Source organism: Streptomyces sp. NPDC005141 (assembly GCF_053599975.1).
Genome location: NZ_JBSFYW010000004.1, coordinates 1 through 229330, shown reverse-complemented (window position 1 = coordinate 229330; position 229330 = coordinate 1). Strand labels below are relative to the sequence as shown.

Annotated in this window: 201 protein-coding genes, 1 pseudogene and 1 riboswitch (1 of these 203 cut by a window edge); of the genes and pseudogenes, 122 read left to right on the top strand and 80 right to left on the bottom strand. The window is 71.6% G+C overall.

The window, feature by feature from the left end; genetic code table 11:
* From paaK to ACWD68_RS05145, 6 genes are all read right to left on the bottom strand, one after another.
* Positions 1–664, bottom strand: the 5' portion of a protein-coding gene (gene paaK, locus ACWD68_RS05170; protein WP_451805109.1) for a phenylacetate--CoA ligase PaaK. It extends 644 nt beyond the left edge of the window; 664 of the gene's 1308 nt are visible here — the first part of the coding sequence; the start codon lies at positions 662–664; its stop codon lies off the left edge, out of view.
* Between the two features lie 326 nt (positions 665–990).
* On the bottom strand, positions 991–2322 hold the full coding sequence (locus tag ACWD68_RS05165) for an enolase C-terminal domain-like protein (RefSeq protein ID WP_451805156.1): 1332 nt from the start codon (positions 2320–2322) through the stop codon (positions 991–993).
* Between the two features lie 114 nt (positions 2323–2436).
* Positions 2437–3396 carry a 5-dehydro-4-deoxyglucarate dehydratase gene (locus ACWD68_RS05160; protein WP_451805108.1) on the bottom strand — a complete coding sequence of 320 codons (960 nt, stop codon included), beginning with the start codon at positions 3394–3396 and terminating at the stop codon, positions 2437–2439.
* A 165-nt stretch (positions 3397–3561) separates the two neighbouring features.
* Complete coding sequence (locus ACWD68_RS05155) at positions 3562–5118, bottom strand: oxidoreductase (RefSeq protein ID WP_451805107.1); 1557 nt, start codon at positions 5116–5118, stop codon at positions 3562–3564.
* A 258-nt stretch (positions 5119–5376) separates the two neighbouring features.
* Positions 5377–7494: a sulfatase gene (locus tag ACWD68_RS05150; protein WP_451805106.1), complete on the bottom strand. Its 2118-nt coding sequence runs from the start codon at positions 7492–7494 to the stop codon at positions 5377–5379.
* 156 nt (positions 7495–7650) lie between these two features.
* On the bottom strand, positions 7651–9270 hold the full coding sequence (locus ACWD68_RS05145; RefSeq protein WP_451805105.1) for an acyl-CoA synthetase: 1620 nt from the start codon (positions 9268–9270) through the stop codon (positions 7651–7653).
* 196 nt (positions 9271–9466) lie between these two features.
* On the opposite strand from ACWD68_RS05145, the gene ACWD68_RS05140 reads away from it, so the two are divergent.
* The 7 genes from ACWD68_RS05140 to ACWD68_RS05110 all read left to right on the top strand — a co-directional run bounded on the left by ACWD68_RS05140 (position 9467) and on the right by ACWD68_RS05110 (position 17546).
* A complete protein-coding gene (locus ACWD68_RS05140; protein WP_451805104.1) occupies positions 9467–10267 on the top strand; it encodes a crotonase/enoyl-CoA hydratase family protein in 801 nt (266 codons plus the stop codon).
* Positions 10268–10345: 78 nt separating this feature from the next.
* Entirely contained in the window at positions 10346–11287 is a 942-nt protein-coding gene (locus ACWD68_RS05135; RefSeq protein WP_451805103.1) for a Zn-ribbon domain-containing OB-fold protein, read from the top strand.
* Positions 11288–12343 (top strand): thiolase domain-containing protein, encoded by a 1056-nt coding sequence (locus tag ACWD68_RS05130; RefSeq protein WP_451805102.1) that lies wholly within the window; start codon positions 11288–11290, stop codon positions 12341–12343.
* Positions 12340–13506: a thiolase domain-containing protein gene (locus tag ACWD68_RS05125; RefSeq protein ID WP_451805101.1), complete on the top strand. Its 1167-nt coding sequence runs from the start codon at positions 12340–12342 to the stop codon at positions 13504–13506. The genes ACWD68_RS05130 and ACWD68_RS05125 overlap by 4 nt, the downstream gene beginning before the upstream one ends.
* A gap of 83 nt (positions 13507–13589) precedes the next feature.
* Positions 13590–13832, top strand: coding sequence for a DUF397 domain-containing protein (locus ACWD68_RS05120; RefSeq protein WP_451805100.1), 243 nt, complete (start codon positions 13590–13592; stop codon positions 13830–13832).
* A 242-nt stretch (positions 13833–14074) separates the two neighbouring features.
* Positions 14075–16966, top strand: a complete 2892-nt coding sequence (locus ACWD68_RS05115) for an AAA family ATPase (RefSeq protein ID WP_451805099.1) — start codon at positions 14075–14077, stop codon at positions 16964–16966.
* A gap of 82 nt (positions 16967–17048) precedes the next feature.
* Complete coding sequence (locus ACWD68_RS05110; RefSeq protein ID WP_266755403.1) at positions 17049–17546, top strand: hypothetical protein; 498 nt, start codon at positions 17049–17051, stop codon at positions 17544–17546.
* Between the two features lie 21 nt (positions 17547–17567).
* On the opposite strand, the gene ACWD68_RS05105 is transcribed toward ACWD68_RS05110, so the two are convergent.
* The 3 genes from ACWD68_RS05105 to ACWD68_RS05095 all read right to left on the bottom strand — a co-directional run bounded on the left by ACWD68_RS05105 (position 17568) and on the right by ACWD68_RS05095 (position 23471).
* A complete protein-coding gene (locus ACWD68_RS05105; protein ID WP_451805098.1) occupies positions 17568–19886 on the bottom strand; it encodes a SpoIIE family protein phosphatase in 2319 nt (772 codons plus the stop codon).
* Between the two features lie 209 nt (positions 19887–20095).
* Positions 20096–22066, bottom strand: coding sequence for an N-acetylmuramoyl-L-alanine amidase (locus tag ACWD68_RS05100; protein ID WP_451805097.1), 1971 nt, complete (start codon positions 22064–22066; stop codon positions 20096–20098).
* A gap of 265 nt (positions 22067–22331) precedes the next feature.
* Entirely contained in the window at positions 22332–23471 is a 1140-nt protein-coding gene (locus tag ACWD68_RS05095) for an aminoglycoside phosphotransferase family protein (protein ID WP_451805096.1), read from the bottom strand.
* 232 nt (positions 23472–23703) lie between these two features.
* On the opposite strand from ACWD68_RS05095, the gene ACWD68_RS05090 reads away from it, so the two are divergent.
* Positions 23704–25203, top strand: a complete 1500-nt coding sequence (locus tag ACWD68_RS05090) for a DNA-binding protein NsdB (RefSeq protein WP_451805095.1) — start codon at positions 23704–23706, stop codon at positions 25201–25203.
* A gap of 191 nt (positions 25204–25394) precedes the next feature.
* On the opposite strand, the gene ACWD68_RS05085 is transcribed toward ACWD68_RS05090, so the two are convergent.
* Together ACWD68_RS05085 and ACWD68_RS05080 are read right to left on the bottom strand one after the other, a co-directional pair.
* On the bottom strand, positions 25395–26858 hold the full coding sequence (locus ACWD68_RS05085; RefSeq protein ID WP_451805094.1) for a PP2C family protein-serine/threonine phosphatase: 1464 nt from the start codon (positions 26856–26858) through the stop codon (positions 25395–25397).
* Positions 26859–27166: 308 nt separating this feature from the next.
* Positions 27167–27847 carry a TetR/AcrR family transcriptional regulator gene (locus tag ACWD68_RS05080; RefSeq protein ID WP_451805093.1) on the bottom strand — a complete coding sequence of 227 codons (681 nt, stop codon included), beginning with the start codon at positions 27845–27847 and terminating at the stop codon, positions 27167–27169.
* A 125-nt stretch (positions 27848–27972) separates the two neighbouring features.
* Here ACWD68_RS05080 and ACWD68_RS05075 point away from each other — a divergent pair, with 125 nt between their 5' ends.
* Positions 27973–28125, top strand: a complete 153-nt coding sequence (locus ACWD68_RS05075; protein WP_451805092.1) for a hypothetical protein — start codon at positions 27973–27975, stop codon at positions 28123–28125.
* Here the strand turns inward: ACWD68_RS05075 and ACWD68_RS05070 are convergent, their stop codons facing one another.
* Positions 28126–29139, bottom strand: coding sequence for a Gfo/Idh/MocA family protein (locus ACWD68_RS05070; protein WP_451805091.1), 1014 nt, complete (start codon positions 29137–29139; stop codon positions 28126–28128).
* 270 nt (positions 29140–29409) lie between these two features.
* On the opposite strand from ACWD68_RS05070, the gene ACWD68_RS05065 reads away from it, so the two are divergent.
* Positions 29410–30828, top strand: a complete 1419-nt coding sequence (locus ACWD68_RS05065) for a basic amino acid/polyamine antiporter (RefSeq protein WP_451805155.1) — start codon at positions 29410–29412, stop codon at positions 30826–30828.
* 33 nt (positions 30829–30861) lie between these two features.
* On the top strand, positions 30862–32124 hold the full coding sequence (locus ACWD68_RS05060) for an arginine deiminase (RefSeq protein WP_451805090.1): 1263 nt from the start codon (positions 30862–30864) through the stop codon (positions 32122–32124).
* Between the two features lie 21 nt (positions 32125–32145).
* On the opposite strand, the gene ACWD68_RS05055 is transcribed toward ACWD68_RS05060, so the two are convergent.
* The 3 genes from ACWD68_RS05055 to ACWD68_RS05045 all read right to left on the bottom strand — a co-directional run bounded on the left by ACWD68_RS05055 (position 32146) and on the right by ACWD68_RS05045 (position 36178).
* Positions 32146–33714, bottom strand: coding sequence for an FMN-binding glutamate synthase family protein (locus ACWD68_RS05055; RefSeq protein ID WP_451805154.1), 1569 nt, complete (start codon positions 33712–33714; stop codon positions 32146–32148).
* A 147-nt stretch (positions 33715–33861) separates the two neighbouring features.
* Positions 33862–34410 carry a DUF4232 domain-containing protein gene (locus tag ACWD68_RS05050; RefSeq protein ID WP_451805089.1) on the bottom strand — a complete coding sequence of 183 codons (549 nt, stop codon included), beginning with the start codon at positions 34408–34410 and terminating at the stop codon, positions 33862–33864.
* Between the two features lie 190 nt (positions 34411–34600).
* On the bottom strand, positions 34601–36178 hold the full coding sequence (locus ACWD68_RS05045) for an alpha/beta hydrolase (RefSeq protein WP_451805088.1): 1578 nt from the start codon (positions 36176–36178) through the stop codon (positions 34601–34603).
* Positions 36179–36446: 268 nt separating this feature from the next.
* Here ACWD68_RS05045 and ACWD68_RS05040 point away from each other — a divergent pair, with 268 nt between their 5' ends.
* A complete protein-coding gene (locus ACWD68_RS05040; RefSeq protein WP_451805087.1) occupies positions 36447–37178 on the top strand; it encodes a chaplin in 732 nt (243 codons plus the stop codon).
* 260 nt (positions 37179–37438) lie between these two features.
* On the top strand, positions 37439–38296 hold the full coding sequence (locus tag ACWD68_RS05035; protein ID WP_451805086.1) for a GNAT family N-acetyltransferase: 858 nt from the start codon (positions 37439–37441) through the stop codon (positions 38294–38296).
* Positions 38297–38318: 22 nt separating this feature from the next.
* On the opposite strand, the gene ACWD68_RS05030 is transcribed toward ACWD68_RS05035, so the two are convergent.
* Entirely contained in the window at positions 38319–39068 is a 750-nt protein-coding gene (locus ACWD68_RS05030) for an MBL fold metallo-hydrolase (RefSeq protein WP_451805085.1), read from the bottom strand.
* Positions 39069–39381: 313 nt separating this feature from the next.
* Here ACWD68_RS05030 and ACWD68_RS05025 point away from each other — a divergent pair, with 313 nt between their 5' ends.
* Both ACWD68_RS05025 and fusA read left to right on the top strand, forming a co-directional pair.
* Entirely contained in the window at positions 39382–41391 is a 2010-nt protein-coding gene (locus ACWD68_RS05025; protein ID WP_451805084.1) for an RICIN domain-containing protein, read from the top strand.
* Positions 41392–41781: 390 nt separating this feature from the next.
* Complete coding sequence (gene fusA / locus ACWD68_RS05020) at positions 41782–43872, top strand: elongation factor G (RefSeq protein ID WP_451805083.1); 2091 nt, start codon at positions 41782–41784, stop codon at positions 43870–43872.
* Positions 43873–43982: 110 nt separating this feature from the next.
* On the opposite strand, the gene ACWD68_RS05015 is transcribed toward fusA, so the two are convergent.
* Positions 43983–44417, bottom strand: coding sequence for a (2Fe-2S) ferredoxin domain-containing protein (locus ACWD68_RS05015; protein ID WP_451805082.1), 435 nt, complete (start codon positions 44415–44417; stop codon positions 43983–43985).
* 153 nt (positions 44418–44570) lie between these two features.
* Complete coding sequence (locus tag ACWD68_RS05010) at positions 44571–44975, bottom strand: cupin domain-containing protein (RefSeq protein WP_451805081.1); 405 nt, start codon at positions 44973–44975, stop codon at positions 44571–44573.
* A gap of 233 nt (positions 44976–45208) precedes the next feature.
* Between ACWD68_RS05010 and ACWD68_RS05005 the strand changes: the two genes are divergently transcribed.
* The 12 genes from ACWD68_RS05005 (at position 45209) to ACWD68_RS04950 (ending at position 56731) form a co-directional block, all read left to right on the top strand.
* Positions 45209–45772, top strand: coding sequence for a carboxymuconolactone decarboxylase family protein (locus ACWD68_RS05005; RefSeq protein ID WP_451805153.1), 564 nt, complete (start codon positions 45209–45211; stop codon positions 45770–45772).
* 38 nt (positions 45773–45810) lie between these two features.
* Entirely contained in the window at positions 45811–47346 is a 1536-nt protein-coding gene (locus tag ACWD68_RS05000; protein WP_451805080.1) for a sugar ABC transporter ATP-binding protein, read from the top strand.
* Positions 47343–48356, top strand: coding sequence for an ABC transporter permease (locus tag ACWD68_RS04995; RefSeq protein ID WP_451805079.1), 1014 nt, complete (start codon positions 47343–47345; stop codon positions 48354–48356). The genes ACWD68_RS05000 and ACWD68_RS04995 overlap by 4 nt, the downstream gene beginning before the upstream one ends.
* Positions 48357–48442: 86 nt before the next feature.
* Complete coding sequence (locus ACWD68_RS04990) at positions 48443–49408, top strand: sugar ABC transporter substrate-binding protein (RefSeq protein WP_451805078.1); 966 nt, start codon at positions 48443–48445, stop codon at positions 49406–49408.
* Positions 49409–49633: 225 nt separating this feature from the next.
* On the top strand, positions 49634–50545 hold the full coding sequence (locus tag ACWD68_RS04985; RefSeq protein ID WP_451805077.1) for a LysR family transcriptional regulator: 912 nt from the start codon (positions 49634–49636) through the stop codon (positions 50543–50545).
* 98 nt (positions 50546–50643) lie between these two features.
* Positions 50644–51564, top strand: a complete 921-nt coding sequence (locus tag ACWD68_RS04980) for a VOC family protein (RefSeq protein ID WP_451805076.1) — start codon at positions 50644–50646, stop codon at positions 51562–51564.
* A 150-nt stretch (positions 51565–51714) separates the two neighbouring features.
* Positions 51715–53163: an NAD-dependent succinate-semialdehyde dehydrogenase gene (locus ACWD68_RS04975; protein WP_451805075.1), complete on the top strand. Its 1449-nt coding sequence runs from the start codon at positions 51715–51717 to the stop codon at positions 53161–53163.
* A 4-nt stretch (positions 53164–53167) separates the two neighbouring features.
* Complete coding sequence (locus ACWD68_RS04970; RefSeq protein WP_451805074.1) at positions 53168–53965, top strand: fumarylacetoacetate hydrolase family protein; 798 nt, start codon at positions 53168–53170, stop codon at positions 53963–53965.
* Positions 53962–54333: a VOC family protein gene (locus ACWD68_RS04965; protein ID WP_451805073.1), complete on the top strand. Its 372-nt coding sequence runs from the start codon at positions 53962–53964 to the stop codon at positions 54331–54333. The genes ACWD68_RS04970 and ACWD68_RS04965 overlap by 4 nt, the downstream gene beginning before the upstream one ends.
* Positions 54334–54383: 50 nt before the next feature.
* The gene (locus tag ACWD68_RS04960; RefSeq protein WP_451805072.1) at positions 54384–55166 is read left to right on the top strand and encodes an alpha/beta fold hydrolase; all 783 of its coding nucleotides are present in this window, start codon (positions 54384–54386) and stop codon (positions 55164–55166) included.
* Positions 55163–55705, top strand: a complete 543-nt coding sequence (locus ACWD68_RS04955; RefSeq protein WP_451805071.1) for a GlcG/HbpS family heme-binding protein — start codon at positions 55163–55165, stop codon at positions 55703–55705. Before ACWD68_RS04960 ends, ACWD68_RS04955 begins: the two co-directional genes overlap by 4 nt.
* A 3-nt stretch (positions 55706–55708) precedes the next feature.
* Entirely contained in the window at positions 55709–56731 is a 1023-nt protein-coding gene (locus ACWD68_RS04950; RefSeq protein ID WP_451805070.1) for a methionine synthase II (cobalamin-independent)-like protein, read from the top strand.
* A gap of 95 nt (positions 56732–56826) precedes the next feature.
* Here ACWD68_RS04950 and ACWD68_RS04945 read toward each other — a convergent pair whose 3' ends face one another.
* Entirely contained in the window at positions 56827–57114 is a 288-nt protein-coding gene (locus tag ACWD68_RS04945; RefSeq protein WP_451805069.1) for a putative quinol monooxygenase, read from the bottom strand.
* 208 nt (positions 57115–57322) lie between these two features.
* Between ACWD68_RS04945 and ACWD68_RS04940 the strand changes: the two genes are divergently transcribed.
* The 5 genes from ACWD68_RS04940 (at position 57323) to ACWD68_RS04920 (ending at position 63863) form a co-directional block, all read left to right on the top strand.
* On the top strand, positions 57323–58771 hold the full coding sequence (locus ACWD68_RS04940; RefSeq protein ID WP_451805068.1) for an aldehyde dehydrogenase family protein: 1449 nt from the start codon (positions 57323–57325) through the stop codon (positions 58769–58771).
* A 31-nt stretch (positions 58772–58802) separates the two neighbouring features.
* A complete protein-coding gene (lhgO, locus tag ACWD68_RS04935; protein ID WP_451805067.1) occupies positions 58803–60014 on the top strand; it encodes an L-2-hydroxyglutarate oxidase in 1212 nt (403 codons plus the stop codon).
* Between the two features lie 147 nt (positions 60015–60161).
* On the top strand, positions 60162–61022 hold the full coding sequence (locus tag ACWD68_RS04930; RefSeq protein ID WP_369485787.1) for an amidohydrolase family protein: 861 nt from the start codon (positions 60162–60164) through the stop codon (positions 61020–61022).
* A 13-nt stretch (positions 61023–61035) separates the two neighbouring features.
* Positions 61036–62769 (top strand): thiamine pyrophosphate-dependent enzyme, encoded by a 1734-nt coding sequence (locus tag ACWD68_RS04925; RefSeq protein WP_451805066.1) that lies wholly within the window; start codon positions 61036–61038, stop codon positions 62767–62769.
* A 20-nt stretch (positions 62770–62789) separates the two neighbouring features.
* Positions 62790–63863 (top strand): Ldh family oxidoreductase, encoded by a 1074-nt coding sequence (locus tag ACWD68_RS04920; RefSeq protein ID WP_451805065.1) that lies wholly within the window; start codon positions 62790–62792, stop codon positions 63861–63863.
* 409 nt (positions 63864–64272) lie between these two features.
* Here ACWD68_RS04920 and ACWD68_RS04915 read toward each other — a convergent pair whose 3' ends face one another.
* Both ACWD68_RS04915 and ACWD68_RS04910 read right to left on the bottom strand, forming a co-directional pair.
* Positions 64273–65223 (bottom strand): alpha/beta hydrolase fold domain-containing protein, encoded by a 951-nt coding sequence (locus ACWD68_RS04915; protein ID WP_451805064.1) that lies wholly within the window; start codon positions 65221–65223, stop codon positions 64273–64275.
* Positions 65224–65253: 30 nt separating this feature from the next.
* Complete coding sequence (locus tag ACWD68_RS04910; RefSeq protein WP_451805063.1) at positions 65254–65688, bottom strand: cupin domain-containing protein; 435 nt, start codon at positions 65686–65688, stop codon at positions 65254–65256.
* A 476-nt stretch (positions 65689–66164) separates the two neighbouring features.
* Here ACWD68_RS04910 and ACWD68_RS04905 point away from each other — a divergent pair, with 476 nt between their 5' ends.
* The 8 genes from ACWD68_RS04905 (at position 66165) to ACWD68_RS04870 (ending at position 74194) form a co-directional block, all read left to right on the top strand.
* The gene (locus tag ACWD68_RS04905) at positions 66165–66815 is read left to right on the top strand and encodes a GntR family transcriptional regulator (RefSeq protein WP_451805062.1); all 651 of its coding nucleotides are present in this window, start codon (positions 66165–66167) and stop codon (positions 66813–66815) included.
* Between the two features lie 75 nt (positions 66816–66890).
* Positions 66891–67679 (top strand): PIG-L deacetylase family protein, encoded by a 789-nt coding sequence (locus ACWD68_RS04900; protein WP_451805061.1) that lies wholly within the window; start codon positions 66891–66893, stop codon positions 67677–67679.
* Positions 67676–68386 (top strand): 4-carboxy-4-hydroxy-2-oxoadipate aldolase/oxaloacetate decarboxylase, encoded by a 711-nt coding sequence (locus ACWD68_RS04895; protein WP_451805060.1) that lies wholly within the window; start codon positions 67676–67678, stop codon positions 68384–68386. The genes ACWD68_RS04900 and ACWD68_RS04895 overlap by 4 nt, the downstream gene beginning before the upstream one ends.
* Entirely contained in the window at positions 68383–69471 is a 1089-nt protein-coding gene (locus ACWD68_RS04890; RefSeq protein WP_451805059.1) for a 4-oxalomesaconate tautomerase, read from the top strand. The genes ACWD68_RS04895 and ACWD68_RS04890 overlap by 4 nt, the downstream gene beginning before the upstream one ends.
* A 9-nt stretch (positions 69472–69480) precedes the next feature.
* Entirely contained in the window at positions 69481–70431 is a 951-nt protein-coding gene (locus ACWD68_RS04885) for a catechol 2,3-dioxygenase (RefSeq protein ID WP_451805058.1), read from the top strand.
* Positions 70432–70911: 480 nt separating this feature from the next.
* Positions 70912–72240 carry an MFS transporter gene (locus tag ACWD68_RS04880; protein ID WP_451805057.1) on the top strand — a complete coding sequence of 443 codons (1329 nt, stop codon included), beginning with the start codon at positions 70912–70914 and terminating at the stop codon, positions 72238–72240.
* Between the two features lie 199 nt (positions 72241–72439).
* Entirely contained in the window at positions 72440–73210 is a 771-nt protein-coding gene (locus ACWD68_RS04875) for a GNAT family N-acetyltransferase (protein WP_451805056.1), read from the top strand.
* A 72-nt stretch (positions 73211–73282) separates the two neighbouring features.
* The gene (locus ACWD68_RS04870; protein WP_451805055.1) at positions 73283–74194 is read left to right on the top strand and encodes an NAD-dependent epimerase/dehydratase family protein; all 912 of its coding nucleotides are present in this window, start codon (positions 73283–73285) and stop codon (positions 74192–74194) included.
* Positions 74195–74377: 183 nt separating this feature from the next.
* Here ACWD68_RS04870 and ACWD68_RS04865 read toward each other — a convergent pair whose 3' ends face one another.
* The 4 genes from ACWD68_RS04865 to ACWD68_RS04850 all read right to left on the bottom strand — a co-directional run bounded on the left by ACWD68_RS04865 (position 74378) and on the right by ACWD68_RS04850 (position 80075).
* Positions 74378–75259 carry a GNAT family N-acetyltransferase gene (locus tag ACWD68_RS04865; RefSeq protein WP_451805054.1) on the bottom strand — a complete coding sequence of 294 codons (882 nt, stop codon included), beginning with the start codon at positions 75257–75259 and terminating at the stop codon, positions 74378–74380.
* A 140-nt stretch (positions 75260–75399) separates the two neighbouring features.
* Positions 75400–75663 (bottom strand): GlsB/YeaQ/YmgE family stress response membrane protein, encoded by a 264-nt coding sequence (locus ACWD68_RS04860; protein ID WP_451805053.1) that lies wholly within the window; start codon positions 75661–75663, stop codon positions 75400–75402.
* A 302-nt stretch (positions 75664–75965) separates the two neighbouring features.
* Positions 75966–78692 (bottom strand): glycoside hydrolase family 2 protein, encoded by a 2727-nt coding sequence (locus ACWD68_RS04855; RefSeq protein ID WP_451805052.1) that lies wholly within the window; start codon positions 78690–78692, stop codon positions 75966–75968.
* A gap of 201 nt (positions 78693–78893) precedes the next feature.
* On the bottom strand, positions 78894–80075 hold the full coding sequence (locus tag ACWD68_RS04850; RefSeq protein ID WP_451805152.1) for an ROK family transcriptional regulator: 1182 nt from the start codon (positions 80073–80075) through the stop codon (positions 78894–78896).
* Positions 80076–80284: 209 nt separating this feature from the next.
* On the opposite strand from ACWD68_RS04850, the gene ACWD68_RS04845 reads away from it, so the two are divergent.
* Positions 80285–81739 (top strand): APC family permease, encoded by a 1455-nt coding sequence (locus tag ACWD68_RS04845; protein ID WP_451805051.1) that lies wholly within the window; start codon positions 80285–80287, stop codon positions 81737–81739.
* A gap of 183 nt (positions 81740–81922) precedes the next feature.
* On the opposite strand, the gene ACWD68_RS04840 is transcribed toward ACWD68_RS04845, so the two are convergent.
* On the bottom strand, positions 81923–82495 hold the full coding sequence (locus tag ACWD68_RS04840; RefSeq protein ID WP_451805050.1) for a GNAT family N-acetyltransferase: 573 nt from the start codon (positions 82493–82495) through the stop codon (positions 81923–81925).
* A 154-nt stretch (positions 82496–82649) separates the two neighbouring features.
* On the opposite strand from ACWD68_RS04840, the gene ACWD68_RS04835 reads away from it, so the two are divergent.
* Complete coding sequence (locus ACWD68_RS04835; protein ID WP_451805049.1) at positions 82650–84185, top strand: AMP-binding protein; 1536 nt, start codon at positions 82650–82652, stop codon at positions 84183–84185.
* A 62-nt stretch (positions 84186–84247) separates the two neighbouring features.
* Here the strand turns inward: ACWD68_RS04835 and ACWD68_RS04830 are convergent, their stop codons facing one another.
* A complete protein-coding gene (locus ACWD68_RS04830; RefSeq protein ID WP_451805048.1) occupies positions 84248–84691 on the bottom strand; it encodes an SPW repeat protein in 444 nt (147 codons plus the stop codon).
* Positions 84692–84871: 180 nt separating this feature from the next.
* A complete protein-coding gene (locus ACWD68_RS04825; protein WP_451805047.1) occupies positions 84872–85474 on the bottom strand; it encodes a TetR/AcrR family transcriptional regulator in 603 nt (200 codons plus the stop codon).
* Between the two features lie 125 nt (positions 85475–85599).
* Here ACWD68_RS04825 and ACWD68_RS04820 point away from each other — a divergent pair, with 125 nt between their 5' ends.
* The 6 genes from ACWD68_RS04820 (at position 85600) to ACWD68_RS04795 (ending at position 92026) form a co-directional block, all read left to right on the top strand.
* Complete coding sequence (locus ACWD68_RS04820; protein ID WP_451805046.1) at positions 85600–86436, top strand: MBL fold metallo-hydrolase; 837 nt, start codon at positions 85600–85602, stop codon at positions 86434–86436.
* A gap of 152 nt (positions 86437–86588) precedes the next feature.
* Positions 86589–87914 carry an NAD(P)/FAD-dependent oxidoreductase gene (locus tag ACWD68_RS04815; protein ID WP_451805045.1) on the top strand — a complete coding sequence of 442 codons (1326 nt, stop codon included), beginning with the start codon at positions 86589–86591 and terminating at the stop codon, positions 87912–87914.
* Positions 87914–88642 carry a DUF1365 domain-containing protein gene (locus ACWD68_RS04810; protein WP_451805151.1) on the top strand — a complete coding sequence of 243 codons (729 nt, stop codon included), beginning with the start codon at positions 87914–87916 and terminating at the stop codon, positions 88640–88642. Before ACWD68_RS04815 ends, ACWD68_RS04810 begins: the two co-directional genes overlap by 1 nt.
* A complete protein-coding gene (locus ACWD68_RS04805; RefSeq protein ID WP_451805044.1) occupies positions 88639–89907 on the top strand; it encodes a class I SAM-dependent methyltransferase in 1269 nt (422 codons plus the stop codon). The genes ACWD68_RS04810 and ACWD68_RS04805 overlap by 4 nt, the downstream gene beginning before the upstream one ends.
* Positions 89904–91223, top strand: a complete 1320-nt coding sequence (locus ACWD68_RS04800; protein WP_451805043.1) for a class I SAM-dependent methyltransferase — start codon at positions 89904–89906, stop codon at positions 91221–91223. The genes ACWD68_RS04805 and ACWD68_RS04800 overlap by 4 nt, the downstream gene beginning before the upstream one ends.
* Positions 91220–92026: a DUF1295 domain-containing protein gene (locus tag ACWD68_RS04795; RefSeq protein ID WP_451805042.1), complete on the top strand. Its 807-nt coding sequence runs from the start codon at positions 91220–91222 to the stop codon at positions 92024–92026. The genes ACWD68_RS04800 and ACWD68_RS04795 overlap by 4 nt, the downstream gene beginning before the upstream one ends.
* Positions 92027–92153: 127 nt before the next feature.
* On the opposite strand, the gene ACWD68_RS04790 is transcribed toward ACWD68_RS04795, so the two are convergent.
* From ACWD68_RS04790 to ACWD68_RS04780, 3 genes are all read right to left on the bottom strand, one after another.
* Positions 92154–92906, bottom strand: a complete 753-nt coding sequence (locus ACWD68_RS04790) for an anti-sigma factor (RefSeq protein ID WP_451805041.1) — start codon at positions 92904–92906, stop codon at positions 92154–92156.
* Positions 92903–93487, bottom strand: coding sequence for a sigma-70 family RNA polymerase sigma factor (locus tag ACWD68_RS04785; RefSeq protein ID WP_451805040.1), 585 nt, complete (start codon positions 93485–93487; stop codon positions 92903–92905). The genes ACWD68_RS04790 and ACWD68_RS04785 overlap by 4 nt, the downstream gene beginning before the upstream one ends.
* 153 nt (positions 93488–93640) lie before the next feature.
* Complete coding sequence (locus tag ACWD68_RS04780) at positions 93641–94246, bottom strand: sigma-70 family RNA polymerase sigma factor (RefSeq protein ID WP_451805039.1); 606 nt, start codon at positions 94244–94246, stop codon at positions 93641–93643.
* A 112-nt stretch (positions 94247–94358) separates the two neighbouring features.
* Here ACWD68_RS04780 and ACWD68_RS04775 point away from each other — a divergent pair, with 112 nt between their 5' ends.
* Positions 94359–95357: a MerR family transcriptional regulator gene (locus ACWD68_RS04775; RefSeq protein WP_451805038.1), complete on the top strand. Its 999-nt coding sequence runs from the start codon at positions 94359–94361 to the stop codon at positions 95355–95357.
* A gap of 57 nt (positions 95358–95414) precedes the next feature.
* Here ACWD68_RS04775 and ACWD68_RS04770 read toward each other — a convergent pair whose 3' ends face one another.
* From ACWD68_RS04770 to ACWD68_RS04760, 3 genes are all read right to left on the bottom strand, one after another.
* Positions 95415–96164, bottom strand: a complete 750-nt coding sequence (locus ACWD68_RS04770; protein WP_451805037.1) for a DUF4142 domain-containing protein — start codon at positions 96162–96164, stop codon at positions 95415–95417.
* 287 nt (positions 96165–96451) lie between these two features.
* Positions 96452–97825 carry a cryptochrome/photolyase family protein gene (locus tag ACWD68_RS04765; protein ID WP_451805036.1) on the bottom strand — a complete coding sequence of 458 codons (1374 nt, stop codon included), beginning with the start codon at positions 97823–97825 and terminating at the stop codon, positions 96452–96454.
* A gap of 78 nt (positions 97826–97903) precedes the next feature.
* A complete protein-coding gene (locus ACWD68_RS04760) occupies positions 97904–99433 on the bottom strand; it encodes an SDR family oxidoreductase (protein WP_451805035.1) in 1530 nt (509 codons plus the stop codon).
* A gap of 152 nt (positions 99434–99585) precedes the next feature.
* On the opposite strand from ACWD68_RS04760, the gene ACWD68_RS04755 reads away from it, so the two are divergent.
* The 3 genes from ACWD68_RS04755 (at position 99586) to ACWD68_RS04745 (ending at position 102770) form a co-directional block, all read left to right on the top strand.
* Positions 99586–100107 (top strand): MarR family winged helix-turn-helix transcriptional regulator, encoded by a 522-nt coding sequence (locus tag ACWD68_RS04755; protein ID WP_451805034.1) that lies wholly within the window; start codon positions 99586–99588, stop codon positions 100105–100107.
* Positions 100108–100325: 218 nt separating this feature from the next.
* Entirely contained in the window at positions 100326–102449 is a 2124-nt protein-coding gene (locus tag ACWD68_RS04750) for an MMPL family transporter (protein WP_451805033.1), read from the top strand.
* Positions 102450–102602: 153 nt separating this feature from the next.
* The gene (locus ACWD68_RS04745) at positions 102603–102770 is read left to right on the top strand and encodes a hypothetical protein (RefSeq protein ID WP_385707050.1); all 168 of its coding nucleotides are present in this window, start codon (positions 102603–102605) and stop codon (positions 102768–102770) included.
* A gap of 548 nt (positions 102771–103318) precedes the next feature.
* On the opposite strand, the gene ACWD68_RS04740 is transcribed toward ACWD68_RS04745, so the two are convergent.
* On the bottom strand, positions 103319–104245 hold the full coding sequence (locus ACWD68_RS04740; RefSeq protein ID WP_451805032.1) for a LysR family transcriptional regulator: 927 nt from the start codon (positions 104243–104245) through the stop codon (positions 103319–103321).
* A gap of 137 nt (positions 104246–104382) precedes the next feature.
* On the opposite strand from ACWD68_RS04740, the gene ACWD68_RS04735 reads away from it, so the two are divergent.
* The 5 genes from ACWD68_RS04735 (at position 104383) to ACWD68_RS04715 (ending at position 108952) form a co-directional block, all read left to right on the top strand.
* A complete protein-coding gene (locus ACWD68_RS04735; RefSeq protein WP_355794513.1) occupies positions 104383–104466 on the top strand; it encodes a putative leader peptide in 84 nt (27 codons plus the stop codon).
* 172 nt (positions 104467–104638) lie between these two features.
* Positions 104639–105763: a dimethylsulfone monooxygenase SfnG gene (gene sfnG, locus ACWD68_RS04730; protein WP_451805031.1), complete on the top strand. Its 1125-nt coding sequence runs from the start codon at positions 104639–104641 to the stop codon at positions 105761–105763.
* Between the two features lie 86 nt (positions 105764–105849).
* The gene (ssuE, locus tag ACWD68_RS04725) at positions 105850–106404 is read left to right on the top strand and encodes an NADPH-dependent FMN reductase (RefSeq protein ID WP_451805030.1); all 555 of its coding nucleotides are present in this window, start codon (positions 105850–105852) and stop codon (positions 106402–106404) included.
* 5 nt (positions 106405–106409) lie between these two features.
* Positions 106410–107594, top strand: coding sequence for an SfnB family sulfur acquisition oxidoreductase (locus ACWD68_RS04720; protein WP_451805029.1), 1185 nt, complete (start codon positions 106410–106412; stop codon positions 107592–107594).
* A gap of 215 nt (positions 107595–107809) precedes the next feature.
* Entirely contained in the window at positions 107810–108952 is a 1143-nt protein-coding gene (locus tag ACWD68_RS04715) for an LLM class flavin-dependent oxidoreductase (protein WP_451805028.1), read from the top strand.
* 203 nt (positions 108953–109155) lie between these two features.
* On the opposite strand, the gene ACWD68_RS04710 is transcribed toward ACWD68_RS04715, so the two are convergent.
* Positions 109156–110208 (bottom strand): acyl-CoA dehydrogenase family protein, encoded by a 1053-nt coding sequence (locus tag ACWD68_RS04710; protein WP_451805027.1) that lies wholly within the window; start codon positions 110206–110208, stop codon positions 109156–109158.
* A gap of 103 nt (positions 110209–110311) precedes the next feature.
* Here ACWD68_RS04710 and ACWD68_RS04705 point away from each other — a divergent pair, with 103 nt between their 5' ends.
* Positions 110312–110665, top strand: a complete 354-nt coding sequence (locus tag ACWD68_RS04705) for a YciI family protein (RefSeq protein ID WP_451805026.1) — start codon at positions 110312–110314, stop codon at positions 110663–110665.
* Complete coding sequence (locus ACWD68_RS04700; RefSeq protein ID WP_451805025.1) at positions 110665–111864, top strand: RNA polymerase sigma factor; 1200 nt, start codon at positions 110665–110667, stop codon at positions 111862–111864. The genes ACWD68_RS04705 and ACWD68_RS04700 overlap by 1 nt, the downstream gene beginning before the upstream one ends.
* A gap of 14 nt (positions 111865–111878) precedes the next feature.
* Here ACWD68_RS04700 and urtE read toward each other — a convergent pair whose 3' ends face one another.
* The 6 genes from urtE to ACWD68_RS04670 all read right to left on the bottom strand — a co-directional run bounded on the left by urtE (position 111879) and on the right by ACWD68_RS04670 (position 118058).
* Positions 111879–112571 (bottom strand): urea ABC transporter ATP-binding subunit UrtE, encoded by a 693-nt coding sequence (urtE, locus tag ACWD68_RS04695; RefSeq protein WP_451805024.1) that lies wholly within the window; start codon positions 112569–112571, stop codon positions 111879–111881.
* A complete protein-coding gene (gene urtD, locus ACWD68_RS04690; protein WP_451805023.1) occupies positions 112571–113374 on the bottom strand; it encodes an urea ABC transporter ATP-binding protein UrtD in 804 nt (267 codons plus the stop codon). Before urtD ends, urtE begins: the two co-directional genes overlap by 1 nt.
* Complete coding sequence (gene urtC / locus ACWD68_RS04685) at positions 113371–114486, bottom strand: urea ABC transporter permease subunit UrtC (RefSeq protein ID WP_451805022.1); 1116 nt, start codon at positions 114484–114486, stop codon at positions 113371–113373. The genes urtD and urtC overlap by 4 nt, the downstream gene beginning before the upstream one ends.
* A complete protein-coding gene (gene urtB / locus ACWD68_RS04680; RefSeq protein WP_451805021.1) occupies positions 114483–115379 on the bottom strand; it encodes an urea ABC transporter permease subunit UrtB in 897 nt (298 codons plus the stop codon). The genes urtC and urtB overlap by 4 nt, the downstream gene beginning before the upstream one ends.
* Before the next feature lie 61 nt (positions 115380–115440).
* Positions 115441–116697 (bottom strand): urea ABC transporter substrate-binding protein, encoded by a 1257-nt coding sequence (urtA, locus tag ACWD68_RS04675; protein WP_451805020.1) that lies wholly within the window; start codon positions 116695–116697, stop codon positions 115441–115443.
* 248 nt (positions 116698–116945) lie between these two features.
* Positions 116946–118058 carry a substrate-binding domain-containing protein gene (locus tag ACWD68_RS04670; RefSeq protein WP_451805019.1) on the bottom strand — a complete coding sequence of 371 codons (1113 nt, stop codon included), beginning with the start codon at positions 118056–118058 and terminating at the stop codon, positions 116946–116948.
* 78 nt (positions 118059–118136) lie between these two features.
* Between ACWD68_RS04670 and ACWD68_RS04665 the strand changes: the two genes are divergently transcribed.
* The 8 genes from ACWD68_RS04665 (at position 118137) to ACWD68_RS04630 (ending at position 125712) form a co-directional block, all read left to right on the top strand.
* The gene (locus ACWD68_RS04665; RefSeq protein WP_451805018.1) at positions 118137–118583 is read left to right on the top strand and encodes a MarR family winged helix-turn-helix transcriptional regulator; all 447 of its coding nucleotides are present in this window, start codon (positions 118137–118139) and stop codon (positions 118581–118583) included.
* Positions 118584–118738: 155 nt separating this feature from the next.
* Positions 118739–120067, top strand: coding sequence for an aldehyde dehydrogenase family protein (locus ACWD68_RS04660; protein WP_451805017.1), 1329 nt, complete (start codon positions 118739–118741; stop codon positions 120065–120067).
* A 185-nt stretch (positions 120068–120252) separates the two neighbouring features.
* Positions 120253–120624 carry a hypothetical protein gene (locus ACWD68_RS04655; RefSeq protein WP_451805016.1) on the top strand — a complete coding sequence of 124 codons (372 nt, stop codon included), beginning with the start codon at positions 120253–120255 and terminating at the stop codon, positions 120622–120624.
* Between the two features lie 191 nt (positions 120625–120815).
* Positions 120816–121424 carry a DJ-1/PfpI family protein gene (locus ACWD68_RS04650; RefSeq protein ID WP_451805015.1) on the top strand — a complete coding sequence of 203 codons (609 nt, stop codon included), beginning with the start codon at positions 120816–120818 and terminating at the stop codon, positions 121422–121424.
* A gap of 66 nt (positions 121425–121490) precedes the next feature.
* On the top strand, positions 121491–122330 hold the full coding sequence (locus ACWD68_RS04645) for an enoyl-CoA hydratase/isomerase family protein (RefSeq protein WP_451805014.1): 840 nt from the start codon (positions 121491–121493) through the stop codon (positions 122328–122330).
* 497 nt (positions 122331–122827) lie between these two features.
* A complete protein-coding gene (locus tag ACWD68_RS04640; protein ID WP_451805013.1) occupies positions 122828–123733 on the top strand; it encodes a universal stress protein in 906 nt (301 codons plus the stop codon).
* A 63-nt stretch (positions 123734–123796) separates the two neighbouring features.
* Positions 123797–124819, top strand: a complete 1023-nt coding sequence (adhP, locus tag ACWD68_RS04635; RefSeq protein ID WP_451805012.1) for an alcohol dehydrogenase AdhP — start codon at positions 123797–123799, stop codon at positions 124817–124819.
* 5 nt (positions 124820–124824) lie between these two features.
* Entirely contained in the window at positions 124825–125712 is an 888-nt protein-coding gene (locus ACWD68_RS04630; RefSeq protein WP_451805011.1) for a universal stress protein, read from the top strand.
* 5 nt (positions 125713–125717) lie between these two features.
* Here ACWD68_RS04630 and ppk2 read toward each other — a convergent pair whose 3' ends face one another.
* On the bottom strand, positions 125718–126521 hold the full coding sequence (gene ppk2, locus ACWD68_RS04625; protein WP_451805010.1) for a polyphosphate kinase 2: 804 nt from the start codon (positions 126519–126521) through the stop codon (positions 125718–125720).
* Between the two features lie 85 nt (positions 126522–126606).
* Here ppk2 and ACWD68_RS04620 point away from each other — a divergent pair, with 85 nt between their 5' ends.
* A complete protein-coding gene (locus ACWD68_RS04620) occupies positions 126607–128991 on the top strand; it encodes a phosphoketolase family protein (RefSeq protein WP_451805009.1) in 2385 nt (794 codons plus the stop codon).
* A gap of 69 nt (positions 128992–129060) precedes the next feature.
* The gene (locus tag ACWD68_RS04615) at positions 129061–131439 is read left to right on the top strand and encodes a glycoside hydrolase family 65 protein (protein WP_451805008.1); all 2379 of its coding nucleotides are present in this window, start codon (positions 129061–129063) and stop codon (positions 131437–131439) included.
* Positions 131440–131527: 88 nt separating this feature from the next.
* Here ACWD68_RS04615 and ACWD68_RS04610 read toward each other — a convergent pair whose 3' ends face one another.
* The gene (locus ACWD68_RS04610) at positions 131528–131983 is read right to left on the bottom strand and encodes a universal stress protein (RefSeq protein WP_451805007.1); all 456 of its coding nucleotides are present in this window, start codon (positions 131981–131983) and stop codon (positions 131528–131530) included.
* Between the two features lie 260 nt (positions 131984–132243).
* Here ACWD68_RS04610 and ACWD68_RS04605 point away from each other — a divergent pair, with 260 nt between their 5' ends.
* A complete protein-coding gene (locus ACWD68_RS04605; RefSeq protein WP_451805006.1) occupies positions 132244–133986 on the top strand; it encodes a sensor histidine kinase in 1743 nt (580 codons plus the stop codon).
* 236 nt (positions 133987–134222) lie between these two features.
* On the opposite strand, the gene ACWD68_RS04600 is transcribed toward ACWD68_RS04605, so the two are convergent.
* A complete protein-coding gene (locus ACWD68_RS04600) occupies positions 134223–134927 on the bottom strand; it encodes a response regulator (protein ID WP_451805005.1) in 705 nt (234 codons plus the stop codon).
* Positions 134928–135137: 210 nt separating this feature from the next.
* Entirely contained in the window at positions 135138–135602 is a 465-nt protein-coding gene (locus ACWD68_RS04595; RefSeq protein ID WP_451805004.1) for a Crp/Fnr family transcriptional regulator, read from the bottom strand.
* A 268-nt stretch (positions 135603–135870) separates the two neighbouring features.
* On the opposite strand from ACWD68_RS04595, the gene ACWD68_RS04590 reads away from it, so the two are divergent.
* Positions 135871–136842 carry a universal stress protein gene (locus tag ACWD68_RS04590; protein WP_451805003.1) on the top strand — a complete coding sequence of 324 codons (972 nt, stop codon included), beginning with the start codon at positions 135871–135873 and terminating at the stop codon, positions 136840–136842.
* 10 nt (positions 136843–136852) lie between these two features.
* Here ACWD68_RS04590 and ACWD68_RS04585 read toward each other — a convergent pair whose 3' ends face one another.
* Positions 136853–137518, bottom strand: coding sequence for a DUF4389 domain-containing protein (locus tag ACWD68_RS04585; RefSeq protein WP_451805150.1), 666 nt, complete (start codon positions 137516–137518; stop codon positions 136853–136855).
* A gap of 49 nt (positions 137519–137567) precedes the next feature.
* Entirely contained in the window at positions 137568–138152 is a 585-nt protein-coding gene (locus ACWD68_RS04580; protein WP_451805002.1) for an Rv1733c family protein, read from the bottom strand.
* 169 nt (positions 138153–138321) lie between these two features.
* Between ACWD68_RS04580 and ACWD68_RS04575 the strand changes: the two genes are divergently transcribed.
* From ACWD68_RS04575 to ACWD68_RS04565, 3 genes are all read left to right on the top strand, one after another.
* A complete protein-coding gene (locus ACWD68_RS04575) occupies positions 138322–139392 on the top strand; it encodes a zinc-dependent alcohol dehydrogenase family protein (protein ID WP_451805001.1) in 1071 nt (356 codons plus the stop codon).
* 53 nt (positions 139393–139445) lie between these two features.
* A complete protein-coding gene (locus tag ACWD68_RS04570) occupies positions 139446–140429 on the top strand; it encodes a helix-turn-helix domain-containing protein (protein WP_451805000.1) in 984 nt (327 codons plus the stop codon).
* A gap of 192 nt (positions 140430–140621) precedes the next feature.
* On the top strand, positions 140622–141065 hold the full coding sequence (locus ACWD68_RS04565) for a pyridoxamine 5'-phosphate oxidase family protein (protein WP_451804999.1): 444 nt from the start codon (positions 140622–140624) through the stop codon (positions 141063–141065).
* A 430-nt stretch (positions 141066–141495) separates the two neighbouring features.
* Here ACWD68_RS04565 and gndA read toward each other — a convergent pair whose 3' ends face one another.
* From gndA to ACWD68_RS04550, 3 genes are all read right to left on the bottom strand, one after another.
* Positions 141496–142938, bottom strand: coding sequence for an NADP-dependent phosphogluconate dehydrogenase (gene gndA, locus ACWD68_RS04560; protein WP_451804998.1), 1443 nt, complete (start codon positions 142936–142938; stop codon positions 141496–141498).
* Between the two features lie 434 nt (positions 142939–143372).
* Positions 143373–144170 (bottom strand): bifunctional hydroxymethylpyrimidine kinase/phosphomethylpyrimidine kinase, encoded by a 798-nt coding sequence (gene thiD / locus ACWD68_RS04555; RefSeq protein ID WP_451804997.1) that lies wholly within the window; start codon positions 144168–144170, stop codon positions 143373–143375.
* A 94-nt stretch (positions 144171–144264) separates the two neighbouring features.
* Entirely contained in the window at positions 144265–145665 is a 1401-nt protein-coding gene (locus ACWD68_RS04550; protein ID WP_451804996.1) for a purine-cytosine permease family protein, read from the bottom strand.
* Positions 145657–145751, bottom strand: a riboswitch (TPP riboswitch). Its footprint overlaps the gene before it by 9 nt.
* 275 nt (positions 145752–146026) lie before the next feature.
* Between ACWD68_RS04550 and ACWD68_RS04545 the strand changes: the two genes are divergently transcribed.
* The 3 genes from ACWD68_RS04545 (at position 146027) to ACWD68_RS04535 (ending at position 149669) form a co-directional block, all read left to right on the top strand.
* Entirely contained in the window at positions 146027–146860 is an 834-nt protein-coding gene (locus ACWD68_RS04545; protein ID WP_451804995.1) for an alpha/beta fold hydrolase, read from the top strand.
* A 275-nt stretch (positions 146861–147135) separates the two neighbouring features.
* On the top strand, positions 147136–148503 hold the full coding sequence (locus ACWD68_RS04540) for a phospholipase (protein ID WP_451804994.1): 1368 nt from the start codon (positions 147136–147138) through the stop codon (positions 148501–148503).
* 770 nt (positions 148504–149273) lie between these two features.
* On the top strand, positions 149274–149669 hold the full coding sequence (locus tag ACWD68_RS04535; protein WP_451804993.1) for a DUF5994 family protein: 396 nt from the start codon (positions 149274–149276) through the stop codon (positions 149667–149669).
* A 149-nt stretch (positions 149670–149818) separates the two neighbouring features.
* Here the strand turns inward: ACWD68_RS04535 and ACWD68_RS04530 are convergent, their stop codons facing one another.
* Positions 149819–150412: a GNAT family N-acetyltransferase gene (locus ACWD68_RS04530; protein WP_451804992.1), complete on the bottom strand. Its 594-nt coding sequence runs from the start codon at positions 150410–150412 to the stop codon at positions 149819–149821.
* A gap of 128 nt (positions 150413–150540) precedes the next feature.
* Positions 150541–150942 carry a DUF5994 family protein gene (locus tag ACWD68_RS04525; RefSeq protein ID WP_451805149.1) on the bottom strand — a complete coding sequence of 134 codons (402 nt, stop codon included), beginning with the start codon at positions 150940–150942 and terminating at the stop codon, positions 150541–150543.
* Between the two features lie 1040 nt (positions 150943–151982).
* On the opposite strand from ACWD68_RS04525, the gene ACWD68_RS04520 reads away from it, so the two are divergent.
* Positions 151983–152258: a hypothetical protein gene (locus ACWD68_RS04520; protein ID WP_451804991.1), complete on the top strand. Its 276-nt coding sequence runs from the start codon at positions 151983–151985 to the stop codon at positions 152256–152258.
* 656 nt (positions 152259–152914) lie between these two features.
* The gene (locus ACWD68_RS04515) at positions 152915–153829 is read left to right on the top strand and encodes an aldo/keto reductase (RefSeq protein ID WP_451804990.1); all 915 of its coding nucleotides are present in this window, start codon (positions 152915–152917) and stop codon (positions 153827–153829) included.
* Between the two features lie 47 nt (positions 153830–153876).
* Here the strand turns inward: ACWD68_RS04515 and sph are convergent, their stop codons facing one another.
* Both sph and ACWD68_RS04505 read right to left on the bottom strand, forming a co-directional pair.
* Positions 153877–154863 (bottom strand): sphingomyelin phosphodiesterase, encoded by a 987-nt coding sequence (sph, locus tag ACWD68_RS04510; RefSeq protein ID WP_451804989.1) that lies wholly within the window; start codon positions 154861–154863, stop codon positions 153877–153879.
* 256 nt (positions 154864–155119) lie between these two features.
* Complete coding sequence (locus ACWD68_RS04505; protein WP_451804988.1) at positions 155120–155920, bottom strand: phosphatase PAP2 family protein; 801 nt, start codon at positions 155918–155920, stop codon at positions 155120–155122.
* A 537-nt stretch (positions 155921–156457) separates the two neighbouring features.
* Between ACWD68_RS04505 and ACWD68_RS04500 the strand changes: the two genes are divergently transcribed.
* Together ACWD68_RS04500 and ACWD68_RS04495 are read left to right on the top strand one after the other, a co-directional pair.
* Entirely contained in the window at positions 156458–156850 is a 393-nt protein-coding gene (locus ACWD68_RS04500) for a VOC family protein (RefSeq protein ID WP_266755195.1), read from the top strand.
* A 52-nt stretch (positions 156851–156902) separates the two neighbouring features.
* Positions 156903–157967, top strand: coding sequence for an adenosine deaminase (locus ACWD68_RS04495; protein WP_451804987.1), 1065 nt, complete (start codon positions 156903–156905; stop codon positions 157965–157967).
* Here ACWD68_RS04495 and ACWD68_RS04490 read toward each other — a convergent pair.
* On the bottom strand, positions 157955–158464 hold the full coding sequence (locus ACWD68_RS04490; RefSeq protein ID WP_451804986.1) for a mycothiol transferase: 510 nt from the start codon (positions 158462–158464) through the stop codon (positions 157955–157957). The genes ACWD68_RS04495 and ACWD68_RS04490 overlap by 13 nt on opposite strands.
* Positions 158465–158624: 160 nt before the next feature.
* A complete protein-coding gene (locus ACWD68_RS04485; RefSeq protein WP_451804985.1) occupies positions 158625–159518 on the bottom strand; it encodes a LysR family transcriptional regulator in 894 nt (297 codons plus the stop codon).
* Positions 159519–159664: 146 nt separating this feature from the next.
* Between ACWD68_RS04485 and mgrA the strand changes: the two genes are divergently transcribed.
* On the top strand, positions 159665–160657 hold the full coding sequence (mgrA, locus tag ACWD68_RS04480) for an L-glyceraldehyde 3-phosphate reductase (protein ID WP_451804984.1): 993 nt from the start codon (positions 159665–159667) through the stop codon (positions 160655–160657).
* A gap of 165 nt (positions 160658–160822) precedes the next feature.
* Here mgrA and ACWD68_RS04475 read toward each other — a convergent pair whose 3' ends face one another.
* Both ACWD68_RS04475 and ACWD68_RS04470 read right to left on the bottom strand, forming a co-directional pair.
* Positions 160823–161110: a DUF1905 domain-containing protein gene (locus ACWD68_RS04475; RefSeq protein ID WP_451804983.1), complete on the bottom strand. Its 288-nt coding sequence runs from the start codon at positions 161108–161110 to the stop codon at positions 160823–160825.
* Positions 161111–161197: 87 nt separating this feature from the next.
* Entirely contained in the window at positions 161198–161575 is a 378-nt protein-coding gene (locus ACWD68_RS04470) for a nuclear transport factor 2 family protein (protein WP_451804982.1), read from the bottom strand.
* Positions 161576–161939: 364 nt separating this feature from the next.
* Between ACWD68_RS04470 and ACWD68_RS04465 the strand changes: the two genes are divergently transcribed.
* The 4 genes from ACWD68_RS04465 to ACWD68_RS04450 all read left to right on the top strand — a co-directional run bounded on the left by ACWD68_RS04465 (position 161940) and on the right by ACWD68_RS04450 (position 166514).
* The gene (locus ACWD68_RS04465; RefSeq protein ID WP_451804981.1) at positions 161940–162350 is read left to right on the top strand and encodes a hypothetical protein; all 411 of its coding nucleotides are present in this window, start codon (positions 161940–161942) and stop codon (positions 162348–162350) included.
* Positions 162351–162418: 68 nt separating this feature from the next.
* Complete coding sequence (locus tag ACWD68_RS04460) at positions 162419–164761, top strand: FHA domain-containing protein (protein ID WP_451804980.1); 2343 nt, start codon at positions 162419–162421, stop codon at positions 164759–164761.
* A 6-nt stretch (positions 164762–164767) separates the two neighbouring features.
* Positions 164768–165475 (top strand): hypothetical protein, encoded by a 708-nt coding sequence (locus ACWD68_RS04455; RefSeq protein WP_451804979.1) that lies wholly within the window; start codon positions 164768–164770, stop codon positions 165473–165475.
* Positions 165476–165509: 34 nt separating this feature from the next.
* Positions 165510–166514 carry a serine/threonine-protein kinase gene (locus tag ACWD68_RS04450; protein ID WP_451804978.1) on the top strand — a complete coding sequence of 335 codons (1005 nt, stop codon included), beginning with the start codon at positions 165510–165512 and terminating at the stop codon, positions 166512–166514.
* A gap of 46 nt (positions 166515–166560) precedes the next feature.
* Here ACWD68_RS04450 and ACWD68_RS04445 read toward each other — a convergent pair whose 3' ends face one another.
* Positions 166561–167853 (bottom strand): streptophobe family protein, encoded by a 1293-nt coding sequence (locus ACWD68_RS04445; protein WP_451804977.1) that lies wholly within the window; start codon positions 167851–167853, stop codon positions 166561–166563.
* Between the two features lie 161 nt (positions 167854–168014).
* On the opposite strand from ACWD68_RS04445, the gene ACWD68_RS04440 reads away from it, so the two are divergent.
* Both ACWD68_RS04440 and ACWD68_RS04435 read left to right on the top strand, forming a co-directional pair.
* Positions 168015–169403, top strand: coding sequence for a DUF6777 domain-containing protein (locus ACWD68_RS04440; protein WP_451804976.1), 1389 nt, complete (start codon positions 168015–168017; stop codon positions 169401–169403).
* Positions 169404–169525: 122 nt separating this feature from the next.
* On the top strand, positions 169526–170014 hold the full coding sequence (locus tag ACWD68_RS04435) for a helix-turn-helix domain-containing protein (RefSeq protein WP_451804975.1): 489 nt from the start codon (positions 169526–169528) through the stop codon (positions 170012–170014).
* Between the two features lie 26 nt (positions 170015–170040).
* Here ACWD68_RS04435 and ACWD68_RS04430 read toward each other — a convergent pair whose 3' ends face one another.
* The 3 genes from ACWD68_RS04430 to ACWD68_RS04420 form a co-directional block, all read right to left on the bottom strand.
* A complete protein-coding gene (locus tag ACWD68_RS04430) occupies positions 170041–170643 on the bottom strand; it encodes a ClpP family protease (protein ID WP_451804974.1) in 603 nt (200 codons plus the stop codon).
* A 1-nt stretch (position 170644) separates the two neighbouring features.
* The gene (locus ACWD68_RS04425; RefSeq protein ID WP_451804973.1) at positions 170645–171298 is read right to left on the bottom strand and encodes an ATP-dependent Clp protease proteolytic subunit; all 654 of its coding nucleotides are present in this window, start codon (positions 171296–171298) and stop codon (positions 170645–170647) included.
* Between the two features lie 211 nt (positions 171299–171509).
* Positions 171510–172712, bottom strand: a complete 1203-nt coding sequence (locus tag ACWD68_RS04420) for an epoxide hydrolase family protein (protein WP_451804972.1) — start codon at positions 172710–172712, stop codon at positions 171510–171512.
* A 210-nt stretch (positions 172713–172922) separates the two neighbouring features.
* On the opposite strand from ACWD68_RS04420, the gene ACWD68_RS04415 reads away from it, so the two are divergent.
* Both ACWD68_RS04415 and ACWD68_RS04410 read left to right on the top strand, forming a co-directional pair.
* Complete coding sequence (locus ACWD68_RS04415) at positions 172923–173405, top strand: VOC family protein (RefSeq protein ID WP_451804971.1); 483 nt, start codon at positions 172923–172925, stop codon at positions 173403–173405.
* Between the two features lie 206 nt (positions 173406–173611).
* On the top strand, positions 173612–174007 hold the full coding sequence (locus tag ACWD68_RS04410) for a nitroreductase/quinone reductase family protein (RefSeq protein ID WP_451804970.1): 396 nt from the start codon (positions 173612–173614) through the stop codon (positions 174005–174007).
* 5 nt (positions 174008–174012) lie between these two features.
* Here the strand turns inward: ACWD68_RS04410 and ACWD68_RS04405 are convergent, their stop codons facing one another.
* The gene (locus tag ACWD68_RS04405; RefSeq protein ID WP_451804969.1) at positions 174013–175236 is read right to left on the bottom strand and encodes a PP2C family protein-serine/threonine phosphatase; all 1224 of its coding nucleotides are present in this window, start codon (positions 175234–175236) and stop codon (positions 174013–174015) included.
* 61 nt (positions 175237–175297) lie between these two features.
* Complete coding sequence (locus ACWD68_RS04400; RefSeq protein WP_451805148.1) at positions 175298–176314, bottom strand: zinc-binding alcohol dehydrogenase family protein; 1017 nt, start codon at positions 176312–176314, stop codon at positions 175298–175300.
* A gap of 141 nt (positions 176315–176455) precedes the next feature.
* Between ACWD68_RS04400 and ACWD68_RS04395 the strand changes: the two genes are divergently transcribed.
* The 5 genes from ACWD68_RS04395 (at position 176456) to ACWD68_RS04375 (ending at position 181458) form a co-directional block, all read left to right on the top strand.
* Positions 176456–177250, top strand: a complete 795-nt coding sequence (locus ACWD68_RS04395) for a VOC family protein (protein ID WP_451804968.1) — start codon at positions 176456–176458, stop codon at positions 177248–177250.
* A gap of 128 nt (positions 177251–177378) precedes the next feature.
* Positions 177379–178377, top strand: a complete 999-nt coding sequence (locus ACWD68_RS04390) for an ArsR/SmtB family transcription factor (RefSeq protein ID WP_451804967.1) — start codon at positions 177379–177381, stop codon at positions 178375–178377.
* A 39-nt stretch (positions 178378–178416) separates the two neighbouring features.
* The gene (locus tag ACWD68_RS04385) at positions 178417–179124 is read left to right on the top strand and encodes a ribonuclease H family protein (protein ID WP_451804966.1); all 708 of its coding nucleotides are present in this window, start codon (positions 178417–178419) and stop codon (positions 179122–179124) included.
* A gap of 327 nt (positions 179125–179451) precedes the next feature.
* Positions 179452–181179, top strand: coding sequence for a serine/threonine-protein kinase (locus ACWD68_RS04380; protein ID WP_451804965.1), 1728 nt, complete (start codon positions 179452–179454; stop codon positions 181177–181179).
* A gap of 21 nt (positions 181180–181200) precedes the next feature.
* On the top strand, positions 181201–181458 hold the full coding sequence (locus ACWD68_RS04375) for an outer membrane protein assembly factor BamB family protein (RefSeq protein WP_451805147.1): 258 nt from the start codon (positions 181201–181203) through the stop codon (positions 181456–181458).
* Positions 181459–181610: 152 nt separating this feature from the next.
* On the opposite strand, the gene melC2 is transcribed toward ACWD68_RS04375, so the two are convergent.
* Together melC2 and melC1 are read right to left on the bottom strand one after the other, a co-directional pair.
* Complete coding sequence (gene melC2, locus ACWD68_RS04370; RefSeq protein WP_451804964.1) at positions 181611–182435, bottom strand: tyrosinase MelC2; 825 nt, start codon at positions 182433–182435, stop codon at positions 181611–181613.
* A gap of 33 nt (positions 182436–182468) precedes the next feature.
* Positions 182469–182873 carry an apotyrosinase chaperone MelC1 gene (gene melC1, locus ACWD68_RS04365; RefSeq protein ID WP_451804963.1) on the bottom strand — a complete coding sequence of 135 codons (405 nt, stop codon included), beginning with the start codon at positions 182871–182873 and terminating at the stop codon, positions 182469–182471.
* Positions 182874–183211: 338 nt separating this feature from the next.
* Here melC1 and ACWD68_RS04360 point away from each other — a divergent pair, with 338 nt between their 5' ends.
* The 3 genes from ACWD68_RS04360 (at position 183212) to ACWD68_RS04350 (ending at position 186638) form a co-directional block, all read left to right on the top strand.
* Positions 183212–184414, top strand: coding sequence for an FAD-dependent monooxygenase (locus ACWD68_RS04360; RefSeq protein ID WP_451805146.1), 1203 nt, complete (start codon positions 183212–183214; stop codon positions 184412–184414).
* Between the two features lie 110 nt (positions 184415–184524).
* A complete protein-coding gene (locus ACWD68_RS04355) occupies positions 184525–185979 on the top strand; it encodes an MFS transporter (RefSeq protein ID WP_451804962.1) in 1455 nt (484 codons plus the stop codon).
* The gene (locus tag ACWD68_RS04350) at positions 185976–186638 is read left to right on the top strand and encodes a TetR/AcrR family transcriptional regulator (protein WP_451804961.1); all 663 of its coding nucleotides are present in this window, start codon (positions 185976–185978) and stop codon (positions 186636–186638) included. Before ACWD68_RS04355 ends, ACWD68_RS04350 begins: the two co-directional genes overlap by 4 nt.
* Before the next feature lie 33 nt (positions 186639–186671).
* On the opposite strand, the gene ACWD68_RS04345 is transcribed toward ACWD68_RS04350, so the two are convergent.
* A complete protein-coding gene (locus tag ACWD68_RS04345; RefSeq protein ID WP_451804960.1) occupies positions 186672–187298 on the bottom strand; it encodes an alpha-ketoglutarate-dependent dioxygenase AlkB in 627 nt (208 codons plus the stop codon).
* Positions 187299–187356: 58 nt separating this feature from the next.
* Positions 187357–188064: an SDR family NAD(P)-dependent oxidoreductase gene (locus tag ACWD68_RS04340; protein WP_451804959.1), complete on the bottom strand. Its 708-nt coding sequence runs from the start codon at positions 188062–188064 to the stop codon at positions 187357–187359.
* Positions 188065–188166: 102 nt separating this feature from the next.
* On the opposite strand from ACWD68_RS04340, the gene ACWD68_RS04335 reads away from it, so the two are divergent.
* Positions 188167–189006, top strand: coding sequence for a helix-turn-helix transcriptional regulator (locus ACWD68_RS04335; RefSeq protein ID WP_451804958.1), 840 nt, complete (start codon positions 188167–188169; stop codon positions 189004–189006).
* A gap of 6 nt (positions 189007–189012) precedes the next feature.
* Here the strand turns inward: ACWD68_RS04335 and ACWD68_RS04330 are convergent.
* Positions 189013–189907, bottom strand: a pseudogene (locus ACWD68_RS04330) (aminoglycoside phosphotransferase family protein).
* 327 nt (positions 189908–190234) lie between these two features.
* Here ACWD68_RS04330 and ACWD68_RS04325 point away from each other — a divergent pair.
* From ACWD68_RS04325 to ACWD68_RS04315, 3 genes are all read left to right on the top strand, one after another.
* Positions 190235–191287, top strand: a complete 1053-nt coding sequence (locus tag ACWD68_RS04325) for a tetratricopeptide repeat protein (RefSeq protein WP_451804957.1) — start codon at positions 190235–190237, stop codon at positions 191285–191287.
* The gene (locus ACWD68_RS04320; RefSeq protein WP_451804956.1) at positions 191287–192351 is read left to right on the top strand and encodes a polyprenyl synthetase family protein; all 1065 of its coding nucleotides are present in this window, start codon (positions 191287–191289) and stop codon (positions 192349–192351) included. Before ACWD68_RS04325 ends, ACWD68_RS04320 begins: the two co-directional genes overlap by 1 nt.
* 338 nt (positions 192352–192689) lie before the next feature.
* Positions 192690–194465, top strand: a complete 1776-nt coding sequence (locus ACWD68_RS04315; RefSeq protein ID WP_451804955.1) for a M4 family metallopeptidase — start codon at positions 192690–192692, stop codon at positions 194463–194465.
* A gap of 56 nt (positions 194466–194521) precedes the next feature.
* Here ACWD68_RS04315 and ACWD68_RS04310 read toward each other — a convergent pair whose 3' ends face one another.
* Together ACWD68_RS04310 and ACWD68_RS04305 are read right to left on the bottom strand one after the other, a co-directional pair.
* The gene (locus ACWD68_RS04310; RefSeq protein WP_451804954.1) at positions 194522–195199 is read right to left on the bottom strand and encodes an AIM24 family protein; all 678 of its coding nucleotides are present in this window, start codon (positions 195197–195199) and stop codon (positions 194522–194524) included.
* 125 nt (positions 195200–195324) lie between these two features.
* Positions 195325–195885, bottom strand: coding sequence for an NAD(P)H-dependent oxidoreductase (locus tag ACWD68_RS04305; RefSeq protein WP_451804953.1), 561 nt, complete (start codon positions 195883–195885; stop codon positions 195325–195327).
* A gap of 125 nt (positions 195886–196010) precedes the next feature.
* Here ACWD68_RS04305 and ACWD68_RS04300 point away from each other — a divergent pair, with 125 nt between their 5' ends.
* Positions 196011–196673 carry a TetR/AcrR family transcriptional regulator gene (locus tag ACWD68_RS04300; RefSeq protein ID WP_451804952.1) on the top strand — a complete coding sequence of 221 codons (663 nt, stop codon included), beginning with the start codon at positions 196011–196013 and terminating at the stop codon, positions 196671–196673.
* Between the two features lie 33 nt (positions 196674–196706).
* Complete coding sequence (locus ACWD68_RS04295; protein WP_451804951.1) at positions 196707–197852, top strand: sulfite oxidase; 1146 nt, start codon at positions 196707–196709, stop codon at positions 197850–197852.
* 89 nt (positions 197853–197941) lie between these two features.
* Here the strand turns inward: ACWD68_RS04295 and ACWD68_RS04290 are convergent, their stop codons facing one another.
* Complete coding sequence (locus ACWD68_RS04290) at positions 197942–199138, bottom strand: glycoside hydrolase family 64 protein (RefSeq protein WP_451804950.1); 1197 nt, start codon at positions 199136–199138, stop codon at positions 197942–197944.
* Positions 199139–199432: 294 nt separating this feature from the next.
* On the opposite strand from ACWD68_RS04290, the gene ACWD68_RS04285 reads away from it, so the two are divergent.
* The 4 genes from ACWD68_RS04285 to ACWD68_RS04270 all read left to right on the top strand — a co-directional run bounded on the left by ACWD68_RS04285 (position 199433) and on the right by ACWD68_RS04270 (position 204089).
* Positions 199433–200119, top strand: a complete 687-nt coding sequence (locus ACWD68_RS04285; protein ID WP_451804949.1) for a FadR/GntR family transcriptional regulator — start codon at positions 199433–199435, stop codon at positions 200117–200119.
* Positions 200116–201498, top strand: coding sequence for a hypothetical protein (locus ACWD68_RS04280; protein WP_451804948.1), 1383 nt, complete (start codon positions 200116–200118; stop codon positions 201496–201498). Before ACWD68_RS04285 ends, ACWD68_RS04280 begins: the two co-directional genes overlap by 4 nt.
* A complete protein-coding gene (locus ACWD68_RS04275) occupies positions 201495–203339 on the top strand; it encodes a GMC family oxidoreductase N-terminal domain-containing protein (RefSeq protein ID WP_451804947.1) in 1845 nt (614 codons plus the stop codon). Before ACWD68_RS04280 ends, ACWD68_RS04275 begins: the two co-directional genes overlap by 4 nt.
* A gap of 132 nt (positions 203340–203471) precedes the next feature.
* Positions 203472–204089 (top strand): hypothetical protein, encoded by a 618-nt coding sequence (locus ACWD68_RS04270; protein ID WP_451804946.1) that lies wholly within the window; start codon positions 203472–203474, stop codon positions 204087–204089.
* Positions 204090–204208: 119 nt separating this feature from the next.
* Here the strand turns inward: ACWD68_RS04270 and ACWD68_RS04265 are convergent, their stop codons facing one another.
* Complete coding sequence (locus ACWD68_RS04265; RefSeq protein ID WP_451804945.1) at positions 204209–205945, bottom strand: coagulation factor 5/8 type domain-containing protein; 1737 nt, start codon at positions 205943–205945, stop codon at positions 204209–204211.
* A 503-nt stretch (positions 205946–206448) separates the two neighbouring features.
* On the opposite strand from ACWD68_RS04265, the gene ACWD68_RS04260 reads away from it, so the two are divergent.
* The 6 genes from ACWD68_RS04260 to ACWD68_RS04235 all read left to right on the top strand — a co-directional run bounded on the left by ACWD68_RS04260 (position 206449) and on the right by ACWD68_RS04235 (position 214770).
* Positions 206449–207543, top strand: coding sequence for a DUF1996 domain-containing protein (locus ACWD68_RS04260; protein WP_451804944.1), 1095 nt, complete (start codon positions 206449–206451; stop codon positions 207541–207543).
* Positions 207544–207659: 116 nt separating this feature from the next.
* Positions 207660–209408, top strand: coding sequence for a discoidin domain-containing protein (locus ACWD68_RS04255; RefSeq protein ID WP_451804943.1), 1749 nt, complete (start codon positions 207660–207662; stop codon positions 209406–209408).
* Between the two features lie 46 nt (positions 209409–209454).
* Positions 209455–212259: a glycoside hydrolase family 3 C-terminal domain-containing protein gene (locus ACWD68_RS04250; protein ID WP_451804942.1), complete on the top strand. Its 2805-nt coding sequence runs from the start codon at positions 209455–209457 to the stop codon at positions 212257–212259.
* Between the two features lie 61 nt (positions 212260–212320).
* A complete protein-coding gene (locus ACWD68_RS04245; RefSeq protein ID WP_451804941.1) occupies positions 212321–213361 on the top strand; it encodes a LacI family DNA-binding transcriptional regulator in 1041 nt (346 codons plus the stop codon).
* 110 nt (positions 213362–213471) lie between these two features.
* On the top strand, positions 213472–214344 hold the full coding sequence (locus ACWD68_RS04240) for a universal stress protein (protein WP_451804940.1): 873 nt from the start codon (positions 213472–213474) through the stop codon (positions 214342–214344).
* A gap of 102 nt (positions 214345–214446) precedes the next feature.
* Complete coding sequence (locus tag ACWD68_RS04235) at positions 214447–214770, top strand: hypothetical protein (protein ID WP_451804939.1); 324 nt, start codon at positions 214447–214449, stop codon at positions 214768–214770.
* Between the two features lie 24 nt (positions 214771–214794).
* Here ACWD68_RS04235 and ACWD68_RS04230 read toward each other — a convergent pair whose 3' ends face one another.
* Complete coding sequence (locus ACWD68_RS04230; RefSeq protein ID WP_451804938.1) at positions 214795–215148, bottom strand: hypothetical protein; 354 nt, start codon at positions 215146–215148, stop codon at positions 214795–214797.
* A 107-nt stretch (positions 215149–215255) separates the two neighbouring features.
* Here ACWD68_RS04230 and ACWD68_RS04225 point away from each other — a divergent pair, with 107 nt between their 5' ends.
* Together ACWD68_RS04225 and ACWD68_RS04220 are read left to right on the top strand one after the other, a co-directional pair.
* Positions 215256–215921 (top strand): NUDIX domain-containing protein, encoded by a 666-nt coding sequence (locus ACWD68_RS04225; RefSeq protein WP_451804937.1) that lies wholly within the window; start codon positions 215256–215258, stop codon positions 215919–215921.
* 72 nt (positions 215922–215993) lie between these two features.
* A complete protein-coding gene (locus tag ACWD68_RS04220; protein ID WP_451804936.1) occupies positions 215994–216980 on the top strand; it encodes an aldo/keto reductase in 987 nt (328 codons plus the stop codon).
* A 70-nt stretch (positions 216981–217050) separates the two neighbouring features.
* Here ACWD68_RS04220 and ACWD68_RS04215 read toward each other — a convergent pair whose 3' ends face one another.
* Together ACWD68_RS04215 and ACWD68_RS04210 are read right to left on the bottom strand one after the other, a co-directional pair.
* Entirely contained in the window at positions 217051–219600 is a 2550-nt protein-coding gene (locus ACWD68_RS04215; protein WP_451804935.1) for a SpoIIE family protein phosphatase, read from the bottom strand.
* Positions 219601–219789: 189 nt separating this feature from the next.
* Positions 219790–220710, bottom strand: coding sequence for a LysR family transcriptional regulator ArgP (locus tag ACWD68_RS04210; protein WP_451804934.1), 921 nt, complete (start codon positions 220708–220710; stop codon positions 219790–219792).
* Between the two features lie 66 nt (positions 220711–220776).
* Here ACWD68_RS04210 and ACWD68_RS04205 point away from each other — a divergent pair, with 66 nt between their 5' ends.
* The 4 genes from ACWD68_RS04205 (at position 220777) to ACWD68_RS04190 (ending at position 224169) form a co-directional block, all read left to right on the top strand.
* Positions 220777–221388, top strand: coding sequence for a LysE/ArgO family amino acid transporter (locus ACWD68_RS04205; RefSeq protein ID WP_451804933.1), 612 nt, complete (start codon positions 220777–220779; stop codon positions 221386–221388).
* Between the two features lie 168 nt (positions 221389–221556).
* Positions 221557–222867: an MFS transporter gene (locus ACWD68_RS04200; RefSeq protein ID WP_451804932.1), complete on the top strand. Its 1311-nt coding sequence runs from the start codon at positions 221557–221559 to the stop codon at positions 222865–222867.
* A gap of 37 nt (positions 222868–222904) precedes the next feature.
* Positions 222905–223723 (top strand): methyltransferase domain-containing protein, encoded by an 819-nt coding sequence (locus tag ACWD68_RS04195; RefSeq protein ID WP_451804931.1) that lies wholly within the window; start codon positions 222905–222907, stop codon positions 223721–223723.
* 77 nt (positions 223724–223800) lie between these two features.
* On the top strand, positions 223801–224169 hold the full coding sequence (locus tag ACWD68_RS04190) for a DUF6479 family protein (RefSeq protein ID WP_451804930.1): 369 nt from the start codon (positions 223801–223803) through the stop codon (positions 224167–224169).
* A gap of 138 nt (positions 224170–224307) precedes the next feature.
* Here ACWD68_RS04190 and ACWD68_RS04185 read toward each other — a convergent pair whose 3' ends face one another.
* Together ACWD68_RS04185 and ACWD68_RS04180 are read right to left on the bottom strand one after the other, a co-directional pair.
* Positions 224308–225273 carry an ATP-dependent DNA ligase gene (locus tag ACWD68_RS04185; RefSeq protein ID WP_451804929.1) on the bottom strand — a complete coding sequence of 322 codons (966 nt, stop codon included), beginning with the start codon at positions 225271–225273 and terminating at the stop codon, positions 224308–224310.
* Positions 225274–225361: 88 nt separating this feature from the next.
* Positions 225362–226276: a Gfo/Idh/MocA family protein gene (locus ACWD68_RS04180; RefSeq protein WP_451804928.1), complete on the bottom strand. Its 915-nt coding sequence runs from the start codon at positions 226274–226276 to the stop codon at positions 225362–225364.
* Positions 226277–226533: 257 nt separating this feature from the next.
* Between ACWD68_RS04180 and ACWD68_RS04175 the strand changes: the two genes are divergently transcribed.
* Both ACWD68_RS04175 and ACWD68_RS04170 read left to right on the top strand, forming a co-directional pair.
* Entirely contained in the window at positions 226534–227322 is a 789-nt protein-coding gene (locus ACWD68_RS04175) for a PIG-L deacetylase family protein (protein ID WP_451804927.1), read from the top strand.
* A gap of 367 nt (positions 227323–227689) precedes the next feature.
* Complete coding sequence (locus tag ACWD68_RS04170) at positions 227690–229117, top strand: M1 family metallopeptidase (RefSeq protein ID WP_451804926.1); 1428 nt, start codon at positions 227690–227692, stop codon at positions 229115–229117.
* A gap of 31 nt (positions 229118–229148) precedes the next feature.
* On the opposite strand, the gene ACWD68_RS04165 is transcribed toward ACWD68_RS04170, so the two are convergent.
* Positions 229149–229330, bottom strand: a 182-nt coding sequence (locus tag ACWD68_RS04165; RefSeq protein ID WP_451804925.1) for an alpha amylase C-terminal domain-containing protein, incomplete at its 5' end; no start/stop codon positions are given.

Here is a 229330-nt window from a genome sequence, read left to right as displayed (position 1 = left end):
TCCACGGCTCGGCCCCGAAGACGCCGACCCGCAGGGAGGTGCCGCGCGGGTCGACGCCCTGCCGCTCGAACTCGTCGAGCAGGGTCAGCATGTACGAGGGGGTCACCATGATGATCTCGGGCTTCAGGTCCTGGATCAGCTGGACCTGACGCGCCGTCATGCCGCCGGACGCGGGGATCACCGTACAGCCGAGCCGTTCGGCGCCGTAGTGGGCGCCGAGTCCGCCCGTGAACAGCCCGTAACCGTAGGCGATATGGACCTTGTCGCCGGGCCGGCCGCCCGCCGCGCGGATCGAACGGGCCACCATGTCGGCCCACATGGACAGGTCGTTCTCCGTGTAGCCGACGACGGTGGGGCGCCCGGTCGTCCCGCTCGACGCGTGGATGCGCCGGATCCGGTCCTGCGGCACGGCGAACATTCCGTACGGGTAGTTCTCGCGCAGATCCGCCTTCGTCGTGAAGGGGAACCGCGCCAGGTCGGCGAGCGAGCGGCAGTCGTCCGGGCGCAGCCCGGCCTTGTCGAAGGACTCCCGGTAGAAGGGAACGTTCTCGTACGCGTGGCGCAGCGAGGTGCGCAGCCGCTCCAGCTGGAGGGCCCGCAATCCCTCCGCGTCGAGCCGCTCGCCCGCGTCGAGCAGGTCCTTCGAGTCCGTCGAGCCCGCCATCGCGACTTCTCCTTCGCCAACCGTGCGATTCCGGACGACCGATCATTCGGTCGTGCTGGTCCGGATCAGTAATTCAGGTGTCCAGCGTCAGTGCAAGGGGTCGACGCCGCTTTTTGCGGAGGGAGAGCGGGGGCGAGCGGGAGTGTGGTGGGTGTGTGAGTGCGGAGCGCGGGGGAGGGCTCAGGGCGGTGGACCTGCGACGGGCGGTGGGCGTGCGACGGCAGGCACCGTGGCTCGGTGAGCCTGTGCGGCCGGGTCCGCCGCGTCGGTCGCGTCGGTCGCCGCGGGCCCCGCAGGTGTCGGTCGCCCCGGGGTCGGGATGACGGTCAGCGCACCAAGGCGGGGCGTTTGGCGTCGAACTCCCACCCGGGGACGAGGTGGCGCATCCCGACGGCGTCGTCGCGGGCGCCGAGCGCCTCCTTCAGGTACAGCTCGTGCGCCGCCAGCAGCCGGTCCATGTCCAGCTGGACGCCGAGGCCGGGGGCGTCCGGAAGCGCGATCTCGCCGTCGACGATGCGCGGCGGGGCGACCGTGAGCCGCTCCAGACCCTCCTGCCAGATCCAGTGGGTGTCGAGGGCGTTGTACGCGCCCGGTGCCGCGGCTCCGCAGTGGGTGACCATGGCGAGCGAGATGTCGAAGTGGTTGTTCGAGTGGCAGCCCCAGGTCAGGCCCATCGCGTTGCACAGCTGGGCCACGCGCACCGAACCCCGCATGGTCCAGAAGTGCGGGTCGGCCAGCGGGATGGAGACCGACTGGAGGGCCAGGGCGTGGGTCAGCTGCCGCCAGTCCGTGGCGATCATGTTCGTCGCCGTCGGCAGCCCCGTCGCCCGGCGGAACTCGGCCAGGATCTCGCGCCCCGAGTAGCCGTCCTCGGCGCCGCAGGGGTCCTCGGCGTAGGCGAGCGTGCCGACCAGCGGCTCGCACAGCTCGATCGCCTCTCGCAGCGACCAGGCACCATTGGGGTCGAGCGTGATCCGGGCCTCGGGGAAGCGGTCCTTCAGCGCGCGTACGGCCCGTACCTCCTCGGCGCCTTCCAGGACACCGCCCTTCAGCTTGAAGTCCTGGAAGCCGTACAGATCGTGGGCGGCCTCCGCCTGCCGGACGATCGCGCCGGGCGTGAGGGCCTCCTCGTGCCGCAGGCGGTACCAGTCCACGTCCGAGTCGCTCTCCCGGGCGTACGCCAGGTCTGTGCGGTCCGGGTCGCCGACGTAGAAGAGATAGCCCAGCACCCGTACACGATCGCGTTGGAGGCCGTCGCCGAGGAGGGCGGCGACCGGCACGTCGAGATGCTGGCCGAGCAGGTCGAGGAGGGCTGACTCGACGGCGGTGACGGCATGGACCGTCGTCCGCAGGTCGAAGGTCTGGGCGCCGCGCCCGCCCGCGTCGCGGTCGCCGAAGCGGTCCCCGATCCCGCGCAGGACGCGCTGGTAGTCGCCCACCTTCGCGCCGAGGACGAGGGGCTCCGCGTCGCGCAGCGTCCGGGTGATCTTCTCCCCGCCGGGTACCTCGCCGAGTCCGGTCCGCCCCTCGGAGTCCTTGAGGACGACGACGTTGCGGGTGAAGTAGGGGCCATGGGCGCCCGACAGGTTCAGTTCCATGCAGTCCCGTCCCGCGACCGGGTAGACGGAGAACTCGGTGATCGTCGGTTGCTGGCTCATCATCAGAATCCTTGTGTACGAGGGTGACCGAGGCCGGTGATCACAGGATGACGGCGACGGGCCGGGCGGGCGGACGGACCGCCCCGAACCGCTCGGGACCGTCCCCCGCGCGCTTCAGGCGGGTCGGCGCGTGGCTCCGACGAGCGCCAGCCCGGTGTCGAGAATGTGCTCCAGGGCGGCGAGATCGGCCGGGCCGGGATCGGTGAGCGGCGCGCGCACCGGGCCGACCGGAAGGCCCCGCAGCCGGGCCGCGGCCTTGACCAGCGAGACCGCGTAGCCGGGCACCCGGTCGCGCAGTTCGACGAGCGGGACGTAGAAGTCCCGCAGCAGCTTGGTCACGGTCGTCTCGCCGCCGGCCCGCAGTGCGGCGAAGCAGGCGTCGGCGATCTCGGGAGCGAAGGCGTGGACGGCCGACGAATAGGCGGGGACGCCCACGGTGGCGTACGCGCGGGCCTGGATCTCGGCCGTGGCGGCTCCGTTGAAGAACAGGAAGCCGTCGGGCGCGGCGAGTGTCAGGCGCTGGAGCCGGTCGAGGTCGCTGTGCCCGTCCTTGAGCCCGATGACGGTGGGGATCTCCGCGATGGCGCGCAGCCCCTCGGGGGTGAAGACGACCGGACCGCGCTGGTACGCGATGAGCGGCAGCCGCGTACCTGCGGCGATCCGGCGCAGCTGCTCGACCAGGCCGCTCTCGGGGGCCTCGACGAGATAGTGGGGCAGCACCAGGAGGGCGTCCGCGCCGGCCTCCTCCGCGATCCGGGCGAACCGCAGCGCCTGCGCCCATCCGTAGCCGACGCCCGCGACCACGGGCAGTCGGCCGTCGGCGATCTCGACGGTCGCGGTGACGACCGTGCGGTACTCGTCCTCGTCCAGCGCGCTGAATTCGCCGGTCCCGCAGGCGGGGAACACGGCACCAGGCGCCGTGGCCAACTGGGCGGCCAGATAGGCCCGGTAGGAGTCCGGATCGAGGTCGCCGTCCTCCGTGAAGCTCGTGAGCGGGAACGACAGCACCCCGCTCGCCATGCCGTCCCGCAGCCGCTCGACCACGCGCTCGTGCTCCGCGCTGAACCCCGCCATGAGTCTCATCCCTATATGCAGATGCTGTCTATGTATGCGAACACAGATTAAGTTCGTGAACCCCCGGGGGTCAATGGATGGGGCGACGCGGTTTCAGGACGGGCGCATGCGGGAGCGCGCGCCCGTCGTGATCCGTCTGCGACGCCTGAATCCGGCTGCCGGCCGCTAGTTCTTCTGCAGGGTGCGGGTCACACCCGCGATGACGGCGGTCGTCAGCACCCAGCCGACTGCGATCAGCAGATAGGCCAGCCACTGGAGGCTGTCGTTGGGCCAGGACCAGGCCGTGCGCTGACCCAGGCCACCGAAGGGGACCAGGAGGTCGAGCGTGTAGATGAGGGGCTGGAATCGGGCACCTTCGCCCCGCTGGACCGGGTCGGGGGAGCCGGCGCCGAAGGACAGTGTGCCCAGCAAGGCCAGCGCGAGGAGCCAGATGCCGGCCAGCCAGGGACGGTAGCCGTAGCCGACGGTCACGTCGAGCAGATGCCCCCACGCGCGCGATGCCCGGGGCAGGGTCCGACGCCGGTGGCGCTGTTTGGCCAGGAGCACGCGACGGGCGTCATCGTCGTGGCCGGCCTTCCGGTACCAGCTCGCCAACTGCTCGTAGGGCTGGGGGTTGTAGCCCGAGCCGCGCCGTATCCACGCCACACGGTGCGCCACGGAGTCCCGCCGCCCCACCGCCTCCCGCCGCTCGCCCGCCTCGTCCACCTTGATGGAGGCGTAGAGGAAGCCGTCCAGTTCCACCACGTCCGGCCAGCTGTGTGCGCTGTCGTGGAGGTAGGAAACCTGCGCGCCCCGCAGGTCCACGGCTCCGGACGGTGGCCGGGCGAGGGTGAAGTCGAAGTCGACGGCTTGCATCAGCAGGGCGACCAGCGACGGGCCGTGGCCGTCGGGCGGCCCGTTCAGGACGGCTCCTTCGAAGGTCAGGTTGTCCGAGACGCGGGTACCCCGCAGCCGTACGGTCCCGTTCGCGGTGAACCCGTCGGAGAAGTCGAGCGTCGAGGCGACGGCATTGTCCAGGGCGAGTGCCACTCCATGCCGGCCGGGGTGTTCCAGCAGCGCGCCTCGCATGTGCAGTCCGCCGGGCAACTGAGCGCCCATGAGCCGGACTTCACCGTGCGCGACGAATTCGTCGACGCAGTAGAGGCCACCCTCCGCGACCAGTCCGCCGGCTGACACCGCCCACTCCTCCGGTGCGATGACCTCAGCGCCGTTGAGGTTCACGGCACCGCTCACGTGGGCGTTGATCAGCGACAAGGCGGTGACCCTGCGGTGAAGGGGCGAGGGAGGACCGCATTCCAGACGAGAGCGCCGCAGGTCCAAGCGCCCCTCGATACGGATCAAGCCGGCTTCCACGCCCGGCACTCGACTGCCCACGACCGCGATCGACTTCGCTGACGCTCCGGAGAGGTCCACCCGCTCCGCGAACCAGCAGTCCTCGATCCAGAGGGCGTGAGCGATCTGCGCTCCGGCCAAGCCGAGGTGACCCGATATGCGGGCCCCGGCGAGCCTCAGACACGCGACGGCGCCCGGTTGTGTGGTGTTCGCGCCCAGGAGGAGCGCCGCGATCACGGCTGCCCGAACCGTCCTGTCGGGGCCCCACTGCACCCCACCGTCGACACGGTCGTCCTCGGGCACACCCGTGCGCAGGTCCACAAGGCGTCCCTCGGGAAACGCGTCCCACAGCTCACGCTCCGGTGAAGTCAAGTCGTCATAGGAGAGCACCCACGAAGAGTAGTGATCTTCCTTCGCGCTCGTCCCGCCTCGCCGTACGCGGATCGGAGCGCGGTCCGTTCCGTCGAATCCGTCAGGAGGTCCCGGGCCGGGTGCCACCAGGGTGCGGCGGGCTGTGGAGGGGTGCGGCGGGCCCGCGGCCGTGGAGGCCGCGGGCACCGCCGATGCCGCGTCGGGGCCGGGGCTTTGGCTGCTCGGGAGAAGGACGCCCGGCAGGTCGGTGACGGCGCCCGGCCGGCCGCGGGGCGGTCAGGGTGCCGAAGTCGGCGCGGCGGAGCCGGGGTTCGGGCCGTACGCCGTCATGAAGCGGTCGCGGAAGGTGTCCATGCGCCACTCCGGCGCGTTCTTGGCGGGCTTGAGGCCGTCCGTCCAGCCCCAGTCGGAGATCCTGTCCAGCACCTTCGGGTCCTTCGCGACGATCGCGACGGGCACATCCCGGCTCGTGCTTCCGGCCGTGACGGTCGGTACGGGCTGGTGGTCGCCGAGGAAGACGAGCACGGTGTTCTTGTCGCCGTACTTCTCGACGTACTCGGTAAGGCTGTGCAGCGAGTACTCGATGGCGTTCCGGTACTCCCTGCGTACGCTCTCCGGGTTCTTCCAGACCTCCTTGGGGTCCTTGCCCTCCTTCTTGATCTGGTTGTAGACCGAGCCGTCGCCGAGGTCGTTCCAGTCGATCATGTGGGCGATCGGCGCCCAGGGGTTGTGGCTGGAGGCGAGGATGATCTCGGCCATCATCGGCTTGCGGTTCTTCTTGCCGTGCTCCAGGCGTTCGAAGGCCCCCAGGCTGAACTGGTCGGGCACGGGCGTCCAGCTGAAGTACGGGCCGTTGTAGCCGAGGTGCTCGGAGTCGTAGATGCGGTCGAGGCCGAAGAACTTGCCCTCCGGCCATGCGCGGCGGACACCCGGCACGATGCCGACGGTGTCCCAGGCGCCGGTCTTCTGGAAGTACTTCGAGAGCGTGTTGCGGTCGCTCGTGGTCAGACTCCGGTAACGCTGCTGGTTCTTGATCCACAGCCCGGAGAGGAAGGTGGAGTGGGCCAGCCAGCTGCCGGCGCCCGTCACGGGCGAGCGCAGCCAGCCGCTGCGTGAGGCGAATCCGGCCGCCTTCAGCGAGCTGGTCCCCTCGGCGAGGACCGAGCCGATCTCCTGGGACATCGCCGGGTCGTCGATGGCCGTACGTCCGTAGCTCTCGATGAAGGTGAACAGGACGTCCTTGCCGCGCAGTCCGGTCAGCAGCTGATCGGAGGGGGTGTCGGCGAAGGCGTCGACGGACGCCTGCTTCGCGAAGATCTGGCCGTCGTGGAGGCTCGCCTGCACCTGGTCCACCCGGTTCTGGACGATCGTGGCGTTCAGCTGGGATGCCACGGGTACGTCGGTGAACTGCACGCCGAGCGTCACACAGGTGATCCAGGCGGTGCCGAGGACCAGGGTGGTGCGGGTGGCGACGGGCCGGTGGCGAACCATGACGTCGGTCAGCCGTGCGACCGCGAGCGTCATGAGGACGAGCAGGGCGATGACGAGCACGACGACCGCGATCAGGGCGAAGATCTCACCGGAGCGGCCGAACGACTCCTTCACCCAGTCCGCGGCGTTCTCGAACAGGATCCAGTCCAGGACCAGGTCGAACGGCCGGGCCATGACCGAGTAGAACCCCATGTCGACGAACTTGAGGATGGTCACCAGGCCGAGCAGCGCTCCCACGACGTACGACGTGATGCGCCGCGGCTTCGGCGGCAGCGCCAGCAGCAGGGCCGCGAGGAGGACACCCTCCGCCGGGATGCGCACGAAGGCGCCGAATTCGAGGCGTTCGAGCTTGTTCGGTACAAGGAGGCCGAAGAGCACGAGTGCGGCGGCGAGGACCGTCGTCCCGACGGTCACGGTCCGCGCCGCACGGGGGTACTTGGCCAGCCGCCCCCGCAGGCCGCCCCGCTGACCTGCGGCCTTCTCGGGGATGCCGACGCTCCCGTCGGTATCGGTATCGGTATCGGCATCGGCATCGGTATCGGCCTTCTCCGAGCGGCCGTCGCCCCCGTCGGCATCAGCTGGCGCAGCCGTGTCGGCATCCGCGTCCGCGCCCACGGTCTCGTCCGATTGCGGGGCGTCCGCACCCGCGGTCCCATCGGTTTCCGGGGTGTCCGTACCCACGGTGCCGTCGGTTTCGGTGTCCTCCGTACCCACGGTGCCGTCGGTTTCCGTGTCGTCCGTTCGCGCGGCCGTGTCGGCTTCCGGGGTGGCCGGGCCGGGCGCCGGTCCGGTCTCGGGCTCCGCATCAGAGGGCGTTCCCGTCGCCTTGACGGCGTCCGGATGCGGCTCCGTCTCCCTCTCCGGTTGTTCCGGCAGTTGACTGGAGCGCGTGATGTGCGACACGCCGATGGTCCTTCCGTACGAAGCCCCGCGATGACACGACGGACACGCCCCGGGGCAAGGCAGGTGTGCCATCATCCGTACGGCTGATCTTCACCCATCGTTCAGCCGCGAGGGTCAATCGCGGGCAAAGAGTACGCCGGGCGACGAGTGTTCCGCTCAGTGCGTCGCGTTCGCGGCGACCGACCGGGCCCAGCGGTAGTCCGCCTTGCCGCTCGGGGAACGCTGGATGGAGTCGGCGATGACGAGCCGGCGCGGGATCTTGTAGCCCGCGAGGTGGGTGCGGCAGTGCGTCTGGATGTCGTCGAGCGACGGCGACGGCGCGCCTTCCCGGAGCTGGACGACGGCCGCCACGTGGTTGCCCCACTTGGGGTCGGGCACTCCGGCGACCAGCGCGTCGTACACGTCCGGATGCGACTTGAGGGCCTGTTCGACCTCTTCGGGGTAGACCTTCTCGCCGCCGGTGTTGATGCACTGCGAGCCGCGGCCGAGGACGGTGACGATCCCCTCCTCGTCGACCGTGGCCATGTCTCCGAGGAGCACCCAGCGCTCGTCGCCCTTCTGGAAGAAGGTCTCGGCGGTCTTCTTGGGGTCGTTGTAGTAGCCGAGGGGTACGTGGCCGCGCTGCGCGACCCGCCCCGGCTCGCCGACCGCCACCGGCTCGTGGGTGACCGGATCCACCACCTGCGTACGGGAGTTCACCCGGATTCGGAAGCCTCGCTCGGGGCCGGAATCAGCGGTCGCGGTCCCGTTGAAGCCGGACTCCGAGGAGCCGAAGTTGTTGAGCAGCATCACGTTCGGGACGAGCGCCTGGAACTGTTCGCGCACGGTGTCCGACATGATCGCGCCGGACGAGGACACGCTGAACAGGGCGGAACAGTCCGTGCCCTTCAAGGGACCGTTCAGCGCGTCGATCAGTGGTCGCAGCATCGCGTCGCCGACCAGCGACACGCTGGTCACCTGCTCCTTCTCGATCGTCCGCAGGACCTCCTCGGGCGCGAACTTGCGGTGGATGACCACACGTTGGCCGAAGTTGAAGGCGATGAACGCGGTGAGCGTCGAGGTGCCGTGCATCAGCGGGGGAGTGGGGAAGAAGGTGATCCCCGCCCCGCCGGCCGCGACGCGCTCGGCGAGCTCCTCCGGCCGCGTGACCGGATCGCCGGTCGGCGCGCCCCCGCCCAGGCCGGCGAAGAACAGGTCCTCCTGCCGCCACATCACTCCCTTGGGCATCCCCGTCGTGCCGCCGGTGTAGATGATGAACTGGTCGTCGGCGGAACGTGCGGAGAAGCCGCGCCCGGACGCGCCCGACGTCTCGGCGTCGGCGAAATCCACCACGTCCGGCGCGACCGCTCCCGACGCCGGGGTGCCCACCCGGACGAGGTGCCGCAGCCGCGGGGCGCGTGGCCGCGCCGCCGCCACCCGCTCGGTGAACTCCGCGTCGAAGACCAGTGCCGCCAGATCCGCGTCCTGGTAGAGGTAGGCCAACTCTTCTTCCACATAGCGGTAGTTGACGTTGACCGGTACGAGACGCGCCTTCAGGCAGGCCAGCACGGTCTGGACGTACTCGATGCCGTTGTAGAGGTGGAGGCCGAGGTGCTCGCCCGGGCGGATCCCGCTGTCGATCAGGTGGTGCGCGACGCGGTTCGCCGCCGCGTCCAGCTGGGCGTACGTCAGGCGGCGCTCCGCGCCCGTGCCGGGGTGGTCGATGTACACGAGTGCCTCGCGGTCCGGGACCACGTCGACGACCGACTCGAACAGGTCGGCAAGGTTGTACTCCACCGTTCCTCCTGACCGTGCACGTCCGTGGCCGGGCGCCCCGGGGCGTGTCCGCCCCGGGCCCGACGGTCATCAGAGCAAAGCCCGACCCAACTGGGAAGGGCCCCGGCACAAGAAATCTGACTGTCTGTCAGAAAACCCTTGTACTGGCTCGACGCCTCCTGCAACCTGTTCTCGTTCCTGAGACGGGAGGACGGCAATGGGTGGAACGGAACACCTCACCGTGCAGCGCGAAGGCGCCACACTGGTGCTCACGCTCAACAGGCCCGAGGCCAAGAACGCGCTCTCGCTGCCGATGCTGGTCGGTCTGTACGACGGCTGGGTCGAGGCCGACGAGGACGACGCGATCCGCTCGATCGTGCTCACCGGCGCGGGCGGTGCCTTCTGCGCCGGGATGGACCTCAAGGCGCTGGCCGGAAAGGGCATGGAGGGCGAGCAGTACCGGGACCGGCTCAAGGCCGACCCCGATCTGCACTGGAAGGCCATGCTGCGCCACCACCGCCCCCGCAAACCGGTGATCGCGGCCGTCGAGGGGTACTGCGTCGCGGGCGGCACCGAGATCCTCCAGGGCACCGACATCCGGGTCGCCGGAGCCTCCGCGACCTTCGGGCTCTTCGAGGTCAGGCGCGGACTCTTCCCGATCGGTGGCTCGACGGTCCGGCTGCAACGCCAGATCCCGCGCACCCACGCCCTCGAAATGCTCCTCACGGGACGCCCGTACTCCGCCGAAGAGGCCGCGGGGATCGGCCTGATCGGCCATGTCGTGCCCGACGGCACCGCGCTCGACAAGGCCCTCGCCGTCGCCGAGCAGATCAACGACTGCGGCCCGCTCGCCGTCGAGGCCGTCAAGGCGTCCGTCTACGAGACCGCCGAACTGACCGAGACCGACGGCCTGGCAGCCGAACTGCGGCGCGGCTGGCCGGTCTTCGACACCGCCGACGCCAAGGAGGGCTCCCGGGCCTTCGCCGAGAAGCGCCCGCCGGTCTACCGGCGCGCCTGACCCACGTGCCCGCGCCCGGACGTGTCCGACCCGCTCCGCGGACGCGGCGCGTCCGGCCCTCGGAAGGAGAGATCCGGGATGCCCGAAGTCCTCAAAGCCCCCCTCGTCGTCGAATTCCCCTTCACCCGCTCGCTCGGACCCGTGCAGAGCGCCTTCCTCACGGGCCTGCGCGAGCAGGTCGTCCTCGGGGTACGGACCGCCGACGGCCGCACACTCGTCCCGCCCGTCGAGTACGACCCCGTCACCGCCGAGGAGATACGCGACCTCGTCGAGGTCGCCCCCACCGGGACCGTCACGACCTGGGCCTGGAACCACGAACCCCGCCGCGGCCAGCCCCTCGACACACCCTTCGCCTGGGTCCTGGTCCAGCTCGACGGAGCCGACACCGGCCTGCTGCACGCCCTCGACGCCCCCGGCCCCGACGCCGTTCGCACCGGGATGCGCGTCCGCGTCCGCTGGGCCCGCGAACGCTCCGGCGCGATCACCGACATCGCCTGCTTCGAGCCCCACGACGGCGCGGTGGGCGAACTCACGGGCCACGACGGCCGGTTCGAGGACATGGTCACCGGAATCGTCGCCCCCGCACGGCTCGACTACGTCTACTCGCCGGGCCGCGCCCAGTCCGCCTACATCGCGAGCCTCGCCGGGCGGCGGACCGTCGGCGAACGCTGCCCGTCCTGCCACAAGGTGTACGTCCCGCCCAAGGGAGCGTGCCCCACCTGCGGCGTGGCCACCTCCGAACAGGTCGAGGTCGGACCGCGCGGCACCGTCACCACGTACTGCATCGTCAACATCAAGGCGAAGAACGTCGACATCGAAGTGCCCTACGTCTACGCGCACATCGCCCTCGACGGAGCCGGCCTCGCGCTGCACGGCCGGATCGGCGGCATCCCCTACGACGAGGTCCGGATGGGCCTGCGCGTGGAGCCCGTGTGGACGGAGGGCGGCCGCCATCCGGACCACTACCGGCCCACCGGGGAACCCGACGCGGACTACGAGACGTACAAGGAGATGCTGTAGATGCGGCCCATCAGGGACATCGCCGTCGTCGCGTTCGGGCAGACCGATCACCGGCGCACCTCCGACGAGCTCTCCGAGGTCGAGATGCTCATCCCGGTCCTGCACGGCGTCCTCGACCGGACGGGCCTGCAGACCAGCGACATCGGCTTCACCTGCTCCGGCTCCACGGACTACCTCGCGGGCCGCGCCTTCTCCTTCACCATGGCGCTCGACGGCGTCGGCGCCTGGCCGCCGATCTCCGAGTCGCACGTCGAGATGGACGGCGCCTGGGCGCTGTACGAGGCGTGGACCAAACTGCTGACCGGCGACGCCGACACCGCGCTCGTGTACGCCTACGGCAAGTCGTCGCCCGGTTCCGTGCGCGACGTGCTGACCCGGCAGCTGGACCCGTACTACCTGGCCCCGCTGTGGCCCGACTCGGTCGCCCTCGCCGCGCTCCAGGCACAGGCGCTCATCGACGCTGGCGACACCGACGAACTGGCGCTCGCCTCGGTCGCCGCCCGCAGCCGCGCCTCTGCGACGGCCAACACCCATGCCCAGCTGAGGGGTTCGGTGCCGCAGGGCGACTATCTCGTACGCCCCCTGCGTACCGGCGACTGCCCGCCCATCGGCGACGGCGCCGCCGCCGTGATCCTCGCCGCGGGCGACCGGGCGCGTGACCTGTGCGAGCGGCCCGCCTGGATCCGGGGCATCGACCACCGCATCGAGGCACACTCGCTCGGCGTCCGCGACCTGACCGATTCGCCGTCCGCCCGACTGGCAGCCGAACGAGCCGGAGCCTTCGAACTCCCCGTCGACACAGCCGAGTTGCACGCCCCCTTCACCTCCCAGGAAGTGATCCTGCGCAAGGCGCTGCGGCTCGACGACAGCGTGTGCGTCAACCCGTCGGGTGGCGCGCTCGCCGCCAACCCGATCATGGCGGCCGGACTCATCCGAATCGGCGAGGCCGCCGCTCGCGTCCACCGCGGGGAGTCCGACCGGGCGCTCGCCCACGCGACCTCGGGCCCCTGCCTCCAACAGAACCTGGTCGCCGTACTCGAAGGGGATGCCCGATGAGCAAGGAGCCCGTGGCCGTCGTAGGCATCGGCCAGACCAAGCACGTGGCGGCGCGGCGGGACGTGTCCATCGCGGGACTCGTCCGCGAGGCCGCGCAACGAGCGCTGGAAGACGCCGAGTTGACGTGGTCCGACATCGACGCCGTGGTCATCGGCAAGGCGCCCGACTTCTTCGAGGGCGTCATGATGCCCGAGCTGTACCTCGCCGACGCGCTCGGCGCCGTCGGCAAACCGATGCTGCGGGTGCACACGGCGGGCTCGGTCGGCGGGTCCACGGCCCTCGTCGCCACGAACCTCGTCGCGGGCCGGGTCCACGGCACCGTCCTGACCCTGGCCTACGAGAAGCAGTCCGAGTCCAACGCCATGTGGGGCCTGTCCCTGCCCATCCCCTTCCAGCAGCCGCTGCTCGCCGGCGCCGGCGGCTTCTTCGCACCGCATGTGCGCGCCTACATGCGGCGCACCGGCGCTCCCGACACCGTCGGCTCGCTCGTCGCGTACAAGGACCGGCGCAACGCGCTGAAGAACCCCTACGCGCACCTCCACGAGCACGACATCACCCTGGAGAAGGTCCAGGCCTCGCCCATGCTGTGGGACCCGATCCGCTACTCGGAGACCTGCCCCTCCTCCGACGGAGCCTGCGCGATGATCCTCACCGACCGCGCGGGAGCGGCCCGTTCACCGCGCCCGCCCGCCTGGCTGCACGGCGGCGCGATGCGCAGCGAACCGACCCTCTTCGCCGGCAAGGACTTCGTGTCCCCGCAGGCCGGCAAGGACTGCGCGGCGGACGTGTACCGCCAGGCGGGCATAGCCGATCCCCGCCGCGACATCGACGCCGTCGAGATGTACGTGCCCTTCTCCTGGTACGAGCCGATGTGGCTGGAGAACCTCGGCTTCGCCGAGGAGGGCGAGGGGTGGAAGCTCACCGAGTCGGGGGTGACCGAACTGGAGGGCGATCTCCCCGTCAACATGTCGGGCGGGGTCCTCTCCACCAATCCGATCGGCGCCTCCGGCATGATCCGCTTCGCCGAAGCGGCACTCCAGGTGCGCGGCCAGGCCGGAGAGCACCAGGTCGACGGGGCTCGCAGGGTGCTCGGCCACGCCTACGGCGGCGGATCCCAGTTCTTCTCCATGTGGCTGGTCGGCGCCGCGCCGCCCGCCTCCTGAGGCCGTCCCCCTCACGTGGCCTGTCCGCCACCGGGACCGATCGCTAGGCTGGCCGCGGACGACGAACCGGGAGGAGCACGGACGTGGCCGAAAGCACCATCGAGCAACACCCGTTCGCGGGCTGGGACAAGCCTGAGCTGGACCTCAGCAAGGCCGAATGGCAGTCCAGCAGCCGAGGGCGGGGGGACGTCCAGATCGCTTTTGTCGAGGGTTTCATCGCGATGCGCAACAGTGGCCGCCCGCAGAGCCCTTCCTTGATCTTCACACCCGCGGAGTGGGGGGCGTTCGTATCGGGAGCCCGCGAGGGCGAGTTCGACCTGACCTGAACCGACGACCGCCGGGCCCTCCCGCCCCGCCCCCGAGCGGGGAGGGGCGGTGGTTCGACGCGCCGTGCCCGAGCAGCCCGTCACCGGCCGGTCCTTCGCGGACACGCTGTCATGACGACGTTCTGACCAGGAGCGCTCGAACGGGCTGCCCCGTGGATGATCGGGGCGTACGCTGAGGTGCCTGGAGGTCACGGTGCGCATCCGCTCCCCGCGCGGACGTGCGATCGTGACAGGGGGTGATCATGGGGCAACGCAGCCTGCGCAGCCGTCGGACGCTCTTCGAGCGCGAGAGTGAACTGTCCGCCGTCGACGAGGCGTTGAGCGACCTCGTCGGCCTGCGCCGGGAAGTCGGCGAACCACCGGGCCGCTCCCGCGGCGCGCTCCTCGCCTTCGCCGGACGCGCCGGAATCGGCAAGACGACCGTCCTCACGGAAGTCCGCAGGCGCTCCGCCGCCAAGGGCTGCACCGTGCTGAGCGCGCGCGGCGGAGAGCAGGAGCAGCGTGTCGCCTTCCATGTCGCCCGTCAGCTCCTGCAGCCGCAGCTCGCGGGTTTCTCCGAGGCCGAACTCCGCGCGTCCCTGGGCAGTTGGTACGCGATCGTCGGTCCCGCGCTCGGCCTCTGCGCGCCGTCCGAGGGTGCCCCGCCCGACCAGCAGGGCCTGCGCGCCGGCCTCGACTGGGTGCTCACCCACCTCGCCGTGCAGCGCGCCCCGATGGTGCTCGTCCTGGACGACGCGCACTGGGCCGACGCCGAATCCCTCAGCTGGCTCGCCGCGTTCGCGCCACGCGCCGAACAACTCCCGCTGCTGCTCGTCGTCGCCTACCGCCCCGATGAACTCCCCGAACACGCCGAGGCGTTCAGAGGTCTGCCCGGACGCGCGGGACAGCGCCCCCTCGGCCTCGAACCGCTCAGCGCGGCGGCCGTCGCCCGGCTCGTCCGCGAGGACCTCGGCACCCAGGCCGACGACGCGTTCTGCCGCGAGTGCTGGGCGGTCACCGCGGGCAACCCCTTCGAAGCCGTCGAGCTGACCGCCAAGGTCCGTGACCGCGGCCTCACCCCGACCGAGGACGGAGCGCACCTCCTGCGCGACCTCGCCGCCGCCGTCAAGGGCAGCGGCCTGATCGCCCGCCTCGAACGCCTCGGCACCGCGACCGTCCGCTTCGCCTGGGCCTGCGCCGTACTCGGCACGGAGATCCATCCGACGCTCGCCGCCGCCGTCGCGGGCCTCGGCTCCGAGGAAGCCGCCGACGCGGCGGACGCCCTGCGTACCGCCCGCATCCTCACCGGAGCCGACCCCCTCGAATTCGTCCACCCGCTGATCGCCACCGCCGTCTACCGCGACATCCCCGGCAGCGTCCGCGTCGCCCTGCACGGCCAGGCCGCCTGGTGTGTGATCAACGAAGGCCTCGGTCCGGCCGCCGCCGCCCGTCACCTCATGGAGACCCACCCCGACGGCGACAGCTGGATCGTCCAGCAGCTGCGCGCCGCGGCCCGCGAGACCCAGCGCGCCGGAGCCCCCGACGCGGCCCGCCGCTACCTCGCCCGCGCCCTGCGCGAACCGCCGCCCTTCGAGGACCGCGCCGCCGTTTTGTACGAACTGGGCTGCGCGTCCCTGCTCACCGAACCGGCGACCACGGTCAACCACCTGCGCGCCGCCCTCGAGGAGCCCATCACCGACCCGGAGCTGCGCCACAACATCGTCTACCGCCTCTCCCAGGTTCTCGCGCACAGTGACCGCCTCGCCGAGGCCTCCGAGACCCTCGCGCGCGAGATCCCGGTCACCGGCGACGCCCGGGTCCGGCTGCGCATGCAGTCCGAGCAGTTCATGTGGGACGCCTTCCGCGCCGACGAACCCGACTCGCCCGTCCGCTCCCGCCGGCTGGCCCGCCTCGCCGACCGGCTCACCGGCCACGACCTCACCGAGCGCTATGTCATCGGGCTGCGCGCCTGGGACGCCACCCTGCGCGGCGAACCCGCCCACATCGCCCTGCACCACGCCGAACGGGCCCTGGCCGGCGGCCTCGGCTGGGCCGAGGCCGACCGCGGCTTCGAGGTCCCGGTCCTGGTCGCCATGACCTTCATGTACGCCGACCGGCCGGGCCGCACCGAGGAACTCTTCGCCACCGGAATCGCCGACTTCGAAGCCCAGGGCTGGCACGGAGCCCACCTCTCCTTCGGCTACACGATCCTCGGTTACGTGCGCTTCCGCCGCGGCCGTCTCGCCGAAGCCGAGGACTTCGTCCGCGCCGGCCTCAGGCTCGCCGAGCGCGTCGGACCCGGTACCCCCGTCCACTGGTACGCGGTGGGCACCCTCATCCAGGTCCTCCTCGCCCGCGGCAGGGTCGAGGAGGCCGCGCGGACCGGCGAGGAGTACGCGTTCTGCGCGCCTTTCCCGGCCGCCGTGACCTTCCCGGACGCCCAGACCGTGTACGGCGAACTCCTGCTCGCCCGCGGCCTCACCAAGGACGCCGCCATCGAGCTCGCGTCCGCCGGCCGCCGTCTCGACCCGCGCGGCATGCGCAACCCCGCATGGTGCCCCTGGCAGCTCCACCTCGCCCGCGCCGAGAGCCACGACACCCCGGAGCGCGCCATCGGCACGGCACTCGAAGCGGTGAACCGCGCCCGCCAGTACGGCACCCCCTCCGCGATCGGCCAGGCCCTGCGCGCCGCCGCCGCGGTCTCCCCGGGCCCGGACCGCGTCGAACTCCTCGAAGAGTCCGTCAGCCATCTGGAGCGCTCCCCGGCCGCCTACGAACTGGCCTGTGCCCTGGTCGCCCTGGGCACCGAACTGCGCCGCGCCGGACGCCCCAAGGAAGCCGCCGAACACCTCTACCGCGGCCTCGACGCGGCCGTCCAGTGCGGTGCCGACGGGCTGATCGAAGAGGCCCGCGACGAGCTGGCGGCGGCGGGGCTGCGGCCGCGACGCCTGCACAGCGCCGAGACGGACACCCTGACCGCCCGCGAGCGCACCGCCGCCGCACTCACCGCGCGGGACCGGACGCCGGCCCAGATCGCGGAGGAACTGAACATCGACGAGCACGCGGTCGCGCGGCTCCTGTCGGCGGTCTACCGCAAGGTCGGCACGGACCGCAGAGGGCTGGCGGCGGCGCTGGGGGAACTGGCCACTTCCTGACCGCGGGCGGGCCGGTCTCCCGGCCCGCCCGCGGTCGGCGCCCGCGGGGCCTGGCACGCGCCCGTGCACGTACCATTGCGGCATGTCCTTCCTCCGCCGCCGCAGCGCTACGCCCGCCGGGCCCGACTTCGACGTTCTGGCCATGGATCCGGGCGACTGGCCCGGCAATCTCGGCGCGGGCCTGCTGCCCGCTCCCGACGGCAGCTGCCAGGGTGTCTTCCTGCGCTACGACCTCTTCGGCGGCCGCGGTCCCGCGATGATCATCGGCAACCTGCCGGAGGGCTCGCCGGCCCGTGACGTCGCCGAGGGCGAGGTCCCCTTCGAGGTGGCCCAGCTGCTGATCGCGCTGGAGAACGACGAGGAGTGCACGGTCACCGGCACCGAGGACATGCCGGTGATGCAGGGCGACAACCTGCTGATCGTGCGCCGGCTGAAGCTCTCCGAGACCCGTATCTCCTGCGTCCAGTTCGACCGCAGCGACAACGTCCTGGTGACCATCGCCGCCTGGGACCGTCCGATCACGGACGACCTGTACGCCTTGCTCAAGCCGCTCCCGGCGGAACTCTTCCAGCAGGGCTGAGGCCGAACGCCTGTCCCGGCGTCACAGTTTGAGGGTGAACCACGTGGTCTTGCCCGCGTCGGTGGGACGTACGCCCCAGTCGTCGGCGAGCGTGCGGACCAGGATCAGGCCCCGTCCCGACTCCTCGTCCTCGGTCGCCGTCCGCGGCTGTGGCAGATGCGGGCTGTGATCGCTGACCTCCACGGTCAGATCGGTGGCGGTGCGGCACAGATGCAGACCGATGGGTCCCTGGGCGTGCTGGACGGCGTTGGTGAGGATCTCGGAGAGGAGGAGCCGGGCGTCGTCCGCGGCGGGCCCGCAGTCCCATGAGGTCATGGCCTTGCCGAGGAAGGCGCGGCCCTCCGGCACCGATTCGGGAGCCGCGGGCAGGTCGGTGCTGATGGTGGCGAGGGGCCCGTCGGGCAGTCGGGTGAGCAGCAGGGTGACATCGTCGTTGTGCCCGTCGGCGTCCGGCAGCAGGGCCGTCAGTACATGGTCGGCGGCCTCCTCCAGATCGGGCGCGGTGGTGAACAGGTCCCCGAGCGTCGCGGTGAGCTGGGCGAGCTGGTCCTCGATGTCACTGCCGGGCGTCTCGATGAGACCGTCGGTGTACAGGACGAGCGTCGCCCCCGCCGGTATCACCGAGGTCACCTGCTCGTAGAGGACGTCGCCGACACCGAGGGGCGCGTTCACGGGTGCGGGGAGCGGCCGGGCAACGGCGCCGGGTGTGGCCACCAGCGTCGGCAGATGCCCGGCGGAGCAGACCGTCACCTCGCCCGCGTCGGCGGAGATCACCAGATAGCAGCAGGTCACGAGCTGGTCGGGGACGTCCAGGTCGCCGACGACGGCCTCCAGGGCCTGCATCAGCTGGCGGGGCTGCATACCGGTCTTGGCCAGGGCGTGCGCGGCCGACCGCAACTGACCCATTACGGCGGCGGCGTCCAGACCGCGGCCCATCACATCGCCGATCAGGACACCGACCCGGCCGGCTCCCAGCGGGATCAGATCGAACCAGTCGCCGCCCACCCCGGCTCCCTGCGTGGCGGGCCGGTAGCGGCTCGCGGTGGTCAGACCGGGAATGGCGGGCGGGGTGCCCATGAGGCTGCGCTGGAGCGTGAGGGCGATGTGCCGCTGCTGCTCATAGAGGAAGGTCAGCTCCGCCTCGGCCTTCTTGCGGTCGCTGATGTCCCGGACGATGGCGCAGGCACCGATGACCGAGCCGTCCGGCTCGCGGGTGGGCCACAGGGTGATGTCCACGTCCAGCAAGGAGCCCGAGCGGGTCAGTCGCAGCGTCTCGAAGTGCTCGACCTTCTCACCGCTGCGCAGCCGGTCCAGCAGGCTGTCGATCTCGGCCCGCCGCTCGGTGGTGGCGAGCAGCGACACGTGCTTGCCCATCACCTCGGCCCGCGTGTATCCGTAGAGCCGCTGGGCCGCCGCGTTCCAGTACGTGATGTGGCCGTCCAGGGTCTTGGCGAGGATCGCGTCCTGTGAGGACTCCACCAGCCCGGCCAGTTCGTTGATCCGGGCCTCGGCGCGCTTGCGGTCGCTGACGTCGCGGACGGCGGCGGAGACGAGGAGACCGTCGGCCGTTTCGAGCGGGCTGAGACTGATCTCGACGGGGAATTCGGTGCCGTCCTTGCGCAGGCCGTGGAGTTCGAGTTCCGCGCCCATCGGGCGGACCTGGCGGTTGTCGGCGTAGCCGTCGCGGTGACGGTGGTGGTGGGCGCGGAAGCGGCCGGGTACGAGGAGTTCGACCGGGTGGCCGAGGAGTTCCTCGCGCTGGTATCCGAAGAGGGCTTCGGTCTGGGCGTTGACGAGTCTGATGACGCCGGTGTCGTCGACGATGACCATGGCGTCCGGTGCCGCCTCCAGCAGACCCCGGAACCTTTCCTCGGCGGCCTTGCGGTCGCTGACGTCGCGGACGGCGGCGGAGACGAGGAGACCGTCGGCCGTTTCGAGCGGGCTGAGACTGATCTCGACGGGGAATTCGATGCCGTCCTTGCGCAGGCCGTGGAGTTCGAGTTCCGCGCCCATCGGGCGGACCTGGCGGTTGTCGGCGTAGCCGTCGCGGTGACGGTGGTGGTGGGCGCGGAAGCGGCCGGGTACGAGGAGTTCGACCGGGTGGCCGAGGAGTTCCTCGCGCTGGTATCCGAAGAGGGCTTCGGTCTGGGCGTTGACGAGTCTGATGACGCCGGTGTCGTCGACGATGACCATGGCGTCCGGTGCCGCCTCCAGCAGACCCCGAAACCTTTCCTCGGCGCCCGCCGGTGCGCCGTCGCGCGGTTCGCCACCGCACCGGCATCGCCGTTGGTCCGCCACATCGGCGGGCCGCGTTGAAGTCTCTTTGACAAAGTCGCCCATGCCCGCCCCAGATGTGCCGATTACCGTGATTCGGCCCATCCCACCGCACGGAAACCGGGGGCGCGGTTACATGTCGTTAACTGGCCCTACAGCGGTCGAACCTGTTCTCGGCGGCACTTTCCCTGGTCGATTGCCCGTGTCATTGTCATCACCGACGGGCGGAAACCGGGCCCGCTCCGCGCGGACCCGGCCCCGGACCACCGGATGTGCTAATGAACCAGGTCCACGTCCGCGGCCCGCACGAACGCCACCCGGTGCCCGAACTGGATCTCGTAGTACTGATCCGTACCGATCACGACCTTGTGCGGTGTCGTGTCGAAGGTCGGCGCGTAGAAGTACTCGCCGGGCACCTTGTCACCGGCCGCGTACCGCTGGCCCGTGAGCACCTTGTACGGCAGGGGCGAGACGGTCTGGACGGGCACGCCCGCCGGGTACGCCTCCTTCTCCGGGTACGCCCTTCCGTACACGGGGACCTCCGCCAGACCCTCCTTGGGCGTCACGGCGAGACCCGACGCGCTCACCGCCGTCGGCTGCTTCCTCGGGTTCTTGAACCAGGCCTTCTCGCCCAGGTACCAGATCGCCGTCCAGTCGCCGTCCCGTCCGGCGAGCGCGTACCGCTGTCCGGTGGACACGCGCGAGCCGACGTCGTTCACGCCGGTCGTCGAGGCGTCGCCCTTCGGGTACAGGCCGATGTCCCGGACGAGCGGCGAGCTCTCGTCCGGCTGGGAGTAGAGCCGTACCTCGCTGGAGCCGTGCGCGGCGCAGGGCTCGCCCTTGGCGACGCAGCCCGTGTACACCGGCTGGTTCGCGTCGAAGTCGGGCAGGACGGTCAGCAGGCCGCCTCCCTTGCCGAGCGTGCGGTGGAAGGGGTGCCCGAGGAGGGTGAAGTAGTGCTGCCAGTCCCAGTACGGGCCCGGGTCGGTGTGCATGCCCGGAATCGTGGAGGTCGTGGGGCCCGGCACATTGTCGTGCCCGAGGATGTGCTGCCGGTCCAGCGGGATGTCGTACTTCCTGGAGAGGTACCTCACCAGGCGCGCCGACGCCCGGTACATCTCCTCGGTGTACCAGGCATCGGGCGCGGCGAGGAAGCCCTCGTGCTCCAGGCCGATCGACTTCGCGTTGATGTACCAGTTGCCCGCGTGCCAGGCCACGTCCTTGGCTTTCACATGCTGGGCGATGTGCCCGTCGGTCGACCGCAGGGTGTAGTTCCACGACACATAGGTCGGGTCCTGGACGAGGTTCAGCACACCGTCCCAGGTCCCTTCCGTGTCATGGATGACGATGTACTTGATGCTCTGCGCGACGGGCCGGTCGCCCAGGTCGTGGTTGCCGTAGTCGCCCTCGCCGAACTCCTCGTACGGGGCCGGGATCCATTCGCAGGACACCGTCCTCGGGCACTCCGTGCCCTCGGCGGAGGCCGTCCGCAGTCCCGCGCCGCCGAGCGGCGCGGTGTCGGGGCTCAGCCCGGGCTGGGCGGCGAGCTTCACCCGCTGACCGGCGTCGGTGGTGCGTTCCTCACCGGCCCGCAGTACCTCGTACACGTCGTCGGCGTAGGTCGCCGCGGTGGCGATGTCGTCCGCTCCCGAGAAACGCGCCACCGCCCCGTACCAGTCGGCGGCGTCGTCGCTCAGGGGCTCGCCGAGGTCCCGCTGTGCGGCGGCGAGGAGTGCGGCGCCGCCCGCGACGTTCGCCGCCGCGTCGGTGCGCAGCCGCTCCGCAGGCAGGCCGGTGAGGTCGGCCGCCTTCGTCAACGTCTTGAGCCGGGCCGGGAGTTCGGAGTCCGCCGGCGCCTTCGTGTCGGGCAGCAGGGCGGGGCGCGAGCTGTCGCCGCGGGCGTCCTCCGTGCCGTCGCCGTGGTGTGGAGCTCCGGCGATCGCCGTCCGGGCGTCGGTCAGGTGCATCGGACCGTAGCCGCCGCTGACGCTCGGGGCACCGGCGTGCGCGTCCCAGCGGGACTGCAGATAGGACACCGCGAGCAACACGCTCTGCGGTACCCGGTATTCGGTGGCCGCGGCGGCGAAGGCCCGCTGCAACCCGGTCGCGGGAGGATCCCCGGCGGAGCTCGAAGGGGCCGCGCCGAGCAGGGGCAGCAGCAGCGCCGCCGAGGCGACGGCTCCCGCGGTCCTGCGCGCGCGTCTGTGCCCGGTGGTGCCCTTGGGTTCGGTGACGGACCAGTGCAATGCAGCCTCCTGGGACGGTCGGGCGCGGTGGGGCGTGCGAGGGCCGAACGCGTCAGTGCTATCGGCTCTCCGACGATCCGTCAATCATGCCCAGAGGCAGGCGATTTCCCATGTCAGGGCGGGGCGAAGGGGGTTTCGTGGCGGTGGCCTCCCGGCCTGCGAGGCGTCAGTGGAGTGGACCAATGCCTCCGAACGGCGGTGCCCGGACATGACGGAGGTCCACGGTGCGCCGGTGTCTCGGCGCCACCGCGGACCTCCGTCCCCTTCAGCGAGTTCCGACCGCCGCGCGAACGGCCCGCCGGGCCATTTGGCAGTCGTCGTGCAGCCGCCTCAGCAGCAGCCGCTGTTCCTCGCCGGACGGCGCGGCAGCCGGGTGGGCCGGGCCCGGTGCCGCCGGGGCCGCGTCGTGCAGGGAACGCTGCACGGCCGTCTCGTACGTACGGATCTCCCGGGTCAGTACGATCATCAGGTTCACCAGGAAGGCGTCCCGTGCGGCCGGGCCGGCCGACTGTGCGAGCTGACTGATCTGACGGCGCGCCACGGGAGCGTCACCGAGGACCGCCCACAGCGTCGCCAGGTCGTAGCCCGGCAGATACCACCCCGCGTGCTCCCAATCCACCAGCACTGGACCGGCCGGTGAGAGAAGGACGTTCGACAGGAGGGCGTCGCCGTGGCAGAACTGGCCCATGCCCTGGCGGCCGGACGAAGCCGCGATGCCGTGCACCAGCTTCTGCAGATCACCCATGTCCCGGTCCGTGAGCAACCCCAGCTCATGGAAGCGGGAGATCCGTTCGGCGTAGTCCAGCGGGGCGTTGAAGGTCCCCGCCGGCGGCCGCCACGCGTTCAGCCGGCAGATGGCGCCCAGCGCGGCGCGGATGTCCGCGCGGGGCGGGGCCTCGGCCGGATGCCGGTGGAGCGCGGCCACCCGGCCCGGCATGCGCTCGATCACCAGAGTGCAGTTGTCCGGATCCGCTGCGATCAACCGGGGCACCCGAACCGGCGGGCGGTGCCGGACGAACGAGCGGTAGGCCGCTATTTCATGCCGGATCCGCTCGGCCCAGACGGGGGAGTGGTCCAGTAAACACTTGGCGACGGCCGTACTGCGCCCCGTCGTGCCGACGAGGAGTACGGAGCGTCCGCTGCGGCGCAGCACCTGGACCGGAGCGAACTCCGGACAGATCCGGTGCACCGACGCGATCGCCGTGCGCAGCTGGGCGCCCTGAGGGCCGGACAAGTCGAGTCTCCCGCTGAGCGGTTGAGTGCCGAGCCCCGGCACGCGCCGCGTCCGGCCGGCACCGAGCACGGGGGCCGCCTGACGCGCGGGGTCGAGGTAGGGGCCGCTGCCCACCGGGCGGGGGTGCAACGACCGGGGCGGAGCGGACACGGAGGACGATGCTGTGTACATGGGCGAAACAGATCCCTTCGTGTGCCTGCAAGTTGCCGCGCTGCCCGCCCCGGCCGCCCTGGCTCATCCTGGGGAATGTCCCTGGCAACCGGGTCGGGGTGGCGCGTTCCTACCTGACACCCGGCGTCCACTGGCACACCATCTGGCGCACCCTGGCGAACCCTGGCGAATAGTCGCTCAGCAACTGACAGGCGGTTACTGTCGAAATCAGCCGAGAACCTGGGGGCTTGACGTGAACGGACAACCCAACACCCGCCTGGCGGACCTGTTCGGCCTGGCCGGCTGGTCCAAGGGCGAGCTCGCGAGGCTGGTCAATCGGCAGGCGGCGGCCATGGGCCACCCCCAGCTGGCGACCGACACCTCGCGGGTGCGGCGGTGGATCGACATGGGAGAGATCCCGCGCGATCCGGTGCCGAGGGTGCTGGCGGCTCTGTTCACCGAGCGTCTCGGCCGTGTCGTGACCATCGAGGACCTCGGTCTGGTCAGGCACGGGCGTACGGGGAAACGGCAAGGCGACGGGAGTGTCGAACATCCCGATGGCATGCCGTGGGCGCCCGACCGAACCGCCGCGGTCCTCACCGAATTCACGGGAATGGACCTCATGCTCAACCGACGCGGCTTGGTGGGCGCGGGTGCCGCGCTCGCCGCGGGCTCCGCACTCAGCCCTGCCATGCACGACTGGCTTCGCAACGACCCGGCCCTCGCGGCCGACGCTCCGCAGTTCGAGGACCCCCTGCACGCCGACCCCGCCGGGTTCGACCGCTATGAGGCCGCCCCCATCGGGTCGCAGGAGATCGAGGAACTGGAGCGCTCCGTCGAGGTGTTCCGAGCCTGGGACGCGGCCCGCGGTGGCGGGCTGCAACGCAAGGCCGTGGTGGGCCAGCTCAATGAAGTGGGAGGCATGCTCTCCTACCGGCACCCCGACCATCTCCAGCGGCGCCTGTGGGGCGTCGCCGCCAACCTCGCCGTCCTCGCGGGCTGGATGTCGCACGACGTCGGCCTGGAGCCCACGGCTCAGAAGTACTTCGTCATCGCCGCCCACGCGGCCCGAGAAGGCGGTGACCGGCCCCGCGCGGGGGAGGCGCTCTCCCGAGCGGCTCGCCAGATGGTGCACCTGGGCCGGCCCGACGACGCGCTCGACCTGATGAAGCTCGCCAAGTCCGGTTCCGGCGAGGAGGTGCTGCCCCGCACGCGCGCCATGCTCCACACCATCGAGGCCTGGGCGCAGGCCTCCATGGGCAAGGGCCAGGCCATGCGGCGCACCCTCGGTGTGGCGGAGGACCTGTTCGTCTCCGACCGCGGTGACGTACCGCCACCCAGCTGGATGCAGTTGTTCGACGAGGCCGACATGCACGGCATGCAGGCTCTCGCCTACCGCACCCTCGCCGAGCACGAGCCGGCCGCGGCGGCCACCGCGCAGCGTCACGCCAAGGAGGCGCTGAAGCTGCGGGAGTCGGGCCGGGAGCGGTCGAAGATCTTCGACCACATCTCCCTCGCCTCGGCCTGCTTCATCGCCGACGACCCCGAACAGGCCGACCGCTACGCGCGACTGGCCCTGACGTCGATGGGGTCCAACTCCTCCCATCGCACCTGGGACCGCTTGCGCGAGATGTACCGGCTCACCGGGCAGTACTCCAGCTATCCGAAGATCAGCGATCTGCGTGAGGAGATCAAACTCGCGCTGCCGAACGGTGCGTTGAAGCCCAGGGGTGGCAACAGCGCGCGGGCGTGAGGGACCTGCTCCCCTGCGGGGGTCGGTGTCCTACGTGGGTCGGTGTTCCGGGCGTGGTCGCAGCGCGACGCGTGCCGCCGCGGCTCGGCTGACAAGGGCGTCAGCCCTCAGCGGCCGAAGCCGATCCTGACCAGCTTCCTCCGTCGTCGGCCTCCTCCGTCATCGGGCACCGGTGTCATCGGTCTCCGGCGTCAGGATCCGATCCGGGCGATGAGCACGCAGGCGTCGTCCTCGCGTTCGGTATCGCCGAACTCCTCGACAACCATCCGTACACAGTCCTGGGCCGTTCGGGCCCCGTCGAAGCGCGGGGCCAGGTCGAGCAGGCTCCGGACGGCCGTTGTTCCTCCCCGACTCCCGGCCTCCGGGTGAGGGGACCCCGATCGCCGGGGCACCAGTCCCTCGGTGTGCAGGAGCAGCAGGTCGCCCACGTGAAGGGTCTCTTCGGCCTGCCCGTAGACGGCACCGGAGGTGGCTCCGAGCAGTACGCCGTCCGGTGCGGCCAGCGCACGCCCCGTCCCGTCGCGGAACAGCAGCGGGGCAGGGTGTCCTGCCTGCGCCCAGCTCAGGGTGCGGGTCTCGGGCTGATAGCGGCAGCAGACGGCGCTGCCCAGGGCGGGCTGGACGGTGGCGTCGAGCAGTTGATTCAGCCAGGACAGGAGCTGCCCCGGCCTGGTGCCCGCCACGGCCATGCCGCGCAGGGCACCGAGCAGCATCGCCATGCCCGATGTCACGGTGACCCCGTGGCCGGTGAGATCGCCGACGCTCAACAGGGTCTCCCCATCGGGGAGTTCGAGTGCGTCGTACCAGTTGCCGCCGATGAGCGCGCTGGTCGAGGACGGCAGATAGTGGGCGGCCACGTCCAGGGCCCGTGGTCCTTGGCGCGGGAATCGCAGGGAGCCGCGCCAAGGCGGCAGCACGGCCTCCTGGAGCTCGACCGCGAGCCGGTGCTCGGTCTCGGCGACGTGCTGCTGACGCTGGAGCGATTCACGGGTCTCACCCACCGTCCGCTGGCTGCGGCGCAGTTCGCTGACATCGCGCAGCACGGCCCACATCGAGGCGGTGCTGCCGTCGGCGCCGAGGACGGGCTCACCCATCATGTGCACGGTCCGCACTCCGCCGTCGGGGCGCACGATGCGGAACTCTCCGTCGATGGGCTTGGCGTCGATCAGGCAGTCGGTGACCATCGTCGTCAGCATCGAGCGGTCCTCGTCCAGGACCAGTGAGGGGAGTTCGTCGAGTGTGAGCGGGGGAGCGGAGGCGTCGCGGCCCAGGATCTGGTAGAGCTCACCGGACCAACTGGCCGCGTCCGTCAGCAGGTTCCATTCAGCGCTGCCGACCCGGCTCAGCAGCGAGCCGCGCCGGGGTGCGGTCGCCGCGGCCAGGGTGGCGGGGGCGTCCGTGGACTGGACGGGCACGGCCGGCGGGCCGTCCCGCAGCTGCGCCAAGTGCCCGTCCAGGTCGTTCAGTTGATGGAGTGCCAGATTGCACAGGGCGCGTTGCCAGCGTCCCTGCGCGTCCTCGTCGTCGACGGGTGCCTCGCGCCGTACGGCGTCCACCTCACCGCGCAGATGCCGCGTCTGCGAGATGAGCGCGTCGACCGTGCCGCGCCGGGGCGGCTGAGCGGCGGGGCGGTCCGCAGAGAGATGGGAGGGCATGACGTACTCCGATGCGGGAACGGTACGACCTAGGCTGACGGAAGGACCGTTACGACTGTCGCACAGCCCGCGACGCGCTGTAAGGGATTTGGCAACACCCGATACGGTGGTGCTTCTGGTATATGCCGCAGTCCTCCCGGACCGGGCGAGTGGTCCCGATGCGGTAGGTGTCGTTCAGGGTCAAGTCGTAGACACCGTACGTGACTTGAGGTCCCCGTGACGTACTCGGATCCTGCCTTCATTCTCCTGTTCGAGGGTCATGTGTGCGAGTCCTCGGGCCGTGGAATGTCGCCCGATCGCCCGCCGCCTCAGAGGAAGCGCACGAAGTCCTTCACCTCGGCCTCGTAGAGAAAGGACGGATCGATGCCCATCGAGGTGAAGTTGCCCTCGATCTCCAGGCCGACCAGACCGTGCAGATGGGCCCACAGCATCGTGGAGCGCACGGCGACCGCCTCCGAGACGTCCGCGAGGCCGTGGCGTTCCCGCCATGCCTGGAACTCCGCGGCCGCGTCTTCCGGGACTCGCGTGCCCGGCTCGGCGAGGGCGCTCACCGCGTCCAGGAGCACGGTCATGGCGGGCTGGGAGGCCTCGACCAGGCTCGCGGACTGGGCGTCGTAGCCCTGGAGCGGGGCCCTGAAGAGCAGGCGGTAGCGGTGCGGCTCGGCCAGTGCCCAGCGCCGGTAGGCGCGGACCAGCTCGGTCAGCCGGGTGACCGCGTCCGCCGTGCATGCCTCCGCGGTACGGGAGAGAGCCGACGCCAGGTCTCCATAGGCGTCGACGACGAGTTCGGTGAGCAGGCTGTCGCGGTTGGCGAAGTAGCGGTAGAGCGCGGGCCCGGTCATGCCCAGCTGCTTGGCGATCGCGTTGAGCGACAGTGCTTCGGGGCCGCCCTCGGCCAGCTGGCGCAGTGCCGCCGCCTTGACCTCCTGCTGTACCTGCGCGCGAAACCGGTCACGCGGGCCCGTCCCGGTCCGGGTGTCTGCGGTCATGTCGTCGCCTCTTCGTGTCGGGTGCGGGTCTTCGGGCGGGCTGTTCGGCTTCTGGGCCGACGGGACGCCGAGGAGCATGTTTGTTAGATACTATCACTGTTGCGATAAGTCGTTACAGTGTGGCCGTGCGCGCGGCGTCGGACGACGGCGGACCGCTTCCACGTGGTGGCGTACCAGGACGGCCGGTCGACGTCACGATCACGGTCGGCTCCGGCGCGAGCCGGTCGCGCCGGTTCACCGGCCACCTCGAGACGGGCGCCGCGAGCGTCAGCGGCTGATCAGGCGTAGAGGTCCGGGCGCGGGGCCAGCTCGACGGCCACCCGGCCGCCGTTCTCCAGTGCCCGGACGCCCGCCTCGGCGACGGCGGACGCCGCGTACCCGTCCCAGACGCCGGGACCGGTGACCCGGCCGGCCCGGGTGGCGTCCACCCACGCCTGCACCTCACGGTCGTAGGCGTCGGCGAAGCGGACGAGATAGTCCTGCGCGACCTCCTCGTGCCTGCCGCCCGCCGTCGTCACGGACATGCCGCGCTCGTCGCCGATGCGCGCGGTCCCCGACTCGCAGACCGCCTCGCACCCCACCTGGTATCCGAACCCGGAGTTCACGAACACCTCGACGTCGACCAGAGTGCCGCCCGACGTCTCGAACACGACGAACTGGGGATCGATCAGGCCTTCGGGAGCGTTCGCGGACGGCTGGGGGCGCAGCACGGTCACCGCCGTGAGCTCCTGGCTGAGGAGCCAGCGCGCCGCGTCGATCTCGTGCGAGACGGAGCTGTTCACCAGCATCGCCGAGGTGAAGCCCGGCGGCGAGGACACATTGCGGTGCGTGCAGTGCAGCATCAGCGGGCGCCCCAGCCGACGGCTGTCCAGTAGGGACTTGAGGCGCTGGTACTCGGCGTCGTACCGGCGCATGAACCCGACCTGAGCCAGTCGCCGCCCGAGCCGCGCCTCCGCCTCCACCACGCGCAGCGCCCCGGCCGACTCCGGCACCAGCGGCTTCTCGCACAGCACCGGCAACCCCCGCGCGAAGGCCGCGAGCAGCGCCTCCTCGTGCGCGGGGCCCGGGGAGGCGATCAGTACGGCCCGCACACCGGGTGCGTCGAGTGCGGCCTCCGTCTCGGCGTGGACCGAGGCGTCGTCGATGCCCGCCACCGCTTCTCCGGCGCGATCGGTGTCGGGATCCGCCACTGCGGCGACCCTGGCACCACTCACTACCTGGTCGATTCGACGTATATGGTCGGCCCCCATGTGTCCGGCACCCAGTACCGCCACACCCAACAACTCGCTCACGCGGTGCGCACCTCTCCGACGACAACTCGGGATCGTTCCGTCCCGGTGATCCGATTGTCGGCCGGAGAGATCCATGACGCAGTACCCCGACGATGCCTTTCGCGCCACATGCGCCCGGGCCCCCGTCGTGGACGCGGTTGCCGGATACGGTTAGTTGTTTGCTTTTATCGGGCATTCAGGGCAATTGGTTGTTAGTGTCGCTCAGGTCGCCAGATGACGTTGCCCCGCATCGTGGTCGCGCACGACGATGCCCGTCTCCGCAGGACGCCCATGACGCAGGTCGACACGGATTCCGATGCGCCACCGGCCGCCAAACTGACGCTGGTCACCCTCACCATGATGGTCGTCGGCTCCATGGTCGGCGCCGGTGTGTTCTCCCTCCCGCGGCGGTTCGCCCAGGAGACGGGCGTGGCGGGCGCGCTGATCGCCTGGGCCGTCGCCGGCACCGGCATGCTCATGCTCGCCTTCGTCTTCCAGCGGCTCGCGATCCGCAGACCCGACCTGGACGCCGGCGTCTACGCGTACGCGAAGGCGGGCTTCGGCGAGTACCTCGGCTTCTTCTCGGCCTTCGGCTACTGGGCCAGCGCCTGCGTCGGCAACGTGACGTACTGGGTGCTCATCATGTCGACCATCGGGGCGATCGCCCCCGCGCTCGGCGACGGGGACACCGTCCTCGCGGTGGTGCTCTCCTCGGTCGGCCTGTGGGCCTTCTTCCTCCTCATCCGGCGGGGGGTGAAGGAGGCTGCGGCCATCAACCGCATCGTCACGGTCGCCAAGATCGTGCCGATCCTCGTCTTCATCGTCCTGGCGCTCTTCTATCTGAAACCTCATGTCTTCGCCGAGAACTGGGGCGGCGCCGACTACGCGGGCTCGCTCTTCCAGCAGGTCAAGGGCACCATGCTGGCCACGGTGTTCGTGTTCCTCGGCGTGGAGGGGGCCAGTGTCTACTCCCGGCACGCCAAGCGCCGCGAGGACGTCGGCCGGGCGACCGTCCTCGGCTTCCTCAGCGTGTTCGCCATCTTCGCCTCGGTCACGATCGTGTCGTACGGGCTGATGCCGATGGGGGAGATCGCCGAGCTCAGGCAGCCGTCGATGGCCGGTGTCCTGGAGAGCGCGGTCGGCACCTGGGGCCAGGTCTTCGTCAGCGTCGGCCTCATCGTCTCGGTGCTCGGCGCCTACCTCGCCTGGACGCTGATGGCGGCCGAAGTGCTGTTCGTCGCGGCCAAGGACGACGACATGCCCCGCTTCCTGTCCCGCTCCACCGCCGCCGACGTGCCGGTGCCCGCGCTGCTCCTGACGACCCTGCTCACCCAGGTCGTCCTGGTCGTCACCCTGTTCTCGGACGACGCCTTCAACTTCGCGCTCGACCTGACCAGCGCGCTGACGCTCATCCCGTTCCTGCTGGCGGCGGCCTTCGCCGTGAAGATCACCCGGGGCAGGTTCGGCGGCGACCTCGTCGTCGCCTCCCTCGCCACCGTCTACACCGCGTTCCTGCTCTACGCGGCCGGACTGAGGTTCATCCTCGTCTCCTTCATCATCTACGCGCCCGCCACCGTGCTGTTCGTGATGGCGCGACGCGAGCAGGGCAGAGCACCGTTCTCGCCCCGCGAAGTCGTCATCCTCGTCGTCTCGATCGCCGGTGGTGTCCTCGGGATCACCGCCCTGGCGCTGGGCTGGATCAGCCTCTGACCCGTCAGCCTCCGACCTGGAGAAAGGCACACCGTGACCAGTCAAGACACCACGAGCCGTCCGGCGTACGGCGTCCACTCCGAGGTCGGCAGGCTGCGCAAGGTCCTGGTCTGCGCACCCGGCCTCGCCCACCGCCGGCTCACTCCCACCAACGCCGACGACCTGCTCTTCGACGACGTGATGTGGGTGGAGAACGCCCAGCGCGACCACGCCGACTTCGTCAACAAGCTCCGCGGACACGGTGTGGACGTCGTGGAACTGCACGACCTGCTCGCCCAGACCATGGCGCTCCCCGCGGCGAAGGACTGGCTCCTGGACCGCAAGATCACGCCGAACGAGGTCGGGCTCGGCCTCGTCGACACCACCCGGGCCTTCCTCGACTCCCTCGAACCCGCCCGCCTCGCCCAGTACCTGATCGGCGGACTGTCCACCGCCGACCTGCCCGACGAGTTCCGCTCCGGCTATCTCGGCCTCGCCCGTGAATCGACCGGCGTGCGCGAGTACCTGATGCCACCGCTGCCCAACACCCTCTACACCCGTGACACCACGTGCTGGCTCTACGGCGGCCTCACCCTCAACCCGCTCTACTGGCCGGCCCGCCACGACGAGACGCTCCTGATGAAGGCGATCTACTCCTTCCACCCGGACTACGTGGGCTCCACCGTCTGGTGGGGTGACCCCGAACTCACCTGGGGCCAGGCGACGTTCGAAGGCGGCGACATCATGCCGGTCGGCAACGGCGTCGTCCTCATGGGCATGAGTGAGCGCACCTCGCGGCAGGCCATCAGCCAGGTCGCGGCCGCGCTGTTCCAGAACGGCGCGGCCGAGCACGTCATCGTCGCGGGCCTGCCGAAACTGCGCTCCGCGATGCACCTCGACACCGTCTTCACCTTCGCCGACCGCGACCTCGTCACCCTGTATCCGGCCATCATGGACTCGGTGCACACCTTCTCGCTGCGGCCCAGCGACAAGGCACCCGGCGTCGAACTCACCGACGAGGGCTCACGCGCCTTCACCGATGTCGTCGCCAAGGCGCTCGGACTGTCCGAACTGCGGGTCGTCGAGACGGGCGGCGACGTGTACGCCTCCGAGCGGCAGCAGTGGGACAGCGGCAACAACGCCGTCGCCCTGGAGCCCGGCGTGGTGTTCACCTACGACCGCAACACCCAGACCAACACCCTGCTGCGCAAGGCCGGCATCGAGGTCATCACCATCGTCGGGGCCGAGCTGGGACGCGGGCGCGGCGGCGGGCACTGCATGACCTGCCCGATCGTGCGGGACCCCGTCGACTTCTGACACCCGGCCGCCTTGTGACCCTCAGAAGGAGTCCGGATCGGCGGCGGCCCAGTCCGCCGCCCAGGACGAGGGCGGCCCGGCGAGCAGTACCCCCGGCGCGAGCCATTCGTGGAGCTCGGCGTACGACCGTACGGCCGTCGGGCCGACGCGCCGCAGCAGACGGTGGGGCGTGAGGTCACCAGGATCCCGCGCGCCCATCGCGGCCATGATCCGGCTCGCGCTGCGCACGGTCGCCCGCTGGTAGCGGCGCACCCGCTCGGACTTGTCGGCCACGTCCAGCGCGCGGACCCGGCGGGGGTCCTGGGTCGCCACGCCCACCGGACAGCTGTTGGTGTGGCAGCGCTGGGCCTGGAGACAGCCGAGGGCGAACATCATCGCGCGGGCCGCGTTGGTGTAGTCGGCGCCCTGGAGGAGCCGTTTGACGATGTCCGAGCCGGTGGCGACCTTGCCGCTCGCCCCGATCCGGACACGGTCGCGCAGCCCGGTGCCGACCAGCGCGTTGTGCACCGTGATCAGGCCCTCGGTCAGCGGCGCGCCGAGGGTGCCGGCGAACTCCTGGGGCGCGGCCCCGGTGCCGCCCTCGGAACCGTCGACCACGATGAAGTCGGGCGTCACGCCCTCGGCGAGCATCGCCTTGCAGACGGCCAGGAACTGGCGCCGCGAGCCCACGCAGAGCTTGAAGCCGGTCGGCTTGCCGCCAGCCAGCTGCCGCATCCGCGCGATGAACAGCACCAGCTCCCGCGGGGTCGAGAACACCCGGTGGTGCGGCGGCGACACCACGGTCTCGCCCTCGGGGACATCACGCGCCCGGGCGATCTCGGCGCTCACCTTCGCTCCGGGCAGGACCCCGCCGGTCCCTGGCTCCGCCCCCTGGGAGAGTTTCAGGGAGACGCACTTCACCTCGGGCAGCGCGGCCTTGTCCGCGAACTCCCGCGCCTCGAAGTCCCCCGCGGAGGTGCGGCAGCCGAAGTACCCCGTGCCGATCTCCCAGACGAGGTCGCCGCCGCCCCGCAGATGGTGGTCCGACAGGCCGCCCTCACCGGTGTCGTGTGCGAAACGCCCCAGCGCCGCGCCCCGGTTGAGCGCCATGATCGCGTTCGACGAGAGAGCTCCGAAGCTCAGCGCGGAGACGTTGAGCAGTGCCATGTCGTACGGCTGGGTGCAGTCGGGGCCGCCGACGCGGACGACGGGAGGCTCGTCCGGTACCTCGACCGGACGCATCGACGGCTCCAGGAACTCGTGGCCGTCGGCGTACACATCACGCCCGGTGCCGAACGGCTCCTCGGTCTCTACGTCCTTGGCACGCTCGTACACGAGGGCGCGCACCTGGCGGTCGAACGGCCGTCCTTCGTGGTCCCGCTCGGCGAAGTACGGGCGGAGCCGCGGGCGCAGCGTCTCCGGGAGGAAGCGGAGATGGCCGAGCAGGGGATGGTTCCGCAGCACGGAGTGACGTCGCTGCCCCAGGTCCCAGCAGCCGAGCACGGTCAGCGCCAGCAGCGGGGCCGCCGCGCACCACCACCACACCGAGACGCCGCGGACGAGGACCAGCGCCCCGGCCGCACCGAGGGCGACGAGCAGCAGCGAGAGCATCCGGCGCACATCATGAGTCAAACCCATGGGAACGAAAGCCGCCGATCGGAACACCCGCGGATCGGGCGGGGTACGCGACCGGCCGGCCACGGACAGCCCCCGGGTCCCGCGCCGCGCGAGCAGGCGCGGGCCCCGGAATGGCACCGCTCAGCGGAGGCCGAGCACCCGGTCGGCGGCCGCCGCGGACGGCTTCCACCACGTCGTCACCGGCTCCCACACCCGGACGGTGCTGCCGGCGCCCAGTTCGCGCGCGGTGAAGGAACGCCCGAAGCGCGCGGGATCGGCCGAGACGGTGATCGACCGGACCCGGCGGGCCTGCGGGTCGGACCGGTCGGCGATCGTGAGCACGGAGGCGTACGCCGTCCTGCCCGCGGCGATCCGGTACGGAGCGCTCTGTCCGGCGGGCTTCGGCAGGGCCGCGCCGTCGAGGTTGCCGAAGGTGACGACGGGGATGCGGTCGACGGTGCAGGCGCGGCTCGACCGGTTGGTCACGCGCAGGTGCAGCACGCGGCGGTCCGAGGACTGCCCGGCCCGCAGCTTGAGGGCGTTGGCCGAGCACTTCTTCAGCTGCGCGGCGGCCTTGGACGGGTGGGCGCCGGGCTGTGCGGACGGCGTGGCCGCCGCACCGCTCTGGGGTACCGCGAGGAGCAGCGCGGCGGCGATGGTGGAGAGGGCGAGGACGGGTCGGATGCGCATCGGTGATGTTCCCCCTGCTGTGGGCACGTGCGGGTGCGGGTCCGGCGGGCCGGATGAAGGCGACGCCTGCCCAGTGTGACCTTCGGGGGGTACGAGAGGTTGTAACCGACTTGTCTGTGTTACGTATCCGCGCCTGTTCTGTCATCGTCCGGGGGATGCCGCTCGGCCGTTCGGGGCAGTGGGCCGGCGGTCAGTCCCTGTCCGATTCCTCCGCGCCGCAGGAACTGCCGCTGGCCGGCAGCGATCCGTACAGCAGGAAGTCGTCGACCTTGCGGTGTACGCACTTCGAGGACGCGTAGCCGGTGTGCCCCTCGCCCTTGTTGTCGAGCACCACCGCGGAGGAGCCGAGGCGCTCGGCGGTCTCCAGGGTCCAGCGGTAGGGGGTCGCCGGGTCTCCGCGGGTGCCGACCAGCAGCTTCTTCGGGCCGCCGACGTCGCGGACGTCGTCGCGGATGTAGTCCGTGCCCTTCGGGCGGCCGTAGCACATCAGCACCTGGGTGAGCCGGTACTGGCCGAAGACGGGTGACGCCTCCTTGTACGCGGCGCGCAGCTTCTCGACCTGCCGGGTGACCTGCTCGGCGCTGGGCCGGTCGGGGTCGTCGGCGCAGTTGATGGCCATCAGAGCGGCGGGGAGATTGTCGAGGGGGATGTCCTCGACGTCGACGAGGCCGCCGTCACCCTTCTGGAGCCGACGGGCGGCCGGGGTCGCCTCGGGGAAGGAGGCGCCTCCGGACAGCTGGATGAGTCCGTGGGTGTCGCCGTCCTGGATCAGCAGGGTGAGGGCCTGTTCGAGGGTGGGCCACATCTCCTTGCTGTAGAGCGCCTGGCTGAGCGCCCCCACCAGGTCCTGGCCGGAGAACTGCTGGCCGAAGTCCGACGGCACCGGGTCCGCGTCGAGCGAGTCGACGAGCTGGACCACCTGCTCGCGGGCGCTGCGCGCGTCCTTTCCGAACGGACAGGCCATGCTCTTCGTGCACCAGGCGATGAAGTCGTCCAGCGCGGTCTGCTGTCCCTCGGCGCCCGTCAGTCCCTGCTCGGTCATCGGTTCGGTGAGGGTGTCGACACCGTCGAGCACCATCCGCCCCGTCTTCTTGGGGAACTGGGCCGCGTACACCGCACCGAGCCGCGTTCCGTACGAGAAGCCGAGGTAGTTGAGCTTCTTGTCGCCGAGGGCCTGGCGCATCACGTCCATGTCACGGGCGGCGTCGACCGTGCCGATGTGGGGGAGCACGGCGCCGGAGTGCTCGGCGCATTCGGCGGCGGCCTTCCTGACCACCTCGAGAGCCGTCGGCACGTCGGTGCTGCCGTCCGTCGCCTCGAAGATCTCGTCCATGCCCTCGCCGCAGCTGACGGGCGAGGACCGGCCGACGCCACGAGGGTCGAAGGTCACCACGTCGTAGCCGTTCGTCAGGCCCATGAAGTCCTTGCCGCCCGCGGCGAGCTGGGGGACCCCCGCGCCGCCGGGACCGCCGAAATTCAGCAGCACCGAACCCCGTGAGTCGCCCGTCGCCCGGTAGCGGGCCAGGGCCAGGTCGAGTGTGCCGCGGTCCGGCCTCGCGTAGTCCAGCGGGACGGTGACCTTGCCGCACTGCAGATCCTCGGGCATGCCCTCGCCCTTGCAGGCCGCCCACGTGATCTTCTGCCCGTAGAAGCGGGACAGGCCGGGGTCTTCGGCGGCGGTCGCCGTCGTCGGCAGACCCGCCGCCAGCAGGGCCAGCGTCGCGGTCGCGGCTCCCACGATCGCGAAGCGTTGGTGCATGGACAGCATGCATGCCTCCAGGGTCGCCCGCGGTGGACCGGCGATACCTCCCGGATCACGATAGACGCGGCCTCAGGGGCACGCCTCTGGGCGAGCGGAACCCACCGCCGTGCCTTACCCTGCCCGTCGGCGCCTTCCGGACGTGCCGGGGCGCCCGTTCGAAATGCGGGACGCTCGATGGGGTGAAAGCCCGATAAGCCATAACTCGGATGGTTCACACGCGTTCTAGGCACTGTGGGCGAATGCCCGCGACCTCGTTCTGGAAGGCAGTGAACCCATGAAACGGGTGACCCGAAATGGTCTGATCGCCGCGGCCGCCGCCTCGGGCGCGCTGGCCGCGACCGTGCCGGCCTACGCCGACTCCGCGGCGGACGGCTCGACGGCAGGCTCGCCCGGAGTGATCTCCGGCAACACCGTCCAGCTCCCGGTGCACGTTCCGGTGAACGTGTGCGGGAACACGCTGAACGTGGCCGGGCTCCTCAACCCCGCCGCGGGCAACCGCTGTGCCAGTCGGAGCGACGGCGACGGGGCCGCCCGGCCAGGCGCAGGGAGGCACGGCGGTGGTGTCGCGCAGGGCGGTGGCACCCACCGAGGTGGCACACAGAAGGGTGGAGGAGCGGTCGCGCACGGTGGCGGAAAGGATTCGCCGGGTGTGCTGTCGGGCAACGGCCTCCAGCTCCCGGTGGACCTCCCGGTGAACGTCAGCGGCAACTCCGCGACCGTGGTCGGACTCGGCAACGCGTCCGCCGGAAACGAGTCCGCCACCACTTCGGGCGCCAAGCCCCGGCAGCCGCACCACCCCGACAGCCCCATCCCGAGGCCGTCCACCCCGCCCGTGGCCCACCCGAACCCCGGAGTGCCGGCGCAGGTCCGGCCGCAGAGCGGCTCCATGGCGTCCCTCGCCCAGACCGGTACGGATCAGACGATGCCCGCCCTCGCGGCGAGCGCGGCGCTGCTGCTGGGCGGTGCCGTCCTGTACCGCCGGTTCCGGCCCGCCGCGGTGCGCTGACCCACGGCGATCACGGACCGGAGGCTCCACCGGACGGGTGACCGGTGGAGCTTCCTCCGCGTCCTGCTCGCCGGGTTCTCCGTGCCCGTCGGCCGGAACCGGGACCAGTCGGCCCCGGCGAGGCGGAGGCCTGTGCCGAAGTGGCCGAATCCCTTCCCGCGCGGGGTGCTCGTCGCTGCGATCGGCACGGAGATCGGTAAGGATGCTGCGCGTGCGCCCGGCCGGCGCACCCCGCGACCCGTACGCATTGGAGCGCCCCCATGACCTCTCCGGGACCCGACGGCCTCGTCGTCAGCCAGGCCTCGCTCGACGACTGGAAGGCCGTCGGCGGCTGGGCGGCGGACGAGGGATGGAATCCCGGTCTGTCCGACAGCGCGAGCTTCTTCGCCCAGGACCCCGAGGGCTTCTTCGTCGGCCGCGTCGACGGGGAGCCGGTCTCGGCCATCTCGGTGGTCAACTACGGCCCCGACTACGCCTTCCTGGGCTTCTACCTCGTACGCCCCGACGCCCGCGGCAACGGCTACGGCCTCGCCACTTGGCGGACGGCCCTCGCCCACGCCGGTGGCCGGACGGTGGGACTCGACGGAGTGGTCGCCCAGCAGGACAACTACCGCAAGTCCGGTTTCGAACTCGCCTATCGGACCGTCCGGTTCGGCGGCGTCGCCCCGGTCGGGGAGGAGCCGTCGGGAGTGCGGGCGGCCGAACCGGCGGATCGCGCGGCGATCACGGCGTACGACAGCACGTGCTATCCCGCCGACCGGCCCGTGTTCCTTCAGTCGTGGCTGACCGCCCCCGGGCACCGCACCTTCGTCCGGCACACCGACGACGGGCAGTTGAGCGGGTACGCCGTGATCCGCCCGGCGCGTGACTCCCTGCGAATCGGCCCCCTGTTCGCCGACACCGCCGACGACGCCGAGGCCCTGTTCACCGCGCTCGCCGCCGACGCGGACGGGAGGCCGGTCGCCATCGACGTGCCCGAGACGAACGCGGTGGCCGTCGCCTTCGTCGAAAAGCTCGGCCTCACCCCCTCATTCGAGACGGCCCGCATGTACACCGGGCCGGTCAGGGCTTTCGCGGGCGCGAGGGTCCACGGGGTCACCACGCTGGAACTCGGGTAGCGGTCGAGGCGGTCGATCCGTGTCAGCCTGCCAGCTCCCGGGCGCGCTGGGCCGCCTCGCGCACCGGGGCGCGGTGCACGGGTCCGTGCCCGGGCAGCAGCACATCGGCGGCGAGGGCCTCGATGCGGTCGAGCGAGGCGAGTGCGCCGGCGCGCTCGGTGTCGAACATCTCGGGCAGCAGTTGCGGACCCCGTATCCGTGACGTGGGGTGGCCGCTCACCAGGGCGTCACCGGAGATCAGCACCCCGGCGTCCGGCAGGTGGTAGACGCAGTGGCCCGGCGTATGGCCGGGGGTGTGCACCGGGACCGGCCGGCCGGGCAGGTCGAGCGGGCCCTCGTGGGGGAAGGCCTCGGGCTTCGTCATGCGCACGTCCGCCGTCCCGCCGGAGCGGATGGCGTGCACCGCCCAGGGCAGCACGCCGGGGCGCCACGCCTGTCGCATCACCTGGCCGACGCTCACCTGGTGGAGGAACTCGCGGCGCGCGTGCGGCACTTCGGCCGCGTGCAGCTGGACCGGAGTGCCGTAGGTGCTGTTCAGGAACTCGGCGGAGCCGAGGTGGTCGTTGTGCGCGTGCGTGATGAGCACGGCGCTCACGGCCTCGGGCGCGTGGCCGAGGGCCTTCAGCGACGCCAGGAGCTCTCGGCGGTCGCCGGGATACCCGGTGTCGATCAGGGTGACGGAGTCGCCCTCGGTCAGCACCACCCAGTTCGTGTTGCTGCCGTGCACCAGATGAACTCCGGTGGCTGCCTCGACGATCGCTTCCTCGCGCATGTCCATCCCGATGGTGAAGACCTGCCGGTGGCCCCAGGGGCTCTGACAGGGCGAAGGTATCGCGAGGGCGCGTTTGCCGGCGTACGGCCGCCGCTCCGTGTCCCCTTCGTCCTCTCCGTTCCTCTCCCTCCGTGAGGTGACGCGCGGCCCGCGCCTCACGTCCCGGGCGTCCCCGCGTCGGTCGAGAGCCGCCCGAGGGTGAACGGCCTTTTGTGGCAGGGAACTTGACGCGACCCGGTCCAGGCGCTGCCATATGGCGAGTCGCGTTGACTTTTGTTCGAGTCTGCGAACAAACCCCCCAAGGGAGAGCCGCATGTCCCCGATTTCGAACACGCCGTTTCTCGTGCACCTCCTCAGACGCGCGGGCGTCCACTGCGTCGTCCTGCTCCTCGCCGTCGCCGGACTGACCGGACTCGGCCGCTCGGCCGCGCCGCTCCGGGCCGAGCCGGCCGCGGTCGTCACCAGCCAGATCGGGGTCACCCCGGCGCCGATGGGCTGGGCGTCCTGGAACAGCTTCGCCGGCGCCATCGACTACACCACGATCAAGGCCCAGGCGGACGCCCTCGTCTCCTCCGGCATGGCCGCCGCCGGATACACGTACGTCAACATCGACGAAGGCTGGTGGCAGGGCGCCCGCGACAGCGGCGGCAACATCAGCGTCGACACCACCCAGTGGCCGGGCGGCATGAAGGCCATCGCCGACTACATCCACGGCAAGGGTCTCAAGGCCGGGATCTACACCGACGCGGGAAAGAACGGCTGCGGCTACTACTACCCGACCCCCTCCACCACGCCGCCCGCCCCCGGCACCGGACTGGAGGGCCACAACCAGCAGGACCTCCAGGCCTTCCAGAACTGGGGCTTCGACTTCGTCAAGGTCGACTGGTGCGGCGGGGACGCCGAGGGCCTCGACCAGGAGACGACGTACAAGGCGATCCGCGACGCGAACACCGCCGCCACCGCGGTCACCGGACGCCCGCTCGTCCTGTCGCTGTGCGAATGGGGCACGGGCAACCCCTGGAACTGGGCCGCCGGCACCGGTGAGCTGTGGCGCACCAGCACCGACATCGTCTACTGGCCCGACAACCCCTCGATGGCGAACGTCCTCGCGAACTTCGACAAGTCGCTGCACCCCGCCGCCCAGCACACCGGCTTCTACAACGACCCCGACATGATGACCGTCGGCATGACGGGTCTGAGCGCCGCCCAGAACCGCACCCACATGGGACTGTGGGCCATCTCCGGCGCGCCCCTGCTCGCGGGCAACAACCTGGCCACCATGAGCCCGTCGACCGCGTCGGTCCTCACCAACTCCGAGGTCATCGCCATCGACCAGGACCCGCGCGGTCTTCAGGGCGTCGAGGTCGCCGAGGACACGACGGGTCTGCAGGTCTACAGCAAGGTCCTCTCCGGCACCGGCAAGCGCGCGATCCTGCTGCTGAACCGGACATCCGCCAACGCGAACATCACCGCCCGCTGGGCGGACATGGGCCTGACCACCGCCTCCGCCACGGTGCGCAACGTGTGGTCGGCCTCCGACGTCGGCTCCTACACGACGGGTTACACCACCGGAGTGCCCGCGGGGGAGGCCGTCCTGCTCACGGTCGTCGGCACCGAGGGCTCCGGGTCGACGTACGAGGACACCACCTCCGCCACGACGCCGACCTTCACCGGCGTCGGCGCGGCCGCCGCCGGTACGAAGCTCGTCGACATCAGCTACGCCAACGGCGGCTCCACGGCCCGCAGGGCGGCCTTCCGGGTCAACGACCAGTACGCGCAGACCCTCGCCTTCCCGCCCACCGGGTCGTCGAGCACCTATCGCACCGTCTCCGTCCTGGCCTCCCTGGGCAAGGGCTCCAACACCCTGACCTTCGCGGCGGCTTCGGGTACCGCGCCCGACGTCGACGCCGTCGCGGTCCGCGCCCTGCCCGGAACCAACGGCGCCGCGATCGTCGGCACCGGCTCCGGACGCTGCCTCGACTTCTTCAAGAGCGCCATCACCAACAACACCCAGGCCGAACTCTGGGACTGCGGCGGAGGCCAGAACCAGACGTTCACCGCCACCTCGCGCGGCGAACTCGTCGTCTACGGCAACAAGTGCCTGGACGCCTACAACAGCGGGACCGCCAACGGCACCCGGGTCGTCCTGTGGGACTGCAACGGCGGCACCAATCAGAAGTGGACCGTCAACGCGGCCGGCACCATCACCAACAGGGTCTCCGGTCTGTGCCTCGACGCGTCGGGCAACGGCGCGGCGAACGGCACACCGATCGTCCTGTGGTCGTGCAACGGCGGAACGAACCAGCAGTGGAGCCGCAACTGAGTGATGGACACGGCGGCCTGAGCGGACCTCGGAAAACCCGGTGCGCGGCCCGCGCCCGGTTCCCTACACTCGCCACGGAATCACACGCCGCCCCTTCGGCGCCGCGTGTGTCGTGACGAACGAGGGGAGCCGGGCCGTGCGTTACCGCACCGCTGTCGTCGTTCCCCGGTCACAGCACGAGGTGATCCTCGTGTCTCCGTGGGCCCGGTACCGGCTGCGCGGCCGGAACCGGAAGCCCGCGACGACCTTCTGACCTCCCCAGCACGGTGGCGACCGCACGCCCGGTCGCCGTGCACCCTGCCTGCCGGAGGTCCTCCACCACCTGATCACAGGTGTGTCGTCCGGGAATCGCGCCGACCCGATTCCGGATCGTCCGAAAGGCCCTGGGCCGTGCGTACCGACCTGCACCTCCACCTCACCGACTCCCTCGCCGCCGTCCGCAACCTGGGCATCCTCGCCCATGTCGACGCCGGTAAGACCACCGTCACCGAACGAATCCTCTACCTCACCGGGACCACCCACAAACGGGGCGAGGTCCATGACGGCACCACCGTCACCGACTTCGACTCCCAGGAGCGCGACCGTGGCATCACCATCTTCGCGGCGGCCGTCAGCTGCGCCTGGGACGGCCACCGGATCAACCTGATCGACACCCCGGGCCACGTCGACTTCTCCGACGAGGTGGAACGCTCGCTCCGTGTTCTCGACGGCGCCGTCGCGGTGTTCGACGCCGTGGCCGGCGTCGAGCCGCAGAGCGAGTCGGTGTGGCGGCGGGCCGACCGGCACGGCGTTCCGAGGATCGCCTTCGTGAACAAGCTGGACCGTGCCGGCGCCGACCTCGACAGCGCGGTCGCGTCGATCCGGGAACGGCTGCATCCGGCACCGCTGGTCGTCCAGTTGCCGATCGGAACGGAGGACGCCTTCACGGGGGTGGTCGACCTGCTGCGGATGCGCGCGCTGGTGTGGACCGACGGCGCCGAGTCGGCCGAGGAGGGCCCGGTGCCGCAGGAGCTGCTGGAGGAGGCCCGACGGCGACGCCGGCTGCTGGACGAAGCGGTGGCGGAACTCCACCCGGTGGCGCTGGAGGAGTTCTGCGCCCGCTCCACCGTCTCCGCGGCGACCCTTTCGGCAGCGCTGCGCGACCTGACCCGTACCGGTGAGGGAGTGGTGGTGCTGTGCGGCTCGGCCTACCGCAACCGTGGCATCGAACCGCTGCTGGAGGCCGTGGTGGCCTATCTGCCCTCGCCGCTCGACGTGCCCGCCGTGCGCGGCACGCACGGCGGCGCGGAACAGGAACGGGCGGCGGACCCGGCGGCGCCGTTCGCCGGGCTGGTGTTCAAGGTGAACGCCACCGCCACCGGGCGGATGACGTACGTACGGGTCTACGCGGGCACGGTGGAGAAGGGACAGGCGGTGGTGGACGTGGGCACGGGACGCACCGAGCGGATCGCACGGATCCTGCGGGTCCGCGCCGACCGCCACGCGGAGCTGGAGCGCGCGGGGGCCGGTGACATCGTCGCCGTGATCGGGCCGAAGTCCACCCGGGCCGGGGCGACCCTGTGCGCCCCCTCGGCGCCGTTGCTCCTCGAACCGCCGGCCGTCGCCGATCCGGTGGTGTCCGTGGCGGTCGAGGCACGCAGGAGCACCGAGACCGACCGCTTGGTGTCGGCGCTGACGCGTCTGGTCGAGGAGGACCCCTCGCTGGTCGTCCGCACCGACCCCGAGACCGGGCAGACGCTGCTGTCGGGCATGGGAGAACTGCATCTGGAGGTGGCGGTGGAGAAGATCCGGCGTGCCCACGGGCTCGACGTCGCCGTCGGGCGGCCGAGGGTGACCTACCGCGAGACGGTGGCCCGCGGGGTGTCGGGTCTGGTGTACCGGCATGTCAAACAGGACGGCGGCGCAGGGCAGTTCGCCCATGTGGTCCTCGACGTGGAGCCGCTGGGGACCGACCCGGGCGGCACCGACGGAAGTCCGGCGGGCTTCGTGTTCCGTTCGACGGTCGTCGGCGGCCGGGTACCGCAGGAGTACGTCCGTGCCGTGGAGGCCGGCTGCCGGGACGCGCTCGCCGAGGGTCCCCTCGGCGGTCATCCGGTGACCGGGGTGAGCGTCACCCTCACCGATGGGGCGACCCATGCGAAGGACTCCTCGGAGATGGCGTTCCGTACCGCCGGGCGGTACGGGCTGCGTGAGGCGCTGCGCGCCAGTGCCATGCTCCTGCTGGAACCGGTGGTCGAGGTCACCGTCACCGTGCCCGAGGACGCCGTGGGCGGGGTGCTCGGCGACCTCGCGGCCCGGCGTGGCCGGGTCTCGGGCTCGCTCACCCGGGTGGGTACGACGGTGATCACCGCCACCGTGCCGCTGGCCGAACTCTTCGGCTACGCGACCCGGTTGCGCAGCCGGACCCAGGGCCGGGGTGTCTTCACCACCCGGCCCACCGGCCTCGCACCGGTGCCCTCGCAAGGGGCACCGGCCCGGTAGCCGCGTGCGGATCCGCTCCTGAAGACGGCCCCGCCCTCCTGAGGGCGGGGCCGTCGTCGTCTCGTGGGGGCGCGGGTGTCCTCGCCGAGGGGAAGCCGCCCTCCGTGACCTCAACGCCGTTTGCGGGCCCGGGCCTCGTGGGGCGGGCGGACGAACTGGAGCTCCAGCGCGGCCGGGGGCGCGGCGACGCCCGGTCCCCCGGCGGTGGCCCACGCCAGCAGCTCGTCCGTGCAGTCGTCGTCCATGGCGAAACCGATCCAGGTCGGCCGGCCGCCGCGGCGCCGGCCCTCGCCCGACGGCTGCACCACGATCACGTTCGCCTGGTCGCAGGGCCCGAGGCAGTCCGTCTTCCGTACGGTGAAGCGACCCCCGGAGGCCTCGGCGCCGGCCCGCAACCGCTCCAGCTGCCAGGCGTGATCGCTGTCAGGGAACTTCCGAGGATCGCCGCAGCAGCAGCCTCGGCAGACGACGAGGGTGCACGGCCGCGAACGGGCGGCACCGATCGCCGCCGTACGGACACGGTCGCGCGGGGCGTCGACGGGCACGGGATGCGGCCTTTCACGAGGGGATCGAGCGGTCCCGCACGCGATTCCTCCCGAGCGGGGTGTCCGGCGCGCGCGGACGTGATGCCCCGGACGCCGATGATCACCGTACGAGACGCGTCCCGCGCGCCGGCCGCCGCCCTGTGCGTGGAGCGGTCAGCCCATCTGGTCCTCGTCCGAGAGGTGTTCGACCGTCCTGCCGGTCCCGGTGAAGGTCCGGGTCACCCGGCCCGAGGAGTAGACCCACAGGATGCGCAGCGGGCCGTCGCCGATGTTCCTGAAGAGATGGGGGACGGGGGAGGGGACGTAGGTGGTGTCGAACCGCTCCAGCTTCGTCACCTCGCCGTCGACGACCACTTCCGCCTCGCCCTCGAGGATCGTCACGTGCTCGTCGCAGTTGTGCGAGTGCAAAGGCGCTCCGGAGCCGACCGGATACACGCTCATTCCGCTGGTGATCCGGTTCTCCCCGCCCGCCGACCGTGTGGTGATGAGCGGCGTCGTCACGACGGCACCGCCCCGGTCCAGCAAGGGCACGGACGCGGCTTTGATGATCGTGGCCATCCGGAGTTCCTCTCCCGTCAACGCTGTTGCGTCGACCGACGTTAGGTCGCGGCACCGTGAATGGGTGCCCTCCGGCGTGCAGTTTTACCTTGCACTCCGAGAAGGGTGAGCTTCCCGCACCCGGCTGTACCGTCGGCTGGCATCGCACGGCTTCCCCGTACGTGCCTGAAACACGCCGGAAAGAAAAGGCAGGTAGCAGCCACATGAGGCTCCCCGTTCTGACCGATGAGGACATGGATCCGCGCCAGCAGGAACTGGCCGCCCGCATCGCCGGCCGGCGCGGCGCCGTCCGTGGCCCCTTCCGGGTCTGGCTGCACAGCCCGGAGATGTGCGAGCGCGCCGAATCCCTCGGCGCCTTCGCCCGGTTCGACTGCAGTCTGCCCAGGCACCTGCGCGAACTCACTCTGCTCATGGCCGCCCGGAACTGGGACGCGCAGTACTCCTGGAACGCGCATGTGCACCAGGCGATCGAGGCCGGTGTCCCGGAGGCCGCCGTCAAGGCCGTCGCCGAGAAGCGCGAGGCGGTCTTCGACGACGCGGCGGACCAGGCCTTCTACCAGTTCTGCCGGGAGATCCTCGAGGAGCACTTCGTCTCCGACGAGACCTTCGCCCGGGCGCTCGGCCACTTCGGCTCCAGGGGCCTGGTGGACACCATCGGCGCGCTCGGCAACTTCACCATGCTCGGGATGTGCCTGAACACCTTCCAGGTGGACCTCCAGGCCGACCGCGAGCCCCCCTTCCCCGACATCCGCGGCTACGGACGTGTCGGCCACGCTCCCGACGGACCTCGGCCGTGACCGCTCTCACGGACCGGGACACGCAAGGAGGCGCCGCCGTGACACCCAGCATTCCGACGCCGGCGGCCGGTGGTGCCGCAACCCCGCACGATGCCGTGATGCGCGTCCGCGGGGTCACCAAGAGCTTCGGCGGGGCGGCCGCGCTCACGAACGTGGACCTCGACCTGTACCCCGGCGAAGTCCACGCGCTGATGGGCATGAACGGTGCCGGGAAGTCGACGCTGGTGCAGATCCTCTCCGGGGTGCACCAGGCGGACGGCGGCACCCTCGAGGTCGGAGGGCACGCCCAGCACGGGCTGACCGTGCGCAGGGCCCGGCGGCTCGGCATCGCCTCGGTTCCGCAGCGCCGCGAACTGGCGATGGGACTGACCGTCGCCGAGAACGTCATGCTGGGCGATCTGCCCACCCGGCACGGCGCCGTGCACTGGAGGACGCTCAAGTCCGAGGCGAGGCACGCTCTTTCGGGGCTCGGCATCGACATCGACGTAGACCGGACCGCGGGTTCGCTGACCGTCGCGGAGCAGACCATGGTGGAGGTGGCGCGTGAGGTACGGCGCGGCGGCCGGATCCTGATCCTCGACGAGCCGACCGCCTGTCTGAGCGCGGAGGCCGCCCAGCAGATCAGGGACCTGGTGCGCACCTTGCGCGACGAGGGCGTCGCCGTCGTCTACATCTCGCACTACATCGACGAGGTGATGGCGGTCGCGGACCGTCTCACCGTGCTGCGGGACGGAGCCGTGGTGCGCAGCGCACCGGTCGCCGAGCTCGACCCGGCCTCGCTGGTGCGCAGCATGGTCGGCCGGGACGTCGTCTCGCGGAGGTCCGAACGCCCCGCCCCCAAGGCCGAGATCGGCCTCGCGGTTCGCGGTCTGTGCGACGGCCGGGCTGTGCGGGACCTCGACGTGGAGGTGCGCAAGGGGGAGATCGTCGCGGTGCTCGGGCCGGCCGGCGACGCACAGTCCCGGCTCTTCGACCTGCTCTCCGGCCGCCGCCGCCCCGACAGCGGCGAACTCCTCGTCGACGGTGCCCCGGTGCCACTCGGCCGGGTGCGCGCCTCGCTCGCCGGCGGTCTGCGCTGCGTCACGGGCGACCGACGGGCGCTCGGCCTGGTCCCGGGGATGTCCCTGGACGAGAACCTGATGCTCGCCGGTGACCGCTTCGCCCGTCGGCGACTGCACCGGCGTACCGAACTAGCCCGCCGAGCAATGCCGTTGAGGCGGAGCTACGGAGTGGTCTCCCTCGCCGGCAATCCGCCGGTCAGCGCCCTGTCCGGCGGCAACCAGCAGAAAGTGCTGCTGGCCAAGTGGCTGCAGACCGAGCCGGTCGCCTGCTTCCTCGAAGACCCCACGAACGGCGTGGACATCGCGGCCATGGCCGACATTCACACCCTGGTCGACGACCTCGCGTCGCGCGGCGCGGCCGTGCTGCTCGCCTCCTCGTCCGCCGAGGAGGTCATGCGGCTCGCCGACCGGGTGATCGTCGTCAGCGCGGGTCGCACGGTCGCCGAACACGCCATCACCGCCATCACCCGCGACGAACTCGTCGCCACCGCACTCGGAGGTCAACCCCAGTGAGTGTCAAGACACTTCCCGATGCCCCGGGGGTCGGCGACCCGCACGACCGGAGGCGGCCGGGGAACCGGCTCGGCGCGCTGCGGCGCGCTCCGCACACCGGTCTGACGGCTGTTCTCGTCGTCGTGGTGGTCGCCACCGCGCTGCGGACCGACGCGTTCGCCACCGACACGAACGTGATCAACATCCTGCGGCAGGTGAGCGTCACCGCCGTGATCGCCGCCGGTCTCACCCTGCTCATGACCGCGGGCGGTATGGACTTCTCCATGGGCAGCAATGTCTCCGTCACCACCGCCCTCGGGGCACAGTTGCTGTCGCACGGTCATTCCACCGTCTTCACAGTGGTCGCCTCGATCCTGCTCGCGACGGCGATCGGCCTGGTCAACGGGCTCGTCGTGACGTTCACCAACGTGGCTCCGTTCGTGGTCACCCTGGCCACCGCCACGCTGCTCGACGGCGTCGCGCTCCTGGTGCTCGACAGCGTCAGCGTCTCCATCGGCACCAGGATGTTCTCGCTCGGGAACGACAAGATCCTCGGCATTCCCTACCTGCTGGTCCTGGCCGTCCTGGTCCTGGTCGCGACGGCTCTGGTCATGCGGTTCACCGTGTTCGGACGCGACGCGTTCGCCATCGGCGGCAACGAGCACGTGGCCCGGCTCAGCGGCATCGACGTCACCGCGCGCAAGCTCACGCTGTACGCCGTCACAGGTGCCCTGTCAGGCATGGCCGGTCTGATGCTGCTGTCCCGGCTCGGCTCCAGCAGTCCCGGCACGGGCGGCCTCTCCCTTCAGCTGACCGCCGTGGCCGCGGTCGTCATCGGCGGGACCTCGCTGGCGGGCGGCCACGGCACCGTGATCGGCACCGCGCTCGGCGTCGTGCTCCTCGGTGTGGTGGCCAACGCGCTCAACCTCCTGCAGGTCAGCAGCAATTACCAGCAGGTCTCCGTGGGCGGTGTCCTGCTCGTCGCGGCCGTCGCCAACGAATTCCACAAGGCCCGCGCCGCACGGCATTGACGCGGCACCACGCCCTCCCTTTCCTTCCCCCCGCTTTCCGCAGGTGCTTCCCCCTGCCCTCGGCCCGTCATGAAAGGCGATCCACCATGAGACTTTCCGCCCGCTCCCGCCGTGCGCTGTTCGCCGCGGTCGCCGGTACCACCCTGGTGCTGAGCGGCTGTGGCAAGGACGACAACGCCACTACCGCCGGGGCGAGTTCCGGCGCCGTCACCCTCGGGTTCGTCAACGGCGCCGACACCGCGTTCCACACCTGTCTGCAGAAAGCCGTCGAGCAGACGGCGAAGTCGGAGGGTGCCAAGGTCTACACGGCCAATTCCCACCAGAATTCCGGAACCGAGCTGTCCAACATCGAGGACATGATCTCCCGCAAGGTGAGCGCGCTGATCGTGCAGACGGTCAACGTCGACGCGCTCGAGGGCGACATAGCCAAGGCCAGGGCCTCCGGCATCCCGATCTACCTGACCTCCGTGGTCCCGACCGACTCGGCCGACATCCTGGGCGCGGCCGTCGTCGACCTCCGCAAGGTGGGCTCCCTGGACGCGGACTGGATCCGGACCGACGCCGCGGGCAGGGACGTGAAGATCGGCGTGGTCGCGGGAGCACCGGGCGCTGCCTCCGACCTGCTCGTGGACGGCTTCACCAAGGAGCTGCCGGCCGGCGCGAAGGTGGTCGCGAACCAGCCCGGCATGTTCAACCCGGTCAAGGCGCAGGAGGTGGCCGAGAACATGATCCAGGCCCACCCCGACCTGGACTACACCTTCGTCGCCAACGAGGAGATGGCCTTCGCCGTCCGCAAGGCGTTCGACGCGGCCGGTGCCAAGGAGGTGAAGATCGTGACCGTCAACGGCACCGACGAGGGTCTGGCCGCCGTGAAGGACGGCCGCTTCTCCGCCACCGTGGCCAACTCGGCGATGGTCATCGGCGAGACGGCGGTGAAGAGCACCGTCAGTCTGCTGGCCAAACCGAAGGTTGACAAGATTGCCAACATTCCTCTTCTCTTGGTCACCAAGGACAACCTGACCGAGGCGCCGCAGTACTGCCCCACGTCATAGCGCCCGCACGATGAGCGTCGCCTTCCTCGGAGCGTCCTGAGCCACCCGTCCGTCGTCACCGGTATGTCCTGATAGAGAGGCTATGGGGGCATTCCGGGCCGGCGTGACCCAGGCCCGCACCGCTGCGAGGTCCGTCCCCGGGACGGACGCGCCGCCCGCACACTCGAACGACCGGCAACGCCGCCGGGGCCCACCCCTGGCAGCTGTGGGCCTCCGGAGGGAAACATGGACCGCTTGCTCCTCATGCACAGCTTCGTCACCGTCGCGCAGGTCGGCAGCTTCAGCGGCGCCGCCAAGAAGCTGGGCTCCTCCGGCTCCCTGGTGTCGCGCCACGTCGCCGAACTGGAACGGCAGGTGGGCGTCCGGCTGGTCAACCGCACGGCCCGTTCGGTCAGCCTCACCGAACCGGGCCAGCGATACGCCGACTTCGCGGCCCGCATCCTGGAGGAGATCGAGGCCGAGGACGCCGGAATCGCCCAGCTGCACGACCGCGCCGAGGGCACGCTCAGCATCATCTGCCCCAAATGGATCGGGAGTCTGGATCTCGGTGACGCGATAGCGGCCTTTTCCGCCTCCCACCCCAAGATCCAGGTCCGTTTCGAACTGGGAGGCATGTCGGACCGGACCTACGATTTCCTCGACAGCGGATTCGACGTGGCATTCCACACCCGGGATCTGCGGGACTCCAGCGTCCGCCTCAAGAAGATCGCCTCACTGCCGTTCGTGCTGTGCGCCTCCGAGGACTACCTCGACCGCAACGGCCCGCTCACCGAGCCGAACGGAATCGCCGCCCACGAGTGCCTCGTCCACGTCAACGACCCGGTCTGGCGCATCGGCCACGGCCACGCCTCCACCCTGCACAAGATCCGCAACGTCGCCTTCTCGTCCAACTCCTACATCGCCCTGCAGAAGGCGGCCGTGCACGGCCGCGGGATCGCCCTGCTGCCCCAGCGGCCGGCGTACGACGACCTCATCTCGGGAGCTCTCCAGGTGCTGCTGCCCGAACTGGCGGTGCCCGACCGTCCCCTGTACGCGATCTACGGCCCCGGACAGGGCACCCCGCGCAAGGTCAGCGTATTCCTGGACTTCCTCACCTCGTGGTTCTCCGAGAATCCCATTCCGGCCATCCGGTCGTAGCCGCAAGAAACGATTGCAGATTCCGTCGAGCCTGGACCGTTGAGGCCGCTGCCGCCCGAAACCTACGCTCACCAGGCGACCCGCGAAACGAGGAACCCATGGGAATCCAAAGAATCGAATCGGTCACCTACAGCATCGACGACCTCGGCCAATGCGTCCGGTTCTTCGACGACTTCGGGCTCTTCCTGCTGGAACGGAGCGACGAGCACGCGGTGTTCGAGACCCTCACCGGCCAGACGCTCCACCTCGACACCGAAGCCGGCCCGCCGCTCCCGCCGCCGGTGGAGGCCGGGCCCACCCTGCGCGAAGTGGTGTGGGGCGTCGACACCCCGCGCGAACTGGAGCGCCTCGTGGCCGCGGCCGGCCGTGACCGCCCGGTCCGGGAGGACGCCGCCGGAGTGTTCCACACCGTGGACGAGACGGGTTTCGGGGCAGGCCTGACCCTGGCCCGGCCCCGGCCCGCCGACGTCACCCCCCGGCCCGCCAACGCGCCGGGCAAGGTCACCCGCTGGAACACCGCGCTGGAGGCGATCACCCGGGTACGCCCGCTGCGCATGTGCCACGTCGCGCTCAACATCCGCAAGGAGGGCCGCGAGGAGGCCGTCGCGTTCTACGTGGACCGCCTCGGCTTCCGGCCGACCGACGTCGTCGAGCCCATGGGCGTCTTCATGCGGGCACCGGGCGACGACGACCAGCACACCATGCTGCTGTGCCACCGTCCCGACAAGGCGGGCGTCAACCACGTCGCCTACGAGGTCCCCGGCTTCGACGACGTCATCGAGGGTGGCAACCACATGATCGACCGGGGCTGGCGCGAGGCACGCAGGCTCGGCCGTCACACCGTCGGCTCCAACGTCTTCCGTTTCGTACACGCGCCCTGCGGCGGACGCGTCGAGTACGCCGCCGACATGGACCGGGTGGACGACTCCTACGAGACCCGCGTCCACGGGACCACCCCGCCGCACCACATCTGGGCGCTGCGCACCAACCGCGACCAGCAGGACGCCCCCGCATCCTGACGTGCACCGCACCGCACCGCACCGCACCGCACTGCACTCCGCGCACTTCGTACCTCCGCGCTGGACATCCCACGTGCATGCCCCGCACCCACGGCTTTCGTGCCGCGGGCCCCATTCGCCTCGTTCGCCGGCCTGAGAGGGCTCCCACCCATGACCACCGACCACGGCTATCCCGCCGTCCGTCTGCACATAGCGGGCGAGTGGTGCCAAGGCGGCACCGGACGCACCGCCCCGATCGTGAACCCGGCCACCGAAGAGGTGATCGGAGAGGTACCCCTCGCGACCACCGCCGACCTGGACCGCGCCCTCGACGCCGCCGCCGGGGGATTCAGGACCTGGCGCGACACCCCCGTCGCCCGCCGCACCGCGATCCTGCACACCGCCGCCGACCTGCTCACCGAGCGGGCCGGTGAGGTCGGCCGGATCATGACCCTCGAACAGGGCAAGCCCCTCGCCGAGGCCACCGGAGAGGCCCGCCGCGTCGCGGACACCCTGCGCTGGCACGCCGACGACGCCCGCCGCGCCTACGGCCGCATCATCCCCTCCGCCCCCGGCACCCTGCTGTCCGTACGCCGTGAACCGGTCGGCCCCGTCGCCGCGTTCGTCCCCTGGAACTTCCCGGCCGGCGGACCGATGCGCAAGATCTCCTCGGCCCTCGCCGCGGGCTGCTCCATCGTCATCAAGGCGTCCGAGGAGACCCCGGCGACGGCCGCCGCCCTGGTCGGCTGTTTCGTGGACGCGGGTCTGCCGCCCGGTGTCCTCAACCTCGTCTTCGGCGAACCGGCCGAGGTGTCGGCCCACTTGATCGCCTCGCCGGTCATCCGTCTCGTCGCCTTCACCGGGTCGGTCCCCGTGGGCAAACAGCTGGCAGCCGCCGCCGGGGAGGTCATGAAGCCGTCCCTGATGGAGCTGGGCGGCCACGCCCCCGTGATCGTGTGCGCGGACGCCGACCCCACCCGGGCCGCCCGGCGCGCCGCCCAGGCCAAGTTCGCCAACGCCGGCCAGGTCTGCACCTCGCCGAGCCGGTTCCTCGTCCACGAGGACCTCGTCGACGACTTCACCGCCGCGTTCGTGAAGGCGGCCGAGGCGGTCGTCGTCGGCGACGGCCTGGCCGAGGGCACGACCATGGGACCGCTCGCCAACGAACGCCGGCTCCGCGCGGTGGAGCGGCTGACCGCCGACGCCGTGCGCCGAGGCGCCACCGTGCGCACCGGAGGCGAACGGCTCGACCGCGCCGGCTACTTCTTCGCGCCGACCGTCCTCACCGACGTACCGCCCGACGCGGACCTGATGCGCGAGGAGCCGTTCGGGCCGCTCGCGCCCATCACCGCTTTCCGCGACCTCGACGCGGCGCTGCGCACCGCGAACGAACTGCCCTACGGCCTCGCCGCTTACGGCTTCACCGAGTCCGCGGCCACCGCCGAGCACCTGGTGCGCGAACTGGAGGCGGGCATCCTCTCCGTCAACCACTGCGGCGGCTCGGTGAGCGAGGCACCCTCGGGGGGCGTCAAGGAGAGCGGCTACGGCAGGGAGGGCGGGCCCGAGGCGCTGGACGCCTACCTGATCACCAAGCGCGTCTCCCATCTGCTGGCCGGCTGATCACATGCGATACACCCGGGTGTCGGTCGCCGGACGAGCGGTGTGGGGCCGCGTGGGGGAGCGGGACATCGAGCTGCTGTCCGAGTCCCCGCTGGACGCCACGCCGCGGCGGCCGCACAGCGAACGCGGCCCCACCGTCATCGGTGCCGTGCCGCGTACCGATGCGGTCTGGCTGCCGGTCGTCGTCCCGCCCGTGTTCTACGCCGTCGGCATGAACTACCCGCGGCACATCCGGCACGCCGGCGCCGAGGTCCCCACCCGTCCCGAAGTGGGCTACCGGGCCAACAACGCGCTGACCGGCCACCGCTCGCCCATCGTCAAACCGGCCGAGGTCACGGGGCGGTTCGAGGCCGAGCCGGAACTCGTCGCGGTCATCGGCCGTACGCTGCGGCACGCCACGTACGAGCAAGCCCGCGAGGCCGTGTTCGGCTGGACGATCGGCAACGACGTCAGCGCCCGTGCCTGGCAGCACCAGGACCGCACGTTCTGGCGCAGCAAGAACAGCGACACGTTCAAGCCGATGGGTCCCTGGATCGAGACCGACGTCGACGCGTTGGCGCAGACGACCACGCTCCGGGTCAACGGCGAGGTCCGTGCCGCGTTTCCGACCGGCGACATGGTCTTCGACCCCTTCGACCACATCGTCGAGATCACCCGGCACATCACCATGCGTCCCGGTGACGTGCTGTGGATGGGCGCCGAGTCGACGTGCCAGATCGAGCCGGGGGACACGGTCGACGTCGAGATCAGCGGCATCGGCGTGCTCTCCAACCCCGTACACCCAGAAGGGAATTCCGCATGAGCAAGGCACCGCGCTACATCCACCACGTCAACTTCCCCACCACCGAACCCGACCGGACCGCCGAGTGGTACACGAAGGTCTTCGGGATGAAGCGCATCATGCCCAAGTCCAACACCCGGGTCGTTCTCATGACCCGTGGCAACTTCGACCTCCACTTCACTCCGGTCGAGGAGATGGAGCGCATGGCGCCCTACCACTTCGCCGTCGAGGTCGACGACTGGGACGAGTTCCTCGCCCACCTCGAGGAGCTGGGCATCCGGCACACGCGCCCGATCGAACGCCCCGAGAACCAGTCCAAGTTCTGCTACATCCACGACCCCGACCACACCATGATCGAGCTGGTCTTCCACGGCAGGCGCCCCAACTGAGCGCGCGCGGCCCGGAGTCCGTCCCCCCGTACTGCTAGGAGTTCCCTCCCATGCCCCTCGCCGACTCCGACGGCACCTCCATCTACTACGAGCGTCACGGCAGCGGTCCGGTGATCCTCCTCGTGCACGGCAGCGGCGGCAACCACGCCGCCTGGTGGCAGCAAGTGGCCGCGCTGCGCGAGGAGTTCACCGTCGTCACCATGGACCTGCGCGGCTTCGGCAAGTCCGACTCCTCCATGGCGGAGTTCGACGGCCAGGACTTCCCCGGGGACGTCCTCGCCGTCCTGGACGCCGAGAACCTCACCGACGTGATGCTGGTGGGCCAGTCCATCGGCTCGGTGGCCGCCCTGCGCGCCGGCCTGCTCCGTCCCGACCGGGTCGGCTCCGTCGTCCTCGGCCACTCCCTCGGCGGCATCAGCCACCCCGAACTGCGCGAACTGGCCGCCGCCGACCGGGCCGAGGCCGTCAAGCTGCCCGTCATCGACCGGCTCCTCACCCGGCGCTTCCAGCAGGAGTGCGCCGACCGCACCTTCCTCTTCCAGCAGATGGGCACCTTCAACGTCGCGAGGATGGCCGATCTGCGCAACCTCGACACCGACGGACCCTCCCTGCGGGACATCCAGGACTCGGGCGTCGAGATCGCGTTCCTGCTCGGCGAGAAGGACGCGGTGCTCAGCGTGAAGACCGTGACCCGCGCCCACGAACTGCTCCCCGGCTCCCGCCTGGAGATCGTGCCGGACGCCCCGCACTCCATGTACTGGGAGACGCCGGGCCCGTACAACCTCGCCGTCGCGCACCTGCGCCGCACCCTCGGACAGAAGGAAGCAGCATGAGCAGCCTCACCCTCGACGCCGCCGAGGAGATCGTCGGCGCCGCCCTCGAGCGGGCCCGGGCGCTCGGGAAGGCGGTGAGCGTCGCCGTGGTGGACGCGGGCGGCTTCGTCATCAGCGTCCGCCGCTCCGACGGCGCGCGTCCCCTCACCCCGGACATCGCCCGCGCCAAGGCGTACACCGCGGCTGTCATGCAGCGCCCGGGCAGGATGCTGAAGAAGTGGCAGGAGAGTCAGCCGGTCTTCTTCGCGCAGCTCTCCCAACTGCCCGGCGCGGCCCAGCCCATCATGGCCACCGAGGGCAGCGTCACGATCAAGAAGGACGGCGAGATCATCGGCGGACTCGGCATCGCGGGCGGCACCGCGGACGAGGACCAGCAGGTCGCCGACGAGGTACTCGAATCCCTCGGGTACGAACTGGAGTTCGCCGCCTGGGGTGTCGCCGGCGCCGCGGCCGGCGACGCCGGGAAGACACCGAACGCCGGGAAGACACCGAACGCCGGGAAGACGCCGAACTCTGAGAAGACCGAGAAGGGTGCCTGAACCATGGCGGACACGTTCAACTACCGCATCGACCACCACGGCAGCCTGGTCCGCCCCGTCACCCTCACGACCCCGGGCGACGGCCCCGGGGCGCTGGACGACGCGGTCACCGAGGCGGTGGCCTTCCAGCGCAGGGTGCGCTCGACCGTCGTCACCGACGGCGACTTCCCCCGCGAGGACTTCCGCGGCGCCGTCCTCGGCACCGTCTCCGGCTTCCGCCGCACGCCGGAGAAGGGGCCCGACGGACTGTCCCGCTGGGTGGCAGAGTCCCTGCCCAAGGCCAACGGCCCGCTGCCGGCCGACTGGGCGGCCCGGCTCGCCGAGCTGACGGTGATCGCCCCCAAGGCGTCCCTGCCCTCTCCGGCCTACCTCGCCGCGACCACCTTCGACCCCGGCCTCGCGGCCTCCGGCGGCCCGGCCTCGGCCCGTGAACTCGGCGAGGCCCTGGCCGAGATCATCCACGCGGAGATCGCCCTGCTCGTCTCCCGCGGCGTCCGGCTGATCCAGCTGAACAACCCCCTGCTCCTCGGCCACCTCACCGCCGACCCGGCCGCGCCCGGCGTGCTGTCCTTCGAGGACGCGCTCGCCGTGGAGGCCATGGCGGTGCGCCTGGAGGAACGCCCCGAGGGCGTACGGATCGGGGTCTGCCCCGGCTGGGAAGCACCGGGCGCGGTGGACCGGGCCCGGGCCGAGCGGCTGTACGGCGAGGTCCCCGCGGACCGCTGGATCCTCCCGTACGACCGGGGGACGGCGGCCGAACGCGACCTGCTCAGGGCACTGCCCGAGGACCGGGACGCGTGCCTCGGCGTCGTGGACGCGACCACGCCCGAGCTGGAGGAGATCGACACGGTGCTGGCCCGTATCGACGCCGCCGCCGAGATCAAGGACATCGAGGACATGGCCCTCGCGCCGTCCCGCGGCTTCGCCGACGTTGCGGCCCGGCCGCTGCTGGGCGCGGAGGACCAGCGCCGCAAGCTGGTCCTGGTGGAGACACTCGCCCGCTACTGCTGGGGCAACGAGTTCTGACCCGGGCCGACGCCGGCCGGGGGTGCGGGCCCGCCTCCCGGCCGACGGCTCGGAGCGGGTCGGCGAGCGCGCCGACCGCTCTCCCGGCCGACCGCTCAGAGCACCTCGGCGAACGTCACCGTGCGTTCCGTCAGCAGGGGCAGCACACACCCCACGATCAACTCCGTGAAGTGGTCCGCCGTCCGGTGCGCCTCGAAGCCGGCGCGATCCGTGTACCGCTCGTAGAGGACGAACGAGCCCGGCCGGCCGGCCTCCGCGTGGACCTCGTAGGCGAGGTTCGCGGGCTCGGCGGGCGTCAGTTCGCGCATCTTCAGCAGCGCGGCGCGCACGGTGGCCTCGTCGGCGGGTGCGCACCGGTAGTGGGCGACGACTGCGAAAGCCATGTCTTTCCTCCGGGTGGGGCGTGCTGTCGGGCCCGCCGATTCCAGCACGAATCCCCTGATGGGCGACCCGCGCGGAGCGAAAGCAATGTCTGCCGCCGCGGGGCTGGTCGGCCCGGCCCCCGCTCGTGTGTTGTCGGTGCGGCCCCCAGGGCCGTCCCATCCGGTTGACCGCGGCCCCGCACCGCGGCGGACGAGAGAAGTGATCTTGATGCGTACCCTGGAAACCCTCTCCGGTGGGGAGTGGGTGGCGACCGGCGAGTGGATCGAGGTCCACGACCCCGCGGATCTGCGCAGCCCCGTGGCCCGCGTTCCCGCACTGAGCGCCGCCGACGTCACCGACGCCTACGACCACGCCGAACGGGGCTTCGCCGTCTGGAAGCGCACCAGCCCCTTCGAACGCGCCCGGATCATGACCGACGCGGCCCGGCTGCTGCGCGAGCGCGTCGCCGGGATCGCCGAGGACCTCAGCACCGAGATGGGCAAGACCCGTGCCGAGGCGACCGGTGAGACCGTCAAGGCCGCCGACTTCCTGGAGTACTACGCGGGCATCGCCCGCCAGGGCTACGGCACGCTGGTGCACGACGTACGCCCCGACACCCGCACCCACCACCAGCGCGAGCCGCTCGGCATCGTCCTCGCCATCACCCCCTGGAACGACCCGCTGATCACCCCGGCCCGCAAGCTGGCCCCCTGCCTCGCGGCGGGCAACGCGGCGATCCTCAAGCCGGCCACCGACACCCCGCAGGCCGCCCTGCACCTCGCCCGCGCCCTGCACGACGCCGGGCTGCCCGCCGGCGTCCTCAACGTCGTCACGGGACGCGGCTCGCGGATCTCCGACGCACTCCTGCGCGACCCGCGTCTTTCCGCCCTCACCTTCACCGGCAGCAACGAGGTCGGGGAGGGCCTGCGGGCAGCGCTCGCCCACACCAACGTCCGCTTCCAGGGCGAACTGGGCGGCAAGAACGCCACCGTGGTCCTCGCCGACGCCGATCTGGACGCCGCCGCCGAGGCCGTGGCGGCCGCAGGCTTCGCCCAGGCGGGCCAGCGCTGCACGGCCACCAGCCGGGTGATCGTCGAGCGGCCCGTGTACGAGGAGTTCACCGCGCTGCTGCTCGCCGAGACGGCAGCCCTGCGCGTCGGACCGGGACTCGCCGCGGGCACCACGATGGGGCCGCTGGTCAGCGCCCGGCAGCGCGACAGCGTCCTCTCCGACATCGAGCGCGCCGTGAAGCAGGGCGCGACGGTCCTCGCCGGCGGCGACCGGCCCTCGGACGAGGCGCTGCGCCACGGCTGTTACGTGAATCCGACCGTGCTCGGCGAGGTGACCCCGGAGCTCGACATCTGGCGCGAGGAGGTGTTCGGGCCCGTTGTCGCGCTGTGCGCGGTGGACTCCTTCGACGAGGCGGTCGAGGCGGTCAACGACTCCGTCTTCGGCCTCGCCGCCGCCGTGTTCACCCGAGACCTGGGCGCCGCCCACCGGTTCGCGGACCAGGCCGAGTGCGGCCAGATCGCGGTGAACACCACCACCTCCGGCTGGGACGTCCACCATCCCTTCGGCGGTTTCCGCGACTCCGGATCGCCGTTCAAGGAGCAGGGAGAGGAAGGGCTGCGGTTCTATACCCGGGTCAAGACCGTCGCCATCCACTTCGGTGGCTGACGGAGACCTGAACGACAGAAGGAGGAAGCCGATGGCTGACGAGACGATCGGCATCGTCGGTGCCGGCATCGTGGGGCTCGCCACGGCGCGCGAGATAGCCCTGCGCCGCCCCGGCACCCGCGTCGTGGTGCTCGAGAAGGAGCAGGAGGTCGCCGTCCACCAGACCGGGCACAACTCGGGCGTGGTGCACGCCGGCATCTACTACACGCCCGGCAGTCTCAAGGCCCGCCTGTGCACCAGGGGCATGGCCATGATCCGCGAGTACTGCGAGGACCGGCGACTGCCCTACGACGAGTGCGGCAAGCTCGTCGTCGCCGTCACGGACGGCGAAGTGCCGCGCCTGGAGGCCCTGCACGCCAAGTCCCTGGAGAACAAGGTGCCCGGCCTGCGCCGGGTCGACGCGGGCGAGATCCACGAGATCGAGCCGTACGCCGTGGGCCTGGCGGCCCTGCACTCCCCGCGCACCGCCATCACCGACTACACCGCCGTCGCCCGGTCCTTCGCCCGGGACGTCGTGGCGTCCGGCGGCGAGGTACGGCTCGGCTTCCCGGTCACCCGCGTCACCCGGCTGACCGGCGGCGGCATCGAGGTCGCCTCCGGCGCCGAAACCCTCCGGGTCGACCGCCTCGTGCTCTGCGCGGGACTCCAGAGCGACAGCGTCGCCCGGCTCGCCGACGACGGGGACGAACCGCGCATCGTCCCCTTCCGCGGCGAGTACATGACGGTGTCGCCGAGCAGGGCCCACATGGTCCGCGGCCTCATCTACCCCGTACCGGACCCGCGTTACCCCTTCCTCGGCGTCCACTTCACCCGCAGGGTGAACGGCGACGTCGAGGTCGGGCCCAACGCCGTCCTCGCCCTCTCCCGCGAGGGCTACCGCCGCTCGGACATCGACCTGCGCGAACTCGCCCGCATCGCCCGCTTCCCCGGCATGTGGCGGATGGCCAGGAAACACTGGCGCACCGGCATCAAGGAGATGCACGGCTCCTTGTCGGTGAACGCCTACATGAAGGCCGCCAAGGCGTACGTCCCCGCCATCCACGCCGGTGACGTGGTGCGCGGCGGAGCCGGCGTACGCGCCCAGGCGCTGGGCAGGGACGGCTCGTTGGTGGACGACTTCGCCATCCATCAGGTCGGTGCGGTCACCGCCGTACGCAACGCGCCCTCACCCGCGGCGACTTCCTCGATGGCGATCGCGGAACACATCGCGGACACCGTCTTCGGCGACGTCCGCGCAACCTGAACATGCCCTTCGCGCAGGGGACTTTCGCGCAAGAACTGCTTGCGCTCCCAGCGCTCGGCAAAGGCCTTTCGCCGACCTAGCGTTCCATCCGCACCACCTCACCACCCCCTTCGCGATCATCCCCTTCGCAGAGAAACGGCAGATGACATGTTCGTTGTCGACACCCAGATCCACATCTGGAAGGAAGAGACCCCGGACCGCCCCTGGGTCCCGGGCGCCCGGGAGCGCATCCGCCTCAACGGCCACCGCGAGGACCCCTTCTCCTACGAGGAGGCCCTCGAGCTGATGGACGAGGCCGGCGTCAACCGGGCGCTGATCCTGCCCCCGTCATGGGAGGGCAACCGCATCGACTACGCGCTCGAAGCCTGTGAGGCCCACCCGGACCGCTTCGGCATCATGGCCCGCGTCCCGCAGGACGACGCCGTCGAGGGCACCGCGATGCTGAAGGACTTCGCCCGGAACCCCTACATCAAAGGCACCCGGCTCACCTTCCACCGCCCGCAGGACCGCAACTGGATGATCGACGGCACCAACGACTGGTACTGGCCGATCGCCGAGGAGCTCGGCATCCCCACCATGGTCCACGCCCCGATCTGGAAGCGCGAGCTCGGCGAGATCGCCGCCAAGCACCCCGGCCTGAAGATCATCATCGACCACATGGGCATCATGGCCCGCTGCGTGGACGACGCGATCGGCTACTGGGTCCAGGAGACCGCCGACCTGGCCGTCCACCCGAACATCTACGTCAAGGTCTCGGCGCTCCCCGGCTACTCGACGCAGCCCTTCCCGAACAAGAACATCGAGAAGTACGTGCGCGAGATGGTCGACAAGCTGGGCCCCCAGCGGTGCTTCTACGGCACCGACATCACCCGCCTGCTCGGCCACGGCATCACCTACACCGACACCATCGAGCAGTTCACCCAGCACTGGGACTTCACGCCCGAGGAACTGGAGTGGATCCTGGGCCGCGGCATCTCCGAGGTCCTCGACTGGCCGATCGAGGGCTGAGGACACACCAGCGATGACGGACACCAAGAACACACCGGGTGCCGGCGGCGGTGACGGCGGCGAGGCACTCGTGTCGGCCCTCAACGCCGTCGGCGCCGACTACATCTTCTGCTCGTCGGGGTCGGAATGGGCCCCGGTCTGGGAGTCCCTGGCCCGGCGCCACCGCGACGGCGAGCCCGCTCCCGACTACCTGGACCTCACCCACGAGACGGTGGCGGTCGGCATGGCCACCGGCTACGGCCTGATCGCCCGCCGCCCCCAGGCCGTGCTCCTGCACGCGGCCCCCGGCCTGCTCCAGGGCTCCATGGCGATCCACGGAGCCCTGCTCGCCGGCGTTCCCATGCTGGTCGCCTCCTCCGAGTCGACCAGCTACGGCGACGGCCCCGGACAGGACCCCGGCGGCCAGTGGTACCGCAACCTGTCCGTCGTGGGCGGACCGCACGGCATCGCCCAGCCGTTCACCAAGTGGTCCAACGAGGCCGCCGGGGTGCACACGCTGCCCGCCATGGTCACGCGGGCGGCGGAGCTGGCCTGGCGGGCACCGGCCGGACCGGCCTACCTCAACATCCCGCTGGAGATCCTGCTGGAGGACTGGGACGGGCGCGAGGCCAAGCCGATCGTCCCGCCGGGCTCGACCCACAGCTCGCCCGAAGAGGTCGACCCCGTCGCACAGATGATCCGCGAGGCGGCCGACCCGGTGATCGTCACCGAGACGGCGGGGCGTGACGAGGGCGGCTTCGAAGCCTTGGTCGCCTTCGCCGAGGCCTGGAACCTCCCGGTCGTCGAACCCGACTCGGCGGTGTGCGGCAACTTCCCGCGCACCCACCCGCTGCACGCCGGATCCGACATCGGCCCCTGGATGGACGAGGCCGACCTCATCCTCCTCGTCAACTGCCGCGCGCCCTTCTACCCGCCCTCCCGCCGCCCGTCGAAGGCACGCGTCGTCGTCATCGACGAGGTTCCGCAACGCCCGCACATCACCTACCAAGTCCTCTTCGCCGACCGATACTTGGAAGGGAACGTCACCAACACCCTGCGCCAGTTGACCAAGCGCGCGGGCGGGGCACCGTCCGAACAGGCCGAACTGGCCGCCGCCACCGCACGGCGCGCGGCGCACGAGGAGCGGCACGCGGACGAACAGGCCGCGATCGCGGCGGCCGAGGCGAAGGCGGCACAGGCCGAGGGCATCGACCCCGTGCTCGTCGCCGCCACCCTGCGGCGGCTGCTCGACGGGCAGGAAGCGATCGTCGTCGACGAGACCATCACGCACAGCCGCGTCGTCAAACGCCATGTGCGGACCGCCGACCCCGACTCGTACTTCTACGTGCAGGGCGGGCTCGGCCAGGGCATGGCGGTCGCGCTCGGCGTCAAACTCGCCGCGCGGGAGCGTCCCGTGGTCCTCACGATCGGCGACGGGGCCTTCGCCTACAACCCGGTCATCCCGTCGTACGACGCCTCGAACGCGTACGGTCTGCCGCTGCTGATCGTGGTCTTCAACAACCGCGTCTACAAGTCGATGAACCTCAACCACCGCAGGTTCTACCCCGAGGGCGCGGCGGCCGACACCGGCGAGTGGCTCGGCACCGACCTGCGCCGGCTGCCCCGACTCGCGCAGTTCGCCGAGCCGTTCGGCATGCACACCGAGACCGTCGACGCGCCGGACGCGCTCGCCCCCGCCCTGGAGCGCGCGCTCAAGGCCGTGGCGGAGGGCACCACCGCCGTCGTCGACGTCCTCGTCACCCGCTGATCCAGGAGGCACCCGCCACCATGACCGACACCCCAACACCCAAGCCGGGCAGGGTGCTCGTCCCCGCCGAGGAACTGCGCGGCTTCGCCGCCGCACTCCTGGAGAAGGGCGGCCTGCGTCCCGAGCACGCCCGTACCACCGCCGACGTGTTCGTCTGGGCCGCGCTGCGCGGCGTCGACTCCCACGGCACCGCGCGCGTTCCCGCCTATCTGGAACTGCTCGCCAAGGGGGTGGCCAACGCCAGTCCCGAGATCACGGTGGAGTCGAGCACACCGGCCGTCGCCGTCCTCGACGCCGACCGCGCGCCCGGCCCCGTGGCCCTCACCGCGGCCGCCGAGGAGGCGGTGACCCGGGCCAGGGCGAGTGGGATCGCGGCCGTCGGGGTGCGCCGCACCGTGCACACCGGTGCCATCGGCTACTACGTCTCGAAGATCGCCGAACAGGGCCTGATCGGCATCGCGTTCGTCGCCGGCATGCCCAACATGGGCTACACCGGGGTCAAGGGAGCGGCCGTCGCGACCAGCCCGCTCGCCGTCGCCGTGCCGGCCGAGAGCCATGCCCCGCTGCTCCTCGACATGGCCACCGCCACCATCGCCCTGGGCAGGATCCGGCAGGCCAGAGCCAGCGGAACCCCGCTGCCCGAGGGAGCCGCCGCCACCGAGGACGGCACGCCCACCACCGACCCGGACAAGGCCGTCATGCCTTTGCCCCTCGGCGGTGCCAAGGGGTCCGGCATGTCGCTCGCCTTCGAGTTGCTGACCAGCGTGCTCGTCGGAGCGCCCATCTTCGCCGCCTTCCACTCCGACGATCCCGCGGGACGCAAGCACCGCCAGAACGCCCTGCTCATCGCCATCGATCCGGCGGCCTTCGGCGACCCGGCCGAGTTCACCGCGGCGGTCGACGCCACGCTCGCCACCCTCAAGGCGCTGACTCCGGCGGACGGCGCGCAGGGCGTGTTCTATCCGGGCGAGCGCAGCGCGTCGGTGGCGGAGCGGCGCGCGGGTGAGGGGGTGCCCGTGGCGGCCAAGGTGTGGCGCGAACTCACGGAGAGCGCGGGCAGGTTCGGTATCTCACCACCCGAGGTCCAGGGGTAGGACCCGGCACGGGCTCCACGAAGGGGGATGGAGGGCCGGACGGCCGGGGTTCCCGCAGCATCGAGACCCCCGGCCTCCCGTCCGAGACGCGACCCGTCCGTGCTGCCGCCTGGTCGCGGGTGTCTCGCCGTCCGTGCTGCCGCCTGGTCGCGGGTGTCTCGCCGTCCGTGCTGCTGCCTGGTCGCGGGTGTCTCGCGGTCTGTGCTGCCGCCTGGTCGCGGGTGTCTCGCCGTCCGTGCTGCTGCCTGGTCGCGGGTGTCTCGCGGTCTGTGCTGCTGCCTGGTCCGGTGGGGTCTCGCCGTCCGTGATGCCGCTTGGTCCCGTGGTGTCACGGCGTCCCCGTGATGCCACCCCATCGATGGAGTCCCCGCGAGCCGGAGTCCCTGACCGGGGCCCGAGGTACCTGCGGTCAACCGGCCTCGCTCGCCCGGGTGTCGACGGCCTGCCGCACATGCCGTGCGATGAGCGCGTAGATCTCCCGGGCCCGGTCGTCGTCCGTGCCGTCGTATCCGTGGTCCGCCTTCGGCACGTCCACGTGGTCCACCAGGGCGCCCGTCTTCCGCAGCCGTTCCGCGTAGCGTTCGCCCTCCGGTTTGAGGAGGTCGAACTCCGCGGTGATGAGGAGGGCGGGCGCGATGCCGTTCAGGTCCCCGGTGTCGGACGGATGGGCCGGCGACACCAGCGGGTCGGAGCGCTCGCGCGGGTTCGGCACGTACGAGGAGTCGAAGATCTCGCCCATCCAGGGACGCAGCACCGGCCGGGGTACGGGGGCCGGTTTGTCCCTGACGCTGGTCACCAGATCGAGCGGCGGGTAGTGCAGGACCTGCAGGGCGACGGCGGGCCCGCCCTCCGCCAGTGCCTGGCGGGCCACGGCCGCGGCGAGCGCGCCGCCCGCGCTCTGCCCGCCGATCGTGAGGCGGCTGCCGTCCCAGCCCTGCTCGGCGTCGTGCTCGGCGATCCACCGTACGACCTCGAAGGCCTGCCGGGTCGGTGCCGGGAACGGGTGCTGCGGTGCGACCACGTAGTCCACGTTGACCACGACCACACCCGCGGAGGTGGCCAGGCAGCGGCACAGCGGGTCGTCCGGCTCGGTCAGCGGCAACACATAGCCGCCGCCGTGGAAGTTGACGTGCACCGGAGGCGGCGGACCTCCGGACTCCGGCAGGTACACCGTGGCGCGGGCCGGGGCGACCGTGGTCGGGATCGTCAACTCCCTTGTGCGACGCGGGAATTCCGGTAGCCGGGCGTGCGAGGCGGCGGCGGATCCGCGTCCGCCGGACCGCCGGTCCGCCAGCAGGGCGAGGCGCTGCAGGGATCTCGCGGCGAGGGAGGCCACCGCCGGGCGGGCGAGGAGAGACATGCGGGTCCGTTCGTCGGGCGTCCCCGGACGCTACTGGAAGCCGCAGCCGGGGTTGGGGGCGTCCTCGGAGAGGGGTGCGCCGTGCGGCAGTACATAGAGGACGTCCAGGACCAGCGGCTTCGTGCCGAGGTTGCGTCCGATGTGGACGTTCGCGGGGCCGGGCGGCTCGGTGAGGGAGTCACCGGCCCGGTAGCGGCCGTCACGCGCGCACGTCGAGTCGAAGTGGCTGAGGGTGCCCTGCTTGACGTATCCGTACAGGGGGCCGTCGTGGTAGTGCCAGCCGGTCGCCTGGCCGGGCGGGACGGTTATCTCCCGGAGGATGTAGTCCGTGCCGCCGACGGTGCGCTGCGCGATGACCCTGCCACTGACCCCGGGGCCCGGGGGAGTCGCGTGCGCGGGAACGGCGACGAGGGACAGACACAGGGCCGCGGCCCCTGCCGACCCGGTGCGGAGCGAGGCGCGCATTCGGTAAGTCCCTTCCCTTGAAGGTGAGTTGGCGTTCCGTTGTGGAGTGTGACGCAGCCGCGCCCGGGAGTCCCGGGGTTCGCGAGATCGGTGCACGGAGAGGGGCGGGCCGCAGTCGGCTCATCGGCCGAGGCGGTCGCAGTTCATGGTGAGTCCGCCGCCCGCGCGCCACGACCGGGTGGCCGCGGAGGTGTCGTTCGCGCACCGCGACCCGGCGGCCGGGAGCGTCATCGGGCGCAGCGCCCCGGGTGTCCGGGAGTGTCACCTGGAGGCCCGCCCCGGCGGTCGGGGGTGTCGCCCGGGGACCGCACCCCGGTGGCCGTGGAGGAAGGCGGCGACCGACAGGTCGGTCCCGGGGGCGTCTCGGGTACGCGTGTCGCTGCCCGAAGCGTGTCGGCAACATACCGAACAAAATTGTTGACAATCTTGTTGGTCTAGATTTACGTTCGACAGGCACTCACTCAGGGAGGGCAGCAATGCAGAAGGAAGCCCGTCCAGGCACCGGCGAGCAGGCCAAGCAGCACGCGTTGGTGCAGCTGCGGCAGGCGATTCTGCGCGGAGAGATGGCACCGGCCCAGCGGCTGGTGGAGAACGAACTCGCCGAGCAGTTCGGTGTCACCCGGGCCAGCGCCCGCGCGGCGCTGATCGAGCTGGAATCGGAGGGACTGGTCGAGCGGATCCGCAACCGCGGGTCACGCGTCCGGGTGGTGACCGTGGAGGAAGCGGTCGCCATCACCGAGTGCCGTATGGCACTCGAAAGCCTCTGCGCCGCCAAGGCGGCCGTCGCGGCCACCGACGACCAGCTCGCCGAACTGGCGGACCTGGGCGCGGCCATGTCCAAGGCGGTCGCCGACGGCGAACCGGTGACCTACTCCGAGCTCAACCACGAAGTACACGCCCGGATCAGGGAGTTCTCCGGCCAGCGGACGGCCGTGGGACTCCTGGAGCGGCTCAACGCCCAACTGGTGCGCCACCGGTTCCAGTTGGCGCTGCGCCCCGGTCGTGCGCAGCACTCCCTGAGTGAACACCTGGCCATGATCGAAGCGATCAGGGCCAGGGACCCGCAGGCGGCCGAAGCGGCCGTCCGCGCTCACCTCGGCAGTGTGATCGAAGCGCTGCGCGACTGACGTGTCGCGCGGCGACGCGCGGTACGACGGACAGCCGAGGCGGGCGCGCACCTGTCCACCAAGGAGATTGCTGCAATGACGCACGGCAACGCGCCCGCCGCCCCCGAACCCTCGGACCCGCCCGAGCGAGGGGGGCGCCCGGCACGGTCGACACTGGTCGTCACCGCGCACGCCGGGGACTTCGTGTGGCGGGCCGGGGGAGCCATCGCCCTGGCCGCCTCCCGGGGCGAGAGGGTCACCATCGCGTGCCTGACCTTTGGCGAGCGCGGCGAGTCCGCCAAGGCCTGGCGCGAGGGCAGGAAGCTCGAAGAGATCAAGGCGATACGCCGCGCGGAGGCCGAGAAGGCCGCCGCCACGCTCGGCGCCGAGGTCCGCTTCTTCGACGCGGGCGACTACCCGCTGACCGCCACCGCCGAGCTCACCGACCGCTTGGTGACCGCCTACCGCGAGACCCAGCCGGACGTCGTGCTCACCCACCCGACCGAGGACCCGTACAACGGCGACCACCCGGCCGCCAACCGCATGGCGCTGGAGGCCCGTGTCCTCGCCCAGGCCATCGGCTATCCCGGCGAGGGCGAGATCATCGGCGCCCCGCCCGTCTTCTACTTCGAGCCCCACCAGCCCGAGATGAGCGGCTTCAGGCCCGAGGTGCTGCTCGACATCACCGAGGTGTGGGAGACCAAGCGCAAGGCGATGGAATGCCTCGGCGCCCAGCAGCACCTGTGGGACTACTACACCGACCTCGCCGTCCGCCGCGGGGTCCAGCTCAAGCGCAACGCCGGCCCCAATCTGGGCCTGGCCCACAAGACCATGGCCGAGGCGTACATGCGTCCCTACCCGCAGATCGCGAAGGAGCTGGCATGAGCGGCGTGATCGTGACCGACCCGCCGAAGGCGGACGCGAAGGACGTCGAGGCGGTCGCCGGATACGGCACCGCGACCGTGCACGAGGCGATGGGCCGCACCGGCCTGCTCGGCACGCAGCTGCGCCCCGTCCAGCAGGGCACGCGTGTCGCGGGCACCGCGGTCACCGTTCTGTCCTGGCCCGGCGACAACCTCATGATCCACGCCGCCGTCGAGCAGTGCGGCGAGGGCGACATCCTGGTGGTCACCACCACCTCGCCGTCCACCGACGGCATGTTCGGCGAACTGTTCGCCACCGCGCTGCACCGGCGCGGCGTGCGCGGTCTGGTCATCAACGCCGGTGTCCGGGACACCGCCGAACTGCGCGATATGGGCTTTCCCGCCTGGTCCGCGGCGGTCAGTCCGCAGGGCACCGTGAAGGCGACCGGCGGTTCCGTCAACGTTCCGGTGGTCCTCGGCGGCCAGATCGTCCGGCCCGGCGACGTGATCCTCGCCGACGACGACGGCGTGGTGTGCGTGCCGCGCGAGGACGCCCGCCGGGTCGCCGAGGCGTCCGAGGCCCGTGAGCGCAAGGAGGCGCTGGCCCGCGCCGCGTTCCTCGAAGGCGAACTCGGCCTGGACCGCTACGGGTTGCGCGAGACGCTCGTACGCCTGGGCGTGACGTACGCGTCGTACGACGCGTACGTGCGGGACGGAGCCGCGCCGTGAGCGGGCCCGAGGAGGTGCGCTGCATGCTCCTGCGCGGCGGTACCTCCAAGGGCGCCTACTTCCTGGCCGGGGACCTGCCCGCCGGCACAGCCGAGCGCGATGACCTGCTGCTGCGCGTGATGGGCAGCCCCGACCCGCGTCAGATCGACGGCCTGGGCGGTGCCCACCCGCTGACCAGCAAGGTGGCCGTGGTCTCGGTCTCCGCGGACCCCGCGGCCGACGTCGACTACCTGTTCCTCCAAGTCGCCCCCGACCGGGCGGAGGTGTCGGACCGTCAGAACTGCGGCAACATTCTCGCCGGGGTCGGCCCGTTCGCCGTCGAACGCGGACTGGTCGAGCCGGGGGAGGGGCGCACCTCGGTACGCATCCGCATGGTCAACTCCGGGGATCTCGCGGTCGCGTGCTTCCCCACCGAGGGCGGGCGCGTGGTCTACACAGGCTCCGCGGAAATCTCCGGGGTGCCCGGGACCGCCGCCCCCGTGGTCATCGAGTTCCCGCGGGGGAGCGGCCCGTTGCTGCCCACCGGCCACCCCCGGGACATCGTCGCCGACACCCAGGTGACCTGTGTGGACAACGGCATGCCGACGGTGCTGATCGCCGCGTCCTCGCTGGGCGTCACCGGGTACGAGGCACCCAAGGACCTCGAGGAGGATCTGGCGCTGGCCGACCGGCTCCGCGAGATCCGTCTCGAGGCGGGCAAGCTGATGGGCCTCGGGGACGTCGAGAACGCCACCGTGCCGAAGCTGACCCTGCTCGCTCCGCCGCGCGACGGCGGTGCCGTCATGACCCGCACCTTCATTCCGGTGCGCTGCCACACCTCCATCGGCGTCCTCGGCGCCGCGAGCGTGGCCGCCGGGCTGCGCGTGGAAGGCGGCGTCGGGCATGCCGTGGCCCGCCCGCCCGAACGGGGCGACCGGTTGCGTATCGAACACCCCACCGGATTCCTCGACATCGAAGCCGGTGTCGAGTACGGCCCCGGGGGCGCCGCGCCCGTGGCCCGGCGCACCGCCGTCGTCCGCACCGCACGCAAGATCTTCGACGGCACGGTCTTCCCCCGGCCGGCCGGAGCCGCACTTCAACCCTGAGGAGGCCCCATGGCCCCGCCGCTCGGCGACATCGCCCACCTCGGGCACGTCGAACTGCTCACCCCCGACCTGGACGCCAGCGTCCGGTTCTTCACGGACTACCTCGGCCTGACCGAGAACGGCCGCTCCGGGGACTCCGTCTATCTGCGGACCTGGGACGACTACGAGCACCACAGCCTGACCCTCACCGCGCATACGACCTCGGGCATCCGCCGCACCGCCCTGCGCGCCTCCAGCGAGGAGGCCCTCCAGCGCCGGGTCAAGGAGACCGAGAGCGCCGGCCGCGAGGGCCGCTGGGTGAACGACGAGCCGGGTCTCGGCCCGGTCTACGTCACCACCGACCCCGACGGTCATGAGCTCGCCCTGTACTGGGAGAGCGAGTGGTATCGGGCGCCCGACCATCTCAAGCCCGGTCTGAAGAATCAGCCGCAGGCCAAGCCCGGCCACGGGGTCGGCGTGCGACGCCTGGACCACGTGAACTTCCTCGCCTCCGACGTCGCCTCCAACGGAGACTTCGTCCGTGACGCGCTCGGGGCCCGCCCGACCGAGCAGATCCAGCTCGACAGCGGCAGGATCGCCGCCCAGTGGCTGACCTTCAGCAGCAAGTCGTACGACATCGTGTACACGGAGGACTGGACCGGTTCGAGCGGGCGCCTGCACCACATCGCCTTCGCCACGGACACCCGTGAGGACATCCTGCGCGCGGCCGACCTCGCCATCGACACCGGTGTGTTCATCGAGACGGGCCCGCACAAGCACGCCATCCAGCAGACGTTCTTCCTGTACGTCTACGAACCCGGCGGCAACCGCATTGAGCTGTGCAACCCGCTCACCCGTCTCGTCCTCGCCCCCGACTGGCCCCTGGTCACGTGGACCGAGAACGAGCGGAAGAAGGGCCAGGCCTGGGGCCTGAAGACCATCGAGTCCTTCCACACCCATGGCACGCCCCCCATCGGCTGACCGGCCCACCCGTCAGGTGCTCATCGGCTGACCGGCCCTATCGCTGGCTGCTCATCGGCTGACCGGCGCTCCCGGCGGCTGCCTGTCGGCTGATCAACGCCTGCGGCGGCCGCGTGCCGGCGGGCCCGTGCCTGTGCCGGGTGCCGTGGGCTCGAACTCCCGGCCCTGCCCCTCGGCCGGAGCGTGGGTGGCCGTTGCCCGTCGACCGATCGACCGAGCGGCCGATTCCAGCCAGTGCAGGCGCGCGGGCGGCACCGGACCGGGTGCCGCCCGCACCCGTTTCACCTGCTTCTCAGCTGCCTGTGGGACGGTCCCGGAGGGTGGCCTGATCGTTTCCTAGATTGTTGACAAAAGTGTTGACACTTTGGGAGTTCACTCCTTAGCGTCTGTCGCACCATCGGGTCAGCCGCACGAGCCGCGTCGACCCACGTCCCCGATCCCCTTCCAGGGCCCACGCCTCCTGGACGAGAGGAAACAACGATGTCCTCCTCCCTCGCCCTGCCCGCTCGCGGCGGCAGCAGACTGGCCGCGATCGTCGTCGGCCTCTGCTGGCTGGTCGTCCTCTTCGACGGCCTCGACATGTTCATCTACGGCTCCGTGCTGCCGCACATGCTGGAGACGAAGGCGCTCGGCATCGACCCCGGCAAGGCCGGTGACGTCGGCTCCTACGCCACCTTCGGCATGCTGATCGGCGCCCTGTCCTCCGGAACCGTCAGTGACTGGGTCGGCCGCAAGAAGACGATCGTCTGGTCGACCGCCGTGTTCTCCCTGGCCTCCGCCGTCTGCGCCTCCGCGGGGAGTCTGGGCGTCTTCAGCCTCGGCCGCTTCCTGGCCGGCCTCGGCCTCGGCGGCCTGCTGCCGAGCGCGATCACCATGGTCACCGAGTACGCCCCGCGGGGCCGCCGCGCCCTGATCGTCGGCTCGCTGATGACCGCCCACCAGGCCGGCGGCATTGTCGCCGGATTCGTGGCGCTCGGGACGGGCGACTGGCGGGTCTCCTTCTGGATCTGCGTGATACCGCTCTTCATCGGGGTGCCGCTGGCGGCCAGGTTCCTGCCGGAGTCGATGGCCTTCCTGCAGGCCAAGGGCCGCACCGAAGAGGCCCGGGCGCTCGCCGACCGCTACGGCGTCGACCTGGCCGCCCGCGCCGAGAAGCGCCAGGCCGCGACCGACCGCTTCAGCGCCCTCACCGCCCTGTTCCGCGGCGGACGTTGGGCCCAGACCCTGCTCTTCTGGATCGCGTCCTTCGGCGGTCTCCTCCTGGTCTACGGCGTCTCGCAGTGGCTGCCCTCGCTGATGAAGGCCAACGGCTACAACCTCGGGTCCTCGATCGGCTTCGTCATCGTCATCAACCTCGGCGGCATCGTCGGCATGCTGGTCGGCGGCCGCCTCACCGACAAGTTCGGCGGCTCGCTCATCTCCGCGATCTGGTTCGGCGCCACCGCCATCGGGATCTACTCCCTCAGCGTCAAGATGCCGCTGCCCCTCACCTACACCGTCGTCTTCCTGACCGGCATGTTCCTCTTCAGCGCCCAGGCGATGATCTACGCCACCGTGGCGCACCGCTCCGAGGACGACAACCGCGCCACCGCGGTCGGCTGGACCTCCGGCATGGGCCGCTTCGGTGCCGTCTTCGGTCCCTGGCTCGGCGGCCAGCTGCTCGCCACCGGCTCGACCACCGCGGGCTTCACCGCCTTCGCCCTCGCGGGCGTCTTCTCCCTGGTGTTCGTCAGCCTGACCGGTCTGCGCCGCGTCCAGGTGGCGCCCCCGAGCTCCGTGCGGCACCAGGAGCTGACCGCCACCGGCTGATCGGGGCGGCGTGGAACCGGCGCCCGGGCGGGGCCTGACGAAGGGTCCGCCCGGGCGCTCTCGTGTCCGGGGCGCGGCGCCCGGGCGGGGGCGACCCTCACGGCACGTGCCGGCTGTCCGGCCCCGGCGAATCTTCCCGACGGCCGAAGGACCACGTATTCCCGTTGCCCCGTTCGTCCCGGGGTGCTGGAGTGAGCCCATGGATCACGTTGCGGTACTGGCTCTGTTCGACCGGGACATGCGGGAAGGCGCGCGGCCCGACGCGCCGGGCGCCCGGGTGGAACGCGTCGACAAGGTGGTGCGCCAGGTCGGCGCCGACAAGGGCTGGAACGGCGTGCTCTGGTCCGACCTGGACGAGACGAACGCCGACGCCGCCATCGCCGGGCAGGTGCGCTTCTTCTCCGGCCTCGGGGGAGGGTTCGAGTGGAAGCTGTACGGGCACGACCGGCCGGAGGACCTGGGACAGCGGCTGCGGGCGGCCGGCTTCACCGCCCAGCCCGAGGAGACGCTGATGATCGCCGAGCTGGCTGATCTGGCCCTCGACGCCGAACCTCCCGAGGGCGTACGGCTGCTGCCGGTCACCGACCGCGCGGGCGTCGACCTCGTGGCCGACGTCCACGAGCAGGCCTTCGGTGGCGACAGCACCCGGCTGCGCCACCAACTGCTCGCCCAGCTCACGGGCGACACGGTCGTCGCCGTCGTGGCCCTCGCCGGCGACGTCCCCGTCAGCGCGGCCCGGATGGAACTCCTGCCGGGCGCCCGGTTCGCCGGGCTGTGGGGCGGCGGCACCGTCGAGGCCTGGCGCGGCCGCGGCATCTACCGTGCCCTCGTCGCCCACCGCGCCCGTGTCGCAGCCGACCGCGGCTACCGCTACGTCCAGGTCGACGCCTCCAGCCAGAGCCGCCCCGTCCTCGCCCGGCTGGGCTTCCAGGAGCTCACCACGACGACACCGTACTTCTACGAGGAGTGACGCCGGCCCCCGTCCGCGCGCGACGGCCGGGGCCGATGTCACATCCCCGCACGCCCGATCCGTCGCATCGGCATGACGACGAACCAGAGCATTCTCCTGGCCGGCGCGAGCGGTGTTCTCGGCCGGCACATCACCCGGGCCCTGACGGAAGCGGGCCACCGTGTCACCGGTCTCGGCCGGGGCCCCGCCAACGGGGTCCAGGCCGATCTGATGGACCGCGACGCCCTGCTGCGAGCCGTCGACGGACAGCACTACGACACGGTCGTCCTGGCCGCGACCGCCCTGCGCAAGGCACCCCTGCGCCACCGCGACATGCACGCCACCGACGCCCTGCGCACCGACGGCACCGCCCACCTCGTGGAGGCCGCGCGGGCCACCGGCGCACGCCGGCTGGTCGCCGAGTCGATGGTCTTCGGGTACGGATACGGCGGCCACGGCGACCAGGTCGTCACCGAGGCCGACGCCTTCGGGCCGGAAGGGACCACACCCGAACTGGAACGGCACATCGCGGCCATGCGCATCAAGGAACGCCTCACCCTCGAGGCCACCGGCCTGGAGGGGATCGCGCTCCGCTTCGGGCTCTTCTACGGCGCGGGCGGCACCGACGCCCTGCTGCCCATGCTGCGCAGGCGGCAGCTCCCCGTCGCCGACGACCACGGCCGGGTCCTGCCCTGGGTGGACCTCGCCGACGCGGCGCGCGCGGTGGCCGCCGCCGTGGACCACGGCCGTCCCGGGGAGGCGTACAACGTCACCGACAGCACCCCGCTGGGCTTCGCGGCCCATGTCCGCGCCGTGGCCGAGGAGTTCGGCCTGCCGAAGCCGATGACCGTACCGCTGTGGATGATGAGGCCCCTGTCGTACGCGCACGTGATGATGCGCACGACGCTGCGGGTCTCCTCGGCGAAGGCGGAGCGGGAGCTGGGCTGGACGCCGGCGCACCCCTCCGCCTACGACGGTCTCGCCGCGCTGAAGGCAGCCGCCTGACTCCGACGGCCTGTGAACGGCGGCACTCCGCTGAACGCGGCCTCTCGCCGACGATGGCGAGACCCGGAGGTCCCGCACCCCGCCGCGTCCCGGTTCCGACTCCGGCTCCACGGCCCCCGGCCCCGGCCTGCCGGGCCGCCCGGACTCCTCGCCCGGTCGGACATCTGCCCCGGACCCGGACCTTCAGAGATCCATTCGGTACTCCACCTCCCGGTGGGTGGGCCGGTAGCCGAGCGTGTTGTTGATGCCGATCATGGGCGCGTTGCTCTCGGCCGTGTCGGTCAGGAGGCCTTCGAGCTCCGGGTACCGCTGACGGGCCAGACGGATCGACTCGGCCTTCATCCACAGCCCGAGACCGTGGCCGCGGTGCTCGGGCAGGACGCCCGTTCCGTAGTGCTGGGCGTCGCCCCGGCCGTCGCCCGGCACGACGAGTTCCGAGAAGCCGGCGATCGAGCCGTCCGAGCGGTCCACCACGGCCACGGTGTGGAGCGCGTCGCCGCGCTTGAGAACGACCTCGGCCACCGCCACGACCCGTTCCACGTCCCAGACCTCGATCGCGTGATCGCTGTCCTCCATCGGCATGTCGTCCATGGCCCGCCGGGAATCGGCGTAGGTGTGCGCCAGATGGGGCGGCACGATGCCGTCCCAGTGCGTCAACGCGTAACCCTGGTGCGGACGTTCGGCGATCTCCGTGACGGCGGGGAGGTCGAGTTCCGCCAGCGGGAGCCGTGCGAACGTCAGGGACAGCGCCTTGCGGAACCCGCGCGCCACGAGGAACCCGTCGCCGGGAGTGCCGACCGTGGCCCGGGACACGAGCGACCGTCGCCCCTCGCTCCGCGCGGCGGCCGTGGTTGCGTCCAGGAGAACGCCGCCCACCCCCTTGCGCCGTTCGGCGGGATGTACGGCGATCTCCAGCTCGGCGAGATGGTCCAGACCCTCCCTGGTGAACAGCCGGAGGAACGCCGAACCCACCGGGACCCCTTCGGCGTCCGAGGCGAGCCAGACCAGACGTCGGCTCGACGCGGTGGGTTCGGGATCGGTCAACGGTGTGATGCGTGGCGGCAAGGTCTCTCCGTGGCGTCGGACGTACGGGTGTGAAGCCCGCAGAACTTAGCCGCACGGGAACCCGCTCCGCAACGCGATTCACCGGCCGCCGAGGCGCGGCAAGCCCGAACCGTCGGCGGCCGCCGGTCGGCGTCGGCCGCTCAGCGGCGAGCCCGCGACCGGTCCAGTACCGCGACGCCCAGTGCGGCGAGACCGATCTGGATGAGCCACTCGATCCAGTCGACGCCCTTGGTGGCGGCGACGCCGAACGCGGCGGCGACCCCCGATCCGATGAACGCGGCCACGATGCCGACCACGATCGTCCACAGGATGCCGATGCGCTGGCGGCCCGGCAACGCGAGCCGGCCCAGCACACCGATGATGATGCCGATGAGGATGGCACTGATGACGCCCGAGATCTCCATCTCCGCCCCTCTTGCTCGGTCCCCCGCTGCTTTGTATCTGCCCCCACCGAGCGGAGCCAGTCCGCTCCCGCGCGGGCACTCGTGACGGGCTTCCCCGTGCTCTGTGCGGTTGATGTCTGGATACACGCAGCGCACGTTCAGTCTCGGCACCACCTACGCCGGGCAGACGGTCACGATCAAACCGGCGTCGAGGACTCCACGCTCCAGACGTCCTTCGTCGTCGACGACACGGCGCTCAACGTGAGCTGAGAACGAGTCGCGCGAGGGGCGGGCCCGAACCGGACCCGCCCCTCGCGCCGTTTCTACCGGGACCGGACCGTCCGCTCCGGCGTGTTCCACCCGGAGACCCGCACCCTGGGCTTGGCCCCGTGCAGATCGGCCGTCCGGTAGGTCGCCGTCAGGGTCACCGACTCGCCCGGCCACAGGCTCACCTGGTTGTCGGACCACCGGACCGGCAGCACCGGCCGGCCCTCGGCGTCGACGAGATGCGCGTCGGTCAGCAGCGAGGGTGTCCTCCCGGTCCCGTCGTTCCGCAGGGTGACCTTCGTCGTGGATGTCGCGCCGGGACCGGAGGAGGTCGACACCGAGGCCGAAACCGGCACCCGCGCCATGGAGTTGAGCCCCTTGAGGTCCGCGTAGCTCGTCGTCGGCGTGTAGTACCAGTCGGTGTTCGCCCAGTCGAGGGTGTCCGGCCGGGTCGACAGCCAGTAGACGTTGCGGCTGACCTCCTTGCCCCCGGCGTCGCTCAGGACCAGCCGTGCCAGATACGTCGTCGGGAGACCGCTCACCGAGGCAGGCACCGTGAGCGCGGTGCTGCGCGCCCCGTCACCGCCCACGCTCACACCGGTCGCCGTCCTGTCGTACTTCTGTGAGCCGTCGGTCCCGAAAAGCGTGACGCGTGCGGTGAGGCCGGTCGCGGCCGCGTGCCGGTTGTTCACCACGACGACGGACCGGTTGTCGTACGAGTACTGGACATGCAGGGGCTCGTTGGCCTTCTTCGCCCCGAAGTAGGCCCCGCCCTGGTCCAGATAGCGGTCCATCAACTGCCAGTGCAGTGAGGTCCATCCGCTGTTGAGCATCCAGTACACGACTCCGGTCGACGGCTTGGAGGAGTCGGTGGCGTTGCGCCCGTACGCCTCGAACTGCGCGCGCACGTTCTCGTACTGGGCGAGCTGTGCCTTGCGCACGTAGTCGGTGAGGCCGGTCGGCGCGCCGTAGCGGCCGGCCAGGGCGGCGTCGTAGATCTTGAGGGTGCCGAACACCGGGGACGGCGAGCGGTGGTACTGCCTGACGTCCGGGTCCTTCCAGAGGGTGTCCAGTTCGGCGGGCGACATCATGCGGCGCAGGGTGTCGAGGGTGGGGATGTCGGGACCGCCACCGGTCTCGGAGTTGAAGCCGGTCGCGCCGCCCTCGCGCTTGGCGTACCAGTAGCCCGGCGGGATCCAGTCGTAGGGACCTGTCATCTTCATGCCCGAACTTCCGGACACGGGGGAGGACTTGGCGGATGCCGCAGCGACGACCGGCGTGGGCCAGTCGGCGGCCTTCAGCGCGTCGAGGTAGTTCTTCTCGATCGTCGCGTCCGGTGCGAAGTCGCTGCCGATGAGGAAGGAGATGACGCTCGGGTGGTCGCGCAGCCGGGCTGCCTCGGCGGCCATCGACGCCTTGGCGACCGGATAGTCGGAAGCCGTCCACTTCTCGCCGGTCTCGCTGCCGTTGACCTGCCCCTCCCACTTGTCGCAGCACTCCCAGCCGGGCAGGGTGAGAACGCCGAGGCGGTCGGCGAGGTCGAAGAACTCGTCCGGCTCGATGTGTCCTTCGAGGCGGACGGTGTTGAGGCCCAGGTCGAGGGCGTACTTCAACCGGTCCTCGACGTACTCGCGGTCCCAGCGCAGGAACTCGTCCGGGGACCAGCCGCCGCCCTTGATGAGCAGCCTGCGGCCGTTGACGCTGTACTGCCGGGCGCCGTCGGAGTTCAGGGGCGCCTTCACCCGGCGGATGCCGAAGTCCTCGTGCGCGGTGTCGGAGGGGGCGCCGGCGACGGAGACCGTCAGGTCGAGGCCGTACAGCGGCTGCCCGCCCATGCCCGCGGGCCACCACACCTTCGGTGACGTCAGGCGCAGCCCGGGGACGTCGGACGGTGAGAACGTGACAGCCCTCGTCTCGTGAGCCGCGAGCGGGACGGCCTTCGAGAAGGACACGGAGCCGATGCGGCCGGACACCGTGGCGGTGACGGCCGAGCCGGTCTCGTTGCGTGCCCGCGCCTTGACGGTGAGGTCCGCGGAGCGGAGGGAGGGGACGTCGAGGGCGGTCACCACATGCGCGTCGCGCAGCGCGACCGGGCCGCCGCGGCGGACGAGCACGTCACGGACGATGCCCATGTTCTGGTCGGGCGGCGGCTGGAGCCAGTCGATCCAGCCCATGGTCAGGTTCTGGTTCGGCGCGTTGGGCCGGATACGGAAGGCGACCGTGTTGGTGCCCGCGCGCACCAGCGAGGTGATGTCCAGCTCGTGGTGCGTGTAGGCGCCGGTCACCTCGGAGGCGTCGGCGACCTGACGGCCGTTGACGTAGACGTCCGCCGCCGAGATCACCCCGCTGAAGTCCAGATGGCTGCGCCGGGAGGTGTCGGTGACCGTGAAGTCCGAGCGGTACCACCAGGGCACGGCGAAGTCGGCCTTCGGGATCTTCTGCAGGTTGGTGGAGTAGAAGGGATCCGCGTACTTCCCGTTCGCGAGCAGCGCCGCGAGGACCGTGGAGCGGGAGTCGGCCGGGTACCAGCCGCTCGCCGGATAGCCGGGGCTGGAGACTTCGGCCGCCGGGTCGGGGACCTTGGCGGTGGACTGGATCGTGTACCCCGACAGTGCCGTGGTGCTGCCCGGCGCGGAGGCCACCGGCGTGACACGGACGGGTGGTGTGGCGGCCGTTCGGGGGTCGGGCCCGTCGGCCCAGGCGCTCGCGGAGAGGGTGCACAGCAGGCCCAGGGCGACGGCGGCCGTGGCGAGACGCCGCCGGGAGGCAGGGCGGTGGAACACGGTGGTCTCCTTGGGAGGTGGGGGAGCATCCGCGCTTCGGCACTGCAAGTTAGGAAACTTTACTAACTGGGTCCACAAGCTAGGACGCTGAGTAAGTCATGTCAATCACCGGCGGGGCGGGCCACCCCTGTTCGGCGTCACGGGACGCGCCGTGCCCCAGCCGCGCCGGACGCCGACGGGGCCGGCGGATGCCGCCCCCGGTCAGGAAGCCGACCGGCGCTCGAACACCACATCGCGCGCCGTGCCCAGCGCCGTCGCCACCGCGCCGAGCAGCACCGCGTCCTCGCCCAGACGGCCGGGTGCGATCCGCGGGCGCAGGGGTGTGAGGGCGCGCAGGGTCTCGCGGACGGGCCGCAGCAGCAGATCGACGCTGTGGCCGACTCCACCGCCCAGGACCACCAGATCGGGATCGAGCACCGCCGCCGCGGCCGCCACCGTGTGCGCGATCCGCTCGCCCTCCAGCCGGACCGCCTCGACCGCGGGCCCGTGCCCCTCCCGCGCCGCGTCGAAGACGGCCTTCGCGGTCAGCTGCCCGGTCATGCCGAAGTGCCGGGCGGCTTCGACCACGGCCTCTCCCGACACCGCGTCCTCCAGTGTCTCGGGCTTCCGCGGGCCCGGCCACGGCAGGAAGCCGATCTCGCCGGCACCGCCGTGCGCGCCCGTGAACAGCCGCCCCTCGCTGACGACACCCATGCCGAGGCCGGTGCCGATCATGATGTAGGCGAAGAGCCGGCTGCCGGCGCCGACCCCGTACGTGTACTCGCCGAGCGCCGCGAGGTTCGCGTCGTTGTGCACCTCCAGCGGGATGCCCAGCTCCTCGCGCATCCGGTCGAACAGACCCGCCCGCCCCCATCCGGGCAGGTGCATCGCGTACCGCACCCGGCGCCGCTCCTCGTCGTACACACCCGGCGTGCCCACCACCGCGTGGGCCACCTCGTGCGCTCCGACACCGGAGTTGGCGACGACCTGGTGGGCGGTGGAGACCACGAGGTCCGCCATGGCCCCGGACGTGCGGGCGCGGTTGCGCACATCGGCGCGCGCGACCACCGAGCCGTCGAGGTCGGCCACAGCGACGCGCAGCCAGCTGCGGCCGATGTCGATGCCGAGCGCGTACCCGGCCGCGGGGTCGGGGGCGTACAGGACGGCGACCCGGCCGCGCTCGGGCGCGCGCGTTCCGACCTCGTGGACGAGCCCCGCCCCCTCCAGTGCGGCGAGCGCGCTGGAGACCGTCGGCTTGGACAGGCCCGTCTCGCGGGCGAGCTGGGCGCGTGAGGCGGCGCCGCCGGTCCGCAGCCGGTCGAGGAGCAGACGCTCGTTGGTGCTGCGCAGCCGCCGGCGGTTCCAGGGCTGTCCGGGCTGCTCTGCGGCGTCGCTGGCGGGCATCGCACCATTCTCACTCATTCATGACGCCCCCTTGACGCACCTAGTAAGGCTCCTTAACTTTATCGCCCAGTCAGCCTCGCCGGGCGAGCCGAGGGGAGCCCTGCGCCGGCCGGTCACCCGCCGCCCCTGCTCCGCCTTGATCCGCCGGCCGCCATCGGGGCCGGCCGTCCCCTCGTACCTCTCCGCGCGTCCTGTTCCGAGGAGGCCCCATGTCCGGTAACCCGCCACCCACCGGCGGATTCGTCCGCCGCGTCGGCCTGTTCCAGGCCACCGCCATCAACATGAGCCAGATGTGCGGCATCGGGCCGTTCGTGACGATCCCGCTGATGGTCGCCGCGTTCGGCGGTCCGCAGGCGGTCATCGGCTTCGTCGCGGGCGCCCTGCTGGCGCTCGCCGACGGACTGGTCTGGGCCGAGATGGGCGCGGCCATGCCCGGCTCCGGCGGCAGTTACGTCTATCTGCGCCAGGCCTTCCAGTACCGCACCGGACGCCTGATGCCGTTCCTGTTCGTGTGGACGGCGATGCTCTTCATCCCGCTGATCATGTCCACCGGCGTGGTCGGCTTCGTCCAGTACCTGGGCTATCTGGCCCCCGACATGGGCAGGACCACCGGCGACCTCGTCGGACTCGGCATCGTCGCCCTGGTCGTCCTCCTGCTGTGGCGCGGGATCGAGCACATCGCGCGCATCACCGCCGTCATGTGGGCCGTGATGATCACCTCGGTCCTTCTGGTGATCATCGCCGCGGCCACCGGATTCAGCGCCGACCTCGCCTTCACCTACCCGGCAGGCGCCTTCGAGCTGTCCGGCAGCCACTTCTGGGTCGGCTTCGCCGCGGGCCTGACCATCGGCATCTACGACTACCTCGGCTACAACACCACCGCTTACATGGGCGCCGAGATCAAGGACCCCGGCCGCACCCTGCCCCGCTCCATCATCTACTCGATCCTCGGCATCATGGCGATCTACCTGCTGCTCCAGATCGGCACGCTCGGCGTCATCGACTGGCACCGGATGACGGACCCCGGCGACATCGCCTCCACCTCGGTGGCCTCGGCGGTCCTGGAGGAGACCTGGGGCGAGGGAGCCGCCGACACGGTGACCGTGCTCATCCTCATCACCGCGTTCGCCTCGGTCTTCACGGGGCTGCTCGGCGGCTCGCGGGTGCCCTACGACGCCGCCCGCGAACGCGTCTTCTTCCGCCCCTACGCCAAACTGCACCCGAAGCACCGCTTCCCGACGCTGGGCCTCGCCACCATGGGCGTCATCACGGCGATCGGCTTCCTGATCGGCCGTCACACCGACCTCGCCACCCTCATCCAGCTGCTGACCACGGTCATGGTGATCGTCCAGGCGCTGGCGCAGGTGGTCGCCCTGTCGGTGCTGCGCAAGCGGCAACCGGGGCTGCGCCGCCCGTACCGGATGTGGCTCTACCCCCTGCCGAGTTTCCTCGCGCTGGCCGGCTGGCTCACCATCTACGGATACGCGGACAAGAACTCCCCTGGCCGTCACCCCATCGAGTGGTCGCTGGCCTGGCTCGCCCTCGGCCTGGTCGCCTTCGTCGTCTGGGCACGTCTGGAGAAGGTGTGGCCGTTCGGCCCGAAGGAGGTCACCGAGGAGTATCTGACGGCGCCGGCTCAGGAGGCGGAGCCCGCCGGAACGTGAGAACACGGGCGCTCCCGGACACCTGACGCCGGGGGCGCCCTCCGGGATCCGACGCCGGGCGCGCGTGGTCCGCGGGACCCGCACGGCCTCCGCCCCGCCGTCTCCGGTCCCCGCTGCCGGGCATTCGGCGGCGGGCACCGCGCGCACCGTTCCGGGCGACCGCCGGGCCGCCGGAGCGTGCCCTCACCCGCGGAACGGGGCGGCGTCGTCGAGATGGCTCCAGGTCCGCAGGACGACTTCCCGGCCCTTCGCGGTACGGACGACGGGCTCGTCGCCGGCGAGTGCGAAGCCCGCCGCCTTGGCGACCCCCTCGCTCGCGGTGTTCCCGTCCTCGATGCACAGCACGATGCGCCGCCCGCCGACATGACGGTGCGCGAAGTCCACGACGAGCCGGACCGCCCGGGTCGCGAGTCCCCGGCCCCGGTACGCGGCCCCCACGCCGTAGGCGAGCTCGACGTCCCGCTCGTCGGCCGAGCCGGGGAACAACAGGATCTCGCCCCGAGGCCGCTCACCGTCCGTGGTGATGGCCAGTTGCACGGCCCGCCCCTCGGCGCTCTTCTGTTCGGCCGCCGCGAGGTAGGCGAGCGCCGCCCCGGTGTCGAAGGGCGAGGCGACCGGAGTCCACCGGTCGATCTCGGGATCGTCGTAGAGCGCGACGAGATCCGCGACATCGTCGTCGGACCACTCACGCAGGTGCAGCCCCAGCCCGTCGATGCGCAGCGGCCCGGGGAATTCGAACGTCGGTCGGCTGTCCATCGGACGATCCTGACGCGTGGAGCGGGTCGGGGCCAAGGGCGCCTCGCGGGACACGGAGGCGGACACGCGGTCGAGGCCACTCGGGGCTTGTCCGGATGCGCGGGGGCGTGGCCAGGATAGAACTTGGACATCGTCCGATCGTCGGGAGGCCGTGATGTTCGTCCCCTTCGGGGCCCGTGATTTCCTGGACCGCGCCGTCACCGTGTACGGCGACCGCGTCGGCGTGGTCGACGAACCGGACCAGCCGGCCGAGCCCTGGGAGGGGCTGACATACCGGCGCGTCGGGGAGCTCGCCAGAGCCCAGGCCGCCGGGCTCGACGCGCTGGGTGTTCCGCACGGCGCGCGCGTGGCCGTCGTCTCGCCCAACAGCGCCAGGCTGCTCATCTCGTTCTTCGGCGTCAGCGGCCACGGCCGGGTCCTCGTACCGGTCAACTTCCGTCTCACGGCCGACGAGGTGAGCTACATCGTCGACCACTCGGGCGCGAGCGTCCTGCTCGTCGACCCCGAACTGACCGACCGCTTCGCCGGGATCAGCTGCAAGCACCGGTTCACACTCGGCGCCGCCGCCGACGCCGAGCTGTACCGCTTCGGCACGGAACCCCGTCCCTGGCAGGCGGACGAGAACGCCACCGCGACGATCAACTACACCAGCGGTACGACGGCCCGGCCCAAGGGCGTCCAGATCACCCACCGCAACATCTGGGTCAACGCCGCGACCTTCGCCCTGCACGCGGGCGTCACCGACCGCGATGTGTATCTGCACACCCTGCCGATGTTCCACGCCAACGGCTGGGGAATGCCGTTCGCCATGGCGGGCCTGGGTGTTCGGCAGATCGCGCTGCGCAAGGTCGACGGGGCGGAGATCCTGCGCCGGGTGGCCGAGCACGGCGTGACCGTGATGTGCGCGGCGCCGGCCGTCGTCAACGCGGTGCTGGCCGCCGCCGAGTCCTGGGAGGGCGAGATCCCCGGCCGCGACCGGGTGCGCATCATCGTCGCCGGAGCGCCGCCGCCCACCAAGACCGTCGCACGCGTCGAGTCCTTGCTGGGCTGGGAGTTCATCCAGATCTACGGCCTCACCGAGACCTCACCCCTGCTCACCGTCAACCGCTCACGGTCCGAATGGGACGGCCTCGACCCGCAGGCCCGGGCCGAGAAACTGGTGCGCGCAGGCGCCCCCGCACTGGGCGTGACCCTGCGCACCTCCGCCGACGGCGAGATCCTCGCGCGCTCCAACGTCGTCCTCGAGGGGTACTGGGAGCAGCCGACGGAGACCGAACGGGCGCTGGCCGACGGCTGGTTCCACACCGGCGACGGCGGATCGATCGGCGAGGACGGCTATCTGACGATCAGTGACCGCAAGAAGGACGTGATCATCACCGGCGGTGAGAACGTGTCCTCGATCGAGGTGGAGGACGCGCTCTTCAGTCATCCCGCGGTCGCCGAGGTCGCGGTGATCGGCGTGCCGCACGAGAAGTGGGGCGAGACCGTCAAGGCCCTGGTGGTCCTCGCGCCGGAGGCGAAGGCGACGGAGCGGGAGTTGATCCAGTACTGCAAGGAGCGCCTCGCCGGGTACAAGGCGCCGACCTCGGTCGAGTTCCGGGATCAACTGGCCCGGACGGCCACCGGCAAGCTCCAGAAGTACAAGCTGCGCGAGCCGTACTGGGAGGGCCACGACCGGGGCGTCAACTGACCGAGCCGTCGAAGGGCGCGGGCGCCGGTGCGGACACCGGGCGCCCGCGCCCGGCTGTGGCATCACAACCGGTTGCCGCTGCTCCTGTTCGCCGTGAGCGCGCACAGCGCGCCGAGCACGACGGCCAGGGCGCCGATGATGATGCTGTTGAGCGCGACTCCGGTGTCCGGGCTGCTGCCGACGATCCACGGCGAGATGATCATCCAGGTGCCCATCGCGCAGATCGCCCAGCTCAGGCCGTACATCCTCCCCGGCGTGACGGTGAATCCAAGAGCCAGCACGCCGATCGCGATGCCCATGATCAGGTTGTGCGTCGCCAGGTCGGGCTGGCTCGTCGTGTAGTGGAGTACCCACGGGGACACGGCGCAGTACAGGCCGAGCAGGAACACCGGCCCGTCCACGAGCGCCACGTCGCGACCACCGATCACGCGCTCGTACCGGGCGCGCATCTCGGATGCATCCGGGTGGCTGGTGATGTCGCCACCGGCATGTGAGACGTCGGCCATGACTCGTCTCCTTCGATCTGGTCCGATCTCCACGGCCCGACCGCGCCCGAAGCACCGCGCGGTCGGCGCCGCGCATCACCATTCTGCGCTTATTTCGCCCTTATGTGTAGAGGTGTCGCTCGCGTACCGATGTGGAGGAGACCTGCGGACCCGTCGCTCCGCAGGTCCCGCGGGGCCGTGTCAGGGGGCGATGAGCAGGCGGGCGATGGCGCGACGCGCCCGGGTCGGCGCCTGTGGGTCGCGGTGCAGCTGGATCGACTGGTCGGCCGCCAGGATCACCCCGCCCAGCTCGAAGACGAGCTGGTCCACATCGGTGCGCCCGGGGAGCTGGCCGGTCTCGACCGCCGTGTCCAGTTCCGCCGAGACGTACGCGGTCCACGCGTCCAGCGCGGCCAGGACCGCGTCGCGGACCGGGCCGGGGCGGCCGTCGAACTCGCTCGCCACCGAGGTGAGGAAGCAGCCCCCGTGCCCCTCTGCCTCGGCCATGTAGGCGATCCATTCCTCGAAGGCGCGCGTCAGCCGCTCCGTACCGGGCCTGGCCCCGAGGGCCCGTGCCGGCACCCGCAGCCGGAACCGCTCGACCGCCGCGTCCAGTACGGCGAGCTGGAGTGCCTCCTTGTTGCCGAAGTGGCCGATCACGCCGGCCTTGCTCATCGCCAGATCGGTGGCGAGGCGTCCGATGGTGAGGCCTTCGAGGCCCTCGGCGGAGGCCAGTGCGAGGGCGCTCCCGATGATCCGGTCACGGGTGGCGGCGGTTTCGGCGACGGACTTGCGCGGGCTCATACGGTCAGCTTAACCTAACGACCGTTCGCTATTAGCTTACGAACGTTCGTTATTTATGACGGACCCCAGTACAGCTCCGTGCCGGTGCCAGGAGGGCATCCACGGACGCCCGAAGGGACTCACCCGTGAAGATCCACCACCTGAACTGCGGTTCCCTGCGAACGATCGACAGCGCGGAGGGAAGCCTCCCCGCGGTGTGCCACTGCCTGCTCGTCGAAACGGACCGCGACGGCCTTGTCCTGATCGAGAGCGGCATCGGTACGGCCGATGTGGCACGGCCCGAGGAGAGTCTCGGCGCGGACTTCCTCGGCCGCGCCCAGCCGGTCCTGGACCTCGCCGAGACCGCGCTGCACCAGGTCACCGCCCTCGGCTTCCGGCCCGAGGACGTACGGCACATCGTGCTCAGCCATCTCGACCTCGACCACGCCGGCGGCCTGCCCGACTTCCCCTGGGCCAAGGTCCATCTGAGCGAGGCCGAGCACCGCGCGGCCATGGCGGCACCCGGTACCCACCCCGAGGACCGCGTCCGCTACCGCCCGGCCCAGTGGGCACACCGGCCGCACTGGGTCACGTACGCGGAGCCCTCGGGGGACCCCTGGTTCGGGTTCGACGCGGTCCGCCCGCTGGAGGGCCTGCACGCGGAGATCCTGCTCGTCCCGCTCGGCGGGCACACCCGGGGCCACAGCGCCACAGCCGTCCAGGACGCCGGGCGCTGGCTCCTGCACTGCGGTGACGCCTACTACTTCCACCGCGAGATCGACCCCGACCGTCCCCGGGGCCACCCCGGAATGGACATCCTCCAGCAGATCACCGAGGTGGACCGGCCCCTCCGGCTCGCCAACCACGCACGGCTGCGCGAACTGGTCCGCCTGCACGGAGACGAGGTCGACGTCTTCAGCGCCCACGACCCCTGGGAACTGGCCCGGTACACGGACGGGGCGGGGCGCACGGGCGGCCGGTGAGGACGGCCCGGCGCCTTCGGCCCCTGGTCACGGCGTCCTTCGGCGGCCTCCTCCCCCGATCGATGGATGATCGCTCCCCGGCCAATCCGTAGAGGCCTCAGCTCCGGAATACCTCCGAGAGCTCCGACGAGGAGCCCGGCGGGAGGAAACCGATGAGGCACAGGTCCGCAGACGCTTCGGACAGCGGCGCGGGGCGCACCGGGCAGGAACGGCAGGGGGCGCGCCGGCGCACGGCCGTGATCGGCGGGGGAGTGGCCGGGCTCACCGCCGCACACGTGCTCAGCCGAGTGGGGCCCGTGGCCCTGTACGAAGCGGACGACCGGCTCGGCGGACACGCGCACACCCACGACCTGACCTCGTCCGACGGACGCCTGCACCGCGTCGACTCGGGCTTCATCGTGCACAACCACCGCACCTACCCGAACCTGCTGCGGCTCTTCGCCGAACTCGGCGTCGCCACCCAGGAGTCCGAGATGAGCATGTCGGTGCGGTGCGAGGGCTGCGGACTCGAGTACGCGGGCGCGCGAGGCCCCGCCGGCCTGTTCGCCACACCGCGCAACGCGCTGCGCGGCTCCTATCTGCGGATGCTCACCGAAATACCGGCCTTCCACCGCGCCGCCCGCCGCCTGCTGGCCGAGGGCGGCGAAGACACCCTGACCCTGGGCGAGTTCCTGGCCCGGCAGCGCTTCTCGCCCTACTTCACCCGGCACTTCATGACCCCGCTCGTCTCCGCGGTCTGGTCCTGCGACGCCGCCACGGCCCGCCGCTACCCTGCCGCCTATCTGTTCCGCTTCATGGAGCACCACGGCATGCTCTCGGTGGGCGACTCGCCGGTCTGGCGCACGGTGACCGGCGGCTCCCGCTCCTACGTCGACCAGCTGGCCAAACAGCTCGACGCGGTACACACCTCCACCCCGGTCCGGGCCGTGCGCCGCCACGCCGACGGGGTGGAGATCACCACCGAGGACGGCACCACCGCCTCGTACGACTCCGTGGTCGTCGCGGTCCATCCCGACCAGGCGCTGCGGCTGCTCGCGGACCCCTGCCTCGCCGAACGCGAGGTCCTCGGAGCCTTCCGCTACTCGCGCAACACCACCCTCCTGCACACCGACACGGCACTCCTGCCGCGCGCCACCGGAGCCCGCGCCTCCTGGAACTACCTGATGCCGGACTGCGGCACCGACGCGGACCGGGTCCGGGTCAGCTACGACATGAACCGCCTCCAGCGGCTGGACGCGCCCGAGACCTATGTCGTCACCCTGGGCGGCGAGGACCGCGTCGACCCGTCCCGGGTCCTGGCCCGCATGGAGTACGAACACCCCGTATACACACCCGAGTCCGTCGCCGCCCAACGCCAACTCCCGCGGCTGAACAGCCCGGTGACCGCGTACGCCGGTGCCTACCACGGGTGGGGCTTCCACGAGGACGGCTGCCGGTCCGGCGTCGAGGCCGCCGCCGCGCTGGGGGTGACCTGGTGATCGACACTCCCGCCCTCTATCCCTGCACGGTCGCGCACATACGCACCGCACCCACCCGGTACGCGCTCCGCCACCGGACGTACATGTGGCTGACGGACCCCGACCGGCCGCCGGAACTGCCCTTCGTCCTCCGCCCGTTGGCACGGTTCGACCCCCGCGACCACTTCGACGGCGACCAGCCGAGCATCCGGGCGGGTCTGGACCGCTTCCTCGCCTCGCACGGAGTCGACCTGCACGGCGGACCGGTGGTGATGCTCGCCCACGCCCGGGTCCTCGGCCACGTCTTCAACCCGCTGACCCTGTACTGGTGTCACGACCCCGACGGCACCGCGCGCTGCGTCGTCGCCGAGGTGCACAACACCTACGGCGAACGGCACTCCTATCTGCTGCGTCCCGGCGACAGCGGGATCGCGCGGACGGACAAGGAGTTCTACGTCTCGCCGTTCTTCCCCGTCGACGGCGCGTACCGGATGCGGCTGCCCAGACCCGGCAGCCGACTCGATCTGACGGTCCATCTGGAACGCGCGGGCGCCCGGCCCTTCACCGCCACCGTACGCGGGACCCGCCGGGCCGCGACCGTCGGCTCGCTGCTGCGCCAGGCGCTGCGCAACCCGTGGTCCACCGCCGCCGTGTCCGCCGCCATCCGGCTGCACGGCATCCGCCTCTACCTGCGCGGACTGCCCGTCCAGCCCCGCACCCCTCACCGAGCCCAGGAGAACGTGAAATGAGGACTGCCGAGTCCTGCCCCGTCGCGGCGCCACGACTGGACACCGACCCGGACCACTGGCCGGACGTGGTGACGCCGCCGGAAACCTCGCGAGCCCGCACCGCCGTCACCCGGGCCCTGCTGCGCCGGGCGCTGGAACGCCTGCCCCTGCAGGCACGGTTCGCCGACGGAACCCGCGTCGGCGCGGGCGGCCCGGTCATCGAGATCCACGACCCCTCCGCCTTCCACCGCCGCATCGCTGCCCAGGGCCTCATCGGCTTCGGCGAGTCCTACATGGCGGGGGAGTGGGACGCGCCGGACCTGGTCGCCGCGCTCACCGTGCTGGCCGGGAACGCGGCACGGCTGGTCCCGGCCCCGCTCCAGAAACTGCGCGGACTGTGGGCGATGAGCCGGCCCGACGTCCAGCGCAACACCCCCACGGGCGCCCGCGACAACATCAGCCGCCACTACGACCTCTCCAACGACCTGTTCGCGCTCTTCCTCGACGACACCCTCAGCTACTCGGCGGCCCTCTTCCGGGGCTTCCCCGCCACCTGGTCCCTGCTGGCCACCGCGCAACACCGCAAGATCGACCGCCTGCTGGACCTCGCCGAGGTCGGACCCGGTACCCGGCTCCTCGAAATCGGCACCGGCTGGGGTGAGCTGGCGATCCGCGCCGCCGCACGCGGGGCCCACGTCACCTCGCTCACCCTCTCCGGGGAGCAACGGGCCCTGGCCCGCGAGCGGGTACGCGCGGCCGGGCTCGACGACCGGGTGAGCATCGAGCTGTGCGACTACCGCGAGGCCGGGGGAACGTACGACGCCGTGGTCAGCGTCGAGATGATCGAGGCGGTCGGCGATGAGTTCTGGCCCGTCTACTTCGCCACCCTCGACGCACGGCTCGCCCCCGGCGGACGCGTCGCGCTCCAGGCGATCACCATGCCGCACGACCGCATGCTCGCCTCCCGCGACACCTTCACCTGGATCCAGAAGTACATCTTCCCCGGCGGACAGCTGCCCTCCGTGGTGGCGGTGGAAGAGGTGACCCGCGCCCACTCGTCCCTGCGCACCACCCGCAGGGACGCCTTCGGGGCGCACTACGCGGAGACCCTGCGCCTGTGGCGCGAACGGTTCGCCGAGCGGGCGGACGAGGTCGCCGCCCTCGGCTTCGACGAGACCTTCCGCCGCATGTGGACCTTCTACCTCGCCTACTCCGAAGCCGGGTTCCGATCCGGCTATCTGGACGTCCAGCAGTACCTGTTCACGAAGGAGGACCCCACCCCATGAGCACCGCGCCCGCCGCCCGCACCACTCGACGCGGCGCCGCCCACCGGCTCGCCGCACTGGCCGAGGACGCCCTCGGCGGACCGCTCCCGCTGCGGCTGCGCGCCTGGGACGGCAGCGAGGCCGGACCACCCGACACCCCCGTCGTGGTGGTGCGTTCACGACGTGCCCTCAGACGGCTGCTCTGGCAGCCCGGGGAACTGGGCCTGGCCCAGGCCTACATCACGCGCGAACTCGATGTCGAGGGCGACCTCGCACAGGCCCTGAGCGTGATGTGGGGCGCCGTACGCGAACGCGGTCTGCACACACCCCGGCCCACGCTCGCCGACCGGGCCCACGCCGTCGGCGCCGCCCTGCGCCTCGGGGCGGTCGGCCCCCGGCCCGCGACCCCCGCCTCACAGGCACGCCTGCGCGGCGGCCTGCACAGCAGGGCCCGCGACCGGGCCGCCATCAGCCACCACTACGACCTGTCGAACGCGTTCTACCAGCTGCTCCTCGACGACACCATGGCCTACTCCAGCGGCTACTGGACGAGCGACGACCCCGCCTTCGGCCCCGCCGACGCCCAGCGCGCCAAGCTGGAGCTGATCTGCCGCAAGCTCGGTCTGGTGCCGGGAGCCCGGCTCCTCGACATCGGATGCGGCTGGGGCTCCCTCACCCTGTACGCGGCCGAGGAGCACAAGACGCAGGTCACCGCGGTCACACTGGCCGCGGAACAGGCGGCGTACGTACGCGAGCAGGTGCGGGAGCGCCGGCTGGAGCACCTGGTCGACGTGGTGTGCCAGGACTACCGGGACATCGAGGGAGGCGCCTACGACGCGGTCGCCACGGTCGAGATGGGCGAACACGTCGGCGACGCCGAGTACCCGGCCTTCGCCGCCTCCCTGCGCCGGCTGGTGCGTCCCCAGGGGCGCGTTCTCGTGCAGCAGATGTCCCGGGGATCCGTCGCCCCGGGCGGCGGCGCGTTCATCGAGGCGTACATCGCCCCCGACATGCACATGCGGCCCCTGGGCGAGACCGTGGGACTCCTGGAGGGCGCCGGTCTCGAGGTGCGTTCGGTGGAATCGCTGCGCGAGCACTACGTCCGGACGGTCGCGGCCTGGCACCGCACCCTGGAGGAGCGCTGGGACGACTTCGTGCGGCTCGTCGGGGAGGAGACGGCGCGTGTGTGGCGGCTGTACCTCGTCGGCGGGGCGCTCGCCTTCGAGGAGCGCCGAATGGGCGTCGACCAGATCCTGAGCGTGCGGCCCACACCCGCCGGGATCAGCGGGATGCCCGCCGTGCCGCGCGCCTGGTACCCGGGGACGGACGAGCGATGAGCGGCTTCCCCTGGGGCGAGTTCGCCCAGAACCTCGCTCTCGCGGCCGCCGCGGCGCTCGCCGTCATGCTCGCCACCTTCGCCGTCGCCGTACACAAGGGGCTGCACCGGATCGTGGACGTCGCCTGGGGGATCGGGTTCACCGCGGTGGCCCTCGTCAGTTTCCTGGCGTCCGCCGGGGAGGGCGACGACGCGCGGCGCGTGCTGGTCACGGTCCTCACCTCGGTGTGGGGACTGCGGCTGGCCGCGCACATCGCGCGGCGCGGCCGGGGGCACGGCGAGGATCCGCGCTACGAGGCCCTGCTGGCCAAGGCCCCCGGCAGCCGTGACCTCTACGCCCTGCGCATGGTGTACCTCCTGCAAGGGGCGCTGGTGTGGCTGGTGTCGCTGCCGGTCCAGGCCGCGCAGTACGTGCCGGGCCCGCTGACCGGCCTCGCCTGGACGGGCACCGCGCTGTGGGCGGTCGGCCTGTTCTTCGAGGCGCTGGGCGACGCCCAGCTCGCCCGCTTCAAGGCCGACCCCGCCCACCGCGGCCGCGTCATGGACCGCGGCCTGTGGAGCTGGACCCGCCACCCCAACTACTTCGGCGACTTCTGCGTGTGGTGGGGCCTGTTCCTGCTCGCCTGCGGCAGTGCGCCGTCGGCGGCGGTGTCGGTGGTGTCGCCGCTGGTGATGAGCTACCTGCTGATCAACGGCAGCGGAAAGCCGATGCTGGAGCGCCACATGGCCGAGCGTCCGGGCTTCCGCGAGTACGCGGAGCGCACCAGCGGCTTCTTTCCCCTGCCCCCGAAGCGTCGCGGCTGACCGGTCCGGAGTTCCCTTTTCGGCACCACGGCGTCGCCTGTGGGTCCCCTCCCGCCGGAGGGGACCCACAGGCGCCAGGGCGAGCACCTCGTGCCCTCACCGGTGCAGAGGGTGAAGGCACGAACGCTCAGGCGGGGAAACTCAGCAGAGCCAGCGGATCGGAGGTGGGTTCGGCCGAACCACCGGTCGGCTCCACCGTGATCCCCAGGCCGGAGGCGTCGTCGACGGAGCCGTCCAGGAGCACCGCCTCGGTGGTGCGGCCGGGATCCATCAGCCCGGCGGACCGCATGGTGCCCGCGTCGTCGAACCACAGCTGGTAGACCTTGCCCTTCGGCGGCGTCGCCATCCGCGAGGCGATGAACACCGCCCGGTCCCGGTCCTTGGAGACCACGACCGTGCCGCTCGCCCCGCCCGCCAGCCTGGCCGTACGCGACTTGGCGTCGGGGGCGGCGAGGACCGCGGCCACCTCGTCCGTACGCCGTTCGGCCTGCCGGGCCTGCTCCTGGGCATCCTGGGCGCGCTCGTGCTGCCACACCGCCGTACCGCCCAGCGAGGCGGCGGCGGCCAGAGCGGCCGCGAGCGCCCAGGACGCGGACCGGCGCCCGCGGGTGCCGGCGCCCCGGGGCGCCGTGAGGGGAATCGTGCGCGGCCCCTCCTGGCGGACCGTGGTGATCCGCCGCATGACCTGGTCCTTGAGCGCCGGGCCCGGCGACGTGGTGACGGCCAGGCCCAGTCGCGCGGCCGCGGCGGTCAGTTCCCGGACCTCCTGCGCACAGGCCTCGCAGTCCGCGGCGTGCCGCTCGAACCGTTCACGTTCGTCGTCGGGCAGCGCATGCAGCGCGTACGCGCCGGTCAGCGTGTGCAGGTCCACCGTGGTCACGCCGTCACCCCCAGGCAGTCACGAAGTCGGATCAGACCGTCGCGCAGGCGGGTCTTGACCGTGCCGAGGGGGAGCGCGAGCAGTTCCGCCACCTCCCGGTAGGTCAGTCCGCGGTAGTAGGCCAGCGTCACCGACTGGCGCTGGAGCTCCGTCAGGGTGCGCAGACAGCGCCGTACCTGCTCACGTTCCAGGCGCGCCTCGACCTGCTCGATCACCTCGTCGAACTCGGGCGTCCGGTCGAGGAGAGCGGCCTTGTGCTCCCGCGCCGCCGAGGCCTCGACCGAGCGCACCCGGTCCACGGACCGCTGGTGGGCGAGGGTGAGGACCCAGTTCGTGACCGACCCACGCTCGGGCCGGTAGCGGGCCGCGGTCCGCCACACCTCGACCAGCACCTCCTGGGTGACCTCCTCCGACTGCGCCCGGTCGCGCAGCACCCTGCGCACGATGCCGAGGACGGGACCCGCCACGACGTCGTACAGCGCGGCGAACGCCTGCTGGTCGCCCCGGGCGACCTGGGCCATCAGTTCGGGCAGATCGGGCTCCGCAGACGGGTTTCTCCCGATCTCCACGGCTTCCTTCACGGTGTGGTCCTCCAGGACGCGATGACGGTTCGGAAGTGATCCGAAGCCGGTCGGGCCGCGGATTGGCCCGCGGCAGGAATGATCCGGACGGGCCGGGGGACATCGGCGCGCCACGCCTCGGGCGGCCCGCTGAACACGGCGCGCCGTCGGCGCTCAGACCTCCGCCGCCGACCGCAGACCGTCGCGCAACTGGTGCATACCGCGTCGGGAGTGGCTCTTGACCGTGCCCAGCGGCAGGCCGGTGCGCTGTGCGATCTGCGTCTGCGTGAGGTCCTCGTAGAACGCGAGATGCAGCACCCGGCGCTGCGGTGTCGGGAGCTTGGCCAGCTCGTGCCGGACCAGGACACGGTCGAGCGCCGCCTCGGGCCGGGCCCGCGTGTCGTCGGCGAGGACCAGGAGGGCGCCGGCCGCGCCGACCAGCTCGGTGCGCCGGGTCCGCGCGGACAACGCGTCGGCGATCTTGCGCCGGGTGATGCCGACGAGCCAGCCGGCGAGTGGGCCGCGCTCCGGGCGATAGCCCCGCCCGCCCCGCCACACGGCGAGGAACACCTGCTGGGTGACGTCCTCGGCCTCGCGCGGATCGCCCAGCGAGCGCCGGGCGAGCGTGTGGACAAGGGGGGCCCAGCGCCGGTACGCGGCGGCGATCGAGGCCTCGTCCCCGTCGATGATGCCCCGCGCCAGGTCCGCGTCCGCGATCGCGTCCGTGATCGTGGACGCGGGCTCGGCGGTCCGCTGTTCGACGGTCGGATCTGCGCTCATGGCCACGGCTCCTCGCTCCGGGCGCCTCCTGCGGCGGGCCCCGTGGACCCATCGTGTGAACGACGGGACAGAGGCGACAACTCGCATCGTTTCTGCGTCGTATAGTCGCCGTATGGGTGAGAGCCGGTCGGATCAGGGGCGGGGACCGGGCACGGGATCCGCCGAGGCCGGTGTCACCACCGGTGCGCTGGCCCGTCGTCTCGGAGTCTCACCCACCACCCTGCGGTCCTGGGACCGCCGGTACGGAGTGGGGCCCGCGGTCCGTTCCGACGGACGGCACCGCCGCTGGACGCCCCAGGACGTCGCGATGCTCGAGGAGATGTGCCGGCTGACCTCGGCCGGAGTGCCGCCCGCCGAGGCGGCCAGGGCCGCGAAGGGCCGGTCCGACCCGGTCGCGCCCGAGGCCGGTGCCCCGGCCGGCCAGGGCGATTCCCGTTCGCGGGCGGCCGGAGCGCTGCCCCTCGGTGACGCCCGGCAGGAGTGCAAGGGCCTCGCGCGCGCCGCCGTACGCCTCGACGCGCCCTCTGTGGACGACCAGTTGACCTCGCTCGTCACACGGCACGGCGTGGTCGTCGGCTGGGAGGAGGTGATGGTGCCGACCCTGCACGCGGTGGGACGCAAGTGGGAGTCCGCCGGAGACCGTTACGTGGAGGTGGAGCACCTGCTGTCCTGGCACATCTCCCGGGTGCTGCACCGCGCCCCGGGACCGGCGGTTCCCGGAGTGCCGAACGCCGGCGCGGGACCCGTGGTGCTGGCCTGCGTGCCGGGCGAACAGCACAGCCTGCCGCTCGAGGCGCTGCACGCGGGGCTCGTCGAACAGGGCCTGCCCACCCGGATGTTCGGCCCCGCGGTGCCCCCGGAGGCGCTGACCGCGGCGGTGCGGCGGCTGGGGCCGGTCGCCGTCGTCCTGTGGTCCCAGACCCGTTCCACCGCCGACCGCCCGCTGGCCCGCCACATCGCCGCCACCACCTGGGGCGTCAAGGGCGCCCGCGGCCATCCCGCCGTCCTCCTGGGCGGCCCCGGCTGGGCCGGACGCACGGAGCCCGGCATGCTCCGGCCGCCGGGACTGCGGGACGCGCTCAGCACGCTGGCCGGCCTGGCCGGCGGCTGAACCGGCCGAGGCTCACCGAGCCGCCCGCGTAGGCCGCCGTACCGTCGCCCCCGCCGGTCAGCCCACCGTCGGCGTCGGAGAGGGCTTCGCGGAGACCGAGGCACCGCCCGCGCCGTCGCCCGCGGGAGGCGTCAGGACGACGACCGGCTCGCCGGGCTGTGGCGCGGGAGGCGTCAGATTGTCCTTGGGCACCTTCGGAAGCGTCGTCTCCTGGATGATCACCTGCTCGAAGTCGACCAGTCCGGTCTTCTCCATCACGGTGATGTGGTCCAGCACGGTGTCGTTGGCCTGGTCGGCGAGCTGACGTACGAGCGTGTTCTCGGTCGTGGCGCGGATCTTCGCGACGGTCGAGAAGATCTGCCCGTGCGTCACGCGCAGGATGTTGGCGAAGTCGGTGTCGAACTTCTTGCCGCTGTCCGCGCTCAACGTCGCCACGAAGCCCTGCTGTTGCGGGGACGGCTTGTTGGGCAGCGTGATGCCGAGCTGCGTGGCGACCTTGCGGCTCGTGTCGTCGAGCCCGGCATGGCCCGAGATCAGGTGCTGCCCCGCCGTACGGACCGCCGGTATCGTCCCCTTCTGCAGGGCCAGTTGTCCGACCGGGTACTCCCAAAGTCCCGCCGCGCGCACCTTGACGACGAAGTCGCGATCGGCCTCGGTCAGCGGACCCGAGGACGGATTGGCGATGATGCGCGTCGAGGTGGTGGTCGCGGTCGACACCCCCAGCATGGCCGGGTAGGCGAGCGCGGCGAGGGTCAGGGTCAACGCGCCGGTCACGAAGAGTGTTCCCGCGTTCCGTGCAATGCGCATTGAGCAGCCTCCTGGCGACGCGGCGGCGACCCGGAGCCGTTGACTCCGGTCGGCCGCGCGATGGATCCGGTACGGACGGATCCGGTACGAGTGGTTCGGACGACCAGCAATACGGGGTCAGGCCGGAAGGAAACCTCTACTCCGGGTAAAATTCCGGCAAGTTCCGCTCGGTCACCGCCCGGTCGTCCAGCCCCGGTTGACGGTACGTCCGCGCCGTCAGTCTCCCGACGCCCCGGTCACGCCCGCGACGCCCCGGTCACGCCCGCGAGGCCTCGGACACGCCCGGCTCAGTCGCGGCCCCGGGCCTTCTTGAACCGGGCCAGCCCCTCGGACAGATCGACGATCGGGTCCGGGTAGTCGTAGGCCGCGCGGTCCAGGCCCTGGAGCTTCCACGGCTCGTGCACGGCACGCCCCGCGAGCCCCGCCAACTCGGGCACCCAGCGCCGGACATACACGCCGTCCGGGTCGTACTTCTTGGCCTGGGTCACCGGATTCAGGACGCGGTTGGGCCGGCTGTCCGTGCCCGTTCCCGCCATCCACTGCCAGTTGAGCTGGTTGTTGGCGACATCGCCGTCCACCAGCAGGTCCAGGAAGTGCCGGGCCCCGACCCGCCAGTCCACGTACAGCGTCTTGGCCAGGAAGCTCGCGGTGAGCAGGCGGCCCCGGTTGTGCATCCAGCCCTCGTGCCGCAGCTGCCGCATCGCCGCGTCCACCACCGGATAGCCGGTCCGCCCCTCCCGCCACGCCTCGATTTCGTCCCGCGCCTCGGCGGCCGAGCGCCAACGGTCGTGCTGGGAGCGGTAGTCGGCCGCGGACGCGTCCGGCCGGGCGGCCAGCACCTGGTGGTGGAAATCCCGCCACGCCAGCTGCCGTACGAACGCCTCGGCGCCCGGACCGCCCGCGGCGGCCGCCCGGTGGACCAGCTCGACCGGCGACAGCGTGCCGAAGTGCAGGTGGGGGGAGAGCCGGGAGGTCGCGTCGCCGGGCAGGTCGTCATGGCGGTCCTCGTAGGCCCCGATCCCGCTCCGCAGCCAGGCCGTGACGCGCTTCCTGGCCTCCGTCTCACCGCCGGTGGCCAGCCCCGGCGACACTCCGGACACCTCCGAGCGGGACGGGATCTCCTCCGAGCCGACGCCCTCCGGCACCCGGACGGCCCGGGGAGCGGCGACCGCGTCCCGCAACGGCTGCCGCGCCCACTGGCGGTGGTACGGCGTGAAGACGGCGAAGTGGTCGGAGGACGCGGGGGTGACCGCGCCGGGAGCCAGCGCGGTGATCACCGTCTCGTGGACGTGCAGACGACACCCCTCCGCCTCCAGCGCGGTGCGCAGCCGCTCCTCCCGGCGGTGCGCGTAGGCGCTGACTCCCGCCGCCATGTGCACCTCGTCGGCGTCGGCCTCCGCGACCGTCTTGGCCACCTCGGCCACCACGTCGCCGGAACGCACCACCAGACGGCCGCCGCGCTCCCGGAGCCCGGCGTCCAGATCCGCCAGACAGTCGGTGAGGAAGGCCATCCGGTTGGGAACGGTGAACCCGGCCTCCGCGACGGCCTCGTCGCGGACGAACAGGGGCACCACCGCGTCGGAACCGTCGAGGGCGGCTCGCAGCGGCGGGTGGTCGTGCAGCCGCAGGTCGGAGGTGAACAGGACGATCGAGATGGTCATGGCGTGGCTCCGGGGCAGGTCCGCGTGGGGCAGGGCGTCGGTGTGCTTCGGCTCGGCCGGCTCCCGCGGATGCGGGGGTCAGCGGGTGAGCGCGGGTTCCTCCCGCCCGGCGGGCGCGTTCTTCACGGCGGCCTTCGCGATGTTGCGGGCCATACCGCCGAACACCACGGAGTGGAACGGCGAGACGCTCCACCAGTACAGGTGGCCGAGCAGTCCGTGCGGATGGAACAGGGCACGCTGGCGGTAGCGCGTACGCCCGCTGTCCGTCACTTCGGCGTACATCTCCAGCCAGGCCAGACCCGGCAGCCGCATCTCGGCGCGCAGCCGCAGCAGATGACCCGGCTCGATCTCCTCCACGCGCCAGAAGTCGAGCGAGTCGCCGACCCGCAGCCGGGCGGCGTCCCGGCGCCCGCGCCGCAGCCCCACCCCTCCCACCGCTCGGTCGAGCCAGCCGCGCACCGCCCAGGCCAGGGGGAAGGAGTACCAGCCGTTGTCGCCGCCGATGCCCTCGATCACCCGCCACAGCGCCCCGGGCGACGCGTCCACGGTCAGCTCGCGGCGGTCGGTGTAGAGACTGCCGCCGGCCCAGTCGGGGTCGGTGGGCAGCGGATCACTGGACGTCCCGGGATACGAGGCCGACGACCACCGTGTGGTCACCTGGGCGTCGCGCACCCGCTGGAGCGCCAGGGACACCGACGAGTCGAAGCCGATCGGCCGTCCCGGTGGATCGGGAACGTACCGGACGATGTCGTGCTCGTGGCACACGACCTCGTGACGCAGCGACTCGGTGAGCGGGCGCGCGATGGACGCGGGCACCGGGGTGACCAGTCCGACCCAGTGACTGGACAGCCGGGGCGTGAGCACCGGCACCGGGAAGATGAGCCTGCGGGGCAGCCCGGCGATGGCCGCGTACCGCCGCATCATCTCCAGGTAGGTGAGGACCTCGGGGCCGCCGATGTCGAAGGCGCGGTTGACCTCCGCGGGCATCCGGGCGCTGCCGACCAGGGTGCGCAGCACATCGCGTACGCCCATCGGCTGAATCCGGGTGTGCACCCAGCTCGGTGTCACCATCACCGGCAGCCGCTCGGTCAGATAGCGCAGCATCTCGAAGGAGGCCGAGCCGGAGCCGATGATCACCGCTGCGCGCAGCACGGTGGCCGGTACCCCCGATTCCATCAGGATGCGGCCCACCTCGGCCCGTGACCTGAGGTGGGGTGACAGCTCCTTCTCCGGTACGCCCGCGGGGGTGAGGCCGCCCAGGTAGACGATGCGCCGCACACCCGCCGCGCGGGCCTGCTCGCCGAAGATCCGGGCCGCCCTGCGGTCGGTCTCCTCGAAGTCGTGGCCCGTGCCGAGGGCGTGCACGAGGTAGTACGCGACGTCGCACCCGTCCATCGCGTCGGCGACGGAAGCGGCGTCCATGACGTCGCCGCGCACCACCTCCGCCTCGCCGGCCCAGGGGTAGTCGCGCAGCTTGGCGGGGGAGCGGGCCAGACAGCGCACCCGGTACCCCTCGGCCAGCAGCTCGGGGACCAGCCGTCCGCCGATGTAGCCGGTGGCACCGGTCACCAGACACCTCGGTCCGGTGGGTGCGTCGTCGTCGCTCATGGGTCCTCCGTCGGTCGCCGGCGCTGCCCCCGCTGTCCGCCCCCTCCTGAATCCCTTCCCCGTCGGCGCCGCCCGCGGATGCGCCGTACGGGACGGCCCGGCGCGAGACGGCCGTACGAGGGACACGCGGCGGACTTCTATAGGCTGATCGCGTGGCCAGACGAGACGACCGTGACGACCGGACGGGTGACCCGGACCCCGACGCGGGCCGGGAGCCGGAGCGCGCTCCGGCGACGGATCTCCAGGCCTTCGCGGTCCAGCTGCGCCGCATGAACGGCGAGATCAACCGGCTCGTCCACGGCTTCGCCGGGGAGCACGGTCTGCACGCCACGGACGTGCAGGCGCTCGCCGCGATCCTCGACGCGCCCGAGCCGCTCACGCCCGGCCGGCTCCGCGAGCACCTCGGACTCACCTCGGGCGCGGTCACCGCGTGCCTGGACCGGCTGGAGCGCGCGGGCCACATCCGGCGCGCCCGGGAGAGTCCCGACCGCAGGGTGGTCCATCTCCACTACGTCCCCGATGCCAGATCGGCCGCGCGCGACCATTTCAGGCCGCTCGCCGAGGTCACCATGAGCGTGCGGTCCGGCTTCAGCGAGGACGAACTGTCGGTGGTCCTCCGCTTCCTGACGGAGATGAACGAACAGCTCTCCGGCGTGCGCTCCCCAGGGCGCTGAACCCGTCCGTCCGCGGGCGCGTCCCGACGGCCCGCGGGCTCCGGGCACCGTTCTCCCGGCCACGGATGTGCCACGGGGCGTGAGTCCGGCCGCCGTCCGTGCATCCGGGCGGGTGCCTGGTCCGGAAGCGGGGGCGTGGTCTACGATCTGGGCGCAAGATATCTCAATTATTGAGATTCTTTTTCATTGAGACAACTGCCCGTGAAATCTGGAGAGCGATGTCCATCACCCCGCGACGGGCCCTGTGGCTGATCCCCGTCGTCCTGCTCGTGGCCTGGCTCGGCATCGGAGGGACCCTCGGCCCCTACGCCGGCAGACTCGGCGAGGTCGCCACCAACGACCAGGCCGCCTTCCTGCCGCGCAGCGCCGAATCCACGAAGGTGGTGGCCCAGCAGCGCGCCTTCCGGCAGGCCGAGACGCTGCCCGCGATCGTCGTCTGGACCGTGGACGGCGACGCTTCCGTCGCCCGGTCCCAGCGGTCCGCCGCGAGCGGAGCCCTCGCCTCGCTCACCGGTGCCCCCGGCGTGGTCGGCCGGGCGTCACCCGCCCTGCCGTCACGGGACGGCAAGGCGCTGGAGGGCGTCGTCCAGCTCAGGCCCGACCTCGGCAAGAAGCTCCCCGACGCCCTCGACCGCATCCGCGCCGCCGCCGAACGCGTCCCGGGAACGAGCGCGCAGGTCGCCGGACCGGCGGCCAGCCAGGCCGACCTCTCCGACGCCTTCGCCGGGATCGACGGCCTGCTCCTCGGGGTGGCCCTGGTGACCGTCCTGGTGATCCTGCTGCTCGTCTACCGCAGCGTGCTGCTGCCCTTCCTGATCATCCTCGGGGCGGTCTTCGCGCTGGGCCTTGCCTGCGCGATCGTCTACGTCCTCGCCGACCACGACGTCGTCCGCGTGGACGGTCAGGTGCAGGGCATCCTCTCGATCCTCGTGATCGGCGCCGCGACCGACTACGCCCTCCTGCTGACCGCCCGCCACCGCGAGGAACTCGCTCTGCGCAGCGACCGGTTCACGGCCGTCCGGGCCGCGCTGCGGCAGTCCTGGGGCGCGATCGTCGCGAGCGCCGGAACCGTCGCCCTCGGACTGCTCGCGCTGCTGCTCAGCGACCTGACGAACAATCGGGCGCTCGGCCCCGTGGGCGCCATCGGCGTCGTCTGCGCCGTCCTGAGCACGCTCACCTTCCTGCCCGCCGCCCTGGTGCTGCTCGGCCGCGCCGCCTACTGGCCGGCCGGACCCCGCCCGGCGGGGAACGCGCGGACGGGCAGCGGCATCTGGAACCGGGTCGCGGCTCTGGTGGACCGCGCGCCGCGCAAGGTCTGGGCGATCGCCCTGGCCGGGCTCCTGGCCTGCGCCGCCTTCGCGCCCACCCTCACCGCGAAGGGCGTCCCCCTCGACGAGATCTTCGTCAACGACGCGCCGTCCGTCGCCGCGCAGGAGACCCTTGGACGCCACTTCCCCGGCGGTTCCGGGAACCCCGCCGTGATCATCGCGGACGCCGACCGCGTCACGCAGGTCACGGCCGCGGCGCGCGCGACGGAGGGTGTCGCCTCGGCCGCCGCCGTGACGGCGTCCGGGCAGCCCGGCGCGGGAGAGCCCCAGGCGGTCGACGGCCGGGTGCGTGTCGACGTCACCCTGCGCTCCGCCGCGGACAGCGACGCGGCCAAGGACACCGTCGCGCGGCTGCGCGAGGCGGTGCACGCCGTGCCGGGTGCCGACGCGCTCGTCGGGGGCTACACGGCCCAGCAGTACGACACCCGGCAGACCGCCGAACGCGACCGCACGCTCATCGTGCCCGTGGTGCTCGCCATCATCCTGGTCATCCTGATCGGCCTGCTCCGCTCGCTGCTGATGCCGGTCCTGCTGGTGGCCACCGTGGCGCTCAACTTCCTCGCCACCCTGGGCATCTCGTCACTTGTGTTCCGGCACGGGTTCGGCTTCACGGGCACCGACGCCTCCGTCCCGCTGTACGGCTTCGTGTTCCTGGTGGCCCTCGGAGTCGACTACAACATCTTCCTGATGTCCCGGGTCCGAGAGGAGTCGCTGCTCCACGGCGTACGCCAGGGTGTGCTGCGCGGACTCGTCGCCACCGGCGGGGTGATCACCTCGGCGGGCGTGGTGCTGGCCGCGACCTTCGCCGCCCTCGGCGTGATCCCGCTGGCCTTCCTCGTGCAGATCGCCTTCATCGTCGCCTTCGGTGTCCTGCTCGACACCCTGGTGGTCCGCTCCTTGCTGGTGCCCGCCCTGGTCCGCGACATCGGCCGCCGCGCCTGGTGGCCGGGAACGCTGAGCCGCGAGCCGCAGCCCGGGCCCGTGCCCCACGGGGTCGAGCGCGTCGAGGTGTGAGCGGGCGGGCCCTCCGGTCCGTCGCCGGGTCGGTGGCCGCCGCTGTCGACGGACGGCGGACGGACCTGACATGTCTCGGAGAATCCCGGGCAAGCGGTTCCCACGGGACTCGTGGCTCCGGGTCCGAGGTCAGAGCTGGAGGTGTCTGCCGCCATGGGCGCAAAGGTGCTGGAACGATTTCCCGCTGGGGCTCCACGTGGATCCTGGACCGCGGAGGAGTACGCGGCACGACGCCGTACCGAGGGCCTGGCGGCGACGGTCGTGATGGACCTGAAGTCGGACGCCTTCCTCGTGGTCGTCCCGATCGGCGAAGAGGACTGACTCCGCGTCGCCGTCCCGATCGGGGACGAGGACCGGGGCGGACCCCGCGCGGTCGGGCCGGCTCATCGGCTCGCCCAGCCGCCGACCGGGGCCAGTGACACGCCGTTCACAGGCCGACGGTCGCAGGTCTCGCCGGCGGCCGGGGCGGCGAGCGGCGCGGTGACCCCGTCCCGGGCGACGCCGACCGGCCGGGACGGAGAGTCGGGACGCGTCAGGTCGCGCGTCCGTGCCTCGGCGATCCAGGGGGCGAGGAGGAACCTCGTCCCCCGGGCGCGCCCCGCCCGACGACCAGGGCGGCGGCGGTCGTCACATCCGCGTCGTCGCTCCGCGCGAGGGCGAGGGTGCCGTGCCCCGGGTCGTCGAGGGGTTCTCGTCGAGGTCCGGAGTGCGGGTCCCGCCCAGGTCCGGTGAGAGGCCCCCGTCGGGGCCGGGACGTACGTCTCGCCGGAGGCCGGAAGCGGATGCCGCCGGGGACGGGAGCAGAGCGCCCGGCGAGGCCGGATCAGGGACGCCGCCGCCCGCGGGTCCCCTTCCGTGCCCCGCCCGGATCACGCCCCGGACGTCAGCGCGCCGCCGAGCTCCCCGGCCCTGCGGACGAACGCCTCGTGCAGGTCCTGGGCCGCTCGTGGCACCGAGTCCGCCCGTCGGCGCCGCAGCATCAGCAGGACCCGTGTCGTCTCGTCGGTGAGCGGCCGGTGGGTGATCGCGCCGCACCTCTCCAGGGGGTCGCCGATGACGCTGAAGTCGGGAAGCACGGTCGCGCCCAGTCCCTCGGCGACCATGAGCTTGCCCATCTCGGCGCCGTCGGTGGAGTACGAGAAGCCGGGGACCCGGCCCTCCAGGAACCGGTGGACATAGCGGTACATGACGTACCCGGAGCGCATGGCGATGAGCGGCTCATGGTCGGCGAGCAGGTCGTCCGCCGACACCGACGACAGGGACGCCAGCGGGCTGTCCGGGCGCACACACAGCACCGGCCGTCCGCCGAGGAGCCGGGTGGACTCGAACTCCGCGGGCAGATCGTCGCCGTCCAGATGGTTCACCAGGCCCAGATCGAGGCCGCCCTCGGTCAGCGTGCGGTGGATCTCGGCCTGCTGGGCGCCGACCACCTCGACCTGCGTCAGCGGGTGCGACACCCGGAAATCCCGGACCGTGGGGATGAGCAGGGGCACGGTGGCCGCGTTCACCGTGCCGACGCGGACCATCCGCCGGACGCGGTGCTGCTCGCCCGCCGCGCCGCGCAGCCGGTCGACGGCGTCCAGCACATTGACGATGTGCGGGAGCAGCTCCCGTCCCTCGGCGCTCATCCGCGCCCCCGACCGCTTGCGCTCCAGCAGGTCGACACCCAGTTCGCGTTCCAGGTTCCGCACTGTCTCGCTCAACGCGGGCTGGGACAGGTGGAGTTCCTCGGCGGCCCGGCGCATCGAGCCGAGCCGGGTGACCGCCGCGATGTATTCCAGCTGCTCTATTCGCACAACAGCAGAATGCCGCCGCCGCGCGGACCGGTTCAAGGCTTTCCCTGTCACGCCCTCGTGAAATTCGGCGGTCCGGGATGCGAGACCGGTCGGCCATTCCTTGACTGCCGGGACCGGGGGCTGCGACGATCGGCGTCATGAAGATGCGACTGGACCTCACGCGGCGACGCCACGTCGACCTCGCGCGTGTCTCCAGCTCCTTCTGTTGTCGCGAAGCCTGACGATCCCGACGGTAGGGTCCCCTTCGCACGGACCGGTCCGCCGCGGCTGATTTCACCCGCCGCGCGCCAGGACGAACTCCCTGCCCGTCACCCGCATTTCGCAGCCCGAATTCCCGCTGAATTCCCGGGCCTTTCTTCGTCATGCCGTCGTACGCACATCAGGAGTTGTTCCGTGTCCGCATCCGAACCCGTCCGCTTCGCCTACTGGGTGCCCAACGTCAGCGGCGGCCTGGTCACCAGCAAGATCGAACAGCGCACCGACTGGGGCTACGACTACAACCGCGAACTCGCCGTCCTCGCCGAGAACAACGGGTTCGACTACGCGCTCAGCCAGGTCCGCTACATGGCCGGCTACGGCGCCGAGTACCAGCACGAGTCGACCTCCTTCAGCCTCGCCCTGCTCCTCGCCACCGAGCGCCTGAAGGTCATCGCGGCCGTCCATCCGGGACTGTGGCATCCCGGCGTCCTCGCCAAGTTCGGCGCCACCGCCGACCACCTCTCGCACGGCCGCTTCGCCGTGAACGTCGTCAGCGGCTGGTTCAAGGCCGAGTTCACCGCGCTCGGCGAACCCTGGCTGGAGCACGACGAGAGGTATCGCCGATCCGAGGAGTTCATCCGCGCGCTCCGCCAGATCTGGACCGAGGACCACACCGAACTGGGCGGCGACTTCTACCGGTTGCGTGACTTCTCGCTCAGGCCCAAGCCCCTGAACACCCCCGAGCGCCCGCACCCGGAGATCTTCCAGGGCGGCAACTCCACCGCCGCCCGGGCCATGGCGGGCCGTGTCTCGGACTGGTACTTCTCCAACGGCAAGGACTTCGACGGAGTCGTCGAGCAGATCGAGGACGTCCGCGTCTCCGCCGCCCGGGCCGGGCGCACCGCGCCGAAGTTCGGCCTCAACGGATTCCTCATCGCCCGGGACACCGAGGCCGAGGCCCGCGCGACCCTCCGCGAGATCGTCGCGCAGGCCGACACCGAGGCCGTCGAGGGCTTCGGTGCCGCCGTGAAGCAGGCCGGAGCGTCCACCGCCGACGGCAAGGGCATGTGGCAGGACTCCGGTTTCGAGGACCTCGTCCAGTACAACGACGGCTTCCGTACGGGGCTCATCGGCACTCCGGAACAGATCGCCGAGCGGATCGTCGCCTACAAGCGTCTCGGCGTCGACCTCTTCCTCCTCGGCTTCCTGCACTACCACGAGGAGGTCGAGTACTTCGGGCGCCGCGTGCTGCCCCTGGTGCGCGAACTGGAGGCCCAACTGCCCGACCGGGAAAAGGAGTCCGCCGCGGCACACGCGTGACGAGCGGTCCGCGCCCGTCTCCCTGCCCTTCCCCCGTCCGCTCCGGCAGTCCGCCCACTCAGAACCCCGTTCACGAAAGAGGACTCATGGCCACCGTCCTGTCCGTCTCCGGCAGCCCCTCGGTCTCTTCCCGCACCGCCAAACTCCTGCGTCACCTCGACACCCGGCTCGCCGCCCAGGGCCACGAGGTGATTCCCCTCGACGTCCGGACCATCCCCGCGGAGGCGCTGCTCGGCGCGGACTTCCAGCACCCCGCCATCGTCGAGGCGACCGCGCTGTTCGCCCGCGCCGACGGCGTGGTCATCGGCACCCCCGTCTACAAGGCCGCCTACTCCGGCGTCCTCAAGGCCCTCCTCGACCTGCTCCCGCAGTACGCCCTGACCGGAAAGACGGTGCTGCCGCTGGTCACCGGAGGCAGCACCGCCCATGTGCTCGCTCTGGACTACGCGCTGCGCCCGGTGCTGAACTCCATGGGCGCTGCACACATTGTCCAAGGCTGGTTCACCCTCGACAAGGACATCACGACCGCGCAGGACGGGAGCGTCACCGTGGAGCCGGGGACCGCCGAGGCCCTGGCCCAGGTGGTGGACCAGTTCTCGGCGGCCCTCGGCCGTACGCCGCTGCTGGCCGCCGCGGGCTGACCCCGATGACCGCCAAAGTGATCGCCGACGACGCCGGGGCCCTGGCCGTCGCCGCCGCACTCGCTGAGGAGTTCCGCGCCGGAGCCTCGGCGCGGGACGCCGAACGACGCCTTCCGTACGAGGAGCTGGAGCGGCTCTCCGCCTCGGGCCTGCTCGCCGTCACGGTGCCGGCCGAGCACGGCGGGGCGGATGTACGCCAGGAGACCCTGGCGGAGATCTTCCGGCTGCTGGCCTCGGCCGACGCCAGCCTCGCGCAGATCCCGCAGAACCACTTCGTGTACACGAACGTGATATGCCGTCAGGGCACGCTCGCCCAGCAGGAGTTCTTCTTCGCCGAGGTTCTGGCGGGGCGGCGGTTCGGCAACGCGCAGTCGGAGGCCGGTACTCGGCACGTCCAGGACATCCGCACCCGGCTCGAACCGCGCCCGGACGGTTCGTACCGGCTCACCGGCGTGAAGCACTACTCCACCGGAGCGCTCTTCGCCCACTGGATCCCGGTCCTGGCCCGTGCCGAGGACGACAACCTGCACGTCGCCTTCGTCCCACGGGACGCCGACGGCGTCACGGTCGTCGACGACTGGGACGGCATGGGACAGCGCACCACGGCCAGCGGCACCGTCCGTCTCGACGGCGTCGAGGTGCCGGCCGACCGCGTGGTCCCGCACCATCTCACCTTCCGTGAGCCGCAACTGCACGGGGCGGTGGCGCAGTTGCTGCACGCGGCCATCGACGCCGGGATCGCGGCCGGCGCGCTCGCCGAGGCGGCGGAGTTCGTGCGCACCAAGAGCCGGCCCTGGTTCGAGAGCGGTGTGGAGACGGCCGCCGAGGACCCGTTGCTCATCCAGCGCTTCGGCGAACTCGCCCTTCAGGTCCGGGCATCCGAGGCGCTGCTCGGCGTCGCGGCCCGCGCGGTCGACACGGCTCGCGACGAGCTGACCGACTCGTCGGCGGCCGAGGCGTCGATCGCGGTGGCCGCCGCGAAGGCGCACACCGCCGCCACCGCCGTACTCGTGGCGGACGCCCTCTTCGAGGTGTCCGGCACCCGTTCCGCTCTGAACTCCCTCAACCTGCACCGGCATTGGCGCGACGCCCGCACCCACACCCTGCACGATCCGGCGCGCTGGAAGATCCAGCACATCGGCCGATACGTCCTGAGCGGCACCAATCCACCGCGACACGGCCTGCTCTAGCCCCGCGATCGCGGGCCCACACGACCCGAACCACCGAGACCCAGGCACCCGGGCACCCGGGCACCGTCCCAGTCGCCACCACCCCCCGGCACCACCAGGTCCCTGCACTCCAGGAGGCCGCTCTTCGGCCCCACACCTCGGGCACGGCACGTCGGCCCCCGTCCGGCGGCCCCCTCGCCCGCCATGCCCCCCCCCCACGATCGGAGAACGCCGCCGTGTCCCTCACCTTCCACTGGTTCCTGCCCACCAACGGAGACAGCCGCCATGTCGTCGGCGGTGGCCACGGCACGCCCGCCACCGCCTCCGGACGGGACCGGCCGCCGACGGTCGCCTATCTGAGCCAGATCGCCCGCGCCGCCGAGGACCTCGGCTTCGTCGGTGCCCTCACCCCGACGGGTGCCTGGTGCGAGGACGCGTGGCTGACCACCGCGATGGTCAGCCAGCACACCGAGCGACTGAAGTTCCTCGTCGCCTTCCGGCCGGGCTTCGTGTCGGCCACACTCGCCGCGCAGATGGCCTCCACCTTCCAGCGCCGGACCGGCGGACGGCTGCTGCTCAACGTGGTGACCGGCGGCGAGAGCCACGAGCAGCGCGCCTACGGCGACTTCCTCGACAAGGACGCCCGGTACCGTCGTACGGGCGAATTCCTGCAGATCGTCCGGGACTTGTGGGACGGCAAGACCGTCGATCTGGCCGGCGAACACCTCCGGGTCGAGGACGCCCGGCTCGCCCGCGTCCCCGACCCGGTCCCCGAGGTCTACTTCGGCGGTTCCTCGCCCGCCGCCGGCGAGGTCGCCGCCCGCCATGCCGACGTCTACCTCACCTGGGGCGAACCACCCGCCCAGGTCGCCGAGAAGATCGCCTGGATCCGCGGGCTCGCGGCGAAGGAGGGGCGGACCCTGCGGTTCGGCATCCGGCTGCACGTCATCACCCGCGACACCTCCGAACAGGCGTGGGCCGAGGCCCACCGGCTCCTCGACGGCTTCGACCCGGACACCGTGCGGTCCGTCCAGGCGGGACTCGCCCGCAGCGAGTCGGAGGGCCAGCAGCGGATGCTCGCGCTGCACGGCGGCGGCCGGGACGGCCTGGAGATCCACCCCAACCTCTGGGCCGGCATCGGTCTGGTGCGCGGCGGCGCGGGCACCGCCCTGGTCGGCAGCCATGAGGAGGTCGCCGAGCGGATCAGGGAGTACCACGCCCTCGGCATCGACGAGTTCGTGCTCTCCGGCTACCCGCACCTGGAGGAGGCCTACTGGTTCGGGGAAGGCGTCCTGCCGCGCCTCGCCGCGGAGGGCCTGTGGCAGCACCCGTTCGCCACACCGCCCGCTCCCGCCGCGCAAGTGCCCTTCACCGGCTGAGCGGACCGGGCGACCCGGGTGCCTCCCGGGACCCGCGCCGCTCCGGGTGACCCCGTCGACGCGGGCGAATGACCCCTTCGACGCGGGCCGGCCTGCGACCAGGGCGGACCGCGCGGCCCGGGCGCACCCGTCGGCGCGGGCGAACCCCGCGACGAGGGTGGACCGCTCGGCTCCGGCCGATCCGGCGGCCTCGATGACCCCGGCTACCCGGGCGAACCCAGCGACCCCAGGTGCGCGGCGCGCACCTGGGCCGTCTGCCCCTGCACCAGCAGGAACATCCCCTCCCGTGCCAGCCGCTGTGCCGGGCTGCGCACGTCCATCGCCCGCCCGCCCCCGGCGACCACCGCCGCGGTGGTGGCCGCGCGCATCACGTCGTACGCCCGTGTCTTGCACGCCAGCCGCTCCTCGATCCGCTCGGTCGGCACCGGGTGGTCGGCGAGTTCGTACGCCTGCCGCCTGACGGCGTCGAGACGGGCCCGCAGCGCGCCCGCGGTCTCCTTCGCGGAGGGATCGTCCTCCAGCAGGCCGATCGCCGCCGCCGTCACCCCGAACACGGCCGGTGAGGCGTTGGTGTTCTTGGGCCGGTCGGTGACCGCCCAGGACTCGTACGGGGTACGCAGCGCCACCGCGTCGTCGGGCAGCCACAGCCCGTCCAGCTCCAGCGACACCGTCCGGGACGCCGTGAGCGCGGCGAGCCGCATCGGCGGGGACGGGCGCAGCCCCGGCTGCTCGCGTGCCTCGGTGAAGGCGAACAGCGCCTCGTCCTCGTCCGTCACGCCCGCCAGCAGCATGACGTCGTTCAGCCCCCAGCCCGTGTACCAGGGGACCGTCCCCTCGAAGCGCCAGCCGCCGCGCCCGCGCGTGACCCGCACCGGGACCCGCGGGTGGGCGCGCAACTGGGCGTACGCGACGCCGGACAGGAGTTCCCCGCGCGCGAGCGGACCGAGCAGGCGCTCCCGCACGGGAAGGCCGCTCTTCGCCAGGGTCGTCACCGGCGTGTGGTGCTGGGTCTGCACGAACCAACTCGAGCAGCACGCCCCGGCCAGGATCTCCGCCGTCTCGCGGACCACGGCGGCGGGCGCCGCCGACCCGCCGTCCGCGACCGGGGCGGCGATCCCGAGCAGACCCGACCGCTTGATCGCCTCGACGCTGCTCGCGGGCATGCCGTCCTGGTCCACGCGCTCCGCCCGGGGCGCCAGCACGTCCGCCGCCAGCCTCCGGGCCGCGGTGACGAGCGGATGCGGTGGAATGCTCATCGAAGGAATCTCCCGCTGTCGTCGTGGCGTGTGTCGATCCGGCGCCTCCTCGTTCGTGTAGTCAGTGAGACGCCGAGTGAGTGACCACCGAGGAGGACACATCATGAAGTACTACCTGTTGAGCGTGATGCAGCCGCAGGGCGAGCCGCCCGCGCCCGAGGTCCTGGAAGAGATCATGCACAGCCTCGACGTGTTCCACACGGAGCTGCGCGAGGCCGGCGCCTGGGTGTTCGCCGGCGGACTGCACGGGCCGGACACGGCCACCGTGCTGCGGGCCCGGGACGGTGACGTCGTGGTCACCGACGGGCCGTACACGGAGAGCAAGGAGTATCTGGGCGGGATCTGTCTGATCAAGGCGCCCGACCTCGACGCGGCGCTCATGTGGGGGCGCAAGGCGACGCTGGCGACCACGCTTCCCATCGAGGTACGACCGTTCATGCACGAGGCCGAGGACTGATGGCCGTCGGCGGAGCCGCGATCGATGCCGTCTTCCGCGCCGAGTACGGCCGGGCGGTCGCCGTCCTGATCCGCTTCCTGGGCGACATCGACCTCGCCGAGGAAGCGGTCCAGGACGCGTTCACCACGGCAGTGGCGAAGTGGCCCGAGACCGGTATCCCGCCGAGCCCGGCCGGCTGGATCATCACCACCGCCCGCAACCGGGCCGTCGACCGGCTGCGCCGCGAGTCCACCCGCGCGGCCCGGCACGCCGAAGCCGCCCGGCTGCACGCCCCGGACGAACCCGTGGAGGAGGGCCCCGTGCGCGACGACCGGCTCCGTCTGATCTTCACGTGCTGCCATCCCGCGCTCGCCTCCGAGGCCCAGGTCGCCCTCACCCTGCGGCTCCTCGGCGGACTGACCACCCCGCAGATCGCTCGCGCCTTCCTCGTCCCCGAATCCACCATGGCCCAGCGGATCGTCCGCGCCAAGGCCAAGATCCGCGACGCGGGCATCCCCTACCGCGTCCCGCGCGACGCCGACCTGCCGGACCGCGTCAGGGGTGTGCTGGCCGTCGTCTACCTCGTCTTCAACGAGGGGTACGGCGGCCGCGAGGACCTCTGTGCCGAGGCCGTGCGCCTCGGACGGCTCCTCGTCGAGCTCATGCCCGACGAACCCGAGGCGCTCGGCCTGCTCGCGCTGATGCTGCTCATCGAGGCCCGCCGGCCGGCCCGCGCGACGCCGGACGGCGACCTGGTCCTCCTGGCCGACCAGGACCGAACGCGCTGGGACCGGGACCTGATCACCGAGGGCCAGGCCCTGGTACGCCGCTGTCTGCGCCGCAACCGGCCGGGGCCTTACCAGATCCAGGCCGCGGTCAACGCCGTCCACAGCGACGCGCCGACCGCGGCGGCCACGGACTGGCGCCAGATCCACCGGCTGTACGACCAGCTCATGGAGCTCGCCCCCAGCCCGGTCGTGGCCCTCAACCGCGCCGTCGCCGTGGCCGAGGTCGAGGGACCGGAGACCGCTCTCGCCCTCGTCGACGAGCTCGACCTGGACGGCTACCACGCCTTCCACGCCGTACGGGCGGATCTGCTGCGCCGGCTCGGCCGGGACACCGAGGCGGTACGGGCGTACGACGCCGCCATCACGCTGACCGGGAGCGCGCCGGAACGCGCTCATCTCGAACGGGCCCGAGCGACCCTCGCGGGGAGCTGACCGCACGCGGAGGGTCACACGCTGAGCGCCTCCCGCACCGCCCGCTCGGCGTCCCGGCCGCCCTCGCCCGACGACGTGACCCGGCCCGCCTCCAGGACGTAGTAGCGCTGCGCCGCCCGCATCGCGAAGCCGACGTGCTGCTCGACGAGGAGCACCGACAGACCGCCCCGGGCGGCCAGGGCGAGAACCGTCTCCTCGATCTCGGCGACCACGGAGGGCTGGATGCCCTCGGTCGGCTCGTCGAGGAGGAGAATCCGAGGCTCCGTCACCAGGGCCCGGGCGATGGCAAGTTGCTGGCGCTGACCCCCGGAGAGCAGCCCCGCGCGGCGGCCCGACAGGGCGCGCAGCGCCGGGAACAGGTCCAGCGCCTCGGCGATCGCCTCCTTGCCGCGCCGCCGCCCGTCCGCGACCAGCTGGAGATTCTCGGCGGTCGTGAGGTGCGGAAAGGCCTGCTGCCCCTGCGGGACGTACGCCATGCCGCGCGCCACCCGCTCATGAGGCCTCAGCCGGGTGATGTCCTCGCAGTCCAGGCGGACGGAGCCGCTCCGCGGGCCGAGCAGTCCGACGGCGGCCCGCAGGAGGGTGCTCTTGCCCGCGCCGTTGTGCCCGAGCACCGCCGCCACCCCGTCCCTCGGCACCTCGACGGAGACACCGTGCAGGACGAGACTGCGGTCGTATCCGACGTGGACGGTGTCGATCTCCAGCATCACGCCTCCTGAGCGGCGGTCGGTCCGGGCACGGTGGCCGTGGTGTCCTCGGCGGCCGCGTGCCCGAGATACACCTGCTGCACCTTCGGGTCGGCCTGCACCTCGGCCACCGTCCCCTCGCTCAGCACCCGGCCCGCGTGCAGCACACTGACGCTGCGCGCGAAGGAGCGCATGAAGTCCATGTCGTGCTCGATCACGACGACGGTCCGCTCCCGGCTGATGCGCTCCAACAGCTCGCCGGTGGCCTGTCGTTCGTCGTGGCTCATGCCCGCGACCGGCTCGTCGAGCAGCAGCAGCCGGACGTCCTGCACGAGCAGCATGCCGATCTCCAGCCACTGCTTCTGCCCGTGCGCGAGCGTGCCGGCCGGGCTGTCGGCGCGATCGGTCAGGCCCACGGTCTCCAGGGCGCGCGCCACGGGCTCGGGCACACCCCTGCGGCGGCGCAGCATCGTCAGCGCGCCCCGCCCGGCGCCCGCCGCGATGTCCAGGTTCTGAAGGACCGTCAACTCCTCGAAGACGGTGGCCGTCTGGAATGTGCGGCCGATCCCCGAACGGGCGATGCGGTGCACGCTCCGGCCTAGGATGTCGGCGCTTCCGAAGCGCACCGATCCCGTCGCCCGCACCAGTCCGGTGACCGCGTCGACCAGTGTCGTCTTGCCCGCGCCGTTCGGCCCGATCAGGAAGCGCAGATCACCGGGCCGTACGTCGAGGTCCACCCCGTCGACGGCGGTGAAGCCGTCGAAGGTCACCCGCAGCCGGCGTATCTCCAGCCCCGCGGGCCCACTGTCCGTAAACTCCGTCATGCCGTGTCTCCAGCGAGTCCTCGGTTCGCCCGGCGCCGCCGCGCGATCCCGGCCAGCGAGGCGAGTCCGCCCGGCAGGAACGCCAGGGCGACGATGAACAGCAGCCCCTGGAAGTAAGTCCAGGCCGCGGGGAACTCCTCCGACAGGGCCGTCCTGGCCCAGGCGACGCCGATCGCCCCGAGCACCGCGCCCGTCAGGCTCGCCCGGCCGCCCACCGCGGCGCCGATGACGAGCTCGATGGACGGCACGATGCCGACCAGCGCGGGGGAGATGATGCCGACGGCCGGCACGAACAGCGCACCCGCCAGTCCGGCCATGCCGGCCGCGACGACGTACGCGACCAGCTTCACGTTCGCCGGGTCGTACCCGAGGAAGCGCACCCGTTCCTCCGAGTCCCGTACGGCGACGAGGAGTTCGCCGTAGCGGCTGCGCATCAGCTGGCGGGCCAGTGCGATCAGCAGGAGCAGCACCGCGGCGATGACGAAGTACACCATCCGCTGGTTGACCGGGTCGTTCAGGTCGTAGCCGAAGAAGCCCTGGATGTCGGTCAGTCCGTTGGTGCCGCCCGTCGTCTCCTGCTGGCCGATCAGCCAGATCGCGAAGGCCGCGGCGAGCGCCTGGCTGAGGATCGCGAAGTAGGCGCCCTTGACCCGGCGCCGGAAGATGAACGAGCCGAGGATCGCGGCGACGGCCATCGGCAGCAGGACGGTCGCCGCGAGCGCGAACGCCGGATTCGCGAACGGCCGCCACCACCAGGGGAGTTCGGTGGCGGATCCGTACAGCTGCATGAAGTCGGGGAGGTTGCCGGGCCCGGCGTCCGCGATCTTCAGGTGCATGGCCATGGCGTAGCCACCCAGCCCGAAGAACACCCCTTGGCCGAGTGTCAGCAGTCCGCCGCGACCCCAGGCCAGACAGATGCCGACCGCGACCATGGCCGTGCACAGGTACTTGGCGAGCAGCCCGAGCCGGAAGTCGGACAGGGCGAGCGGGGCGACGGCGAAGAGCGCGACGGCCGCCGCGACGAAGCCCGCGGCGGGCCGGGCGGCCTCGAACCGGCGCCGTCCGCCCGGCTGTTGCTCCGCCCTCGGGGCGAGGGGAGTGGTGGTGGTCATACGAGACTCCTGGTGCGCAGGGTGTACAGGCCCTGCGGCCGCCACTGGAGGAACGCGACGATGGCCACGAGGACCAGCACCTTCGCGACACTGACGGTGGTGGAGTACTCCAGGACCGACTGCAGCGCGCCCAGCACGAAGGCGACGATCACGCTGCCCTTGAGCTGCCCGATACCGCCGACCACGATCACCAGGAAGGCGTCGATGATGACGTTGGTGCCCATCGTCGGCCCGATCGGGCCGACGAGCGTCAGCGCGACCCCGGCGACCCCGGCGAGCCCGGAACCGATGAAGAAGGCGGTGCGGTCCACGCGGCCGGTGGAGATGCCGGACACCTCCGCCAGGTCCCGGTTCTGCACCACGGCGCGGATGCGCCGCCCGAGAGGGGTCAGCCGCAGCGTCAGGGCCAGCGCCACGACCGCCGCGATCGCCAGCCCCAGAATGAACAGCCGGTTGTTGGCGAAGGTGAGCGGGTCGTCGCCTCCGATGACCGTGATGTTCCCGGTGAGGACATCGGGGGCGCGGGTCTGCACATTCGGCGCCCCGAAAATGTCACGGGCGAGCTGCTGAAGCATCAGCGAGACACCCCATGTGACAAGAAGTGTGTCGAGGGGACGGAGGTAAAGGCGGCGAATCAGCAGCCATTCCAGGAGCGCGCCGAGCGTCCCCGACACGAGAAAGGCGACGGGCAGCGCGACGATCAGTGAAATTCCCGCGCCGGAAATGGACTTCTGCAGTACGTACGTGGTGTAGGCGCCGGCCATGATGAACTCGCCGTGGGCCATGTTGATGACATTCATCTGGCCGAACGTGAGCGAGAGGCCGAGCGCGATGAGGAGCAGGACGGCACCGATGCTGACGCCGGTGAACAACTGCCCGAGGATCACGGTCATGCGGCGGCTCCGGGGAGTCGGGACGCGGGGCCTGTGCGCACAGGCCCCGCGCGACGGGTGATCAGGAGAGGCCGGAGGCCCAGTCGTAACCCTTCAGGTAGGGGTCCGGCTCGATCGGCTTGCCGGAGTCCCAGACCTGCTTGATCAGCCCGTCGGAGCCGATCCTGCCGATGCGGGCGGTCTTGTAGATGTGCTGGGTCGCGCCGTCCACGGTGACCTTGCCCTCCGGCGCGTCGAACGTGATGCCGTCGGAGGCCGCCTTGACCTTCTCGGGGTCGAACGACTTCGCCTTCTCGACCATCGCCTTCCAGAGGTAGACCGAGGTGTACGCGGCCTCCATCGGGTCACTGGTCGGCTTGTCCTGGCCGTACTTGGCCTTGTAGGCCTTCACGAACTCGGTGTTCGCGGCCCCCGGGGTGGTCTGGTAGTAGTTCCAGGCCGTCAACTGGCCTGCCAGGTACTGCGCCCCGATCGACTTGACCTCCTCCTCGGCGATCGACACCGAGACCACGGGCATGCCCTTGGCGGTGAGCCCGGCGGACTTGTACTCCTTGAAGAACGCCACGTTCGAGTCGCCGTTGAGGGTGTTGAAGACCGCGTCCGCCTTCGACGCCTTCACCTTGTTGGCGATCGTGCTGAACTCCGTGGAGCCGAGCGGCGCGTAGTCCTCGCCGAGCACCGTCATGCCGTTGGCCTTCGCGTACGCCTTGATCTCCTTGTTGGCGGTGCGCGGGAAGACGTAGTCGCTGCCGACCAGGTAGATCCGCTTCCTGCCCTGGGACTTGAGGTAGTCGAGGGCAGGGATGATCTGCTGGTTGGTGGTGGCGCCGGTGTAGAAGATGTACGGGGACTGCTCGAGGCCCTCGTACTGCACGGGGTAGAAGAGCAGCGACTTGTTCTTCTCGAAGACCGGCTTGACGGCCTTGCGGCTCGCGGAGGTCCAGCAGCCGAAGGTGGCCGCGACCCGGTCCTCCCTGATCAGCTTGCTCGCCTTCTCGGCGAACGTCGGCCAGTCGGAGGCGCCGTCCTCGCTGATCGGCTCGATCCGCTTGCCGAGCACTCCGCCCGAGGCGTTGATCTCGCCGATGGCCAGTTTCAGCGAGTCGCGTACGGTGACCTCGCTGATCGCCATCGTGCCCGACAGCGAGTTGAGCAGGCCCACCTTGACGGTGTCACCGCTCACGTCCGCCTTCGCGGCCTTGTCGGAGGTGCCGCCCGCGTCGGTCTTGGCGCCGCACGCGGAGAGAGCGACGACGGTCGCGAGCGCGGCGGCACCGGCTGCGATCCGGCGTCGGAGAATTCGTGAACCGCTGGACAATAGAACCCCCTCGGGCTGTGGAGGAGACGACCTCCTGAAGTGCGGTCCACAGCCTCAAGTCACGCTGTTTCAAAGGTGTTTCGCGATACTTTCCCGGCCGTATCTTCCCGCTCTCATGAAGGGTTCGTGGGGGGAACGGCCAGGCAACAAAAAATGCCCGGGGCGGAATTCGGCATCCGAATTCATGACACGCCCAAGGCATTCTGATTACTTCCTGAGGGAAGTATCTTGGCGCGGGAGAGCCGCTGTCAAGAGTGCGGTTCGCGAAGGTCGAGCTCGGCGACCACGTCGAAGTCCAGCCCCTCCGCCCGTGCCAGGTAGATGCGTTGGCGCACATGGCCACCGCGCAGATGGAGCAGCCCGCGCGGCCCCTCGTACGACACGGTCTCGGCGGCCGCCCCGATCGCGGACACGTCGATGGCCTTGGCGCGCCGGATGAGCGCGGCCAGCAACAGCACGCCCTCGTAACAGGATTCGCCGAGACTGCCGAGCGCCGGTGCCTCGACTCCGAACCGTCCGGCGTACTGGCCGTGGAAGTCCAGGGTGTCCCGGTTGGCGAGGGAGGCGAAGAAACCGGCCGTGCTGTAGAGGTCCGCGGTGGCCGAAGGCCCGCTCGCCAACAGCATGTTCTCGTCCATCAGCGTGCTGAGCCTGAGACAGCGTGCGTCGAGGCCGGCCGCGGCGAACGCCCGGTTGAAGCGCACTGCGTCACTGCCGACCAGCAGCATGATGACGGCGTCCGCCTCCGTGTGTTCGATCCGGCGCAGCACCGCCCCGAAGTCATGGGTGCCCAGCGGCAGATACACCTCTCCCTGGACACTGCCGCCGGCCTCGCGCGCGTAGGCGTGCGCGGCCCGGGCCGTACGGCGCGGCCACACATAGTCGTTGCCCACCACGAACCAGCGGCGCAGCCCGCGTTCGTGCGCCAGCAGGCCCATCGCCGGACGCAGTTGGTCGCGCGGTGTCTCGCTGGTGAGGAACACCCCGGCGGTGTGCTCGCCGCCTTCGTACAGGGCGGTGTAGACGTAGGGGACCCGATGCGCGATTCTCGGGGCGAGGGCCTGGCGCACCGAGGAGATGTGCCAGCCCGTGACGCCCTGCACGGCTCCCAGGTCCACCAACGCCTCGACATGGTCGGCGACTTCGCGCGGTGCGCCGCCTCCGTCCACGGGCAGCAGCCGCAACTCCCTGCCGAGCACCCCGCCCGCGCGGTTGACCTCCTCCGCCGCCAGACGCGCGCACAGTTCGCAGGTGGGCCCGAAGATGCCCGCCGACCCCTGCATGGGAAAGACGAGGGCCACGCCGAACACGGAGTCGTCCGCCGTGAACCAGTCGGGCGGAGGCGAAGGGGGCCGGAACATGGCGTCATGATTCCGGGTCCTCCGGGTGAACTCCAATCCGTCTCGTACCATGTACACCCTCCGGGAGCGAGGAGCAGGATGCCGACCCCATCGCCGCGTCAGCCCCAGGATCTGATGCAGTTGCTGACGCGGGCCGAGCGACTGGCCGCGCGTCGGCTCCAGACCGTCCTGGACGAGGACGGCTGCTCGCTCGACGCCTGGCGGGTGCTCGCGCTGCTCTCCGACGGCGAGGGCCACTCCATGACCGCGATCGCCGAGGCCGTCTTCCTCCCGCCGGCCACGCTCACCAAACTGGTCGACCACCTGGTCGACCAGAACCTCCTCTACCGCCGCGTCGACCCGAACGACCGGCGTCGCATCCTCGCCCACCTCACCCCGCGCGGCCGGACGTACTGGCGGCGACTGGACCGCGAGGTCCGCGCGGGGTGGCCGGTGCTGAGCGACGGGGACGACGAACTGCTGCGGTCGCTGCTGGAGCGGCTGGCGGACACGCTCGGTGTGGCGGGCGCGCGCTCCACACTCTGAAGCGGAGTGATCGCGGAAAGTAGTGGCGCGGACCCGGAATGCAGCAGGGTCCAGGAAAGGTTGGCATATGCATCCAGTGCGGTCGGTCCAGGTGTCCGACCGCAGAGCATGTTCGCGCGGCCGGCCCCCGTCCGCGCCCCGACCAGCGAGGCACCGTGAACCACCCGACTCCCGAAGAGCCCGCCCACGTCGTCTCCCGGCTGCGCGCCGGCTTCCGCTCCGGCCGCACCAAGCCCGTCGCCTGGCGCGTCGGCCAGCTGCGCCGACTGCGTGAACTGCTCACCTCGCACGGCGAGGATCTGGCCGCCGCCCTCCACGAGGACCTCGGCAAGGGCTCCACGGAAGCCTTCCGCACCGAGATCGACTTCACCGTGCGCGAGATCGACCACACCCTGGAACACCTCGACGGCTGGCTGCGCCCCGAGTCCGCCCCCGTCCCGGCACACCTCGGCGAGGACGCCACGGCCTGGACGCAGTACGACCCGCTCGGCGTCGTGCTCGTCATCGCGCCCTATAACTATCCGCTCCAGCTCCTGCTCACCCCGATGCTGGGCGCGCTGGCCGCCGGAAACGTGGTGGTCGCCAAGCCCAGCGAGCTGGCCCCCGCCACCTCGGCCGCCGTCGCCCGGCTCATCCCGCGCTACCTCGACACCGACGCGGTCGCCGTCGTCGAGGGCGGCATCCCGGAGACGACGGCCCTGCTGGCCGAGCGTTTCGACCACATCTTCTACACCGGCAACGGCACGGTCGGGCGCGTCGTGATGCGCGCCGCCGCCGAGCACCTCACCCCCGTCGCCCTCGAACTCGGCGGCAAGTCACCGGCGTTCGTCGACCGCGACGCCGACCTGGCCGTCGTCGCCGACCGGCTCGCCCGCGGCAAGTTCCTCAACGCCGGGCAGACCTGCGTCGCGCCCGACTACGTGCTGACCGACCCCGAGACCGCCCGCGCCCTGGAGCCGAAGCTCACCGAGGCCGTCGAGGCGCTGTTCGGTACCGAGCCGCGGCAGTCCGCCGCGTACGGTCGGATCGTCAACGAGCGGCACTTCGACCGTCTTTCCGGGCTGCTCGCCTCCGGCCGTACCGTCGTCGGCGGCGACAGCGACCGCGCCGCCAAGTACATCGCGCCGACCGTGCTCGCCGACGTCGACCCGAAGTCGCCCGTCATGGGGGAGGAGATCTTCGGCCCGATCCTGCCCATCGTCACCGTCGCGGACCTCGACGAGGCCATCGGCTTCATCAACGACCGCGACAAGCCGCTCGCCCTGTACGTCTTCACCGAGTCGGACACCACACGGGAGCGGATCGCAGCCGAGACCTCGTCCGGCGGCCTGGGCTTCGGTCTGCCGCTCGCCCATCTGACCGTCTCCGACCTGCCGTTCGGCGGAGTCGGCGAGAGCGGCATGGGCAGCTACCACGGCCGCTACTCGATCGAGACGTTCAGCCACCGCAAGGCGGTGCTGGAGAAGCCGCTGACCGTGCGCTGAATTCCCGCCATGGGTACGAGGCCGACGACCGACTGAGCTGTTCGGAGCCGGAAAGGGGGCTGACGAGCCCCCTTTCCGTCACTCCGGAACCACGCGGTGAGCCAGATGCCGGAAGGTCCTCACCCGGACCCGCGTCATCCGTCCACAACCGCCCGAGGCAGAGCGGCGGCGGGCAGGATGGCCTCATGACAAAGCAGTCTGTACGGTCGGTCCCTCGCGCATCCTCTGGTTCGGTGCTGTCCTTGTGGTCGCAGGACTCCGTGCTGTCGATCGGCTCGGTGGGTTCGGTGCTGTCCGTGGGGTCCATCGGTTCGGCCTTGTCGGTCGGCTCGATCGGAAGTGCCCTGTCGGCCGGCTCGATCGGTTCCGCCCTGTCACTGATCTCGACCGGTTCGTGGCTGAGCACAGGATCGGTGTTCTCCGCGCAGTCGCGATGGTCGGTGCTTTCCTGGCGCTCCTCCCGCGGTTTCCTGGCCGTGGGAGCGGTAGGTGCGGCGACCGGAGGCGCCCTGCTCCTGGCCCAGATGCTCCACAAGGCGGGAACCGCCACCGAATAGCCGAACGCGCGCCCTCAGCCGACACGCCCACGGCACGAGCGTCGATCCTGGCGACTGCGGTTCCGACGGCTGAGCCACCGGTGGCGGATGAGACACAGATGGCAGATGAGCCACCGATTGCCGATTGGCCCGGGAACCGGGTGCGGCGCCTTGAAAGACTGCGTTCCATTGCCGTGCTTCTAGGAGATGCCATGCAGGTAGCCGTGGTCACCTTTGACGGATTCAACGAGCTCGACAGCTTCATCGCCTCCGCGCTGATCAACCGGTGCCGAAAGGACGGCCTGGAGGCGTTCATCACGACACCGACGCCGGTGGTCACGTCCATGAACGGCGTCGAGGTGACCGGCCAGCGCCCGATGGAATTCGTGACCGAAGCCGACGTCGTGCTGATCGGCAGCGGGGTGAAGGCCCGTGAGGTGGTCGCCGACGACCGGCTGGTCTCCAGGCTGTCGCTCGACCCTTCGCGACAGCTGATCGGTGCGCAGTGCTCGGGCGCCCTGGTGCTCGCCCGGCTCGGGTTGCTGGACGGCATGCCCGCCTGCACGGACAGGAAGAGCCGGCCCTTCGTCGAAGCCCGCGGGGTCACCGTGCTGGACACGCCGTTCCATGCCGAGGGGAACATCGCCACGGCGGGCGGCTGCCTGGCGTCCCAGTATCTCGCCACGTGGGTGATCACCCGCACGCTCGGGGAGGACGCCGCGCGCGACGTCATCGACTACGTGGCTCCGGTCGGCGAGAACCAGGAGACTGTCGAGCGGGCCCTGCGCGCCGTCCACGCGGGCGAGGCCGTACGACACTGAAGCACGGCACCACCCTGCACCGCGCCCAGGAGAAGCACGGCGCTGAGCCAGGACAGGAGAACCGGGATGACCACCTCGTACGAGACCATCGCGACCAGGCTGGATGGCCCAGTCCTGTCCGCCACGTTCGACGCGCCGCCGATGAACCTCATCGGTCCCGAGGTCGTGCGGGACCTGGTCGCGCTGCTCGAAGAACTGTCACGCCCGGCCGCTCCCAAGGTCGTGATCTTCGACAGTGCGGACCCCGACTACTTCTTCCCGCACGTCGACATGACGAAAGTCCCCGAGTACACGGCTGAGGCCGCGAAGGCCGGAGGCCCCGGCGATGCCTCCCTGGGCATGCTGTTTCGCAAGCTGAGCCGGCTGCCGGCCGTCACCATCGCCAAGGTGCGCGGCCGTGCCCGGGGAGCGGGCAGCGAGTTCCTCCTCGCCTGCGACATGCGCTTCGCCTCCAGGGAGAACGCCGTCCTGGGTCAGCCCGAAGTGGGAATCGGAGCACCTCCCGGCGCGGGCGCGATCCAGCACCTCACCCGGCTGATGGGCCGGGGCCGCGCGCTCGAAGCCGTGCTGACGTCGTCGGACTTCGACGCTGATCTCGCCGAACGCTATGGATGGGTCAACCGGGCGGTCCCCGACGCCGAACTGGACGAGTTCGTAGCGGGTATCGCCACTCGCATCAGCGGTTTCCCCCGCGATGCGCTGATCGCGGCCAAGTCGGCGATCAACGCCGTCGGCCTGCCGACACCTGCCGAAGTACGCGCGGACGCCGCGCTGTTCCAGCAACTCGTCCGAGGCGAGAAGGTGCAGCGGCGCACGGCTGAACTGTTCGAGCAGGGCTTCCAGACCCGCGGTGCCACCGAACTCGACCTCGGAGACGCCCTGGGCCAGTTGAAGACCGTCGATTGATCGAGGACCGCCGTCTGCAGGTGGCGTGAGGCCCACTCTGATGAAGCGGCACGCGAGCGGCACGGCACGGAGACCCGCCTTCGTCGATGTCAGCCGGTGAGGTAAGGAGTCGCGGTGCCTGTGACATGCGCCCGCATCGCGGCACGTAGGGCTTCGAGCTCGCGTCGCGGAAACGGACGGCCCCACTCGGTGGCGTAAGCCTCCTCACCCAACTCGTGAGCGACACGGTCGAAGGCACGGAGGGCCGACCTCGGCAGCGCCGTGTTCGTGTGGCGGCCTCCGGCCTGTTATGAGCCGTGGGGACGGGCAGTCGTACTGCGGGGTCGCCCTGATCGGCGGATTCGCGCTGCGCATCTCCGTGGTTGCGGGCACGGTGAAGACGGGGTCGATCCGGGTGGTTGGGCCGAACGGCCCCCATCGGGGACCTGCGGCCCCTGCCCCACGCATCCGTTTCGACCCGACGCTGGAATCCGGCCCCCGATCAGGAGGTGGACACCATGCCCCGCACTGTCACCGTAGGTCTCGACGGTTCGTCCGAGAGCCTCGCCGCCGCCGAATGGGCCGCCCGCGAGGCGCGGCTGCGCGCATTGCAGGTCAGGCTGGTCAACGTAGGGGAACCGGCCCCGGATCCCATCGCTCAGGCACCGCTGCTCGGCGCCGAGACCCACCAGCACTGGAGCGAGCGGATCCCGCGGGAAGCGGCCGAAGGGGTACGGGCACGCCACCCCGGGATCGACGTCACCACGGAACAGCTCACCGGCCGGCCCGCCGAGGAACTGCTCAAGGCAGCGGACGACGCCGAACTCCTGGTCCTCGGCACCCGTGGGTTGAGTGGCGTGGGCGGCTTCATGGTCGGCTCGGTCGGCCTGGCCGTCGTGGCGCACGCCGGGCGCCCCGTCGTGTTCGTACGCGCCGGAGAACAGGCCGCGGACGAGCACCTGATGGATCCCTCGGGCATCCCGTCCGCAGCGGCGCCCTTCCGCCCCGTCGTGCTCGGGCTCGACACCACCGGCCCGGACGCCACGCTGATCGGCTTCGCCTTCGAGGCGGCGCTCCTGCGCCGAACGGCGCTGCGGGTCGTGCACGCGTGGAAGGAACCGCCTTACATCGCGTACGGAATGCCGCCGGACCTGGCGATGAAAACCCGTCTCGCCGCGCAGGACGCCGCCTCGGTGACGGACACGCTGAGGCTCTGGCGCGAGAAGTACCCGGCTGTGGAGATCGTCGAGGACCTGCTGTCCGGGCAGGCCGCCGACCACCTCGTGGACGCCTCCCGGGAAGCCTCGCTCGTCGTCGTGGGTCGGCGTGCCCGCCGTGCCGCGATCGGCGCCCACATCGGACCGGTCACCCACGCCGTACTGCACCACTCCACCGCCCCCGTCGCCGTCGTCCCGCACCCCTGATCAGCACGGGCCGCCCCCGACCGAGCACCGATCGCGGGCCGACCGCGCAAGGAGAGACATCGCATGAAGGCAGCAGTCGTACGAGCGTTCGGTGAGCCGCTGGTCATCGAAGAGCGTCCCGACCCCGAACCCGGACCCGGCCAGGTCCGGGTTCGGGTGGAGGCCTCCGGGCTGTGCCACACCGACATCCACGCCGCCCACGGCGACTGGCCGGTCAAGCCGAACCCGCCGTTCGTCCCCGGACACGAGGGCGTCGGCCTGGTCGAGGCGCTGGGCGACGGCGTGACCCATCTCGCGGTGGGACAGCGGGTCGCCGTGCCCTGGCTGGGCAGAGCGTGCGGGCGCTGCGAGCACTGCCTCTCCGGCTGGGAGACGCTGTGCGAGCAGCAGATCAACACCGGCTACGGGTGCGACGGTGGCTACGCCGAGAAGATGCTCGCCTGGGCCGACTTCGCCCAGCCGGTGCCCGAGGGGATCTCCCCGCTCGACGCGGCCCCGCTCACCTGCGCCGGTGTCACCACGTACAAGGCCCTGAAGGTCGCCGACGTCAGGCCCAGCCAGCTGGTCGCCATCTCCGGGGTCGGCGGCCTCGGTCACCTGGCCGTGCAGTACGCGAAGATCGCCGGGGCGACCGTGGCGGCGATCGACGTCACCGACGACAAACTCGAACTCGCCGCGGAACTCGGCGCCGACATCGTGATCGACGCCCGCAAGGAGGACCCCGGAGAGGCCCTCAAACGCCACGGCGGCGCGCACGCCGCGCTCGCGCTCGCGGTGAACGAGGCCGCCTTCTCCGCGGCCTACACCGGGCTGCGGCGCGGCGGAAAGCTCGTCATGGTCGCGATGCCGGCGCACGGCACGATCCCGGTCCCGATCTTCGAGACCGTACTGAACGGCACCTCCGTGATCGGCTCCATCGTCGGTACCCGGCAGGACCTGGCCGAGGTGTTCGAGCTGCACGCCGCGGGCAGGACCAGGGTCATCCGCGAGTCCCGGCCCCTTTCCGCCGTCAACGAGTCCATCGACGAGGTGCTGCAGGGCCGGATCCAGGCCCGGATCGTCTTCGACTTCGGCGAAGGGAGCTGACGGCCGTGGATCTGCCCCTCGTCGTGGGCGTCGACGGGTCCGAGCCCGGCATGCGGGCCGTGGACTGGGCCACGGACGAGGCCGCCCTGCGCGGTCTGCCCCTGCGCCTGGTGTACGCCTCGCTCTGGGAACGCTACGAAGGCGCCGCCCTCGCAGAGGGGCTGGGCAGGTCCTCGGAGCAGATCATGGCCGACTCGATCGTCGAGGCCGCCGCGGAACGCGCCCGCCGCCGCGACGCCGACGTGAAGGTCACCACCGAGGTCATGCCCGAGGACGCCGTGAGCATGCTGCTGACGGAGGGCTTCGGTGCCACCGCGCTGGTGCTCGGGTCGCGGGGCCGCAGCGGTATCGCCGAAAGGCTCCTCGGGTCGGTGAGCCTCACGGTCGCCGCCCGCGCCCACTGCCCGGTGATCGTGCTGCGCGGCCGGCACGACAACCAGGCCCGGGCCGGCCGGTACCGGCGGGTCGTCCTCGGGGTCGGGGACCCCTCGCGCGGCGAGGAGGCCACCCGCTTCGCCTTCCGGGAGGCGGCGGAACGCGGGGTCACGCTGGAAGCCGTACGGGCCTGGCGGTGCCCCGCGCACGCGACGACCGGCCACCCGCTGACGCCGGGGGAGCCCGCCCGGCGTCACGAACAGCGGGCCGTGGACCTCCTGGACGAGGCACTGAGCGGGGCCGCGGCCGACCATCCGGCCGTGGACGTGCGCCGTCGCACCGCCGAGGGGACCGCCCGCAAGGTGCTGCTGGAGGCCTCCGCCGAGGCCGATCTGCTCGTCGTCGGGGTCCGGCGGCACGACAGCCACGGGCACACCGGGATGCAGCTCGGCCGGGTCGCCCACGCGGCCCTGCACCACGCGGCCTGCCCGGTCGCCGTCGTGCCGCAACGGGGATGAGCGGCTCAGAGGCTCGCCGCGTGATCCGGGACGTAGGTCTGCAGATCGCGCGGCGGGCGCTCATAGCCCGTCGACGCAGGCCGGCGGGGCAGCTCCAGGACCGGCGGTGGCACCTCGTGGTAGGGAACGGAGTCGAGCAGATGGGCGATCATGTTCAACCGGGCGCGGCGCTTGTCGTCGCTCTCGACCACGAACCACGGCGCCTCCGAGATGTCCGTGTGCACCAGCATCTCGTCCTTCGCCCGGGAGTACGCCTCCCACCGGGTGATCGACTCCAGGTCCATGGGGGAGAGCTTCCAGCGCCGCGTCGGGTCCTTCAGACGGCGCCGGAACCGCTTCTGCTGCTCCGCGTCGCTCACCGAGAACCAGTACTTGCGCAGCAGTACGCCCTCCTCCACCAGCATCCGCTCGAAGATCGGGCACTGCCGCAGGAAGAGCTGGTACTCCTCCTTCGTGCAGAAGCCCATGACGTGCTCGACCCCGGCGCGGTTGTACCAGCTCCGGTCGAACAGCACGATCTCCCCGGCGGCCGGCAGATGCTCCACGTACCGCTGGAAGTACCACTGGGTGCGCTCGCGCTCGGTCGGCTTGGGCAGCGCCACGATCTGCGCGACGCGCGGGTTCAGATGTTCCGCCACACGCTTGATCGTGCCGCCCTTGCCCGCGGCGTCCCGACCCTCGAAGACCACCACCACGCGGGCGCCCTCGGTGCGCACCCACTCCTGAAGCTTGACCAGCTCCGTCTGCAGTCGGAGCAGCTCCCGCTCGTACGCCGCAAGCGGCACCTTCGCCGTCTTCTTGCCGGCCATGCCGCCTCCTCGCCCGATGACGCCTCTCGCGAAGCGTCCCGTTGACCTGCCTCGCCGACGTACCCCGATGACTTACGGAGTCACCATGACCAAGGTCGAACACCAGGACAGCACCGTACTGACCGATGAGGAACTGCGCACCCTGGACGCCCACTGGCGAGCCGCCAACTACCTTGCCGTGGGGCAGATCTATCTGCTCGCCAATCCCCTGCTCACCGAGCCCCTGACGCCCGCGCACATCAAGCCCCGGCTGCTCGGCCACTGGGGCACCTCGCCCGGCCTCAACCTGGTCCACACCCATCTGAACCGTGTCGTGAAGGCGCGCGGTCTGGACGCGCTGTGCGTATGGGGCCCCGGGCACGGCGGCCCGGCCGTGCTGGCGAACTCCTGGCTGGAGGGCACCTACAGCGAGACGTATCCCACCGTGTCCCGCGACACCGAGGGCATGGGGAAACTGTTCCGGCAGTTCTCCTTCCCCGGCGGCGTGCCCAGCCATGTCGCGCCGGAGACACCCGGCTCCATCCACGAGGGCGGCGAACTCGGCTACTCCCTCGCCCACGCCTACGGCGCCGCCTTCGACAACCCGGAACTGCTCGTCGCCTGTGTCATCGGCGACGGCGAGGCCGAGACGGGACCGCTCGCCGCGTCCTGGCACTCCAACAAGTTCCTCGACCCGGTCCACGACGGCGCCGTCCTGCCGATCCTGCACCTCAACGGCTACAAGATCGCCAACCCGACGGTGCTCTCCCGGCTCCCGGAGTCCGAACTCGACGAACTGCTGCGGGGGTACGGTCACGACCCGATCCATGTGACCGGCGACGAGCCGCTGCGGGTGCACCGCGCCATGGCCGCCGCGTTCGACCAGGCCCTGGAACGGATCGCCCTTCTCCAGCGCACGGCCCGCGAGGACGGCGTGGCCGAGCGGGCACGCTGGCCCATGATCGTGCTGCGCACCCCGAAGGGCTGGACCGGCCCCGCGGAGGTCGACGGAAAGCCCGTCGAAGGCACCTGGCGCGCCCACCAGGTGCCGCTGGCCGCAGTCCGCGAAAACCCCGAACATCTCCGGCAGTTGGAGACCTGGCTGCGCTCCTACCGTCCCGAGGAACTCTTCGACGCCGAGGGACGGCCGGTCGCCGACGTGCTGGCCTGCGTACCCGCCGGCTCCCGCCGGCTGGGCGCCACCCCGCACGCCAACGGCGGCCTCCTCGTCCGCGATCTGCCGCTCCCGCCCCTGGAGCGATTCGCCGTCCCCGTCGACAAGCCGGGCGTCACCCTGCACGAGCCGACCCGGGTACTGGGCGACCTCCTCGAACATGTCATGCGGGAGACCGCGCGACGCCGCGACTTCCGCCTGGTCGGCCCCGACGAGACGGCCTCCAACCGTCTGGACGCCGTCTTCGGCGCCAGCGGCAAGGCCTGGCAGGCGCAGACCCTGCCGGTGGACGAACACCTCGACCGGCACGGCCGTGTCCTGGAGATCCTCTCCGAACACCTCTGCCAGGGCTGGCTGGAGGGCTATCTCCTCACCGGCCGGCACGGTCTCTTCTCCTGCTACGAGGCGTTCGTGCACATCGTCGACTCCATGGTCAACCAGCACATCAAGTGGCTGAGGACCTCACGGGAACTGGCCTGGCGCGCCCCGATCGCCTCCCTCAACTACCTGCTCACCTCACACGTGTGGCGCCAGGACCACAACGGCTTCTCGCACCAGGACCCCGGCTTCGTCGACCATGTCCTCAACAAGAGCCCCGAGGTCGTGCGCGTCTACCTCCCGCCGGACGCCAACACCCTGCTGTCCGTGGCGGATCACGTGCTGCGCAGCCGCGACTACGTGAACGTCGTCGTCGCCGGCAAACAGCCCTGCTTCGACTGGCTGTCCATGGACCAGGCCCGCGCCCACTGCGCCCGCGGGGCCGGTATCTGGGACTGGGCGGGCTCGGGCGACGGGGACCGCGAGCCCGACGTGGTCCTCGCCTGCGCCGGCGACGTCCCCACCCAGGAGATCCTGGCCGCCTCCGGCCTGCTGCGCCGCCATCTGCCCGAACTCGCCCTCCGGGTCGTCAACGTCGTCGACATGACCCGGCTGCTGACGCGTGAGGAACACCCGCACGGGATGAGCGACTTCGAGTACGACGGGCTGTTCACCACGGACAAGCCGGTGATCTTCGCGTACCACGGCTATCCCTGGCTCATCCACCGCCTCGCCTACCGCCGCACCGGCCACCAGAACCTCCATGTGCGCGGTTACAAGGAGATGGGCACCACCACGACCCCCTTCGACATGGTCGTCCGCAACGACATGGACCGCTACCGCCTGGTCATGGACGTCATCGACCGCGTCCCCGGCCTCGGCGCCCGCGCCGCCGCGGTGCGCCAGACGATGGTGGACGCCCGCTCCCGCCACCACGCCTGGATCCGCGAGCACGGCACCGACCTCCCCGAGGTGGCGGACTGGACCTGGACCGGCTGACGACCCCCGCCCGCCGTCCCCGAGCGTGCCCCGGAGGACGGCACGGCGCCCGTACCGGAGGATGGAGGCATGCGCGACGGCACCTGGGAGTACGACGGCTACGACCCGGCGCAGGAACGCCTGCGCGAGTCGCTGTGCACCCTCGGCAACGGCTACTTCGCGACCCGGGGCGCCGCCCCGGAGTGTGCCGCGGACTCCGTCCACTACCCGGGCACGTACGCGGCGGGCTGCTACGACCGTCTCACCTCGGACGTGGCCGGGCGCCGGGTCGAGAACGAGGACATGGTCAATCTCCCCAACTGGCTGCCGCTCCGGCTGCGGACCGACACCGGGACCTGGCTCACCCCCGACTCCCACCGGCTGCTCGACCACCACCTGCGCCTCGACCTGGGCGCGGGCACCCTGGAGCGCACCGCGCGCTACGAGGACGAGGAGGGCCGGCGCCTCGCCGTACGCCAGCTGCGCCTGGTCCACATGGCCGATCCCCACCTCGCCCTGCTGCGCACGGAGGTGACCGCCGAGGGCTGGTCCGGCCCCGTCGAGATCGAATCGGCGCTCGACGGAACGGTCACCAACAGCGGAGTCGAGCGCTACAGTTCACTCGCCTCCCGCCACCTCACCCACCCGCGCACCGGCACCCGCCCACCGGACACGGTCTGGCTGCGCTGCCGCACCACCACCTCCGGCATCCGGGTCGCCCTGGCCGCCCGTACCGTCGTCGACGCGCCCGCCCGGGCCACCGACGCGCACACCCCGGGACGCGCCGCCCAGCTGCTCCGGCTCACCCTGGCCGACGGCCGGACCGTGACCGTGGACAAGACGGTCGCCCTGCACACCTCCCGCGACCCGGCGATCAAGAACCCGCTGCACGCGGCCCTCGACCGGGTCGGCCGCGCCGCCGGCTTCGGGACGCTGCTGGACACGCACCGCACCGCATGGCGACAGCTGTGGCGCAACGCGGACATGCACATCCCGAACAGCGTCGGTCCGATCCTGCGCCTGCATCTGTTCCATGTGCTGCAGACGCTCTCCCCGCACACCGCGGAGCTGGACGTCGGTGTCCCGGCCCGCGGGCTGCACGGCGAGGCCTACCGGGGGCACGTCTTCTGGGACGAGCTGTTCGTGCTGCCGTACATGAACCTCCATTTCCCCGAGGTCTCCCGCGCCCTGCTCACCTACCGCCACCGCCGCCTGGAACGGGCCCGCCGGGCGGCCCAGGACGCCGGCCGCACCGGCGCGATGTACCCGTGGCAGAGCGGCAGCGACGGGCGCGAGGAGACCCAGCAGCTGCACCTCAACCCGCGCTCCGGGCGCTGGCTGCCCGACCACTCGCATCTCCAGCACCACGTCGGGTCGGCGATCGCGTACAACGTGTGGCAGTACTGCGAAGCGAGCGGCGACACCGAGTTCCTGCACACCAAGGGCATCGAGATGCTCGTGCAGATCGCCCGTTTCTGGGCCGGGTTCGCCGAGTACGACGCCTCGCTGGGCCGTTATCGCATCCGCGGTGTCGTCGGACCCGACGAGTACCACGACGCCTACCCGGGTGCCGACGAACCCGGGCTCGACGACAACGCGTACACCAATGTCATGGCCGCCTGGGTGCTCGCCCGCACCCTCGACGCGCTGCGCGAGCTGCCCGAACTCGTCCGCCGGGACCTCGTCGAGCGGACCGGGCTGGACTCCGCCGAACTCGCCCTCTGGGACGACGTGTCGCGCCGACTGCACGTACCGTTCCACGCCGGGGTCATCAGCCAGTTCGAGGGCTACGGCGACCTGGCGGAACTCGACTGGGCGGGTTACCGCGAACGGTACGGCGACATCCGGCGGCTCGACCGGATCCTGGAGGCCGAGGGCGACAGCGTCAACCGCTACCAGGCCTCGAAGCAGGCGGACGTGCTGATGCTGGGCCAGCTCTTCTCGCCCGCCGAACTGGGCGGCCTGTTCCGCCGACTCGGGCACGAGATGGACGACACCCTCTGGAACCGCACCGTCGACCACTACCTGAGCCGTACGAGCCACGGCTCGACACTGAGCAGCCTGGTGCACGGTTGGGTGCTGGTCCGGGCCCGGCGCGCCGAGGCCTGGACGTACGTTCACGAAGCCCTGCTGGGCGACATCGCCGACCTGCAGGGCGGTACCACGGGGGAGGGCATCCACCTGGGTGCCATGGCGGGCACCCTCGATCTCGTCCAGCGCGGTCTGACCGGCCTCGAGACCCGCGGCGGAGCGCTGCGGCTCGACCCGGTCCCGCTGCCGGAGCTGTCCGAGTACCACTTCACCATCCGCTACCGAGGCCATCGGGGCGTACAACTACGCCTGAGTGCGGGGAGGCTGAGCGTCAGCGTGCCGGACTCGGACGAGCCCCCGATCGACATCGCGCTGACGGACCGAACCGTCTCGGTCGCTCCGGGCGAGTCCTGCACCCTCACACTGCCGGAACGGTGACCCGCGACCGTTGACCCCGCGACCGTTGACCAGTGACAGCAGGTGGCAGCTTGGCCGGTGACAGGGCGATGCTCACCGCACGCCCGCGTCAGTACGGGACCACCGTCACCGGGCACCTGGCATGGCTCAGTACGGCCTTGAGCGTGGGCCCGAGCGCCGCGCCACCGCGGCCCACGACGACAAGCCCGGCCGCATCCGAGGAATGGACGAGAGCGGTCGCCGGGCTCTGGAGCCGGACGTCCTCGTAGACACGTACTCGTGGATACTTCTCGCGCCACGGCCGCAGGGCGTCCGCCAGCAGCTGGACCTCCTCGTCCTCCCAGGCGCCCCGGTCCGCCTCGGGCGGCGCGACCGGCAGCGAGGGTCCCGAGGGAGCGGGAAGGTGCCAGGCATGGACGGCGTGCAGCGGCGCGCCGCGCCGCAGCGCGGCATCGAAGGCGAAGCCGGTGACGGCGTCGCGGGGACGGCGGGCATCGATGCCGAGCACCACCGGCCGGAGTCTCTCGTGCCCGGGGTCGTGATCGACAGCGATCGGCTGCGCCATGGCGGTGCACCCTTCATCGTCCGCGAGCAACACCTTCGTGCGGGAAGTACGCCCTCACCGTCCACCCGCTCCACCCGCCGCGCACAGGGGTCGGACGGATCCGGCGAGGGCTGGGAGCGGGGCCGACAGGCCCATGCGGCGCACCCGGTCGGCCCCGGACTCCGAACCCCGCGCGCGTGGAGATGCCGACCGATCCTCGGACGGTACGGTGATGACAGGGGCCGGGGTGACCTGTTCTGCTGTGCCGGCCGGAGGATGCGATGAGCGCGGACGGGCGCGAACGCTCGGAGCAGCACCTGCCGAACCTGCGACTCGACGAGCTGCTGGGCGAGCTTCAGGTGCGCATCGACGCGGTCCGCGGGACCCGGGACCGTCTGCACGGTCTGCTGGAGGCGGTGCTGTCGGTCGGCCGGGAGCTGGACCTGCAGCAGGTGCTGCGGAGCATCGTCGAGGCCGCCACGGTACTGGTGGACGCCGAGTACGGCGCGCTGGGCGTGATCGGCAGTGACCGCAGGCTCTCGGAATTCCTGACCGTCGGCATCGACGACGAGCACCGCGAGCGGATCGGGGCGTTGCCCAGCGGCCACGGCATCCTCGGCGAACTGATCCGGCACCCGGAACCGCTGCGGCTGCCGGAGCTCTCGGACCACCCGGCCTCGTACGGCTTCCCGCCCGACCACCCGCCGATGCACTCCTTCCTCGGCGTACCGATCCGGGTCCGCGACGAGGTGTTCGGGAACCTGTACCTGACCGAGAAGCGCGGCGGCAAGGAGTTCGACGCCGAGGACGAGGCCGTCCTGTCCACGCTCGCCGTGGCGGCGGGCGTGGCCATCGAGAACGCGCGCCTGTACGAGGAGACCAGGCTCCGCGAGCTGTGGCAGCGGGCCGGCGGGAAGGTCACGAGCATCCTGCTGACCGGCGCGCCGAGCACGGAGGTGCTGGAGCTGATCGTCGAAGAGGCCCGGACGATTCTCTCCGCCGACATGGGGATGATCGCGGAACGCCCGCCGGGCGAGGAGGCACTGCGCCCCGCGCTCGCCGTCGGTCTGGGCGCTGAGCGGCTCGGCGGACTGGTGCTGTCCCCCCGGGACGGAATCGTCGCGGCCGCGCTGACCGCCGCCGAACCGGTCGTCAGCGACGACATCGCGCACGACGAGCGCGCGGCGGGCGGTGGCCCGCAGTGGGCGGGCCTCGGTCCCGTGGCGGCCGTGCCCCTGGGCGCCGGCGGCAAGGCGCGCGGGGTACTCCTGCTGGGGCGCGTGCCGGGCGGGACACCCTTCGACGAGGCGGCCACCGGGCCGCTGCTCGCGTTCGCCGACCAGGCCGCGCTGGCACTGGAGCTCGGCGAGCGGCGACGCGACGCCGAACAGATCGCGTTGTTCCAGGACCGGGACCGGATCGCGCGCGATCTGCACGATCTGGCCATCCAGCGGCTCTTCGCCGCCGGGATGACGCTGCAGAGCACGCTGCGCTTCATGGAGCACCCCGAGGGCCGGGAGCGTCTGGCGCGGACCGTGGACGACCTCGACGACACCATCAAGATCATCCGCTCCACCATCTTCGGGCTGCGCACCCACGGCGCCGCCCCGGAGGGCAGCGGGCTGCGCCGCAGGGTGGCCGAGGCGGTGAAGGTGGCGACGCTCTCCCTCGGGTTCGCTCCCGCGCTGCGGATCGAGGGCCTCGTCGACACCGACGTTCCCGGCGGCGTCGCGGACCACGCGGCGGCGGTGCTCGGGGAGGCCCTGAGCAATGTGGCCCGGCACTCCGGCGCCCGCGCCGTCGACGTCCGGCTCCGGCTGGCCGCGGGCGAACTGACGCTCACGGTCGCGGACGACGGCTGCGGTGTGGCGGCCGATGGGCCGCGCAGCGGGCTGAAGAACATGGAGGAGAGGGCCGCCGCCCTCGCCGGGACCCTGACGCTCGGCGAGCGTGAGGAGGGTGGCGGCACACGGCTCGTGTGGCGGGTACCGGTCGCTCCGGACGGCGCTTCCGCGCCCGGCTGAGCGCCCGCCGATCCGGGGCACGGTGCGTGGGGGACGGTGCTCGGCGGTTTCGGGGAGTCGGCGTGGGGGACGGTGCTCGGCCGTTTCGGGGAGTCGGCGTGGGGGACGGTGCTCGGCCGTTTCGGGGAGTTGGCGCGTGGCGCGATGCTCGGCCGTTTCGGGGAGTTGGCGCGTGGCGCGATGCTCGGCCGTTTCGGGGAGTCGGCGCGTGGCGTGATGGTCGGCCGCTCCAGAACTCAGCGCGTGTGGTGGTGGTCGGCCGCTTCGGGATGTTCGAACTGGTTGGCCAGCACCGCGGCCTGGACACGGCGCTGCACGCCGAGCTTGGCCAGCAGCCGGGAGATGTGGTTCTTCACCGTCTTCTCGGACAGATAGAGCTTCTTGCCGATCTCGCGGTTGGTGAGTCCGTCCCCGATCAGCGCGAGGATGTCCCGCTCGCGCGGCGAGAGACTGGCGAGTTCGGGCGACAGGGCCGGCTCCTCGGCCGGGTCGGTGCGCAGCTTGCGCATCAGCCGGGTGGTCGTGGTCGGGTCGAGCATGGACTGGCCGGACGCGACCGTGCGGACCGCCGAGACCAGGTCGGACCCCTTGATCTGCTTCAGCACATAGCCTGCCGCGCCGGCCATGATCGCGTCGAGCAGGGCTTCCTCGTCGTCGAACGAGGTCAGCATCAGGCAGGACAGCTCGGGCATCTGGCTGCGCAGCTCCCGGCAGACGCTGATGCCGTCGCCGTCCGGCAGACGTACGTCGAGGACCGCCACGTCCGGGCGCAGTGCCGGGCCGCGCACCAGGGCGTGCTCGACACTGCCCGCGTCGCCGACCACCGAGATGTCCGGTTCGGCGTCCAGCAGGTCCGTCAGACCACGGCGTACCACCTCGTGGTCGTCCAGCAAGAAGACCCGGATCGGCTTCTCCTCGGAGAACGTACGCGCCTCGGCCATGACGACCCCTTGTTCAGTGATGGACCACGGACCGTGAGCCCGCTCACGACGATCATCACGCGCCGGGCCCGAACGCACTAGGGCCGACCGGCCCAATCCGAGCCTTCCGGCCACCTCACTCCGCCGGGCGGTCCGTCCGGATGTGCGGACTGCAGAGCACGCCGGCTCCTCGGTCGGTTCCGGTGATGCGGGTCAGCGCGACGACCGCGGTCAGCGCGCGTCGCCGCTGCCGTAGGGGGCGTACAGGTCGAGCAACCGGGTCCGGGCCGACTGGAGCCGGTGGGCGACGATCTCGCCCGCCCACTGGGTCACGGCCATCCCCAGCACCGGATCGGCCTTGCACGTCGCCCGGACCACATCGGCATCGAATTCGTAGGCGCGCACCGGGCTCGTCGCCTCGGCGCCCAGATGCCAGGTGTGCGGGGCGAACAGCCAGGACCAGCCGACGAGTTCGTTGTGGCCGAGGATCTCGATGACGGCCGCGCGGCGACCCGGCACCCGCAGGTCGAGGGCCACCGTGCCGGTCCGGATGATCCAGAACCGGTCGGCGTGGCGGCCTTCCTCGAACAGCCGGGTGCTCTCGGGGAACGACACCTCGCGGGCGAGCCGCAGCAGCCGTTCCCGGTGCTCGACGGGCAGCGCCCGCAGCATGGTGGACGTGGTGGAAGTGTTCATGATCTGCCTCTTCCTGGTGCGCGACCCTTCCACCCCCAATCTCTTCCCGCGCCCCGCCCGTCGCCATGGGCCACCCGGCCCCGACTGCGGGCCGCATGGCCGTGGCCGGGGCCGGTCGGCCTGGGGAAACCGTCCCGGCAGGGTGCGAGGTCCGGCGTGAAGTCCGTTGCCACATGGGCCGGTTGGCCCCCGTCGAGGACCAGCGGCCCCTCCTCCCGCAGCCGTGCGAGCACAAGACTGGTCACGCATCCCTCAAGGAGGTCCTCACATGTCCCGCACCATCGTCGTCGGTCTTGACGGCTCGCCCGAGAGCCTCGCGGCAGCCGAGTGGGCGGCGCGCGAAGCCCGGCTCACGGACACGCGTCTGCGTCTCGTGCACGCTTGGCTGTGGCACCCCTACGTGTACGGCCCGTCGGCCGGTGTCGCGGTTCCGCCGCCGGCGGAGGACCCGCAGCGCGCGTGGGCCGAACGCCTGCCGCACGAGACAGCGGCGAAGCTCATCGCGGGCCACCCGGGCCTGTCCGTCGCCGCGGAGCGCGTCGCCGAGCAGCCCGTCACCGCTCTGCTGGCCGCCGCCGAGGACGCCGAGCTGCTGGTTCTCGGGTCCAGGGGCCTGAGCGGGGTCGCCGGTTTCCTGACGGGTTCCGTCGCGCAATCGGTGGTGGCCCGGACCTGGACGCCTGTCGTCCTCGTACGAGCCGGAGCGCTGCCCGAGGAAGCGCCCGGGAGGGAGGATGTCGTTCTCGGCCTCGACCTGGAGCACCCGGACGCCTCCGTGCTCGGGTTCGCCTTCCGAGCCGCCGCCCGCGGAGCCGCCGCCCTGCGCGTCGTCCACGGTTGGAGTCTGCCGCCCTACTACGGCTACAGCGGAGCCACCGACGCGGCGGTCAACGCGCAGCTGATCGCCCAGGCGCAGCAGCGGCTGACCGAGGTCCTGGGCCCCTGGCGCGAGAAGTTCCCCGGCGTCGAGGTGCGCGAGCAGGCCGTGATCGGCGGCGCGGCTCCGCACCTCGTGGACGCCTCGCGGAACGCGGCGCTGGTCGTGGTCGGGCGCCGCAACCGGCAGACCCCGGTCGGCACCCACATCGGACCGGTGACCCAAGCTACTGCACCACTCCACCGCACCGGTCGCGGTGATCCCGCACGACTGACCGCTCCGGCCACGCCCCGTGACCGCGCGTCGCCGACCGACGGCCGAGGGCCCCGGGGCTATTCGACCCCCGGGGCCCTTCGCGCGTAGCACCTGACGATCACCGGCCCTGCTGCGTTCCGACTTCCACCGGGTTCTCCTCCGAGCCGCCCATGTCCAGGCGGAACGGTGGATAGACGTCGGTCATGAGGGCGGCGTAGGCGGTCACGCGCAGCACCCACCGGTTGAGGCCCATGATCAGGTCGTACAGGTCCTTCGGGTACTTCTCGGTGAACGCCAGGGCGACGGCGGCGAAGATGGTCAGCAGGCCGACCAGGCCGCCGTCCCACCAGACGAGGTGGGAGCCGCCGAGGAAGAAGCCGACGATGATGTACTGCGGAATGGCCAGGAGCCACCACTTCACCAGCACCAGGCCACGGGAGAGCCGTTCCGGGTAGGCGATGTCGAGCCGCGCCGGATAGTCCGGTTCCTCACCGAGGCTGAACGGTGGATACCTGTCGGTGCCGAGCGCGCCGTACGAGTAGTAGGCGACCCGCCAACTCCACCGCAGCACACCGACGTTGAAGTCGAAGAGCGCGCGGGGGTAGCGCTCGGTGAACAGGATGGCGAAGAACGCGATCACGCTCACCACACTGAAGGCGATCCAGAGGAAGAACAGCACCACGTAGTGCGGAATGGCGAGGACCCACTTCACCAGCCACAGCCAGCGGGACAGTGGCGTGTCGAGGCGGGCGCTCACCCTCACGGGGCGGTCGGCTGGGCTCATCGGAGTCGTCACGGCGATCTGCTCCTTCCGCGCGCGCAGGCGCGCCGAGTCACGGCGTCTTGTGCCCCCACTGCGGTCCGAGCCGCTCCCACTCGCGCTCCCACCGGTCGTAGCGGCGCTGGTCGAGCCGCCACCGTGCGAAGCTCCCCGCCCCGAAGACCAGGCCGCCGAGAGACACCGCGGCCCCGATGCCCAGCAGGCTCGCCTCGGCCGTCGCCGCGCCCGCGCTCGGCGGCGCCGCGGCGAGCAGGCCCTTCGCGTCCATCCAGATCACGACGTGCGCTCCGGCCTTGTGCCCGGATTCCACCAGGGCGCGGCCGGTACGGGAGGAACCGTCCGGCGCGGTCCATCGGACCTTCGCCCGGACCTGGTCGTAGACCGCGCCCTCTCCGGCGGGTACCGCCGCACCCGAACTCTCGACCAGGACGGCCGGGATGGCGTGGCGGTCGTGGCGCAGCCGGGTGAAGGACGCGTCGGCCGCATGGGCCGTCACCAGTCCGGCCAAGGTGCCGCCCAGCACCATGACCATCCAGACGATCAGCACGATCCACGCCTCGAAGACGTCGTCACGGCGACGCAGCGGATTCCTCCGCCAGCGCCAGCACCACTGCCTCGCACCCTGTGCTCCGCGCATGGCACCGCACCTCCTCGTTACACCCCAACAGTGCAAGGGGATCGCGGCGCGCGCGAGCGGTGGCAGGGGCCGCCCGGTCCCGCGGTGGGGACCGGTCGGCCCATGCGCGGGACATCTGCCCCGGTCAGGCTGTATATGCCAGGTCATGTCACGAGCTGAAGGGGCCGTCATGAAGGCACTCGTGTTCCACGGTCCGGGAAGGTCCGCGTGGGAGGACGTGGCCGATCCCGGCATCCAGGACCCCACCGACGCCATCGTGCGTGTGGACGCCGTCACCATCTGCGGGACCGACCTGCACATCCTCAAGGGCGACGTCCCGGAGGTCGCCCCCGGCACGGTCCTCGGCCACGAGGCCGTCGGTGAGATCGTCGAGGTGGGTGGCGACGTGCGGACGGTCCGGCCGGGCGATCGTGTCCTGGTCTCCTGCATCACGGCGTGCGGCCGCTGCCGCTTCTGCCGGGAGGGCGCCTACGGCCAGTGCCGCGGCGGCGGTGGCTGGATCCTCGGCCATCTGATCAACGGCACGCAGGCCGAGTACGTCCGTGTACCGCACGCCGACCTGTCCACGTATCTCCTGCCCGGGGCGGTGGACAGCAAGGACGCGGTCCTGCTGGCCGACATCTTCCCCACCGCGTACGAGGTCGGCGTGCTCAACGGGCGGGTGAGCCCCGGAGACACCGTCGCCGTCGTCGGAGCGGGGCCCGTCGGACTCGCCGCGATCGCGACGGCGAGCCTCTACTCGCCGGAGAGGATCATCGCCGTCGATCTCGCCTCCGCCCGCCTCGACGCCGCCAAGCGTCTCGGTGCCGACGCGGTCGCGATGGCCGGCGAGGAGGCCGAGCAGCTGGTCTCCGACCTCACCGGCGGGCTCGGGGCCGATGTCGTCGTCGAGGCGGTGGGTGTCCCGGAGAGCTTCGAGGCGTGCACGCGCATGGTCCGGCCCGGCGGACACGTCGCCAACGTCGGCGTGCACGGCAGGCCCGCGACCCTGCACCTCGAAAGACTGTGGATCAAGAACCTGACGATCACCACCGGCCTGGTCGACACGTACTCCACCCCCACTCTGCTGCGCATGATGGCCGCGGGCCGGCTCCCGGCGGCCTCCCTCGTCACCCACACATTCCCGCTGGAGCGCATGGAGGAGGCGTACGACGTCTTCGCGCGGGCCGCCGACACGGGTGCGCTGAAGGTGGTCCTCGGCGAGCCGCAGCACGACGTCCTGACGGTCAGGACGCCCTGATCGTCAGGCCGCCCCGATCGCCTGGACGCTGTGACGGAAGGAAGCGAAGGGTCATGTCCGAACAGACACGACGGGTCATGTCCGAACAACCGGGATGGGCCATGACCGGCGGGACACCGAGGGACGAGGACACGCCCGGGGGTCCGTCGGGCACGAGGCCGGGAGTCGACGCGAGGCGGCTGGGCACCGAGGCGGGACCGGGAGCCGGGATGGCAGCGGGCGGCGGCATACAACCGGGTGCCGACATGGCACCCGTCGGCGACGCGGGACCAGATGCCGAGGCGGCACCGGGCACCGACGCCGCACCGGGCGGCGACGCGGATCCGGGTGCCGAGGTGAGACCGTGCGTCGAGGAGGTGCCGCGGCCCGTCCCCCTGGCGGCTTCGGCCGCGACCGCACCGGGCGACGTGGGGCGGCGTATCGCCGCCCGACGCGAGGAACTCGGCATGACCCTGGAGGCCACGGCCGCCCGCGCGGGCACGGCAGCCGGCTATCTCCGCTACCTGGAGGAGCAGTCCACCGCGATGCCCGGGACGAGCGTCCTGATCCGGCTCGCCGACGCCCTGGACACCAGTGTCGCCGCCCTGCACGGCGGCGGGGCCGACCTCCCGCCGGGCCTCGGGCAGGCCGCCGACCACGCCGAACTCGTCGAACTCGGCCCTGACGAATGCCGGGCACGGCTTTCGACGCACGGCGTCGGAAGGATCGCCACCGACACCCCGGACGGACTCGTCGTCCTTCCCGTCAACTACAGCCTCATCGACGGGGTGGTCACCTTCAGGACGGCGCCCGGTTCGGCGCCCGCCACGGCGGTCGGATCCCGAGTCGCCTTCGAGGCCGATCACGTCGACGAGGCCCTCAGCCAGGGCTGGAGCGTGCTCGTCCAGGGCCGCGCCCGAGCCGTGACCGATCCCGACGTCGTGCGCCGGCTCGACGCCCTCGCCTACAGCGGCCCCTGGGCCGGCGGCGAAGGCCGCGACTTGTGGGTACGCGTCGACCAGGACAGGATCACCGGTCGCCGGATCGCCGTGCGGTGATCCGGACCGCGATGCGGGCCCGGTGGATCGCGGTGAGGGATCGGAACGCCGTACGCGCCGGCGCCGGGAAGCGGCCACTCTCCGCCCGCCGGGGACCGATGGGCCCTGGTGCCGCTCCACCCTCCTGCGCAGGATGAACCATATGTCGCTCTGTCTCTGTGTCGCTTTCTCGCATGAGAGTTGGCTCCGGTGATGAATCCCCACGACGGATTTCGTGAACTCGGCAGGCAGGAATGCCTGGACCGGCTCGGCGGGGCGCCCATCGGCAGGGTCGTCCACACGCGCAACGCCCTGCCCGCGGTCCTGCCCGTCAACTTCAGTCTCGACGCCGAGTCGTCCGTAGTGCTGCGGACGTCGGCCGACTCGGAACTGGCCCGCGCCATCGACGGTGTGGTGGTGGCGTTCGAGGCCGACGCCGTGGACGCGGTGGCGCACTCCGGCTGGAGCGTCGTGGTGACGGGCCACGCCCTGGTCGTGAACGATCCCGCCGAGCATGCTCACCTGACCCGGACAGGACCCCGATCGTGGGTGACCTCGCCCAGCGACGTCTTCATCCGCATCGCGTCCGAACTGGTCACCGGCCGGGAGCTCGTCGGCGGCCGCACGCTGTACGGGGTCGACCTGCCCCCCTCCTGACACCGATCGGCCGCGGTCCAGGCAGGATGCCCCCGCCGTGCTGGCGGATCTCGTGCCGTAACCGTACGGGCGGACGCGCTTTCCGGACGGGTGCCCGGCACCGGAACCGGAGGCCTCAGGACTGTCGGCTACGCGCTTGTGCGCGGTCTCGGCGGGCCCCCCGTCGCACTGTCGCCACGGTTCCGGCACCCTGGGCCGACTGCCTCCGCGCAGGTCGGCATCTGACCCTGAGCGCCTTCGGCGAAGGGGCTCTGGCCTGGTGCTTTTCCAGCATTTCCGTAGCCTGGGGGCACTGTCGGACAGGCTCGGAGGGGGACCGCGTAACTCCCCAACTCTCTATCTCCGTATCGCCGTTTGCGCGGTGTGGGCCGGACATCCGTCGCCGCGGATGTCCGGCCCCACACCGCACCGGCTCATCGCCGGGCGGAGGTCACAGGACCTCGGTCTCCCCACGGGCGGCCTCGCCCCACAGCGTGTGGAAGCTGCCCTGACGGTCGGTGCGCCGGTAGGTGTGGGCGCCGAAGAAGTCGCGCTGGCCCTGGGTGAGTGCGGCGGGCAGGCGGTCGGCGCGCAGGGTGTCGTAGTACGACAGGGCCGCGGAGAACGCGGGCACCGGGACGCCTCGGCGGGTGGCCGTGGAGATGACCTCGCGCCACGGAACCTGGGCGTCCTTGATCTCGGTCGCGAACCCCGCGTCCGAGAGCAGGCTGACCAGGCCCGGATCGACGGCGTACGCGGCGCGGATACGGTCGAGGAACGCGGCGCGGATGATGCAGCCGCCGCGCCAGATCTTCGCCACCTCGCCGAGGTCGATGTCCCAGCCGTACTCGGCGGCGGCGTCCAGGATCATCTTCCAGCCCTGGTCGTAGGCGATCAACTTCGATGCGTACAGGGCGTGTTCGACCTGGCTGGTGAACCGCTCCGCCTCCGTTCCCGACAGGTCCCAGTGGGTGCCGCCCGGAAGGCCTTGGTAGGCGGCGCGCAGTCCGGCCTGGCTGGAGGCGGCGCGGGCGAAGGTCGCCTGGGCGATGGCGGTGACCGGGGAGCCGAGATCGAGGGCGGTCTGCACGGTCCAGCGGCCGGTGCCCTTCTGCCCGGCGGCGTCGACCACGACGTCCACGAACGGCTCCCCGGTGGCGGCGTCCTTGTGCGCGAGGACCTCGGCGGTGATCTCGATCAGGTACGAGTCGAGGCGGCCCTTGTTCCAGCGCCGGAAGATCTCCGCGATCTGTGCCGGCGTGTAGCCGCCGACGCGGCGGAGCAGGTCGTAGGCCTCACCGATCAGCTGCATGTCGGCGTACTCGATGCCGTTGTGCACCATCTTGACGAAGTGCCCGGCGCCGTCCGTGCCGATGTGCGTGGCGCACGGCTCGCCGTCCACCTTGGCGCTGATCGACTCGAACATCGGGCCGAGCGATGCGTACGACTCCGGGGAGCCGCCGGGCATGATGCTCGGTCCGTGCAGGGCGCCCTCCTCACCGCCGGACACCCCCGCGCCGACGAAGTGGATGCCGCGCTCGCGCAGGGACTGTTCACGACGCCGGGTGTCGGTGAAGTGGGCGTTGCCGCCGTCGATGATCATGTCGCCGGTCTCCAGCAGCGGCGCGAACTCCTCGATGACGGCGTCGGTGGCCGCACCCGCCTGCACCATGATCATCAGGCGGCGGGGGCGCTCCAGCGCCGCCACGAAGTCCTCGGCCGACTCGGCCGCCACGAAGGCGCCCTCGTGCCCGAACTCCTCTACCAGGGCCTTGGTGCGTGCGGGGGTGCGGTTGTGGACGGCGACGGTGTAGCCGTTCCGGGCAAAGTTGCGGGCAAGGTTGCGGCCCATCACCGCGAGCCCTGTGACGCCGATCTGCGCGGTCGCCTTCATGGTGTGCTCCTTGGATCCGGATCTGCCCACCCGCGTACCTGACGGGCGAGCAGACGACTGTCGCTGTGCCGATCAGTACGCACGGCAGGGGGCGGGGTGTTCACCGTTTGAGGCAGGTGGTGCGGCAGATCGCGCGCCCGGGTGTCCGGACGGTGCCCGGACCCGACCGCTCCGGTTTCCGGGGTGACGCCCGGACCCGGCTCTCCGGTCCTCGGGCGGTGCCCGGACCATGCCGCTCCGGACCTCAGGGCAGCGGACCGCCCCGGCCGTTGAGCTCGCCGGAAGGCGGCGGGACCCAGAGGTTCCGTGCCGTCGGGAAGGCGGTCGGAGTCGTATGTTGCGCGCCGCCGGGAGTGCGGCGGGACCCAAGGGTTCCGTGCCGTCGGAATGCGGCCGGACCCGGATCCTCCGTGCCGTCGGGAGAGTGGCCGGACTCAGATGTTCCGGCGCAGGCGCCACCCGTGGTCCACCGGCCCGATGCCGGCGCCGAGCGCGAACCCGGCCTCGATGGCGGCGGTCACGTACTCCTTGGCCCGCCGAACGGCCTCCGGCACCGGCAGTCCCTCGGCCAGGCCCACCGCTACGGCCGAGGCGAGCGTGCACCCCGTACCGTGCGTGTGCCGGTTGTCGTGGCGCGGCGCGCGCAGCCAGTGCTCCGCCGTTCCGTCGGTGAGCAGATCGACGGCCTGTCCCGGCAGATGGCCGCCCTTCACCAGCACCCAGCGGGGACCGTAGGCGAGCATCCGGTCGGCGGCCCTGCGCATGTCCTCCTCGTCCTTCACCTTCACCCCGGTGAGTTGGGCGACCTCGTCGAGATTCGGGGTGGCCACCGTCGCCCGCGGCAGCAACCGGGTCCGTACGGCGTCCAGCGCGTCGTCGGCCAGAAGCCGGTCCCCGTGCTTGGAGACGCTCACCGGGTCCACGACGACCGGGGCGGCCACGTCGGACAGCAGCGCGGCGACCGTGGTGACCAGGCCGGGCGACGAGAGCATCCCGGTCTTCACGGCCTGCACGCCGATGTCGTCGACGACACTGCGGTACTGGGCGCGCACCGCGTCCTCGGACAGTTCCCAAGCACCCTGCACACCAACGGAGTTCTGCGCTGTCACCGCGGTGAGCACGCTCATCCCATGGGCCCCCAGCGCCAGCATCGTCTTCAGGTCGGCCTGGATTCCGGCGCCTCCGCCGGAGTCGGATCCGGCGATGGTCAGGACGCGGGGCGGCGTGGTCATGCGGGGTGTTCCTCTCGGATACGGCGTCGGGCGCGAGTCCCTTCCGGCCGGCGAAGCGACGAACGGGCGCGTCGGACAGGCCCGTCGGACGGGCCTAGGCGCGGCGGCGCAGCCGCAGCGGGGCGTAGAGGGCGAGGGCGACGAGGAACGCCACGTAGTAGGAGAGGTCGGCGCCGTGCAGCGTGTCGGCCACCGGACCGACGTACAGGCCCGTGTCCATGAACGGCACGGCCGCGCCGAACGCCCCGACGAAAGCCACCAGCGACGCCCGTCCGGAACGCGGGAGGACGGTCTCGACGGCGAGATCCACCGGGGCGCCGCCGCGCTCCCGCCCCCGGGCGATCCAGTCGACGACAACGATCGCGACGAATCCGGGGATCCAATAACCCACGAACAGCAGCACGTTCTGGAAGCGGGCCGTGGTGTCGGCGGCGTGCATCCACAGCACCAGGGGGAAGCCGAGCCCGGCGGCCAGCGCGGCGGCCACCGGACGCGGTATCCGCACGCCCAGGGTCTGCAGGGCCAGCGAACCGCTGTAGTCGTTCATCGCGTTGCTGCACACCGCCGCCAGCGCCACGGCCAGCAGCCCGAACGCGCCCGCCGTCCCGCCGCCCAGCAACTCGTCCACGCCCGCGGCCGTCTGGTCGGTCAGCACGGACGCGCCCCACAGCCCGAGGACCTGAACGGCGACGAAGGACACGACGAGGCCGAGCAGGGTGCACCAGAACATCCGCGGGCGGGAGGTGGCGCGCGGCAGATAGCGGCTGAAGTCACTGGCGTACGGCGCCCAGGACAGCGAGAGGCTGAGCGCGATGGTGCTGGTGAGCACGAACGCGCCCGAGCGGTCGGCACCGGTCGCGGCACCGGTCGCGGTGGGGTGGACACCGTCCAGCATCCGCCAGGCGATCACCGCGAAGGCGACGGCGAGCACGAACGTCATGACGATCTGGAGACGGTGGATCGCTTCGTAACCGAGGACTCCGAGGGCCCCTTGGGCAACCATCATGACCAGCACGCCGAGCCAGAACGGCCAACCGCACAGCCGCGCGAGCGCGTCCCCGCCGAACAGGCCGATCAGCGCGTCCCAGGCGACCGAGGACAGCCACTGGAGCATCCCGGGCAGCACCACCGCCCGGCCGAACGCGAGCCGTGCGAGGGGGAGTTGGCCGGTGCCGGTGAGGCCACCCCAGGTGCTGAGGTAGGCGGTCGGCAGCGCGCCGAGCACGGTACCGAGGACGACCGCCGCGAGGCCGGTACCGAAGTCCAGGCCGAGCGCGATGCCGATGGTGCCGGTGAACACGCCCGTCATCGTCAGGTTCGGGGCGAACCACACGGTGAACAGGCGCCCGGCCCCGCCGTACCGGTTGTTCTCGGGGACCGGCTCGATGCCGTGCCCCTCCACCCGCAGGTCGCCGGGTGCGGCAGGCATCCGTCCGTCGAAGACGGCGGGTCGGCTGTCGACGGGCAGCCCGTCGGAAACATGCGCCAATGGCATGGAAGACATCCCTCCGCCAGTACGAACTGGTTCAGGTTCGACGGGTGTGATCTCAGCCCCTGGAGGGGGCACCCCGTGTCCGGTACGACGGACACACTAACCCCATCCCTCGCTCCTGTGTACGGCGGAGGCGCCCGCCCCGGGACACGGGGTCCCCGCAGGGGCGGCACCCCCACGGCCCTTCGTGCCACCCACCTGGCGCAGCACCCGACCGAACACGTCCGTTTCATCCGGGTGGCCCGGCCGGGCTTCCCCGCAGCGCGGCGCGTGCCGCCCCTCGGTACTGTCGGAAGTGATCGCCGCTCGCTCTCCGCTCCCGGGTTCCCGGACCCGGTGGCCGGGCGGAAGGAGGCAGGGTGCCGTGACCGTGATCTCCCTGAAGTCCGCGCAGGTGCGGGAAGGGCTCACCCTCCCGTACGCCGAAGCCGGTTACCCCAGTGGCACACCGGTCGTCTTCGTGCACGGTCTGGCCGACTCCTGGTGGTCCTTCGAGCCTCTCCTGAGGCGCCTTCCGGCGTCCCTGCACGGCTATGCCCCCACGCAGCGCGGACACGGCGATGCGGACCGGCCTCCCGAGGGCTACACTCCCGACGATTTCGCCGCAGACCTGGTGGCCTTCCTCGACGCGGCCGACATCCCGCGAGCCCTTCTGGTCGGGGCGTCCAGCGGTGGCGTACCGGCCCGGATCGTCGCCGGCAGCCACCCCGACCGCATCGCCGGTCTGGTTCTGCTCGGCGTCCCCGGGACCCTCGCGGACAAGCCGGCGGCAGCCGGGGTGCGGGAGTCACTGGAAGGTCTCGCGGATCCCGTGCCCCGCGCGTTCGTCGAGGACTTCTTGGCCGGGACGGCGGCCCGCCCGATCGCCCGGGGGTTCATAGAGACCATGGTCGAGGAGAGCCTCAAACTCCCCGCGTACGTCTGGGAGGAGACGGTGGGCGGTCTCCTCGACGCCGATCTGGGCGCGACCCTCGCGGGCATCCTGGTGCCCACCCTCGTCATCTGGGGCGATCAGGACGAGTACCTGTCCCGCGAAGACCAGCAGACCATCCTGAACGCCGTGCACGGCGCCGATTTCCTCGCCTATGAGGGCACCGGCCATGTCGTCCACTGGGAACAGCCCGAACGCGTAGTCGCGGACATCGCCGCCTTCGCAGCGCGGATCGCGCACCCCGGCACCCCCTCCGGAACCACCTGACATCGCCCCACGGGCACTGCCCGACGTCGCCCGGAGGCACTGCCTGATGTGGCCCGGAGGGCGAACGCCGGTGCACAGCAACCGCGTTGGGCCTGATCTCCGGTGTCTTCCTCCGCACCCGTTCGCCGCACCCTCTCGCCGCGCCGGTGCTTCGGGCAGGGCTGCCCGCGGAGCTTCTGGGCTGGCAGCGAGACCGACTCTTGACGCGATCCGTACCGTTGACGCTCACCGTCACATGGCATGCTCATGCTCCCCACAGGAAGGGATCACGTGCCATGAGACCGAGCCCACGCTCCCTGCTCGCCGCCACCGCCGTACTGAGCACCGTCCTCGCCGTCCCCGCGCCCGCCGACGCCGCCGAAGTCCCGGCAGCGGGCGCCTATTTCGTCCAGAGCGCGACCACGGGACTGAACGCCGCCGACAGTGCCGGCGCGGTCGTCCAGCACAACCCCAAGGGCAACGAGGACCACCAGCGGTGGACCCTGCGCGCTGCCGGTTCCGCGACCGTTCTCGAAAGCGCGGACAGCGCGGGCAGTTGTCTGGGCCGCGCGGGCGACCAGGCCCGGACCGTCGCCTGTTCGAGCGCCGACGCCGCCTGGGAGGTGACCCCGAGCGGCGCCGACCAGTACACGCTCAAGGCACCCGGAACGGACCGCTATCTGACGGTCGGCGCCAAACCCTCCGGCTCCAACTACCCCGCCCAGCTGGCGATCGGTGCGCGGGGTGGCCTCGCCACCTGGTATCTGACCCCCGTCGCGCCCGAGACCCGACCCATGCCGTCCCAGGACCAACGCACCCTGGACCAGGTCACGTTCCTCACCACCCACAACGCCTACGCCAACGGAGTGGACGGCGGATTCGCGCCGCCCTTCGTCAATCTGGTGCCCAATCAGACGCGCGGCATCAACCAGCAACTCGCCGACGGCGTACGCGGGTTCATGCTCGACCTGCACCAGACCCCGGACGGCGCGATCCTCTGCCACAACAGCTGCACCCTCGTCAGCAGGCCGGTCGCGCTGTGGGTCGACCTCCAGCGCATGGTCGACTTCCTCAAGCACCACCCCGACCAGTTCGTCACCGTGTTCCTGGAGGACTACGTCGATCCGGGCGTCCTGCGCGCCGAACTCGCCCGCGTGAACGGCCTGTCCGACGTTCTCTACCGCCCCGACCTGACCGGTGTGCGCGAGCACGGCTGGCCGAAGCTCGCCGAACTGACCGCCGCAGGCCGGCGCCTGCTGATCTTCACCGACCACAGCCGTTCCTCCGACGAGCCCGCCGGACTCACCCGGGACAGCTTCGGTGTCATGTACCAGCGGGAATGGACCGTCGAGAACTACTGGTCCATGGGCTCGGGTCTCGGCTCCTCCGACTGGTCCTGCTACAGCCGCTGGTACGACGCGGGCACGAACGTCCCGCTCACCCGCACCGAGCCGGGCTTCCGCCCCCTCTTCGTCATGAACCACTTCCGCGACGCCGCCATCTCCGGAACCGCCGCCACCGACAACACCAAACTCGCCGACCGAGCCCGCCGCTTCTGCCAGCCGGCCGCACGCAAGAAGCCCAACTTCCTCGCTGTCGACCGCTACGACCTGGGCGACCCCACCGCTGCCGTGAGCACTCTGAACACATACACCTATCCGTAACCCGGCTGAGACCCGCGAGCCCTGCGTCGGCCTCAGCCGCGGGGGACTGGTCCACGCGGGGCCCCGAGCAAGGTCAGTGGTGTCAGGGCCGTCCGGGAGCGGGTGGCTCCCAGACGGCCCGTTCCATGGCTGCCGGGCCGACCGACCCGGAATCGTGCCTCTGGCCAGGCCCCTCCACGGACACCGGAAGCGGGGTGACCTGCGAAAGCGGCAAGGGAAGGGGCGGGTGCAGTGGTTCCGCAAGACGTGCGGTCTCCGAAGTCCCGTTTCCCGGCGGGCGGAGTACGGTGGGGGAACCGAGGGCACGTCGTACGCCGGTGATCGGGCCGGTCTCGTCCCCGGCGCAGGACGACGCCGGGTGGCTCATGGCCCGGGGCAGGTTTCGCCCTATGACGGCCGACCGCGTTCGCCCTCTGCTCGGCTGTACGGCGTCCGAAGTCGAGCCGGTCCAGTCGGGGTATGCGGGCCGACGACGCAGGGACCGAACCGCCGACGCCCATTTCGAGGCGGAGCGTGGTGCCGCCAGCGCCTTCCGCCGGTGCCTCGTCCATGACGAGCACCGTGACCATGGGAGCGGGGCCATCGACTGAGGGCCCGCACACCCGCACACCAAGGCAGCCCGAGTGCCCGGCCGCACGGTTCGCACCCAGGCCACCGAGTTCAAGGAGCCCTGCCCGTCGCCCGGCTCGACCGAGCCGTCCCGCTCACCGCCGGGTCACGGCGCGCGAGCCATCGGCACGCCGAAGGCGTGCCCCCAGACAGGAGCTTCCATGGCCGCCGTCCTCGAACCCCTGCCGTTCCCGCCCCTCGCCCGCGTGCGGCTGGCGCCGCACAGTGCCCTGCCGCGGCGCATCGACGGGGCATGGTGGCCCCGTTCGCGCGATCTCCTCGTCGAACTCCCGCTTCTGATCGGCGCGTTGCCCCGCCTGTGGGGACAGATCACCGCCGTGACGGTCAACACCGAGATGTGGCCGATGTCGCCCGGACGCATGCTCGTGGCCAACCATGTCGTTCGGCTGCGCAGGTCGGCCGGGTCGCACGGCCGGCACACCATCTGCCTGCTCGGCCAGGGCTCGGGCCTCAGGGGCCTGCTGGTCGTGCCGCCGGAGGTCGACGCGGCGGACGCCGAGCCGCTCATGGTCGCCGCGGCGGTCGGCGCCCGATGACGGGCGACGGTTCCGGCCGCCCGCGCCACACGGGCGGCTCGTCCGTGGCAGGCCCATGCGGGAGCTTCTCTGCTTGCGGGACGGCGTGGGCGGCACCATCCGTCAACTGCGCCGCTGAGCGACGCCTCACTTCCCGGGACGGCGCGGGATCACGGCGGCGGCCTGCGGATCCACACCTCTCGGGTGGCTCTCGCCCCGCCGGAACCGGCATCGGATCCGGAGTCCGAAGGGACATGGGACTCGAATGCGCCGAGCTTCGACCAGCCCCAGGCGTGCAAGGTCCCCGCCGCCGCGTTCTCGCGGCCGTCGTCGCCGGACCGGTCCACGGCCGCGACGACCAGATCGGTGTCGAGGCGGGCCAGCAGCCACTCACCCAGGCGTGTTGCGATGCCACCACGGCGGTGGGCCGGCAGCACCATCAACTCGGCCAGCTGAAACGTCCGGCCCGAGGCGGTGAGTTCCTCGATGTCCGTGGGCAGCTCTCCTCGAAGGCTCGACCACCAGTCTCCGGTACGGGCGATCCGGAACCCGTAGGCGCAGCCGACCAGGCCGCCCATGTCAGCGACCACCATGTCGAAGGCCGGGCATTGCACATGCTGCTCGAAGCGGCTCAGAAAGCTTTGGCGGTCGCGGTATTCGGCGCCGGCGGCCCCATGGTAGGCCGCGACGTGGACGTCCGCGACGGCGTCCCGCTGCTGCTCGGCCTGCCATCGGGACAGCCTGCGCAAGTACACCTCTGACATCTGAGCCTCTCCCCCCGGGGCCGCGGGACGTAGATCCCCGGACTCGGCATGGTGCCAGCAGGAGTCGACGGGGTAAACACGGCGTCCGGCCCCGGAGTTGCGGAAGGCCACGGCGGTGACCTCGGGGCTCACTTCACCGTGACCAGGCGGCTCCGCCGGGAGATGGCTGCCCGGTCCGAGGAGGTGTCATCCCCGTACTCCCAGGGTTCCTCGGAATCGTGGTGCCGGTCAGCCATGGAACCGCCGTGGAGGGCGTGTTCCGCGGCCATGAGCGCGCTTGCGGTCGTCGGAGGGCCGGAGCTGTCGCTCGCGGCGGTCATCAGGCGGCCGGCTGCCGGGGCGCTGGTCTCCGGGGGTACCACCAGAAGGTTCCAGGTGCCGGTGGTGTGGGAGAGCAGCAGGATCTTGTGGGGGTCCAGCTCCGTGGTGAACCAGCCGACCTTCACCATATGACCGTTGACGGGCACGGTGTCCGGGATGGCCGGCCAGTACGTCGGGTTGACGGCGATCCGGGTGATCCGTCCGGACAGGGGGTCCAGTACGTCGGCCAGAGTGGAGAGTTCGTCCGTCAGATCCCGGGAGCGGGGCCACTAGGCTCCGTCGAGAGGTCCTCGGGAGGTGCTGACGGTCTTCAGCGCGAGACGAGCGGTCGGAGCCCTGAAGGGCACGATCCGCAGTGGAGGTTGGTCGGTGGTCGCGGACATCGCGCGTACCCGTCTTCCGGCCGCTGCTCGGGATGGCGGCCCGGTGTCGTCACTCGCCGAGAACGACATCGGCATGGCGGCCGGTGTGCGAAGTACTCTCGATGCCTCCACGTTACTCCCGCGGCAGGTCGGACGGCCCCTGTCGGGACACCGGTTCCGAACACCGGCCGGGACGGCCTCGGTCTCGGGTGGGATCACCAACAGGTCCCGACGGCCACCGGTGCGGGAGAGCAGCAGCAGTTCGTACGGGTCCTGCTCGGTCCTGAACCGGCCGACAGACGGTCGACCTGGCGTGGGTTCCAAGGGTCGGCTCGGACCGGACCGGGGCACCCTCGCGAGCCGCGAGTCCAACGGCTCCGGCGCAAACACGCCGGAGCCGCCCTTCCGGGCGGTTGCACGTGAGAGTGAACCAACCCAAAACCAACGATACTGCGGTCAGCGCGGCTCGGGCATCGTCCGGGCGGACCTCTTGGCGGTCTGGTTCGCGGCTCGGAGGGAGCCGGACGGCTTCAGCGCTCGCGTGACATCGCCGGACCTCCGGATCGCGGGAAGTCGTGGTTCCGCGGGGGCAGGGCGGAGCGGGAAGGGGAATACTCGACCGAACGATCCGGAGTGGCATGGCCCTACGCCGTGGGCTGTCAGTGAACGCCCGGCGTCCTCCCCTGGCAACACGACATCGGCATAGGGGAGTTCCGGGGCTGGAGGCGGGCCTGGGCTTGCTGGGGTGAAAGCGGTGACCTCGGTGAAGGTGTCGGCTGTGGACGCCTGTCCCGCGCGCTGTCGGTTGTCCTCGGGCAGGACTATGGTGTGTGTGACGCCCCGGTCCCCGGTTTCGATGCTGTGTTCAGCTCCCGGGGAGGCCCACTGTGTTCGTTCTGCTTGTCGTTCTGATCGTGGTCTTGTTCGGCTTCGGTTTCCTCAACCCCATCTGGTGGGTCGCCGCAGCTGTTCTGGTCTTCGGAGCCACCCGTCACGGCCGCCGTGGCGGGGGTTCGGGCCGCGTCGGCCGGCCGGACTTCGGTGACTACCAGGAATACCGGGACCGCCGGGAGCGTCATGACCGCTGGGACCGCCGCTACAACCGTCAGCACCGAGCGCGCCGGAACCGCGAGGACCGGCGGGACCGCGAGCGCCGCGGGTGACCGAGGAGGTGCCCGGGCGCGTGGACACCGTCCCCGCCGACTGCCGACTGCCGCTGCCGGGTGCCAGGTGCCGAAGCCGCAGCGAGGGGAGGAGCGTACGTCAGGCCCTGTTCCGCTCGCCCTGCAACGGCTCTAGGCTCCCGACAGGGCAGGCGGGACTTCGTCCGTGTCGGAATCGACGGAACCGCGAGTCCCCTCCCCAGGCTCCCAGCCCCCGAGTCGCAATCGAGGCCGGCCGGAGCCGCATCGCCGGAGATCGCGGCTCCAGCTTCCGTCCTCCCGGCGTTTCCACTCGGGGTGCTCCCGCAACCCCGCCGCCGCGGAGGGCAGCGCGCGCGGACACGATGGCCGGGGGGCCTCGCGTCCTCGCGACCACGGCCGCCGCCGCGCACCAGCGGCGGCGGCCGTCCGACGCGTGACTCAGAAGGCCGAGGCTTGGTGGCATACGCATGTCCCTTGCGCCGCACGGCATGGGGCGTTCCACTCGCGGAGATCCGAGCCCGGTGAGCCCCATCGCACCCGCACGCGCCGATGGCCGCCTTCGCACGAGCCGCGGGTCGCCCTCGCGCGGGCCGGACACGCGAACGCATCCGGGTTTCATTCCAGGGCCAAGCAGCCGATCACCGTGTTCGGAGACCGCATGCGAAACTGCCGCGATGACCTTAGAAACGATCACCGCGACAGCGGCGGGCACCTGGAAACTCGGCGAACTCACCGTCAACCGCATCGGATTCGGCGCGATGCGGCTGACGGGCAGCGCGGCCTTCCATCATGGGACGCCGAGCGACCGCGCACGCTCGATCGCCGTGCTGCGGCGCGCGGTCGAGCTGGGCGTCGACCACATCGACACCGCCGCCTTCTACTTCTCCTCACTGCGTTCCGCGAACGAGCTGATCAACAGCGCGCTCGCGCCGTACGCCGATGAACTCGTCATCGCCACGAAGGTCGGGCCCTTCCGCGACTACGCGGGGGAGTGGGGCGCCGCCGCCCGGCCCGACCAACTGCGTTCCCACGTCGAGGAGAACCTGCGCCAGCTCGGGCGCGACCACCTGGACCTGGTGTACCTCCGCCGCATGGGCCAGGACTCGATCGCCGAACACTTCGGAGCGCTCGCCGACCTGCGTGACGCGGGCCTGATCCGGTACCTCGGCATCTCCGACGTAGAGACCCGGCATCTCGACGAAGCCCGGGCCATCGCACCGGTGGTGTCCGTGCAGAATCGGTACGGTCTCGACTTTCCGTCCCTTGAAGGCGACGCCGTCCTGCGGGCCTGCGGCGAGCACGGCATCGCCTTCGTGCCGTTCTTCGCCATCGCGGGCAACGGTGGCGCGCTGGGCCCTGGGGACGGCGACGAGGCCGAGGTGACCGCCGTCGCCGAGGCGCACGGCGCGACGCCCGCCCAGATCCGCCTCGCCTGGACCCTCCGGCAGGGCCCGCACGTGCTCGCCATCCCCGGCACCGGCAACCCGGACCACCTGGCCGAGAACATCGCGGCCGGCGCCCTGCGCCTGACGGACGCGCAAGTCGCCCGCCTCGACGCCCTGCACACCCGGGACACCGGGGTCGAATGAGACCGAGGGCCCCCGCCCTGCCGGGGCAGGGCGGGGGCCCTTCGCGCTCAGCCCGCGGACGCGCTCAGCGGGTAGTGGTCCGAGAGATTCGTGTACGTGTAGTCGGTGCCCCAGCTGGACACCGTCCACGGCGCGCACTGCTCCTTGACGACCTCGTTCTTCCAGACCGCCGGGCGCGCGTGACCGGCCCGGTGGAGGACGTAGTCGAGATCCTCGCGGGGGTCGGTCGGGTAGCGGTCCAGGGCGATCGAGTTCTCCTGCGTGTCGAAGGAGTACAGGTGCCCGGTCCGCGCGTTCGCCCCCACCAGGTCCGCGTCCGCGAGCATCGAGGCGTACTCCGTGCTGCGCGAATCGACGTTGAGGTCGCCGGCGACCAGGATCTGTTCGTCCGCCGGGATGTTCCTGGCGTCCAGGAACGTGTCGATGGCCTTGAACTGGCGGCTGCGCATCGACGCCGCCTCCCCGGTGCCGCAGCCGGAGTCGGTGGACTGCGCATGGGTTCCGATCACATGGACCTTGGTGCCGTTCACATTCAACACCACATAGGCGAAGCCCTTGTTGGACCACCAGTCCGCGCCGCACGCGTCCTTGTACACGTACTGCTCCTTGCGGACGATCGGCCACTTGCTCAGCACGGTCACCCCGCCGTCCTCCGGCGTGGCCGACGAGTACGCCCCGCCCGTCGCGTCCCAGCCGCTCTTGCTCCGCCCGACGACCGGGGTCTGGTACGGGTACTCGGCCGCCGCCGCGCCCTTCAGGGCGTCCGACGCCGCGTTGTCGAACGCTTCCTGCAGGACGACGACGTCGTTCCCACGGAAGAACGAGGTCTTCGGTATCTCGGCGGCCCGGTGGTCCTGTCCCCAGTTCGGGTACAGGTTCTTGCTCATGAGGAAGACGTTGTACGTCAGCACCCTCATCGAAGGCGTTGTCGCTTCGGCCGCCGACGCCGGCGAGGCTCCGACGAGCCCGGCTGCGGTCAGAGACAGAACAAGCATGGCTGCGCCCTGCGTACGGCGCAGTGAGGAGAGCGGCACTGGGTCTCCCTGTGAGTGAGGGGGGTTGAGTTGCGCGGCACATCAAATCACCCGCGATTACTGTCAGGTAACTCCCGTGCACGGAAAGGATGTCGCCGACAAGTACGTCCGGAGGCGGACCCGGTGCGATCTTCCGGGGCAGGCCGCGTGCCGACGTGGACCCCGGCCCGGCACCCGGAGTCGAACCAGCGGCAGGACATGAGGCCGCTCCGCCGTCGTCGTCTTCGTGATCAGGCGGCCTCGGCGCTGCCGTCGATCACCCCGCGGGCCGGGGTGGACGAGGTGCCCGCGCGTTCCTCGATGCGGAGTCAGGGGGGAGGTCGCGACGGTCGCCGGGTCCGTCGCGGCGCTCTTCGGTCGTGGGGCCCGGGCGGAGACGGGGTGCCGATGCCGCGGAGCGGACGCCGGGGAGGAAGCGTGCGCCGACGTACGTGAACAGGCTCAGCCAGCAGATCGCGAACAGCCAGCCGCCCAGGACGTCGGAGAACCAGTGAACGCCCAGGTAGACACGGGAGAGGCCGACCAGCACGGCCCACCCGGCGCTGAGCAGGACGAGGGTTCTCCCGCACCGCGGGGCCCGGGCGAGCACCGCGAGGACGAGCAGTCCGCCGGTGACGGCGGAGGTCGTGGTGTGTCCGGAGGGGAAGGACCAGCCCGAGGCGTGGGTGGCCCAGTCCGCCAGGGGAGGACGGGGGCGGGCGACCAGTGACATCACGGCGAACCGGACGGCCTGCGCGGCGGCCAGACAGCAGACGCACGCCGTGACGGTGCGGACCCGCTGCCGCGCCGTCCGTCCGAGGGCGAGGCCCGCCACGACGACCAGCGCGTACGGGACGACTCCCGTGCCGGTGTACGTCACGCCGCGGGCCAGGGCCAGCGCCACGTCCGGGCGGTGCGCGAGGGACCAGGAGGTGAGGGCCGTGTCGACGGACAGGGGGGCGCCCTCGTGGCCCGTCACGATCAGCGTCAGCAGGACGAACGCGACCAGGCTTCCCGTCGCCACCAGGCGCACCACCGCCGTCGAACGGGCGACGTGGCCGGTGTCAGCGCGCTTCACGACGGGGACCGAGGGGCATCGGCCTCGCGCGCGGGCGCGAGGCCCGGGGCTGCGGACATGGGTGTGGCCCCTTTCGGTGGCGGGCGCGCACGCGTCAGGAGACCTCGCCCGCGCCGACCGCGATCCGGCGGTCGGTCTACACAACTGTAGACGAATCGGGGTGGGAGATCACTCCCGCGTCGCGCACGGGTCCAGGATCAGCCCCTTGTCGCCCGGCCGTCCGTGGTCCCCCCATGTCGACCGGCGCCCACGCCCGCCCATGTCGCTCGGCGCCCACGCCCGCCCGTGTCGCCCGGCGGCCACGCCCCCGTTTCGCCCGGCGGCCACGGCCCCCCGGTGTCGCACGGGGGGGCCGCGGCCGACATTCCCATGTCGCGGGGACCGGGATCCCGCCCGTGCCGCCCGGCAGAGATCGCCTGCACCCGGCGGAGATCGCCTGCACCCGGCGGAGATCGCCTGCACCCGGCGGAGATCCTCGCCGAGCCGCTTGACGGGATGCCGTACGCTACGTGTTACGTATAACCCTGGAGAGGTCCGATGAGACGCATCGCCCTGGTCACCCTCGTCGTCGACGACTACGACGAGGCGATCCGCCACTACACCGAAGCTCTCGGTTTCCGCCTGGTCGAGGACACCCCGAGGCCCGACGGCTCCCGCTGGGTCGTCGTCGAGCCGGGCACGGACGGCGGCGGGACCGGACTGCTGCTGGCCCGGGCCAAGAACGACGCGCAGCGCGGCCGGGTCGGCGACCAGACCGGCGGACGCGTCGGCTTCTTCCTGCACACCGACGACTTCGCCCGCGACCACGCCCGGATGCGCGCCGCGGGCGTGACCTTCCTGGAGGAGCCCCGCCACGAGCCGTACGGCTCGGTCGTCGTCTTCCAGGATCTGTACGGCAACCGCTGGGATCTGCTCCAGCCCGCCGAATGACCTGGCTCCTCCCACCCTCCCTACCCGAACGACCTGCCGAGGAACTCCGCACATGACCGCGCCCCGCATCGACATCGACACGATCCGCCGCCTGCCCAAGGCGGTCCTGCACGACCACCTCGACGGCGGTCTGCGCCCGGCCACCCTGGTCGAGCTCGCGGAGTCGGTCGGCCACACCCTGCCCACCACGGACCCGCAGGCACTGGCCGACTGGTACTACGAAGCCGCCAACTCCGGTGATCTGGTGCGCTACATAGCCACCTTCGAGCACACCCTCGCCGTGATGCAGTCCCGCGAGGGTCTGCTGCGCACGGCCGAGGAGTACGTCCTCGACCTCGCCGAGGACGGTGTCGTCTACGGCGAGGTGCGGTACGCGCCCGAGCTGATGGTGAACGGCGGGCTGACCCTGCCCGAGGTCGTCGAGACCGTGCAGGAGGGCCTGGCGGCGGGCATGGCCAAGGCGGCCGCGGCGGGCACCCCGGTGCGCGTCGGCACCCTGCTGTGCGGCATGCGGATGTTCGACCGGACCCGGGAGATCGCCGACCTCGCGGTGGCGTTCCGGGACGGCGGAGTCGTCGGCTTCGACATCGCGGGCGCCGAGGACGGCTTCCCGCCCGCCGACCACCTGGCCGCCTTCGAGCACCTGCGCCGCGAGAGCGTCCCGTTCACCATCCATGCCGGTGAGGCCCACGGTCTGCCCAGCATCCACCAGGCCCTCCAGGTCTGCGGCGCCCAGCGCATCGGCCATGGCGTCCGTATCACCGAGGACATCGTGGACGGCAAGCTCGGCCGCCTCGCCGGCTGGGTGCGCGACCGCCGCATCGCCCTGGAGATGTGCCCGACCTCCAACCTCCAGACCGGCGCGGCGACCTCCATCGCCGAGCACCCCATCACCAACCTGCGCGACCTGGGCTTCCGCGTCACGCTCAACACCGACAACCGCCTGGTGTCGGGTACGACGATGACCCGGGAGATGTCGCTGCTCGTCGAGGAGGCGGGCTGGGGCATCGAGGACCTGCGCACCGTCACGGTGAACGCGGTCAAGAGCGCGTTCCTCCCCTTCGACGAGCGCAAGGCCCTCATCGAGGACGTCGTGCTTCCGGGCTACGCCGGCTGAAGCAGTCCGCGTACGTAGGCGGCCTGTCCGACGTGCTGGAGATCGTCGGACAGGACGCTGACCAGGCGTACGCCCAGGGTGACCGGCGGGTCCCAGCGCTCGTCCACGACGCGCTCGAGGTCCTGGGCGGTCAGTCCGCCGATGTACGCGAGGGTCCGCTCGTGAACGGCGTCGTAGTAGGCGATCAGCAGGTCACCCGACTCCACCCGTACCCGGGCGACCTTCGGGGACGTGTGGCCGTACCCGGTGTCGCGCCGCGGCAGGTCCAGCCCGTAGCGCTTCGCCCAGTCCTCGGTGAGCCAGACCTGCTCGGTCCCGGCGGCGCCGGCGACATGGTCGTCCTGGATGCGGGTGAGATGCCAGACCAGCCATGAGATCGAGTTGGCGGTCTCGCTGGGACGGGCGTTGAGGTCGTCCGGCGGGAGGCCGTCGACAGCGGCATGGACTTCTTCGCGAATACGGCCGAACGCGTCGATGAGGATGTCCTTCGCAAGCATGGATCCACCATCGCGCATCGGGCCCGTCCCTGCGTCCGGAACCCCGCGTCGGGCCCGCCGCCGTGTCACGCGGCAGCCCGGGGAGCCGGGCGGTCCCGCGCGGGTGCGCGGGTGGTACCGCGCCGGTGCCGGGTGGGCCCCGTGGACCCGCGGGGTGGTGTCAGACGCCTTCCCGCGAGGTGTCGAGAAGCAGCATCAGGGCCCGCGCGGCCGGGCTCGTGGCCTCCGGCGGCGGGAGCATGGCGACCGTCTCGTAAGACCCTTCCGAGACGCCCTTGAAGGGGAGCGAGGTGAGGTCGCGGGCCTCGCGCTTGAGACCGAAGTGGCGTGGTACGACGGCGATTCCGAGGCCTTCGTGGACGAGTTCCAGAAGACTGTGGACGTCGTTGACCTCCAGGGTCACCGTCCGCTGCACGCCCGCCGCCGCGAACGCCGCGTCGGTGGTGCGCCGCGGACCCCAGTCGGGGTGGAAGTCGACGAAGGCCTCCCCGCCCAGCTCCTCGGGCGTCACCACGGCGGCGGTCGCGAGATGGTGCTCCGGGTGACACAGCACGGTCATCGGTTCACTCGTCAGCGGGACCGACCGCAACTGCTCGGAGTCGGACCGCGTCCGTACGGCGAAGGCCAGGTCGAGACGGCCCGCCGCGACCTCCTCCGCCAGCGCCTCGGAGCCCGCCTGCCGCAGCCGGATCTCGACGTCCGGATGACGCCGCCGGAAAGCGGCGAGCAGCTTGGCGCAGTGCACGCCCGCGATGCACTGTTCGGTGCCGAGGGAAAGAGTGCCGCGCAGCACGCCCTGTACGGCTGCCACGGCGTCGTGCGCCGAGCGCACCTGGGCGAGGATCCGCTCCGCCTCGACGAGCAGAGCGCGACCGGCCTCCGTGAGGGTGACCCGGCGGGTCGTACGGACGAACAGCGGCGCCTGGAGCTCCCGCTCCAGCGCGCGGATCGACGACGACAGGCCCGACTGCGACACCATCAGCCGCTCCGCCGCCCGGGTGAAATGCCGGTCCTCGGCGACGGCGACGAAATGCTGAAGATGGCGCAGTTCCATGAGGCACAAGCCTAAGCGCCGAGCGGTGGGGGCCCGTACCGATTGAGAAGCCGGCTCGCTCAATCCCATCCGATCCTCCCGTTGGACCACCGCCCTCGGGGGCGCGAGAGTGGAGACCTGATTCCCCGGCCTCCCAGGAGCACGCGTTGTACACCGCACACCCCGACCGTTACGCGGACATGCCCTACCGGCGCACCGGACGCAGCGGCCTGAAGCTCCCCGCGCTGTCGCTCGGCCTGTGGCACAACTTCGGCCCCGACCGGCCCGTGGACATCCAGCGCGCGATCCTGCGCCGCGCCTTCGACCTCGGCGTCACCCACTTCGACCTGGCGAACAACTACGGCCCGCCGCCCGGCGCCGCCGAGTCCGCCCTCGGCGACGCGCTGAGGGCCGACTTCGCGCACCACCGCGACGAGCTGATCGTCTCCACCAAGGCCGGATACCTGATGTGGCCGGGCCCGTACGGCGAATGGGGCTCGCGCAAGTACCTGCTGTCCTCGCTCGACCAGAGCCTGGGCCGTTTGGGCCTCGACTACGTCGACATCTTCTACTCGCACCGCCCCGACCCGGAGACTCCCCTCGAGGAGACGATGGGCGCCCTGCACTCGGCGGTCCAGCAGGGCAAGGCGCTGTACGTCGGCGTCTCAAACTACTCGGCGGAGCAGACCCGCGAAGCCGCCCGCATCCTGGCCGAGCTGGGCACCCCGCTGCTCATTCACCAGCCGCGCTACTCGATGCTCGACCGCCGTCCGGAGGACGAGGGCCTGCTGGACACGCTCGACGAGCTCCAGGTGGGTTCCATCGCGTACTCGCCGCTGGAGCAGGGACTGCTCACCGGCCGCTACCTCGACGGCATCCCGGAGGACTCGCGGGCCGCGAGCGACAGCCCGTTCCTGAGCGCGGACACGGTCACCGAGGACCTCGTGGGCCGCCTGCGGACCCTCGACGAGATCGCCAAGTCCCGTGGCCAGTCGCTGGCCCAGCTGGCGCTCGCCTGGGTGCTGCGCGGCGGCCGGGTCACCTCCGCCCTGATCGGCGCGAGCAGCCCGCGTCAGCTGGAGGACAGCGTCGCGGCCATCGGCAACCTGGAGTTCACCGCGGACGAGCTCGCCCGGATCGACGCGGTGGTCAAGGCGTAGGGCCCGCGGCGGCCAGCAGGCCGTTCAGACCTGCACCGAGGCCCTACGGAGGCGGTCGCCCGCTTCCGTGGGGCCTGGTGAGGACCCGCCTCCGGGCCCCGCGGGCGGCGGCCTTCCGCGCGGCCACGTGTGTCGCCACCGGCTTGGACACCGCCGTGCACGCCGCTACGCGGAGAGCCGCTCCTCCAGGCGTACGGTCACCGTGTCGCCCTCCTCCTTCCCGATGGCCTTGCGCACGTCGGCCTTGACCGGCAGCTTGTGGGTGCCGTCGCCGAGTGCCATGAACGAACTGCGGAAGGGCCGTCCGTCGATCGTGCCGCTGACCTTGACCAGCCCCCGGGTTCCGAAGAACGCGACGGACTCCGGCCAGACCACATAGGTCCAGCCGCCGTGCTCGGGGCTCTTCCGGAGCACCGCCGTGAATTCCGCGTCGACCTTGCTCGCCGTGCTCATGAGGTCCTCCCGGTCCCGTGGTCGTCCTCTTCAAGAGACCACCGGGAGCGGGAGAACTCATCGCGGGAGGCCGGACGCCGCCCCGGCTCAGGCCGGAACGCGGTCCAGGAACCCGTGCACGCTCCGGATGCGGCCCTCGCCGTCCAGGACGATCACGTCGAATCCGGCGACGGGCGCCGAGCCGTCCGCCCCGGCGACCAGCTCCCAGCCGAAGCGGGCCGTGTCGTGGTGCCCGTCGACAGCGCCCCGCAGACGGAAGGCGAAGCCCGGGAACTGCTCGTGCGCGGCCGTGATCACGGCGGCGATCTGCTCGTGCCCGCGGACATCGGCGAGCGGGTCGGTGTACCTGCCGTCCGGGGTCCAGGCGGCGGCCACCGCCTTCGTCAGCGTGTCCCGCCCGCCCGCGTTCCAGGCCTCGAAGTAGCGGGTGACGGCGGTCTCGTAGCGGTCGGTGTTCGCGGACATGGTGAACCAGCCTCCATCGAGGGACGTATCCATGGTCGGGGTCCGCATGCCGGGCCGGTGTGCCGCTCCGGGATGCGATACGACCACCCTGCCGGGCACCGCGCGGAGCGTCGATTACCCCGCGGGTAATGCCCTGGACCGGGGCCCGGAGGCCCGGTTCGCCGGCGGTGCCGTTTCGGCCAAAGCCTGCGGTGAATATGCCAAGAGACTGGCTGGAATCACATGGTGACAGTGTGTCAGTAGTGACGATACTCAATCACTAGGGCAATTCAGCCACGCCCGGGCACCAGCACGGTGCACTGCACATGAGCCGCAGGGAAAGAGAGGCCGGACCGGCGACGAGCGACGCCACTGGGGGAAGATCGTGCACGACGAATTCCTGTGCCATGTCACCGCGTACGGCATATGCGGCGGTCAGCGAGTCGGCGTACCCCTGGGCACCTATCGCGCGCCGACCCTCGCACTGGCCCTGTGGTGGATGCGGGACCGGGCGATCTGGATGGCCGAACGGCTCGATCCGCAGCCGGAGGATCCCACCTTTCCGCCGAACTCGATCGCGCCGGTGGGGGAGAGCGTCCCCGACGTTCCGACGATGCTGCGCGCCTGGTGCGGTGACTCGGTGCAACAGGAGCTGGTGGCAGACGAATTGGCCGCCGGAAAACTCGTCCGCGTCTCCACCAACGACGACACCACCGAGTACGAGCTGCTCGCGGAATCGGTGGACGCGGTGCGCATGCACCGCACCGCCGCGGTGCTGGGCATCTCCGCCGCCTGACCGTTCGCGGGGCCCGGCCGCGTGGTGCTGATCAGGCGCACATGTGGGCGAATAGCTAGAATTCTGGCATGGCAGAGAGGCAGATCGCGGCGACTGCACCCGAGCTCGTCCTCGAAACCGAGACGGGCTCGACGGTGATGAGTCCGAACCACGACTACCACGTCGGACGCGATCCGCTGTGCGATGTAGTGATCGACGACGTCCGGGTCTCCTGGCACCACGCCGTGCTGCGGCCCGAGGCCGATCACTGGACGCTGGAGGACGAGAACAGCACGAACGGCACCTACGCCGACGGCCGGCGCGTCCACGAGTGGGGCGTCGGACCCGGCAGCGTCATCCGCTTCGGCAGTCCCGCCGACGGCCCGCGTGCCGTCCTCGTGCACCGCCCGCCACCTGCCGCGGAGCGCCCCTCGGCCGTCTCCATGCCGGCAGCCACCGGCACCTTCAGACAGCCGACCACCGTACGGCCGCTGCCCTCCCGGACGGTCCGTATCGGCCGCGGCGGCGACAACGACCTGGTCATCGACGACCTGATCGTCTCCCGGCACCACGCCGAACTGCTGGCCCGGCCCGACGGGACGTACGAGATCGTCGACCTCGGCAGCCACAACGGCACGTTCCTCAACGGTCAGCCGGTCGACCGTGCCCTGGTCACACCCGGTGACATCGTCGGCATCGGACACTCCGCGTTCTCCCTCGTCGGCGACCAGTTGCAGGAGTACGTCGACAGCGGCGAGGTGTCCCTCGATGTCCAGGACCTCGTCGTCGAGGTGGACCGGGGCCGCAAGACGCTCCTGGACCAGGTGTCCTTTCCCGTCGGCGAGAAATGTCTGCTCGCCGTCGTCGGACCGAGCGGTGCCGGAAAGTCCACGCTCCTGAACGCGCTCACCGGACAGCGGCCCGCCGACCACGGCACGGTTCTCTACGACGGCCGCGATCTCTACCGCGACTACGCCGAGCTGCGCCAGCGCATCGGACTCGTCCCGCAGGACGACATCCTGCACGCCCAGCTGACCGTACGCCGCGCGCTCACCTACGCCGCGGAACTGCGCTTTCCGCAGGACACGGCCAAGGCGGAACGCAAGGCGCGGGTCGACGAGGTGATCGGCGAGCTGGGCCTGGAGCAGCGCGCGGACCAGCCCATCCACAGCCTGTCCGGCGGACAGCGCAAGCGCGTCAGCGTGGCCCTCGAGCTGCTGACCAAGCCGTCCCTGCTCTTCCTCGACGAACCGACCTCCGGACTCGACCCGGGTATGGACCGCTCCGTGATGCACATGCTGCGCGGCCTCGCCGACGACGGCCGGACCGTCATCGTGGTCACCCACAGCGTGCTCAGCCTGGACGTCTGCGACCGGCTCCTGGTCCTCGCGCCGGGCGGCAAGGTCGCCTACTACGGGCCGCCCGACGACACCCTCGCCTTCTTCGGCTACCGGCAGTGGCCCGAGGCGTTCGAGGCCTTCGAGCGCGACACGGACCGGGACTGGGCGACGGAGTACCAGGACTCGCCGTTCCACCGCCAGTACATCGCCAACTCCAGCTCACAGCCGCGAGTGGCGGACGACGGCACCGGAAGACTCGTCGGACCGCCGCCCAAGGCCCAGAGCTGGGGATCCCAGCTGCGCACCCTGGTCCGCCGCTACGCCGCCGCGCTCAGCGCCGACCGGACCTTCCTCGCCATCATGATCGCCCTGCCGTTCGTCATGGGCGTGATGGCACGGGCGCTGGCCGGCAGCAGGCTGACCCAGGAGACGGCGATGAACGCGCTGCTCATCCTGTGTGTCGGCGGTGTCCTGACCGGCGCGGCCAACGCCGTGCGGGAACTGGTCAAGGAACGGACGATCTACCAGCGAGAACGGGCCGTCGGTCTGTCCAGATCGGCGTACCTGATGTCCAAGGTCGTCGTCCTCGGCGCCATCACGGTGCTCCAGGCCGTCGTGCTCACCCTCGTCGCCCTGCTCGGCGTCGACCTCAACGCACCCGGCGGCGAAGGGGTCCTGATGCCGCCGCTCGTGGAGATCACGTTGGCGGTGGCCCTGCTCGCCTTCACCGCCATGATGCTCGGCCTCCTCGTCTCCGCCGTGGTGCGCAAGGAGGAGGTGACGATGCCGCTGCTGGTGCTGCTGGCCATCGTCCAGGTGGTGTTCTGCGGCGCCCTGCTGAAGCTGCACGGCGTCCCCGGCGTCGAGCAGTTGTCCTGGCTGGTGCCCTCCCGCTGGGCCCTGGGCGCGATGGCCGGGACCGTCGGCCTCGCCCGGATCGTCCCCGGCGAACTGACCGGCGACCCGCTGTTCCGGCACTCGACCGGCGTCTGGCTGCTCAACATGGGCATGCTGATCGTGCTCTCCGTCGTCTTCGGCTGGCTGGTCGCGCGGCTGCTGCGTCGGCACGAGCCCGCGGTCATGCGGAAGTAGGCGCCGATGACGAGCCCCGGCTTCCGCCCCACCCATGTCGTTCCGCAGGACGGGCTGCCCGCCTGGGAGACGCCGGACTCGTCGCGGCCCACCGTTCCCCTCGACGCCCTGCTGCCCGTCGAGCTTGTCGACCGGCTCGGGGACTGGGGGCGGGTGCTCTGCGCGAACGGCTGGTCGGCCTGGGTCGACGGCCGGCTGCTGATCGCCGTACCGCAGGGACCGCCCGCGGCGAGCAGTCCGCTCGCCCGCACGGCTGATCCGCGCCCGCTGCTGGCCCGTGTCGAGGAGGCCCTCGTCGCGTACCGGAAGGCGGCCGAGGAACTGGCGTCCGGGCAGCTCGACGGGGAGGCTTTCGGCGCCCGGACGGAGGGCCGCCGGATCGGGGTGGTCGTCGACGGCGAGTCGCTGTGGATGTACGACGCCGAGCACGAGAGGTGGGTGTACTGCGACGGGACGCGGCTGAGCACCTTCGCGGCCGAGCGCACGCCCGCGCGACCGCACAAGGTCGGGCAGCCGCAGCCGCAGCCGCAGGACCAAGGCCCGCCCCAGCGCCGGGACCAGGGCCCGCCGCAGGGCCCGGACCGGGAGCAGGAGCCGAGGAAGGTGCACGAGCACGAGCAGGACCCTACGAGGGTCGTGAAGGAAGCGGCTCCCGGCGGACACGAACCCACCCGCCTGGTCACCTTCGACGGCGACGAGCGGGGCGAGGACTGATGGACGGCGCCGGGCACGACCGGGGTGACGGCTGATGAAGGACGAGTCCCGGCGCGACACCAGCCTGTTCTCCGGGCGGCCCTCCGATCTGATCGGACGGCAGATCGCGGGCTACCGGATCGAGCGGGAGATCGGCCGCGGCGGGATGGCCGTCGTGTACCAGGCCAAGGACCTGCGCCTGGACCGCACCGTCGCCCTCAAGCTGCTCGCCCCGGAACTCGCCCGCAACGACACCTTCCGCGGCCGCTTCACCCACGAGTCGCGGGTGGCCGCGGCGATCGACCACCCGCACATCGTGCCGGTCTTCGAGGCGGGCGAGACGGACGGCGTCCTGTACATCGCCATGCGCTACGTCGCCGGGCGCGATCTGCGTCATCTGCTCGACCGCGAGGGTCCGCTGCCCGTCGCGGTGGCCGCCCGGATCGCCCTTCAGGTCGCCTCCGCCCTCGACGCGGCCCATGACCACGGCCTGGTGCACCGGGACGTGAAACCCGGCAACATCCTGGTCGCCCAGGGCACCGACAGCGACCACCCCGAACACGTCTATCTCACGGACTTCGGGCTGACCAAGAAATCCCTGTCACTGACCGGTTTCACCAGCGTCGGACAGTTCGTGGGCACCCTCGACTACGTGGCGCCGGAGCAGATCTCCGGCAAGCCGGTCGACGGCCGCTGCGACGTCTACAGCCTCGGCTGCGTCGTCTACGAGACGATGGCGGGCAAGCCGCCCTTCCAGCGCGACGACGACATGGCGCTGCTGTGGGCCCACCAGTACGACCAGCCGCCGGCCCTGACCACGAAGCGCCCCGACATCCCGGACGCGGTCGACGCCGTCCTCGCGAAGGCGCTGGCCAAGAGCCCCGACGACCGGTACGACTCGTGCCTGGCCTTCGTGAGCGCGCTGCGGATCGCCGCACGGGGTCCGCTGACCGGAGGCGGCAGCGGGTCGCGGACGGACGTGGGGGCCGCCCCGGCACCGGGACGGCCCGGGCCGCCGCCGGAGCCGCCGGGATGGGCCCGGCCGGTGTTCAGACGCTGAGGAGCCCCCGTCGCGTCCGCCGAAGGCATGCCTGCCGCGGCCGGGATCAGCGGGACTCGATCTCACCCCTGCGGCGGACGCCCTTGGCCAGGAGCGCGCCGAGGAAGCCGGTGACGAGCCCCCACAGCACGGCCAAGCCGAGAGCGCCCCACACCTGGGGTTTCAGGAAGAGTTCCCCGTTCAGGCCGCCTCCGACGTCACCGAGACCGAGGATCGACAGACCGTAGTGCGCCGAGATCCGGCCGAGAAGACAGATCATGAGCACCGTCAGGGCGAGCGCGACCGCCATGTGGAGGGCATGCTGCCAGGCGCGCGTCCGGGCCGGTGAACGGGCAGCCATCAGGAACGCCGCCCCGAGGAGCAGGACGGCGTCGACGGCCGGCAGCCACCAGATCCTGCCGTCGTAGTCGCCGAGGGTGCGGAGATTGACCGCGGAGACGTCCGGGGTGCGCAGCACCTCGTCGAGCACACGCGGCATCGGCAGCCCGAACGGCCCGTCCACCCGTCCGTTCCAGGTGGCGCCCAGACCGACCGTGAACGCGAGCCAGACGAGGTTGGGCAGACCGAGGAGCATCACGGCGAAGGTCTCGGACACATGCCCGCGGGTCGCGGCCACCACCAGCCCGATGACCACACCGAGGCCGACGCACGTGAGCAGGAGGACCACCATGGCGTACGCGGCCGGTCGCACCGACTGCTGGAAGCGCAGCAGTCGGGCGGGGAGCGGCGCGCCCCGCGAGACGAGCAGGGCGATCACGATCACGCCGAGGAGCCACAGCACTCCGAACACCAGCGTCTGTGCCACGTCGGCCTTGAAACCCACCTCGGGCGTTGCGCCGAACAGGTCGCCGATGGCGCCGATGGTGCCGTCCCCGAGGTCGACGGTGAAGTTCTGGCGGGCCGCGACGACCGGCCCGATCAGGGCGAGCAGCCACAGGACGGCGATCCGGCCAGCCCACCCGGCCAGTTCCGGTGCGCCGGCGACGGCCCGGTGCCGCAGTGGCCGCAGGAATCCCGCGCCCAGCACCAGCGCACCGGCCAGGGTCACCGACAGCGGAATCACCGTCAGACCCGCCTTGGTCTCGGCGATCGCTCCCGCGTCGCCGGTGAACTCGATCGTGCCGCCGACCGCCGTCACGACGGTGGCCGCGACCACCCGCGGATAGGCGTTGTCGGGGAGATCGGTGGCGCCGGACGCCCACAGCCCGAGGGCGGCGACCACCCCCATGAGGACCAACCCGGCCAGAACGGTCACGAGGGCCTGGACCCAGCCGTGACGGGCGGCCGGACGCGCACCGCTGCGGTGGGCCGGCTGTTCGGACGGTGTCTGGGGACTCACGCTGCCACGCTAAGCAGGGCCGACTCGCTCCGCCCCTCGGGAGGGCCGACCGCGTCGGCTTGCGGGCATTGCCGGATCGGAGCACACAATGGGTGCGTTGTGGAAGAAAACGGCGCAAAGCATCTGAGCGCCGCGACATCCCTCCGTCGGGAAGAAGACTCGTGAGTGTCGAACCGCCGTCCTCCGGCCGCCCCACCGGACCGCCTTCGGGCCCGCTGTCGGGCCCGTCGCAGCCGAGCCCGACCCAGCCCATCGGACGCCCGCCCGCCGGACCGCCGCCCAGCGGCGCGTCCGGCGCGGGAAGCGGAGCCGGTGGTACGGGAGCCGGTGGGGATGGCCCCTCCGGACCCGGCGGTGGAGCGGGCGGGCCCGGAGGAGCGGGCGGCGGACCCGAGCGCCCCTGGTGGCGGTCGGCGCCACGGGTCGCGCTGATCACCGGTGTCGTCGCGGCGGCCGTGATCCTGGGCCTGGTCTTCACCACCGGCAACGGCGGCAGCAAGAACACCGGCAGCGAGGTGTTCCTGCAGTCCGCGAGCAAGACGGGGCCCGATCCGTTCACCGAGTCGACCGCCAACGACAGTTCCACAGAGCCCCAGACCCCCTCGACGCCGGCCGCGTCGGCTCCCGCCAACGCGACCCGGGCGGTGAGCGGCTCCGCGCCCGGCCTCTACGGCGGCACCCGCAACGTCGCCAGCTGCGATGTGGAGAAGCAGATCAGCGCGCTCCAGGCGGACCCGGCGAAGAACAAGGCGTTCGCCTCGGTGGAGGGCATCCAGCCGGACGCGGTCCCCGCGTACCTGCGCTCCCTGACCCCCGTACAGCTGCGCATGGACACCCGTGTCACCAACCACGGCTACCGCAACGGCGCCGCCACGAGCTACCAGGCGGTCCTCCAGGCCGGCACCGCCGTCCTCGTCGACGCCCGTGGTGTGCCCCGAGTGCGCTGCGCGTGCGGCAACCCGTTGCTCACGCCGGTCCCGCAGAAGGGCACCCCCAAGCCGACCGGCGACTCATGGCCGTCGTACCGCTCGCAGAACGTCGTGGTAGTCGCGCCCTCGACGACGATCATCGACGTGTTCGTCATCTACGACCCGGACAAGGACGAGTGGATCGCCCGGCACAGGGGCGACGACACGCACCAGGACAAGAAGACGCACCCCCCGGTGAACCCCTCACCGTCGGTGAGTGTCTCGAAGTCCCCGTCGCCGTGCGCCTCCTCGCCCGGTGGTAAGCCGTCGGCACCCGGAAGCGCGTGCCCGCCGAGTTCACCGTCGTCCGACAGCTCGTCGCCGTCGTCGTCCTCCTCCTCTTCCTCCTCCTCTTCCTCGTCCCCTTCCTCGCCCTCTTCCTCGCCGTCCTCCGTGAAGCCGGAGAGCCCGTCCAGCGCGCCTCCGTCGACCGTGACGGAGTCGGCCCCGTCGTCCGGCTCGGCGTCCGGTTCGGCGTCCGACGGTCTGACGACACAGTCGTCGGCGGCGTCCTCCGCCGTCTCCTCTCCCAGGTCGGCCAACGGCGCGCCGCGGTACGCGGCGACATCCCCCGAGCTCTGAGGAGCCGTCTCGACGCCGGACGCGGCGGCAGATCCCGTCCCGCCGGGTGGTGTTCCGCCGGATTCACCGAGAGCGCAATGCCGGTCCCTTCCCGTACGGCCCGGCGCTTCTAGGCTGAAGGGGTGAGCAACCACGTGCCGAACGAAGCCCGCGTCATTCCCCTGCGCCCGGTGGCGGCACCGGCGCCCTCCCGGACCCCCGCGGCGGCTGACGCCCCGGCACGGGTGCCGCAGCGGCCCCGGCCGGTCCTCTCGCCGGGCCGGGGGCCGGCGGCTGCCGGGCCCACGGGCAGGGAGCCGTTGTGGCGCGACCTCGTCGGTGACGTCCTGCGCCGCGAGCGCCTGGCCCAGGAGCGGACGCTCAAGGACGTGGCCGACGAGGCCCGTATCTCCATGCCCTACCTCTCCGAGGTGGAGCGCGGCCGCAAGGAGGCCTCCTCCGAAGTCCTCGCGGCCGCCGCTCGCGCCCTCGGCCTCGGCCTCACCGAGCTGCTGTCGCTGGTCCAGCACGAGCTGACCCGGCGCGAGCCGGCCCGGCACACCCGGGCCGGGTCCGGCCGGGGCCGCTCCGCCTCGACCTCGCGGTACGACGGCATGTGCCTCGCCGCCTGACCTCGGCCGGCCGGCGACGGAACGGGTCAGGGCAGGGCGAGACGGCGGCTCAGGACCTCGTCCGCGAGCCCGTACGCCACGGCCTCCCGCGCGGTGAAGATCTTGTCGCGGTCCATGTCCGCGCGCAGGGTGGCGATGTCGTGATGAGTGTGCCGGGCGAGGACCTCCTCGACCTGCGAGCGGATGCGGAGCATCTCCTTGGCCTGCAGGCTGAGGTCCGAGACCGTGCCCTGACGCCCGCCGCTCGCCGGCTGGCCGAGCAGGACGCGGGCGTGCTCCAGGACGAACCGCCGTCCCGGATCACCTCCGGCCAGCAGCACCGCGGCCGTGGTGGCGGCCTGCCCTACGCAGAACGTCGAGATCGGCGCCTGCACGAAGGTCATCGTGTCGTAGATCGCCATCAGTGAAGTGAAGGAGCCGCCGGGCGAGTTGATGTAGATCGCGATCTCGCTCTCCGGACTCGACGACTCCAGATGGAGGAGTTGCGCGATGACGACGTTGGCGACGCCGTCGTCGATCTCCGTGCCGAGGAAGATGATCCGCTCGGAGAGCAGCCGGCTGAAGACGTCGTACGACCGTTCGCCCTGCGGGGTCCGCTCGACGACGTTCGGAATCGTGTACGTACCCATGTCAGAGTCCCATCCGTCGCCGTGACGCGGCCGGGCGGACGTCGTCGAGCGACTCCACGACCCGGTCCACCATGCCGTACTCCTGGGCCTGTTCGGCCGTGAACCAGCGGTCGCGGTCGCCGTCCCTGGAGATCGTCTCCTCGCTCTGGCCGGTGTGTTCCGCGGTGATCCGTTCGATGGCCCGCTTGGTGAACTCGAGGTTCTGCGCCTGGATCTCGATGTCGGCGGTGGTGCCGCCGATGCCCGCGGAGGGCTGGTGCATCATGATCCGCGCGTTCGGCAGCGCGAAGCGTTTGCCGCGGGTCCCCACGCTGAGCAGGAACTGCCCCATGCTCGCCGCGAATCCCATCACGAGCGTGGAGACGTCGTTGGGGATCAGCCGCATGGTGTCGTAGATGGCGAGGCCCGCCGTCACCGATCCGCCCGGACTGTTGATGTACAGGCCGATGTCGGTGCGCGCGTCCTCGGCGGACAGCAGGAGAAGCTGGGCGCAGACCCGGTTCGCGGAGACCTCGTCGACCTGGGTGCCGAGGAAGACGATCCGCTGGGCGAGCAACTGCGCGGCCAGATGGTCGTCGAAGCGGGTCGTGGGGGTGTTGCCCTCCTCGGCCCGCGGCGCGTGGGCCGGATACCGGCCGGTGATGAGGGGAGTCATGGATCCTCCTGGTCGTGACGCGGCGGGCGTCGCCGCTGACTCCACTCTCGGTCCGCCGGTGGTGCCGGTACGGCCTTCTCGGCCGGCAGCAGATTCGCTGTGGGCAGAGCCCGAAAGCCCGGTGGCCCTGTACCGGAATTCTCCGACGACTCCTCCGACGACTTCTACGACGGCGGCGGCGCGGGGAACGGTAGAAGTTCCGGCGCTCTCCTCAGGCGGTCTCGCGGAGTTCGCGGAAGAACGCCCGGACGTCCGCGACCAGCAGGTCCGGTTCCTCCATCGCGGCGAAGTGGCCGCCCCGGTCGAATTCGGTCCAGCGGACGATGCTGTCGGTGCGCTCCGCGACATGGCGCAGCGCGACGAAGTTCTCCTCGGGAAAGACGGCGAGCGCGGTCGGCGCGACCGACGGCTCGGGGGGCGTGCCCGCATAGGCGGCGTGGGCACGCTCGTAGTAGATCCGCGCGGAGGAACCTGCCGTGCCGGTCAGCCAGTAGAGCATCACGTTGGTGAGCAGCAGATCCCGGTCGACGGCGTCCTCGGGACGGTCCTGCGAGTCCGTCCACTGCCGGAACTTCTCGGCGATCCAGGCGAGTTGGCCGACCGGTGAGTCGGTGAGGGCGTAGGCGAGCGTCTGCGGCCGGGTCGCCTGGATCGCCGCGTATCCCGCTTCGTCGCGGTTCCACTGCCGGCCCCGCCGCCAGGAGGCGAGGGTGCGCTCGCGCTCCACCGGGGGCAGCGCGGCCAGTTCCCCGGGGGTCGGCTCGGTGACGGCGGACGAGCCGGGCAGCAGATTGAGGTGGACGCCGATCACCCGGTCGGGATGGGCCCGCCCCAGTTCGCGCGAGACGGCCCCGCCCCAGTCCCCGCCCTGCGCGCCGTAGTGCCGGTAGCCGAGACGGTCCATGAGTTCGGCGAACGCGGCGGCCACCCGGGTGAACTCCCAACCGGTGTCCCGCGTCGGCCCCGAGAGCCCGAATCCGGGAATGCTCGGCACGACCAGATGGAAGGCGTCGGCCGGATCGCCGCCGTGCGCGCGCGGATCGGTCAACGGCCCCACCACATCGGTGAATTCGACGATCGAACCGGGCCAGCCGTGCGTGATGATCAGCGGGGTCGCGTCGGGTTCCGGTGACCGGATGTGAGCGAAGTGCAGACGGGCCCCGTCGATCTCGGTGGTGAACTGCGGCCAGGTGTTGAGGCGTGCCTGCGCCGCGGGCCAGTCGTAGGTGTGCCGCCAGTACCGCACGAGGTCCTGGAGGTAGTCCCTCGGGACTCCGTAGGCCCAGCCCACTCCGGGCAGTTCGTCGGGCCAGCGGGTGCGGTCGAGGCGTTGGTGCAGGTCGTCCAGGTCGCTCTGCGGGAAGTCGATGCGGAACGGATGGACGCCGGGGGTGTCGCTGAGGTTCACGTTCATGTCCGCGGATGGTAACTCCGCGCGCGGCGCGTCCGGCAAGGACTTTTCCCGGCGCCGGAAGCGCTGCCGACTCGGTGCCACCGGACGGTGGGTCCGGTGGAGGGGCGGGTCCGGGCCGTCGCGGCGGCCATCGTGCGCGCGCGGCAGATGAGTTTTCGGACGAGGATCAGTCGACAGTAGTGACGACGTTTCCCGCCCGAGGAGGTACGCATGCCCGCCGACGGTTTCACCACCTGTCTGTGGTTCGACGGCCAGGCCGAGGAGGCCGCCCACTACTACGTGTCGATCTTCAAGAATTCCAAGCTCGGCAGGATCGGCCGCTACACCGAGGCCGGGCCCGGACCCGCCGGTTCGGTGCTGGCGGCGGAGTTCGTGGCCAACGGCCAGAAGTTCGTCGCGCTCAACGGAGGGCCGCAGTTCACGTTCGACGAGGCGATCTCCTTCCAGATCCACTGCGCCGACCAGGAAGAGGTGGACCACTACTGGAACAGGTTCATCGACGACGGCGGTGAGGCGGGCCCCTGCGGCTGGGTCAAGGACAAGTACGGACTGTCCTGGCAGGTGGTCCCCTCCCGGCTCATCGAGCTGATCAGCGACTCCGACCCGGAGAAGGCGGGACGCACGACGCGGGCGATGCTCCAGATGTCCAAGCTGGACATCGTGGCCCTGGAGAAGGTGTACGCGGGGGAGTAGCCGACCGGCGTCGCGGGCCGGGCGGAGAGCGCGAGGGGTGCCGTGGACGGCGTGCACCCCTCGCGCGCCCGCACGGCAGGCCGGCGTCATGCGCCACCCGCACACGGTGCTGGAGGCGCAAGCGCCCCCGGACCGGTGGGGGCGGTGCGGTGGCGTGCTCCCGGGACCCGCAGAATGGCGTTCCACGGCCCAGGGGAGGATCACGCATGTCGCGCTACCACGAGCTGAAGTACCGGACGGTCACGGCGTTCCAGCGGCGGATCGGCAATCCCGTCCTCAAGCGGCTGCCGGTGCAGACGCTCATCGAGACGACCGGACGCACCTCGGGTCTGCCGCGCCGGACACCGATCGGGGGCCGGCTGGTCGGGCGGGAGTTCTGGTTCGTCTCCGAGTACGGCGACCGGTCGCAGTACGTGCGCAACATCCTGGCCGATCCGGAGGTCCGCGTCCGGGTCGGAGGGCGCTGGTACGCCGGCACCGCGCAGGTGCTCCACGGGGACGACGCCCGTGCCCGGCTGAAGACCCTGCCCCGGTTCAACAGCGCCGCCGTCCGGCTGGTCGGCGCCGCGCTCACCACCGTGCGCGTCGACCTCACCGACTGACCGCGTCAGGCCGTGTGGTTCCGGGGGCGGATCCGGGCCGCCAGCACCGCCACGTCGTCCTCCGCGTGCCGGGCGTCGAGCCTGACGAGGACCTCGTCGAGCAGGTCGTCGACCCCCGCACCCGGCGGCAGACGCAGCGCCGCCAGCCTCGCCAGCGACTCGTCGATGTCCTCGCCGCGGCGCTCCACGAGACCGTCGGTGAACATCACCAGGGTGTCGTCGGGGGAGAGCTCGCGGGTCACCTGCTCATAACCGCCCACCCCCGTGCCCAGCGGCGGACCGACCGGCAGCGGCAGCAGTTCGCCGGAGCCGTCCCCGGCGAACAGGACGGGGGGCAGATGCCCGGCGCCCGCGATCGCCGCGGTGCCGCGCGCCGGATCGACCCGGACGAGCAGACAGGTGGCCGGTCGCCGGGTGCCGTCCTCGGCGACCGCCGCGTCCAGACGGCGCAGCACCCGGTGGGGCGGCAGATCCGTGGAGGCGACATAACGCAGCATCGAGCGGTACGCGTTCATGTCCACCGCCGCGTCCAGACCATGGCCCATCACATCCCCCACGACCAGCAGGGTCCGCCCGAAGTGCAGCCGCACGGTCTCGAACCAGTCCCCGCCCACCAGGGTGCTGCCCCCGGCCGGAAGATAGCGGGTGGCGAGGTCGAGGTTCGGATGCGGCCGGCCCGGTTCGGCGAGCAGCGCCCGCTGGAGGTCCAGGACCGTGCTGCGGACGGCGTTGTGCCGGCGGGAGTGGCCGAGGTGCACGGCGGCGAGGCGCGCCGCGTAGTGCGTGCCCGACGTGTCCGCGTCGGTGAACGCCGCTCCCCGCCGGACGGCGAGCAGCACCCCGTAGAGGCGTCCGTGCGCGAGCAGCGGCACGGTCATGACCTGCCGCGGGATCCGCCCGGACAGGTCGATCGAGGCGGCGATCGGATGCCCCTCGTCGAGCGCCCGGACGGACAGGGGGCGCGGACCGTCCGACGGGGTGAGCAGCCGTGTGGCACCGGCCGTGGCGACGCGGGAGAGCTCCGGGGCCGGGGAGTGATGGTCGGCCGCCACGTCACTGGGCAGCAGGTCCACCGCGGCGGCGTCGCAGAAGTGCCGGTGGACGAACGCCGCGAGTTCCGCACAGGTGGTGCGTTCGTCGAGCCTGGTGCCGATCGACTCGACGGCGTCCTCCATGGCGCCGAACGGCACCCCCGCACCCGCAGTGTCGTCACCGCCCGGGCCCGCCATCGCACCTCCACCGAAGCACCGCCTGGGTCCATCCACGCACGCGGGCGGCGTGCCCGCATGCTCAGCTCTTCGGCGGGCGGTCGTTCACCAGCACCGCCGCCCCGTCGAAGCGGCCCGCCTTGAGATCGCGCAGGGCCTGTTGTGCCCCGTCCAGGGGATAGACGTGTGTCGTGGCGCGGATGCCGTGGCGGGCCGCGAGTGCCAGGAAGTCCCGTCCGTCCTCGCGGGTGTTCGAGGTGACGCTGCGCAGTTCCTTCTCGTAGAACAGGTCGCTCTCGTAGCGCAGCGGCGGGACGTCGCTCAGATGGATCCCCGCGACCGACAGGACACCGCCGCGGTCCAGCGCCCGCAGCGCGACCGGGACCAGATCACCGACCGGCGCGAACAGGATCGCGCTGTCCAGCGGCTCGGGCGGCTCGTCGTACGCCCCGCGGGCGGACGCGGCCCCCAGGGCGAGAGCCAGCCGTCGCGCGGCCGGGTCCCGTGTCAGTACGTGCACGGTGGCGCCCTGGGCGAGCGCGAGCTGCGCGCAGAGGTGGGCGCTGCCGCCGAAGCCGTACAGGCCGAGCCGGCCGCCCGGCGGCAGCGCGGCCCTGCGCAGCGCCCGGTAGCCGATGATGCCCGCGCACAGCAGCGGCGCCAGGGCGACGTCGTCCACGCCCTCGGGCAGCCGGTAGGCGAACGCGGCCGGGACCGTCGTGTACTCCGCGTAGCCGCCGTCGGCGTACCAGCCGGTGTACTCGGACGCCGGGCAGAGGTTCTCGGCCCCGCGCACGCAGTACCCGCACGTGCCGTCCGTGCGGCGCAGCCAGGCGACGCCCACCCGGTCGCCGGGGGCGAAGCCGCTCACCGCGCCGCCGGTCCCCGCCACCACGCCGACGACCTCGTGGCCCGGCGTGACCCCCGGGCGGCGCACGGGCAGGTCGCCCTCAGTGACATGGAGATCGGTGCGGCACACCCCGCACGCGCGGACGTGCACCAGCAGTTCGTCCGGTCCCGGTGCCGGCACCGGTCTCTCGACGAGTCGAAGGGGCTCTTCCTCGATCGGCCCCGGTCCGGCCACTTCCCACGCCCGCATCATCTCGTACCCCGTCCCGTCGACGACCAGGTCGGCCCGCCCTCCAGTGTCGTCCAGCGCCCGTTCCTCGGCGCGCGGCCCGGACGAAGGCTGGCTAGCGTGAACAGCGCAACCGTTCACCGAACCGGAGAAGGTCGAGTCATGGCCGTACAGCCTGAAGGAACGCCCTGCTGGGCGGACGCGATGTTCAGCGATGTCGAAGGGGCCAAGAGTTTCTACGGAGACGTACTCGGCTGGACGTTCGGCGAGGCGTCCTCGGAGTACGGCAACTACACGCAGGCGTACTCCAACGGCAAGGCGGTGGCCGCCGTGGTGCCGCCGATGCCCGGACAGGAGGGCCAGTCCGCCTGGTGCCTGTACTTCGCCTCGCCCGACGCCGCCGCGACCGCGGCGAAGATCAGGGCCAACGGTGGTGAGGTGCTGATGGAGCCGATGCAGGTCGGCGATTTCGGCACCATGACGCTGGCCCGGGACCCCGGTGGGGCCGTCTTCGGCGTCTGGCAGGCGGGCGTCCACGAGGGCTTCGAGTCGATCGGTGAGCCCGGCGCGTACGCCTGGGCCGAGGTCTTCACCCGCGAGCCCGAGAAGTCCGACCCGTTCTTCCCGGCGGTCTTCCCCTTCAGCGCCCAGCAGGTGCAGGACGACGCCGTCGACTTCCGCATCTTCAGCATCGGCGACAAGCCGGTCCTCGGCCGGATGAGGATGACGGACGAATTCCCGCCGGAGGTGCCGTCGTACGTCAACGTCTACTTCACCGTCGGGAACTGCGACGAGGCGGTGGCGAAGGCGACCGAGCGCGGTGGGATCCTGCGCTTCGGGCCGATGGACAGCCCGTTCGGCCGGTTCGCGGCGCTCAGCGACCCGCAGGGCGCGTCGTTCTCCGTCATCGACATGTCGACGACTCAGGGTGAGATGCCGAAGATGAACGACGTGTGATGGAGGACGTGTCCTGACGCCTTCCCGCGCGTGGGCAACCACACGCTTGCGGTATTCGTCCCTCCTTGTGGCCGTGGCACCCTCGGGTGGCCGGATCCCCCACCAGGACGGCGAGCGAAAGAGACCGCATGCTCCGCATTCACTTCACCTCGCACGATCTGCAGAACATCCGCGTGGCCCGGCAGCCGGATCCGCTGTGGGAACTGATCTGCGGCGTCTGCCGGTTGGAGACGGGGCAGGGGCCGCTGGACTTCGGGCACTGGAGGCGCGCCGCCCGCGAGCGTCTCGCCACGGACGCGCTCGCGGGCCGCGCGCTGCGCCCGCTGCGGGCACTGATCCCGGCGGTCGGGTACATCCCGGACTTCCTCACCCCGCCGGTCACCGGCGGCGGGCTCCCGGCCGGGCTCGACGAGTTACGGCGCACGCCACGGGTGCGGCTGACCCGTGAGCTGACCCGGCTGGCCGAGTCCCGTCCGCTGCCCACCTGGACGACTTCGCTGGGGCGCCCCGGCGACGACACGCTCAGGTCCCTGGCAGGCGCCCTCGCCGCCTCTTTCCGTACCCTGCTGGAGCCGTACTGGCCGCACATCCGCACGGCGGTCGGCAACGATGTCGACCTGCGCTCCCGGACCGTCCTGGACGGCGGGACGCAGGCGCTGCTCGAGGGGCTCCGGCCGCTGGCGCGGTGGCGGGCCCCGGTGCTCGAGGTGGACTATCCCACCGACCGCGATCTCCATCTGGAGGGTCGCGGTCTGCTGCTCGTCCCCTCCTTCTTCTGCTGGCGCCGCCCGACCGCGCTGGCGGACCCCGGGCTCGATCCCGTACTGGTCTACCCGGTGGCCAAGGCCCCGCTGACCGTGGCGCGGAACTCGGACGACGGGATCGAACGCCTGCTGGGCCGGACCCGGACCGCCGTACTGACCGAGGTGGCGTTCGGCAGCGCCCGCACCACCTCCGAGGTCGCCCAGGCGGTGGGGATCGCGATGCCCAGCGTCAGCTACCAGATCGGCGTCCTGCGCGACGGGGGACTGGTGGCCAGCCGTCGTGACGGGAAGTACGTGCTGCACGCGGCCACCCCGCTCGGCCTGCGCCTGCTGGACACCGCGGGCTTCTCCGGGGTGCGGTGAGCCGGCGCCCCCTGGGCGGTGTCCTCGGCCGGGCGTGGCATGATCGGGGGCATGCCTGAACGTGTTGTGGCCGCCTGTGACGGGGCTTCGAAGGGAAACCCGGGACCCGCCGGATGGGCCTGGGTCGTCGCCGACGGAGACGAGACCCCGACCCGCTGGGAGGCGGGAGCGCTGGGCACCGCGACCAACAACGTCGCCGAACTGACCGCGCTGGAACGCCTGTTGACGGCGATCGCGCCGGACGTGCCGCTGGAGATCCGGATGGACTCCCAGTACGCGATGAAGGCCGTCACGACATGGCTGCCGGGCTGGAAGCGCAAGGGCTGGAAGACGGCCGCCGGCAAGCCCGTCGCCAACCAGGAACTGGTCGCGCGGATCGACGAACTCCTCGACGGCCGCACGGTGGAGTTCCGCTACGTCCCCGCCCACCAGGTCGACGGCGACCGGCTGAACGACTTCGCCGACCGTGCCGCCAGCCAGGCCGCGATCGTGCAGCAGTCGGCGGGCAGCGACCTCGGGTCCCCGGAGCCTCCGGCGTCGCCCGACACCCCCGCCCCCTCCGGAGCCTCCCGCCGCCGCCCCGCGGCCAAGGCCGCCCGGCAGAGCACGTCGAGCCGCACCATCAAGGCCAAGTTCTCCGGCCGCTGCGTCTGCGGCCGTTCCTACGCCGCGGGCGAGCCCATCGCCAAGAACGCCCAGGGCTGGGGTCACCCGGAGTGCCGGACCGAGGAGTCGGGCGGCGCCTGACAGTTCCGGCGTTCCCCGCACCGCGGGCGCTCCGGTGCCGATGTCGGCCTGTGCGGTGGCGTTCCCGGAACCCACCGGGCCCGGGTCTCCCCGAACCACCGGTATCCGGACCTCCCCGGATCGCGGAGTCTTCTTCCGGCACCGGCTTCCCGCGTCCTCTTCCGGCACCGGCTTCCCGCCCCGAACACACCTTGCGCGATCGGCCTGTTGAGTCGTCCGGGCGGATCGCGACGTCGTATCCGGACGGTAGTGCGAACGCGGTACCGGTCGGGGAGGATAAGGGGACCTTCGGCGGATGCCGGGGCGTGGGGCACGGGCGGGGGCTGTGTGGAGGCATTCGAGGCGCTGGAGGCGGGGGATCCGCGACAGATCGGGCGCTACCGGATCGTGGCGCGGCTCGGGTCGGGCGGGATGGGACGCGTGTACCTGGGCCGGTCGCCCGGAGGGCGTGCGGTGGCGGTCAAACTGGTGCGCCCGGAACTGGCGGAGGATGCCGAGTTCCGCCGCCGGTTCGCCCGGGAGGTGGCCGCTGCCCGACGGGTGAACGGCGTCTTCACCGCGGGCGTCGTCGACGCCGATCCGGACGGCTCACCCGCGTGGCTCGCGACGGCGTACGTACCCGGGATCGCGTTGGGAGAGGCCGTGGCTGTCCACGGCCCCTGGGCGGAGGGGCCGGTACTGGCGCTCGGAGCGGGTATCGCCGAGGCGCTGGAGGCGATCCACGCGGCCGGCGTGGTCCACCGCGACCTCAAGCCGTCGAACATCCTGCTCGCGGCGGACGGACCCCGCGTGATCGATTTCGGGATCTCCGTCGCCGGGGAGGCCAGCGCGCTGACCCGCACCGGAGGCGCCGTCGGCACGCCGGGCTTCATGTCCCCCGAGCAACTCACCGGCAAGCCCGTCGGAGCGGCGAGCGATGTCTTCTCCCTGGGCGTGGTCCTGGCGTACACCGCGACCGGAACCGGACCGTTCGGCAGCGGCCCGTCGCACGCGCTGAGTTTCCGGGTCGTCCACGAGGAGCCCGCCCTGGCCCGAATCCCGCCTCTCCTGCGGGTGTTGGTGGCCGATTGCCTGGCCAAGGACCCGGCGGCGCGGCCCAAGGTGGCCGAGCTCCTGGAGCGGCTCGCGACAGCCCCTGAGAGCGGCCCGGGGGTCAACCCCGCGCACACTGGGCCCGGTTGGCTCCCCGAGCCGGTCACCACCATGCTCCGCGCGGCGACGGAGCGGACGCGACCGCCCGCCTCCGAGGCGGCGGAAGAGACCGCGGAGCCTGCGGGCGGCCCCTCCCGGCGACGCATCCTCGGGTTCGGGGCCGCCGTCACCGGCCTCGTCCTGGCCGGCTGGAACATCCACGACCTGGGGTCCTCCGGCCGAAGACCGCGGCCCGCCCCGGGCGAGCGGCTGTGGCGGTTCCCTGTCGGAGGGCTCGTGTACGCGTCGCCCGCGGTCGCCGACGGCACGGTCTACATCAGCGGTTCACGCACCCTGTGCGCGGTGGACGTCTCGTCCGGCCGGGCACGCTGGAAGCGCCCTCTCTCCGGCGTGGGCCTAGGGTCGCCCGTCGTCGGCGACGGTGTGGTCTACCTCAACAGCGTCGACGACCACCTCTACGCCCTGGACGGCGCCACCGGTGAACAACGATGGCGGGTCCTCGCCGCGGGCCCCGGTTCACCGGCCGTGGCCGACGGCGTCGCGTACGTCAGCGGGGCGGACGGCGGCCTGCACGTGGTGGACGCCGCGACGGGCGAGCGGCGCTGGGTGCACCGCGCCGACAGCTTCGTGTCCGGGCGTCCGGTCGTGGCCGACGGACTGGTGTACGCGGCGAGCCGCGGGAATCTGTACGCGGTGGACGCGGCCACCGGCGATCAGCGCTGGAGCTTCGCCACCGAGGGCACCGTGTTCGGCCCTCCTGCCGTGGTCGACGGCGTGGTCTACGCCGGCAGTGACCAGGGCACGCTCTACGCGGTGCGCGCGGCGGACGGCGAGCAGCGTTGGAAGTCGCCCGATGTCGGCGCGGCGTTCTCGGCGCCGGCCGTCGCCGACGGGGTCGTCTAGGCCGGCACGGCCGACGGCAAGCTGCGCGCGGTGGACACCGGCGGTCACGGACGGTGGAAGTTCTCGAGCCGCAGGAGCGGCCTCGCCTCGCCCGTCGTGGCCGGCGGGGCGGTCTACATCGGCGCCACCGATCACCACCTGTACGCGGTGGACGCCGAAACCGGTGAACCACACTGGAAGTTCGACACCGGTGCGCCCGTGTACTCGACACCGGCCGTGGTGGACGGGGTGGCCTTCGTGAGCAGCGAGAACGGCTACCTCCACGCGGTGGCGACCTAGCTGGAGAGGAACCGAGGCCACGGGACGGACAGCGGCGCGACCGGCGCCGGGCCGGTCCGCACTCGACGGCCCGTGACCGGTCGGCCCGTGACCGGTCGGCCCGTGACCGGTCGGCCCCCAGGCAGGGGCCGACGGGCACGGGCAGGCCGGGATCAGGCGGCGTCGAACGTGTAGAAAGCGGTGTGGTCGAGCAGGTCGGCCGGCCGCGTGTCGTTCCACGGCTTCATCGTCTCGCCCACGTCGATGACGTTCGGGGTGCCGGCGAGCGGCAGATAGCCGGAGCGGGGGTGACGACGCTGCCAGTCCGCCCACAGCTTGTCGATGAAGGCGTGGTGGAGCCAGAAGACCGGGTCGTTGGGGGAGACGCCGGTGGCCATCTGGCCGCCCACCCACACGTGCACCCGGTTGTGCAGATTGACACCCCGCCAGCCTTCGAGGTGATTGCGGAAGCCGTCCGAGGCGCTGTTCCAGGGCGCCATGTCGTACGTCTCCATGGCGAGCACGGAGTCCACTTCGGCGCGGGTCGGCAGTTCCCGGACCCCGGTGCCCAGGGATCTGCGCAGGTAGGTACGGCTGTCGACGCGCACATTGACCGGCCAGTTGCCCGCCGAGGCGGCGAACGGGCCGTCCATCACCCTGCCGTCGAGGCTGCGTCCGGTACCGCCGAGGAAGTCGGGCGCCCACAGGGACGAGCGCGTCGTACGGTCGCTGCTCCAGTCCCAGTAGGGCAGCGCCACCGACGGGTCCACGGCCTGGAGGGCCCGCTCGAACTCGAGAAGGAATCTGCGGTGCCAGGGCAGGAACGACGGTGAACGGTGGCCCGTCCGCTCGCCGTTGTCGGTGTCACCGAGGATGAAGGCGTTGTGCGTCGTGACGAAGGTGTCGTACTTTCCACTGCGCTTGAGCTGGAGCAGCGCGTCGACGAAACGCCGCTTCTCGTCGGCGGTGAGGTTCGCCTGGTTCTTGCGTACGGTCATGTGCGGGACTCCACGATCTTCTTGCGGGGTGGTTCAGTTGGCTGCGAAGGGCACGAGCGGCGCCCCCTGGAGCTCCACGACGGCGGCCCGCGCGGCGGCACGCGGGGTGGGCACGGGGTCGTAGTGACTGACGACGCTGATCCAGCTGCCGTCCGCGTTGGTCATCACGTGCAGCTCCTTGCCGTCGATGAACACGGCGTATCCGCCGCCGTGATGGTGGCCGCCCCCGGTGACCGGGCGGCCTTGTATCCGGCGCCCCTGGTACACCTCGTCGAAGGCTTCCGGGCCGCCGTGGTGGTGGTCGGCCATGGACGACCGCGGGACGGTCGGCCGTTCCGGCGACGCGGACGCGGCGGACGCGGCAAGGGTCTGGGCGCCGGCGGCCGCGGCCAGTGCGGCAGCGGCCCCGAGGGCACGGCGACGAGTGAGTTCCGGCATGCGGAGACCTCCTGTGATCAGCTGTGTTGATGACCCGATATGCCTATCGGGTCGTCAAACAGCGGGAGAAATCGCCGAATGTCGGTTGGCCGCGATCAGGACAATCGCGTATATGTCGTGCAAGGTTGAACGAAGATGATCTTGCTGTCCCGGGTGTGCGTGACGCACCCGCGGGCGGAAATCCTCCTGTCGGGAGGCCCGGCGTCGATGATCTTGCGGCTGCGACCCGTGGTCAGTGGCGCGGCTCACGCTCGCGATCTGGCGTGAACCCCGGGGGTGGTACCCCCTGCTACCCTTCGTGATCAACTGACCGCATTGTGCAACATAGGGGAGTGCGCGTGAAGATCGCGTGCGTCGGTGGCGGACCCGCAAGCCTGTACTTCTCGATCCTGATGAAGCTCCAGGACCCGTCCCATGACATCACCGTCCATGAGCGGAACCCGGCCGGATCGACCTACGGCTGGGGGGTGACCTACTGGGCGGGCCTGCTCGACAAGCTGCGCGAGGGCGACCCCGCGTCCGCGCTCGCCGTCAGCGAGAACTCGGTGTCCTGGAACGAAGGGGTCGCCCATGTCGGCGACCACTCGACCGTGCACCCCGGCGACGAGGGATTCGGCATCGGCCGCCAACGGATGCTCGATCTGCTTGCCGACCGCGCCCGCTCCCTCGGGGTGCGCGTCGAGTACGAGCGGGAGATCACGGCCGACCGGCTGCCCGACGCCGACCTCGTCGTCGCCGGGGACGGAGTCAACAGCGCCCTGCGCGAGCGCCACGCCGACCACTTCGGCAGCGAGATCAGCCTCGGGCGCAACTACTACGTCTGGCTCGGCACCACCAAGGTCTTCGACTCCTTCACCTTCTCCTTCGTGGACACGGACCACGGCTGGATCTGGTGCTATGCCTACCGGTTCGGCGACGACCGGAGCACCCTCGTCGTCGAGTGCTCCCCGCGGACCTGGTCCGGCCTCGGGCTCGACACGGCGAGTGAGCCCGACGGTCTCGCGCTGCTGGAGAAGCTCTTCGCCGACCTGCTGGACGGGCACGAGCTGATCGGCCGGGCGCAGGCCGACGGCACCGCCCAGTGGCTCAACTTCCGCACCCTGACCAACCGGACCTGGCACCGCGGCAACCTCGTCCTGCTCGGCGACGCCGCCCACACCACCCACTACTCGATCGGCGCGGGCACCACCCTCGCCCTGGAGGACGCCATCTCCCTGGCCGGAGCGCTGCGGGAACACGCTGACCTCGAAACCGCCCTCGCCCGCTACGAGCGGGAGCGCAAGGCGGAGCTCCTGTCGGTGCAGAGTGCGGCGCGCCACAGTGCGCAGTGGTACGAGGACCTGCCGCGCTACATCCGCCTTCCGCCGGCGCAGATGTTCGCCCTGCTCGGGCAGCGCCACTCGCCGCTGCTGCCGTACGTACCGCCGCAGCTGTACTACCGGATCGACCGCGCCGCCGGCCGCCTGGAGGCGCTGCGCCGCTTCAAGCGCTGGCTCGGGCCGAAGGTGGCCCGCGGCGTGCAGGCCCGCGCGCACCGGTAGACGCCCTCGGGCCACCTCGCGAGAAGCGGAAGGGTTTGAGGTGAATGGCAATTCACCGCTATGGTGAATTGCCATTCACCTCTTTCTCCGCGTCTACTTCTGGAGTGCCGATGGCGGCTCTGCGCGAGCGGCTCGCGATCCCCGTCCTGGCGTTCGGCGGGATACTCATGGCCGTCATGCAGACGGTGGTCGTCCCGTTGCTGCCCGACCTGCCCCGGCTGACCGGCGCCTCGCCGGGCGCGGTCTCCTGGATGGTGACGGCGACCCTTCTCGCCGGAGCGGTGCTGACTCCCGTTCTGGGCCGCGCGGGAGACATGTACGGCAAGCGGCGCGTGCTGCTCATGGCGCTCGGGATGATGACGCTCGGCTCGCTGATGTGCGCGCTCACCTCGGACATCCGCGTCCTGATCGTGGCGCGGGCGCTGCAGGGCGCGGCGGCCGCCGTGGTCCCGCTGTCGATCAGCATCCTGCGCGACGAACTGCCGCCGGAGCGCACGGGTTCCGCCGTCGCGCTGATGAGTTCCACCGTCGGCATCGGGGCCGCCCTCGGTCTCCCCCTCGCCGCCCTCCTGGTGCAGTACGCCAACTGGCACGTGATGTTCTGGGCGACGACCGCGCTCGGTGCCGTCGGGCTGACGCTGGCCTGGTGGGCGGTGCGCGAGTCGCCCGTCCGGGAGCCGGGCCGCTTCGACACGGTGGGCGCGCTGGGTCTGGCCGCCGGACTGGTGTGTCTGCTGCTCGCCGTGTCGCAGGGCGGCGCCTGGGGCTGGGCCAGCCCCGCGATCCTCGGCCTGTTCGCCGCCTGCGCCGCCGTCCTCGCGCTCTGGTGGCGACAACAGCTGCGTACCGAACGCCCCCTCGTCGACCTGAGGCTGGCCGCCCGCCCGCGCGTCGCCCTGCCGCACATCGCCGCGCTCCTGACCGGCTTCGCCTTCTACGGAAACTCGCTGGTCACCGCGCAGCTCGTGCAGGCGCCCGCGGCCACCGGCTACGGGCTCGGCCTGTCCATCGTGGCGACCGGCCTGTGCCTGCTGCCCGGCGGGGTGACCATGCTGCTGCTCTCGCCCGTCTCGGCGCGCATCTCGGCATCCCGCGGACCCCGGGTGACGCTGGCCCTCGGCACCGCGATCATCGCCTCCGGCTACGTCTTGCGGATCGTGGACAGCCGGGACCTCTGGATGATCATCCTGGGCGCCACGGTCTGCGCGATCGGCACCACCTTCGCCTACTCCGCGCTGCCCACCCTGATCCTGCGCGCGGTTCCGGCCGGGCAGACGGCGTCCGCCAACGGCGTCAACGTCCTGATGCGCACCATCGGGCAGGCCGTGTGCAGCGCCGCGGTGGCCGCCGTGCTGGTGCATCACACGAACCTCGTGGCAGGGGCCCCGGTGCCCACGCTGCACGGCTATCTGCTGGCCTTCGCCATGGCGGGTACGGTCGCACTGGTGGCCTGTGCGGCCGCCCTGTCGATACCCGCCGACCCCGCCGACCCGGCCTCCCGCGAGACCCGGCGCACCGGCCGCCGTACCGGCGCACCCCGCGACGAGGCCCTCGAAGGAGCATGAGCACCGTGACCACCCCGCCATCCGGTCGCACGGCGTCCCCGACCGTGCCGCTGCCCGGCGAGCCGCAGGCCGCCGCCGCTCCCTCGGACCCGGACCGGGAGACAGCCCCCGCGCCCCGGCGCGACGCCGAGGCGAGCAAGGCGGCGATCCTGCGCGCGGCCCGGTATCTGCTGGCCCGGCACGCCCACGCGGACATCACCCTCAAGGCGGTGGCGGACCGGGCGGGGGTGAGCGCGCCGCTGATCCTCAAGTACTTCGGCAACAAGGACGCGCTGTTCGCCCGGGTCATGTCCTTCGAGTCCGACGCCGACGCGCTGCTGGACGCCCCGCTGGAGGGGCTCGGCCGGCACATGGTCCGGCACCTCCTCGAAGGCCAGACCCAGCGCGGCGCCGACCCCGTCCTGCGGATCGTCTTCGCCCCGCTCCAGGGGGAACAGGGCGACATACTGCGCGCCAACTTCCGCACCCAGGTCAGCGACCGCCTCGCCGGGCGGCTGAGCGGGCCGGACGCGGGCCTGCGCGCGGAACTCGCCGTGAGCACCCTGCTCGGCCTCGGCGTGATGTACGGCATCGCCCGTGGCCCGCACCTGCGCGCCACCACGATCGACACCATCGTCGACCGGTACGCACCGGCGGTGCAGGCCCAGCTCGAGCCGTGAGCGGGCAGGCCCCGGCGGGAACGGCCGCGACGGTCAGTTCACCCCGTCGGGGCGGAACTGGACACTGATCCGCGGTCCCGACGCCCGCGCCGTCTTGGGGATCGCGTGCTCCCAGGTGCGCTGGCAGGAGCCGCCCATGACGATGAGGTCGCCGTGGCCCAGCGGGCGCCGCACGGTCTCCCCGCCACGGCGGGGCCGCAGCACGAGATCCCGCGGGGCGCCCACGGACACGATGGCGACCATCGTGTCCTCCCGGGCGCCCCGGCCGATCCTGTCCCCGTGCCAGGCCACGCTGTCGCGGCCGTCCCGGTAGTGGCAGAGCCCGGCCGTGGTGAACGGCTCGCCCAGCTCGTCGGCGTAGTGCGCGGACAGCGCGTCCCGGGCCTCGTCCAGGACGGGATGCGGCAGCGGATCGCCGGCGCGGTAGTAGGCGAGCAGCCGGGGTACGTCCACCACCTGCTCGTACATCTGGCGACGTTCGGCCCGCCAGGGCACCTCGGCGGCGAGGCGGGAGAACAGCTCGTCGGCGCCGCTCAGCCAGCCGGGCAGCAGGTCGATCCAGGCGCCGTCGCCCAGCGTGGTGCGGCGCGTCCCGTTCAGTGGACCGAGTCGGAGTTCGTCGGTCTGATCGAAGAGTGAGCCCTGGAGGTGCGTGGACATGGGGCCAGCGTACTCCGGTAATCGAATATGTGTTCCATGGCGTGAGTGGGTGTCGTGGTCACCACGGGACCGGGCCCGCCGCGTCGAAGAAGCCGCCGGTCGGTCCGTCCCCGTCGCTCCGCGCCATGCGCACGATGATCTCGGCGCCCTCCTCCACGGTCTGCGTCCCCGTGTTGCCGTTCAGTTCCGTGGCCGTGTAGCCCGGCTCCACCGCGTTGATCCGGATGTCCGGGAACGCCTTCGCGTACTGCACGGTGATCATGTTGACGGCTGTCTTGGACGCCGGATAGGCGACGCCCGGGTACGCGTGGGACGGGCTCGACGGGTCGCCGACCCGGGTCAGCGAGGCCAGGCCGCTGCTGAGGTTCACCACGACCGGGGCGGCGGACCGCTGGAGCAGGGGCAGGAAGGCGTGGGTGACACGGACGAGGCCGAGGACGTTCGTCTCGAAAAGCTCGCCCATCATCCCGGCGGTGACTTCCGCGGCACCGAACACGCTGTTCCCTTCGCCGCGCCCCTCGATGCCCGCGTTGTTGATCAGGACGTCCAGGCCGCCCTCGGCCTCGATGGTCTTCGCGGCGGCGGCGACGGACGCGTCGTCGGTGACGTCGATGACGACCGCGCGCGCCCCGAGTTCCTGGGCGGCACGCCGGCCGCGCTCCGGGTCCCGGCTGCCCACGTAGACGGTGTGGCCTGCCGCGACGAGCTGACGGGCGGTCTCGAAGCCGAGGCCCTTGTTCGCTCCGGTGATGAGTGTTGTGGTCATGCGTCCAGAGTCCGGCGGCACGGCGCGGACAGCCAGGAGTCCCGTCTTCCTGGGACCGCCGGTACCAGGCAGGTCCGGGCGCGGAGGTGCACAGTTGGTGGCATGGCGAACACGGAGTTCGGGCGGACGGTGCGGCGCTGGCGCGACCGGGTCTCACCTGAGGCCGCCGGGCTGCCCGGCGGCGGGCACCGGCGCGCGGCCGGACTGCGCCGCGAGGAGTTGGCCCTGCTCGCGGGCATCTCGGTCGACTACGTCACCCGCCTCGAACAGGGCCGGGCGGCCCACCCCTCGGAGCAGGTCGTCGAAGCCCTGGGCCGGGCGCTGCGGCTTTCCGGAGCCGAGCGCGAGCACCTCTTCCAGGTGGCCGGGCTGGTGCCGCCGGGCCGGGGTATGGTGCCCGCCCACATCACTCCGGGCGTTCACCGGCTGCTCGACCGGCTGAACGGTACGCCCGTGGCGGTGTACGACGCGGCGTGGACCCTGCTGCTGGCCAACCCGCTGTACGCGGCCCTGCTGGGCGATCCGTCGGGGTGGCGCGGCAATGAACGCAACGGCGTCTGGCGCAACTTCGTGGGACCCGGCAGCCGGGTACGGCACACACCGCGGGAGCGGCGCGCCTTCGAGGCGACGCTCGCCGCCGACCTGCGGGCGACCGCGAGCCGGTATCCGACGGACCGGCGCCTGATGCAGCTGATCGACGACCTGTGCGCGAACAGCGTGCGGTTCGCGGAGCTGTGGGACTCGGGGACCGTCGGCCGCCACGAGGCGTCCCGCAAGACGATCGATCATCCCCAGGTCGGGGCCGTGACACTGGACTGCGATGTGCTCAGCGTCGCCGGCGGCGACCTGCGGATCATGCTCTACACGGCCGAGCCCGGCACGGAGGACGCCGAACGCCTCGTCCTCCTCGGCGTTCTCGGCACGCAGGCTCTGGTGGAGTGACGCCGGCTACGAACTCCGGCGGTCGGCGAGCACTTCGCGGATCACGTGCTCGGCGTTGCCCGCGATCACCGGGTTCGTGGTGCGGTAGTACGGGAGTTGGATCAGGGCCATGGACAGGGCCCAGCCGCGGCCGCGCCCAGGCGGCGTCGTCGGCACCCGCGGCCTCCCGGAAGACGGACCTCGCTGCGGCCGGCAGGAGGTTCCAGGCCGGAATGAGGTCGCAGGCCGGATCGCCGGTGCCGAGGGTCCCGAAGTCGAGGACGGCCGTGAGGCGGCCCCGGCGGGTCAGGAGGTTCATCGGCATCAGGTCCGAGTGGAGCCACAGCGGCGGGCCCGTCCACGGCGGCGCCGCGAGCGATTCCTCCCAGGCCGCTGTCGCGGCCCGGGTGTCGATCGTGCCGCGGAGTTCGCCGATCGCCGAGCGCGTCTCGGCGTCCACGGTGGCCAGCGGTACACCGCGGTAGGCGGTCGGCCCGCCGGGCAGGTCGATCCCGCGCAGGGCGGCGACGAACGCGCCCAGATCGGCGGCCAGCGCAGGCGCGTCGGGGAGGGCGTCGGGCACCGGCAGGTCGCCGTCGAGCCAGCGCAGGACGGCCCAGTGCCACGGATAGCCCGCCGCCGGGGTGCCGAGCCCGAGGATCTCGGGGACCGGGAAGGGGAGCATCGGGGCGAGCCGCGGCAGCCACGCGTGCTCCTTGGTCACGTCGTCGGCCCCGTCCGCGATACGCGGGAGACGGACGGCCATGTCGTCGCCGAGACGGTAGAGGGCGTTGACGGTCCCGGCCGACTCCACCCGTTTCAGCGGCAGTTCGGCCCACCGCGGGAACTGCTCGGCCAGCAGGCGTCGTACGAGCGAACCGTCGATCCGAGCCTCGTCGGCGTGCATCGGGCCTGCGGGCATGGGCGCCTGCTTTCCGTGGGGAGAAGGTCGACTTCCGCCATCCTGCGTCCCGTTCGAGCCGTCCCGCAACGCGTTTCGGGCCGCCAGGCAACCTCGCGGACGCGATCGCCGTCTTGATCGGCAACGGGCGGATGGCGCGTCGACCTCCAGGAAGCAGTAGTTCGCTGGTGGAAATCGGACGCACTATACCTCTTGCGTATACATGCCGTGTATACGTCGAGCGTATAGCACGGTCTTCTCACGTCAACGCCTCCAAGGAGCCAGATTCAGCACCACCGGCAGGCCGTGATCACCCGCGTGCGGCCGGTGGCATACGGAAAGGCATTCATGTACGGCAAGGCCTTCGCCCCGGAGTACCAGGGCGCTTTGACCACCCTGTCCGTGAACTCCTCGTTGACCGACGTCCTCGCGGCGGGTACCGAGCAACTGCGCGCCGCCGAGCGCACGGGCGCTCGCGCCGAGGCGGCCCGGTCCGGCCTCGCGGTCGCCGAGGCGCACCGCAGGCTCGGGCAGGTGGCGGAAGCCGACCGGGCGTGGAAGGCGAGTTACCGCACCGCCCGTGAGGCCGGCGACCCGGCCGCGATGGCATGGGCGCTGTGGAGCGGTGGCACGCTGGCCCGCCAGCGCGGAGCGTTCCCGCTGGCGTGGCGGCTGCTGCGGCTGGCCGCCGAACTCGGCGGACAGGCGGGGGACGTCGTGGTGCGTGGCTACTCCCTGGCCGGAATGGCGGAGACCGGCCGCATCCAGGGCGACTACGCGGCCGTGACCACCCTGCACGAGCAGTTGCTGGCCGAGGCCCGCAAGCGCGGCGAGGCCCGGCACACGGTGTGGGCCCTGGAGGGCATCGCCCAGATCCACCGCAACACCGGTGCGTACGAGAGCGCGTACGCCATGTTCGAGGAGGCGGCCGAGATCGCCGCCCGTGCCGAGGACCGGCGCGGCCACGCTTGGGCGCTGCGGGGTCTCGCGGACATCGTCTCCGTACGCGACGGGGACGCGGACCGCGCGCTGGAGCTGCTCGGCGAGGCGGAGGTGTCCTGCCGCGCGATGAAGCTGTCCGGCGCGCTCGCCTACAACCACAAGATGCGCGGCAACGTCCTCTACCGCGCCGGGCGTTACGAGCAGGCCCGCGATGTCTACACGCAGGCGCTGGCCGAGTTCGAGGCGATGAGCGAACCCCGCGGCCGGGCCCTGTCCCGGCTCGGTCTGGTCAAGTCCCTCGCCCGTCTCGGCCGGGGCCACACCGAAACCGCCTCCGAACTGGACGAGTTGGCCGGGGCGCTGGAGGGCATCGGGCTGCGGCACGCCCGGCAGATGGTCGAACGGGCGCGGACAGAGCTCGGGTTGACGCCCGGGACCGGCGAGGCGGAGGCCGCGTGATGAGTTCGACCGCCCTGCAGCGCTCGACGGTCCCGACCGTCCCGGCGCCGCCCACCGCCGCGCGGATTCTGCGCCGCTGCCGCGAACTCGCCGCCCCCGCCCTGGCCGAGGCGGTGGACGGGCTGCACCCCTGGATCGCCGAGATGGCCGGATACGCGCTCGGCCGCCGCGAGGTCGGCGGCGCTCCCGCCGACCACAGCCAGGGCAAGGGTGTACGGCAGGCGCTGGCCGTCCTGGGGGCGGAGGCCGTCTCGGGCCACGCGGAGGCGGGCGTACCGGCGGCCGTCGCGGTGGAACTCGTCCACACGTTCTCGCTGCTCCACGACGACATCATGGACGGCGACGCGCTGCGCCGCGGCCGCCCCGCCCTGTGGAAGGCGTACGGCACCGGTCCCGCCGTCCTCGCGGGCGACGCGCTGTTCGCGCTGGCCGTCGAGACCCTGGCCCTGACTCCCCATGCCGGTCCCGCCGTACGGCAGTTGACCACGGCCCTCGGTGACCTGGTCCGCGGTCAGGCCGACGACCTGCTCTTCGCCGACCGTCCCTGGACCGGGCCCGAGGCGGTGGGCGCGGGGGAGTACGAGACGATGGCCGAGCGCAAGACCGGCGCGCTGCTCGGCTGCGCGCTGGCACTCGGCGCCCGGCTGGCCGGTGCGCCGGGCCGGACCGTGAGCGTGCTGGACCGGGCCGGACGGCATCTCGGCGTCGCCTTCCAGATCGCCGACGACGTGCTGGGCATCTGGGGTGAGCCGTCGGTCACCGGCAAGCCGGTCCACGGCGACCTGCGGCAGGGGAAGAAGACCCTGCCGGTGCTCGTGGCCCTCGGCGCCCCCGGCGGCTCCGAACTCGCCGTACTCCTGGGGTCCTCCGCCTCTCTCGACGGCGCGGGCGTACGCCGGGCGGCGGCCCTCGTCGAGCGTGCCGGCGGTCGCACGGCGGCCGTGCGTGAGGCGCGCCGCCATCTGACCGCCGCGGACACGCTCCTCGCGGGCGTGCCCCTCGCCCCGGGGCCGGCGGCGGACCTGCGCACGGTGCTGTCCGCCCTCGCCGACCGCGCGATCTGACGCCTCTGCCCCCCGCCCCGCACCGCCGGGCCCGACCGCTCCGGGCCGGCGTGGTGCGACATGGGTCACATACGTGCGGCAATCGGCGCCGCCAGGCAACCGCCTCATTCCCCCTCACATCTGTCCGGTCGGCGCACTGTTGGTCACTCCTTGATCACCGAAAAGCAAACATTCGTAAAGAGAAGCCCCCAAAAGCAAGAAAAGGGATCTTTCTTCTTTACATGTACATGAGCAATCGGTGAGGGTGGCGACTCGGGGCCCGACAGCCCCCACGGCGCCCAACAGCGCTGTGCCGTACGGCGGTCGGCGATCCCGGCCGCCCAGTGCAAAGGAACTCAGTGCGTAGACCCCACATACGCCGCGTGGCGATCGCCGTCGCGGTGACGACGGCCGCCACGCTCCCGGGCCCCGCCTTCGCGGCCGCCCCCGACGGCCCCGCCCTCGCGGCGACTTCGGCCTCGTCGCCGGTGGCCGCGGCCAGGGTGGCGGCGTTCGCGCACGCCTCGGCCACCGGTGTCACCCAGGGCGACACCCTTCAGGCCAAGGACGTGATGAAGGACCCGGACGGAAAGCAGCACGTCCGCTTCGTCCGCACCCACCAGGGCCTTCCGGTCCTCGGCGGTGATCTGGTCGTCCACCTCGGCGAGCGGGCGGAGTACCTGGGCGTGACCAGGGCCGCCGACCATGTGGTCGAACCGTCCACCGTCGAGGCGAAGTTGACGCCCCAGGAGGCGGAGCGCAAGGCCGCGGCCGCGGCGAAGGGCGACGCGGGCAGTGCCCGACTCGTCGTGGACGCCCGCGACGGCGCCGCCGCACTCGCCTACCAGGTGCTCGTCACGGACAGCGACACCGCTGAGGCCGGCGGCTCCCGCACGGTCGTCGTGGACGCGCGGAGCGGCCGGATCCGCAGCAACACCCCGGAGAGCGACGAGTTCATATCGCCGTCCCTGGCGGACACGCTGCGCGAGCGGGGCGAGCACGCGACCCCGCAGACCGGCACGGCGACCGGGCTCTCCGGCCTCACGAGCGCCTCCGCCGCGGGCCACTACCCGGCCACGGCCACGGGAAGCGGGGCCTCCCTCTTCGCCGGCAAGGTGGCGCTGACCACCACCCGGACCGCGCGGACCAGCTATCTCCTCAAGGACCCGAAGCGGTGGAACACCGAGACCCGGGACGCCAAGGGGCAGGAACTGGAGTCCTTCGCGCGGGGCAAGAAGTTCACCGACGGCGACAACAAGTGGGGCAGCGGCACCACCTCCAGCCGGGCCACCGCGGCGGTCGACGCCCAGTACGGCATCACCAAGACCCTGGACTTCTACAAGAAGACCTTCGGCCGCAAGGGCATCAAGAACAACAGCGCCGGTGCCCGTGGAATGGTCCACTTCGGCGACAAGGTCGGCAACGCCTTCTGGGACTCGACGTGCGGCTGCATGCTGTACGGCGACGGCGACGGCGACCTGTTCAAGAAGCCGCTCGTCGTCCTCGACGTCACCGGTCATGAACTGACCCATGGCGTCGTCGACGCGACCGCCGCCCTCGAACCCACCCGCGTGGACGAGGACGGCAACCAGTACGGCGAGCCGGGTTCCCTCAACGAGTCGCTCGCCGACATCTTCGGCTCGAACGTCGAGTTCTCGGCGAACAATCCGAAGAACCCGCCGAACTACCTGGTCGGCGAGAAGCTGGGCCTCGCCCAGAAGTTCCTGCGGCGCCTCGACCGCCCGTCCCTCGACCTGCTCGAGGGGACGGTCGACTACTGGTCGCCCGCCGCGTACGACACCGAGGTGCACGCCGGCTCCGGTGTCTCCTCGCACGCGTACTACCTGCTCGCCGAGGGCAGCGGCCGCAAGACGATCGGCAGTGTGACGTACGACTCGCCGACGTACGACGGTTCGCGGGTGGCCGGCATCGGCCGGACCAAGGCCACCGCCATCTTCTACCGGGCGCTCACCCGTTACATGGTCTCCACGACCGACTTCCATGACGCGCGCAAGGCCACGCTCAAGGCCGCCGCCGACATGTACGGAGCGAGCAGCGCCGAGTACAAGGCGGTGGGCAAGGCCTGGGCCGCCGTCAACGTCACCGCCGCCAACACCCCCGCCGCGGGGCACTGACGGACGACACAAGGGTGCCCCGCCGGACGGCGGGGCACCCTTTGGCGTTTCCCGGATCAGTGCTGCTGCGGCTTCTGCGGCGTCGCCTCACTGGGACGTACGACGACGTGGCCCTCGCCCTCCAGCTTCAGCTGTACGGCTTCGCCGGAGCCCCCGCGGATCATCGAGCCGAACGACTGCGAGCGGTGCAGCGAGGTGTGCAGGTGTGCCGTCCAGCCGACGACCGCGTCCGTGTCGACGAACACCGGCTGCTGCTGGGAGACGGGAATGACCAGCGGGTTGCCCTCGCACATCAGGCCCAGGCTGCCGTGACCGGTGAAGACGCTGTTGAACAGGCCGCCGCCGCTGATGCCCGCGCCCTTCACGGTCTTTATCTCGTACGACAACGTGGCGTCGAAGCACAGGATGTTGCGGCCGTTGACCGTGAACACGTCGCCGGGCTCGATGCCCACGATGAAGCAGTTCTGTGCCTCGTGCGCGAACCAGGCCTCACCCTGCCCGCGGACGGTCATCAGCGGAAGTCCCTCGCCGGTGACCGCCCGCTTGAGCATGCCGCCCACGCCCTGGCCCTTGCGCTCGAACTGGAGATTGCCCCGGTAGGCCACCATCGCGCCCTGGCGCGCGAACATCTCGCCCTGGACGGCGTACTTGATGGACTTGGCGTTCTGGACGGTCATGCCCGGCGCGACCGCGGGCTGCACCATGTGGTCACTGGAAAAGAGATCACTCTTCATGCGGGCATCGTGTCGCGGAGGACGGGGCTCCGCCAGAGGCGTGGCGATCTTGGGACACGTGGTGACGGAGCTGCGACATGGCGAAGGCCGGCCCGGGTCAACCGGACCGGCCCACAGCTGAGTTGTCAGGCGGCGGGGGCGCCGACGTGACTGTGCAGACGGCTCACGACCTCGGAGAGCTGGGCCGCGACCTCGGCGTCGTCGACGGGGTGCGTCTCGGCGAAGCGGACCACGGAGCCGGGGACGGAGAGCTTGACGTCCTCCAGGACGGTGCCGCCGGCGATGCCCACGGCCTTGCGGGCCTCGTCCTGCGCCCAGACACCGCCGAACTGGCCGTACGCGGTACCGGCCACGACGACCGGCTTGCCGGTGAAGGAGCCGGCGCCGTACGGACGGGACAGCCAGTCGATGGCGTTCTTGAGGACGGCCGGGATGGTGCCGTTGTACTCCGGCGAGAAGAGCAGGAAGGCGTCGGACGCGTTGGCCGCCGCGCGCAGCTTGGCAGCGGCGGCGGGCACGCTGCCCTCGACGTCGATGTCCTCGTTGTAGAAGGGGATCTCGGCCAGGCCCTCGAAGAGCTCGACCTCGGCACCCTCCGGGGCGAGCTTGACGGCCGCCTCGGCGAGCTGGCGGTTGTGGGAACCGGCGCGCAGGCTGCCGACGAGCGCGAGGATGCGTACGGACATGGATATCTCCCGAAACTGGAAACGCTGAAACACTGCCGCAACAAAACGGACCAAGGTCCGCTTAAAGGTGTACCACCGAAGCGGACCGCAGTCCAGTTGTCCCCGGTTGCCGTTACGCTGGCTTCATGTCCACCCCACTCCCGCCGTTTCCGAAGCGACAGGAATCGTCCGACGAGCCCGTCCTCATGGAGCTCACCGGCCGTGATGACGCTCCGCTGCGCGCCGACGCCGCCCGCAACCGGGCGCGCCTGCTGGAGGCCGCCGCCCGGCTGGTCGAGGAGCAGGGAGTGGCCAAGCTCACGATGGAGGGCGTCGCCACCGCCGCGGCGGTGGGCAAGGGGACCGTCTTCCGGCGCTTCGGCGACCGTACGGGGCTGCTGATGGCCCTGCTCGACCACACCGAGCAGCTCTTCCAGACCGCCTTCATCGGCGGTCCGGCCCCGCTGGGCCCCGGCGCCTCACCGGCGGAGCGACTGCACGCCTTCGGATGCCACGCCCTGCGTCAGACCTCCGAACAGCTCGACCTCTATCTCGCCGCCGAGCCCGAGGCCACCCGCCGCTTCACCTCCGCCCCGTACCGCGTCCGCTTCATGCACGTGTGCATGCTGCTGCGTCAGACGGGCTCGGGCACGGCCACGGACATCGAGCTCGTCGCCCAGACCCTGATGGGATACCTGGAACCCGCCCTGATCGGTCACCTGACCCGCCAGCGCGGCATGCCGCTGGAGCGCCTGGAGTCCGGCTGGCGCGATCTGGTCGACCGGAGCGTCGGCCCGCGCTTCGCCTAGCGCCGCCTCCCCGGGCGGGCGGACAATGCGGCCATGGGGCATCGTCTCGAGGACATGAGCGCACCCGCTCGGCTGGCCGGACCGGACGAGGGCATCAGTGCCCAGGAGCTGGCTCTCGCCGCCCGGAACCACGGACTGCCGCTGGAGGCCCTGCGCTACGAGGTCACACCACCGGGGCTGCACTATGTGCTCACGCACTACGACATCCCGTACGCGGAAGAGGCTTCCTGGCGGCTCGTTCTCGGCGGGCGGGTGCGTCGCCCGCTGCTGCTCGGGATCGACGAGGTGAAGGCGTATCCCGCGGTCAGACAGCGGGTGACCATGGAGTGCGCGGGCAACGGGCGCGCCCTCCTGACACCCCGGCCGGTCAGTCAGCCGTGGCTGGTGGAGGCGGTCGGGACGGCCGAGTGGACGGGCGTGCCGCTGCGGGTGCTGCTCGCCGAGGCCGAGGCCGAACAGGACGCGGTGGACGTGGTGTTCACCGGCGCGGATCACGGGGTCGAGCGCGGGATCGAGCAGGACTACCAGCGAGCCCTGCCGCTGGAGGTGGCGCGGGGCGAGGAGCCCGAGGTCCTGGTGGCGTACGCGATGAACGGTGCTCCGCTGCCGCCCCAGCACGGGCATCCGCTGCGGCTCGTGGTGCCCGGCTGGTACGGCATGGCGCACGTGAAGTGGCTGCGCGAGATCACGGTGACCGAGACGCCGTTCCGGGGATTCCAGCAGGCTGTGGCGTACCGGCTCCGGCAGGACGCGGGGGACGAGGGCGAACCGGTCACCCGGATCGCCCCGCGCGCCCTGCTGGTCCCGCCGGGCTTCCCCGACTTCATGTCGCGCTCGCGGGCGGTCCGGCCGGGCGCCGTCACCCTGGAGGGGCGGGCCTGGTCCGGTCGCGCGCCGGTGACCGGGGTCGAGGTCAGTACGGACGACGGGCGCTCCTGGTCCCCGGCCGAACTGGACCGCGACGGCGGCCATCGCTGGGCCTGGCTTCCCTGGCGCTTCAGCTGGACGGCGACCCCCGGTCACCATGTGCTCAGCGCGCGCGCCACCGACGCCAAGGGGCACACGCAGCCCCTCGAACAGCCGTGGAACCGGGGCGGCTTCGTGAACAACCTCGTGCAGCGGGTCCCCGTGCTGTGCCTGGATCCCGACGACGGTGTCGACGCCGACGGCCGCCCATGACGCCCACGAAGACCTGCGTCGTGACGGGAACGGGGTGGCGGTTCCTGTCCGGGACACCGCGCCCCGCTCCCGTCCCCACGGAACTTCCGTCAGCTGAACGGATCCAGCGTGACGAACGCCCCCTGCGGATTGCCGTCGTGGACGAGGGACTCGTAGTTGCCGACATCGTCGAACGCGAACGCGTAGGCCTTGCCGTCGGCCATCTGCGCGTGGATCTTGCGGGCGTACTGGTTGGTCACCGTGTCCACGTAGAAGTTCGCGGAGCTGGTGTCCGGCTGGTTGGGGTTGGTCAGAAGCGTCGAGCGGTTGAAGCCCGCGCACAGGGTGCGTGAAATCGGGCCGCGCACCAGGTCGTTGGGCGCGTCGAGCCGCTTGTAGCAGCCGAAGATGCTGTCCGAGTCGGGCTTCTGGAAGCTGGTGACGGCCGCTCCGGAGCTGTTGGTGAAGTTCATGACGTTGCCGGAGACCCGGCCGAAGTACTTGGTGTTCGGCTGGTCGCCGAAGGGTGTCACCGTCAGCGTCGACGAACTGTACTTCTGCCAGACGCGGTTGATGTAGTCGTCCATGACGGTGGCCGGCAGCGCGCCCGCCTCGATGCCGTGCCCAGGAGCGAGAGCCCGCAGAACGGTACCGTCGGACCGGGTCTGGATCAGGTTGGCCCAGCCGCCCGGCTGACCCCGCAGCGCGTTGAAGAAGCCGTTGTATCCACCCGGCTTGAGGTGGCCGGTGTTCTTCGTGGTCCCGTCGGGGAGCTTGACTCCGACGGCGTACGGGGCCGAGAACATGTCGACCTGGGTGCTGTTGATCCACAGACCGGAGTCGTTGAGCGTGTACTCGGACCAGTTGAAGAGGATGTTGCGGTTCGGGTCGCTCGGATTCTGCACCGCCGGCTGCACGAGACCGCCGGTCGTCAGACGGAAGTCGAGCTTCTGCCCGAACGAGAAGTAGATCCGTCCGGAGAACTTGGGGAGCCGGATCGTCTTCGACTGGCCGTTGGCCGGTCCCGCGATCGACGCGTCGGGCGCGGGAGTCGGCGGATTGCCGCCCGCGGGCCACGCGTGGAAGGTGCCGTTCGCGTCGGCCCAGCCCTGCTGTCCCGTCGAGAGCTGTGTGCCGAGGTCGTAGATGTATACAGGCTCACTGCGGCCTGAGTTGTTGGTGAACGTGAGGGGAATGGTCGCCGGTACCGCTGCCTCGGCGCGGGAGGGCGCGCCGAAGGTGAGCAATGCGGCCGTGAGTGTGGCCGAGGCCAGCGCCCAAGCCGGCCATCTGGTTTTTACGCGCACTCTCTCTGCCTCCTTGATGTGGGGGTTCAGCGAGGTGGATTCCGGCGGACGCGGCTCGTCCGCTTTCCTTTGAGAGCGCTCTCAGAATTGCGCCAGGTTACGTACATGTCAACGATTCACACAAAGTTGGTCCGGTCCAATTTGCCTGCGGCGAAGGCGGGTTCGGATGCGCCGCGTGTAAGGGGCCTTGGGTGTGCGTCGCCAACGGGCCTTTTCCGTACCGGGGGTTGACCGGGGAAGGTCCTCACTGGTTCAGTGGCTCATCCACTCAGCCACTTGCCCGGAGGGGGAAACGTGGAGGCACTGCCCCGCGAGACCATCGTGGACGTCCTGGAGGACAGGCTGCGGACGGACATACTCGACGGCCGCCATCCGGCGGGAAGTTACCTTCCCCCGGAGCGGCGGCTCGCCGACGGGTACGGCGTCACCCGCACCACGCTCAAGCACGCCTTCGGGCGGCTTGTCCAGGCGGGACTGCTGGAGACCCGGCACGGAGTCGGAACCCGCGTGCGGGACTACGCCCGGCTCGGCGGGGCGGACCTCCTGCCCATGCTCGTACGGCACGACGCCACCTGGGTGCACGAGGTCTTCGAAGTGCGGCGCGGAGTGGGCGCGTTGATCGCCGAACGGGCCGCCGCCCGCGGCACCCGCGCACAGCGGGCCGAGTTGAGCGCACTGCTCGCGGCCGTACGGCGGGCCGAGGGCGCCGACGCGGTGCAGCTGGCCGACGTGGAGGTGCACCGCGCGCTGGCCCGGGCCACCGGCAACCGCGTCTACGTCCTGCTGACGAACACGCTCTTCAACGCCTACCTGCCGGTCCGCTCCCTGCTGAAGGGACCCTTCACCGACCCGGAGGCGGCCTACGAGCGCCTCCTGCCCGTGATCGACGCGGTGACCGCCGGGGACGCGCGACAGGCGCACGCGGCGGCCGACACCTATCTGCGGATCACCGAGGCCATCATGCTGGAGGGCCTCGCATGAGGGGCACGGTGTTCACGGAGACGATGCTCGGCACGGTCCGCCTCGACGACGAGCCGGGGGAGCGGCGCATCAGGCTCGACCTGCGCGCCGCCGCCGACCGGGTACTGCTCCCGCATCGGACGACACAGGCCCGTCTCACCGGCCGGGCGCGGATCGCCGGACGTGCCGACGACCCCCGCGCCGAGGGCGAGTTGGAGGTGTCGCCGATCGCACGGCGGCGCATCCGCTACCGTCTCACGTTCACCGCCGACGGGCGCCGCCTCACCCTGGACGGCTGGAAGTCGGTGACCCCTCGCCGTCCGGTCGCGTCGATGACGGTGCTGCCGTTCACCCTGTACGAGGGCGACGCACGGGTCGGCGAGGGTGTCCTGCGCTTCCCGGTGGCCACCGGCCTCGCACCCTTCCTGCTCGGCTTCCGCTTCCCGCGCCGCGAGGACCCCGCGGAACACATGGCCCCGCGATGGACCGGCGCCCCGGGCCGCACCGAGGTCTGGTACACCACCCTCACCGACCCGGAGAGCGGCACCGGAGTCTGGCTGCACCACGAACTCGTCGCACCCGCCGACGGATCCGAGCCGTTCGCCCATGGCTGGGCCGCGGTGTTCCCCCGCCAGGGCGAGGTACGCCACGCCCGCTTCGGACCCGTCCCCTGGACCCGGCCGTCCGACGGCTTCGCCACCGAGGACGTGACGTGTACCGCCGGACAATTGACGGGCAGCGCAGAGGACTTCCGATGGAAGCTCGCCGAACGCCCCCAGGGTGCACCGCTGTTCACCTTCCCTCGCTGGTCATGGCGCCGCCCCCTGCTGCCCGCCACCCAGATGCTCCCGGCCGCCCGAGCCACGTACGACGGCGAATTCTCGTACGGGGAGAAGACCTTGAACCTTCGCGGCGCACCCGGCGCCTCCGCCCGGATCTACGGGCACGGCAACGCGCACCGGTGGACCTGGCTGCACGCGGACCTCGGTGACGGCGACGTCCTGGAGATCGTCGCGGCCGTGTCCACCCGGCCGGTCCTGCGGCGGCTGCCCCCGCTCGTCTTCCTGCGTCTGCGCCGGCGTGGCCGCACGTGGCCGCGGCGGCCGGAGCGCTCCGCGATCGGCCGGCTGGGACTCGGACGCTTCCGGGCCGCCATCGGCCTGCCCATGTGGACGGTCACCGGCCGCACGGCGCTGCGCCGTATCCGCGTCGAGGTGAACCAGCCCGCGGAGCGGACCCTCACACTCGAGTACCGCGACCCGGACGGCGCCCGCGCGGTGTGCCGCAACAGCGAGTCCGCCGACGCCCGTGTCGTCCTCGAACGCTGGTGGGGACACTGGCGCCCGGAGGCCACCTGGGTGCTGGACGGCACCGCCCACGCCGAGGCGGGCGAACGATGACCGCCGAAGGACTCGTCGCCGCGCTGCTCGCCGACCAGGGCGACGCCGCATGGCCCGCCCGTGTACCGCACCGCCTCGACTCGGTGCTCGCCGCACTGCCCCGGGCCGCCCGTGCCGGAGTGCGCACGGCCGTCGCGGTCCTGGAGACGTACACCGCCGTGCGTACCGGCAGAAGCCTGGCGGCCCTCGGCCCCGATGAACGCGAGGACGTGCTCGGCTCCCTGGCCGCACGACCCCGGCTCGCCCCGCTGCTGGACCTCCTCAAGGTTCCCGTGCTCCTGGCCGCGGGCACCGAACGCATGCCGGCCCCGCGCGCTCCCGCGACGGCGCCGGTGGATCCACCCCTCGACTGCACTCCGGCCGAGGAGTGGCCCGCCCGCAGCACCGCCGACGTGGTCGTCGTCGGATCGGGAGCGGGCGGCGCGATGGCAGCACGGACCTTCGCGCTGGCCGGACTGAGCGTGGTCGTCCTGGAGGAGGGCCGGCACCACTCGACGGCGTCCTTCGGGCGCCGGGCGCCCCTCGACCGGTTCGCCGAGCTGTACCGTGACGGCGGTGCCACGGTGGCCGTCGGCAATCCACCGATCCTGCTGCCGGTCGGCCGTGCCGTCGGTGGCACCACCGTGGTCAACTCCGGTACCTGCTACCGGACTCCGGACCATGTCCGGCGGCGCTGGAGCAACGAGTTCGGGTTCGGGCTCGCCGAAGGGCTCGGGCCCCTGCTCGACGAGGTCGAGCGGACCCTCCGGGTGGCGACCCAGCCCCTCGACGTCCTCGGCAACAACGGGCTGCTCACTCTCGCCGGCGCCGAACGGCTCGGCTGGCGGGCCGCCCCGCTGCGCCGCAACGCCCCCGGCTGCAAGGGCTCGTGCCAGTGCGTGGTGGGCTGCCCCACCGGTGCCAAACAGAGCGTGCAGCTGTCCGTCCTGCCCGACGCCTGTGCCGCGGGCGCCCGGATCGTCACCGGCGCCCGGGTCCGCCGCATCCTTCTGGACCGGGACCCGCCGGGCCCGCCCCGCGCCGCCGGGGTCCTGGCCCGCCGCCCCGACGGCAGCGAACTGGAGATCCTCAGCCCCCTCGTCGTGACGGCGGCCGGGACCCTCCAGACCCCGCCCCTGCTGCGCCGCTCGGGCCTCGGCGGACATCCCCGCCTGGGCCGAAACCTCAGCGTGCACCCGGCGACCAGCGTGGCCGGCCGCTTCGCCGAGCCGGTGACGGCCTGGCGCGGCGTGCTGCAGAGCGTCGGGGTCGAGGAACTGCACGCGCGCGGGGTCCTCGTCGAGGCGACCGCGAGCCCGCCCGGCATGGGCACCTTCGTCCTGCCAGGCCTCGGCCGGGAGCTGCGGCGCGAACTGGAGGACGCGGACCACCTGGCGACCCTCGGCGCCATGATCGCCGACCGCCCCTCCGGGCAGGTCCGGGGCCGGGACCGGACGCTGGTCCGCTACGACCTCGACCCCCGCGACGGCGACCGCCTGATGACCGCCGTACGGGCCATGGGCCGCCTGCTCTTCGCCGCCGGGGCCGAGGAGGTCCTCACCGGAGTCCCGGGCGCGCCCCGCGCCGGCTCGCCCGACGCGCTCGACGAACTGCTCACCTCGGTCCGCGCCCGCGATCTGCACCTGTCGGCCTTCCACCCGACCGGCACGGTGGCCGCGGGCGCCGATCCGCAGCGGGCGCCCGCCGATCCCGAGGGCAGGCTCCGCGGTGTCCACGGAGTCCTCGTGGCGGACGGGTCCGTCCTGCCGAGCTGCCCGGAGGTCAACCCGCAGCTGAGCATCATGGCGGCGGCCCTGGCGATCTCGGAGGCGTGGCTCGACGGAGCACGGCACGGGTGCTGAGCCGTCGCGCACCACCCCAATGGGCCCCCGCGGTTCGCCCTCGCCGGGCGTGGCACGGAGCATGAGGGAGTCCGTACGGCAACAAGAGGACGAGCCCCCGTGCCCCGTGCGGCAGGAAGAGGACGAGCCCCCATGAGCAGACGCGTTCCCCACGGCCGGAGCGGATCACGCCGTGTCGCTGCCCTCTTGTCCGCGATCGCGTGCTGCTCCGTTCTCGTCTCGTGCAGCTCGGACGACGGCGGTGGCAGCAGTACGGCCTCCATCACCCCGCCGAACAAGTCCGACTTCACGGGGTCGGCGCCCTCCGCCATCGCCTCGGCGGCCTCCTCGATCATCGCGTCGGCCAGCGAGCGGGCGTCGTCGGCGGCCGCCTCCGTGGAGGCCAGGGCCTCGGAGTTCGCGGCCTCGGTCTCCGCCGACACCGCGCGCGCCGCGGCCACCGCCGAGAAGGAGCTGAAGGACGTCAAGGGCAGCGGCAACGCGACGTCCGACGTCAGCATGAAGGGCCTGCCCACGGCGGAGACCGGCGGGCTGCGGGCCGTACTGGTCACCATCACCAACACGACCGACAAGACCGCCTCGTACGCCGTGCAGGTCGACTTCAAGAACCCCGACGGCAAGGTCGTGGAGACGAAGTTCGTCGGCAAGGAGAACCTGGAGCCGGGGAAGAAGGCGCAGCCGGTCGTCATCAGCAGGCAGCCCGCGGAGCCGCAGCTCACCGCCGTGCTGGTGAAGGCCCAGCGCTACTGACGCGGACGAACACGGGCGTCGGCGGCGCCCTCGCCCCGGGAAGCCCGTCCTCCTGTCGGGGACGGGCTTCCCGGGCCGCGTCGGTGGAAGCCGCGCGGGCGGGAACGGTCAGGGGTAGGTCAGGGATACGAGACCACCGTGGACGGCACGGTGGAGGTGCCCGAGGTGGGGGCGCCCGTGTCGTTGATGACGCGCTCGTACTGCCCGTTGCCGCCCAGCGAGACGACCAGCAGGCCGTGGAACTTCACGCCGGCCCTGTTCGGAGCCGCGAAGCCGTGGTGCTGGACGATCGACGGGGCGACGTTGTAGTAGCAGTAGCTGCCCAGCCCCCAACCCTCGTGGGTGGTCACGGAGTCGGCGACCTTGTAGGCCGCGTACCCCTTGATGCTCCCGTTCTGGATGGCGGCCTGGTTCGGCGCGTCGTACGCCTTCTCGTTCTGGAAGAAGATGGTGCGGCCCCGCTGGCCGTACCACTGCACGTCGTACTTGTTGAAGTGCTCGACGAAGAGCCCGGTGGCCAGGACGTCGTCGCCGTTGACGCGGATGCCGTAGTCCGCCCGGTTGGTCTCCCAGCCGACGCCGGCGCCGTGGTCGGCCCGCCAGACCCAGGTGTGGTCGACGATCGTGTGCCGGCTGTTGATGACCATGCTGGTCGTCGCCTTGCCGGCGCCGGCTCCGCCGATGCGGACGAACACGTCCTGCACGGTGGTCGGGTTGGCCGAGTGGTCCGCGGAGGCCCCGGTCGGGCCGACCTCCAGGAGGGTGGTGGAGTTGACCGGCCCGGCGTCGATCAGGAAGCCGGCGAGCCGGACTCCGTCGACATCGGCCGTCCTGAGCACGGTGACGCCGTTGTCCGGGATCAGTGTGGCGTAGCCGAGCCCGAGGACCACGGTGCCCGCGCGGTTCACCTGGATCGGCTGGTCGAGGTGGTAGATCCCCGGTGTCAGCAGCAGGTGGAGCCCCTGGCCGAGCGCGGCGTTCAGGGTGGCGGCGGTGACACCGGGCTTGGCCACGTAGAACTGGCTGAGCGGCAGCGACGAGCCGCGCGGGGTTCCGCTGCCCCAGCTGGTGCCGCGCGCGTTCGTGCGCTTCTCCGGCAGGAACACCCGGTACTCGCCGCCGTTGAGATACAGGAACGGCTTCTCGCGGGACACCGGCGTGGTGGCGAGCGTGGTGTACGGCGGGTTGGGGAAGGACTGCGCGGGTGCGCCCTGGACGCCCGAGAACACCATGTTCCAGACGGCGTTGACCCAACCGCCCACCGAACTGTCCCGGGTGTACCACTGCTGCTGCGAGTAAGGTCCGACCGACCCGTCGATCCGGCTGTCGGCGATGTAGCCGCCGGAGGCCCAGCCGTAGCCGTCGGGGGCGAGGTTGAGGCCGCCCTTGATGTGCATACGACGGAACGGTGCGGCCTGGGCGACCGCCCACCGGTTGGTGCCGCTGACCGGACTGAGGGCGAGGTTCTCCGCCGAACGCCAGAAGTTCTGGGTGGCGTTGCCGTTGAACCAGCCGGCGTCGACGGTCACGTCACCGTTGATCGTCGTGTCGTCCGGTGACAGGCCGAGGCCCGCGATCGAGGTGTAGAAGCCGAGCTGGGCGTTGAGCCCGTTGTACGTGCCCGGCTTGAACAGCAGCGCGTAGCGGCCCGTGCCGAACTGAGCCGACTCCTGCTGCCGGAAGATCTGGTCCAGTCTGGCCTGGATGCCCGGCGTCGAGGGGTCGAAGACGATCACGTTCGGGCCCAGGTCGCCGCCGCCGGGGAGGGCCGACGGCTGCTGGGCGGGTACGGCGGGCGAGGCGGAGGCCGGTGCGGACAGCGCGAGCAGTCCGGGCGCGGTCGCGCCGGCCGCCATCGCTCCGAGGACGGTGCGCCGTGCGACGGGGGAACGGCCGGAGTCCGGGGCGTCTGTGGGGGGTTGCAGGCATGAGGGGCGACTCTCCTGGTTCAGGAAGTGAACGATGGGAGGTATGGGGGAGCGCTCTCTTGCCGATTCATGCTTCATCCAGGTGAACGACGCGTCAAGAGTTGTGACCGGAGTCCGGAATGTTGTTGCGCAGTGAACGGGCAACTCGCTTTCAAATGACGGTAGTTCATGACGGTGTCCACCCGTATGGCGATGGGTGCGGGTCCCGATGCCGTGTTCAAGAGGTGCGCATATCGCAGGCAAGTGATTCTCCGTCAACTCCCTTGACACTCCTGCGCGACCGCCACAACACTCCTCGACGGGAGAGCGCTCTCCCAGTTTCCTCGGCACATGTGATGGACCGTCACGCGGGTTGCCCGGTGGCTTCGTTCCCGACGCCGCCCACGGCCGCCCGACCCCCACCGTCCCCATCGACGTGGCAGGAGGTCTCCATGGCACGGAGATCGAAGACCGTCTCAGGAATCCTGATGTCCAGCGCGCTGCTGCTGACCTCGCTCGGCCTGGCCGGAGTGGCGATGAGCGCCGGCCCCGCGGCCGGCGCGGCACCGTCCGTGGCCGGGGCGACGGCCGTCCACGCGGGTCATGCGATGGCCGCCTCGACGCTCGCCTCGCCCGAGGACCCGGACGGCGACGGCTACATCCCGGTGAATCCGCAGGTGACCGGGGTCGTCCCGTCCAAGGCGGAGCCAGCGCCCCGCTACTTCCACGAGTTCCAGGCGAACTGCTCGGTGACCCGCACCAGGCCCGACGACCCGATCGTCTACCCCGGCCAGCCGGGCAAGTCCCACGACCACACCTTCATGGGCAACACCACCACCGACGCGGCCAGCACCACCGCCTCGCTGGAGGCCGGTTCGACCAGCTGCAAGGCTCCCGGCGACAAGTCGGCGTACTGGATGCCGACCCTGTTCAAGGGGAACACGCCCGTACTGCCGGTGGGTCCGCAGGTCATCTACTACAAGGCCGGAGTCACCGACTACACCAGCGTGCGGCCCTTCCCGAAGGGGCTGCGGTTCGTCGTCGGCAGTCCCCTGCAGTCCGCGGCCGACTTCCGCAAGCACCGGGGGTTCGTCGAGGGATGGGAGTGCGGCAACAGCTACTTCAACGTGGACTTCCCGCAGCAGTGCCCGAACACCGCGGACGTCCAGCTCAACATCCGCTTCCAGGCGCCCAGTTGCTGGGACGGGAAGTACCTGGACACCCCTGACCATCAGCGTCACATGGCGTATCCGGTGGTCAACCCCGGCACCAACAACAACATCTGCCCGGACGACCACCCGGTCGCGCTGCCGATGATCGAGTTCAAGATGGCCTTCCCGGTCAACGGTGACATGTCGCAGGTGAGGCTCGCGAGCGGCACGGGCCACTCCTTCCACTACGACTTCTTCAACGCGTGGGACACGCGGACGCAGAAGGCGCTCGTCGACCACTGCGTCGTGGGCGGGCTCCAGTGCGACGCCCGCGGCTACGACCAGACGCACCCCGAAGCCGGCGCGGCACTCGACGAGAACTACCGGCTTCCCTGACACGGGAGCGTCCCGCCGGTCCGGGGCCTCGCCGGACCGGCGGGACCGGCCGGCCCGTCACCCGCACACCGCCTGGACCCATCCCTCCCCCTCACCCGCACACCGGACGGACACTCATGATCGGATTCCGCACCACCCGGCGCCCTATCGCGGCACCCGTCACCGCGGGCCTGCTCGCCGCGGGGGTACTCGTCCTGCCGAACCAGCCGGCACAGGCGGTCGGCGGCGTCGTCAAGGTCACCGGCTCGCAGGGCAACTGGCAACTGACCGTCGACGGAAGCCCGTACCAGATCAAAGGCCTCACCTGGGGCCCGGCCGTCGCCGACGCCGGACGTTACCTGCCCGACCTGAAGTCGATGGGCGTCAACACCATCCGCACCTGGGGCACCGACGCCTCCAGCAAGCCTCTCTTCGACGCGGCGGCGGCCCAGGGCATCAAGGTGATCGCCGGCTTCTGGCTGCAGCCCGGCGGCGGTCCCGGCAGCGGCAGCTGCGTGAACTACCTGACGGACACCGCCTACAGGAACCAGGTGCTCGCCGAGTTCCCCAAGTGGGCCGACACCTACAAGGACAACCCCGGTGTCCTCATGTGGAACGTCGGCAACGAATCCGTGCTCGGTCTCCAGAACTGCTACAACGGCGCCGAGTTGGAGCGCCAGCGCGGCGCCTACACCACCCTCGTCAACGACATCACCAGGAAGATCCACGCCGTCGACCCCAACCACCCCGTCACCTCCACCGACGCGTGGACCGGTGCCTGGCCCTACTACAAGAAGAATGCGCCCGACCTGGACCTGTACGCCGTGAACGCCTACAACGCCGTCTGTGACGTGAAGTCGGCCTGGGAGCAGGGCGGCTACACCAAGCCCTACATCGTCACCGAGACCGGACCGGCGGGCGAGTGGGAGGTTCCGGACGACGCCAACGGCGTCCCCGCCGAACCCACCGACCGCGCGAAGGCCGATGGTTACACCCGGGCGTGGAACTGTGTCACCGGGCACAAGGGTGTGGCGCTCGGCGCCACGATGTTCCACTACGGGACCGAGTACGACTTCGGCGGTATCTGGTTCAACCTGCTGCCCGCGGGCGAGAAGCGGCTCTCGTACTACGCCGTGAAGAAGGCGTACGGCACGGACACCTCGCGTGACAACACCCCGCCGGTCATCTCCGGCCTGACCGTCGAGGGAGACGCGGGCAAGGTGCCCGCGGGACGCGACCTCACGCTCTCCGTCAAGGCCACGGACCCGAACGGCGATCCGATCACGTACGAGGTGCTGGACAACAGCATGTACATCGACCAGGGCAAGCAGCTGAACCCGCTGCCCCTCACCGACCTCGGCGGCGGCCGGCTGAAGGTGACCGCACCGGACAGGCCGGGTGTCTGGAAGATCTACGTCAAGGCCAAGGACGGCAAGGGCAACGTCGGTGTCGAGACCCGCTCCGTGCGGGTGGTGCCGCCGACGCCGGCCGGCACGAACGTCGCCCTCGGCCAGCCGGCCACCGCCTCCTCGTACCAGACCGGCGGCGGTGACTGTCCCTGCACCGCGGCGGGCGCCGTCGACGGCAACCTCGCCACCCGCTGGGCCGGCGACTGGAGCGACCCGCAGTGGCTGCGGGTCGACCTCGGCACCCGCACCGCGTTCCGGCATGTGCAACTGGTCTGGGAGACCTCGTACGCCAAGGCCTACACCGTGCAGACCTCGGACGACGGGCAGAACTGGACCACCCTCCGAACGGTCGCCGACGGCAACGGCGGCGTCGACGACCTCGACGTCACCGGGGCCGGCCGCTACGTACGGGTGAACGGCACCGCGCGAGGAACCGGATGGGGTTACTCGCTCTACGAGTTCGGCGTCTACAACTGAGTCGAACACCGAGGCGGAGAGCGCTCTCCCGGAAAGGAGGCCGTACTTGACGGAGACGACGGACGACGAGGCGGAGCGCGAACGGCTCCTCGGCAAGCTGACCCTCCCCGAGAAGGTCCGGCTGCTGACCGGTGCGACCACCTGGCGCACCAGGGCCGAACCTGCCCTGGGACTGCGGGAGATGGTCTTGTCGGACGGTCCCGCCGGAGTGCGCGGGCAGTCCTGGGACGAGCGGGAGCCCTCCCTGCTGCTGCCCTCGGCGTCCGCGCTCGGCGCCCTGTGGGACGAGGAACTGGTGGAGCGCCTCGGCGGGCTGCTCGCCGCCGAGGCGCGCCGCAAGGGCGTCGACGTGGTCCTCGCGCCCACCCTCAATCTCCACCGCACGCCGCTGGGAGGGCGGCACTTCGAGTGCTTCTCCGAGGATCCCGAGCTGACCGGCCGCACCGGCGCCGCGCTCGTCCGCGGCATCCAGGCGCACGGTGTGGCCGCCACCGCCAAGCACTATGTGGCCAACGACTCCGAGACGGACCGGCTGACCGTCGACGTGCGCGTGTCCGAACGGGTGCTGCGGGAGGTGTACCTGGCACCGTTCGAGGCGGCCGTCCTGGCCGGCGTCCGGGTCGTCATGGCCGGATACAACGGCGTCAACGGCACCACGATGACCGCCAGTCCGCTGCTCACCGATCCGCTCAAACGGGAGTGGGGCTTCGACGGAGTGGTGGTCTCCGACTGGGGCGCGGTGCGCGCCGGCGACCCGGCCGCCCGCGCCGGCCTCGACCTCGCGATGCCGGGCCCGGAGAGCGCTTGGTCGCGGGCGCTGGTGCGGGCCGTGGAGACGGGACGTGTTCCGCTGTCGGCCGTCGACGACAAGGTGCGGCGGCTGCTCGCGCTCGCGGACGCGTGCGGCGCCCTCGGAGAGCCACCGTCCGGGCCGCCGAGGCCGTCGCCGCCCGAGCGGGAGCTACCGTCCGCGCCGGAGACGCCGTCGCCATGCGAGACGGGCCGGGTGTCCGGGGCGTCGCCGGAGTTCGAGTTGGCGCCCGCCCTGGGGCCGTCGTCGCCGTGTGAGCCGGGCCCGGCGTCCTGGAGGTTGTCGTCGCCTGAGCCTGAGCCTGAGCCTGAGCCTGAGCCTGAGTCGGCGTCCGCGCCGGAGTCGTGGTCGCCAGGCAAGCCCGTTCCCGGGTTCGTGCCCAGGACTCTCGCGTCGCATGAGCCGGAGCTGCCGTCCGGGCTGGAGCCGGCGTCCGAGCCGGAATCGCCCTTCGTGCCGGAGTCGCCGCAGGCCGCCGCGTCCGCCACCGGCCCGCCCGGCGCGCTCGCCCTGCTGCGCACCGCCGTCGCGGCGAGCGCGGTCCTGCTGCACAACCGCGGCGTCCTCCCACTCGATCCCGACCGGCTGCGCACCCTCGCCGTGATCGGCGCGCACGCGGCTCTGCCGCGCACCCAGGGCGGCGGCAGCGCGGGGGTCTTCCCCCGGCGGGTGATCACACCGCTGGACGGCATCAGGGCCGCGCTCGGCGACGGTGTGCGCGTCGTGCACGCACCCGGCCCCTCGACCGACGCACCTCCGCCGCCACTGACCCCGGACCTGTGCACCGATCCGGTGACGGGTGACCCCGGCGTCCGGCTGCGTCTGCTGGACGCGACCGGACACGAGCTGTATTCCGAACACCGCAGCGGCGGGCGTCAGTTGGAGCCTCCACTCGTACCCGGCGCGCACACCGTCGAGATCGGCGCCCTCCTGCTTCCGGGAGTCTCCGGCCCGTGGACCCTCGGAATCGGCGGGTTCGGCCGCATGAGCATCGCGGTCGACGAACACATCGTCATGGCGGGGGAGTTCGGCAAGGAGACCGACGATCCCGCGGTCGTTCATGTGAACCCGCCCGCCCAGTGTGTGCCGGTGTCTCTCACGGCCGGACGCGCGGTGCGTGTCGTTGCGCGCCGTGAACTCGCCCCGGGGACAGGCCGGGCCACCGTGGTGGCCGCGGCGCCGCCGCGCCACGACACCGCGGAGGCCCTCGCCCACGCGACACGGGCGGCCCGCGAGGCCGACGCGGCGATCGTGGTCGTCGGCACCACGGAGCACGGCGAGTCGGAAGGCTACGACCGCACGGATCTCGGACTCGGCGGCCACCAGGACGCCCTGGTCCGGGCGGTGACCGACGCCAACCCGCGCACGGTCGTCGTCGTCAACAGCGGCGGACCGGTGGAACTGCCCTGGCGCACGCGGGCCGGTGCCGTACTGCTGACCTGGTTCCCCGGACAGGAGGGCGGCGCGGGCCTGGCCGACGTACTGTTCGGCCGCGCCGAACCCGGCGGCCGGCTGCCCACGACCTGGGCGGCGGCCCTCGCCGACGCCCCGGTCACCCGCACCGGCCCCACGGACGGACGCCTCGACTACGGCGAGGGCCTGCACATCGGCTACCGCGCCTGGGCGCGCCACCACCGCGAACCGGCCTACTGGTTCGGCCACGGACTCGGCTACACGACATGGGCGTACGAGGGGCTGAGCGTCCCCGAGGAAATCGTGGCCGGGGATCCGTTCACCGTGCGGGTCGAGGTGCGCAACACGGGCCCGCGCCGTGGACGCGAGGTCGTCCAGGTCTATCTGGCAGGGCCCCCCGGTTCGCTGGAGCGACCGGAACGATGGCTCGCCGGCTACACGGCGGTGCGCGCCGAAGCGGGCGAGCGGACCACGGCGGTGGTGCGGATACCGGCCCGCGCGCTGCGCCACTGGGCTCAGGACGAGCACGCGTGGCGCACACAGCCCGGCCCGTACCGAGTGCTCGCGGGCCGTTCCGCGGGCGTTCTTCCCCTGACGGCCACCGCGCTGGTCCGGGTGCCTGACTGAGCGTCGGGTGGTGGGGAGAGCGCTCTATCCCGAGGCGGTGCCGTGCGGTTAGGGTGCGGCAATGAGCAGACAGGCTCCCAGGCTGGAGGATGTCGCGCGGGAGGCGGGAGTCTCCCGCGCGACCGTGTCCCGGGTCATCAACGGCGTCCGCAACGTCGACCCCGGGATTCAGGAAGTGGTGCGCCAGGCCATCGAGCGGACCGGATACGCGCCCAACCGGGCCGCCAGATCGCTGGTGACCCGCCGCAGTCAGACGGTGGCGCTGATCGTCTCCGGCGCGGGCGACACCCCGGGTGAGGACCAGAACGCCTTCGCCGCACGCGTGTTCGCGGACCCGTTCTTCGGACGGGTCGTCAGCGGTGTGGTGGGGTACCTGCGCCCCCGAGCGATGCATCCGCTCCTGATGTTCGCCGAATCCGCGGAGACCAGGAGTCAGGTCCTGGCCGACCTCCGGCAGGGCAGCGCGGACGGCGCGCTCGTCGTCTCCACCCACGCCGACGACCCGCTGCCCGCGCTGCTCGCCGACGCCGGTCTGCCCGCCGTCCTCTTCGCCCGGCCCTCCCGACCCGTGCCGCTCAGCTATGTCGATCTCGCCCATCGTGACGGGGCGCGACTGGCGGCCGAGCACCTGCTGAACCGGGGCTGCCGGAAGATCGTCACCGTCACCGGGCCGCTCCGCGTGGCCGCGAGCCAGGACCGGCTCGCCGGGTTCCGCGACACGATGGCCCGCAGGGGACATCCGTACGTACCGGTCGCCGAGGGCGGCTTCACGCTGGACAGCGGCATGGCCGCGATGTCCGGGCTGCTGTCCGAACACCCCGACATCGACGGGGTGTTCGCCGCCAACGACCTGATGGCCCAGGGCGTGTGCCAGGTGCTGCGGGAGCGGGGCAGAAGCGTGCCGGACGACGTGGCGGTCGTCGGCTTCGACGACTCCAGCGTGGCCGTGACGTGCCGGCCTCCGCTCACCACCGTGCGGCAGCCGGTCGAGGAGATGGCCGCGGCCATGGCCGGTCTTCTCGACGAGCACATCCGGGGCGTGCGCAGCGAACCCACGTCGCTGATCTTCGATCCGGAACTCGTGGTCCGCGCGTCGGCGTAGGGGCGGAGCCGCCAGGCCTGCGAGTTCTCCGGCGCCGGTGACGGACACTGGACCGGTCAGGATGGACGAGCCACGGCCGGGCAGGCGGGCCGGCGACGGAAGGCAGACGCATGACCCACCCGATCACCGTGGGCGTGGACGGATCACCCGAGAGCAGGGCGGCGTTGGCCTGGGCGGGCCGGGAGGCCGTCCGCCGGGGTGTCGCCCTGCGGGTGGTGTACGCCTGGCACTGGCCCCCGCATGACATGGTCGGCGGTGGCGACCGCGAGGAGCAGGCACTCTGGGCACGCGACATGGCCGAGGACGCGGCCCGCTCGGTCGGCGACCGGCACGGCGATCTGCGGGTGACGGCCGACGTGCTCGACGGCGACGCGGTGGAGGCCCTGCTGGCCGTCGCGGCCGAGACCGGGACCCTGGTCCTCGGATCGCGCGGATACGGCGCGTTCGTCGGCTTCCTGCTCGGCTCCGTCGGACAGCGGGTGATCTCCGAGGCGCCCTGCCCGGTCGTGCTGGTGCGTGCGGAGGACCGGCCCGAGGCGGAGGCGGGAGGCCGGGAGATCGTCGTGGGCCAGCAGGGCGGTCCGGAGGACGGTGCGGCCGGTCTGCGGTTCGCGTTCGAGACCGCGGCGGCACGTGGCGCGACGGTGCGGGCCGTACGGGCCTGGAGTCTGCCGCCGGTGTTCGCCTACAGCCCCGCCTCGCTGAAGCTGCTGGACGAGGCCGGCGGCCTGGAGCCGTACGAGAAGAAGGCGCTGGCGGAGGCGCTCCAGCCGTGGCGGGAGCGCTTTCCCGGGGTGCCCGTCGTCGAGCACGTCGAGATGGGCAGCGCGGGGCAGGTGCTGCTGTCGCTCTCCGGCCAGGCGCAGCTGATGATCGTCGGGCGCCGGGCCGAGCGCTCCGCGGTCGGTGTGCGGATCGGCTCGGTGGCCCACGCGGTGATCCACCACGCGCCCTGCCCGGTGGCGGTGGTTCCGCACTCCTGAGGTCCCGTCGGGACGCGGCCGTGTGGCACCGGCCGCGTCCAAGTCCCGAAGTCATGCCGGGTGGCGAGGCCGGTCCGGAGCAATCTTGACGACCCGGCGCCGGTGATGGCCCAATTCGGCTGCTCCCTGTACGAGTTCCAGGTCTGGGGCACGGGAGGCAGCGTCGCCGCCGCGTATCCCGCACTGCCCCGGGAACAGACGGGGACCTGCCAGAACCGCGTTCTTCGACGACTTCACGGGCGCGAGGGTCGCACCCGTCCGGGCGGCGGCACCTACGACTTCACCTCGGGACGGAGCAACATCGACGATCCCTCGGTCTCCTGGCACTCGCCCTGCTGGGGGCTGCCCCAGCCGAGCGTCGACCGGGTGGCGGCCGGGGGAGTCCAGGCCGAGATCGACTGGGTGCGCGTCGAGCGGAAGAGGTGAGGCGGCCCCGGGCCGGGCGCGATCCTAGGTGTTGCCGGCCCGGGACATCCGCAGGGCGAGATCCTGGAGAAGATCGGCCGTCTTGACGTCGCTGCGACCTGAGTCGTGGAGATCGGCGAGTTCGGAGAAGAGGAACGCGAAGGCGCCCACCAGCGAGATCGCGGCGGGCAGATAGGCGTCCGCGACCGCCTGCCCGGCCTCCGCCGGGCCGGCGTCGCCGGGCACCTCGACGCTCGGGAACACCTCGGTGACGAGTGCGCCCAGATTGTTCTCGGCCGACTCGACCCCGTCCTCCTCGTCCTGGGCGATCCTGCGCACCATCGCGTTGGTCTCGGTGAGCACGCCGATGGCGCGCAGGATGATCTCCGTCTGTTCCATGCTGTGAGCCTAAACGGGCGAAGGCCCGCTGTGACCGGGATCTTGGTCTCGGGATGGTAGACAGGGCCCATGAACGACATCTCCCGCTCCCGCCAGGCCGGCGCGCGATGACCGCAGGCATCGACACCCCCGACCGCCGGGGCCGCACGGGACTCGACCGGGTGGGCCGTGACCTGACCGGCAACCCCCGGGTCAAGATCCGCGACGTACAACTCCTCTCGTGCCACTGGTACGTGGAGCGCACCACGACCTTCGACCTCCAGCTCGCCGACGGAACCTGGAGCACCCAGGAGCGCGAGACCCACGACCGCGGCAACGGAGCGACCCTCCTGCTGTACGACGCCGACCGCGAAACCGTGCTGCTGACCAGGCAGTTCCGCTATCCCGCGTATGTCAACGGGCACCCGGACGGCATGCTGACCGAGACACCGGGCGGCCTCCTCGACGAGGCGGACGAGCACCCCGAGGTCGCCGTGCGACGGGAGGTCATCGAGGAGACCGGGCACACCGTCGGCGCGGTCGAGCACGTCTTCGACGTCTATATGAGTCCGGGCTCGGTCACCGAGCGGGTGAGCTTCTACGCCGCCTCCTACGGCCCGTCGACCCGCACCCACGAGGGAGGCGGACTGGACGAGGAGGGCGAGGACATCGAGATCGTCGAACTGCCCTTCCGTGACGCCCTGGCGATGGTCCGCACCGGGGACATCGCCGACGCCAAGACCATCATGCTGTTGCAGTGGGCCGCCTTGGAGGGCCCCTTCAAGAAGGCTTGACTTGAAGAGCACTCCATCTTCCAGACTCCCGTTCAGGCCCGGGGACTTCGGGCCCGAACGGGAGGGAACACCATGCGGTACCGCACGATCGGCACGGACCCGAGGACCCGTCGCGAGGTGAGCGTGCTCGCGCTCGGCGCGATGCTGTTCGGCTCACTGACCGACGAGGAGACCTCCTTCGCCATCCTCGACCGCTACGTCGAGGCCGGAGGCACCTTCGTCGACACGTCGGACAACTACGCCTTCTGGATCGACGGCGGCCAGGGCGGCCAGAGCGAGGAACTGCTCGGACGCTGGCGGCGCAGCCGGGGCATCGGCGACGAGATCGTCCTCGCGACCAAGCTCGGAGCACGACCGCTGGCCCCGGGGACCAGCTACGAGGACAACCCCGAAGGCCTGTCCGCCGAGGCGATCCGCGAGGCGGCCGAGCGGAGCCGGGAACGCCTCGGAGTGGAGAAGATCGATCTCCTGTACGCGCACATCGAGGACCGCACCGTCGCGCCGGGCGAGACCGTCGGGGCGTTCGCCGAACTCGTCGAGGAAGGAAACGTCGGACTGCTCGGTGTGAGCAACCACGCCGTCTGGCGCGTGGAGCGGGCCCGCGCCCTCGCCGCCGCGGCCGGTCTGCCCGGCTACGAGGTCCTCCAGTACCACCACAGTCTTCTGCGCCCCCGCTCCGACATACCGAGCGGACTCTTCCCCGAGGGCGGTCTCGGAGCGGCGACCGGGGAACTCGTCAGCTATCTGGGGGCCGAGCCCGGCCTGACGCTGGTCGCCTACTCGCCGCTGCTGGGTGGCGGGTACGGACGGCCGGACAAGCCGCTGCCGTCCGACTACGACCACCCGGGGAACGCCGTCCGGCTCGCCGTGCTCCAGGAGGTGGCGAAGGAGACGGGGGCGACCATGAACCAGGTCGTGCTGGCCTGGCAGATCGGCGGCGAACTGCCGGTGATCCCGCTGGCGGGTGCGTCCTCGGTGGCCCAGTTGGAGGAGAACCTGGCCGCGGTGGACCTGGAACTCACCCCGGACCAGCGGGCCCGCCTGGACGCGGCCCACTGACACCCTTCGAGCCGGGACGGGCCGCCGAGAGCGAGCCGAACGGCACCGCCTACGAGCCGAACAGCACCGCCTAGTGGCTCTCGCCGTCGATGGGCGTCCAGCGGGTGGTGAGCAGCAGGGCGATGTCGTCGGGGCGCTCGTTGGCCCGCCTGGCCTCCGCGGTGAGCAGATCGGCGGCGCGGGACAAGGAGGGGCCGCCCGGTCCGAGGCGCTGCGGGGGGCCCGCCCGGGCCAGGGTCGCGCGGAGTGCTTCGACACCCTCGTCGATGTCCGTGCCGGGGCGCTCGACCAGACCGTCCGTGTAGAGGGCCAGCACGGCGTCGGGCTCCAGCATCAGATCCGTCACGGGGTAGTCGGCGTGCGGATCCACGCCGAGCACCACGCCGCCGGGCAGGTCCAGGACCTCGGTGCGGCCGTCGGGATGGCGCAGCAGGGGCTGCGGATGCCCGGCCCGCGCGGCCCGGGCGACACCGGTGAGCGGGTTGACCCGGACATAGCAGCAACTCGCGAACTGGCCCGGGTCGAGGTCGATGAGCAGCCGGTTGGTGCCGCTCATCACCTCGTCCGGAGAGTGGTCCCCGAGCGCGAACGCCCGCACAGCGCTGCGCAGTTGACCCATGGTGGCCGCGGCCTGGACACCGTGCCCCTGTACGTCGCCGATGACGAGGGCCAGTCCGTCGCCGGCCTCGACGACGTCGTACCAGTCGCCGCCCACGTCCATGCCGACGGTGCCGGGCAGATACCGGCCGGCGGTCTGCACCAGGGGATGCGCCGACAGACGGTGCGGCAGCAGAGCCTCCTGGAGCCCGCGGGCGAGGGCCGCCTCGTTGTCGTAGCGCCGTGCCCGCTCCAGGGACTGGGCGATCAGGCCGGCGAGCGCGGTGAGGACCGTGCGCTCCTCGGTGCTGAAGCTGCGGGGCCGGTCGAAGCCGAGGATGCAGGAGCCGACCGGGCGCCCGGAGGCGATCAGCGGCAGGAAGGCCCGGGCCCCGACCGTGGCGTCCAGGGCGATGCCCGGATAGGCGGCGGCCAGCTGTTGCATCGACTCGAAGAAGAGCGGGCGGCCGCTGGTGAGCGCCTCGACCCCGGGCAGTTTGGCGTCCAGGCCCACGCCGTCGAAGGGGGCGAGGAATCCCTGGGGGAAGCCGGTCTCCCAGGCCAGGTACAGCCGGCGGTCCTGGAGCAGATAGATGGCGAGGCGGCGGCTGCCGAACGCGGGCAGCAGTTCGCGCATCACCACCTCGGACACCTGCCGTGCGGTGACGGCCTCGGTCAGCGCGATCGCGAGGACGATGGGCCGGTACAGCGGCGCCGTGGTCGGGACACCGGTGTCGGGCTCGTCGAGGTCGGCCCCGAGAGCCTGCGCCGCCTCCGCCTCGAAGGGCGTGTTCCCGGCGGCTTCCGTGGCCCGCCCCAGCGGCATGATTTTGCAGGTCACACCGCCGGGGCCGGGATAGACGGAGAAGCTCAGCCAGGTGCCCGCCGGGCGTCCCGGAACCGTCTCGGTGCCGTTGCCCAGCGGGCTCCGGGCGCGGAAGTGCACCGGGTCCGGCGAGAGCAGCGCACCCCGCAGATGATCCTCGTACGCGGGGCCGTCCATCCACGGCACCACGTCCCAGAGCAGCCGCCCCATGAGTTCGGCGCGCGGGCGGCCGAGCAGTTCGGCGGCGCGTGGGTTGGCGTAGGTGATCAGCCCGAGCCGGTCGAGGGCGAAGACGCCTTCCGGGAGCTGGTCGGCCGCCCCGTCCGCCGCGGGCCCGGGTCCCGGGTCGACGAGCGCGCCGCTGACCCGGTAAGGCGGGACGCCCGCTCCCCCTGAGGTCCACAGCTCGAGGAGCCGCAGTCCCCCGCTGCCCGTGCGTACCGGCAGCGGATGGGGCGGCGGCCGGCCGGCGGACGTCTCGCGCAGTGCGGCCAGCAGCAGCCGGGGTTCGTCGTGGGCGACGGCGTCGGCGAGGGCCTCGGGCGTTCCCGCGAAGTCGTCCCGGGGGATCCCGAGCAGGGCCCACAGAGCGTCGTCCGCGATCATGGTGTTGTCTGCCGGATCCCAGGTGAAGCCGCCGACGCACCGGGTGGACGGGCCTTCGGCCGGCGGCCGTGTCCCCAGCGGTTCCGCGTCCCACAGGACCGGGGACCCGTGCTTGTTCAGCACCGCCAGGCCCGCTCCGAGCTCCGCCGCCACCGCTGTCATCCGGTCGCGGTCCGGCAGGACCGCGGTGGCGTCCGAGGCCGGCGGTCGCAGCACGGTGAGGACGCCGTACGGGGTCGAGTCGCCCACGACCGGCACGTAGAGCGAACCGAACTGGAACGGCAGCCCCGCCGCGAGCTGCGGATAGCGGCGCATCGTGTCCGCCGGATCGGCGAGGAGTACCTCCACACCGAGCCGATGGGCGTCCGCGACCGGAAACGGCCGGTCCATGTGCATACGCCACCAGGGGCGGAAGAGGGGGCCCGGCAGTCCGGCGAGCACGGCGAGACGCAGCAGGCCGGGCGTGGTGGAGCGCAGGTAGACGCCTCCCGCGAAGCCGCGGGCCGCCCGGATCGCGTCCGTCACCGCGTCACTGAGCAGGGCTGCCAGGCTGTCCAGCGCCTGGTCCTCACGCTCGGCGCTCCCTGTCATCGATCTGCCCTCGTCCGCCCGCCGCCAGGGGGGTAACACAGCAAGAATGCGCCTCTCAGGTCCCTGACCGCACCTCGACGTCCTCCGCGGCACCAGGACGTGAGGCCATTCTTCCCGGCCGCGCCCGGATGTGCCCAGCGCGAACATACCGGGTCGGGGAGGTTCAGGAGCTGTCCGTGAGCGAGTGATTCAAGAAGCCGGTCCGCGTACGAGCGTCTCCGCGGCGACGGCCGCCACGGCTTCGGCCATCGCGCCGAGCGCGGGGAAGTCGAGCTTCCACTGCTGCCAGAAGAGCGGAACGTCGACGCCCCGGCCGGGCAGGAGATGGACCAACCTCCCCGCGCGCAGCAGCGGTTCGGCCTGGGCCTCGGGCATCATGCCCCAGCCCATTCCGGCCACGACGGCGTCGACGAACCCCTCGGACGTGGGGACGAAGTGGCGCAGCGCGCTCGCTCCGGGACCGCCGGCGAGGGCGCGGACGAAATCGTCCTGGAAGTCGTCGTTCCGGTCGAAGGCCACCACCGGGGCGGAACCGATCGTGTCGCGCAGGGGTGTGCCGGTCGTGGTGCCGAGCCACTGTCCGGCGCAGCCGGGGCTCGCGACCGGCAGGTAGCGCATCCGCCCGAGGGCGCGGACGGAACAGCCGGCCACGGGGTCGGGCGACGACGTCACCGCCGCCATCACCGCTCCCTCGCGCAACAGGGCGGCCGTGTGGTCCTCGTCCTCGCGGCGCAGTTCGAAGCAGAGCCGGAGCTCCTTGGGCACGCGGGTGAGCGCGGGCAGGAACCAGGTCGCCAGCGAGTCGGCGTTCACCGCGATCGACAGCCTCGTGGGCTCCCCGGATCCGGACATGCCGAGCTCGGCATGCGCGTCGCGCTCCAGCCGGGCGAGCCGGCGCGCGAAACGCACCACGATCTCGCCGGACTCGGTCGGCCGCACCGGTTTCGTCCGCATCAGCAGAACCCGGCCGGCGCGCTGTTCGAGTGACTTCACCCGCTGGCTCACCGCCGACGGCGTCACATGGAGCGCCGCGGCCGCCGCGTCGAAGGTGCCCTCGTCGACCACGGCGAGCAGGGTGCGCACCTGGTCGAGGGGGAGTTCCGTCATCACGATCGCTAATGTTACGTAAGAATCTTTAGCTGTACTCCCGACGATCCGCTTTCTAGCGTCGAAGACATGACAGACGCCCTCACCACCGCGGTCGCCGGATTCGGCTCCGGCCTCTCCCTCATCGTCGCCATCGGCGCCCAGAACGCCTTCGTCCTGCGCCAGGGCATCCGCAGGGACGCGGTCCTCGCCGTGGTGGGCATCTGCGCCCTGTCCGACGCGGCCCTCATCGCGCTCGGGGTCGGCGGGGTCGGTGCGGTGGTGGTGGCCTGGCCCGCCGCGCTCACGGTGGTCGGGCTGATCGGCGGCTGCTTCCTCGTCGGCTACGGGGTCCTCGCCGCCCGGCGGGTGCTGAAGCCCTCGGCCCTGACGGCGGCGACCGTGTCCACGGGCTCCTGGCGCCGTGCCGTCCTCACCTGCCTCGCCCTGACGTGGCTCAACCCGCATGTCTACCTGGACACCGTGTTCCTGCTCGGCTCGCTCGCGGCCGACCGCGGATCGCTGCGCTGGACGTTCGGGCTGGGCGCGGCGCTCGCCAGCCTGTGCTGGTTCGCGGCCCTCGGGTTCGGTGCCCGGCTGCTCGGCCGCTTCCTGGCCCGGCCCGCGTCCTGGCGCGTGCTGGACGGCCTGGTCGCGACGACGATGATCGCGATGGGCGCCGCGCTGATCGCGGGCGGGTGAGCTGTCGTACGCCGTCGTACCCCTGATCCGCGAGCACGGGCCGCCCGCCCTGCGAGCACGTGCCGCACGATGCACGGGCACCAATCCGGTCCCCGGGGGACACACCCCGCTCACGCTCGGCCATAGTGATCCCGGAATCGAAAGATGTATCGAGCAACCAGGACGAGCGTGGACACGAGCGAGAGCAGTACGGACAGCGGCGCCGCGGAGCAGGACGCGAGCGCCGAACCCGAGCGGGCCGACCGCTCCGGATGGCGTCGCTGGGCCATGGACACCCGGCCGCTGCGCCGCCCCGCCTACCGCCGGCTGTGGTCCTCCACCGCCGTCACGGCAGTGGGCAGCCAGCTCACCGCGGTCGCCGTGCCCAAGCAGATCTACGACATCACCGGCTCCTCCGCCTGGGTCGGCTACGCGAGCCTCGCCGGACTGCTGCCCCTGGTGGTCTTCGCCCTGTGGGGCGGCGCCATCGCCGACAGCGTGGACCGCCGCAAACTGCTGCTCGTCACCAATATCGGCATAGCCGTCACCTCGCTGCTCTTCTGGGTCCAGGCCGTCACCGAAATGGAGTCGGTGCCCGTCCTGATGGTCCTGCTCGCCCTGCAGCAGGCGTTCTTCGGCCTCAACTCCCCGGCCCGCAGCGCGTCCATCGCCCGGCTCGTCCCGGCGGACGAACTGCCCGCCGCCAACGCGCTCGGCGCCACCGTCATGCAGACCGGCTCCGTAGCCGGGCCGATGCTCGCCGGAGCGCTCATTCCCCTCATCGGGCTGCCCGATCTGTATCTGATCGACGCCCTCGCGCTGACCGTCACCGTGTGGGCTGTTCTGCGGCTCCCCGCGCTGCCACCCCTCAAGGGATCGGCCTCCCGGCGGGCGGGCCTGCGCGAAGTGGTGGCCGGCTTCCGCTACATCGCCCTGCACAAGGTGCTGTTGCTGTCCTTCCTCGCCGACATCATCGCCATGGTGTTCGGCATGCCGCGCGCCCTGTTCCCGCAGCTCGCGGCCGAGACGTACGCCCCGTACCGCGAGGGGGTGGCGCTCGGGCTGCTGTTCGCGGCGATCCCCGTCGGCGCGGTCGTCGGCGGACTCATGTCCGGTACGTTCTCCCGTGTCCGCCGGCACGGTCTGATGGTCATCGTCGCGGTCGCGGCCTGGGGCGCGGCCATCACCGGCTTCGGACTCAGCAGCAGCCTGTGGGTCGCCGTGGCCTTCCTGGCCCTGGCCGGAGTCGCCGACATGGTCTCCATGGTCTTCCGCGGCGCCATCCTGCTGTCCGCCGCCACCGACGAGATGCGCGGGCGTCTCCAGGGCGTGTTCACGGTGGTCGTCGTGGGCGGCCCGCGCGTCGCCGACGTCCTGCACGGCACGGCCGGATCGGCGTTCGGCGCACCCGCCGCGGTGGCCGGCGGCGGCCTGCTGGTGATCGTGGCGGTGCTGGGTCTCGCCCTGGGCACACCGGCCCTGAGGCGTTACACAATCTGAATACCGAAACGACCATGGTGGTTCTAGAGTGACCGCCATGGGGGACACGCGACCTACCTCGGAATTCCACGCGCAGAACATCAGCGCGGACAGTACGGCCCGGCTCGTGGGCGCCCTGGATGCGCAGGACGTCAACGACGGCGTACAGCGGCTGCGTTCCTGGGCGCACGCCGCCCTGGGTGTGCGGCCCGGAGAGCGGTCGCTCGACATCGGCGCGGGCACCGGCTCGCAGACCCGGCGCCTCGCGGCCGCCGTGGGTCCCCGGGGCAGGGTGCTCGGCATCGAACCGAACCCCGGCCTGCGGACGGTGGCCGAGCAGCGCGCGATCGAGGAGCGCAGCGCGGCCCGCTTCGCGGACGGCGACGCCCTCGCGTTGCCGCTGCCCGACGCGACGGTCGACGTGGTGTGGTGCGAACGCGTGCTCCAGCACCTGGTCGAGCCGGAGAAGGCCGTCTTCGAGATAGCGCGCGTGCTGCGCCCCGGCGGGCGGGTCGCCCTGCTGGACACCGACTGGGCGACCACGATCCTGCACCCCGGCGACCCCGAGACGGTCGCCGCGCTCACCTCCGGCGCGCTGTCCGCGGCCGCCGACCCGTACTCCGGACGCAAGCTGGTGGGGCGGCTCACGGCCGCCGGACTGGTCATCGACGACCGTGGATCGCAGGCCCTGCTCCAGGAGCACACCTCGGTCGCCTGGCCGCTCATCCGCATGCTGGGTGATTCGGCGCTGAAGCGTGGACTCATCGTCGAGGCCCAGCGCGACCGGCTGTACGAGGAGCTCACGGAGGCGGCGCGGCAGGGCGGCCTGCACATGTCCGTGACCATGTTCGGGGCCGTGGCACACCGTCCGGAATGATCCGGAATACAATGGAATGGCCGTCGCTGACGGGCTAGTACGCAAATTTCCCCTGGTATTGGGGGTACGCGAACACCATGAACACCGCGAGCTACGACCTCATCGCAGCAAGTTCTACGTTGAACGCGGGCGCCGCCTTCATCGGCGGCCTCGTCATCGCAGGTGCGCTCGTCTGGGCCGTCCGGATGGGTATCAGGGTGCGGCGCCTGGAATCGCCGCCACCCACTCCCGAAGAGCAGCCCAGCCTGCCCGACGGCGGGGCGGTGCACGAGGAACGGGAGATGCGGGAACCCGACGAGGTCCCGCACGCCGCGAACGAGAGCGAGCGGCTGATGCCGTACAACATGCACTCCGCGGGTACCAAACACGCCGATGACCAGCATCGCAAGCGCTGGCAACCGGGATCGAGCGGGTCCTTCGGCAGCGGCGGACCGGGCAGGACCTGACCGGGACGCGAAGGAGCCGGCCGCTCGCGCGCGGCCGGCTCCTTCGCGTCGCGACCGCGCAGCCGGACGGCGCGTGCGGCGGACAGGCCGAACCTTCGTACGTCCTCCGGAGATCGGACCCCTCATCCGTCCCACGGATCACGGGAGATCGGCCGCCGAGTCCTCGGGCGCGAGGTCGGGACGCAGCCGCAGCCATGACGGCTGGCGCAACAGCCCGGCCCGGGTACGGGTGCTGTAGCGGACCTCGCCCACCAGCCGGGGCAGCACCCAGCGCGCCTCGGCCGCTCGCGGGAGGCTGTCGAAGGGGCAGCGACCGGTCTCGGCGGCCCGCAGGAGCCGGGCCAGTTCGACGCGCTCGGCCTCGCTCCAGCCGGTGCCCACGCTCCCCACATAACGCAGCTCCCCCGCGTCGCGCTGACCCACGAGCACGGCGCCGGGCAGTCCCGACAGGCGCCCCTTCCCGGGGACCCAGCCGCCGACGAGGACGTCCGCGGTCCGCATGTTGCGGATCTTCACCCAGGACCGTGAGCGCACGCCGGGCTCGTAGACCGAGTCCAGCCGCTTGCAGACCAGCCCTTCCAGGCCGCTCTCCCGTGTCGCCCGCAGGGCCTGCTCGCCGTGCCCCACGAGGGCCGCGGGCGTCGACCAGAACGGGCCGTCGAGGGAGAGACTCTCCAGCACCTGGCGCCGTCGCGCGTACCGCCGGCCCGTGAGGTCGTCGCGCAGACGCATCACGTCGAACAGGACGAGATGAGCGGGCGCCTGATCCGCGCGCCGCGCGGCCTTGCCCGGCGACCGGGCGAGTCCCATCCGGGACTGCAACAGCTGGAAATCGCCCCGGCCCTGGTCGTCCAGGACCAGCACCTCGCCGTCCAGGACCGCCGCGGTCGTGCCGAGAACGCCGCCCAGGGCGCGGAGTTCCGGATAGGCGGCGGTGATGTCCTCCCCGGAACGGGCCCGCAGCAGCACGCTGCCGTCCCCGGGCAGATAGACCACGGCACGCTGGCCGTCCTGCTTCGTCTCGTACGCCCATCGCATGTCCTGCCCGGCGGGTGGCAGGGTTCCGGGGGTCGCGAGCATCGGGGCGATCAGCGGCAGGTCCACAGCTGTTCTGTCGACACACCGCCGATCACCCACGCTTCGCCGCCGCCCGTTTCGCCTGATCGGCCGCGCGGGACGGCTCCTCCCGGGTTCAGGGGGCGTCGCCCCAGCCCTCCAGCGCCTGGGCGATCAGGGTCTGAAGGCGCAGTCCGCGGTGGGCGTCGAGCTCGCCGGAACGCCCCGACCGAACGGCCGTGGCGAACTCGCGGCGCAGTACGGGCCAGGACTCCTCGTGGTCGAGCGCTCCGCCGTCGAAGACCAGTTCGGGGTGTCGGCCGAACAGCTCGACGCGGGTGATGCCGCGCTCGACGTCGACCGATCCGGACAGGGAGGCCTGGCTCACGGCGCCGTTGTCGTGCTCGCAGGTGAGTTCGACCCAGCGCCGCGGGTCGCCGGCTCCGCGCAGCCGGACGATCGGCCCCAGTGCCGCGTCCAGCAGATCGAGAACGTGGGGTCCGAGGTCCAGCAGCGCCCCGTGCTCAAGACGCCAGGGGGTCGCGAAGTCGCCGCCCAGGAAGGCGCCGCTGAGACAGCAGGACCGCGCGCCCGAGACGTCCGCTGCCCGCGCCTCGGCGAGGAACTTCCGGGTGGCCGGGTGATAGCGGTTCGTCAGCACGAGCTGGGAGACGACGCCCGAGGCGTCGATGGCGTCCACGAGCCGCCGCGCCGAGGGCAGATCGAGCGCGAGCGGCTTCTCCAGGAGCAGGGCCTTGCCCGCCTCGGCCGCGCGCAGGGCGAGTTCGGCCTGTACCGAGGGCGGAACCGAGAAGGCGACCGCCTCGCAGTCGTCGAGCAGTTCCTCGAACGTCGCGGCGACGGCGGCGCCGTGCGGAGCCGCCGTCTCACGGGCGGCCTCCGGCCGGCGTGCCCACACCGACGTCAGCCGGGTCTCGGGTCCGGCGGCGAGCACCCGTGCGTGCACGGCCCGCGCCCAGGGCCCCGCGCCGACGAGCCCCACCCTCACGGGTGCGTGAGTCCAGGCGGGCGAGGTTGTGGTCACGGGCATCTCCTCTGCGGTGTGCGGGGCCTGACGCACCGTCGACCGGGGGCGCCGCCGACGAGGCAGGCGGCGGCGGCCCGGCGTCGGATCATCGGACGTGTGGACAGACTTCACCACGCCGGCGCCGTGTTCGACCAGGAGGGCGGACCTCGCGGGCGTGCCTCCCGGCCCGCCGGGCTCACAGGGGCGCGGGAACCCGGCGTGCGAACGGGGGAGAGCGCGCCTCTGTCCCTCGCGACAGGCCACGCGCCATCATGCGGGGCATGGATCCCACACAGGACAAAACAGGCTTCGCGGGCGGTTCGGGCCTGCCCGCGCTGCCGGAGGACTGGCAGCGATGTCTCGCCGTGGCCGCGCACCCGGACGACATCGAGTACGGCACCGCGTGCGCCGTCGCGCGGTGGACGGCGCAGGGCAAGCAGGTGAGCTATCTGCTGGCGACCCGGGGGGAGGCCGGCATCGATGGCCTCCACCCGGACCGGGCCGCACCGCTGCGCGAGGCCGAGGAGCGGGCCGGTGCCCTGCAGGTCGGTGTCGAGACCGTCGAGTTCCTCGATCACCACGACGGCGTCGTCGAGTACGGGCTCGGGCTCCGCCGGGAGATCGTGCGCGCTCTTCGCCGCCACCGGCCCGAGATCGTCGTGTCCGGCGCGTTCACCGTGCGGATGATCGGCGGCATCACCAACCAGGCGGACCACCGGGCGGTGGGCCTGGCCGCCCTCGACGCGGCCCGCGACGCGGGGAACCGCTGGATCTTCCCCGAACTCGCCGACGAGGGGCTGGAGCCCTGGAACGGTATCCGGATGGTGTGCTTCGCCGGAGCGGAACAGCCCACCCACGGCGTCGACGTCACCGGCGAACCCCTCGAACGCGGCATCGCCTCGCTGGAGGCTCACGCCGAGTACACCAAGGGCCTGGGAGCGGGCGCCTTCGAAGCGCGGCCGTTCCTCACCTGGGCGGCCGGCATGGGCGGATCCGCGCTCGGCGTCGAATCCGCCGTCCTCTTCGACGTCCACCAGCTCGTCCCCGACGGCCCGCCGCCCTGGGTCTGAGCGCGACACGTCCGACTGCGGGGGCGGGTCATCGAGCAGTCCGGACCGGCCCGGCGAGCGGCGACCGGAAGCGGCCCGTGAGCGGGAACCCGGACCGACCCCGCCGGCCGGCGCCTGGACCGGACCGTGAGCAGCGACCCGGACCGGTCCCGGCACGGCGAGCGGCGGTCGGCCGGGGCACCGGAAGGGGGTCGGCCGTCGCGGCGGCCCAAGTTCCCCGGCGCCTCCCCGAGTCGGCCCTCTTCCGCCGGGACACCGCGATCGCCGACACGGCACGGGCGCAACCTTGACCTGATGCTGAGGGTCGGCGGGCGGAGCGGCTCGTAGGCTGTGCGCGAGTGATCACCGTCGAACCGGAGGAGCGAACGTGACACCACGCCCGCAAGAGGCCGCACGACGCACAACTGTCCTTCGCCGCGAAGCCGTTGTCGCGGCCGTCCCCGTCGCCCTCGCCGCGCTGCTGACCGCGGCAGGACCGGCCACGGCGGCCGGGACCGTGGGCTCCGCCGGCGCGGGAGACCCGTACTTCCCCCTCTCGGGCAACGGCGGCTACGACGTCCACCACTACGACCTGACCCTGGGATACGACCCGGGGAGCGGCCATCTCGACGGCAAGGCGGTCATCACCGCCCGGGCCACCCAGCGGCTGACCCGCTTCGACCTCGACCTCAGCGGGCTGAAGGTCACCGGCATCACCGTCGACCACGCCAAGGCGGCCTTCGCGCGCGACGGCCGGGAACTCGTCGTCACCCCGCGGAAGGCCCTGGGCAAGGGCAAGGAGTTCCGCGTCACCGTCACCTATTCCGGCAAGCCCAAGCCGGTCACCGACCCCGACGGTTCCCTCGACGGGTGGATCCCCACGGACGACGGCGCGTTCGTGGCCGGTGAACCCCAGGGCGCGATGACGTGGTTCCCCGCCAACAGCCACCCCACGGACAAGGCGTCGTACGACTTCACGCTGACCGTCCCCAAGGGACGTACCGCCGTCGCGAACGGTGTCCTGCTCGGACAGCGGACCACCGACGGCCGGACCACCTTCCGCTGGCGGCAGTCCGAGCCGATGGCGGCCTACCTCGCCACGGCGACCGTCGGAACGTTCAAGGTCGAGCAGTACACCACCCGCGACGGCCTCAAGGTCTACAACGCGGTGGACCCCCGCGAGGCGACCGCCGCCGCTCCGGTCCTGAAGAAGCTGCCGTCCGTCCTGGCCTGGGAGAGCAAGCTCTTCGGCCCCTACCCGTTCCGGGCGGCCGGAGCCATCGTCGACCGGGCGCCGCAGGTCGGCTACGCCCTGGAGACCCAGACACGGCCCGTGTACGACTCCGCGCCGGACCTGGACACCCTCGTCCACGAGAGTGCCCACCAGTGGTTCGGTGACTCCGTCACCCTGACCAAGTGGAAGGACATCTGGCTCAACGAGGGCTTCGCCACGTACGCCGAGTGGCTCTACAACGAGCAGCACGGCGGCAAGACCGCGCAGCAGACCTTCGACTCGCTCTACGCCACCCCGGCGGGCAAGGACCTGTGGGCCTTCCCGCCCGCCGATCCCGGCAGCGGCGAGCACATCTTCGAGACACCGGTCTACGCCCGCGGGGCCATGACCCTGCACAAACTGCGCACGGCCGTCGGCGATCCCGCGTTCTTCCGCATCCTCCGCTCCTGGGCCGCCGGCCACCGTGGCGGGCACGGCACGACGGCCCAGTTCATCAAGCTCTCCGAGCGGGAGTCCGGAAAGGACCTCTCTGGCCTCTTCCACACGTGGCTCTTCACGGCGGGCAAGCCGGCCTCCCGCTGACGGACGGTGGCCCGGGTGGCTGCGGGACGGCTCAGGCCGGCCGCAGCCACACGGTCGCGAGCGGGGGCAGCGTCAGTTCGATGCTGGTCGGCCTGCCGTGCATGCCGATCGCCTCGGCCTTGACGGGGTCGGGGTTGGTGATGTCGCTGCCGCCGTAGCGGAGGGTGTCGGTGTTGAGGATCTCGTGCCAGGCGGGGATGTCCTCGGGGACGC

What these genes read in the sequence shown, in the direction of transcription:
- ACWD68_RS04705 (WP_451805026.1), top strand. Translation starts at nt 110,312, where the DNA reads ATGAAGTACTACCTGTTGAGCGTGATGCAGCCGCAGGGCGAGCCGCCC.
- ACWD68_RS04580 (WP_451805002.1), bottom strand. Translation starts at nt 138,152, where the DNA reads ATGCGCGGAGCACAGGGTGCGAGGCAGTGGTGCTGGCGCTGGCGGAGG.
- ACWD68_RS04875 (WP_451805056.1), top strand. Translation starts at nt 72,440, where the DNA reads ATGGATCACGTTGCGGTACTGGCTCTGTTCGACCGGGACATGCGGGAA.
- ACWD68_RS04300 (WP_451804952.1), top strand. Translation starts at nt 196,011, where the DNA reads ATGTCCACCCCACTCCCGCCGTTTCCGAAGCGACAGGAATCGTCCGAC.
- ACWD68_RS04585 (WP_451805150.1), bottom strand. Translation starts at nt 137,518, where the DNA reads ATGAGCCCAGCCGACCGCCCCGTGAGGGTGAGCGCCCGCCTCGACACG.
- ACWD68_RS04895 (WP_451805060.1), top strand. Translation starts at nt 67,676, where the DNA reads ATGAGCGGCGTGATCGTGACCGACCCGCCGAAGGCGGACGCGAAGGAC.
- ACWD68_RS05095 (WP_451805096.1), bottom strand. Translation starts at nt 23,471, where the DNA reads ATGTACACAGCATCGTCCTCCGTGTCCGCTCCGCCCCGGTCGTTGCAC.
- ACWD68_RS04195 (WP_451804931.1), top strand. Translation starts at nt 222,905, where the DNA reads ATGGGGGACACGCGACCTACCTCGGAATTCCACGCGCAGAACATCAGC.
- ACWD68_RS05080 (WP_451805093.1), bottom strand. Translation starts at nt 27,847, where the DNA reads ATGACCGCAGACACCCGGACCGGGACGGGCCCGCGTGACCGGTTTCGC.
- ACWD68_RS04215 (WP_451804935.1), bottom strand. Translation starts at nt 219,600, where the DNA reads ATGACAGGGAGCGCCGAGCGTGAGGACCAGGCGCTGGACAGCCTGGCA.
- ACWD68_RS04260 (WP_451804944.1), top strand. Translation starts at nt 206,449, where the DNA reads ATGGCACGGAGATCGAAGACCGTCTCAGGAATCCTGATGTCCAGCGCG.
- ACWD68_RS04830 (WP_451805048.1), bottom strand. Translation starts at nt 84,691, where the DNA reads ATGGCCGACGTCTCACATGCCGGTGGCGACATCACCAGCCACCCGGAT.
- ACWD68_RS04515 (WP_451804990.1), top strand. Translation starts at nt 152,915, where the DNA reads ATGACCTTAGAAACGATCACCGCGACAGCGGCGGGCACCTGGAAACTC.
- ACWD68_RS04925 (WP_451805066.1), top strand. Translation starts at nt 61,036, where the DNA reads ATGACGGACACCAAGAACACACCGGGTGCCGGCGGCGGTGACGGCGGC.
- ACWD68_RS05005 (WP_451805153.1), top strand. Translation starts at nt 45,209, where the DNA reads ATGGATCCGCGCCAGCAGGAACTGGCCGCCCGCATCGCCGGCCGGCGC.
- ACWD68_RS04750 (WP_451805033.1), top strand. Translation starts at nt 100,326, where the DNA reads ATGTCCATCACCCCGCGACGGGCCCTGTGGCTGATCCCCGTCGTCCTG.
- ACWD68_RS04325 (WP_451804957.1), top strand. Translation starts at nt 190,235, where the DNA reads ATGTACGGCAAGGCCTTCGCCCCGGAGTACCAGGGCGCTTTGACCACC.
- ACWD68_RS04975 (WP_451805075.1), top strand. Translation starts at nt 51,715, where the DNA reads ATGACCACCGACCACGGCTATCCCGCCGTCCGTCTGCACATAGCGGGC.
- ACWD68_RS05045 (WP_451805088.1), bottom strand. Translation starts at nt 36,178, where the DNA reads ATGCTGTCCATGCACCAACGCTTCGCGATCGTGGGAGCCGCGACCGCG.
- lhgO (WP_451805067.1), top strand. Translation starts at nt 58,803, where the DNA reads ATGGCTGACGAGACGATCGGCATCGTCGGTGCCGGCATCGTGGGGCTC.
- ACWD68_RS04710 (WP_451805027.1), bottom strand. Translation starts at nt 110,208, where the DNA reads ATGAGCATTCCACCGCATCCGCTCGTCACCGCGGCCCGGAGGCTGGCG.
- ACWD68_RS04450 (WP_451804978.1), top strand. Translation starts at nt 165,510, where the DNA reads ATGAAGGACGAGTCCCGGCGCGACACCAGCCTGTTCTCCGGGCGGCCC.
- ACWD68_RS05055 (WP_451805154.1), bottom strand. Translation starts at nt 33,714, where the DNA reads ATGCTCTCGCTGCTGCTCGTCGCCCTCGGTGCGGCCGGGGCGCTGGTC.
- ACWD68_RS04275 (WP_451804947.1), top strand. Translation starts at nt 201,495, where the DNA reads ATGACCGCCGAAGGACTCGTCGCCGCGCTGCTCGCCGACCAGGGCGAC.
- thiD (WP_451804997.1), bottom strand. Translation starts at nt 144,170, where the DNA reads ATGACCACGCCGCCCCGCGTCCTGACCATCGCCGGATCCGACTCCGGC.
- ACWD68_RS04900 (WP_451805061.1), top strand. Translation starts at nt 66,891, where the DNA reads ATGACGCACGGCAACGCGCCCGCCGCCCCCGAACCCTCGGACCCGCCC.
- ACWD68_RS05165 (WP_451805156.1), bottom strand. Translation starts at nt 2,322, where the DNA reads ATGAGCCAGCAACCGACGATCACCGAGTTCTCCGTCTACCCGGTCGCG.
- ACWD68_RS04990 (WP_451805078.1), top strand. Translation starts at nt 48,443, where the DNA reads ATGAGACTTTCCGCCCGCTCCCGCCGTGCGCTGTTCGCCGCGGTCGCC.
- ACWD68_RS05135 (WP_451805103.1), top strand. Translation starts at nt 10,346, where the DNA reads ATGCCCGAAGTCCTCAAAGCCCCCCTCGTCGTCGAATTCCCCTTCACC.
- ACWD68_RS04490 (WP_451804986.1), bottom strand. Translation starts at nt 158,464, where the DNA reads ATGCTTGCGAAGGACATCCTCATCGACGCGTTCGGCCGTATTCGCGAA.
- ACWD68_RS05010 (WP_451805081.1), bottom strand. Translation starts at nt 44,975, where the DNA reads ATGGCCACGATCATCAAAGCCGCGTCCGTGCCCTTGCTGGACCGGGGC.
- ACWD68_RS05040 (WP_451805087.1), top strand. Translation starts at nt 36,447, where the DNA reads ATGAAACGGGTGACCCGAAATGGTCTGATCGCCGCGGCCGCCGCCTCG.
- urtD (WP_451805023.1), bottom strand. Translation starts at nt 113,374, where the DNA reads ATGACGGAGTTTACGGACAGTGGGCCCGCGGGGCTGGAGATACGCCGG.
- ACWD68_RS04475 (WP_451804983.1), bottom strand. Translation starts at nt 161,110, where the DNA reads ATGAGCACGGCGAGCAAGGTCGACGCGGAATTCACGGCGGTGCTCCGG.
- ACWD68_RS04850 (WP_451805152.1), bottom strand. Translation starts at nt 80,075, where the DNA reads ATGCCCGCCAGCGACGCCGCAGAGCAGCCCGGACAGCCCTGGAACCGC.
- ACWD68_RS04845 (WP_451805051.1), top strand. Translation starts at nt 80,285, where the DNA reads ATGTCCGGTAACCCGCCACCCACCGGCGGATTCGTCCGCCGCGTCGGC.
- ACWD68_RS04550 (WP_451804996.1), bottom strand. Translation starts at nt 145,665, where the DNA reads ATGCCATTGGCGCATGTTTCCGACGGGCTGCCCGTCGACAGCCGACCC.
- ACWD68_RS04595 (WP_451805004.1), bottom strand. Translation starts at nt 135,602, where the DNA reads ATGAACACTTCCACCACGTCCACCATGCTGCGGGCGCTGCCCGTCGAG.
- ACWD68_RS04980 (WP_451805076.1), top strand. Translation starts at nt 50,644, where the DNA reads ATGGGAATCCAAAGAATCGAATCGGTCACCTACAGCATCGACGACCTC.
- ACWD68_RS04240 (WP_451804940.1), top strand. Translation starts at nt 213,472, where the DNA reads ATGACCCACCCGATCACCGTGGGCGTGGACGGATCACCCGAGAGCAGG.
- ACWD68_RS04230 (WP_451804938.1), bottom strand. Translation starts at nt 215,148, where the DNA reads ATGGAACAGACGGAGATCATCCTGCGCGCCATCGGCGTGCTCACCGAG.
- ACWD68_RS04565 (WP_451804999.1), top strand. Translation starts at nt 140,622, where the DNA reads ATGAATCCCCACGACGGATTTCGTGAACTCGGCAGGCAGGAATGCCTG.
- ACWD68_RS04970 (WP_451805074.1), top strand. Translation starts at nt 53,168, where the DNA reads ATGCGATACACCCGGGTGTCGGTCGCCGGACGAGCGGTGTGGGGCCGC.
- urtE (WP_451805024.1), bottom strand. Translation starts at nt 112,571, where the DNA reads ATGCTGGAGATCGACACCGTCCACGTCGGATACGACCGCAGTCTCGTC.
- ACWD68_RS04745 (WP_385707050.1), top strand. Translation starts at nt 102,603, where the DNA reads ATGGGCGCAAAGGTGCTGGAACGATTTCCCGCTGGGGCTCCACGTGGA.
- ACWD68_RS04430 (WP_451804974.1), bottom strand. Translation starts at nt 170,643, where the DNA reads ATGGGTACGTACACGATTCCGAACGTCGTCGAGCGGACCCCGCAGGGC.
- ACWD68_RS04575 (WP_451805001.1), top strand. Translation starts at nt 138,322, where the DNA reads ATGAAGGCACTCGTGTTCCACGGTCCGGGAAGGTCCGCGTGGGAGGAC.
- ACWD68_RS05085 (WP_451805094.1), bottom strand. Translation starts at nt 26,858, where the DNA reads ATGCCCTCCCATCTCTCTGCGGACCGCCCCGCCGCTCAGCCGCCCCGG.
- ACWD68_RS04265 (WP_451804945.1), bottom strand. Translation starts at nt 205,945, where the DNA reads ATGGCGGCCGGCGCGACCGCGCCCGGACTGCTCGCGCTGTCCGCACCG.
- ACWD68_RS04495 (WP_451804987.1), top strand. Translation starts at nt 156,903, where the DNA reads ATGACCGCGCCCCGCATCGACATCGACACGATCCGCCGCCTGCCCAAG.
- ACWD68_RS04225 (WP_451804937.1), top strand. Translation starts at nt 215,256, where the DNA reads ATGACCGCAGGCATCGACACCCCCGACCGCCGGGGCCGCACGGGACTC.
- ACWD68_RS04335 (WP_451804958.1), top strand. Translation starts at nt 188,167, where the DNA reads ATGGCGAACACGGAGTTCGGGCGGACGGTGCGGCGCTGGCGCGACCGG.
- ACWD68_RS04640 (WP_451805013.1), top strand. Translation starts at nt 122,828, where the DNA reads ATGCCCCGCACTGTCACCGTAGGTCTCGACGGTTCGTCCGAGAGCCTC.
- ACWD68_RS05140 (WP_451805104.1), top strand. Translation starts at nt 9,467, where the DNA reads ATGGGTGGAACGGAACACCTCACCGTGCAGCGCGAAGGCGCCACACTG.
- ACWD68_RS04280 (WP_451804948.1), top strand. Translation starts at nt 200,116, where the DNA reads ATGAGGGGCACGGTGTTCACGGAGACGATGCTCGGCACGGTCCGCCTC.
- ACWD68_RS05160 (WP_451805108.1), bottom strand. Translation starts at nt 3,396, where the DNA reads ATGGCGGGGTTCAGCGCGGAGCACGAGCGCGTGGTCGAGCGGCTGCGG.
- ACWD68_RS04220 (WP_451804936.1), top strand. Translation starts at nt 215,994, where the DNA reads ATGCGGTACCGCACGATCGGCACGGACCCGAGGACCCGTCGCGAGGTG.
- ACWD68_RS04955 (WP_451805071.1), top strand. Translation starts at nt 55,163, where the DNA reads ATGAGCAGCCTCACCCTCGACGCCGCCGAGGAGATCGTCGGCGCCGCC.
- ACWD68_RS04650 (WP_451805015.1), top strand. Translation starts at nt 120,816, where the DNA reads ATGCAGGTAGCCGTGGTCACCTTTGACGGATTCAACGAGCTCGACAGC.
- ACWD68_RS05130 (WP_451805102.1), top strand. Translation starts at nt 11,288, where the DNA reads ATGCGGCCCATCAGGGACATCGCCGTCGTCGCGTTCGGGCAGACCGAT.
- ACWD68_RS04610 (WP_451805007.1), bottom strand. Translation starts at nt 131,983, where the DNA reads ATGGCGCAGCCGATCGCTGTCGATCACGACCCCGGGCACGAGAGACTC.
- ACWD68_RS04205 (WP_451804933.1), top strand. Translation starts at nt 220,777, where the DNA reads ATGACAGACGCCCTCACCACCGCGGTCGCCGGATTCGGCTCCGGCCTC.
- ACWD68_RS04760 (WP_451805035.1), bottom strand. Translation starts at nt 99,433, where the DNA reads ATGAGCGACGACGACGCACCCACCGGACCGAGGTGTCTGGTGACCGGT.
- ACWD68_RS05030 (WP_451805085.1), bottom strand. Translation starts at nt 39,068, where the DNA reads ATGCGCGAGGAAGCGATCGTCGAGGCAGCCACCGGAGTTCATCTGGTG.
- ACWD68_RS04385 (WP_451804966.1), top strand. Translation starts at nt 178,417, where the DNA reads ATGATCGGGGGCATGCCTGAACGTGTTGTGGCCGCCTGTGACGGGGCT.
- ACWD68_RS04570 (WP_451805000.1), top strand. Translation starts at nt 139,446, where the DNA reads ATGTCCGAACAGACACGACGGGTCATGTCCGAACAACCGGGATGGGCC.
- ACWD68_RS05115 (WP_451805099.1), top strand. Translation starts at nt 14,075, where the DNA reads ATGGGGCAACGCAGCCTGCGCAGCCGTCGGACGCTCTTCGAGCGCGAG.
- ACWD68_RS05125 (WP_451805101.1), top strand. Translation starts at nt 12,340, where the DNA reads ATGAGCAAGGAGCCCGTGGCCGTCGTAGGCATCGGCCAGACCAAGCAC.
- ACWD68_RS04920 (WP_451805065.1), top strand. Translation starts at nt 62,790, where the DNA reads ATGACCGACACCCCAACACCCAAGCCGGGCAGGGTGCTCGTCCCCGCC.
- ACWD68_RS04425 (WP_451804973.1), bottom strand. Translation starts at nt 171,298, where the DNA reads ATGACTCCCCTCATCACCGGCCGGTATCCGGCCCACGCGCCGCGGGCC.
- ACWD68_RS04880 (WP_451805057.1), top strand. Translation starts at nt 70,912, where the DNA reads ATGTCCTCCTCCCTCGCCCTGCCCGCTCGCGGCGGCAGCAGACTGGCC.
- ACWD68_RS04590 (WP_451805003.1), top strand. Translation starts at nt 135,871, where the DNA reads ATGTCCCGCACCATCGTCGTCGGTCTTGACGGCTCGCCCGAGAGCCTC.
- ACWD68_RS04255 (WP_451804943.1), top strand. Translation starts at nt 207,660, where the DNA reads ATGATCGGATTCCGCACCACCCGGCGCCCTATCGCGGCACCCGTCACC.
- ACWD68_RS04770 (WP_451805037.1), bottom strand. Translation starts at nt 96,164, where the DNA reads ATGCGCATTGCACGGAACGCGGGAACACTCTTCGTGACCGGCGCGTTG.
- ACWD68_RS04245 (WP_451804941.1), top strand. Translation starts at nt 212,321, where the DNA reads ATGAGCAGACAGGCTCCCAGGCTGGAGGATGTCGCGCGGGAGGCGGGA.
- ACWD68_RS04600 (WP_451805005.1), bottom strand. Translation starts at nt 134,927, where the DNA reads ATGGCCGAGGCGCGTACGTTCTCCGAGGAGAAGCCGATCCGGGTCTTC.
- ACWD68_RS04870 (WP_451805055.1), top strand. Translation starts at nt 73,283, where the DNA reads ATGACGACGAACCAGAGCATTCTCCTGGCCGGCGCGAGCGGTGTTCTC.
- ACWD68_RS04835 (WP_451805049.1), top strand. Translation starts at nt 82,650, where the DNA reads ATGTTCGTCCCCTTCGGGGCCCGTGATTTCCTGGACCGCGCCGTCACC.
- ACWD68_RS04795 (WP_451805042.1), top strand. Translation starts at nt 91,220, where the DNA reads ATGAGCGGCTTCCCCTGGGGCGAGTTCGCCCAGAACCTCGCTCTCGCG.
- urtB (WP_451805021.1), bottom strand. Translation starts at nt 115,379, where the DNA reads ATGACCGTGATCCTCGGGCAGTTGTTCACCGGCGTCAGCATCGGTGCC.
- ACWD68_RS04775 (WP_451805038.1), top strand. Translation starts at nt 94,359, where the DNA reads ATGGGTGAGAGCCGGTCGGATCAGGGGCGGGGACCGGGCACGGGATCC.
- ACWD68_RS04420 (WP_451804972.1), bottom strand. Translation starts at nt 172,712, where the DNA reads ATGAACGTGAACCTCAGCGACACCCCCGGCGTCCATCCGTTCCGCATC.
- ACWD68_RS04815 (WP_451805045.1), top strand. Translation starts at nt 86,589, where the DNA reads ATGAGGCACAGGTCCGCAGACGCTTCGGACAGCGGCGCGGGGCGCACC.
- ACWD68_RS04175 (WP_451804927.1), top strand. Translation starts at nt 226,534, where the DNA reads ATGGATCCCACACAGGACAAAACAGGCTTCGCGGGCGGTTCGGGCCTG.
- ACWD68_RS04985 (WP_451805077.1), top strand. Translation starts at nt 49,634, where the DNA reads ATGGACCGCTTGCTCCTCATGCACAGCTTCGTCACCGTCGCGCAGGTC.
- ACWD68_RS04780 (WP_451805039.1), bottom strand. Translation starts at nt 94,246, where the DNA reads ATGAGCGCAGATCCGACCGTCGAACAGCGGACCGCCGAGCCCGCGTCC.
- ACWD68_RS04950 (WP_451805070.1), top strand. Translation starts at nt 55,709, where the DNA reads ATGGCGGACACGTTCAACTACCGCATCGACCACCACGGCAGCCTGGTC.
- ACWD68_RS04340 (WP_451804959.1), bottom strand. Translation starts at nt 188,064, where the DNA reads ATGACCACAACACTCATCACCGGAGCGAACAAGGGCCTCGGCTTCGAG.
- ssuE (WP_451805030.1), top strand. Translation starts at nt 105,850, where the DNA reads ATGGCCACCGTCCTGTCCGTCTCCGGCAGCCCCTCGGTCTCTTCCCGC.
- adhP (WP_451805012.1), top strand. Translation starts at nt 123,797, where the DNA reads ATGAAGGCAGCAGTCGTACGAGCGTTCGGTGAGCCGCTGGTCATCGAA.
- ACWD68_RS04670 (WP_451805019.1), bottom strand. Translation starts at nt 118,058, where the DNA reads ATGTTCCGGCCCCCTTCGCCTCCGCCCGACTGGTTCACGGCGGACGAC.
- ACWD68_RS05025 (WP_451805084.1), top strand. Translation starts at nt 39,382, where the DNA reads ATGTCCCCGATTTCGAACACGCCGTTTCTCGTGCACCTCCTCAGACGC.
- ACWD68_RS04500 (WP_266755195.1), top strand. Translation starts at nt 156,458, where the DNA reads ATGAGACGCATCGCCCTGGTCACCCTCGTCGTCGACGACTACGACGAG.
- ACWD68_RS05105 (WP_451805098.1), bottom strand. Translation starts at nt 19,886, where the DNA reads ATGGGCGACTTTGTCAAAGAGACTTCAACGCGGCCCGCCGATGTGGCG.
- ACWD68_RS04645 (WP_451805014.1), top strand. Translation starts at nt 121,491, where the DNA reads ATGACCACCTCGTACGAGACCATCGCGACCAGGCTGGATGGCCCAGTC.
- ACWD68_RS04190 (WP_451804930.1), top strand. Translation starts at nt 223,801, where the DNA reads ATGAACACCGCGAGCTACGACCTCATCGCAGCAAGTTCTACGTTGAAC.
- ACWD68_RS04965 (WP_451805073.1), top strand. Translation starts at nt 53,962, where the DNA reads ATGAGCAAGGCACCGCGCTACATCCACCACGTCAACTTCCCCACCACC.
- ACWD68_RS04405 (WP_451804969.1), bottom strand. Translation starts at nt 175,236, where the DNA reads ATGGCGGGCCCGGGCGGTGACGACACTGCGGGTGCGGGGGTGCCGTTC.
- ACWD68_RS04885 (WP_451805058.1), top strand. Translation starts at nt 69,481, where the DNA reads ATGGCCCCGCCGCTCGGCGACATCGCCCACCTCGGGCACGTCGAACTG.
- ACWD68_RS04410 (WP_451804970.1), top strand. Translation starts at nt 173,612, where the DNA reads ATGTCGCGCTACCACGAGCTGAAGTACCGGACGGTCACGGCGTTCCAG.
- ACWD68_RS04940 (WP_451805068.1), top strand. Translation starts at nt 57,323, where the DNA reads ATGCGTACCCTGGAAACCCTCTCCGGTGGGGAGTGGGTGGCGACCGGC.
- ACWD68_RS04390 (WP_451804967.1), top strand. Translation starts at nt 177,379, where the DNA reads ATGCTCCGCATTCACTTCACCTCGCACGATCTGCAGAACATCCGCGTG.
- ACWD68_RS04455 (WP_451804979.1), top strand. Translation starts at nt 164,768, where the DNA reads ATGACGAGCCCCGGCTTCCGCCCCACCCATGTCGTTCCGCAGGACGGG.
- ACWD68_RS04805 (WP_451805044.1), top strand. Translation starts at nt 88,639, where the DNA reads ATGAGGACTGCCGAGTCCTGCCCCGTCGCGGCGCCACGACTGGACACC.
- gndA (WP_451804998.1), bottom strand. Translation starts at nt 142,938, where the DNA reads ATGAAGGCGACCGCGCAGATCGGCGTCACAGGGCTCGCGGTGATGGGC.
- ACWD68_RS04945 (WP_451805069.1), bottom strand. Translation starts at nt 57,114, where the DNA reads ATGGCTTTCGCAGTCGTCGCCCACTACCGGTGCGCACCCGCCGACGAG.
- ACWD68_RS04305 (WP_451804953.1), bottom strand. Translation starts at nt 195,885, where the DNA reads ATGTCCGTACGCATCCTCGCGCTCGTCGGCAGCCTGCGCGCCGGTTCC.
- ACWD68_RS04310 (WP_451804954.1), bottom strand. Translation starts at nt 195,199, where the DNA reads ATGAAGAGTGATCTCTTTTCCAGTGACCACATGGTGCAGCCCGCGGTC.
- ACWD68_RS04840 (WP_451805050.1), bottom strand. Translation starts at nt 82,495, where the DNA reads ATGGACAGCCGACCGACGTTCGAATTCCCCGGGCCGCTGCGCATCGAC.
- ACWD68_RS04910 (WP_451805063.1), bottom strand. Translation starts at nt 65,688, where the DNA reads ATGCGCGCCTCGCTCCGCACCGGGTCGGCAGGGGCCGCGGCCCTGTGT.
- melC1 (WP_451804963.1), bottom strand. Translation starts at nt 182,873, where the DNA reads ATGCCGGAACTCACTCGTCGCCGTGCCCTCGGGGCCGCTGCCGCACTG.
- ACWD68_RS04355 (WP_451804962.1), top strand. Translation starts at nt 184,525, where the DNA reads ATGGCGGCTCTGCGCGAGCGGCTCGCGATCCCCGTCCTGGCGTTCGGC.
- ACWD68_RS04605 (WP_451805006.1), top strand. Translation starts at nt 132,244, where the DNA reads ATGAGCGCGGACGGGCGCGAACGCTCGGAGCAGCACCTGCCGAACCTG.
- melC2 (WP_451804964.1), bottom strand. Translation starts at nt 182,435, where the DNA reads ATGACCGTACGCAAGAACCAGGCGAACCTCACCGCCGACGAGAAGCGG.
- ACWD68_RS04295 (WP_451804951.1), top strand. Translation starts at nt 196,707, where the DNA reads ATGGGGCATCGTCTCGAGGACATGAGCGCACCCGCTCGGCTGGCCGGA.
- ACWD68_RS04905 (WP_451805062.1), top strand. Translation starts at nt 66,165, where the DNA reads ATGCAGAAGGAAGCCCGTCCAGGCACCGGCGAGCAGGCCAAGCAGCAC.
- ACWD68_RS04720 (WP_451805029.1), top strand. Translation starts at nt 106,410, where the DNA reads ATGACCGCCAAAGTGATCGCCGACGACGCCGGGGCCCTGGCCGTCGCC.
- ACWD68_RS05110 (WP_266755403.1), top strand. Translation starts at nt 17,049, where the DNA reads ATGTCCTTCCTCCGCCGCCGCAGCGCTACGCCCGCCGGGCCCGACTTC.
- ACWD68_RS04470 (WP_451804982.1), bottom strand. Translation starts at nt 161,575, where the DNA reads ATGTCCGCGAACACCGACCGCTACGAGACCGCCGTCACCCGCTACTTC.
- ACWD68_RS05035 (WP_451805086.1), top strand. Translation starts at nt 37,439, where the DNA reads ATGACCTCTCCGGGACCCGACGGCCTCGTCGTCAGCCAGGCCTCGCTC.
- ACWD68_RS04615 (WP_451805008.1), top strand. Translation starts at nt 129,061, where the DNA reads ATGCGCGACGGCACCTGGGAGTACGACGGCTACGACCCGGCGCAGGAA.
- urtC (WP_451805022.1), bottom strand. Translation starts at nt 114,486, where the DNA reads ATGACCACCACCACTCCCCTCGCCCCGAGGGCGGAGCAACAGCCGGGC.
- ACWD68_RS04180 (WP_451804928.1), bottom strand. Translation starts at nt 226,276, where the DNA reads ATGCCCGTGACCACAACCTCGCCCGCCTGGACTCACGCACCCGTGAGG.
- ACWD68_RS04540 (WP_451804994.1), top strand. Translation starts at nt 147,136, where the DNA reads ATGAGACCGAGCCCACGCTCCCTGCTCGCCGCCACCGCCGTACTGAGC.
- ACWD68_RS04400 (WP_451805148.1), bottom strand. Translation starts at nt 176,314, where the DNA reads ATGCGGGCGTGGGAAGTGGCCGGACCGGGGCCGATCGAGGAAGAGCCC.
- ACWD68_RS04860 (WP_451805053.1), bottom strand. Translation starts at nt 75,663, where the DNA reads ATGGAGATCTCGGGCGTCATCAGTGCCATCCTCATCGGCATCATCATC.
- ACWD68_RS05050 (WP_451805089.1), bottom strand. Translation starts at nt 34,410, where the DNA reads ATGCGCATCCGACCCGTCCTCGCCCTCTCCACCATCGCCGCCGCGCTG.
- ACWD68_RS04800 (WP_451805043.1), top strand. Translation starts at nt 89,904, where the DNA reads ATGAGCACCGCGCCCGCCGCCCGCACCACTCGACGCGGCGCCGCCCAC.
- ACWD68_RS04765 (WP_451805036.1), bottom strand. Translation starts at nt 97,825, where the DNA reads ATGACCATCTCGATCGTCCTGTTCACCTCCGACCTGCGGCTGCACGAC.
- ACWD68_RS04530 (WP_451804992.1), bottom strand. Translation starts at nt 150,412, where the DNA reads ATGTCAGAGGTGTACTTGCGCAGGCTGTCCCGATGGCAGGCCGAGCAG.
- ACWD68_RS04345 (WP_451804960.1), bottom strand. Translation starts at nt 187,298, where the DNA reads ATGTCCACGCACCTCCAGGGCTCACTCTTCGATCAGACCGACGAACTC.
- ACWD68_RS04415 (WP_451804971.1), top strand. Translation starts at nt 172,923, where the DNA reads ATGCCCGCCGACGGTTTCACCACCTGTCTGTGGTTCGACGGCCAGGCC.
- ppk2 (WP_451805010.1), bottom strand. Translation starts at nt 126,521, where the DNA reads ATGGCCGGCAAGAAGACGGCGAAGGTGCCGCTTGCGGCGTACGAGCGG.
- ACWD68_RS04535 (WP_451804993.1), top strand. Translation starts at nt 149,274, where the DNA reads ATGGCCGCCGTCCTCGAACCCCTGCCGTTCCCGCCCCTCGCCCGCGTG.
- ACWD68_RS04735 (WP_355794513.1), top strand. Translation starts at nt 104,383, where the DNA reads ATGAAGATGCGACTGGACCTCACGCGGCGACGCCACGTCGACCTCGCG.
- ACWD68_RS04960 (WP_451805072.1), top strand. Translation starts at nt 54,384, where the DNA reads ATGCCCCTCGCCGACTCCGACGGCACCTCCATCTACTACGAGCGTCAC.
- ACWD68_RS04700 (WP_451805025.1), top strand. Translation starts at nt 110,665, where the DNA reads ATGGCCGTCGGCGGAGCCGCGATCGATGCCGTCTTCCGCGCCGAGTAC.
- ACWD68_RS04320 (WP_451804956.1), top strand. Translation starts at nt 191,287, where the DNA reads ATGAGTTCGACCGCCCTGCAGCGCTCGACGGTCCCGACCGTCCCGGCG.
- ACWD68_RS04655 (WP_451805016.1), top strand. Translation starts at nt 120,253, where the DNA reads ATGACAAAGCAGTCTGTACGGTCGGTCCCTCGCGCATCCTCTGGTTCG.
- ACWD68_RS05065 (WP_451805155.1), top strand. Translation starts at nt 29,410, where the DNA reads ATGACGCAGGTCGACACGGATTCCGATGCGCCACCGGCCGCCAAACTG.
- ACWD68_RS04665 (WP_451805018.1), top strand. Translation starts at nt 118,137, where the DNA reads ATGCCGACCCCATCGCCGCGTCAGCCCCAGGATCTGATGCAGTTGCTG.
- ACWD68_RS04485 (WP_451804985.1), bottom strand. Translation starts at nt 159,518, where the DNA reads ATGGAACTGCGCCATCTTCAGCATTTCGTCGCCGTCGCCGAGGACCGG.
- ACWD68_RS04930 (WP_369485787.1), top strand. Translation starts at nt 60,162, where the DNA reads ATGTTCGTTGTCGACACCCAGATCCACATCTGGAAGGAAGAGACCCCG.
- ACWD68_RS04825 (WP_451805047.1), bottom strand. Translation starts at nt 85,474, where the DNA reads ATGAGCCCGCGCAAGTCCGTCGCCGAAACCGCCGCCACCCGTGACCGG.
- ACWD68_RS04915 (WP_451805064.1), bottom strand. Translation starts at nt 65,223, where the DNA reads ATGTCTCTCCTCGCCCGCCCGGCGGTGGCCTCCCTCGCCGCGAGATCC.
- ACWD68_RS04350 (WP_451804961.1), top strand. Translation starts at nt 185,976, where the DNA reads ATGAGCACCGTGACCACCCCGCCATCCGGTCGCACGGCGTCCCCGACC.
- ACWD68_RS04395 (WP_451804968.1), top strand. Translation starts at nt 176,456, where the DNA reads ATGGCCGTACAGCCTGAAGGAACGCCCTGCTGGGCGGACGCGATGTTC.
- ACWD68_RS04460 (WP_451804980.1), top strand. Translation starts at nt 162,419, where the DNA reads ATGGCAGAGAGGCAGATCGCGGCGACTGCACCCGAGCTCGTCCTCGAA.
- ACWD68_RS04270 (WP_451804946.1), top strand. Translation starts at nt 203,472, where the DNA reads ATGAGCAGACGCGTTCCCCACGGCCGGAGCGGATCACGCCGTGTCGCT.
- ACWD68_RS04620 (WP_451805009.1), top strand. Translation starts at nt 126,607, where the DNA reads ATGACCAAGGTCGAACACCAGGACAGCACCGTACTGACCGATGAGGAA.